The organism is Streptomyces qaidamensis (genome assembly GCF_001611795.1).
Lineage (GTDB): Bacteria > Actinomycetota > Actinomycetes > Streptomycetales > Streptomycetaceae > Streptomyces > Streptomyces qaidamensis.
This window is the reverse complement of record NZ_CP015098.1, coordinates 2,680,166-2,906,331: the sequence shown is the minus strand read 5'-3', so window position 1 is coordinate 2,906,331 and position 226,166 is coordinate 2,680,166. Positions and strand designations below refer to the sequence as shown.

The window sequence follows — 226,166 nt, the reverse complement described above, 5'->3', positions numbered from 1 at the left end:
CGGTGTCCTTCCCGGGCCCGTCCGGGCCCGTCGTCAGGTGATCGACCAGGAACGCGGCGAGGTCCCGCCGGACCGCCGTCTCCGTCTCGACCCGCGCCCAGTAGGCACGGATCTCGCGGGCGGCGGCCTTGGAGTCGCGGTCGTGCAGGAGACACACCCGGCGGATCTCGGCCAGCGGCATGCCCAGCCGCCGCAGCCACGCCACCAGCCGGGCCTGCTCCAGCTGCCCGGCCGCGTAGTACCGGTATCCGGTGTCCGGGTCCACGCGGGCGGGCCGCAGCAGGTCCAGCTCGTCGTACAGGCGCAGTGCCTTCGGCGAGAGCCGGCACGCCTTCGCGAACGCGCCGATCGTCAGCATGGCCATGCGACCCCCTGCGGTCCTCGCGCTCCTCGCGCTCCTTCTCGTTCCGCCACCGATGCTGGGGCTTCACCGAAGGTGAAGGTCAAACGGGGTGTCGCGGTTCCGGACGGGATTGTTAGCCTGCGACGGACATCGCATCGATCGTCCGTACGAGGATGGAGTCGCCGTGGCCGGCACCCCGCGCATCGCCGTCGTCACCTACGACCCCCGCGGCGAGGAGCACAAGGACCGCGACCTGCCGGTGCTGGTGCGGGCGCTGCGGGAGGCCGGTGCCGACGCCGTCGCCGTTCCCTGGGACGAGCCGGACGTGGACTGGGCCGCCTTCGATCTGGCCCTCATCCGCTCCACCTGGGACTACAGCTGGCGCGCCGAGGAGTTCACGGCGTGGGCCGAGCGGTGCGGGGAGGCGACACGGCTCGCCAACCCGCTCGGGGTCGTGAAATGGAACGCCGACAAGCGCTACCTCGGACAGCTCGCGGAGGCCGGAGTGCCCGTCGTGCCCACCCGGTACTTCGCGCCCGGCGACCCCCTCGACCTGCCCGCCGACCGCGAGTTCGTCGTGAAGCCCGCCTCCGGGGCCGGTGCCCGCTACGCCGCCCGCTACCCGGCCGGGGAGCGGGACGCAGCCGTCCGGCAGGCCGAGCGCATGCACCGCGAGGGGTTCACCGTCATGGTGCAGCCCTACCTGAGCAGCATCGACACCCACGGCGAGCGGGCCCTGCAGTTCTTCGGCGGACGCCTGCTGCACGCCGGCGTCAAGGGCGCCGTCCTCGCGCCGGGCACACCGTACGACGCCGACAAGGTCGCCCACCCCGACCTCCGTCCCTGGGAGCCGACCGCCGCCGAACTGGCGGTCGCCGAGAAGGCGCTGGCCGCCGTGCCCGGAGACGCGGAGCTGCTGTACGCGCGCGTGGACCTGGTCACCGGGCCCGACGGAGAGCCGTGCGTGATGGAGCTGGAGCTGATCGAGCCGAACCTGTTCCTCCATCTGCATCCGGACTCCGTGCCGAGGGTGGTGGACGCGGTGCTGGCCGTCGTCGGCTGAGCGCGGCGCGCGAGGCATACATCCCTGGGTGAGGCTTTTGGTGTAGGGGTACCACCATGCCCCCCGAGCCGCGGGCCTGGGCACCGCTGCTCGCGGTGTGCGCCGGGTACTTCATGGTGATCCTGGACGTGACGGTCATCAACGTCGCCGTGCCCGTGATCGGGCGGGAGCTGTCGGCCTCGCTCACCGGGATCCAGTGGATCACCGACGGGTACACGCTGGTCCTCGCCGGGTTCCTGCTGACGGGCGGGGCGCTGGGGGACCGGCTGGGCAACCGGCGGGTCTTCTGCTGGGGCGTGGCGGTGTTCACCGTGTCCTCGGCGGCCTGCGCACTCGCCCCCGACGTCGGCTTCCTGGTGGTGGCCCGGCTGGTGGAGGGGCTCGGCGCGGCGCTGATCGTGCCCGGTTCGCTGGCCCTGCTCCAGCAGGCCTACCCGGAGCCGGACGTACGCTCACGGGCCTTCGGGCTGTGGGGTTCGATGGCCGGCATCGCGGCCTCCGCAGGGCCGCTGCTGGGCGGGCTGCTCGTGTCCACGGTGGGCTGGCGCTGGGTGTTCCTCATCAACCTGCCCGTCGGCGCAGCCTGCCTGGCGCTCACCCTGCGGCACGTGGCCCGCTCGCCCCGGCGGGCCGACCGGGCCCTGGACTGGCCGGCGCAGGTCGCCGTCGTCGCGGCCGTCGCCCTGCTGACCGCGGCGCTCAACGAGGCCGGGCGGCGCGGCTGGTCCGACCCGGCCGTGCTCGCCGGTCTGGGCCTGGCCGTCCTGTCCGCCGCTGCCTTCGTCCTGCGCGAGCGGCTGGCCCGGTCTCCCGCCCTCCCGCTGGGCCTGCTGCACTCACGCGCCATGAGCGGCGGTGCCGTCATCGGCCTGCTGTTCAACTTCGGCTTCTACGGCATGGTGTTCACCGCCAGTCTGGAGTTCCAGCACCAGCGCGACTACAGCGCCCTCGGCACCGGCCTGGCGCTGTTCCCGGCGGTGGCGATGACGATGTTCGCCTCGGTCCTGTCCGGGTGGCTGTCCCGCCGTACCGGCGACCGTCCGCTGGTGGTCTCCGGCATGCTCCTGGCCGCGCTGGGCCTGGCCGGCTGGGCCGCCGCGGGCCCCGACCCCGCCTATGGGCTGCTGGTGCTCCCGATGATGGCCGCCGGCTTCGGCACGTCCTTCGCCCTCACCGGCTCCACCGCCACCGTGATGGGCGCCGCGCCCCCGGCCTACTCGGGGGCCGCCTCCGCCCTGTTCAACACCACCCGCCAGGTCGGCAGCGCCACCGGCGTCGCGCTCGGCGGCAGCCTGCTCGCCTCGGCCGCGAACTACGGCACCGGAATCCGGACCAGCATGGGCATCGGGGCGCTCGCCTGTCTGACGGCGGCGGTCCTCGCATGGGGCTGCGTACCGGCCAGGACCCGGCACCCGGACACCTCCTGAAGACGCACGCGTCTCAGCCCTGAGCGCCGGTGACGGCCACCCGCTGCACCAGCCCCCAGGTGAACTCCGCGACCGCCTCCCGCCGGACGCCCTCGGCGTCGGGAGCGGTGAACGCCAGTCCCCACCGGGTCGGTGCCGTGCCCTGAAGGGGGCGGGCCGGGGCGAAGGCGCGGGCCGCCTCGTCGACCGTGCAGGACCAGGGGGTGAGGTCGTCCAGCGTGCGCAGCCCGGGGCCCTTCGCGCCCGGGGCGCGGACCAGCCACTCGTTCCACACCGCGCGGTTCGGGGCGGTCAGCACCTCGAAACGCAAGGAGGGCCAGAGCGGCACCGGCCACAGCCAGGCCTCGCAGTCGAGATCGCCGATCCGGCGGGACGTACGGGACTCCGGCTCGCCCAGCACCTGGCGGTAGCGGGACAGGGGCGCGCGGGAGCGCGGGGAGCGGACCATCGCCTGCCAGCGCTTGTTCGCCTCGCGCATGTCCGCGATCGACACCCCCAGCTCGTGCCGGGCGTCCTCCACGAGGCCGGGATTGTGGTCGGCCATGCGGCGCAGCAGCACCAGCTGGAAGTCGAGCGGGGTGAAGGGGCTAGCGGGGTGCTTTCCGGAGGGCATGGGTCCCATCGTCGCCCACCGGGGACCTGCCCGGGCGGCGGCCGTCGGGGAGGAACAGGACGGAGTTGACGTAGCGCGGGCCCCGCAGGAGCGGGGAGGGCAGGACACGGCGGAGCAGGCCGTGGGAGACGACGTAGGAGGCGTCCGCCTGGTGGTCCTCCAGGGGGAAGCGGGCGAGCGGCACCCAGGTGTCGCCGGGCAGGACCCAGCCGTCGTAGCCCAGCAGGGACAGATAGGTCACCACCGGCGCGATCGGCTGGATGCGGGACTCCAGCTCCACGAAGAGGGCCGGCCGGTCGCGGGCCAGCAGGCCCGTCGCGCCTCGCAGCACCGCCGGCTCGTTGCCGTCCACGTCGATCTTGATGAAGCCGACGTCGCGCAGCCCCAGCTCGTCCAGCGTGACGCAGGGGACGTCCAGCGCGCGGCCGTGGATGTCGCGGCGGACCAGCGAGGACACGCCCCGGTCGCCCGAGTCGTCCGAGGGCAGCCACAGGCGGGCGATGCCCGGCCGGTCCGAAGCCGCCGCCCGGATCACGCGCACGTTCGGCGGGGCGGCGGCGGCCAGCAGCCGGGCCAGATGGGGCACCGGCTCGACCGTCACGACCTGCTCGGCCAGGCCCGACAGGCGGTGGGTCCAGGGCCCGTACCAGCCGCCGACGTCCACCGCCGTACGGCAGCCCGGCGGGCACAGCTCGGCGAGCCGGGCCAGCTCCGGTTCGAACCGGGGGTAGAGCGCCCGGGCCGCCGCGGCCACCAGACGGGTGGGCAGCAGGGGGGCGACACGGGCCGCCAGGCTGGTCACGGTGCCATCCTCTTCAGGAGTTCCTCGTGCTCGTCGTCCGGGACCTGCGCGCCCGATGACGGCAGCAGTTGCGGGATGCCGTCGGTGATCGGGTAACGGCGGTGCAGGCGCGGGTTGTACAGCGCCTCCTCCTGACCGGCCTCCTCGGCCAGCAGATGCAGCGGCCCCTTGTCGAGCGGGCACGCCAGGATCTTCAGCAGCGGGTCGTCGGGCTTCATGGTGATGCCAGCTCCTTGGCGGGTGGGGAGGGTTGGGGAGCGGTGTCGTGCTTCGGCATGGTCAGCAGGACGGCGACCGCCAGGGCCGTGCCCGCCACCCGCAGCGCGAGCCGCAGCGGTTCGTCCGGCAGGGCCTCGCCGAACGACAGGGTGCCGAGCACTGCCGTGAACAGGGACGTCACGGTCGTGCACACCGGCACGATCAGCGAGGCCCGGCAGCGTTGCAGCGCCGCCTGGGACATCACCAGGCCGAACACACCCGTGAACAGCAGCAGATACGGATAGGGGGAGCTCAGCAGGTCCAGGAGGGCGCCGCCGATGCCGTGGGTGGTCAGGTGGCCGGCGACGCCCTTGATGGCCAGCGAGCTGACGCCGTACAGCAGGCCCACGGCCACGCCGTACTCGACGCCGGTCGTGGGCCGCCGGTGCCGGTTGCGGGTGCGCCGCTCGGCCGAGCCGTACAGCCACACCCCGGCCGCCAGCGCCGGTACGCACACCAGCAGGATCAGCTGGTAGGGCGCGTCCTGGCTGATGGTGTCCGACCCTTCCCGCAGCGACAGCACCACCATCAGCAGCGCAAGCAGGATCGCGCCCAGCGCGTACCGCTCCCGGCCGGACGTCTCCTCCCCGAGCAGCCGCGCCGACAGCAGCACCAGCAGCACCAGGCCGGAGACGAAGATGCCCTGGGCGGCGGCGATCGGCAGGGTGCGGTAGACGACGAGCTGCGCGGCGAAACCCGCGGCCAGGGCGAGGGACCCGCCGATCCACAGGGGGCTGCCGAGGACGAGGCGCAGCAGCCGGGCCGGTTGCCGGATGCTCACCTCGGGGAGAGAGGTGAGCGCCCGCTTCTCCAGCACGAAGCCCAGGCTGTACAGGGTGTTCGCCAGCAGGGCCGCGGCCACTCCCCACCACATCGGCTAGGTCCTCCTGGCGTGCAGCAGCAGGATCGACGCGAGCTGCGGCCGGGCACAGGCCAGCCGGTCCAGCGGGCGCAGCGGGCGCGGCACGCCGTGGAAGGGAGCCCCTTCCAGCCGTTCGACCGTGAACCCGGACGCGGCGACGAACTCCTTGAGCGCGCGGGCGGTGTAGAGGCGCAGATGCCCCACGACCTCCTTGCCCGGGCGGCCGTGGATGCCGCGCAGACTGACCTCCGAGAACACGGGCTGCACGCCGGCCAGCAGCAGGCCGCGGTTGTACCAGGCGGCCAGGTTCGGCGTGGACAGCATCAGGTGCCCGCCGGGGCGCAGGATCCGGCGGATCTCGTCGAGGGCCGCGTCGGGGTCGACGAGGTGCTCGACGACCTCGCTGAACAGCACGGCGTCCGCCGCGCCGGACGCGAACGGCAGGCCGCCGCCGGTGAGTTCGCCGCGCACCGCGTACGGGATGCGGGTGCGGGCGCGGCGCAGGGCGTCCTGGGACCAGTCGACGCCGATGACGCGGTGGCCGGGCAGGAGCGGGGCGGCGGTGGCGGCGGCGGTGCCGTCCCCGCAGCCGATGTCGAGGATCGTCTGCGGGCCCGCGGTCGCCGGGCCGCTCAGGGCACGGGCCAGCATGCGGGCCTGACGGAGGCTGCGCGGGGTGCCGGACGCGACGGGCACGGCCGGGTTCTCGTAGAAGTCGCGCAGGTCGCCGGGCGGGGGCCCGGTGGTGGTCGGCGTGGTCACGGGGTCACCTCCGTGGTGTGCAGGTAGTGCTCGAACAGGTCGCGGAGGTGGGCGCCGTCGCCGTGGCTGAGCAGGGCCTTCGACCAGCGCAGGGCCAGATGGAGGCGGCCGGCCGTGGAGGCGGTGGTCACGGTGAGGCCGCGGGGCATCCGGGCCGGTGCCGAGAACCAGACCGCGTGTGCGCGCCCCGCCTCCTCACCGAAGTCCAGGGGGTAGGGGATGCGGCCGATGTTGCTGAGCAGGGTCGTCGACGTCCAGGGCGCGGCGGCCCGGCGCAGGGTGCGGGTGAGGGCGGCGCGGGCGGTGACGGGCGCCCAGGGGGCGGTCAGAAGGGCGGCGCCGTGGCCCAGCTGGGGGCGGGGGAGGGACTTCAGGGCGCGGGTCCGCTCAGCGGTGCGGCGCAGCAGGGCCGGCATGTCGGTGACGTCCAGTTCCCCCGGCGCGTACGGGACTTCCACCAGCCGGGTGCCGTTGCCGATGGGCATCGTCGTGTCGCGGGGGCGGTCGTCCACCGGCATCGTGATGCGCAGGGGGCGGGGGCGGGCGCCGTGCTCCCGGTTCCAGTGGGCGATGGTCAGGGCCGTGGTGACCATGAGCTGGTCGTTGACGGTGTACGGGGAGCCCTTGGGGCGGTGCGGGAGGGGCAGCTCGGCGACGAGCATGCCGTTGCCGGGGGAGGGGTCGGGCGTGCCGTGCGCCACCCGCGCCGGGGGCGACCAGCCGGCCGGGGTGTCCGGGGGTTCCTGCCGGGGTTCGGCGGGGCGGGTCGGGGGCGCCGCCGGGGCGTTGTCCCGGCCGCCGTACAGTTCGGCGGCCGTGGCCAGGACACGCAGGCACGCCGGGCCGTCCAGGGCGGTGTGGTTGATGGTGAGGAGGAGGACCGAGTCCACCACCTCCAGCCGGATCGGCGGGGACGTCGACAGCGGCGGGGCGGCCGCGAGGGCCCGGGTCCGGGCGTCCAGCAGGGCTCGTGGGCCCGGCGGGGCGAAGGTCACCACCTCCACGTCCGGCTCCGTTGTCAGCTCCCACTCGTACTGCCGCCGGTACCACGGCCCCCGTGCCTCCCGCATCAGGATCCGCGGATGCCGGTGCAGGGCCTCCAGGAACGCCTTGCGCAGCCGCGCCCGGTCGAGGGGGCCAGGGAGGTGGACCTCGATGTGGACCGTCTCCGGCTCCTCCTCCTGGAGGCAGTGCCGGGAGACCTCGTCCACCACCGGGAACGGAATGCGTACCGGTGCCGTCATGCGGGTTTGCCCTCCCCCGTTTCCGTCCTCGGCAGCTGTTGTGCCGGAACCTGTGGGGCCGGTCCCTCGCGCAGGCTGACCAGGCCCGCGAACAGGCCGATCAGCGCCAGCAGTTGGGCCAGGTGTCCGAACGCGCCCTCACCGGCGCCCACCGGCTCCCCGGCCCCGGAGGCCGCGACGATCCCGGCTGCGGCCAGGGCGGCGAACGCGATCGGCACCAGCAGGGTGTGCCGCCGGGCGGCGAGCAGCGCCAGCGCCGGGACCAGCAGTGCGAACCAGCCCGCGATCACGACACCGACCAGCGTCAGCGCCACCGTGCCGAGCCACAGGCCGGGCAGCGGCGGGACCGGCTGGGGCGCGTCGGGGTTGGGGGCGCGGCGCCGCCACAGCGCCAGGCCCAGCAGAACCGCGATGCCGGCGCCGCTGCCGATCAGGGCCGCGTCGTACGTCGTGGCCGGCTCATAGGACAGCTCGACGTCGCCGCCCGCCCCGGCCGGGACCCGCCAGCCCTGCTGCCAGCCGTCCAGCCGCACCGGGGTCAGCTCCTTGCCGTCCAGGGTGGCCTTCCAGCCGTCGTTGAAGTTCTCGTACGTCGTCAGGTACGAGGCCGCGCCCGAACCGACCGTGACCGCGCGCCGGTCGCCCAGCCAGTCCCGGATCCGCAGGTCACGCCCGGCCGCCGCGGCCTCCGGGAGAGTGCCGCGGGTCAGGGTCACGTCCGTGAGCACGAGTGGGCCGGCGTCGCCGCCCTCCAGCCGGTGGTCGCCCGAGGCGAGCCGCACCTCGGCGTCACCCCGGCCCTCCTGACAGAGGGTCACCTCCACGCCCCGGCGCTCCACCAGATCCCGCACGGTGCCCTTCGCGCTCGTCTGGTACAGCTCGCCGTCCAGCGCCACGTCCGGGCCCTTGCCGCACGGCAGGGAGAACGTCCGGGTGGCGTCCGGCTGCGGGGTGCGGTACTGGTCGAGGGACGGGAGGTACGCCTCCGTGAGGCCCACCGGCAGGCGCAGGTCCTCGTCGGCGACCGGGTTGTGCAGGGTCAGCGGGGCCGTCTCGGTGATCGTGATGTCGAGCCGGTCCGTGGTGATCGGCGGGAAGCGGACCCAGCCGTTCTCGTCGGCCCCGGCGATGGCCGCACCGTCCGGGGAGCTGATGTGCACCTCGGAAGCCCGGGCGGACAGCCCGCCCGCGGGGGCCAGGACCAGTTCGCCGACCGGCTGCTTGCCCTCCCAGCGCAGGTGGATCGTCGGCCGGTCGCCCGCGACCCACGCCGTCGTCAGATCACCGTCGGTGAGGTTGCGCGCCGTGAGGCCCGCGCCGAGGCGCGCCGTGGAGTCGGCGGTGGCGACGATCCGGGCCTGCTGCTCGGGCGCGACCTCGTAGAGCAGCTCGTCGAGTTCCTCGCCCGGCACCGGCACCGCGCTCGCCTTCACCTCGTACGTCCCGGCGGCCGGCGTCGTGAAGCGGCGGTGCAGGCCCGCCTCGGTGCCGGTCGCGGACAGACCCGTCGGGTCGGAGGCGCGGTGCAGGGAGATGACGGTCGCCGCCGACGTGGCGTCCTCGGCGTCCGCCGGGAGCCGCAGCAGACGGGTCACCTGCACGTCCGGCAGGTCGATCTCGGAGAAACCGGCGCCGGTGAGACCGCTCCGGCGCTCCACGGAGTCCACGATCGTCAGCTTCATCCACCCCGTCGAACCCTCGGGCGCCTTGATCCGCTGCGTCTTGCCGTTCGGCTGGAGGAAACTGGTCTTCTCGCCCTTCTCGGTCTCCACCCGCACCTTCGTCGCCGCCGCCCGCACGCCCTCCTGCGGCAGCGGCGTCACCTTGAAGGAGGACGGCATGTCGTAGGAGCCGGTGAAGCCGATGCGCAGCCACTGCCCGTCCGGCGTGTCCGGCGCGCCCTCCGCCCACGCCGTGTCCGGGTTGCCGTCGAAGGCGTTCACCGGGTCGTACTGCGGGAGGTGGAACAGCCAGTTGCCGTACGAGGACGCCGACACCGAGCGGGCGCCGCGCAGTTCGGCCACCGTCTGGTGACCGGTGCCCTCGGCGGGCAGGATCTGGCGCGGCTTCTCGCCCGGGTCCTGCTGGGCGTCCGGCGCGTTGCGCTCGTCGCGCGTGTACGTGTACGACGTACCGGCGTTGACCAGCCCGAACCGGGTGTCCGCCCGCCGCAGCCCGTCGCCCACCACCTGCACGGCCGGCGTGCCGAGCCCGGGGTGGTTGTCGCCGGTCAGGACGGTCGCCCGCCCGCGCAGCCGCTCCGCCAGCGGCAACAGCGCCTCCGGCCCGCCGGACACCACGGCCGTGTCGGAGACCGGGGCGAGCCCGGCCTGCCCGGGCCGGATCACGTCCTCACCCGTCGGCCGGTAGATCTCCACGGCCCGCTGCCGCGCGTACAGCCCCTCGACCTGGAGCGGCGCGTCCTGCGCGATCCGGCCGCCGGTCATCACCGGCCCGAGCCCCGTCACCCGCTCGTACCCCGACTGCTCCAGGGTGCGCTTGACGGTCGCGGTGGGCACATGACCGATCTGGTCGGGGTCGAGGTCGTTGCGCACGACGACGTAGTACAGCCCGGCCCTGCTCAAGTAGTCGGCCAGGCCGGGTACGTGGGAGCCGGATATCAGCGCCTGCTCGACGGCGTCCATCGCGCGCCGGTTGCCGGGCGTGCCGAACGGCACGTAGTCGCGCTGCGCCCACCGCGACTCGGCGAGCACGTCGAGCGGCTGGTCGATGGGGGAGCCCCAGGTGTAGACGCCGTGCGCGGTCGCCGGGACGACCAGGGCACGCGAGTCGGGCGAGTACTTCTCCAGCCAGTCGGCGGTGGCCTGCCAGTAGGTGGGGAGCTTCTGGAAGGAACCCGGGTTGAGGATCGAGCCGTTGAGATAGGGCCACAGCAGCCCCGGCAGGATCAGCACGGCCGCGATCAGTGGGGCGAAGCGCCGGCCGCGCACCTGCCGGGCCCCGTGCGGCTCGGAGGCCACGCCCACCAGATGCGCCAGACCCAGCACGAGCGCCAGCGCCACACCGGTCTGGAACTTGTAGATGTTCCGGAACGGCGACAGCCACCCGTCCAGCCAGCCCTGCACGACCCCGTGGAACGGCGCCCCGAACGCCCCGCCGTACCCGGCGAGCAGCACCAGCGCGGCCACCAGCACCGTCAGCACCAGCCACCGCCGCTCGGGCATGTCCCGCCGCGCGAGTCCGGCCAGCCCGAGTCCGGCGGCGAGCGCCGAGCACACGATGACCACGACGGAGGAGGCCACGGCCCAGCCGGCCGGCAGCCACGCCTCACCGAGATGCAGATAGGCGACCCAGTTGCCGGCCCCGCGCAGCGCCTCGGTCGCCGCCATGGTGTCGGTGGTCGTCTGCGAGGTCTCTATATAGGGGAGGAAGTTCTCGCCGTAGACGCCGAGCAGCAGCAACGGCACCCACCACCAGGCCGTCACCACGATCACGGCGGGTGCCCACCAGGCGATCAGCTTGCGCTGCCGCGGCCCGGGCGGCCGGGACAGCAGGTACAACCCGACCGGCAGCAGCGAGGCCAGGGTCGCCGACGCGTTCACCCCGCCCATGAACGGCACGAGCAGCGCCGACCGCAGGGCCGCGACCCGGGCGGCGTACCGCTCGTTCGTCAGCGGCAGCAGCACCCACGGCAGGAACGCCCCGGGCAGCGCCGCGGCCGACGTCGACCCGATGACGGTGGTGAACACCGGCCACAGCGCGTACGCCACCGCGCCCAGCAGCCGGGACGCCCCGCTGCCCACCCGCAGCCGCTCCGCCAGCCGCAGCGCCCCCCAGAAGGCGACGGACACGATCAGCGACAGCCACAGCCGCTCCGCCAGCCACACCGGCAGCCGCAGAAGGTCGCACAGCCAGTAGAACGGCAGCATCGGCCACAGATAGCCGACGTACTGGTCCTGGATCCCGCCGAACCCGGCCCGGTCGTGCCACAACTGGCCCAGGTCGGCGAGGAACTGCCCCGGATCGACCGTGACACCGAGCTTGGTGTCGAAGGTCTGCCGCCCGGGTTGCACCACCAGGAACAACACGAACACCACGGCCCAGAAACCCAGCAGCCAGCGCCGCGACCGCGGGCCGTCGGGCGGGCCCGCGGCGGTCGCGGTGGTGGGAACGGCTGCCGGGGGAGGAGCCTGGACCGTGGTTGTCATGTAGGGCACCGCCGCAGAATGAGGAGGAGGTTCCAGGTGGCGAACTCGCGGATGCCGGGCGCCTTGACGACGGCCTCCGCGAGGAACGGCCAGTAGCGGGAGCGCGCCGAGACGACCGTGACGTCGTCCCGGGCCCGCACCTGCCGCAGGGTGGAGCCGATGTGCACGGCGAACAGGTTCTCGCCGAGGGTGTGCTTGGCCGGCCTGCCGGTCCGCCGCAGGTAGCGGGCCCGGGCCCGTTCGGCGCCGAAGTAGTGCCACGGGGCCCACTCGTGCCCGCCCCACGGCGACAGCCAGTTGGTGAACGACACGTAGATCAGCCCGCCCGGGCGGGTCACCCGGGCCAGCTCGCTGAGGAACGTCTCCGGATCGGCCACGTGCTCCAGCACGTTGGAGGAGAAGGTGACGTCGGCGACGCCGTCCCTCAGGGGCAGGAGGTACCCGTCGGCGACGACGGCCGACTCGGGGGGCTTCTCACCGAGCTCGGCCAGGTCGGGCTCGAAGAGGAACGCGTTCGCCCCGCGCCGCCGGAACTCCCCGGTGAAGTACCCGCCGCCGCCACCGACGTCGAGCACGGTGCGGCCGGCGACCGGCCCGTCGTAGGACTCGACCTGGTCGACGGCGTCGCGGGCGAGCAGCGAGTAGCAGGCCTCGGGATCGTCCTGCTCGTGGAGGAAGGCACGGAACAGGGCGAGGGATCTCCGGAACGAGGGGTCGCGCACAGGGGGGCGCGGGGCTGAGACATCTGCGGCCGCGCCGCGCGGGCGCGTGGGCGGCTTCACGGGGCCCAGCCCCTCACCGCCTCCGTGGCGACCGCCCTGAACTGCCGCACCGTCCGGTCCCACCGGAACTGCGCGGCCCGCTCCCGCGCGGCCTTTCCCATCAGCTCCCGCCGTCGCCCGGAGAGGGCCAACGCACACCACGCCGCGGCGAAGGAGGACTCGCCCCGCGCGAGGACGCCGGTCTCGCCGTCGACCACGGAGTCCTTGAGCCCCGGGACGTCGAAGGCGACGGCGGGCGTCTCGCGGGCCGCGGCCTCCGTCACCACCAGCCCCCACCCCTCAACGGCGGACGGGTGCAGCAGCAGCCAGGCCGCACACAGCAGCCGGTGCTTCTCGGCTTCGGAGACGTACCCGGTGAACTCGACACCGTCTCCGGCCAGTTGCTCCAGACGGCCTCGTTCGGGCCCGTCCCCGACGACCACCAGGCGTCCGCCGGTCACCGGCCGTACCCGCTCCCACAGCCGCAGCAGCAGATCGATCCGCTTGTACTCGACGAGCCGCCCGACGGCGACGAACAACGGCTCCGGTGAACGCTCGGCTCTCGGCCCCGGCTCCTCGACTCCGTTGTGCACGACCCGGATCCGGTCCCGCTCGACCCCGATCGCCCGCAGCGCGTGCGCGGTCGAGGAGGACACGGCGACGAGCAGACTCCGCTGCTGCGCCCCGGTCAGCGCCCAGTGTTCGAGTCTTCGGCCGATCCGCGCCGCCGGGGCCAGCGGCCCGCCGAAGCGCATCGACCACAGGTCCGTGTGGACATGGTTGACCAGGGTCAGTGTGGGCCCGCGATGCCACAGCGGCGCCAGGTAGGGCATGCCGTTGCACACCTCGACCAGCAGGTCGCAGTCGCCGACCTGCCGGGTGAAGGCGGAGCGGGCGCGCAGATAGTGCCCGTAGGGGCCGCCCGCGGACACGACCCGGTAGTCACGGATGGGGGTACCACCCTGTTCGAGCGAAGCCGAGAGCTTGGGGGAGGCGGGCCCCCCGCACAGCAGGGTCACCTGGTGATCCAGGCGGGTCAGCCCGTCGGCGAGCTTGTCGACCAGCAGCTCGGAGCCGCCGGCGGAGGGGTTGTCCAGATCACGATGGGCGAGAAAAACGATCCGGCGCGGATGTGGGGGAAGCGCCGACAGGCGCTGCGACGCACTGGGGAGCGCGGCACGCAGCCGGGACGGTACGTGCTGGGGCATGGGTGCTCCAACTCGTGTTGGGGTGCGGAACTCAGCGTGGGGAAAACGTGGGGGGTGTGGTCGTCACAGGGGGTCGGTCTGTGCGGAGCCTGAGCTCTTCCTGGGAGGGGAGTGTGGACGGGATGTGCTCGGGTGGGGTTGGACAGTTTTCGCCCGGACGTTCCCCACGGCTACTCACCGGCGTGACAATTTCCGGCTTTGTTGGAGCTGACGTCACATCACATCGTGAGGGTGGGCTGGGGCGTACCGGACGTATCGGCCGGAACGGGGCTCTCCGGCTCCTTCCGCCCACGCGCCACCAGAGCGCCACCCACCACCGCCAGTACGAAGCCCCCCACGGCCGCTCCGATCGGCAGCGTCGTGCCCACCATCCGCAGTTGCCCGCTGTCCCGCTTCGCCTGCCGCACCGCTTCCTTCTGCGTCCCGGTCGTGAACGAGACCTTCCGGGTGTCCAGCAGCACCGCCGCGTCCTTCTTCCCGCCGGGCGCCCGCAGGGTCCGCTTCGGGCCGGTCTGCGCGTAGATCACGCGGCCCGTCGCCTGGTCCACGACCAGCTCGAAGCCGTGGTTGGAGTACCACTCCTCGGCCAGCACCTGCGGCCGGTCCGGCTGGTCGACGAGGCTGCCGGGCACCATGCGCGTGCCGGTCTTCGTCGGAGGCACGGAGCCGGTGAACTTGTAGCCCGTGTAGCCCTGGACCTTCGCGGTGCCCCGGTAGCGCAGCACGACCGTGTCGCCGAGGGTGTTGTCCCACCACTGGTAGGAGCGTTTCTGCACGTCGAAGGGGAACTTCAGATACGCCTCGCCCTCGATGTAGGGCTTCTCCCCGCAGCAGTGCACGGGCCGTGTGGTCTTACGGTCCATCACCCAGCGGTGCGGCACGAAATCCGGCGCGTCGTGCGGATCGGCGGCCGGCAGCGACTTGTCGGTGTCGACCGTCGTCGTCACGTCCCAGACGGCGTTGCCGCTGCGTTCGCTGTCCTCGACGTTGCCCCGCACTCGCTGGGTCACGGTGATCTTCCGGTCCGGCACCGTCTCGATCCGGTCAGTGTCGAAGACGCTGCCCCGGCCGGTGTAGACGGCGGTCGTGTCGATGTCGATCGGGTTCACCGCTGCACGGGGCTCCACGTACCAGGCGAGCAGGGGCGCCAGCACCAGCAGGAACGTACCGAGACCCAGCAGGACCAGGGAAAAGGGAGAGGTTGTACGGCGCATCCGGGCACTCCAGTGGCTTGGGACGGCTCGACGTACGAGAGGGCCGGCACGGCGGCGGAATGCGCACGTGCGGTTGGGCCGGGAACCGTAGGCGGCTCTTGACGGGGTGTCAATGCTTGTCGAGACTGGGCGCGACAAGCAGGGACGGGACGCCGAGGTGGGGAAACCTCCGGACGATCTCCGGACGAATCCGGACAGAGAGGCTGACCCTGCGATGTCGAGACTGCTCGCTGCCGCGCTGACCGTCGCGCTCGCCGCCGCCCTCGCCGTGGGCGCCGCGCTGGGCGTCGTCGCGCTGCTCGAAGCCACACCCGACCAACCGAACACCCCCCTGATCACGTACGAGCAAACAGACCAGGGGAGCTGACCGTGACGGCCGCCCGCACCGCAGCCGCCCTCTCGACGCGCTCGGCCTGGCACGAGGTACCGCGCTTCCAGGTACGCCGGTTCGCCGCGATCGCCATGGCCGAGGCGCCCGCCCTCGCCGAGGAGATCCTCTGCGAGATCCAGCGGGAGTACCCGCATCTGCCCGTCGTCCTCGACGACTCCGGCGAGCCGATGGCCCTGGTCGGCATCCGCCGGGCCATCGAGGTGTTCGTGCAGCACCTGGAGCACTCGGAGGGACGCCCGACCGTCCCGCCCGGCGTCTTCCAGGACTTCGGCCGCGGCGAAGGCCTCAACGGCCGCTCCCTCGACTCCCTCCAGGCCATCTACCGCATGGGCGTACGCCTGGCCTGGCGCCGCTTCGCCGACATCGGCCAGCGCGTGGAGATCCCGCCCCCGGCGATGTACGAACTCGTCGACGCGGGCTACGAGTACCTCGACGGCCTGGTCGACCAGTCCGTACGCGGCTACGCCGAGGCAGCCGCCCGCCAGGCCGGGGAACGCCTGCGCCTGCAACGCCGCCTCATGGAGCTCCTCCTCGCCGAGCATCACCGCGGCGACCCCTCCGAGGCCCTGACCGAACGCGCCGCCCGGATCGGCTGGCCGTTACCGGCGAAGGTCGCGGTCGGCGTCCTGCTTCGCCCGGCCCGCGAGGCGATGGCCCCGGCGGTCGGCCAGGGCGTCCTGCTGGACATGGAGTACGAGCAGCCCCGCATGGTCGTGCCGGAGCCGGACGCGGCGGGCCGCTCCGAGCTCATGCACCGGGCCCTGGCCGGCTGGTCCGGCGCGATCGGCCCACCGGTCCCGCTCACCGAAGCGGCCAAGTCCCTGCGCTGGGCGGAGGCGGCGGTCCGCCTGATGGAACGGGACCTCCTCCCCTCCGGCGAGGTCCTCTACTGCACCGAGCACACCGAGGCCCTGGTCCTCCTCCAGCCCGAGGAACTCATCGACGACCTGGCCCTGAGGTGCCTGGCCCCCCTGACCCACTGCGGCCCCACCCACGGCCGCCGCCTCGCCGAGACCCTCCTGGCCTGGCTGGAGACCCGCGGCGGCGCCCCGGAGGTGGCCACCCGACTGGGCGTCCACCCCCAGACGGTCCGCTACCGCCTGCGCCAGATCCGCGAACTGTGGGGCGACGAGATCGACGACCCCGACCGCCGCTTCGAACTGGAACTGGTGCTGCGGGCACAGCGGTTGAGGGGGGAGCTGGGCGGGGTGCGGGGGCGGCGGGGACGGTGAGCGGCGCCGCCCCGGCGTCATACCGTGGCCCGCTCCTTCGCCGCGGTCCGTCCGGATGCGGGAGCGTCCAAGTGCGCCACCACCGAGGTGTGGAAGCGGTGCACGGCGTCGTCGACGCTCCGGATGAACCCGGACTCCGCGCTGCCGCGGCCGCTTCCCATGCCCTTGAAGAGTGACAGCCGGAATCCGGTGATGCGCGTCGAGCTGTCCTTCGGCAGCAGGTCCCCCGGTTCGGGACGCAACCGCTCCAGCGTGCCCCGCGGGCCGCCCGCCTCGCCCTCCACAAGAGTCTCGACGTGCAGGTCCGCCGGCGCCTCCGCGAGACGACGGATCAGGCGCTTGGCCCAAGTCAGTGGATAGCCCTGCTCGGGCGCCGGGATCTCCACGGACGTGCGCAGCTTGGCGGTCCGCAGATCGGCGCTGATGGTGAGCAGGCCGGGTGCCCCCTCGACCCGCAACTCCGCGTAGAGCCTGCCCTCCAGGCACAGCTGGTCCGCCAAGCGGGCGCGGCGGGCCCCGGGGTCGGTACCGCGCCGGGAACGCTGGGCGGGCAGCACCTTCTGCCCCAGCTCACCCCCGAGCCGCAGGCACACCTGCCGGATGAGCCGCTCCCAGCTTTCCACGACCTCCAGGGCGCGGGGGTCGCCCTGGCAGAGGGTCTCGTCGTTGATCCCGTTGCGCACGGGCACCCATGCGGCACCCATGTTCTGGAAGCCGTGGCAACCGGAGTTGTCGTGCTGGAGGTAGTGGAGCAGGTCCTGGAGCAACCAGGTGCGCGCCGCGTTGCCGACACCCTCGTGCCGGATCAGCATCTGGGCCTGGTGGGCCACTTCGGCCCAGGACAGGTGCCAGAGCGCCACCTGGTGCTTGCGGCGCCGGTCGATCTTCACGTCGACCAGTGGGCTGCCCTCCAGCGCCACGTCGTTCGACAGGGTGATCACGGCCTCGTAGCCACGCCGGGCCGCGATGTCCATGTAGGCCTGCACCTGGTCGGACTTCAGGGGATTGCCGTTGGTCTTGGTCTCGACGAGGGCCGTCCACAGCTTGCCCGCGCGCTCGACGCGGACGACTCCGTCGGGGCGCCGGGGTGTGTCCCCGTGCGGCAGGGAGACCTCGGTGAACGTCTCCATGCGGCCGGACGGCGCACCGAAGGGAGCGGTGATGCGCCGGCCGAACCGCGGTACCTGGGCCATCACCGACAACAGCACCGACGTGGCCCGTGTCTCCCGGTCCCGGTCGTTCTTGAGCGCAGACACCGGGAAGAGCCGGGCCTGTCTCCAGGACTCGTTCTCCGCCAGGCTCTTCACGGGCGCCCTGGGTGGTGTGACCTTCTTCGCGGTGCGGGGCCGGCCGGCCCGCTTCTTGGGAGCGGCCTCTTCCTCGGCCGGCGGGCGTGGTGCGGGGACCGCCTCCAGCGTCGCGTGCGGCAGAGTGCCGGGGGTGCTCACGGCGAGCTCCGGTGTCGCCTCCGTCCCGGGCTCCGCCTCGTCGTCCTCGATGTCGACGCCGAAGTCCGTCGCCAGCCCCGCCAGCCCGCTCTCGTACCCCTGGCCGACGGCCCGGAACTTCCACTCCTCGCCCCGCCGGTACAGCTCACCGAAGATGATCGCGCTCACCTGGCCGGCGTCCTCGATGACGAACCGGAGGAGGCTCTCGCCCACGGCGTCGGCCAGCGTCACCTTCAGGTCGTCCAGTTCACCGAAGCGCGCCCCCTCGTAGCGGCTCGCGGCCACGACGATCCGCTCCACCTCCGCCGGGACCGCGGTCAGGTCGAAGCTGATCCGGTCCTCGCTGCCGTCACCCGTCGGCTCCTTGCCCAGCAGTTGCACGCTGCCGTCGGCGGCCACCGGGTTGTTGTAGAAGTAGAAGTCGGTATCGCTGCGTACCTTGCCGTTCCCGTCCAGCAGCAGGACGGACACGTCGGCGTCGCCCTCCCCGGTCGGGCTGGACCAGCCGAGGCTGACGATCGCGGAGCCGACGTTCTCGCTCAGGGCCGTCAAGGACACGTTCGAGCCCATGGTCATGTCACGCACAGAAATCCCCCCACCTCTGCGACACCTGTGACGTGTCGCACACCGGGCACTTTAATGGGCACACCACGCGAATGTGGGGCCTCGTGGGTTTCCGCTCGTAGGTCCGCTGCCCATTGCCCGGACATACCTCTATGGCTAGCCTGTGTTCGTCATGCCGATCGCCTGTTGAAATCTCGAACACAGGCGCCTGAGACATATTAGGGAGGGGGCCGGTCGTGGGACGCCTCGTACCAGCCGTGACCCGGGCTCTCGACATTCTGGAGCTCTTCCTCGACGGGGACGGAACGCTCTCCGCCCCCGACATCGTGCGCAAGCTCCAGCTGCCGCGCACCACCGTGCACGAGTTGGTGACCACGCTCGCCGCCCGGAAGTACATCGTCCCGATGCCCGGTCAGCCCGGACGCTACCGGCTCGGCGTACGCCCGTACCAGCTCGGTGCACGGTACTCCGAGCAGCTCGACCTCGCGGCCGAGGGCCAGCAGGTCGCCCGGTCCGTCGCCGAGACCTGCGACGAGACCGTGCACGTGGCGATCCTGGAGGACACGGACGTCATCTACATCGCCAAGGTCGACTCCACGCACGCCGTGCGGATGGTGTCGGCGGCCGGCCGCAGGCTGCCCGCACACTGCACCTCCGTCGGCAAGATGCTGCTGGCCTCCCTTCCCGAGCCGGAGCTCACCGCGCGCATCCCGGACAACGCCCAGCTGGTCGCGATGACCCCCAACAGCATCACCGACCCGGGCGCGCTGCGCGAGGCCCTGGCCGAGATCCGTGAGCGGGGCCTCGCCGTGGAGAACCGCGAGTCCAACCCGGACGTGTCCTGCGTGGCCGCGCCCGTCCGCGACCGCACCGGGCAGGTCGTCGCCGCCCTGTCGATCTCCGTGCCCATGATCCGCTGGAGCGAGGAGCGCCGCGCCGAGCTGGAGCAGCTCGCCGTCAAGGGCGCCGCCGAGCTGTCCGAGCACCTCGGTCACCGGAGCATGGCATGACGACGCCGTACGAAGTCGCCGTGCGGGCCGAGGCCGAGCTCGGCGAGGGCCCCACCTGGGACGCGGCGGCCGGCCGGCTGCTGTGGATCGACATCCTCGGCTCTCGCCTGCACACCTACGACCCCGCCACCGGGCGCCGCACCGTCCGCCGCACGGAACAGCACATCGGCGCCGTCAGGCCGCGCGCCGGCGGCGGCCTGGTGCTGAACCTGCGCGACGGGATCGGCCTCCTCGACCCGGACGACCGCTTCCGCTGGCTCCACCACGAGCCGGTCCCGGGCCGCCGCGCCAACGACGCCGCGATCGCGCCCGACGGCGCGCTGTGGGCGGGCACCATGCGCTACGACGAGGCGCCGGGGGGCGGCACGCTGTCCCGCGTCACCGGCGGGGGCACCGTGGAGGTCGTGCTCGACGACGTCGCCGTCAGCAACGGCACGGGGTGGAGCCCCGACGGGCGGCTCATGTACTACATCGACTCCCCGACCCGGCGGGTCGACGTCTTCGACTACGCGGACGGGCGGATCTCCGGGCGGCGCACCCTCGCCCGGATCGAGGAGAGCGCGGGGTTCCCGGACGGGCTGACCGTGGACGCCGAAGGGTGCGTGTGGGTCGCCCTGTGGCAGGGCTCGGCGGTGCGGCGGTACACCCCCGGCGGTGAGCTGGACCGGGTGATCGAGCTGCCGGTGCCGCTGGTGACGGCCTGCGCGTTCGGCGGGGCCGGGCTCACCGACCTGTATGTGACGACCGCTCGTGTGGGCCTGACCGATCCGCCCGCGCTGGCGGGGTCGTTGTTCGTGGTGCCGGGGGCGGGCAAGGGACTGGCCCAGCCCGTCTTCGCCGGCTGACGGCTGACGGCTGACGGGGGACGAGGGCGGGCGGCCGGACGGCTCTCGGCGCGCCCGCGCGTGAGGTTGCCGACGGGCGCGGACCGGGCCGGGCCGCCCCTGCCTCAGCGTTCCGTCACGTCCAGCCGCCGCAGGACCGCCCGCTCCTCCTCCGTCAGCGGCGCCCCCACCGCCGCAGGCAACGGCGGCCCGCTCAGCGTCGCCAGGACCGTCGAGGGCCGGAGCAGCCGCGTCGGCCCCGTCGTCATGCTCATCACGTCCCAGAGCGCCGACGCCGCCGTGTACGAGCCGGTCGCCGTGCGGATCATGCGGCGGGTGTAGGCGGTGACCAGACGGTCGGCGACCCCGGGCGAGCCCCCGCGCGTCCCGGGGTACCAGACGTCCTGGCTCACCGCCATCGTCCACGCGGACTCCACCGGCCTGGCCACCCGTCGCTGCACACGCCGGGCCAGCCCGGGCTCGCCGAGGCCGGACCCCCGCAGCTCGCGGTCCAGCTCCCGGGCGCCCAGCGCCGCCACCGACATGCCCTGCCCGTAGGCGGGGTTGAACGTGGCCAGGGCGTCACCGAGGACGACGAGACCGTCGGGCCAGGAGCGGACCTTCTCCAGGTACCGGCGGTGATTGCTGGTGCTGCGGCTGACATGGACGTCGGTGAGCGGTTCCGCGCCGGAGATCAGCCGGCCCACGATGGGGTCGGGCAGGTCGAGGGTGTACCGGAGGAACGCGTCCGGATCGGACGGCGGTTCGCCGCCGCCCCGCGTGCCGGCGAGGCTGACCATCCAGCGGTCGCCCTCGATCGGCAGCACCATGCCGCTGCGGCCGGGCCGCCCCTGATACGGATCGGCCTGCACCATGGTCAGAGGGAAACGCCCGGCCCCCTCGGGAGTGCGGTAGAGACGGGTGGCGTTCACCAGGCCGGCGTCCACCGTCTTCTCGCGCACGTCGTCGACGCCCAGCGCCGCCAGCCAGGTCACGATCCGCGAGCCGCGTCCGCTCGCGTCCACCACGAAGTCGGCGGCGAGGTCCTCCTCCCCGGCGGCGGTCGAGAGGCGGACCCCGGTCACCCGCTCCCGCGACCCCGTCAGCTCCAGCACCCGCGCCTTGCGGATCACCACCCCGGTGCTGTCCAGCACGGCGCCCCGCACCGCCCAGTCGAGCAGGGCCCGGGTGCAGGTCAGCATCCGCGGTCCGGGGTGCCGCCAGCGCCGGAACCAGCCCTCGGGCGTCAGCGCGACCATGCCCGAGCCGAGCGGGATCTCGTGCGCACCGGCGGCGAGCAGGTGCTTGCGCATGCTCACGCCCGGCACCAGCTCCTCCATGGGGGCCAGACCGCCGGCCATGAGGAGATGCGCGTGACGTCCCTGCGGCAGGCCCTTGCGGTGCTCCGGCCCCTCGGGCAGATCGTCGCGGTCGAGCACGACCACCTCGTCCGCGACGGCGGACAGGGCCGCCGCGGCCAGCATGCCGGCCAGACCCGCACCGATGACGACAGCTCTACGCGACATGCGACTCCCCGCACTCAGCCATGAAGGCTCCTTTGCCCTGAGGGCATTCCCCGTCGTCCGGCCACAGCCGCGCGGCGCACAACACCCGCCCGCCGACACCGGTTTCGAGCCATACAGGCCTCGTTCCGGACGGCTCTCACCGTACCTTCACGTACCGTGCGCGGCCCCCGTCCGGGTCTCGTCCGTGCAATCCGCCGGGTACGACGGGCACCGGCCGTGGCCGGGGGCGTGGTCAGCCCGTGAGTGACTTGCCGTCCGTGAGGTCACGTGCCAGGGCGCGGATCGCCCGGAGGTCCTCCGTGCGGCGCAGCACCCGGGACACGGCGCCGATCTCGCGCAGCAGGTCCGTGGTGTCCCGGGCACCGGTGCCGTCGTCCTCCCGTGTCCGGTTCCCGGCGTCGGCCGCGTCCAGGATCGCCGCGGTGGCGGCGAGTGTCTTCGCCAGGTCGGGCGGGTGGCCGAGGGCGAGGGCGGCGTCGTGGAACCGTATCCGCCGGTCCTCGTCGATGTGCCGGGCCAGCGGCAGCAGCACGTCGCGGATGAACGTCTCCCGGCGCACCAGTCGCAGCTCCGGCGTCGCGCGCAGCAGGAACGGGACCCCCGTGCCGTTGACCGTCCTCATCAGCAGGTACAGCGGCCGCAGTTCGTGGAGGGCGAGCCGGACGTGCCAGCGGCCGTGCAGGTACTGCCCGGCGTGCGGGAGGATGAAGCCGACCGCGATGAGCACGGCGGACAGGCAGGCGAGCGGCGGGGCGACGGCCGTGCTCAGCCAGTCCACGTTCCGCCCGGACCAACGGGCCACCACGGCACTGATCTTGGCGGCGTCGAAGAACAACTGCGCCGCGTAGCCCACGCCGAGGAACTTCAGCCCCCAGCGCAGCAGCGAGTCGAGCCCGTCCGTGCGGACCCAGTTCCAGATCAGCCCGTTGGTGACCAGTGCGGCCACGGTGTGCGCGAGCAGGTACAGCACGATCACCTCGCGCATGTACGGGGTGTTCGCGTAGTACGTGTCGAGATCGCGCAGCCGCTCCTCCGGCACGTCCGCGAGAGCGAACAGCACCCACATCGCGACGATCACACCCGAATAGACCGCCACGACCCCGCGCATCGCGCGCCGGGTGCGCTCCGACCGGTCGGACAGGCCGTTGCGCCAGGAGATGATCAGCAGCAGGCAGAAGGCGCAGAACGCGGTGAGCAGCGAGTAGACCCAGGGGCCGGAGAAGTTCGCCACCCCGGTGATCCGGTTGACCCGGGCGATCGTCGACGGCGCCACGAACACGAACACCGCGCAGGCGAGCAGCAGGAGCCCGCCGACCGCGCGCAGCATCGGGTCCTTCCAGAGCCGGATGATGCTCGGCAGCTTGATGGCCAGAGCGGCGGCCAGGACCCCCGCGGGGATCCACCAGAAGTTCGGATAGAACTGGTTGACGAACTCGGCCGGGGTCAGTGCCACCGTCGTCACGGTGCCGCACCTCCTCGCGGCCCCCGGTAGTACAGCGACCGCTGCACGGGGTCGAGGGGTACCTCCGGCCCGCGCCCGCCCGGCAGCAGCGCCCGGCACCCCGCCGCCAGCCGGTGCCCGAAGGCGTCGGCCTCGGCCTCGTCCCGTTCCCGGGAGCCGTTGCGGGCGGCCACCGTCAGCGCGACGTCGTCCCACCCCGGCCGGTCGGCGAACGCGTGAGCCGCCGCCGCACCCGCCCCGTGGTGATGCCCGTGCCCCGCGTGCAGATGCCACAGCTCATGCCCGAGGATGACCAACTGCTGCACCGCCTCGGCCCGTTCCTCGACGATGACGAGGTCGAAGTCCTGGAACTCCATCCACAGGCCGGTCACTTCGATCTCGTCGGGGAAGCGCTCGAAGCGCAGCTCGACGGGCCGCCCGCCGCGCCGGCTGCTCATCTCCTCGCACAGTGCCCGGCACAGGGACCGTACGTCGGTGGGGTACTCGGGTCTCTTCCGCACCGCGGTGGCGAGTTCGGCGGCCAGGCCGCGCATGGCCGAGCCGCTGCGTGAGCGCCTGAGCGCGGCGGAGAGTCGGGCGGCCCGGGCCCGCGCGCCCGCGATGTCCATCGCTCCCCCTTCTCACCGCCGGCCGACGGCCTGTCGCGGGTCCGAGACTACGCGCCCGAAAGTGTGCGCGTCATGCGATCCGACGTCCGATGTTCAAAGGGGAACGACCGTTCCTGTCCGGAAAAGTCCCACCCCAACTCTGGCCGGACCATTGACGTGCAAGCGCTTCGAATTTACGGTCCCGTTCGAAGTAACGAGCGCCATCCGAAATACCGGACAGCTATTCGTCATCGATCGTAAGGGCAGGGCATGGGACGACCTGACCTGAATCGCAGGCAGCTTCTCGGCGGGCTCGGCGGACTCTTCGTCGCCGGCAGCTTCGGCTTCGCCGCGCTCGGCACCGGCGCCGACGCACTCGCCTCCGACGCCGACACACGGGTGCGCTACTGGAACCTCTTCAGCGGCGGCGACGGCTCCAACATGATCGCCATGCTGGACGCCTTCCGTGCGGCCAACCCCAACATCGCCGTCAAGGACTCCACCCTCCAGTGGGGCAGCCCCTTCTACACCAAACTCGCCATGGCGGCGGCGGGCAACCGCGCCCCCGACCTCGGCGTCATGCACCTCGGCCGGGTCACCGGCTTCGCGCCAGGCCGCCTCCTCGACCCCTGGGACACCGGCCTGCTCGCCAAGTACGGCGTCCGGGAGGAGGACTACAACCCCACCCTGTGGAAGCGCGGCGTCATCGACGGCAAGCTCTACGCCCTCCCCCTCGACATCCACGTCCAGCTCTGCTTCTACCGCAAGGACGTGCTGAAGAAGGCGGGGCTGCTCGGCGACGACGGCCGGATCGTGCCGGTCACCTCCCCCGACGAGTGGTTCGACGTGCTGAAGGAGGCCAAGCGGGCCACGAAGAAGGGGCTCCAGACCATCGGCATGTGGAACGCCGACCAGAACTTCCAGTGGTGGTTCTTCGTCGCCTTCTACACCCAGCTCGGCGGCACCTGGTTCAACGCCACCGACACCGAGGTCACCTTCGACACCGACAAGGCCGTCCAGGTCCTTCGGTTCCTGCGCCGGCACGTCACCGACGGGTACTCCGACCCGGGCTTCGGAGGCCTCGCGAGCGCCGAACAGTTCCTCAACGGCTCCCCCTTCGTCTGGGAGGGCAACTGGTCGGTCCCGGTCTACTCCGGGGCGAAGCTCGACTACGGAGCGACCCCGCTGCCGCCCGTCTTCGGCCGGCCGGCCACCCACGCCGAGTCGCACTCCTTCGTCCTGCCGCACCAGTCCGACCGCGGCGGCGCCACCAACGAGGCCGCCCACCAACTCGCCGCCTACGTCGTCCAGCACGCCCAGCAGTGGGCGGCCGGCGGCCACATCCCCGCCTACACCCCCACCCTGTCCACGGCGGCGTACAAGAAGCTGGACCCGCAGAGCGAGTACGTCGCCGCCATGGACCACCAGGCCACCGAGCCGAAGGTGTGGTTCGCGGGCTCCACCGGCATCCTCGCCCAGCGCGTCGGCCCCATCGTCGTCTCCTCGACGATGGGCTCCGCCAAGCCGGAGACCGCGGCCGGCCGCATGAAGAAGGCGCTCACCCAGCTCCTCGCCACGAAGAACCCCATGGACGGGAAGACCGCCGCAGAAGGAGGTGCCGCCTGATGGCGACCAGCGCCCACACCATCGCCGCACCCGCACGCGCGACGACCGCCGCCGGCAGCACCACCCTGCGCCGCAAACAGGGATTCCAGCACGGCGGCTGGTTCGTCGCCCCGTTCCTGCTGCTGTTCGCCGTGTTCGTGATCTGGCCGCTGCTGCGCGGCGTCTACCTCAGCTTCACCGACGCCAACATCACGGGCGAGGGCGCGAGCTTCGTCGGCCTCGACAACTACCGCGAGGCCCTCAACGACCCCCTGGTGTGGGACTCCCTCGGCCACAGCGCGTACTTCACGCTCCTGGTCGTCCCCTGCATCACCGTCCTCGCCTTCCTCCTCGCGATGCTCGCCCACCACATCGAACGCGGCAAATGGCTGTGGCGGCTCTGCTTCTTCGCCCCGTTCCTGCTGCCGTCCACCGTCGCAGCCAACCTGTGGCAGTGGCTGTTCAACCCCGGCACCGGCATGATCGACCACGTCTTCGGCCTCCAGACGCCCTGGCTGACCGACAAGTCCTACGCGATGCTCGCCATCGTCATCACCACCCTGTGGTGGACCGTCGGCTTCAGCTTCCTGCTCTACCTCGCCGCCCTCCAGGGCATCCCGGACCACCTCTACGAGGCCGCCAGACTGGACGGGGCGAACGCCTGGCACCGCATGGTCCACATCACCCTGCCGATGCTGCGCAACATCACCGGCCTGGTCATCGCCCTCCAGGTCCTCGCCTCGCTCCAGATCTTCGACCAGGCCGTCGTGATGATGGACTTCCTCCCCGGACCCGAGGGATCGACCCGCACCTTCGTGCAGTACACCCTCGAAGAGGGCTTCACCAGCTACCGCGTGGGCTACGCCTCCGCGATCTCCGTCATCTTCTTCGTGATCATCGCGGCCGTCGCCCTCGCCCGGATGTGGCTGCTGCGCAACCGTGAGGAGAGCGCCCGATGACCACCAAGGCGTGGACGCCCAGCCAGATCCTGCTCACCCTGCTCGGCACGGCCGTGTCGGTCGTCTTCCTCGCGCCCTTCGCCTGGGGCCTGTTCACCTCGCTCAAGTCCGAGACCGAGGCGGTGGAGGTCCCGGCGCACTGGCTCCCCGAGGACTGGACGGGCCAGGCCTGGAAGGCCCTGTTCGACTCCGGCAACATCACCAACTGGTTCGTGAACTCCCTGGTCGTCTCGGTCTGCGTGACGTCCGTCGTCCTGCTGGTGAGCGCCCTGGCCGGCTACGGCTTCGCCCGCACCGAGTTCCGCGGCAAGAACGTCCTCATGGGCGTGGTCATGGCGGGCCTGATGATCTCCCCGGCGGTCCTCGGCGTGCCGCTTTTCACCACCGTCCAGCAGATGGGCATGGTCGACACCTACTGGGGCATGATCCTGCCGCAGTGCGCACCCGCCGCGATGGTCTACATCCTCTACAAGTTCTTCCAGGGCATCCCGCGCGAACTCGAAGAGGCCGCCTTCATCGACGGCGCCGGCCGCTGGCGCGTCTTCTTCACCATCGTCCTCCCGCTCTCCCGCCCCTCCCTGGCGGCGGTCGGCATCTTCACCTTCATCGCCTCGTGGAACAACTTCCTCTGGCCCTACATGGTGACCAACAACCCCGACCTGATGACCATGCCGAACGGCATCGCGACCGTCATGAACTCCTACGGCATCCAATGGGCCCAGCTCATGGCCGGCGGCCTGATGGCGGGCCTGCCCCTGATCATCGTCTTCGTGTTCTTCCAACGCCAGATCGTGGCCGGCGTGGCCCACACGGGCTTGGCAGGGCAGTAGAGCAGCACCCGCAGGGGCGCGGGGCTGTTGCGATGTGCGGCTCCGCCGCGTGGGCGCGACAAGCCCCCACAGACCCGCAGACGAAACGGAACCTCGAAAGGCAAGCATGCACACCGCCCGCTTCACCCTCGACCCCGCCTTCACGGTCGGCGAGGTCAACCCCCGCCTCTTCGGCAGCTTCGTGGAACACCTCGGCCGCTGCGTCTACACCGGCGTCTTCGAACCGGACCACCCCACCGCCGACGACAAGGGCCTCCGCCAGGACGTCCTGGAACTCGTCCGCGAACTCGGCGTCACGGCCGTCCGCTACCCCGGCGGCAACTTCGTCTCCGGCTACAAGTGGGAGGACTCCGTCGGCCCTGCCGAGGACCGCCCCCGCCGCCTCGACCTCGCCTGGCACTCGACGGAGTCCAACCGCTTCGGCCTCTCCGAGTACATCGACTTCCTGCGCAAGATCGGCCCCCAGGCCGAGCCGATGATGGCCGTCAACCTCGGCACCCGCGGAGTCGCCGAGGCCCTCGAACTCCAGGAGTACGCCAACCACACCGCGGGCACCGCCCTGTCGGACCTGCGCGTCTCCCACGGCGACAAGGACCCCTTCGGCATCAAACTCTGGTGCCTCGGCAACGAGATGGACGGCCCCTGGCAGACCGGCCACAAGACGGCCGAGGAGTACGGCCGCCTCGCCGCCGAGACGGCCCGGGCCATGCGCCAGATGGACCCCGGCGTCGAACTCGTCGCCTGCGGCTCCTCCAGCCAGTCCATGCCGACCTTCGCCGAGTGGGAGGCGACGGTCCTGAAGGAGACGTACGACCTCGTCGACTACATCTCGCTGCACGCCTACTACTGGCCCGAGGACGGCGACCTCGACTCCTTCCTGGCCTCCGCCGTCGACATGGAGTCCTTCATCGACAACGTCGTCGCGACCGCCGACCACGTGGGCGCCCGGCTGAAGTCGAAGAAGAAGATCAACCTCTCCTTCGACGAGTGGAACGTCTGGTACCTGCCCGAGTGGGAGGCCCGCGCCAAGACCTTCGAGCAGGACGACTGGCCCGAGGCGCCGCGCCTGCTGGAGGACAACTACAGCGTGACGGACGCGGTCGTCTTCGGCTCGCTCCTCATCGCCCTGCTCCGGCACGCCGACCGTGTCACGGTCGCCTGCCTCGCCCAGCTCGTCAACGTCATCGCGCCGATCATGACCGAGCCCGGCGGCCCGGCCTGGCGGCAGACCACGTTCTTCCCGTTCGCGCAGGCCGCGCAGTACGGCCGCGGCCAGGTCCTGGACGTCCGCGTGGACTCGCCGACGTACGAGACGAGGAAGTACGGCGAGACCGACCTGCTGCACGCCACCGCCGTGCGCGCCGAGGACGGCACCGTCACCGTGTTCGCCGTCAACCGCAGCCGCACCGACGCCCTGCCGCTCGAAGTCGCCCTCGACGCCCTCGGCCTGACGCGGGTCGTCGAGCACAGCGCCCTCGCGGACGCCGACCCCGACGCCCGCAACACCCTCGACGACCCCGAGCGGGTCGCCCCGCACACCGTCGACGGCACGACCCTCCAGGACGGCACGCTGAGCGCCGCCCTGGAGCCGCTGTCCTGGAACGTGATCCGGCTGGCCTGACGGCCCCGGCCGGTCCGGTCAGACCGGTTTGACGGGCACCCCTCCGGCCGCGGCGCCCAGCAGTGTCAGCCGCACCTCGCCCGGCCCGGAGGGGGTGCTCCCGTCGGACAGCACCGCCAGCGCCAGGGTGTTGGCGCCCCGGGTGCGCACGATGCCGTTCGGCAGCACGAAGGTGTGCTGCGGGCCCACGTCGTTGATGTACTGGCCCAGGTTCCAGCCGTTGAGGAAGATCTGGACGCGGTACGCCCGTTCGGGGTCGTCGTCGAGGACGAGCCCGACCGAGGCGTCGACGCCCGGGGCGACGTCCAGCCGGAAGTCCGTCCGGTACCAGGTGACGCCCTGCCGCCGGTCGCCCGCGGGGAGCCCGGCGTCCTTCCAGTCCCCGTCGTCGTACTCGGGCAGGTGCCAGCCCTCGCGCTCCCCGTGCAGCCCGCCGTTGTTCATCGGACCGCGCACGGGGTCCGGCGTGGTCGCGCCCTGGATACGCCACTTCACCCTCGGGGAGCCGCCCTCGAAGGTGACGGCGGTCAGCCCGCGCGCGGCCTTGTGCGTGTCGAGCGCCTCGCCGTCCATGTCGTGCTGCATCCGCCGGACGAGCACGGACAGCACGTGCCGCTGCTCAGGCTCTCCCTCACGGAGCTTCTTCCGCAGCCGCTCCGGCAGGTCGAAGCCGGCCTCCGCGGTCCACGTGCCCTGCCGCGCCCGCTCCTTGTCCGGCACGGGCATCCGGTGCGTGCCCAGCGGCTCGCCGTCCAGCCAGGCCATCAGCAGGCCCTGCGTGCCCGTGCTGTAGGCCAGGGACACGGACTCGATGCCGCTGTCGCCGGTCCACTCGCCGCGGTACCAGACGTCGCCGTAGTGGAAGCCGTAGTCGTCGGCGAACAGCACGGGCTGCCCGCCGGGCACGGGCGTGGTGCTGAACGTGGTCTCCTTGTCGGCCGTCGTCCAGTCCGAGTCGTCGAAGTCCGGTTCGGACTCCGGGTTCCCGGCCCGCCGTCGCCAGCCGTCCAGGGCGGGCAGGGCCGGCCGGGTCACACCGGGCAGCGGCCGCAGCGCCAGCAGGCTGCCGGAGCCGCTGATCCGGGTGGGCACCGGGCGTCCGTTCCACGTGACGTGGGTGATCCCGCGCGGTCCCCACACCTCCAGGCCGGTCAGCGCGGTGGTGTCCCCGGTGAGGTGGACGGTGGAGCCGCGCAGCACGGCCGACCGCAGCAGTGCCGGCCCGTAGACGAGGAGCCGGCCGGACGGCGTCTCGTACGGCCACAGCCGCACGGCCGTCGCGTCGTCGGCGAACAACAGCAGCATCGGCGTGTCCACGCCGTCGCTCTCGATCCGCACCCGGCTCAGCTCGCCGACGCCGAGCGGAGCGGTGACGTACAGCTTGCCGAGGTTGTAGGCCCACGCGGGTTCCGGGTCCAGCCGCATGGGCGTCGGTTCGTCCGGGCAGTCCAGCACGACCTGCGCCAGATCGCCCCGCCGGCCCGCGAACACGGCGATGTCCTGCCGCCCGGCGGTCAGGCTCAGCATGGGCTGCACGGTGGCGTGCACCAGCGTCCGCCTGCCGAGTCTCAGCCCGGCGGCGATCAGCTTGGCGTCCCGCGCCGGGACCGTGACCGGCACGTCGATTCCGGCATCCGGCAGCGTCGAGGTGACCGTCTCCTCGGAGTCGTTGCGCAGGAGGTAGAAGTGGGCCCCGGTGTCGGGGTTGGCCAGGTGGTAGACCTTGATCCGCTCGTCGGCGGCCTGTACCGCCTTGCCCCGGTTCAGCTTGGCGAGGTCCGGCACATGGCGCAGCAACTGGCCGATCTGGTGCATGGTGGCGAGCTTCGGGGTGGCGTTGCGGGCCTCGTCGAAGGCCGCGCCGTAGTCGTACGACGTGTAGACGACGGGCGCGGGCAGCCAGCCCCAGGAGGTGCCGCCGTACGTCATGTAGACGTTGTGCAGCGTGATGCCGTTGGCGAGGTTGGTGAGGTAGAAGCGCCGCTCGTACGCCGCGTCCCGGGTCCGGCGCGCCTCGGCGTACCCCTTGCCGTCGAACCAGGACCCGCCCCACGGGTCGAACCAGCCCCCGCCGAACTCGGGCACGAACCCTGGCGTGCGCGGACTGGCCGTGGCCCCGCCCTTCGCCCCGCCGGTCCCGAAGTGCCCCCAGTCGGGCGGCACCTCGTCCGGCTCCGGGTATCCGTCGAACCCGTACAGCCAGCGTCCCTTCTCGCCGCCGGTGCCGAACGAGCCGGGCGTCCAGTGGCCGTTCCTGCCCTTGTCGTTGTGGAACAGCGGCACGTCGATGCCGTCGGCGCGGACCTTCTCGTACAGGTACGACATGTAGGCGCGCCCGGAGGGCTCGTCGACGTGCGCGTCGTACTCGTTCTCGATCTGGTAGAGCAGCACCGTGCCCGTGCCCCGCGTGAACAGGCGTTTCGCGACGATGGCGTTCACGGCGGTCAGCCACTCGTCGACGTAGCGCAGATACGTCGGGTCGGAGGTCCGGGCCCGGCCCTCGGTCGCGGTCAGCCAGCCGGGGAAGCCGCCGGCGTCGACCTCCGCGTTGATGTACGGGCCGGGCCGCAGGATCACGTACAGACCGGTCTCGGCGGCCGTCCGCAGGAACAGGTCCAGGTCGCGCACGCCGGTGAAGTCGTAGCGGCCGGGGGCGGGGGAGTGGTGGTTCCAGGCGACGTACACGCTGACCGCGTTGTAGCCGTGGGCACGCATCTTCTCCAGCACGTCCCGCCACAGGGACGGGCTCGGCAGCCGGAAGGGGTGCATCTCGCCCGACCAGATCACCAGTCGGCGGCCGTCGACCAGCAGCGAGTACCGGTCGAAGCCGACCTCGTGCCGCCGGCCGTCCGCGCGCGGAACCGGTGGCGGCGGGCCCGTGGGTACGCTCCGTGCCGTGCCGGCGGAGGTCGGCGACCCGCTGCCGGTCAGCGCGAAGCCGAGCGTGGCCGTGCCGGCGAGAGCGTGGAAGGTACGCCTGCTGAGCTCCAAGGGAGCGCCTCCTGTTGTGCCATGCGATGCGTGGTGCGTGTGCTTGTCGTACGGAGTGCGTGTGGTCGATGTGGTGCGGGGTGCGTGCTCGATGTGGTGCTGGGGTGCGTGTGCTCCATGTCTACAGGGTGACGGCCACCATGGTCCTATGAGGATCTCGGCACGTGCGGACCGCGCGGGACGAGCGGTCGTGGAGCCGGGCTCCCGGCAGGGCGAGGGGCCGGTCAAGGCGGAGGCCGTCGCCACCGCGCAGGACATCCCCCACAAGTTCCTGGAGGGGATCCGCGGCGATCTGCGGCGCGGCGGCGTCGTCGACAGCCGGCGCGGCGGGGGCGGCGGCCACCGGCTGGCCCGGGAGGCCTCGGAGGTCACGGTCGCGGACGTGTTCCGGGCCGTGGACGGGCCGATCGTGTCCGTGCGCGGCGCTGTGCGTGATCCTCATTCCGTCCTCGGGATGTCCTCGGTCTGACGCACTGGTGCAACGCACCCTATGCGTCCGCCGGTACCGGGTGAATTCCCGCCAGTGTGAATGGCCGGAGAGGGACCTGGCCGACCCCTGCCGTCCTGCGTACGATGCGACCGCTCCCGCTCTTCACATCTCCTTCATGGAATGGTCACAGGCCGGGGGTGCGTGTACCTGTCGCTTTGACATGTGCATGCTTATTCAACTTCACGATCCACCCCCCACGAACGGATGGGAGAACCATGGCCGGTGGCCTGCTCCTGAGCGGCGCGATCGCCGCGCTGCTCACCAGCGCACTTCCCGCACAATCCCCGTCCTCCGGGTTCGACGACCCGCCCCCGGACAAGATCATCATCCAGGTCGCCACGGTGAACGGCTCCGGCTGCCCGCAGGGCACGGCAGCGGTCGCCGTCTCCGAGGACAACACCGCCTTCACGGTGACCTACAGCGACTACCTCGCACAGGCCGGCGGAAGCTCCGACCCGACCGCGTTCCGCAGGAACTGCCAGCTCAACCTGAAGGTCCACGTCCCCGGCGGCTTCACCTACGCCATCGCGAGCGCGGACTACCGGGGATTCGCCTCCCTCCAGCGGGGCGCGAGCGCCACCCAGCGGGCCTCGTACTACTTCCAGGGCTCGCCCAGCACGGTGTACAAGAGCCATCCCTTCAGCGGCCCCCTCAACGACAACTGGCAGGCCACCGACGAGACCGACTGGGCCCAACTGGTCTACGCACCCTGCGGAGTCCAACGCAACTTCAACATCAACACCGAGATCCGCGTCAACGCCGGCACCCAGTCGGCCGACAAGGTCAGCTTCATGACGATGGACTCCACGGACGGGGACATCAGCACGGTGTACCACCTGGCGTGGAAGGAGTGCCCGAAGAAGTCGTGACGGGGTGAACGGGGGCGGTTCACCGGGCCTGTGGTCCGGCGGGCCGCCCCTTGTGTCAGCGGATTCGGTCGCCCTCGGGGGTCACGGCGGCGCTGCGCACGGTCTGCTCTCCTGCGGTCGTGACGACGGAGGACACGAGAGTGGTCACCGAGGTTGGATGAGCCATGGAGTTTTTCTGCTACCACCGCGACCGGCCCGGCTCCCTGCCCCTGCGTGAGGAACTGGGGGAGGCACACTGGGCCTATATGGACCGGTACGAGGCGGAGTTGATCGCCCGTGGGCCGACTTTCGCGGATGACGGGGAGACGGTCACGGGCAGCGTGCACATCGTCGACCTGCCGGATGCCGTCGCTGCCCGCGCGTTCGCCTTCGAGGAGCCCAACCACCAGGCCGGGGTCTACCGGGACGTGCTGCTGCGGCGGTGGCGGAATCTGCTGGGGCGGACCATGTGGGAGTTTCCCGGTGGACCGAGCGGTGGGGACCGATTCCTCGTGCTCGGCTTCGGGGCGGGGACGGCCGTCGACCTCGACGTGCCGTACGACCGGGACGATCTCATCGCCTACGGGCCGCTGCTGTCCGACGACGGTGCCGTGTGGGTGGGAACGGCAGCGCTGGTGCGGGCCCCGGACGCGGAGGCGGCGCGTGCGCTGCTGGCCCACCAGGGGCGGTACGCAGGCATCGAGGTGCACGCGTGGGAGTTCGGCGGGCGGCGGTGACGTGTGTCGGGCCCGGCCGTGGACCGGCTGCACACCTGGGGCGTCCCCCACGGCACGGACGCCTCCGACGCCGTCGCCCTGATCGTCGCCGAGCTGGCCGCCAATGCCGTGACGCACGGGCGCGTGCCGGGCAGGGACTTCGAGCTGCGGCTGTCGCTCGTCGGCGACAGCGTCCGCGTCGAGGTGACCGACACGCACAGCGGGCCGCCGAGCCCGGCAGGGCCGTGTGGCGTGGCGCGGCCGGGCACCCTCGACGAACACGGCCGGGGGCTGGCCCTCGTCGCGGCGCTCGCCGAACGGTGGGAGGTGCTGGAACGGAAGCCGGCGCCCGGCAAGACCGTACGTGCCGAGGTCAGATTCCGGCCGGCACCCTGAAATGATCTGCGCCGCAACGGTGTTGGCGATGGCATGACGCAGAGACCGGAACCCCGCCCCCTGTCCGACGCAGCCCTCTCCGACCTGCTCGGCAAGCAGCAGTTCGGCACGCTCGCCACCGTCAAACGCAGTGGCCACCCCCACCTGACCACCATGGTGTACAGCTGGGACGCCGAGTCCCGCACGGTGCGCTTCTCGACCACCGCCGACCGCGTCAAGGTCAAGCACCTGCGCCGCGCACCCCGTGCCGCGCTGCACGTACAGGGCGGGGACATCTGGTCGTTCGCCGTCGCCGAGGGAGACGCCGAGGTCTCCGAGCCCACCACGGTTCCCGGCGACGCGGTCGGCCGGGAGTTGCTCGCGATGATCCCGGCGGGCGCCGAACCGGAGGACGAGGGCGCATTCCTCCGGCAACTGGTCGACGAGCGGCGCGTCGTCATCCGGCTGAGGGTGGACCGGCTGTACGGGACCGTGCTCGACATCGAGGGATAGGGCTGCGGCACGATGAGCGCATGAACGCACAACGGGGCAGCACTGAAGAACCATCGCTCGCGGACCTCGCCCGACGACTCCGCGCGGCGGACACCGGCGGCTGGACGCCGGACGGGGTGAACGCCCTGGCGGACGGGCTCGGCTGGGCCCGGGGCGGCACGGCGGACCGTCCGGTCCTGATCACCGGCCTCTCCTCGGGCGACGCCCGCCTGCGTCCCGTCGGCACCTACGAAGAGCGGTACACCGACGGCGAGTCGTATGTGGAGCTCGCGGTACCGGTGGCGGCCGCCGCATCCGACGCCCCCGCACAGGCCGCCGCCTTCCGCGCGGCCGGCGAGGAACTGACCGCGGCCCTGGGCCGGCCGTCCGTCATGGGGTCGCACGGCGACATGGGCCCCTTCTACGACAGCGGGCCGCTGTGGGGTGCCCCCTTCATGCGCTGGCGCGGCAGCCCGGACACCCTGGAGCTGCGCGCCGGGAAGGCGGGGCCGGAGCTGGTCCTGCAGCCCACCGGCCCGGCGGAGAACTGGTTCTGGCGTCAGGGCCACGGCGAAGAGCACGCCCTCAGCGGCTTCTTCGGCAGCAATCGCGATCCGGCCAACGCCGGCCTCGGCTTCCCCGGCGGCTGGACCGCCCGCAGCTGGGAGACCGTCACCCGGTCGCTGGGCGACTTCCTGGGTGCCCTGCCCGCCGAGGCCGTCGCCCTCGGTGTCGGTTTCGGGATGCCGTTCTACGGGCGGACCGGCGGTGGTGCGCCCCTCCTCTTCGATGTCACGTGCGGCGACCGGCTGTCGATCGGCTGCTTCGCCCCGGACGGCGTCGATGCGGCTGCGCTCGGCTGGGGCACCGTCGCCGAACACCCGGCTACCGCCTCGGTCTGGCGCGACGACGATCCGGTGTGGCGCGTGGACGCGGGAGGGCCCGGCCAGCCCAAGGGCCGCGCCCTCGCTGAGATGCTCGTGGCGACGGCCAGGGCGGCGGGGGTGGCCGAGCCGGCCGGTCTGATCGTCGGCGGTGAGGCCGCGTACGTGGACGGCTATCACGTGACGTACTACGGGTTGGGTCTCCCCACCGGCTGATTTTCCGGGGAACGGCGACAGCCCCGGGGAGGGATTTCCTCCTCGGGGCGCGGTCGTTGCTGCGCGAACCATTGACGCGCAAGGGGTTCGATTCTACGGTCCCGTTCGAACTTGCGATCGCTGTTCGACATATCGGCAGCACTTTCACCCCCACCGCAAGGAGGACCCGCATGAGCCGCACCCCCGTGCGCAGGCGCACCGCCCTGCTCGCACTCCCCGCCGCAGCCCTGCTCGCCCTGATTCCGAGCACGGCGTCCGCGTACCCCAACCCCGGCCGGGTGACCGGTGACGTCGTCACCCACGACCCGTCGATGCTCCGCACCTCGTCGGGCCAGTACCTGCTCTACGCCACCGGTGGCGGCATCGCCAACAAGACCAGCAGCGACCGCACCGCCTTCCGCAACGGCAGCGACGCCTTCTCCAGCCGGCCGGGCTGGTGGCGGAACTACTCCTCCGTGCCGGAGGCCTGGGCGCCGGACATCTCGTACCACGGCGGCAAGTACCTGATGTACTACTCCGTCTCGAAGTTCGGCTCGAACACCTCGGCCATCGGCCTCGCCACCTCCACCACCGGCCAGCCGGGCAGCTGGACCGACCAGGGCACGGTCTACACCTCGAGCTCGTCCAGCGACTTCAACGCCATCGACCCGAACCTCTTCGTGGACGACGACGGCAAGTGGTGGCTGTCGTTCGGAAGTTGGTGGACCGGGATCAAGATGATCCAGATCAACCCGTCCACCGGGAAGCAGCTCTCCTCCAACACCACCCGGCACTCGCTCGCCTCCCGCCCCACCGGGACCAAGGCCGTCGAGGCGCCCTTCATCGTCAAGCGGGGCGGCTACTACTACCTCTTCGCCTCGTACGACACCTGCTGCGCCGGCACCAGCTCGACGTACAAGGTGAAGGTGGGGCGCGCCTCCAGCGTCACCGGGCCGTACCGCGACAAGAATGGCGTCGACCTGATGAAGAACGGCGGCACGCCCGTCCTGGAGTCCCACGGCAGCGTCATCGGCCCCGGCGGCCAGTCGATCCTGAAGGACGCCGACGGCGACCTGATCGTCTACCACTACTACGACGGCAACGCGAACGGCACACCCAAACTCGGCATCAACCTCCTGAACTGGAGCAGCGGATGGCCCGTCGCCTACTGACCCTGCTGGCGGCCCTGCTGCTCGCGCTGAGCTTCGGCCAGCCCTCCGCGAGCGCCGCCTCCTTCTCCAACCCGGTCAAGTCCGTCAAAGGCGCCGATCCCTGGATCTCGTACCACGACGGCAACTACTACCTGGTGACGACCAGTTGGACCGACGTCATCACCATCCGCAAGTCCACCACCCTCGCCGGGCTCTCCACCGCCCCCAGCGTCCAGGTGTGGAAGGGCGACGCCGCCTCCCGCTGCTGCAACATCTGGGCGCCGGAGCTGCACTTCCTCAACGGCCGCTGGTACCTGTACTACGTGGCCGGGCAGAACGTGTCCGACTACAACCCGACACAGCGCAGCCATGTGCTGGAGAGCGCGGGCTCGGACCCCATGGGGCCGTACACCTACAAGGGGCAGCTCAACAGCGCCTGGATGCTCGACCCGAGCGTGCTGAACGTGGGCGGCCGGCTGTACATGCTGGGCAGCGCCAACACCGGCGGGACGCAGAACGTCGTCATCGCGGCGATGTCGAACCCGTACACCGTCAGCGGCGCGTACTCGACGATCTCCACACCGACCCACGCCTGGGAGCGGCAGGGCGGCACGGTCAACGAGGGCGCGGAGGTCCTCCAGCGCAACGGCCGGACCTTCCTGATCTACTCCGCGAGCGGCTGCTGGACGCCCGACTACAAGCTCGGGCAACTGGAGCTGACGGGCTCCAACCCGCTGTCCGCCTCCTCCTGGACCAAGAAGTCGACGCCCGTCTTCCAGCGCAGTGACGCGAACGGGGTGTACGGCCCCGGCCACAACGGCTTCTTCACCTCGCCCGACGGCCGCGAGAACTGGATCGTCTACCACGCCAACGACTCCGCCTCGGACGGCTGCGACAACGGTCGTACGACCCGGGCGCAGAAGTTCACCTGGAACTCCGACGGAACGCCGAACTTCGGCACGCCGGTCAGGCTCGGGGCGTCCCTCCCCGGCCCCTCCGGGGAACCGTCGGCGGCCTCGACGACCTACACCGTCACCAACCGCAACAGCGGCAGGTGTCTGGAGGTGGCGGGGAGTTCCTCGGCCGACGGAGCCAACGTCCAGCAGTACGGCTGCAACGGAGGCGGCAACCAGCGCTGGCGCCTGGAGGACCTCGGCGACGACACCCACCGCCTGGTGAACGTCGCCACCGGCAAGGTCCTCGACACCGCCGACTGCTCGACGGCCGACGGCGCCGACCTGCGCCAGTGGTCCTGGCTGAACAACACCTGTCAGCGGTACCAGTTCGTGGCTACGGACGGTGGTTATGTCCGTATCACCAACAAGGCCACGGGGAAGGTGGCGGACGTCGCCGGTTGCTCGACGGCGGACGGCGCCGACGTACGCCAGTGGTCCTGGCTCAACAACACCTGCCAGCAGTGGAAACTGACGGCGGCCTGACGCCCGAGGGGTGCGGGGACCTGCGCGATCAACCACGAAGGACCCGCACCCGCACCGTCGCAGGAACCACCTACGGCGAGAGGGCGCTACCCCGCCTGCCCCATCCCCGCCGCGTTCGGCCAGCTCTGCGCCGCAGGCCACCCCGTGGCCGGCGCCGGCGTCAGCCCGTTCGTCCCCCGCACCTGCGCCGCCGTCAGGCCCCCACGGGCCGGAACACCGGGCGGCGTCGGCCCGGTGAACGGGGCGGCCATGGGCGCCGGCGCGGGCATGGGCGCGGGCATGGGGGCAGGGACCGGCGCCGGGGCCTGGGCCGCGGGCGCCAGGGGCGGGGCCGGGGCGGCCACCGGCTGGGGGGCCGGCTGTGGCACGGCCTGCGGCATCTGGGGCTGCGGCTGCGGCATCTGCGCCGCAGCCGGCATCGGCATCCCACCGCCCGCACCCGCCGGAACGGCGGACGCGGCGGCGGGGAGCGGCATGCCGATGCCGGTGGCCGGAGTGGGCGCCGGCGCGGGAGCCGGGGCGGCGGCCGCCGCGGCAGGAGCGAACCCCACCCCGCCCGTACTCGCGGCCGGGGCGAGCCCCGGCCCCCCGGCCGCCGTGGCCGCGGCGGGGGCCGGCGCCGCGGCCACGGCGGCCGGTGCCGCGGCCATCCCCACCGCCTGCGCCGCGAGGCCCCGCATGCCCGACCCGTTCGTCTCGCTCACCAGGCGGTCCACGGCCGCCGTGCCCGAGCTGTAGCTGGTCCCATTGCCCAGCTCGGGCACGGCGGCTCCCCTCCTGGACGTCCCGTAGAGCACCTGTTCCAGGCCGGACACCAGGCGACGCACGTCCACCTGGGGGCGCACCACGAGACGCAGGAAGCGACTGGACGAGCCGATCTTGTTGCCGCACTCGCGGACCAGGATCCGGTGCTCGGTGAGCATCCGGTCCCGGACGACGGTGCCCTCGGCACCGACGGGGAGGCGTACGAAGAGGAAGTTGCCCTGCGACGGGTAGACCGTCAGCCCGGGCAGGGAGGACAGCTGGCCGGCCATGTCGAGGCGGTCGCGGCGCACCTGCTGGAGGCTCTGCGCGTATTCGGCGCCGTGCTCCTTGAGCATGAAGACGACGTGCTCGGCGAAGGAGTTGAGGTTCCACTTGGGGAGCATCGAGCGGATGCGGCCCGCGAGCGCCGGGTTGGCGACGAGGTAGCCGAAGCGGATGCCGTGCAGGCCGAAGTTCTTGCCGAGGCTGCGCAGCACGACGACGTTGGGCCGCAGCATCGCCTCCTGCACGACGGACGGTTCGGCCTCGGCGTCCGCGAACTCCAGGAACGACTCGTCGATGACGACCAGGTCGAGGTCGGCCATGGCGTCCATGAACTGCACGATGGCGTGCTTGTGCAGGAAGCCGCCGTCGGGGTTGTTGGGGTTGCAGATGACGGCGACGCGCGTGCCGCGGGCCCGGATGAACTCGGCGTACTGGGCGAGGTCGAGGGCGAAGCCGCTGGACTCCTGGAGCGGGAACATGTCGACCCGCTTGCCGGTCTCCATGGGCTGGTCGGTCCAGCGGCCGAAGGTGGGGACGGGCACGGCGAGGGACTCGCGGACCAGCAGGTGGTCGATCCAGGTGATGAGCTCGGTGGAGCCGTTGCCCATGGCCACGCACTGCGGGGGCAGCTGGAGCAGGCTGCACAGCTCGGCCGTGATCGTGTCGGCGCTGCTCGGGTAGTACGTGATGATGTCGCGCAGCCGGCTCGCCATGTCCTCGAACATGGCCGGGGTCGGGAAGTACGGGTTGCAGGGGATACAGAAGTCCACGGGGCCGGCACCCTCGCCGCCCTCACGTGTCAGAGCCGCCATCGACGGGCTGTGGGCCGCGGTACTGCGGAACAGCGACGTGACGTTGTCGGCCATGGAACCTCCGTATGAGGCGGGCCCGTTGGGGACGGACGGGCCCGACGTTTAAGGGCGGCCCGCGCGGGGGAGCGCGGGCCGCCCTTTCATACGGAGACCACGGTGACACTGTTCAACCGTCGTGAAGACGGTCAGAACTTGTGCTCTATCTGTGAAGACCTGTCAGTGGCCTCAGCAGCCGAACGTGTGGATCGTGGTCGTGCGGTACGTCTGCCCCGGTCGCAGCACCGTCGACGGGAACTTCGGCTTGTTCGGCGAGTCCGGGAAGTGCTGCGTCTCCAGGCACAGGGCGTCGCCCTGCCGGTAGGTGCGGCCGGACGGGCCGGTGAGCGTGCCGTCGAGGAAGTTGCCGGAGTAGAACTGCAGGCCCGGCTCGTTCGTGGCGATCTTCATCGTGCGGCCGGAGGCCGGGTCGCGCAGGGTGGCCACGTGCTCGGGGCGGGCGGTGATGCCCTTGTCGAGGACCCAGTTGTGGTCGAAGCCCTTGGCGGTGACCAGCTGCGGGTGGGAGACGCGGATGTCCCGGCCGATCGGCTTGGCCTTGCGGAAGTCGAACGGCGTGCCCGCGACCTTGGCCAGCTCGCCCGTGGGGATCAGGCCCGCGTCGGTGGGCGTGTAACGGGAGGCGGCGATCTGGAGCTCGTGGTCCTCGATCGTGCCGCTGCCCTCACCGGCGAGGTTGAAGTAGACGTGGCTGGTGAGGTTGACGACAGTGGCCTTGTCCGTGGTGGCCTCGTAGTCGATGCGCCAGTCACCGTGCCGGGTGAGGGTGTACGTCACCTTCGTCTTGAGCGTGCCCGGGTAGCCCATCTCCCCGTCGACGCTCGTGTAGTACAGGTGCAGACCGACGTCGGAGCCCTTGGTGAACGGCTCGACGTCCCACACGCGCTTGTCGAAGCCCTGGGTGCCGCCGTGCAGGCTCTGCTCGCCGTCGTTCACGGACAGCTGGTAGTCCTTGCCGTCCAGGGTGAACTTGCCCTTGCCGATGCGGTTGCCGTAACGCCCGATCAGCGCGCCGAAGTACGGGGTCTTCGCGACGTAGTCCTCGAGGTTGTCGAAGCCCGCGGAGACGTTGGCGTACCGGCCGCGACGGTCGGGGATCTCCAGTGACTGGACGACACCGCCCCAGGAGAGGACCTTCAGGCGGGTGCCGCCGTTCTCCAGCGACCAGCTGTAGACCTTGGTGCCGTCGGCCAGCTTGCCGAAGAGCGTCTTCACCGGCTTCCTGCCTCCCGTGGCGTGCGCCGTGCCGCCGAGCGTGGTGGCGGCTATGCCCGCCGCTGCTGCTCCCGCGATGACCGTGCGTCTGTTCAGTTCCATGTGTGCGGCTCCCGATAAGGAAAGGGCCCCGCCTTCCAGCGGGGCCCGAGCTGACTTACGAACCGACCTTGCGCTTGTTCCACACGTCGAACCCGACCGCCGCCAGCAGCACCATGCCCTTGATGACCTGCTGCCAGTCGGTGCCGATGCCGACGAGGTTCATACCGTTGTTCAGCACGCCCAGGACCAGGCCACCGATGATCGCGCCGAGGACGGTGCCGACACCGCCGCTCATCGACGCACCGCCGATGAACGAGGCCGCGATCGCCTCCAGCTCGAAGTTGAGGCCGGCCTTGGGAGAGGCCGCGTTGAAGCGGGCGGCGAAGACGAGACCCGCCAGGGCCGCGAGCATGCCCATGTTCAGGAAGACCAGGAAGGTGACCTTCTTGTCCTTCACACCCGACAGCTTGGCTGCCGGGAGGTTGCCGCCGATGGCGTAGATGTGGCGGCCGATGATCGCGTTGCGCATGACGTAGCCGAAGCCGACGAGCAGCACGCCCAGGATGAGCAGCACGATCGGGGCGCCCTTGTAGCTGGCCAGCAGCATGGTGAGCGTCAGCACCGCGGCGCCGATCGCGACCAGCTTCAGCAGGAACAGCTTGGTGGGCGGGACCTCCAGGTTGAACTCCTGCTGCCGCTTGCGGTCACGGACCTCCTGGAAGATCACGAAGGCGATCATCGCGAAGCCCAGCAGCAGGGTCAGGTTGTGGTAGTTGGTGTTCGGTCCGACCTCGGGCAGGAACCCGTTGGCGACCTTCTGCAGTCCTTCCGGGAACGGGCCGAGGGTCTGGCCCTCCAGGAAGATCTCCGTCAGACCGCGGAAGATCAGCATGCCCGCGAGGGTCACGATGAACGATGGTATGCCGCCGTACGCGATGAAGAATCCTTGGATGGCGCCCGCGAGCGCGCCCACCGCCAGACACAGGATCACCGCGACCGGCCAGGGCAGGTCGTTCCTGACCATGAACACGGCCGCCATCGATCCGATGAACGCCGTCAGCGATCCGACCGACAGGTCGATGTGGCCTGCGATGATGACCAGCATCATGCCGATCGCGAGGATCAGGATGTAGCTGTTCTGCAGCACCAGGTTGGAGACGTTGCGCGGCAGCAGCAGGTCGCCGTCGGTCCAGACGGCGAACAGAGCCACGATCAGGCCCAGCGCGATCAGCATGCCGTACTGCCGCATGTTGCGGCGCATGCCCTCCATCACCAGCTGCAACAGGCCGTCGGCCGCGGCCCCTCCGCTCTTGCCCGGCGGCGCGGGGGCCGGGCTCTTGGCGGTCACGTCCGTGCTCATCGGGTTACCTCTTTGTCCTTCGTCATCTGACGCATCAGCGATTCCTGGGAGGCCTCGGCCCGCGAGAACTCACCCGTCAGCCGCCCCGCGGCCATCGTGTAGATGCGGTCGCACATACCGAGCAGCTCGGGCAGCTCGGAGGAGATGAAGACGACCGCCTTGCCCTGGGCCGCCAGTTGGTCGATGACCGTGTAGATCTCGTACTTGGCGCCGACGTCGATCCCGCGTGTCGGCTCGTCCAGGATCAGCACGTCCGGACCCGAGAAGATCCACTTGCTGAGGACGACCTTCTGCTGGTTGCCGCCGGACAGCTTGCCCACCGGCTCGAACACCGTCGGCGCCTTGATGTTCATGGACTTGCGGAAGCCCTCCGCGACCTGCCGCTCCTCGTGCTCGTCGACCACACCGCGCTTGGCGACCTTGCCCAGGGCGCTCAGCGAGATGTTCCGGTTGATGGTGTCGATGAGGTTGAGGCCGTAGTGCTTGCGGTCCTCGGTCACGTACGCGATGCCGTGCTTGACCGCCTCGGGGACGGACTTCGTACGGATCTCCTTGCCGTCCTTCAGGACCGTGCCGCCGGCGTACCGGCCGTAGGTCCGTCCGAAGACGCTCATCGCGAGCTCGGTGCGGCCGGCGCCCATGAGGCCGGCGATCCCGACGATCTCTCCACGCCGCACGTGGAGCGACACGTCGTCGCACACCTTGCGCTGCTGGTCGATCGGGTGGTGCACGGTCCAGCCCCGGATCTCCAGGGCCGGTGCCGCGCCCTCCTCGGGCTCGTGCGGAGACCGCTCCGGGAAGCGGTGCTCCAGGTCGCGGCCGACCATGCCGCTGATGATCCGGTCCTCGGTGGTCTCCTCGGCCTTCACATCGAGGGTCTCGATGGTCTGGCCGTCGCGGAGGATCGTCACCGAGTCGGCGACCTTGCGGATCTCGTTGAGCTTGTGCGAGATGATGATCGCGGTGATGCCCTGCTTCTTCAACTCCAGGATGAGATCCAGGAGTTTGCCGCTGTCCTCGTCGTTCAGCGCGGCGGTCGGCTCATCCAGGATGAGCAGCTTCACCTTCTTCGAAAGGGCCTTCGCGATCTCCACGAGCTGCTGCTTGCCCACGCCGATGTCGGCGACGCGGGTGTCCGGGTGGTCGGACAGGCCGACCCGGCGCAGCAGTTCGGTGGCGTGCCGCAGGGTCTCGGTCCAGCTGATGATCCCCCGGGTGGCGTGCTCGTTGCCGAGGAAGATGTTCTCCGCGAGGGAGAGGTAGGGCACCAGGGCCAGCTCCTGGTGGATGATCACGATGCCGCGCTCTTCGCTGGCCCGGATGTCCTTGAACTGGCAGACCTCTTCCTCGAAGAGGATGTCGCCCTCGTACGTGCCGTGCGGGTGGACGCCGGAAAGGACCTTCATCAAGGTCGACTTGCCGGCGCCGTTCTCCCCGCAGATGGCGTGGACCTCGCCCTGCCGGACGGTCAGTGTGACGTCCGACAGCGCCTTGACGCCGGGAAAGGTCTTGACGATCGAGCGCATTTCCAGGACGGGTCCCGCCATGGTCGTGCCTTCCAATCAGTGGTGAATCGTCGGTCGGTGGCGGGGACTACTTGAGGTCGCTCTCCTTGATGTAGCCGGAGTCGACGACCTCCTTCTGGTAGTTCGCCTTGTCGACCGCGACCGGCTCCAGCAGGTAGGCCGGGACGACCTTCGCGCCGTTGTCGTAGGTCTCGGTGTCGTTGACCTCGGGCTTCTTCTTGTTGAGCAGCGCGTCGACCATGTTCGAGGACACCTTGGCGAGCTGGCGGGTGTCCTTGTAGACGGTCATCGACTGCTGGCCGGCGATGATCGACTTCACCGAGGCGACCTCGGCGTCCTGGCCCGTGACGACCGGCAGCGGCTTGCTCTTGGAGCCGTAGTCGTCGGACTTCAGCGCCGAGAGGATGCCGATGGAGATGCCGTCGTAGGGGGAGAGGACGGCGTCGACCCGCTGGCTCTTGTAGGCCGAGGTCAGGATGTCGTCCATGCGCTTCTGGGCGGTGCCGCCGTCCCAGCGCAGGGTGGTGACCTGGTTGAGCTTGGTCTGGCCGGAGCGGACGACGAGCTGCTTCTTGTCGATGTAGGGCTGCAGGACGTTCATCGCGCCCTGGAAGAAGTAGCGGGTGTTGTTGTCGTCGTTGGAGCCGGCGAACAGCTCGATGTTGAAGGGGCCCTTCTTGGAGCCGTCCTTCAGGCCGAGCTTCTCGACGATGTAGGTGCCCTGAAGCTCGCCGACCTTCTCGTTGTCGAAGGAGGCGTAGTAGTCGACGTTCTGCGTGCCGAGGATCAGACGGTCGTAGGAGATGACCGGGATGTTCGCGTCCTTGGCCTGCTGGAGCACGTTGTTCATCGACTTGTTGTCGATCGCGGCGATGATCAGCGCCTTGACGCCCTGCGTGATCAGGTTCTCGACCTGCGAGACCTGCTGGTCGGGGTCGTCCTCGCCGTAGACCAGCTTGGTCTTGTAGCCCTTGGACTCCAGGTCCGCGACGACGTTCTTGCCGTCGGCGATCCAGCGCTCGGAGGACTTGGTCGGCATCGCGATGCCGATGGTGGCGCCCTTGGTGTCGCCTTCGCTGTCCTTGCTGCCCCCCTCACCGCTCTGGCCGCAGGCGGACAGGGTGAGGGCGAGGGAAGCGGCTCCGGCTATGGCGGTGAGAGCGGCTCTGCGGTTACGCATGATCGTCATCCTTGATCTGTGGCAGGGCTCGGTCTGAGGCGCGAAGTCGCTCCGGGTGGTCGTGCCGGAAAGACCGAGAAGAGATGTGTGGGATTGTGCGCGGCTGTGTCGTCTTTTGTAAGGCGAGTTTCCGGAACGTTATGACGAGATTTCGAACCGTTGTAGATCGCCCGGCAGCCGAGAGCCGAGAGGCGCCATGTCGCCGTCCGCGCCGTGGCGGGCCAGGAGGTCCAGGGCGAGCCGGCCACGCCGCACCCGCTCCTTTGCGGTGGCCAGGGTCAGCTCCCGCATGTGGTGCCCGTAGGGGTAGATCCCGGGCGCCTTGGACAGGCCGAACTTCAGGTAGAGCGGCGCGCCGCGCCGGATGAGTTCGGCGACCTCGTACATCCGCACGTAGCCGCCGAGGTCGTCGGGGGCCTCGATGTACATGTCCATCGGAGCGCCCGACACCCGCCGGATCTCGGTGAGGTGATCGAGTGTCAGGTCGCTCGGCACATTGACCGAGTCGGCGCCGAGGCGCTCGTAGACCGCGTACGCGGCCGGGTTGACGGGGCCGATGAGCGCGGAGACCTTGAGCGTGGTGTCGGCCGGGATGATCCCGGCGGCCCGTGCCCGGTGCAGCGTCCACAGCACGCCCTCGTCGGCGACGAGCAGGCACTTGACGCCCAACTCCGTGGCTCTGACGGCGTCTTCGACGCAGCCGGCGACGGCGTCGTGGCCCCGGGCGCGCAGCCCGGCCCCCCGCGAGTCGGTGCGCGTGGATCCGCCGATGTCCCAGGTGCCGCGCGGGCCGGTGAACAGGCAGAGCTCGATGTCGCGTTCACCGGTCGACTCGACCATCTCGGTGATCTCGGCGTCGGAGAGCATCCACACGCCGCTGCCCTGGCTGATCCGGTGGATCGGCACGTCCAGCCGCGAGGCCTCCTTCAGCACCACGGCCAGCGCCTCGGGGCCCTCGCAGGAGGGGATCTCGGTGCGCCAGCGGCCGCCGCCGGGGAAGGAGTGCGGCGAGGCGTCGGCGGGGTCGGGGGCGGGCGCGCTCAGGCCCAGGGCGGTGAGCGCCTGCTCACCGGGCCTACGGGCGGCCGTGATGGGAGCGTCGGTCACAGGAATGTCCTTCGGTTCGATATTTCGGACGAGGTTCGCCGCTCTGGGTACTGCGAGCCCCCGGGTACGGCGAGGCTCGGATGCGGTGGGTGTACGCCGGTACGGGAGCCGTCAGGTTGCCCCCGTACCGGCGTACGTCTAGGGGCGGAGCAGGACCTTGCCCACCTTGGGATCACCGGCTCCGACCAGCTCGATGGCCTGCGAGAACTCGGTGAGGGGCAGCTCGTGCGTCACCAGCGGCAGCGGGTCGAGCAGCCCGGCGGCGAACACCCGCACCGTGTGCGCCCAGGCGTCCGGCGGAGCACCGAAGACGGTGTGCACCTCCAGCTGCTTCACGACGAGGTCCGTCGGGTCGAGACCGTCGGCGCCGGGCGCCGGGATGCCCGTCAGGACCAGCCGGCCGCCGCGCCGCAGCAGACCGGCCGAGATCCGGGCGGCGTCCGCGGACCCGGCCGTCTCGATCACCACGTCGAAGTCGTCGGGGAGTTCCTGGTCCTTCGTCCGGAAGTCCGTCGCGCCGTACTGCCGCGACAGCGCCTCCCGGTCCCGGCGTGTGCCGACGACCAGCAGCTCGGCCGGCGAGTTCGCCTTCAGGAACTGCACGGCGAACATGCCGAGGGTGCCGGTGCCGACCACGGCGACGCGCTCGCCGGGCTGGGCGTTGCCCTTCAGCGCGGCGGCCGCGATACAGGCGGCGGGCTCCAGGAGGGCCGCGGCCGTGAGGTCGCAGTCGTCCGGGAGGGCGTGCAGGAGACGGGCCGGGAGGGTCAGCGTGGCCGCCATCGCGCCCGGCTGGGTGAACCCGGTCTCCTCGTACCCGGCGCTGCACAGGGTCGTGTCGCCCGCGTGGCAGCGGTCGCAGACCTGACAGTTTCGAAAGCCCTCACCGACGACCTTGCGGCCCACGAGGGACGCCGGGACGCCGGCGCCCACGGCCTCCACCGTCCCGGACCACTCGTGGCCCGGGGTCAGCGGATAGCGCACATAGCCCTCGGGGCGGTTGCCCTGGTAGACCTCGCGGTCGCTGCCGCAGATCCCGGAGGCGTGCACCCGCACCAGGGCCTCGCCCGCCTCGGGCCGCCGGGGCTCGTGCGGGACGAGCCGGTGCTCGCCCGGGGCGTCGACGACGACAGCCGTGCTCACTGCGAGCCCTTCGGCTTGCGCTGTTCCCAGCCCTCCGCCCAGAGGTCGAAGCGGGCCTGCTGCTGGGGGAACTCGGCGGCGGCGTCCACGTCCAGCTCCACACCGAGGCCGGGGGCGTCGGAGAGGTGGAAGCAGCCGTCCTCCGGGTTCACCTGCGGCGCGCCCTTGACCACCTTCTTGATCTCCGCGTCGGCGAAGTCGTTGAAGTGCTCCAGGATCTTGAAGTTCGGGGAGGTGAAGCCGACCTGGAGGGACGCGGCGGTCAGCACCGAGCCGCCCACGTTGTGGGGAGCCACCAGCATGTAGTGGGTCTCGGCGGTCGCGGCGAGCTTCCTGGTCTCCCAGATTCCACCGATATGGCCGACGTCCGGCTGGATGATGTCGACGGCCTGGCTCTCGAACAGCTCCCGGAACTCGATCCGGTCGTGGATGCGCTCACCGGTGGCGACCGGCATGTCGACCTTGGCGGCGACCTTCTCCAGCGCCTTCAGGTTCTCCGGCGGGACCGGCTCCTCCAGCCACGCAGGCTTGAACGGCGCCAGCTCCTTGGCCAGGCGCACGGCCGTGGCGGGGGAGAAGCGGCCGTGCATCTCCAGCATCAGCTCGGCCTCGGGGCCGATGGCGTCGCGGACCGCCTCGATCAGGGAGACGGCGTACAGGGTCTGCTGGTGGTCCAGCTCGAAGTGGCCGGTGCCGAAGGGGTCGATCTTGAGCGCCCGGTAACCGCGCTCCATCACGCCCTGGGCGGCCTTGTGGTAGGCCTCCGGCGTCCGCTCGGTGGTGTACCAGCCGTTGGCGTACGCCTTGACCTTGTCGGTGACCTTGCCGCCCAGCAGCTGCCAGACGGGGACGCCCAGGGCCTTGCCCTTGATGTCCCAGCACGCCATCTCGATCACGGCGATACCGGACATCACGATCTCGCCCGCACGGCCGTAGTCGCCGTACTTCATCCGCTTGACGAGGTCCTCGACAGCGAACGGGTCCGAGCCGAGAATGTGATTGGCCTCGGCCTCCCTCAGGTAGCCGAGAAGGGCGTCGGTGTGTCCCAGCATCCGGGTCTCGCCGACTCCGGTGATGCCCTCGTCGGTGTGCACCTGGACGTACGTCAGGTTGCGCCACGGCGTCCCGACCACGTGTGTGCTGATTCCGGTGATGCGCACGGCGGTTGTCCCTCGCAGGTTCGTCGGCTCAGTTTCCGTCAGTGTTCCGTCCGTGGGCCATGTTCGAAATTTCGGCACACGTTCGAAATGCTGGCGTGACAGTAAGGATTCGGCGGCAAGGGTGTCAATGGGTCGCGCGCATAACGGTTTCGACAGTTTCGAAACCAGGGGTGAGGTGTGTCCCTACAGAACCTTCACAGCTGGATCTAGGAACGTGACCTGCGCGGAACTTAATCTTCCCGCGAGATGGACTACTGCGACCCGTGCCGACGGCACCTCAACGGCGCCCTGGCCTGCCCGGGGTGCGGCACCTCGGCCGAAACGCTGCGCCGTTCGCGCGAGCCGGAGTACGGCGCGGGACCGGCAGGGCCGGGACCGGACGGGCCGGATGCCTCCGCTGACGGATACGGCGACGACCCGTACGACGGCACACGCGGCGACGACGGTGACGTCGGTGAAGACGCCGGTGAGGGCGACGACGAGCACCTGGGGCGCGCCGCCCGGCGGCGTGGGCGTGGCCGCGGCCCGGCCGCCGAAGGGCCGGGCGGGGCGAGCCGACGGGACCGCAAGGCCGCGGCACACCGTCGGCGACGGCGCCGGACCCTGTTCGTGGCAGCCGGGTTCGTGCTGGCGGCGGGCGGCCTGAGCCTCGCGGAACTCGGCATGGACGCCCCCAGCTCGACGCCGACGCCGGCCGCGGCCGGAGGTGAGTCGGCGGACGGGGACGCCTCGGTCGAGGCGGGGAAGCCGGGCAGCGGTCCGGGCGGGAAGGCCGCCGGGGCTGAAGGCCCGGCAGGCTCGCCCTCGCCGGAGGCGTCTGACTCTCCGTCCGCTTCCGCATCCCCCGACGACGAGGAGTCGAAGTCCCCGGAGGGCGACGAACCGTCGAAGGACCCCGAGTCGGCCACGGCGGGCGCCGCCCCCAGCCGCCCGGCATCCGCTCCCACCGCGGCCCCGCCGCCCCCGGACCCGGCCCCGACGTCGGACCCGACCACCCAGCCCCCGCAACCGGAACCGTCCCCGTCCGAGCCTTGCAAGCGGTTCCTCTGGTGGTGCACCTAGGCCCCCTGACCGGGCGTCCGCAACCGGCGCCTGGCCGCTGATCGCTCGTCACCTCGGCCCGCCCACCCGGGAGTTCACTCGTTGCCGAGCGGTCTGTACTCGCTCCCGACTGACCCGACACGCGCGCCGACCTGGACCAGATGGTCGCCGCGATGACGGGTGAACGTGACAAGTCGCCTTGCGCGCCAGGAAGTCGCCCCCGGGCGGGTGACCGGCAGCCGCCGGCCTTCACCTTCCTGTTCTTCACGGGCATGTGGCTGTCCAGGACCGTGCAGCCCCCGTACTTCGAGCGCCACGGACACCTGGTGGCCTTCGGATGTCGTACACGGCGATGGCCGTCGCAGGCGCGGCGTCGGTCTTCACCGGGCGGCTTGCGGACCGCTGGGGCGGCCGGCCCGTCTTCGGCGGGCGCGCTGCTCTACGCGGCGGGCATGGCGCTGCGGGTCGCAGGGCGCTGGGGGTCGTGCACGCGCTGCCCGTCGTCGCCGTGCTGTCCGGCTTCGTGGCCGGCCTCGGCGCATCCCCGGGACGGCCCGCCCTCAGCCCATCATCCGCCGCAGCGTGTCCCGCAACGCCACGCGTTCGGCCTCGGAGAGCCCCGCCAGGGGTTCCCCTGCGAACCGCAGCGACTCCCGCAGGCTCCGGGCCACCCTTCGGCCCTCGGCCGTGGCCGCCGCCACCTTCACGCGGCGGTCGGCGGGGTCCGGCCGCCGCTCGACGAGCCCTCGCGCCTCCAGCCGGTCCACGATCCCCGTCACATTGGACGGCTCGCACTTCAGCTGCCGGGCCAGCCTGCGCATCGGCAGCGGTTCGAGGCACAGCAGGCTCAGCAGCCGCGCCTGCGCGCCGGTCAGGGCATGGTCCGCCGCCGCCGACTCGTAGTCCTCGTGGAACCGCGCCACGACCTCCCCGATCAGCTCGACGACCTCAATGGTCAGCGGATCCGGGCGCTTGGTCATGTCTTGGGGCGTCGGTGTGGTGGAGGCCATGCCATCGAGGGTACCCGCTTATTTGACAACCTGAAATTTTCAGGAGCATGGTTGTTTCAGGTACTGAAACATTCGCATCGAGTCAGTGAGGTAAGGCGCATCATGACCGACACCCCCACCCTCCCCGCCGTCAGCCGCGAGTGGCACCTGGTGAGCCGCCCCGTCGGCTGGCCGAAGCCCGAGGACTTCGCCTTCGTCGAGGCGGAGGTCCCGCAGCCGGGTGAGGGGCAGGTCCTCGTCCGGAACAAGTACCTCTCCGTGGACCCGTACATGCGCGGCCGGATGAGCGACGCGAAGTCCTACGCCGCCCCGTTCGAGCTCGGCAAGGTCATGCAGGGCGGTGCCGTCGGCGAGGTCGTGGCCTCGAACGCCGAGGGTCTGTCCGTCGGGGATCACGTCCTGCACTTCTTCGGGTGGCGCGAGTACGCGGTCGTCGGCGCGAAGAACGCCGTGAAGGTGGACGCGCAGGCCGCGCCGCTGTCGACGTACCTCGGTGTGCTGGGCATGACCGGCCTCACCGCCTACGCGGGCCTGCTGCGGACCGCCGCCTTCAAGGAGGGCGACACCGTCTTCGTGTCCGGTGCCGCCGGCGCCGTGGGCGGCCAGGTCGGGCAGATCGCCAAGCTGAAGGGTGCCTCGCGGGTCATCGGCTCCGCCGGGTCGGACGAGAAGGTGAAGCTCCTCACGGAGGAGTACGGCTTCGACGCCGCCTTCAACTACAAGGACGGACCCGTCGCCCAGCAGCTGCGCGCCGCCGCCCCGGACGGGATCGACGTCTACTTCGACAACGTCGGCGGTGACCACCTGGAGGCGGCCATCGGCTCCCTCAACGAGGGCGGCCGGATCACCGTCTGCGGCATGATCTCCGTCTACAACGACACCGAGCCCGCCCCGGGCCCGAAGAACCTCGCCCGCCTGATCGCGACCCGCGGCCGCATCGAGGGCTTCCTGGTCGGGGACCACTACGACCTGCAGCCGCAATTCGTGCAGGAAGTCGCCCCCTGGGTCGCCTCCGGCGAGCTGAAGTACCGGGAGACCGTCGTCGAGGGCATCGAGAACAACCTGGAGGCGTTCCTGGGTGTTCTGCGCGGCGACAACACCGGGAAGATGATCGTCAAGCTCTGACGTCTTCTGCCAGTTTTCGGTATGCGGTAAGTTTTTTCCGAATCCGCTCGGCCCGGGCGCGAGCCGCGGCGGACGACCGAAGGAACACAACCGCATGCCGATCCAGCAGTCCGACGTCCTGTACACCGCCGTCGCCACCGCCGAGAACGGGCGCGACGGGCGGGTCGCCACCGACGACGGCAGGCTCGACGTCGTCGTCAACCCGCCGAAGGAGATGGGCGGCAGCGGCGCCGGGACCAACCCGGAGCAGCTGTTCGCCGCCGGCTACAGCGCCTGCTTCCAGGGAGCCCTCGGCGTCGTCGCCCGTGAGGAGGGCGCCGACCTCACCGGTTCGACCGTCACCGCCAAGGTCGGCCTCGGCAAGAACGGGGACGGTTTCGGGATCATCGTCGAGATCTCGGCCGACATCCCCAGGGTGGACCGTGGGGTCGCCCGCTCACTGATCGAGAAGGCCCACGGTGTCTGCCCGTACTCGAAGGCGACCCGCGGCGACATCACCGTGACGCTGGTCTGACCCCAGTCGTTGCGTACGCGGAGGCCGCACCCTTGGACGTGGGGTGCGGCCTCCGCCCGCGTCCGGGCTCAGAGCGCGAGCGCCGCCGTGTGGACCGCCCTCACCAGCCGGCCGTTCTCCGGAGCCGCCCCGCCCGGGAAGGCGAACCGGCGGCGCGTGTAGCCGTAGGCGAGGCCGCTCCACGGGTCCGCGAAGGCCTGGGAGCCGCCCGCACCGCTGTGCCCGATCGTCCCGGCGCCGAGGAACGGGTGCCACGTGTCAGCCGTCATCTGGAAGCCGAGCCCGAAGGACTTGTGGGCCCGGGCCACCAGGTCGTAGCCGGTCGAGTGGAACTGGCCGAACTCCGCCACGGTGTCGGGCTTCAGCAGCGCCGGCTGCTCGCCCACCTCGCTGATCGCCGCCGCGTACATCCCCGCCAGGCCCCGCGCGGACGCCACCCCGCCCACCGACGCCGGGCCCTTGGCGCGGATCAGCGGCATGTTCGGGAGGGAGACGAGGTCGGTCGGCTCCGCCGCGTTGCCGTTGAACGCGATCGAGGCCAGGGAGTGCGGGCCCGTGGGCGTGGCGTCCAGGACGGCCTGCTGGTCCGGGGTCGGGACCATCGGCTGGGTGGTGCGGAAACGCGGTTCCTCGGGCGCGGGCAGACCCAGGTGGAAGTCCAGGCCGTACGGGGTCCGGATGCGCTCCTGGTAGACCTCCTGGAGCGTGCGGCCCGTCGCACGGCGCACGACCTCGCCGGCCAGGGCGCCGGCGCCCAGCGCGTGATAGCCGAACGCCGTGCCGGGGCGCCAGAACGGCCGCTGGTCGGCGAGGCGTTCGGCGAGCTGGCGGTCGTCGGCCAGCTCCGCGAGCGTGAAGCCGGTGTCCGTACCGACCACGCCCGCCCGGTGCGCCAGCAGGTCCCGCACCGTCAGGGCGCCCTTGCCCTCGGCCGCGAACTCGGGCCAGTAGTACGTCACTTTGCGGTCCAGTTCGAGTGTGCCGTCCTGGACGAGCAGAGCCACGACCAGGTAGGCGGCGCCCTTCGTGGACGAGAACACACCGTAGAGGGCGTCCGCGCCGGTCCCCGCCCACAGGTCGACGACCCTCCGGCCATGGACATGGGCGCACAGCTGCCCCTCGTAGTCGGCTCGCTCCCCGGCGACGAACGCGGCGAACTCCTCGCGCACCGCCTCGAAGCCGTCCGCCACGGTGCCGTGGATCTCCTGCGTCATCCGCTCTCCTTGACTGAAGCGCTGTGTGCCACTGTGAACAATGCCCTCGCCACCTGCGGGAATTCCCCCTTGGGATGGTCCCGGAAGAGTGGTTCGGTACCGAACAGGACCGTCCGGTCCCCGCTGACGACCGAGGCCTGCCCGGAGGCGGCGCCTGGACCGCCGGTGCCGTCCCCGAGCGGCCGCCAGTGCCCGGAGACCAGCGGGTTCCCGGTCGCGTACGACTGCTCCACACGGACGCCGGGGCCCGGGTCGGTGAACCAGAGCGGGGCGTAGACGAAGCCGTGGGCCGGCGCGTCGCGCGTGACGGCGCCCGAGTTCGTCACCCGCACCACACCGTTCGCATCCGCGTTGCCCTCCACCGGCTTGACGGCCAGCCGGCCCGCCGCCGCGTTCAGAGCCGCTCCGGTCGCGCCCCGGCCGACCAGGCCGTGCCCGTCCAGGAAGATGTCCAGGGCCTGCCGGGCGGGGGCGGTCAAGGCCGCGCGGTCCAGGCCGGCGGACACGAACAGCACGTCCGCGCCGGACGAAGGCCAGTCGAAGCCCGCGTTCAGGACGGCCGTCGAGACCGGCGTGACGTCGAAGCCCATCTCCCGCAGGGCGAACAGCTCACCCGGCGTGACGGCGGCGGCGACGTGGAGGCGGCGCAGCGGTGCCGTGCCGGTCTGGCGGGTGGCCGTGAAGGGCACGTCGTGGGCGCGGGCGGCCGTGCGCGCCTCGCGGCGGGCCGACGCCGGGACGATCGCGCTGCCGTCCGCCGCCAGCCGGACCGGGACGCCTTGCCGCAGCAGGGAGTTGAGGGCCGCGATCTCGCGCGGATCGGTCAGCCGCAGCCGCAGGTTGCCGTGCGCGGGCACGTGGGCGACTGGTGCGGCCTCGCCGACCGGGCGCAGGGGAGCGCCCCGCAGGCTGCCCGACGGCACCCGCTCGACCGTGGCGCCCCACAGACTGCCCAGGCTCCAGCCGGAGATGTCGTACATCACCGAGACCTTGCCGCTGATGTCCCGGCCGTCGGCCAGCAGCACGTTCGCCATGCCGCGTTTGGGCTGGTGCATGTCGACGACGTACGAGCCGCCGGGGTGGGTGCGTCCGGCGAGCCGGAAGGGGCGGGTGGCGCGGGTGACCCGGACGCCGTTGGCCAGCAGGTGGTCGACCAGGCGGGCCGTGGCGGGTCCCGAGCGCTGGGTGCGGGCGCCGGCGGGCGGGATGACATAGGCGCGCGGGAACGTGGTCGTGTAGACGTCCTCCGGGCCGATGCCGGGGACGCCGGGGACCGTCCGCGGGGACACCGGCACCTGCGCGGCGCCCGTCGCGCCACGGCGGAAGACCTCGATCTGGTCGGTGATCAGGGTGCCGCGGTGCTCGCGGACGTGGTCCAGGGTCGCGCGGATCGCCGCGCCCGCCACGGCCGTGTTGACCGCCGAACGGCGGCGCAGCTCCGGCACCGGCAGCTCGTCGTACTCCTCGTTGTTCACCGCCAGGGGGATCTCCACCGTGTGGGCGGCCACCGTGCCGTGGAAGGCCGCGTACTGCGGGGTGAAGATCGGCGGCCAGTCGTCCCAGCCCTCCTCCTGGTCGCGGAAGGGGATCTGGGCCGCCTCCACGCCGTCCTTCGCGGGCGTGTAGCCGAGGGCGTTGACCGCGGACTCCATGCCGAGGGCGTTGGCGTAGCTGTTCTTCAGGAAGAGGTCGTACTCGTAGTTCTCGCCGTGCGGGGGAGTCGTCGGCTCGATGAGGGTGCCGTTGACGTAGCCGTGCAGGTCGAGCAGGACGGCCGGCTGCTTGCCGATCTCGATCTGCCGCATCGCCCGCGTCTCGGGCTGGGAGGCCGTGACGAAGTCCCGGTTCAGGTCGAAGCCGTTGGCATTGGCGCGGGTCCCGGCGATCCGGCCGTCCGGGTTGGCCGTGATGTTGAAGTACAGGCGGCTGCGCGCGAGGAGGTCCCTGGTCTTCGCGTCCTTCGCGGTGGCGAGCTGCTCGACGACCTTCAGGGAGGCGTCCGTGCCCTCCCACTCGTTGCCGTGGATGTTGCTGTTGACGAAGACCGGTGTCTTGTACTCCCGCTTGATCTCACGGGACGTGGCCGCAGCGGCGGGCGCGTTCTCGATCAGGTCGCGCATCCGCTCCTGGGCGCGGGCCTGCCGGGTGGACTCCGGGGCGGTGACCGTGACGAGGTAGAGGCGGTGGCCGCCGGCCGAGCGGCCCGTCACCTCCACGCTGACCCGGTCGCCGAGGCGCTGCAGGGAGTTCAGCTTCGGCGCGATCGCGTGGTACGGCGTGAGACCCAGCTTCAGGGACGTGTCGCCGGGGTTCTGAGCGTCGGGGGAGAGGGTCTGGCGCCGGGGGTAGCCGCGGGTGGTGGTGCCGGTGGAGGAGTCCGCGGTCAACGCGCGTCGCGCCGCGCTCGCCGGAGCCCGCGCCGCGCGGTCGTCCACGGCGGAGCCCTCGCGGGTGACGGGTAACGGGTCGGCGCCGGCCGCGCCGGGAGCGAGCAGGAGTGAGCCCGCCGTGGCCAGGGCCAGGGCGGCGATCAGTGCAGGTCTCGCGGGAACGCTTCTCGTGGTGCGCACGCGTGCCTCCTCCGGGGCTTCCTGAGATCGGTACGGCGAGGTGTACCGGTTCGACTCAATGGCAACAAGGGCGCCTTGGTGTCACCGAAGCCCCGTACGGCCCTGTAGAGGAGCGCCCCGGCCCGCCCCGATAGGGTTTCTCCATGCGCGATCTAGGGGCAGGTTTCCGGTACCTCCTGAAGGGCCAGCGATGGGTGGCCCGGCACGGCAGGAGCTACGGCTTCGGCCTGGTCCCGGGCCTGATCACCCTCGTTCTGTACGCGGCGGTGCTGGTCGCGCTGGCGCTGTGGGGCGAGGACGCCGTGACCTGGGCGACGCCCTTCGCCGACGACTGGTCGAGCCCGTGGGCCGGCCTCTTCCGCGGCTTCCTGACCGCCGTGCTGTTCGCCCTCTCCCTGCTCCTCGCCGTCGTCACCTTCACCGCGGTGACCCTGCTGATCGGGCAGCCCTTCTACGAGAACCTCTCCGAGAAGGTCGACCGGGACGTCTCCCCGGACGGGCACGCCCCCGAGTCGGGGCTGCCGCTCTGGCGCGAACTGTGGATCTCCGCCCGCGACAGCCTCCGCATCGTGGCGCGGGCCGCCCTGTGGGGTGTGCTGCTGTTCGGGTGCGGCTTCATCCCGGTGGTCGGGCAGACGGTCGTCCCGGTGGTCGGGGTCTTCGTCACCGGGTTCTTCCTCACCGAGGAACTGACCGCCGTCGCCCTCCAGCGCCGCAGCGTCGAACTGCGCACCCGCCTCGCCCTGCTGCGCTCCCGCAAGACCCTCGTCTGGGGCTTCGGCGCGCCCCTCGCCGCGGCCTTCCTGGTGCCGTTCGTCGCGGTGTTCCTGATGCCCGGCGCGGTCGCGGGCGCCACCCTCATGGCGCGTGACCTGCTGGACGAGGAGACCCGTGAGGACGGCGAGAAGGGCGACCAGGCCGCTACGACCCTTCCGCGGCCACCCTCAGGATCGCCCTCACCTGGGCGATGATGTCCAGCCGGTTCCGCACGAACTCCGGATCGGTGACCTCGGTGGTGTTCCCGGGACCGAACTGCAGCACCGGCGTGTGCACATGCCCGCCCGGCAGCGTGTCACGCAGCCCGAGCCGGTCCCGGAGCAGCGTCGCCCGGTAGGCGATCTCGTTGGAGAGGTAGTCCCCGCCGCCGCCCGCGCGGGCGGCCGAGCCGGGGGTGGGCCCGTCGGGGCGCACGACGGGCTGGGTACCGCCCGCCGGGATCTCGGTGACGCTCGTGTTGTCGTACACGGGGAAGCGGCCGGTGGGGGCGGCGACGATCGCCGCGTACGGCAGCGTGGTCGTCGTCCACTGGGGCTGCGAGGCGGGGTCGGCGACCGGGACGGTCTCGGTGCGGCCGACGTTCTCGTTGTCCCCGAAGCCGCCCCGCCAGGCCCCGTTGGTCCGCTCGATGTCGAAGCGCCCGACCCGGCCCTGGCTCACCGTCGTGAAGAGGTCGACCTCCGGCAGGTGCGGCCGCAGGGTCCGCTCCACCGTGCCCTCGGTGAAGTCCTGCCAGCGCACCGGGAAGACGGCCGTCTCGATCCGGGCCGGGCCGTCCGCCGTCGCGATCACCGTGCCGTCGAGGGCCAGCGCGGTGGCGCCGGACGGGTTGGAGATACGGACGTCCCGGTCCAGCGTGAACGGGTCGAAGCCGGTGAGCAGGATCCGCTTCAGGCCCTTGCCGTGCGGATAGCGGATGGCGTTCTGCCCGCGTGAGGAGCGCTCCAACTCGTCCAGAAGTGCGGCCCGCTGTCCGTCCGTCAGACCGAAGCCCGGCTCCCAGGTGCGCACTTCACGCGTCATGCCGAGCCGCGCCCAGTACAGCGGCCGGTCGTCGTCCCGGCTCAGGTCCCCGCCGGCTGGCCCGCGCCCCTGCGCCCGGTCGACGGCACGCTGCCACAGCCGCGCACCCTCGCGCGCGACCGCCCGGCGGGCCTCCCCGTAGGTGCGGGCCGCCTCCAGCGCCCGGGCCAGCCCCGGGGCCACGGTGTCGAATCCGGAGCGGCGCAGGATCTCCTGCGGGGCGGCTCTGCCGAGCCGCTGCTCCTCGACGGTGGGGGAGGGGGCCGCCGGGGCGGCGCTCGCGGCCGTCGGGGTGGTGAGACCGGTCAGCAGGGCGAGGCCGAGGACGCCAAGGCGAACACGTATGGAGTTCAAGGGGGTTGGGGCCTTCCGTCGCGGTGGGGGGGCGGTGCCGGACGGACCGCAGTATCGCGTGACGGGTGTGGTCGACGCCATGGGCGGGGCTCAGGGGAACCCCTCACCCCTCACCCCCACCGCGGTAGCCGGCCGGTTCAGCCGTCGCCCTCGCCCTCGCCGAGCAAGGTCAGGAAGTCCCGGAACGCCGACGCCATGTCGACCGACTCCGGGTCCAGCAGCCACTGGTACTGCAGCCCGTCCAGGACCGCCACGAGGAGGGGGGCGGCCCGCTCGGGGGTGAGGCCGCTCGGCAGCCGGTCGCCGTACTCGGCACGCAGCACCCCGGCCATGCCTGCCCGCACCCCGGCGTAGCGCTCCGTGAAGTACGCCCGGGCCGGGTGCTCCTCCGTCACGCTCTCGCCGAGCAGCGCCGAGAAGGTCTGGATGATGGCGGGCCGCATGGCGTTGTACTCGACCAGGGAGGCCAGCAGGTCCAGGCGCAGCCGGCCGGCGGGCAGCGCGTCCCAGCGGTCCCGCTCCTGGAGCACCGCCACCAGCAGTGCCTCCTTGGTCGGGAAGTGGTGCAGCAGCCCCTGCTGGGTGAGCCCGACCCGTTCGGCGACCGCGGCCAGGCTCGCCCCCCGGTAACCGCGCTCGGCGATCACCTCCAGAGCGGCCCGCACGATCTCCGCGCGCCGTTCCTCGCTCCTCGTCCTGGCCGTCATGGCGTCACCGTACGACATGTCGAACCGTCGATTATTACGAAAAGATAACGAAACCTACCGTCTCACAGGTGACCCGTGCACGATGGTGACATCCAGCGGCTTTCGACGTGGAGGTGCCGACGTGGCGGAGACAGCAGAGGTACGGCGTGAGGCGGCGGTCGAGGCCGCTCTCGGCAAGCTCGACCTGGACGCCAAGACGCGGCTGCTGGCCGGCCAGGACATGTGGAGCCTGCCCGCGCTGCCGGAGGCCGGACTGGCCTCACTGGTCATGTCCGACGGCCCGATCGGCGTCCGCGGAGTGCACTGGAGCGCCGACGACCCGTCCGTCGCCCTGCCTTCGCCGACCGCCCTCGCCGCCACCTGGGATCCCGGCCTCGCGCACCGGGCCGGCGTGCTGCTGGCCCAGGAGGCCCGCCGTAAAGGCGTCCACGTCCTGCTCGCCCCCACGGTCAACCTGCACCGCTCCCCGCTCGGCGGCCGCCACTTCGAGGCCTACAGCGAGGACCCGTACCTCACCGGGCGGATCGGCACCGAGTACGTCCGCGGCGTCCAGTCCGGCGGTGTCGGCACCACCGTCAAGCACTTCGTCGCCAACGACGCCGAGACCGACCGCTTCACCGTCAACAACCTCGTCGGAGAACGCGCCCTGCGCGAGCTGTACCTGGCCCCCTTCGAGGCGATCGTCGAGAACGCCCACCCCTGGGGCATCATGACCGCCTACAACTCCGTCAACGGCCCGACCATGACCGAGCACCACTACCTGGTCAACGAGGTCCTGCGCGGCGCATGGGGCTTCGACGGGGTCAACGTCTCCGACTGGACCGCCGCCCGCTCCACCACCGGCGCCCTCGCCGGCGGCCTCGACATCGCCATGCCCGGCCCCGGCACCGTCTTCGGCGAGGCCCTCGCCCGGGCCGTGCGCGACGGCGAGGCCGACGAGGCCCTGGTCGACGAGGCCGTCCGCCGCGTGCTGCGCCTCGCCGCCCGGGTCGGTGTCCTCGAAGGGGCCGAACCGGTCGTCACCGACCCGCCCGGCGGCGTCGACGGTGAGGCGCTCGCCCGCGAGATCGCCCGCCGCTCCTTCGTCCTCGTCCGCAACGAGAACGGCGCCCTGCCGCTGAGGCCCGGCCGGGTCGCGCTGATCGGCGCCGCCGCCCGCGACGCCCGTGTCCTCGGCGGCGGCTCCGCCACCGTCTTCCCCGCCCGGGTCGTCTCCCCGCTCGACGGCCTCACCGCCGCCCTCCCCGACGGCACCCTCACCTACACCCTCGGCGCCGACCCGTACACCGAACTCCCCATCGCGGACCGGGGCTTCGAGCTGCGCGCCGTCTGCCGCGACGCGGCCGGCCAGGTCCTCGGCGCGCGCTCGGCCCCCAGCGGCCACATCCAGTGGATGGGCGCGGACCTCCCCGAGGGCGTCACCCACGAGAACCTGCACACCGTCGAACTGACCGGCACCTTCACCCCGCGCGAGAGCGGCACACACACCTTCGGCATCAAGGGCCTCGGCCCCTTCCGGCTGACCGTCGCGGGCACCACGTACTACGACGACGTCCAGCGCCCCGCCGGGGACGACCCCTTCCTGACCTTCTTCGGCCCGCCGGTCCCTCACGCCGGGGTCGAACTCACCGCGGGCGAACCGGTCGAGGTCTCCCTCACCTACACGGTCCCGCCGCTCGACGACCACCCCCTGCGGGTCATCGGTTTCACCCTCGCCCACCAGGACCCGCAGCACGACGCCGACGAGCGGATCGCCGAGGCCGCCGAGGCCGCCCGGGCCGCCGACACGGCCGTCGTCGTGGTGGCCACCACCGACCGCGTGGAGTCCGAGGGCTTCGACCGCACCGACCTGCGCCTGCCCGGCCGTCAGGACGACCTGGTCCGCGCCGTCGCCGCCGCCAACCCGAACACCGTCGTGGTCGTCAACTCCGGCTCCCCGGTGGAGCTGCCGTGGCGCGACGACGTCGCCGCCGTGCTCCTGTCCTGGTTCCCCGGCCAGGAGGGCGGCGCGGCCCTCGCCGAGGTCCTCACCGGCGCCCACGAGCCCGGCGGCCGCCTGCCCACCACCTGGGGCGGCCTCACCGACGCCCCGGTCACCCAGGTCGTCCCGGAGAACGGCGAACTCCCCTACGACGAGGGCGTCTTCATCGGCTACCGCGCCTGGGAGAAACACGGCCGCAGCCCCGCCTACCCCTTCGGTCACGGCCTCGGCTACACCGACTGGACCTACGACTTCGTCGAGGTGGCGGAGGCCGCCGGGACGACCACGGCGAAGGTCCGCCTCCGCAACACCGGCGACCGCCCCGGCCGCGAGGTCGTCCAGGTCTATCTCTCCCCGGCCGACCCCGACCCCACCCGCCCGGCACGCTGGCTGGCCGGCTTCGCGAGCGTCGAGGCCGCACCGGGTGCCGGCGCCGAGGCGACGGTCGAACTGCCGCGCCGCGCCTTCGAGATCTGGGACGAAGCGACCGGCTCGTGGTCGTTTGTGAAGGGTTCGTACGAGATCCAGGTCGGACGCTCGATCACGGACCGCAGGATCACCGCGACGATTAACGTCTGATCCGGGACAGGTTTCCCCACCAGCGGCCCCGGTCCGGGACCTGACCTCCGGACCGGGGCACCAGGTCTGTCACGGGCCCCCTCAGCGGGTGCCGAACCCGTACACCGTCTCCGAGCGGAACACTCCGCCCGGCCGCAGCACCGTCGTCGGGAAGTCCGGCCGGTTCGGCGAGTCGGGGAAGTGCTGGGTCTCCAGCGCGATGCCGTCACCGGGCGCGAAGGGATCGCCCAGGTGGTCGGCGGTGTACAGCTGGAGGCCCGGCTCGGTGGTCGCCACCGTCAGCACCCGCCCGGACGCCGGGTCGTGCAGCTCGGCGACCTCCACCGCAGTGTCCGTCACACCCTTGTCGAGCACGAAGTTGTGGTCGTAGCCGGAGCCGGTCTTGCGGGCCTCGCGGAAGTCGAAGCGTGTGCCGGTCACCTCGTCCGGAGCGCCGACGGGAATCAGGTCCTCGTCGGCCGGCGTGTACCGGGAGGCGGCCAGCCACAGTTCGTGGCCGCCCGCGTCACCGGAACCGGCCAGGTTGAAGTAGCTGTGGTTGGTCAGGTTCACCACGGTCGGCGCGTCCGTCACCGCCTCGTACGCGATCCGCAGCGCACCGCTCTCGTCGAGCGTGTACGTCGCCGATACCTCCAGCCGCCCCGGGAAGCCCTCCTCGCCGTGCGGGCTGATCCGCGTCAGCCGCACGCCGTGCTCCACGGGCTCCGCCTCCCACACGCGCTGGTCGAAGCCGCGTACTCCGCCGTGCAGCGAATTCGGCCCGTTGTTCGGTTCCAGCGCGTACGTCCGCCCGTCCAGGGTGAACCGGCCCCCGGCGATGCGGTTGGCGTACCGCCCGACCAGGGCACCCAGGTACGGCTCCGGGTGGGCCAGGTAGCCGTCGAAGTCCGGGAACCCCAGCACCACGTTTCCGGCCCGGCCCTTGCGGTCCGGCACCTCCACGGACTGCACGATCCCGCCGTACGACAGGACCCGCACCCGTACACCGGCCCGCTCCAGGGTCCAGCGGTGAACCGGGGTCCCGTCGGAAAGTGTTCCGAAGAGTTCGTTCATGTGCGGAACTCTAGGCCAGGGTCCGCCTCAGGGCCTCTTCGCGGTGACGGTGCGGTAGGCGATCTCCGCCAGCCGGGCCTGTCCGTTCACGCTGGGGTGGAAGTAGTCCCAGCGGCTCAACTGGGCGGTGCCGAAGCGGTAGTCGTACACCGCGCCCCCGTCGTAGCGGCAGCGCTTGTCCTCGGCGCAGACGTCCCTCAGGACCTTGTTGTAGTCCTCCACCCGCTTCTGCACCGTGCTGCGCCGCAGGGTGGCCGCCGAGTCCAGGGCGTCCGGGTCGCCCAGCATCGACGGGCAGATGCCCAGCTTCCACACCTGCTTGCTCATCGGGCTGGTGCGGCCCTCGGACCACAGGCGCTTCAGGTTCGGCACGCTCGCCACGAACACCTGCGCCTTGGGCAGGGCCTTGCGCAGGGAGCGCAGAGAGTCCTCGAAGTCGGCACGGAAGGCCGAGACCGGAGTCATCGCCGCGGGCGTCGACCGGCAGGCGTCGTTCGCCCCGATCATCACCGTCACCAACTGCGGCCTGCGCCCCACCGCCCGGGCCATCTGTCCGGGCAGATCGGCCATCCGGGCCCCGCTCACGGCGTAGTTCCAGCTCCGCCGCGCGGCCCCGGCCCTCCCCAGCAGCCGCACCGCGAGCGAGTCGACCTCAGGACTGCCACCGGTCGCCCAGGACGCCTCCGGACAGTCCGACAGCACGTCACAGGCGTCGAACCCGCGTGTGATGGAGTCACCGACGGCCGCGACGGAACCCGGGCTGCGATCCCACAGGGGCGTGGGCGTCGGGGACGGCTTCGCGGGCTCGGACGGGGCGGCGGAATCGCCCCCCACCGCATCACACCCGGCGACCCCCAGCACGCCCGCCGCGACCACGGCCAGAACGCCCCGTGTACGACGGCCTCGCTTCCGCATCCCTGGTCCATCCCCTCGCCGCGCCGTGCCTGTCTCCCCCAACCCATAACAACGCACGAGGGTTCCCGACCGGTCAGGTGCAACGGCTCACACCCGTACAAGCGTCCCCCTGGGTGAATGGCAGGCGTTTCCCGGCACCTGGACCGACCGTACGTCACACTCCTTGCGCCCCCGCACGGTAGCCTCGCCATCAACGTGACCCGCCCGGTCACAGCCGTTCCGCCCGTTTGCACCATGTCCCGCTCTGCCCGGAGGTTCCGGTGACGACACGTGGAGTTCTGTACGTGCACTCCGCGCCGCGCGCGCTGTGTCCGCACGTCGAGTGGGCCGTCGCCGGGGTGCTCGGCACACGCGTCAGCCTGGACTGGATCCGTCAGCCGGCCGCCCCGGGCACCTGGCGCTCGGAGTTCTCCTGGCAGGGCCAGGCGGGCACGGCGTCCAAGCTGGCCTCGGCGCTCCGCGGCTGGCACCTCCTCCGCTTCGAGGTCACCGCGGAACCCTGCGCCACCGCCGAGGGCGAGCGCTACAGCTGCACCCCCGACCTGGGCATCTACCACGCCGTCACCGGCATCCACGGCGACATCCTCATCCCCGAGGACCGGCTCAGAGCGGCCCTGCAGCGCAGCAGACAGGGGGAGACCGACCTGGAGGCCGAACTCAACAAGCTGCTCGGCAAGCCCTGGGACGACGAACTGGAACCGTTCCGCTACGCGGGCGAAGGCGCCCCGGTCCGCTGGTTGCACCAGGTGGTATAGGGCTTTTGTCTTCAGGGGCGCGGGGCTGTTTCGACGTGCGGCTCCGCCGCGTCGGCGCGAACAACCCCCACCGGCCCGCACCCGGCACACAACACGACACAAAACGGCGAGTGGCCCGGACTCAAGAAGAGTCCGGGCCACTCGCCGTAAGGGCGAATCAAACCGTCCGGAACGCCAGCACCACGTTGTGCCCACCGAACCCGAACGAGTCGTTCAACGCGGCGATACGGCCTTCGACGGGCAGCTTCCGAGCCTCCCCACGGACGACGTCGGCATTCGCCTCCGCCTCCGGGTCCAGGTTCTCCACATTGATCGTCGGCGGAGCCACCCGGTGGTACAGCGCGAGCACGGTCGCCACCGTCTCGACACCACCGGCGCCTCCCAGCAGATGCCCCGTCATCGACTTCGTCGCGGACACCGCGAAGTGGTCCGCGTCGTCGCCGAACACCTTCCGCAGCGCCTTCAGCTCGGCGATGTCCCCGGCCGGCGTCGACGTCGCGTGCGCGTTGACGTGCACGATCTCCGCCGGGTCCAGGTCGTTGCGGTCCAGCAGGTTCTGCAGGGCGTGCGAGATGCCCCGTCCCTCCGGTTCCGGCTGCACGATGTCGTGCGCGTCGGCGGAGATGCCCTGCCCGACCGCCTCGGCGTACACCCGGGCACCGCGCTTGGCGGCGTGCTCGGCGGACTCCAGGACCACGACACCGGCGCCCTCACCGAGGACGAAACCGTCGCGGGCGGTGTCGTAGGGGCGCGACGCGCCCTGCGGGTCGTCGTTGTTCTTGGACATCGCCATCATGTTGCCGAACGCGGCGATGGGCAGCGGGTGGATCGCCGCCTCCGTGCCACCGGCGACGACGACGTCGGCACGGCCGGTGCGGATCATCTCGATGGCGTAGCCGATGGCCTCGGCGCCCGAGGCACAGGCGGAGACCGGCGTGTGCACGCCCGCCCGGGCACCCACGGCCAGACCCACGTTGGCCGACGGGCTGTTGGGCATCAGCATGGGCACGGTGTGCGGGGAGACGCGGCGGACGCCCTTCTCCTTCAGCACGTCGTACTGGTCGAGCAGTGTCGTCACGCCGCCGATACCGGAGGCGATGACCGCGCCGAGCCGGTCGGGGTCGATGGCCGGGTCCTCGCCGGCCTTCGCCTCGAAACCGGCGTCGGCCCAGGCCTCCTTGGCCGCGACCAGCGCGAACTGCGCCGAGCGGTCCAGGCGGCGGGCCTGCGGCCGCGGGATGACCTCGGTCGGCTCCACGGCGACCGGGGCCGCGATCCTGACGGCCTGGTCGGCCGCCCAGTCCTGCTCAAGGGGCTTCACGCCGGAACGTCCGGCGATGAGGCCCTCCCAGGTAGAGGCTGCGTCGCCACCCAGCGGTGTGGTTGCGCCGATACCGGTGACGACCACGGTGCGATTGGTCGAGCTCACGGGAATTCTTTCTCCAACGGATCCGAGGATTAAGCGGCGCCACCGCCGGGTGGCGGGGCAGTCAGCCCAAGGGCCTGATCGGCTGATCAGCCCTGGTGCTTGAGGATGTAGTCGGTCGCGTCACCGACGGTCTTGAGGTTCTTGACGTCCTCGTCGGGGATCTTGACGTCGAAACGCTCTTCAGCGGCGACGACGACCTCGACCATGGACAGCGAGTCGACGTCCAGGTCGTCGGTGAAGGACTTGTCCAGCTGGACGTCCTCAACCGGGATGCCGGCGATCTCGTTCACGATCTCGGCGAGACCGGCGACGATCTCTTCCTGAGTGGCGGCCATGTCGGCGCTCCTTCGTAGATATTCAGAGGGTGTGGCAGGTGTTTCCGCCCGCACCGGATCGCATGATCCGGCACGGAGTGCCTAGGGGAGGGTAACGACAGTCGCGGCGTAGACGAGACCCGCCCCGAAGCCGATGACGAGCGCGGTGTCGCCGCTCTTCGCCTCTCCGGTCGCCAGGAGCCGCTCCATCGCGAGCGGGATCGAGGCGGCCGAGGTGTTGCCGGTGGTGCGGATGTCACGGGCGACGGTGACGTGCTCCGGCAGTTTCAGGGTCTTCACCATCGAGTCGATGATCCGCACGTTGGCCTGGTGCGGGATGAAGACGTCCAGGTCGTCCACGCTGATCCCGGCCGCGTCCAGCGCCTGCTGGGCGACCTTCGCCATCTCGAACACGGCCCAGCGGAACACCGCCTGGCCTTCCTGGGTGATCGCGGGGAACTTCTCGACCGTCCCGTCGCGGTAGTCCGTCCACGGCACCGTCTGCTTGATGGTCTCGGACTTGTCGCCCTCCGAGCCCCACACGGTCGGGCCGATCGCGGGTTCCTTCGCCGGGCCGACCACGACCGCGCCGGCACCGTCGCCGAACAGGAAGGCCGTCGCGCGGTCCTCCAGATCGGTCAGGTCGCTCAGCCGCTCGACCCCGATCACCAGGACGTACTCCGCCGAGCCCTCGACGACCATGCCCTTGGCGAGCGTGAGGCCGTAGCCGAAGCCCGCGCAGCCCGCCGAGATGTCGAACGCGGCGGCCTTGGCGGTGCCCAGCTTGTCGGCGATCTCGGTGGCGACGGCCGGGGTCTGCTTGAAGTGCGAGACGGTCGAGACGATCACGCCGCCGATCTGCTCGGCGGTGATGCCCGCGTCGGCGATGGCCTTGCCTGATGCCTCGATCGACATCGCGGCGACGGTCTCCTCGTCGCAGGCCCAGTGCCGCGTCTCGATGCCGGAGCGCGAGCGGATCCACTCGTCGGACGACTCGATCGTCTCCAGGATCACCTCGTTCGGCACGACCCGGGTCGGGCGGTAGCCGCCGACGCCGAGGATGCGCGCGTACGGGGCGCCCTTGCTGGGCTTGATCTTCGCCATGCTCTCGGGCTCCTTCTCAGGCACTCTGCTCGGCGATGAGCTCGCGGGCCGCGTCGAGGTCGGCGGGGGACTTCAGGGCCAGCGTCTTCACGCCGGGCAGGGCCCGCTTGGCGAGGCCGGTGAGGGTGCCGCCGGGGCACAGCTCGATCAGGGCCGTGACGCCGAGGCCCTTGAAGGTCTCCATGCACAGGTCCCAGCGGACGGGGTTGGCGACCTGGCCGACCAGACGCTCCAGCACCTCGGTGCCGCCGGCGACGGCCTGCCCGTCCTTGTTGGAGACGTAAGGGAGCTTCGGGTCACCGGGCGCCAAGGCCTCGGCGGCCTTCGCCAGCGTGTCGACCGCGGGAGCCATGTGGTGCGTGTGGAACGCGCCGGCGACCTTCAGCGCGACGACCCTGCGCACGCCCTCCGGCTTGTCCGCCTCCAGCGCGGCGATCTGCTCCTTGGTGCCGGCGGCGACGATCTGGCCCGCGCCGTTGATGTTCGCCGGCGTCAGGCCCAGCTTCTCCAGGTGCGGAACCGTCACGGCGGGGTCGCCGCCCAGCAGCGCGGCCATGCCGGTCTCGGTGACGGCGGCGGCCTCGGCCATGGCGAGCCCGCGGGTGCGGACCAGGCGGAGGGCCTCCTCGTGCGGGAGCACCCCGGCGAGCGAGGCGGCGGTGATCTCGCCGACGCTGTGCCCGGCGACGGCACCGACCTTCCCGGACAGGTCGGCCGGGTCGTCGAAGAGCAGCTGCGCGGACGCCAGTCCGGCCGCGACCAGCAGCGGCTGCGCCACCGCGGTGTCGCGGATCTCCTCCGCGTCGGCCTCGGTGCCGTAACGGATCAGGTCGATCCCCGCGGCGTCGGACCATGCCTCCAGGGCACCGCGGACACCGGGGAGGTCGAGCCATTCAGTCAGGAAGCCGGGCGTCTGAGCGCCCTGGCCGGGAGCGACGAGTACGAGCACTCTCACACTCTCTCTTGGGGACGGGCACGGCCGCCCGTGGGGACAAGGACGAAGAACACGGGGGGGGTTTGTCGAGCCCCGACAAAACCTTAGGGCTGGAGATCTCCATCGACCAGACGCCCCAGGATCAACGCGATCCGCAGTGTGAACGCAGAGCGTACATCGGAGGGTGACCAACCGGTGACGTCAGTCACACGTCGAAGCCGGTAGCGGACGGTGTTGGGATGAACGAACAGCATCCGGGCGGCGCCCTCCAGACTGCTCGCCTGTTCGAGGTAGACACTGAGGGTTTCCAGGAGCGCGGCCCCGGCCTCCTCCAGCGGTCTGTAGATCTCCTCCACCAGCTGCTCACGGGCCGAGGGATCACCGGCCATCGCCCGCTCCGGGAGCAGGTCGTCCGCCAGGACCGGGCGCGGGGCGTCCTGCCAGGCGGAACACGCCTTCAGCCCGGCCGCGGCGGCCTGCGCGGACCGGGTCGCGGCCTGCAGGTCGGGCACCACCGGGCCCGCCACGACCGGCCCGGCGGCGAACGGTCCGATGAGCGACTTGGCGACGGCCAGCGGGTTGTCACTGCCGCCCGCGATGACGACCAGCCGGTCGCCGAGCACGCCGGTGAGCACCTGGAGCTTCGCGTGCCGGGCCGCGCGCCGTATCGCCTCGACGGTCAGTTCGCTGTCCCCGTCGGGCGCCGTCCCGAGCACCACACACACGTGCTCCGGCGAGTTCCACCCGAGGGCGGCGGCCCGCGACACCGCCCCCTCGTCGGCCTCGCCGCTGAGCACGGCGTTCACGACCAGGGACTCCAGCCGGGCGTCCCAGGCACCCCGTGCCTCGGCGGCCTGCGCGTACACCTGGGCCGTCGCGAAGGCGATCTCCCGGGCGTAGACGAGCAGCGCCTCGCGCAGCACCCGCTCGTCGCCGGGGGCCGCGACCTCGTCGATCGCGCTCTCCATGACCTCGATGGTGGTGCGCACCATCTCCACGGTCTGGCGCAGGGTGATCGCCCGGGTCAGCTCGCGGGGCGCGGTGCCGAACACGTCGGTGGAGATGGCCTGCGGGGCGTCCGGATACCGGAACCACTCGGTGAACGCGGCGATGCCCGCCTGTGCGACCAGACCGATCCAGGAACGGTTCTCCGGGGGCATGGCCCGGTACCAGGGCAGCGTCTCGTCCATCCGCGCGATGGCCTGCGCGGCGAGCGATCCGGACGACTTCTCCAGCCGCTTCAGCGTCGCGGCATGCGGATGGACGTCGTGGGCTGCGGCTTCGTTCTTACCGGTTTCGGGTTCGGGCACGGGACAAGACTGCCTTATCAGGACGGGAAGGTGGGCCGCCGGGTCTACGGTGGACTCCGTGATGGACGTGAGGCGCGCGGGCGAGCGCTACCCCGGAGGGGATCCGGCCGCAGGGATCGAGACCTGGCACGCCTTCTCCTTCGGGTCCCACTACGACCCGGACAACCTCCGTTTCGGCGCGGTGCTCGCGTGCAACGAGGAGCGGCTGGCGCCCGGGGCGGGGTTCGACGAGCACCCGCACAGCCACACCGAGATCGTGACCTGGGTGGTGGAGGGTGAGCTGACCCACCGGGACTCCACCGGGCACGAGTCGGTCGTACGGCACGGCGATGTGCAGCGGCTCAGTTCGGCGGGCGGCGTGCGGCACGTGGAGCGCAACGACGGCCCGGAGCCCCTGACCTTCGTCCAGATGTGGCTGGCCCCGCTGCGGCCCGGCGGCGACCCGTCCTACGAGGTCGTCCGCGGCATCGCCGACTCGACGCCCTACGCCGTCCCCGAGGCCGGCGCGATGCTGCACGTGCGGCGCCTCGGCCCCGGGGAGCGGACGGCGGTGCCGGACGGGGCGTACGCGTACGTGCACGTCGTACGCGGAGAGATCCACCTGGACGGCGAGGAGCTGGGCGCCGGCGACGCGGCCCGGATCACGGACGCCAAAGGCCTGGAGGCCGAGGGCGCGACCGGGGCGGAGCTGCTGATCTGGGAGATGGGGCAGCGCTAGAGCTCGGCCCGCACAGCGTCCGTGAACGCAGGCCACACCTCGGTCGCCCACGGTCCGAACGCCCGGTCCGTCAGCGCCACGCAGGCCGCGCCCGCGTCCGGGTCGATCCACAGGAACGTACCCGACTGCCCGAAATGCCCGAACGTGCGCGGCGAGGACGACGAGCCCGTCCAGTGCGGCGACTTGGAGTCGCGGATCTCGAAGCCGAGTCCCCAGTCGTTGGGGTTCTGGTGGCCGTACCCCGGCAGGACGCCCTTGGTGCCCGGGTAGTGCACGGTCATCGCCTCGGCGACCGTGCGCGGATCCAGCAGCCGCGGCGCCTGCACCTCGGCGGCGAACCGCAGCAGGTCCTCGACCGTCGACACCCCGTCCTTGGCGGGGGAGCCCTCCAGGGTCGTCGAGGTCATGCCCAGCGGCTCCAGCACGGCCTGCCGCAGGTACTCCCCGAACGGGATGTCGGTGGCCTTCGTGACATGGTCGCCCAACTGCTCGAAGCCGGCGTTGGAGTACAGCCGCCGCTCCCCGGGCGGGGCCGTGACCTTGTGCTCGTCGAAGGCGAGGCCCGAGGTGTGCGCGAGCAGGTGCCGGACCGTCGACCCGGGGGGACCCGCCGGCTCGTCGAACTCGACGGCCCCCTCCTCGTACGCGACGAGCACGGCGTAGGCGGCCAGCGGCTTGGTCACCGACGCGAGCGGGAACCGCTGCCCGGCCGGCCCGTGGGTGCCGAGGACGGTGCCGTCCGCTCGTACGGCACCCGCCGCAGCGGTGGGAACCGGCCAGTTCTCGATCAGGGCGAGGCTCTTCAGCGACATGCGTTCGAGCCTATGCGTTCAGAGCGTGAGTTCCAGCAAGGGGTTGGGCTTGGGCCGGAAGCCGAGGGAGACGTACAGCGGCTCGGCCTCCGGCGAGGCGGTGAGCTGCACGCGCCGGGCACCGCGCTCGCGGAACCACTCCAGCAACGTGGTCGTGCAGGCCCGCGCGTAACCCCGGCGCCGCGCGTCCGGGTCGGTGGCGACGCTGAACACGAAGCCCACCATGCCGTGCGGATCTCCCTGCTTGCCGATGCGGTAGTCGATCGTCCCGGCCACCAGGGAGGCCAGCGCCCCCGGCCGCTCGGGGTGGTCGACGACGAACGCCACGAAGTCCCCGTCCGGTTCACCGAGTCTGGCCCTGAGAGTGGGGAGGGACTCCCCGTGCCAGGCGACGGAGGGATCAGAGGCGAACACCGCGTCGATCATGACCTGACGCAGGCGCAGGACTTCCTCGGCGTCGGCGGGCAGGGCGCGACGTACAACACTCATGAGTCCGTACGCTAACCATCCGGATCAAGAAACGTCCTGCCGATTTCTTACCGTCGGCGCTTGCTTGGAGCGCACTCCAAGGTTCTAGCGTTGGGGCCATGACGGTGATGGAGACCACGGGGACCAGGACCGCCGACACCTGCGCCGGCCCGCCGCAGCAGAACCGGCGCCCGGACGGCGACGACCACTACACGATCAGCGAGGTCGTCGCCTTCACCGGCCTGACGGCACACACCCTGCGCTGGTACGAGCGCATCGGCCTGATGCCGCACATCGACCGGTCCCACACCGGCCAGCGCCGCTACACCAACCGCGACCTCGACTGGCTCGACCTCGTCGGCAAGCTCCGCCTGACGGGCATGCCGGTCGCGGACATGGTCCGGTACGCGGAACTGGTGCGCGAGGGCGACCACACCTACGGCGAGCGCTTCCAGCTGCTGAAGACGACCCGCGAGGACGTCCTGGCCAGGATCGACGAACTCCGGGGCACGCTCGCCGTGCTCGACCGGAAGATCAGTTTCTACGCGGACGCCGGGCAGGCCCTGGCGTCGGAGAGGTCCCGATGACGGACGGCAGGATCACGACGGCGAAGCTCGGCGACCACGGTCCCGAGGTGAGCGTCCAGGGCCTCGGCTGCATGGGCATGAGCTTCGGCTACGGCCCCGCGGACGCGGACACGTCCCGGGCCACGCTGGGACGGGCGCTCGAACTGGGCGTCACCTTCTACGACACGGCCGACGCGTACGGGGCCGGCGAGAACGAGCGGTTCCTGTCGCCGTTCTTCAAGGCCCACCGCGACGAGGTCGTCATCGCGACCAAGTTCGCCCTGTCGATCCCCCCGGACGACCCCACCCGCCGGGTCATCCGCAACGACCCGCCCTACATCCGCCAGGCCGTCGAGGCGAGCCTGAAGCGCCTGGACGTCGACGTCATCGACCTCTACTACATGCACCGGCGCGATGTGAACGTGCCGATCGAGGAGAGCGTCGGCACGATGGCCGACCTGGTCCGCGAGGGCAAGGTCAAGCACCTCGGCCTGAGCGAGGTCACGGCGGACGAACTGCGGGCCGCGCACGCCGTCCACCCCATCGCGGCCGTGCAGTCGGAGTGGTCGCTGTTCAGCCGGGACATCGAGAGGCACGTCGTCCCCGCGGCGCGTGACCTGGGTGTGGCCCTCGTCGCGTACTCACCCCTCGGCCGGGGCTTCCTCACCGGCTCGTTCACCGACGCCGAGCAGGATCTGAGCGCCGATGACTTCCGCCGCCGGCAGCCCCGCTTCACGGGCGACAACGCCACGGCGAACGCGACCCTGCTGGAGCTGATCCGCTCGGTGGCCGAGGCCCATGACGCGACCCTCGGTCAGATCGCCCTGGCCTGGGCCCAGCAGCAGGCGACGATCCACGACCTCCCGGTCATCCCGATCCCGGGCACCCGCAAGCCCTCCAGGGTGGAGGAGAACACGGCGGCGACCAGGATCGTCCTGACCGACGAGCAACTGGACCTGCTGGACGGCATAGCGGCCCAGGTGGCGGGCAACCGCTACGCGGACATGGCGTTCACTTCGGCAGGCAGGGAGTAGACGTCCAGGGGCGCGGGGCTGGGTCGATGTGCGGCTCCGCCGCGTGGGCGCGACCAACCACGCACGGCCCTGCGCCCGCCCACGGCGAGACCCCGGCAGACGCTAAAGCTCCGCCAGCAACTCCGCCTTTTTGACCGAAAACTCCTCATCCGTCACCAACCCGGCCTGATGCAGCTCACCCAGGTGACGAATGCGCTCGGCGATGTCCGCGGGATCCCGCCGCGGCGCGGGCACCGCGGCCACCGGACTCGACGTCCGTACCGCCGCCAACACCGCGGCAGCGAACGGCAGCGACTCGTGCACGGGGCCGTACCCCAGCCCGAAGACCACCGCCGCGGGATCCTGATCGGCCTGGGCCGCAGATGCCTCCGCATCCCGGCGCAAAAGCCGCAAATGCCCTTCGAAGACCTCCGGTGACCGCCACTCCACCCCGTTCAGCTCCCCGACGGAGAAGGTCTGGTCGCCGGCCTTCCACTTCGCCGACGACGCCCCCGTCCAGAACCACCGGAAGTTCACGGTCCGTCCGTCGAAGGTGGCCTTCCCGTCGTACGCCTTGAAGGACAACGGCCCCTCGGGCGGCTTCACGAGGAACCGGTCCGCCGGCCCGGACTCGGTCAGCAGCGTGCGCAGCTCGTCGGCGTAGTACTCGGCGAGCACCTCCCGCTCGGCGGGCAGCACCAGCCGGTAGGGATCGCCGCTCTCCTTCAGCTGCCCGGCGGCCGCCTCCATCAACGGGTCCGCCCCGGGGCGCGGCTCGACGCGCAGCACGACCGTGCCGCGTTTCCCGCGGGTCAGCGTCACCCCGGCGATCGCCTCCAGGGGCACGCGGCGTTCCCCGAGGGCCTGGAACAGCTTGGGTGTTCGAATCCCCCGTTCGTAGCGGATGAGCACGGAGTCGGACTCGAACTCCCAGGCGGCATGAAATCCGGCCAGTACGTCACCCATGCGGCTCATCGTATGCGGCACGCGCTCCTCCGTCCCCCTCCCGAGCAGACCGCAACTTCTTCGCCTCTACGCGCGTCAGGCCGCCGCCGTGCCGGACAAACCGGTACGGCAGACGCCGTCTTCGTGCGCGCAGTGCACCGAGCGGTATGCGCCAACGCCGATCTCTGCGAAATTGAACAGACTTGCCGTCCCGGGCTCGAAGTAGCCCGCGTGACCCTTCGCGCCTGCCGCCGACAGCACCCGCGCGCCGAACCCGGCGGACACCGGATCGGCTCCGTGGCCCAGCCCGCCGACCTCCAGGTACGGCACGTCCTGGATCCAGTCGTCGGAGTCCCGCATCGCCCACACCCGGGCGCTGGTGTGCAGCTGGGCGGCCTTCTCGACACGCATACCGGGGCTGCCCGCCACCGCGATGTCGGACACCCGGCCCGGCAGCGAGTGCGCGGCGACCCCGCACACCACGGAGCCGTAGCTGTGGCAGAACAACGCGACCGGCGACGTGCCCGGCAGGGCCCGCACGAGCGCGTTCAGCCGTACGGCACCCTCCTCGGCGCGCATCGCCGTGGCCGAGTCGATGCCGAGTCCGCTGGGTGCCGTGTAGTCGGCCCAGGCGATGACGGCCGTACGGGTCGAGGGGCTGACCTGCCGCTCGGCCGCGTACAGGGACTTGGCCATGCCGACGGGCGCCGCGTACTTGCGGTGCGTGCGCTGGAACGTGAGCAGGTCGGTGTCGACACCGGGGACGACGACCGAGACCCGCGCCGCCTCGCGCAGGTCGCCGAAGACCTCCGCCACCCGGCCCGAGCCCTCCGGGTCGAAGGCCAGGATGTGCCGGTCCTTCTCCAAGAGGTCCCCGAAGCGGTGCATCCTGCGCCCGGCCTCGTGCCGTCCGGCCCGGGTGAGGCGGCTGTCGTGCATGCGTTCCCGCTCGACCTTGCGCGCCTTCGCGAGCGCGAGACGGTTGGCGCGGTAGCGCAGCTCGACCGGCGCGCCGTTCATGTTGCCCACCGCGAGCGAGTACTTGCGGACCAGGGTCGAACGGTCCTGCTCGGTGAGCGACGAGAAGAAGCGGGCCAGCCTCGTCGGCTCGGACTGCGGGTCCGGCAGCCGGTGCCCGCCGATCCGGCCGTGCTCCCAGGCGGAGAGCGAGGCTTGGAGCGGTGTGTCGCCCCGCTGGCTGCGCAGGGCCGTCCAGCCGGTGGTCGCCAGCATCACAAAGACGACGGCCAGAGCGAGCAGTGCGCGCCAGACGTTCAGTTGCGGGGAGGTGTCGAAGGAAGTCACTGAAAGGACACACTAGGAGAACGAGAGGGTCTCGCGTTAACCAAGTGACCGGGATCACGTTTCGGTGTATGCCCTAAGGGGACTGCTCCGCACGCCAGTTCCCGGCCAGTGCGGGACCCACCTGATCCAGGTACGTCGTGGTGAGTTCCCGCATGCCGTCGAGGGTGAGGTCGCCCCCGGTGGACCACAGCCGCTCGGTGACGCGAATCACCCCGCCGAAGAGGGCGACGACGATCCGCGGCCGGGGGTCCGCGTCCACGTCGAGGCCCTCGCGCTCGGCGATGATGCCCGCGAGCTGCTCCTCCAGCTCCGCCGACCGCCGCAGATGGGCGGCGAGCAGCGCGGGCGTCGACTCGATCACCCGGTAGACGCGCATGTGGAGCTCGATCGGCACGAGCTCCACCACGGCCTCGTTGATCGCGTCCCAGCTCTCCAGTACGGCCCGGCGCAGCGCCTCCAGCGGCGCCTCGTCCGGCGGGCGGGTGCGCAGGGCCTCGACGACGAGCGTCTCCGCGAGGCGCGGCACGAAGAACGCCGTCTCCTCCTTGCCGGCGAAGTAGCGGAAGAAGGTGCGCTGTGAGACGTCCACGGCGGCGGCGATGTCGTCGACGGTCGTCTCCTCGTACCCGCGCGTGGCGAAGAGTTCCAGCGCGGCCCGCAGCAGTGCGTCCCGGGTGCGCCGCTTCTTGCGTTCGCGCAGGTTCAAGACTGGCCTCTCGTCTGAGGTGTTCTGCCCAGTTCAGGCTATAGGGGGATGTCGTGTCAGTTACCGACTAGTGAATTGGTTTGTCAATTGTCAGTGGCTGTCATTAGCCTCGAAGGATGACTAGTCACACCACCATCGACACGACGGGGCCGGGGGGCAAGGTTCCGGCGACGCCGTCGGACGCGACGCCGGGCAAGGGGCTGCGAGGGCATCCCTGGCTCACCCTCATCACCGTCGCTGTGGGGGTCATGATGGTGGCCCTCGACGGCACCATCGTGGCCATAGCCAACCCGGCGATAGGCAAGGACCTGGGGGCCTCGTGGTCGGATCTCCAGTGGATCACCAACGCCTACTTCCTCGCTCTCGCGGTGTCCCTGATCACCGCCGGCAAGCTCGGTGACCGATTCGGCCACCGGCAGACCTTCCTCATCGGCGTGGCGGGCTTCGCCGCCTCCTCGGCCGCCATCGGGCTGTCCAAGGGCATCACGGCGGTCATCGTCTTCCGCGTCTTCCAGGGGCTTTTCGGTGCCCTGCTGATGCCGGCCGCGCTCGGCCTGCTGCGGGCCACCTTCCCGGCCGAGAAGCTGAACATGGCCATCGGCATCTGGGGCATGGTCATCGGCGCGTCCACCGCCGGCGGCCCGATCCTCGGCGGCGTGCTCGTCGAGCACGTCAACTGGCAGTCGGTGTTCTTCATCAACGTGCCGGTCGGCATCCTCGCCGTCGTCCTCGGCGTGCTGATCCTGCTCGACCACCGCGCCGAGAACGCCCCGCGCTCCTTCGACCTCCTCGGCATCTTCCTGCTGTCCGCCGCGATGTTCTGCCTCGTCTGGGCTCTCATCAAGGCACCGGAGTGGGGCTGGGGCGATCTGCAGACCTGGGCGTTCATCGTCGCCTCGGTGGTCGGCTTCGGGCTCTTCGCCGTCTGGGAGACGAAGGTGAAGGAGCCGCTGATCCCGCTGGGGCTGTTCCGCTCCGTCCCGCTGTCGGCGGGTGTCGTCCTCATGGTGCTGATGGCCATCGCCTTCATGGGCGGCCTGTTCTTCGTGACGTTCTACCTCCAGAACGTGCACGGGATGAGCCCGATCGACGCCGGTCTGCACCTGCTGCCGCTCACCGGCATGATGATCGTCGGTTCCCCGCTCGCCGGCGTGATGATCACCAAGTTCGGCCCCCGCATCCCGCTGGCCGGCGGCATGGCGTTCACCGCGATCGCCATGTACGGCATGTCCACGCTGGACGCGCACACGGGCAGCGGCGTCATGTCCGTCTGGTTCGCCCTGCTGGGCCTCGGCCTCGCGCCGGTCATGGTCGGCGCCACCGAAGTCATCGTCGGCAACGCCCCGATGGAGCTCTCTGGCGTCGCGGGCGGTCTCCAGCAGGCCGCCATGCAGATCGGCGGCAGCCTCGGCACGGCCGTGCTGGGCGCCGTGATGGCGTCCAAGGTCGACAACGAGTTCGCCGGCAACTGGGCGGACGCCGGGCTGCCGCCGCTCACCCCGGCCCAGTCCGAGCAGGCCGCGCTGGCCGTTCAGCAGGGCGTCGCCCCGGTGCCCGAGGGCACTCCCGAGCAGATCGCCGCGAAGATCACCGAGGTCGCGCACACCACGTTCATCGACGGCATGAGCCTGGCCTCGCTGACCGCCGCGGGCGTGGCGGCCGTCGCCGTGTTCGTCGCGTTCCTCACCAAGCGCGGCGAGAACGCGGAGGCCGGTGCGGGCACGGCGCACATCTGACGCTCCACGGCGGCTCGTTCCCTCATCAGGGTGAACACGGCCACCGAACCCTCCCCTCCGGCACGCACCGCAGGTCACAGTGGGTCAAGTCCTCCGCAGGGCATGGAGGACGGACGCTGCGGCGCGCTGCCGGAGGGGGGCAGCGCGCAGGCAGCGGGATGAACGCGTGTTGACGGGGTACTCGCCATCTCGTACCCGAAGAGAACCCCAACCGATCGAGGGTTTACGGGAGTTGATGATGGCGAGCTTCGGACACGGTACGCGCAGGCACCCCCGCTCACGTGGCCGGACGTGGTCACGGACCGGGACGGATCGCGCGACGCTCGGACTCATCGGAGTCATCTGCGCCGTTGCAGGCTTCTTCGTGCTGGGGATCGTCCTCGGTCCCGCCGCGATGGTCTGCGGCTGGCTCGCCATGGGCCGCGCATGGTCGGGCGCACGCCCCACCGCGGCCGTGGTCGCCCTGGTCCTGGGCGCCATCGACACGCTCCTGGCCATCATCTGGCTGTCCGGAGCGGCCACACCGGGCATGGGCATGATCTGACCCGAGTGCGGCGAGGGAAGGGCCTCCGGCGATCCAACCGGGGGCCCACCTTCGTGCCCGGCCCCCTAGTCGGCCGGCGTCCCCTTGAGCGCCGCCAACTCCCCGCGCAGCGCCCGCACCTCCTCGGTCAGCTCCAAGATCGCCTCGGTCTGCCGCTGCTCCTCGACGTCGTCCTTCTCGAACCGTGCGATGAACCAGGCGGCGATGTTCGCCGTGACCACACCGAGCAGCGCGATCCCGGACAGCATCAACCCGACCGCCAGCATCCGCCCCAGGCCGGTGGTCGGTGCCATGTCCCCGTACCCCACGGTGGTCATCGTGGTGAACGCCCACCAGACCGCGTCCCCCAGGGTGTGGATGGAGGCACCGGGCTCGTCCCGTTCCACCTCCAGCACGGCCAGCGCACCGAAGACGAGCAGTCCGAGGCACGAACCCGCGACGTACGTGGTGACCCGTACCTGCGACGCCATCCGCGCCCGCTGCCCGGCGAGGAACAGCATCGACACCAGCTTCAGCAGCCGCAGCGGCTGGGCCAGCGGCAGCACCACGGCCAGCAGCGCCAGCGGATTGCCGCGCACGAACCGCAGCCGCTCCTCGGCCAGCCACAGGCGGACCAGATAGTCGGCGGCGAAAGCGGCCCACACCGCCCAGTTGGTGACATGGCATGCGGTGAGCAGGCCCTGCGGAGCCCTCGGGGCCACGATCGGTATGGCGTAGGCGATCGCGAACAGCACGGCCAGTGCCAGCAGCGGGCCCTGGGTGCGCCGCTCCCAACGGGCCAGAGCGGTCGAGGTGGTCATCGGGAGCGTCATGGGAAGCATGGTAGGAAACGCGTGGGGCGGCACCGCTCGGGTGCCGCCCCACGGGAACCGCCCTCGACGTCCTACGCGTCGCCGCCCGCGGCTCCCGGGTCGGCGGCCGACACGTCGAGCAGCTGGTAGCGGTCGATGGCCTGCTTGAGCACGGAGCGGTCGACCTTGCCCTCACGGGCCAGCTCGGTCAGCACGCCCACCACGATCGACTGCGCGTCGATGTGGAAGAACCGCCGGGCGGCGCCCCGCGTGTCGGCGAAGCCGAAGCCGTCCGCTCCCAGCGACTGGTACGTCTGCGGCACCCAGCGCGCGATCTGGTCCGGAACCGCCCGCATCCAGTCGGACACGGCCACGACCGGCCCCTGCGCGTCGGCGAGCTTGCGCGTCACGTACGGCACCCGCTGCTCCTCCTCGGGGTGCAGCAGGTTGTGCTCCTCGCAGCTCACGGCCTCGCGCCGCAGCTCGTTCCAGGAGGTCGCCGACCAGACGTCCGCCTTGACGTTCCAGTCCTCGGCCAGGATCTTCTGCGCCTCGACGGCCCAGGGCAGCGCGACACCGGACGCCAGGACCTGCGCCGGGATCTCACCGGCCGTGCCCTCGCTGAACCGGTAGAGGCCCTTGAGGATGCCGTCGACGTCCACGTTCTCGGGCTCGGCCGGGTGCTGGATGGGCTCGTTGTAGACGGTCAGGTAGTAGAAGACGTCCTCGCCGTGCGGATGCTCCTCGGAGGAGCCGTACATCCGGCGCAGGCCGTCCTTGACGATGTGGGCGATCTCGAAGCCGAACGCCGGGTCGTAGGCGACGCAGCCCGGGTTCGTCGAGGCCAGCAGCTGGGAGTGGCCGTCCGCGTGCTGCAGGCCCTCACCGGTCAGGGTCGTACGGCCGGCGGTCGCGCCCAGGACGAAGCCGCGCGCCAGCTGGTCGGCCATCTGCCAGAACTGGTCGCCGGTGCGCTGGAAACCGAACATCGAGTAGAAGACGTAGACCGGGATGAGCGGCTCGCCGTGGGTCGCGTAGGCCGATCCGGCGGCGATCAGGGACGCCGTGCAGCCCGCCTCGGAGATGCCGTCGTGCAGCATCTGGCCGTTCGGCGCCTCCTTGTAGGCGAGGAGCAGGTCGCGGTCGACCGACTCGTACTGCTGGCCTAGCGGGTTGTAGATCTTCGCACTCGGGAAGAACGAGTCCATGCCGAAGGTGCGGTACTCGTCAGGCGCGATCAGCACGAAACGCTTGCCGATCTCCTTGTCCCGCATGAGGTCCTTCAGGAGTCGGACGAAAGCCATCGTCGTCGCGATGGACTGCTGGCCCGAGCCCTTCTTCACGGTCGCGTACGTCTTGTCCTCGGGCAGCGCCAGCGGCTTGGAGCGCACCACGCGCGTGGGGACGTAACCGCCGAGCGACTTGCGGCGGTCGTGCATGTACTGGATCTCCTCCGAGTCCCGGCCCGGGTGGTAGTACGGCGGCACGCCGGACTCCAGCTCCTTGTCCGGGATCGGCAGGTGCAGACGGTCGCGGAAGCGCTTGAGGTCGTCGACCGTCAGCTTCTTCATCTGGTGCGTGGCGTTGCGGCCCTCGAAGTTCGGGCCCAGCGTCCAGCCCTTGATCGTCTTGGCGAGGATCACCGTCGGCTGGCCCTTGTGCTCCGCGGCCGCCTTGTACGCCGCGAAGATCTTCTTGTGGTCGTGACCGCCGCGGCCCAGGTGCAGGATCTGGTCGTCGGTCATGCCCTCGACCATGGCCCGCAGCCGGTGGTCGTCACCGAAGAAGTGGTCGCGGATGTACGCGCCGGTCTCCGTGGCGTACGTCTGGAACTGCCCGTCCGGCGTGGTGTTCATCTTGTTGACCAGCACGCCGTCGCGGTCCTGGGCGAGCAGCGGGTCCCAGCTGCGGTCCCAGACCAGCTTGATCACGTTCCAGCCGGCGCCGCGGAAGATCGACTCCAGCTCCTGGATGATCTTCCCGTTGCCGCGCACCGGGCCGTCGAGGCGCTGGAGGTTGCAGTTCACGACGAACGTGAGGTTGTCCAGGCCCTCGCGGGCGGCGATGGACAGCTGGCCCAGCGACTCCGGCTCGTCCATCTCGCCGTCGCCGAGGAAAGCCCACACCTGCGACTTCGAGGTGTCGGCGATCCCGCGCGCCGCCATGTAACGGTTCATCCGCGCCTGGTAGATCGCACCGATCGGGCCGAGGCCCATCGACACCGTCGGGAACTCCCAGAAGTCCGGCATCGACCGCGGGTGCGGGTACGACGACAGCGCGTGCGGCGCCTTCGACTTCTCCTGGCGGAAGCCGTCCAGGTGCTGCTCGTTCAGCCGGTCGAGCAGGAACGCGCGGGCGTAGATGCCCGGTGAGGCGTGCCCCTGGAAGAAGACCTGGTCGCCGCCGTCGCCCTCGTCCTTGCCGCGGAAGAAGTGGTTGAAGCCGACGTCGTAGAGGGAGGCGGAGGACGCGAACGTGGCGATGTGCCCGCCGACGCCGATGCCGGGGCGCTGGGCCCGGGAGACCATCACCGCCGCGTTCCAGCGGGTGGCGTTGAGGACCTTGCGCTCGATGTCCTCGTTGCCCGGGAAGAACGGCTCGCTCTTGGTGGGGATGGTGTTGACGTAGTCCGTGCTGCGCATCTCCGGCACGGCCACGCGCTTCTCGCGGGCCCGCTCGATCAGCCGCAGCATCAGGTAGCGGGCCCGCTCCCGGCCCCGCTCGTCGACGGCGGCGTCGAGCGAGTCGAGCCACTCCTGCGTCTCTTCGGGATCGAAGTCAGGAACCTGACTCGGAAGGCCGCCAATGATGATCGGGTTGCGATCGGATGCGGAAGCCACGCTGTTCCTTACCTGTCAGAGGGCCTGCGAGGGCCGCTGTTTCGCTGTCGTAGCCGGGGCGTCGCCGCTGGGGGCGCGCCGCTCCCATGGTCCACCCGGGGGGCGGGAAACGTCATCTCTACCGAGCGGTAACCCAGACGTGAGATCGACTCCGTGACGTATGGGGCGAATACCTTCGAGTCTCGTACCCACAGACGATTCCCAAACGCCCAAACAGGGCAGAAAGGTGTGGTGTGCGTCACCTCGGGCCATGATGGTGTGCCAGGAGTTGCGGTGACACCGCCAGGATCGTCACCGTTTCGGCGGTCTCAACGGCCGGGTACTTGCGCGATCGGTCCCGCCCGTGTGGACTACGGCCAATGCTTCGCGCACGCGCGTGGCTGAGTTATTCCCAAAACATGATCAGGAGGCAACCCGTGAGCGCGACCGCGGACCACGCGGAGGAGCGGACGAACCCTGCCGCCAGGCTGGGGTTCCAGCCCGGGCAGGTGGTCCAGGAGATCGGCTACGACGACGACGTGGACCAGGAGCTCCGCAAGGCCATCGAGGGCATCATCGAGGCCGACCTGGTGGACGAGGACTACGACGACGTGGCCGATGCCGTTGTGCTGTGGTTCCGTGACGACGACGGCGACCTGACGGATGCGCTGGTGGATGCCACCACGTACATCGAAGAGGGCGGCGCGATCCTGCTCCTGACGCCGAAGACCGGCCGTTCGGGGTACGTGGAGCCGAGCGACATCTCGGAAGCCGCCACCACGGCGGGTCTGACGGCGTCCAAGAGCGTCAGCGTCGGCAAGGACTGGAGCGGCAGCCGGCTGGCCACGCCCAAGGCCGCCAAGTCCAAGCGGTAGTCGTACGGCGGGCGGGCCGGCGTCGTCGGCCCGCCCTTCGGCCTGTCCCGGTGCCTGCGTAGGGTGGTCCCACCCGAGAAGCCCCACGAAGGGACACCCGCAGCGATGGCGATCCAGGCCGGTGAGAAGGCCCCTGACTTCGAGCTCAAGGACAACCACGGCAGGACCGTGAAGCTGTCCGACTTCCGGGGCCGCAAGAACGTGGTGCTGCTCTTCTACCCCTTCGCCTTCACCGGCGTGTGCACCGGCGAGCTGTGCGAGCTGCGCGACAACCTGCCGCAGTTCTCCGACCGCGACACCGAGCTGCTCGCCGTCTCCAACGACTCCATCCACACCCTGCGCGTCTTCGCCGAGCAGGAGAGCCTGGAGTACCCGCTGCTGTCCGACTTCTGGCCGCACGGCAACGTCTCGCGGGCCTACGGCGTCTTCGACGAGGACAAGGGCTGCGCCGTGCGCGGCACCTTCGTCATCGACAAGGAGGGCGTCGTGCGGTGGACCGTCGTCAACGGCCTGCCGGACGCGCGCGACCTGAACGACTACGTGAAGGCGCTCGACTCCCTGTGACCCGGTCGGGCGGCATGCGCCCGACACCCGCTGAATTCCAGGCTTCAGGGCCTGGGTGGGGCGGGAACCCGTCACTAGGATCGACTCGTTGATCCGACATCCGAGCACAATGGGGCATCCCGCCCCTGGACACCAATGGAGGACTCGTGGGAGTCAGCCTCAGCAAGGGCGGCAACGTATCGCTGACCAAGGAGGCGCCGGGCCTGACCGCGGTCATCATCGGTCTGGGGTGGGACGTCCGCACCACGACCGGCACGGACTTCGACCTGGACGCCAGCGCGCTGCTGCTGAACAACTCCGGCAAGGTCGGCAACGACCAGCACTTCATCTTCTTCAACAACCTCAAGACCCCGGACGGCTCCGTGGAGCACACCGGTGACAACCTCACCGGTGAGGGCGAGGGCGACGACGAGCAGATCAAGGTCAACCTCGCCACCGTCCCGGCCGACGTGGAAAAGATCGTCTTCCCGGTCTCGATCTACGACGCCGAGACCCGCCAGCAGTCCTTCGGCCAGGTGCGCAACGCGTTCATCCGCGTCGTGAACCAGGCTGGCGGCGCCGAGATCGCCCGGTACGACCTGAGCGAGGACGCCTCCACCGAGACCGCCATGGTCTTCGGTGAGCTCTACCGGCACGGCGCGGAGTGGAAGTTCCGCGCCATCGGCCAGGGCTACGCCTCGGGCCTGCGCGGCATCGCGCAGGACTTCGGCGTGAACGTCTGAACCACCTCCAGGGCCCTGGCGACAGGGCCCGAAGGTCTTCTTGTCCGGCGCCGCACGGTTTACGTGCGGCGCCGGACGTGCAGGACCACCTCAGTGACACCACCGGGCCTGTGGCCCCAAGGGGAGGGACAGCATCATGGGCGTCACGCTCGCCAAAGGGGGCAATGTCTCCCTGTCCAAGGCCGCGCCGAACCTCACTCAGGTGCTGGTCGGGCTCGGCTGGGACGCGCGCTCCACCACCGGAGCACCCTTCGACCTCGACGCCAGCGCTCTGATGTGCAGCAGCGGGCGCGTGCTCGGGGACGAGTGGTTCGTCTTCTACAACCAGCTCAAGAGCCCGGACGGCTCGGTCGAGCACACCGGCGACAACCTCACCGGCGAGGGCGACGGCGACGACGAGTCGCTGCTGATCGACCTGCCCAAGGTGCCGCCGCAGTGCGACAAGATCGTGTTCCCCGTCTCGATCCACATGGCCGACGAGCGCGGCCAGACCTTCGGCCAGGTCAGCAACGCTTTCATCCGGGTCGTCAACCAGGCCGACGGCCAGGAGCTCGCCCGCTACGACCTCAGCGAGGACGCCTCCACGGAGACCGCGATGATCTTCGGTGAGCTCTATCGCTATCAGGGCGAATGGAAGTTCAGGGCCGTGGGGCAGGGGTACGCGTCGGGGCTGCGGGGCATCGCACTGGACTTCGGGGTCAACGTCTCATAACGCGTTATGAGCAAAAACCGGGGCCCACTGGGGTGCTGAGGGGGGACGACTAGACTTCGGCTTCAAAGTTTCGTAAAGCCGGGTACGGCGCGGGGGAGCCCCGTACACACACGATTGGGTAGCCAGTGGTTCTGAAAACCTTCGGGTGGTCGTTCGCGGTCACCGCGCTCGGCCTGGTCGCAGCGATCTTCTACGGAGGGTGGACCGCGTTCGGTGTCGTTGCGATCCTGTCCGTCCTCGAGATCTCGCTGTCCTTCGACAACGCGGTGGTCAACGCCGGGATCCTGAAGAAGATGAGTGCCTTCTGGCAGAAAATCTTCCTCACGATCGGCATTCTGATCGCCGTCTTCGGCATGCGACTGGTCTTCCCTGTCGTGATCGTCGCCCTCAGCGCACAGCTCGGGCCGATCGAGGCCGTCGACCTCGCGCTCACCGACAAGGACCAGTACCAGCAATACGTCACCGACGCCCACCCGTCGATCGCCGCCTTCGGTGGCATGTTCCTGCTGATGATCTTCCTGGACTTCATCTTCGAGGACCGGGACATCAAGTGGCTCAAGTGGCTCGAGCGGCCGCTGGCCAAGCTCGGCAAGGTCGACATGCTGTCGGTCTGCATCGCGCTGATCGTCCTGCTGATCTCGGCGATGACCTTCGCGACCCAGGCCCACCAGCACGGCGGCACGCACGTCGACAAGGCGGAGACGGTCCTGCTCGCCGGTATCGGCGGCCTGATCACCTACATGATCGTCGGCGGTCTGTCCGGCTACTTCGAGGACAAGCTCGAAGAGGAGGAGGAGCGCGAGCACGAGGCGGAGGAAGAGGCCGTCCGGTCCGGCAAGCCCCGCTCCGCGGTCGTCGTCGCCGGCAAGGCCGCGTTCTTCATGTTCCTCTACCTGGAGGTCCTGGACGCGTCCTTCTCCTTCGACGGCGTGATCGGCGCCTTCGCCATCACCAACGACATCGTCCTGATGGCCCTCGGCCTCGGCATCGGCGCCATGTACGTCCGGTCGCTGACGGTCTACCTGGTCCGCCAGGGCACCCTCGACGACTACGTCTACCTGGAGCACGGCGCGCACTACGCGATCGGCGCGCTCGCCATGATCCTGCTCGTCACCATCCGGTACGAGATCAACGAGTTCATCACCGGCTCCGTCGGCGTGATCCTGATCGCCTGGTCCTTCTGGTCCTCCGTACGCCGCAACCGCGCCATCGCCGCGGCCGAGGGGGACGCCGGTTCGGACGCGAAGACTGAGGTCTCGTCCGGGGTGTGACACCCCTCCGGGCGAGGAACGCTCTGTGCGGGGCGGCCACCGAGGACTCCTCGGTGGCCGCCCCGTCGGTCGTCATGGGCCGTGGGTACGGTGATGACCTGCGGTCTCCGAGTGAACGTGGGGGCGGAATGGGCCTGTTCGACGGACTTCGGCGTGGGCGCGAGGCGCAGTTCGACTCGGGCGACGCGTCGACCAACGCGATCGAGCTGACCAAGCGGCGCGCGCAGATATCACTGACCAAACAGGGCGCGGCCACCGGCCATCTGCGCGTCAACCTGAGCTGGCGGATGCGCACCTCCGACTTCGGCGGCTCCCAGCGCGAGAGCCTGCTGCGTCATCCCTTCCGGGCCCTCAAGCCCCCCGAGGTCGTCGGCCACAGCCAGAGCATGGTCAACGTCGACCTCGACCTGGGCTGCCTCTACGAACTCCAGGACGGCAGCAAGGGCGTCGTCCAGCCCCTCGGCGGCTACTTCGGGGAGACAAACGCCGCGCCGTACGTCAAGCTCAGCGGCGACGACCGCTTCGGCTCCGCGTCCGGCGAGACGATGTACATCAACCTCGACCACCGCGAGCACATCAAGCGACTGCTGGTGTTCGTCTACATCTATGACCAGACACCCGCCTTCGACCGCGCCCACGCCATCGTCACCCTCTACCCGAGCAACGGCCCCCGCATCGAGATCCACCTCGACGAACGCCAGCCGCAGGCCCGCTCCTGCGCCGTCGTCATGATCGAGAAGGTGAAGAACGAGATCATCGTCCGCCGCGAGGCGAAGTTCGTCTACGGCTTCCAGGCCGAACTCGACCGGCTGTACGGCTGGGGACTCCAATGGGGGCGGGGCTACAAGACCAAGGTCGACCGCTGACCGCGGAGCCTTGAGGGGACCCGCCCCGGACCTCCGCCTAGCGCCCGACGAACTGCGGGCCCTGCGGGGGCAGCCGGAAGTCCGGGTCGGGGACCGCGGTGACCGGCGGCGGATAGCCGTAGCCGGTCTGCGCCCCCGCGGCACCCCGCGCCGCTGCCGGTGCCTGGGGGTAGCCGTACGCGGGCCGGCCGGTGGTCTGCGGGTAGCCGTAGGCCGGCTGCGTCGGCGGCGGCTGCTGCGGCGGATATCCGTAGCCGGGCTGTCCGGGCACCGCGGCCGGCTGCTCCGGGGGCAGCGGCACGGAGACCTCGGGGGACTGCGAGGAGGTGCCCGCCGTCGTCGGCTGCGCGGCCGTGTTCGTGGTGGGGGGCGCGGGGACCGTCGTGGTCGCCTCCTCCGCCGCCGCCTCCGACTCGTCCACCGAGATGCCGAAGTCGGTCGCGAGGCCCTTCAGCCCGTTCGAGTAGCCCTCGCCCAGCGCCCGGAACTTCCAGCCCTCCCCACGCCGGTACAGCTCGCCGCAGATCAGCGCGGTCTCCTCGCCCGTCTCCGGCGTGACGTCGAAATACGCCAGCGCCTCGGTGCCGGTGTCCGCCGCGTCGTACAGCAGGATGCGCAGCTCCCGCACGCGGTCGAACGTCGTGCCGTCCGCCGATGCGACCAGCAGAATCCGGCCGACCCCGGACTCGACACCGGCGAGATCTGTCTGGATCGTGTCGGTCAGGCCCTCGGCGACCCGCTTCTTGCCGAGCCGCCACACCTTCCCGGCCGGGTGCCGGGGCTGGTTGTAGAAGACGAAGTCCTCGTCGGAGCGCACACGACCGTCGGGGCCGAGGAGCAGCGCGGAGGCGTCGACGTCCGGAACCCCCTGCCCCGGTGTCCAGCGCAGCACGGCGCGCACCGTGGTGGCTTCCAGCGGGACGTTCGACCCCTTCAGCATGGCGTGCGTCATGCGGTCATCCTGCCCTCTCGGTCCTGCTCACGACAACGCGGGGGCCGCGGTCACGAGCGGCGCCGACGGCCGTCCCGGACTACCGTCGTCATGGCCGGGCCTGGCAGTGCTTGCCCGCGTTACCTGAAATTCATGCCTCATGGGAACCTGTGACATGGACATCTACGTACTATTACCGGCCACCTTTCATCGATTCGCAGGTCGCATCACCACCACGGGGGAGTTCCATGCGTCATTTCGGGCACGTCGCCCCTGAGGTACGGAAGCGTCTCTTCTTCCGCGAACCGTGCGCCTTCACCCCGGACTCCCCGGCCCGGCTGCTCGCCGCCGCCCTGGGCGCCACGCTGTACAGCCCGGCCACCAGGCCGCGCCTGGCGGACGACGTCCTCAAGCAGGCCGCGCGCGGTGTGGTCTCGATGGTGCTGTGCCTGGAGGACTCCATCGACGACGCGGAAGTCGGCCCCGGCGAGGAGAACCTCGTCCGGCAGATCACCGCCCTCGCCGGCCTGCCGGACGCCGACCCGCCGCTGCTGTTCATCCGGGTCCGCGTCCCCGAGCAGATCCCCGACCTCGTACGACGCCTCGGCCCCGCCGTCCGGCTGCTGTCCGGGTTCGTCCTGCCCAAGTTCACCGAGGAACGCGGCATCCCCTTCCTGGAAGCCCTGGCCACCGCCGAGGCCGAAAGCGGCCGTCGCCTTTTCGCCATGCCCGTGCTGGAGTCCCCGGAGCTGCTCTACCGGGAGTCGCGCGTGGAGACCCTGGAGGGCATCTTCCGGGCCATCGACAAGTACCGCGACCGCGTCCTCGCCCTGCGCCTCGGCGTCACGGACTTCTGCTCCTCCTACGGGCTGCGCCGAGGCCCCGACATGACGGCCTACGACGTGCAGATCGTCGCCTCCGTGATCGCCGACGTGGTGAACATGCTGGGCCGCGCCGACGGGACCGGCTTCACCGTCACCGGGCCGGTGTGGGAGTACTTCCGGGTCCAGGAGCGCATGTTCAAGCCGCTGCTGCGGCAGAGCCCCTTCCTGGAGGTGCAGGCCGCGGAGCTGCGCGAGAAGCTGATTGAGCACGCCATGGACGGTCTGCTGAGGGAGATCTCCCTGGACCACGCCAACGGCCTGCTGGGCAAGACCTGCATCCACCCCTCGCACGTGCTGCCGGTGCACGCCCTGTCGGTCGTCAGCCACGAGGAGTTCACGGACGCCCAGGACATCCTGCGCCCCGAGCGCGGCGGCGGGGGTGTGCTGAGATCGGCGTACACGAACAAGATGAACGAGGTGAAGCCGCACCGGGCCTGGGCCGAGCGGACCCTGCTGCGTGCCGAGGTTTTCGGCGTGGCGAACCAGGACATCGGCTTCGTGGAACTGCTGGCGGCGGGACTGCCGGCCTGACCGCACGGCTTTTCGAGGATGCGAAGGGTTCATGGAGAAGGCAGTGAACGAGGGGGAGTACCGCGAGGTGCGCGACGACGCGGACGGCGTCTGGTCCGGCAGCTGGGTCGCCGAGCGGCTCGGCGTCGAGCTCGCCGGTGACGGCCGGCTGACCGGCCTGCTGGGGCTGGCGCTGCGCCGCAACCCCAAGCGGGCCCACCTGCTGGTGTCGAACGTCCTGGGCAAGCACGTGCCGCAGTCGCCGTCCGTGGTGTACGGCTACGGCGTCGAGCTCGGCCGCCGGGTGCGGGACCTGCTGGGCGACGACGAGGCCCGCAGGGCCGTCGTCCTCGGCTACGCCGAAACCGCGACCGGCCTCGGCCACTCCGTCGCCGACGGGCTGGGCCTCGCGCCCTACCTGCACTCCACCCGTCGCCCGGTCGCCGGTGTCACCCCGGCCGGCGGCTTCGAGGAGTCCCACTCCCACGCGACGTCGCACCTGCTGCTGCCGGAGGATCCCGCGCTGTTCACCGGCGACGGGCCGCTGGTCCTGGTCGACGACGAGTTCTCCACGGGGAACACGGTGCTGAACACCGTGCGCGATCTTCATCAGCGGTATCCGCGGCGGCGGTATGTCGTGGTGGCGCTGGTGGACATGCGGTCCGCTGCCGATGCGAACCGCCTAGCGGATTTCGCCGAGGAGATCGGCGCCCGGGTCGACCTGGTCACGGCGGCCTCGGGGACCGTACGGCTGCCCGAGGGGGTGCTGGAGAAGGGGCAGGAGCTGGTGGCGCGGTACGAGGCCGGGGGTGCCGCGGAGGGTCGGATGCCGGCTGCGGCGCCGTCGGGGCCGTTCGCGCAGTTCCCCGCGCCCCTTGAGGGCGTCGCCTCAGGGGCGCGGGGAACTGCGCGACGAGCCCCCACCGGCCCGCGGCCGGACGACAACCGCATCGACCTGCACTGGCCCGCAGACCTGCCGGACGGCGCCCGGCACGGGTTCACCCCGGCCCACCGCGCCCGGCTGGAAGCCGCCCTGCCGGCGATGGCGGCCCGGATCGCCGAGGCTCTGCCTCACAACGCCCGCCGCGTCCACGTCCTCGGCTTCGAAGAGCTGATGTACGCCCCGCTCAGGCTCGCCCGCGAGCTGGAGCGGACCACCGACATCGAGGTCCGCTACTCCACCACCACCCGCTCACCCGTCCTCGCCGTCGACGACCCGGGCTACGCGATACGCACCCGCCTCGCCTTCCCCGCCCACGACGACCCCGCCGACGGCCCCGGCGAGCGCTACGCCTACAACGTCGCCGGCGCCGGCTTCGACGCCGTCGTCGCGGTGGTCGACTCGGCCGCGGACACCCCCGCGCTGCACGCGCCCGACGGTCTGCTGGCCCGCCTCGCCGCCCACACGCCGCGGGTCCTCCTCGCCGTCATACCGTCGTACGCCCCCGAAAGGCCCTCCATGCTGCCCGAGCCCCTCCGCGGCCCCGCCTTCTCCTCGTACGCGCCCGAGGAGGTCGGCTGGCTGCTCCAGGACCTCTCGGACGTGACGCTGGAGGCGCCGACCGAGGAGCGCGAGGAGGCGATCCAGAGCGGCGGCGCGCACTACGCGGAGTCGCTGCCCGTGGAGTACCAGCCCAGCGAGCAGTACCAGGAGCTGTTCCACGCCGCGCTGAAGGAGTCGGCGGCCCGGATCGCCCAGGCGGTCGGTGTCGTCACCGAGACGGTCCTCGCGGAGCGGTCCCCGCGTCCCGTGCTCGTCTCCCTGGCCCGCGCCGGGACGCCCGTCGGCATCCTCATGCGCCGCTGGGCCCAGCACCGGCACGGCCTGGACCTGCCGCACTACGCCGTGTCGATCGTCCGCGGCCGGGGCATCGACGCCAACGCGCTGCGCTGGCTCGCCGAGCACCACGACCCCCGGGACGTCGTCTTCGTCGACGGCTGGACCGGCAAGGGCGCCATCACCCGCGAACTCGCCCAGGCCCTGGAGGAGTTCGAGAAGTCCGACGGCATCACCGGCTTCGACCCCGAGATCGCCGTCCTGGCCGACCCCGGCTCATGCGTCCGCACCTACGGCACCCGCGAGGACTTCCTCATCCCCTCCGCCTGCCTCAACTCCACCGTCTCCGGCCTGATCTCGCGGACCGTGCTGCGCGCGGACCTGGTCGGCCCGCACGACTTCCACGGTGCGAAGTTCTACCGCGAACTCGCCCGCACCGACGTCTCGGTGGCCTTCCTGGACGCCGTGTCCGCCCGCTTCCCCGAGGTCACCGACGCCGCCTGCGCCCAGGCCAAGGAACTGCTCGCGACCGACCGCTCGCCCACCTGGGAGGGCTGGGCCGCCGTCGAGCGCATCAGCGAGGAGTACGCCATCCACGACGTGAACCTCGTCAAGCCCGGCGTCGGCGAGACCACCCGGGTCATGCTCCGCCGCGTGCCCTGGAAGGTCCTGGCACGCGCCGGGGCGGGCAGCGACCTGGACCACGTGCGCCTGCTGGCCGAGCAGCGCGGGGTGCCCGTCGAGGAGGTCGACGGACTGCCCTACACCTGCGTCGGCCTGATCCACCCCAAGTACACCCGGGGCGCGACCGGCGCCGACGGCAAGGCGGTGTCGGTCTGATGCCCGTACTCGTCGCGAGCGACCTCGATCGCACCCTGATCTACTCCGCCGCCGCCCTGGCGCTCACCATGCCGGACGCGCGGGCTCCGCGGCTGCTGTGTGTGGAAGTGCACGAGAGCAAGCCGCTGTCGTACATGACGGAGACGGCGGCCCGGCTCCTCACCGACCTGGGCGACGCGGCCGTGTTCGTGCCGACGACGACCCGGACGCGCAAGCAGTACCAGCGCATCAACCTGCCGGGCCCGGAGCCCACGTACGCGATCTGCGCGAACGGCGGCCACCTCATGGTCGACGGCGTCTCCGACCCCGACTGGCACGCGCAGGTCACCGCACGGCTGGCCGACCAGTGCGCGCCGCTCGCCGAGGTGCAGGAGCACCTGCTGAGGGCCGCCGACCCGGTCTGGGTGCGCAAGCACCGCGTCGCCGACGACCTGTTCGCCTATCTCGTCGTCGAGCGCGAGCTGCTCGACGAGGACTGGGTGAAGGAACTCGCGGTGTGGGCGGAGAACCGCGGCTGGACCGTGTCCCTCCAGGGCCGCAAGATCTACGCCGTTCCCAAGCCGCTCACCAAGAGCGCGGCGATGCGGGAGGTCGCCCGGCGGACCGGGGCCGATCTCACGCTCGCCGCGGGTGACTCCCTGCTCGATACCGACCTGCTGCTCGCGGCGGACCAGGGCTGGCGGCCCGGCCACGGGGAGCTGGCCGACACCGGCTTCGCGGCTCCCTCGATCAGGGTGCTTCCCGACCGGGGTGTCCTCGCCGGGGAGCGGATCCTGCGGGAGTTCCTGGAGGTGGTACGGGGCGCCGGAGCTGCGCCTGGACCGGGCGCCTGAGGACTCGGGTGTCCTGGTCGTCGTGCGGGTGCGGCGGCGCGGTGGCTCGTCGCGCAGTTCCCCGCGCCCCTGCGGGGCGTCGCAGCAGCCGTACCGCGATGAACGCCACCACCGCCACCGCCGCCACGGCGAGGACCACCTTCGAGTAGGTGGAGACGATGTCCGACACCTGGTGCCAGTTCGCGCCGAGGAAGTAGCCCGCGAGCACGAACACCGTGTTCCAGATCGCGCTGCCCAGGGTGGTCAGCCCCAGGAACACCGGCAGGCGCATGCGCTCCACGCCCGCCGGCACGGAGATCAGGCTGCGGAAGATCGGGATCATCCGGCCGAAGAACACGGCCTTGGTGCCGTGCTTCAGGAACCAGGCCTCGGTCTTCTCGATGTCCGAGACCTTCACCAGCGGCAGCCGGGCCGCGATCGCCACCGTCCGGTCACGGCCGAGCAGCGCGCCGACCCCGTACAGGGCGAGCGCGCCGATCACCGAGCCGGCCGTCGTCCACAGCAGGACCGCGAGCAGGCTCATCCGGCCGCTGCTCGCGGCGAACCCGGCCAGCGGCAGGATCACCTCGCTGGGCAGCGGCGGGAACAGGTTCTCCAGGGCGATGGCGAGACCGGCACCCGGCGCGCCCAGCGCGTCCATCAGGTCGTTGACCCACTGCGGTCCGGCGTCCGCTGCGATGGCTGTCATGCCGCCACGTTAGGGAACCGAAGCTGAAGGACTCCTGAGGAAATCCGGGGAGGGGCGTCAGCCGCAGCAGCCGCCCCCGCAGCAGCCGCCCCCGCCGCCGCCCGCGCGGGGCGCCGGAGCCGGGGCGGAGGCCGAGCCTCCGACCGCGACCGTGGAGAGGAGCTTCACCGTGTCCTCATGACCGGAAGGGCAGGCCGCGGGATCGGCGGACGCCGCCATGGGACGGCTGAGTTCGAAGGTGTCGCCGCAGGTCCGGCAGCGGTACTCGTAGCGAGGCATGAGGACAGGTTAATCCGCGACGGCGGAAGTGCCGCCCTCCCGGATTCCGTTTGATCACTCTTGCCGCACCGGTGTGGAGGAACTGCAACGGCCGCTGGCAACTTTCGAACGCCGACCATGTGTCTACTTCTGGTCCGACGGGACGCCCATGGCTCGCACCGGCTGGGGGCGGCGGCAGGCGATGCCGCTCAAGGACATCCCGGAGGACGTCCGCGACGCGGTGCCGGCGGCGGAGAACGCGAGCTTCCACAGCGACCCCGGCATATCCCTCCGCAGGTCGGTGGCGAGCATCGTCGCGTCGTACCCGAACGCGTACTACTACGCCTGCCGCACCTGAGACCGGACGGGGGCCGGGCTCAGTGTCCGGCCCCTCGCTCCTCGCGGATCCCGTCCACCACCCGGGCCACCGACCGCCGGATCCCCTCCGTCTCCGTGAGGAAGTGCCAGTAGTCGGGGTGGCGGCCGTCGAGGCCGGCGATGGCGCGGTCCAGGCGGGCCACGGCGTCGTCCAGGGGGTGGGCGTGGCGCGGGTCGGGGGTGTTGCGGCCGGCCATGGCGAGGCGCTGGGCGTCGCGGATGGCGAAACGGGTGCGGTCGATCTCCTGCTGGGGGTCCTTCTGCACGGCGTTCAGACGGTGCAGGCGGTCCCCGGCGGCCGACACGGCCTCGTCGGTGTTGTTCAGCAGCGCCCGTACGGTCGACAGCAGGGCCGTCGCGTCGGCCCAGCGCTGTTCGCCGCGGGCGGCGCGGGCCTCGGCCAGTCTCGTCTCGGCCTGGCGGACGTTCTCGGCGGCCGCCTCCGGGACGTGCTGGAGGTCCTGCCAGCAGGCCGCGGTGAAGCGGCGCCGGAGTTCGCTCAGGGTCGGTTCCACCTGCTCGGAGCGAGTGGTGAGGGCCTGGGCGCGGGTGCGCAGGGAGACCAGCCGGTGGTCGATCTCGGCGGCGCGGTCCGGCAGCCGCTCGGCCTCCACACGGACCGCCTCGGCCTCGCGGGTGACCCGCTCGGCCCGCTCCAGGGTCTGCGGCACGCCGTGCTGCCCGGCGCCCTGGTTCAGCTTGGTCAGCTCCGGGGAGAGGGCTGCGAGCCGGGCCGCGAGGTCGTCCGCCCTGAGACCCGACGCCCGTACGGCGTCCAGCGCGTTCGAGGCGGCGAGCAGGGCCTGGCGGGCGCGTTCGACCGCGGGGGCGAGACGGGCCAGCTGGGTCTCCGCCTTGCCGAGGAGGGGGCCGAGACCGTCGGTGAACCGGTCGAGCTCCTGCTTGACCCGGCCGAGTTCCTCCTTGGCGGCGGTCAGTTCGCCGCGGGCGCGGGACGCGGCGGACGCCTCCAGGTCGTCGCGGTCGAGATCGTGCGCGTCGACGGCGTTGATGTACCGGTGGCTGGCCTCGTCGATCCGTCGGCCCAGCGCGTCGAAGTCGGCGACGGCCCGCCGGGCGGCGGGGGAGTCGTCGACGGCGGTGATCGTCTCGATCGAGATGCGCAGGTCGCGCTGGGCGGTGTCGAGTTCGTAGAACGCCGCCGCGGCGGCGTCCTTCGCGGCCTGGGCCTCGGCCCGCTGGTTCTCGGCCCGGCCGCCGAACCAGCGCCGGGTGCCGCCGCCCGCGAAGGCGGCCGGCAAAGCCAGCGCGGCCAGCAGCGGAAGCCCGACCAGGGCGAGCGTGTCGCGGAGCGGCCCGTGGGCGCGGGGGATGCGGCGACGCGGGCGATGTGCGCGCGGCACCGACGGCGAGTCCGGCTGTCCTGGTGTCGCCGTCACATCCCTCTCCCGTGCTGTGGTCCACCCTGCCCGGTGTCATTCTCCCACCGGTAGAGGACGAACACACGGGCCGTTCAGTTCACTGTTCGTACCGTGACGCTGCCGTCGCCGGTGCGGGCGGACACTCGATGGGAGCTGCTCTCGTCGCGGGGCACGGACACGTCGACGCCGCCGTCACCGGTCTCGGTGGTCACGCGGTCGGTGGCGCGGGGCAGTGCGATGGTCACGGAGCCGTCGCTGCTGTGGGACTCGACACGATCCGGCACGGCACCGAGTTCGAGGCGGACCGAACCGTCGCCGGTGTGGGTGCGGACGTCGCGGGAGGAGACGTTCGCGCGGATGGACCCGTCGCCGGTGCGCATCCGCAGCGGACCGCTGGTGCCGGTGACGCGGATGGACCCGTCGCCGGTGCGCACCTCCACGGGGCCGGTGGTGTCGGTGACGCGGACGGATCCGTCGCCGGTGCGGATGTTCAGGGGGTCCCGGAAACCCCGGGCGTGGACCGTGCCGTCGCCGTCCTGGACCTTGACGGTGATGCCGCGGGGGACCTCGATGCGGTGCTTGGCCGAGCAGTCGACGACGATGCCGGAGCACTTCAGGCGCAGCACCAGGTGGTCGTCGCGCATGGCCCAGGTGACCTTGGGCTCCTTGCCGACGACGACCGAGCCCTGGAACCACCGGGTGACCTCGATCTTGCCCGCCGGGTTGTCGTCGGAGGCGACGATCTCCAGGGCCGAGTCGTCGGAGTCGACGGTGAGGGTGCGGCCCTGGAGGCCGAAGGACCGGTGGTCGGGGTCCGTGTCGTCCCCGGCGGACGCCCCGCAGGCGCTGAGGCCGGCGACGAGCACGACGACGGCACCGGCAAGGGCGGTGGCGCGGACGGTGGTGGTGCGTGCGGTCATGACGGTCTCCCCCTGGACGGACGACGGGCGCTCCGGTGCGCTCTACGACCGTATGGATCCGGGGCCCGCGGGGGGATCCGGGCCACTCCCGGATCAGGGGTGGGGTTAACCCCAGCTACGGACCCGGTGCGCGTCGGTGATACGGGTTTGCGGGACCGTGCCCCGGGCCATGTAGGCTGTCGACTCGTCCTGGGCGCGTGGCCCGGGAGCCGGGTGCGTAGCTCAGGGGTAGAGCGCCTGCCTTACAAGCAGGATGTCGGCGGTTCGAAACCGTCCGCGCCCACCGACCGAGTAGCAGTTCAGAGGCCTCCTGGGATCTTCCCGGGGGGCCTTTTCCGATGCTCGGTCGCCGGTTTCCGGAAAGTCATGTGCGACGCGGTACGGCTCCGTCCTGCCAGCGGTAGAGGTCGCGCAGCAGGGAAATCTCGGCGCCGTGATGGATCAGCTCCCGGTTGACGTGCAGGACGATGCCCTCCATGGGAAACCGCTCGGGACCCACCGTGGGCGGATTCTCCAGGTCGGCGTCCGAGAGCGCGCGGACTCCCTTGTTCCATCTCGCGTACATCTCATCGAGCTGTTTCAGCGCCTCGTCGGCGGTCCCCGCGTAGGCGAATGTCCGGGAGTCGACGTCCTGGCCCCCGAAGTGCCATCCGACCCGATAGCCCAGGCAGGAGACGATGATGTGCGCCAGCCGCCAGGCGATCGTGGTCACCGGCGCCGGCGTCGGCACCGTGTCAGGGGACGCGTGGTCCATCGTCCATTCCCCCGAACCACCCGACATCGGTGCGGCCGACGTGCCACGGGGGCGGATGCTCCAGCAGTCGCGCACCGGCTCCCAGAAGTACTCCTCGTCGACAAGACCGTGCAGCCGTGGCCTCAGGTTCTTGTGCCAGTGCCGGTCCAACTGGTCCGCGAGTCGCTCGCTTCTTGTCATTTCGGCACACTACTCAGAACGGTGAGACCTGGCTGCGACTCAGGCCTGCTGCCCGCCCTCGACGACGGCAAGGAGCACGAGACCGTCACCGGCGCGGACGTGACGAGCGTCGGGTACGTGCGGAGGTGGCCCAGGGCGGACCGGGCCCGCGAGGCGACCCACGGGTCACAGCACGAGGGAGGGCAGGGTGCTGGAGCTGGTGAGGGACGTGGTCTGAGCGACGGCCAACCCGGCCCGCAGTTGCGGGCGTTGGCCGAACGCTGTGGACTCCGGGCATGACGAAGCCGGTTCTGTACCTGATCGCCTGCGCCGCGAGCCCCACCCGGTTCATCGACAACGGCGTACGCGCCGCGCAGGCTGACAACCGGGACGTGTGCCTGATCCTCACCCCGTCCGCAGCGACCTGGTGGGAGCCGCGCATGCAGGAGCTCGTCGAGCTGACCGGGAAAGGAATGCCGTGCTTCTCGTCATCGGTGCACGCCGGGAAGCTGCCGGCATGCTCGCGAGTAATGGGCTGGCGGAATTCTCGGACGACTTTCTCGGGAGCCGGTGCCGCAAAACCGCGTGTAGTTGCGGGAAGTACGTGGGCGAGGGCGACTTCTGCGAGAGAAGCACCTGCCGGCACTCGGCGGGTCAGCATGCGACGTGATGGCGGGCGCACTGTCGGCCGTCACGAGGTCCCGTCGGCGGGCACCTCTTCTCCTGCTCGAAGGTGAACTCCTGCTGTTCGCCGATCTGCTGCCGTCGGCTGGTCATCGTCTGGTGAGCGAACCAGGCCGCGCCGATCGCCCCGCCCGCGCCGATCCACGTCGGCACGTCCCCCCAGCCACTGCGGCACACTCACGCCTGCCCCTCCCATCGCCCTGTTCACCCGACACGGACGCACTGCCGTGTCGCGGGTTCCCCGAGGGCCTCTCACGTCGGGCCAGGGGCCTGTCACTATGATGAGCGCGTGAACAGTCCCGCCCAGCGACCCGCCGTACGGCGGTGGTATGTGCTGTGCGTACTGGGGCTGTTGGCGGGGTTGCTGGGGATGCACGGGCTGGCGCCCGGGGGTGGCCTGTCTCGGCAGGCGCATGTGATGCAGGGGCACCAGGCCCGGACGTCTCAGGCCTCCGTGTCGCCGACCCACGTCATGCCCTATCTGCACTGCGGTGACGGGCATGTCCGGCACGCCGACGCGACCTGTGCGTCCGGTGCCGTGGGCGGGGGGCCGGTGCTGCCCCCGCTGGTTCCCGACCCGGTCCCCGTCGCCGCGGGGGAGAGCGCCGTTCGGGGGTACGCGGTCGCGGATCCGGATGGCGCCCGGGCCCCGCCTTCCCTGGCCGAGCTCCAGCTTCTGCGGATCTAGACACGACACATCACGCCGTCCGGCACCGACCGGTGACGGTGTGGTGCTCCGACGTGTCCGGATCCTCAGTTCCTCGTTCCTTGCAGACAGCAGGAGTTCACGCATGAGCAACAGCATTCGTACCCTGGCGCGCCGCGCCGCCCTGGTGGCGGCCACGGGTGCCGCGGCGGTCGTCCTCGCGGCCTGTGGCGGTGACGGCGCCGACCGTGCCGCGGGCGGTGCCGGGCACGGCGACGCCGGCAGCCACGGCCCCACCGGAACCCCGTCGGCCACCGGCGCCCACAACCCCCAGGACGTCACCTTCGCGCAGGGCATGATCCCGCATCACCGGCAGGCGCTGGAGATGGCGCGGCTGGCCGGCGGCCGGGCCTCCTCCGGGGCGGTCAAGGACCTCGCCGGGCGGATCGAGAAGGCGCAGGATCCGGAGATCCGGACCATGACCGGCTGGCTGAAGACCTGGGGCGAGGACGTGCCCCAGGCGGGCGGCGGCATGGACCACTCCGGGTCGGGCCACTCCGGCATGCCCGGGATGATGGGCGACGAGGACATGGCCGCGCTGGAGAAGCTGACGGGCAAGGCCTTCGACCACCAGTTCCTGACCCTGATGGTCGAGCACCACGAGGGGGCCGTGGAGATGGCCCGGACCGAGCAGAGCAAGGGCCGCTACGGCCCCGCCAAGGCCATGGCCGGCGACATCGTCACCGCCCAGCAGGCCGAGATCCGCGAGATGAACGGGATGCTGGGCGACCAGAGCTGACCCCGTCGGGCGTCACGAGGTTCCGCCGGTCTCCTCCGGCGGAACCTCGTGCGCGTGCTTCAGCTCCGAGCGGGCCGCCACCCGCTCGGGGCCGGCGAGCTCGGACCAGTAGCGGTGGGTGGTGACGAACACCGCCAGTTCGTGCTCCCGCTGCCGGAGCTTCTCCACTTCGGCCTGTTCGTCGGCGCTCCAGCCGGGCGAGGCGGGGCGTTCCACCTTGCGCCAGCCGTTGTCGTCGCTGAAGCCGTCCAGCGGCTCCACCGACCAGGGCAGCCGCTTCAGCAGGGCCGACAGCTCGGCCCGGACCTGATGGAGTTCCTCCTGACCGGCCAGGAGGTCACTCGGAAAGTCATAGGTCGTAGCCACGACCCAATGATACGCCTGTTCGAATTTGCCGGGCGAGTTCCTTCCTGTGGTTCGTGCGAACAGGTGTGCGGGCAGCGCCGGCGCCGCATCAGCGCCGGGCCGCGCCCCCGGTCCGGTCCGACAGCTCGCCCACCACCCGGGCCGCCACCGGGGCCGGAACCGCGTGGCGCTCGGCCGCGCGGAGCAACGCGCCGCCGATCGCGTCCAGTTCGAGGGGTCGGCCGGCCTCGGCGTCGCGCTGCATCGACGACTTCGTCGCCGCCGGGAACGCGTCGTAGCGGGCGAGGGCCTGGGCGGGGTCCGCCGGGCCGCCGCACGCCTGGCTGATCGCGGCGGCCTCCTCCACCAGGGCGGTCAGCTCGTCGCGGTGACGGGTGCGGACGTCGCCGAGGGGAAGGCCGTAGCGCGTGGTCAGCAGGGCGAACGGCGCCAGGAACGACATCTTCGCCCACAGGGCCGCCGTCTCGTCCTCCAGGACCCGGGTGGCCGGACCGGCCGTGGCGAAGGCCTCGGCGAGGGTGTCCAGACGCGGCCGGGGCACGTCCGTGCCGGTCAGGTCGATCTCCGCGAAGGGGCTGCCGTGTTCGACGACGCCCGGTGCGACCCGGGTGGACTCGACCCGGATCACGGCGGGGGCCACGCGGTCGGGCCGGTAGCGGGCGCGCAGGGCCGCCGGGTGTTCGACACCGTTCAGGAACGGCACGAGAAGGCCGTCGCCCAGCACTGGGGCGGGGACCCGCGCCGACGCGGCGTCCAGGGCGGTGTCCTTGACGGTGACCAGACACGCGTCGACCGGCTCGCGCAGCTCGGTGTCCGCCTCGACACGGGCCGTGAAGTCGCCGAAGCGTGCGCTGCGGACCTGGATGCCGCGGGCGCGCAGTGTCTCGGCGGTCTGCTCGCCGGACAGGCAGATCACGCGGTGGCCGGAGCGGGAGAGCAGGGCGGCGAGCAGGCCGCCCACGCCGCCGGGGCCCAGGACGGCCACGGTGAGTTCGTTCGCCATGAGGAGATCCTCTCGTCGGTCGGCCCCGGGATGGTGGCCGCCTCGCAGTGATCATGGCAGGGGCCGCTGTCGCAGGAGGGCCGGACGGGTGAAACTGGGGGCATGTGCCGGAGTATCAAGACGCTGCGTCCGCCCGCGATGCCCGAAGAGGCCACCGAGGCCGACGTGCGCGCTGCCGCCCTGCAGTACGTGCGGAAGGTCTCGGGATTCCGCGCCCCCGCCGCTCACAACCAGGAGGTGTTCGACCGCGCCGTGGAGGCCGTCGCGCAGGCCACGGCCGAGTTGCTGGACGGTCTTGAGGTCCGCGGGGCCGGGGCGCGGAAGGCGAGCCGGGCCTGACCGGACGCGGCGACGGCCGGCGCCGGGCGGCCCGCACGCGCGGCCATGGCCAATCGGCACGGCCACCGGCGACGCCGCTTCCACCGCGTCCAACGCCACCGAGCCGACGACGGCGCCCGCCACCGGGTCGGACTCGGTTCCGGACGCCCCGGGCCTCAGACCGCCAGTTCCGGCTGCGGTTCGGGGCGCGGGGCCGGTGTCGCCTCCGCTTCCCACAGCTTGGTGGTCCGCAGATAGCCGTAGACCACCGAGGCCATCGCCAGCAGGAGGAGGGGGCCGGACACCCACGGGTGGGCGGCCATCTCCAGCGGCACCAAGCGGTAGGACGCCAGCAGCACCGTGAAGACGGCCGTCCCGTACGCGATCAGCCGCACCCCGGCCCGGTCCCAGCCGCGGTCGTACGTGCGCAGCGCCGCCTCGACCGTGTACGCGAACACCACGCCGGCAATGAGGTCCACGCCGTAGTGCCAGCCGAAGCCGAGCGTGGCGGCGAGAGTGGCGACCAGCCAGAACGTGCCGGCGTACCGCAGGGCGCGCGGGCCCTTGCGGGAGTGGATGAAGATCGTGGTGGCCCAGGCCGTGTGCAGGCTGGGCATGCAGTTGCGCGGGGTGATCTCGTCGAACGGCAGCTCGTAGGGGGTGGTGATCGGCGGCAGGGTGTCCGGCCACAGGTCGGCCGCCGCCCAGTGCCCGCCCTCGGGACCGTAGGCGAACATCGGCCCGACCACGGGGTAGATCATGTAGAAGGCCGGTCCGAGCAGGCCGATCAGCAGGAAGGTGCGCACCAGGTGGTGGCGCGGGAAGCGCTGCTCGGCCGCCACGTTGCGCAGCTGGTACAGCGCCACGCAGACCGCCGCCACGGCGAGCTGGGCGTAGACGTAATCGAGGGCGTGCTCGCCGACCGGGCCGCTCGCCCTGAGGAGCCGGCCCGCCAGCCACGACGGATTGCCCAGCGCGTGATCGGCCATGGCGACGTACGGGTCGAGTGTGACCGGGCGGGTCTGTGACGTGATCAGCAGCCAGGTGTCACCGGTCTTGCGGCCGGTCACCAGCAGCAGGCCGAGCCCGACCCCCTTCAGCATCAGGACGCGTTCCGGGCCGGTGCGGCGGACGAGGGCGAAGACCGCGACGCCCAGGATCACCCACAGCGCGCCGTTGCCGAACGGGTGGCCTTCGGCGGGATAGGTGCCGGTCGCCCACCGCACCAGCAGGAAGACGAGGTCGATGCCGAGCGCGGAGCCGAGGGCGATGAGCCGTTGCCGCCAGGTGAGCACCACCAGCGTCAGCGCCAGGCTGGCGTACAGCAGGAAGCCGGACTTGGGGGCGTGGATCACCTCGCGGGCCTGGGTGGTGATCGGCCCCGGTATGCCGAGGTGATGCGCGGTGATCTGGAGCGCGACGAGGAACCCGAGAGTGACCGCGCCGGCGGCGGCCCACAGCATCGCCCGGGGCCGCCGCCTCGCGGCGAGCGCGATCCGTCCTATTCGGGAGGCTTCCCGCGACGCTGTGGTTGTCAATGTCTCAGCCGCTTCCAGGTCTCGGAGTGGTCGTGGTGGTGGGTCGGAGCCGGTCTACGACGTCCGCGGCTCGCGCCGCATCAGATACGCCGCCCCCGCTCCGGCACCGAACAGCGCTCCCACCGACACCGCCGTGGCCACCCAGCTGGCGCCCAGCAGGTGGGCGCCGAAGTAGCCGAGGGCGACGCTGTAGGTGGCCCAGGTGAGGCCGGCCAGGGCCGACCAGGGCAGGAAGTCGCGGGCGCGGCGGCGGGCGGCGCCAGCGCCGAGGGAGACCACCGAGCGGCCGGCGGGAGCGAACCGGGCGAGGACGACGAGGGCGCCGCCGCCCCGCGCGAGGGCCGCGCCGAGGCGTTTCTGGGCGGTGGTCAGCCGCCGGGAACGCGAGATCGCCCGGTCCAGCCGGGCGCCGCCGCGCCAGGCGAGGCGGTAGGCCAGCAGGTCGCCCAGGACGGAGGCGGTGGCAGCGCAAAGGGTCAGGGCGAGGATGTCGGGCACGTCGGCCGCCGTGCCCGCTGCCGCCGCCGTGGCCGCCGTGATCACCAGGACGCCGCTGGGCAGCACCGGCAGGAACACGTCGAGCAGGACGGACAAGGCCACCACCGCGTAGATCCATGGGCTGCCGATCAGCAACCCCAAGTGCTCCGGCACCGCGACTCCCCGTGACTCCCCCGTGGGCCAGACCGTGCCGCGATGGCGCGGGCGGAGACGGCAGGAGTGGCCATGACAGCCATAGAGCGTACGCCTGAGGTGTGACGGGCGGTTCACGGGGGGCTCATACGTTCGGTGTGGAGTGTTCACCTCGTCGCGCCTCGCCCCGGATTGTCGGCATATGCGCGAGTGCCGTCCTCCTCGCCCTGATGCCGGGGCGGTACTGACGCAGCGGCGCCTCCCCCGGTGGGGAAGGCGCCGCTGGGTTCCGAGGGGCCGGGCAGCTCAGGCGGCCACCGGGGTCTGGCCCGGGGAGCGCTGCTCCTGCGTCGAGGTGCGCTTGGCCAGCAACCGGTCCAGGCCGAACGCGCCGGAGCCCGTGAAGATCAGCAGGAACATGGCCCAGCAGTACATGGCCGCGCCCTCGCCGCTGTTCTCGATCGGCCACAGGCCCTGGGGCTGGTGGACCTTGAAGTACGCGTACGCCATCGCGCCGGAGGAGATGAACGCCGCGATGCGGGTGCCGAGGCCCAGCAGCACCAGGGTGCCGCCGACGAGTTCGATGACGGCCGCGTACCAGTTCGGCCAGGCGCCGGTCGCGGCGGTGCCGCCCTTGCCGTCCACGCCTCCGAGGACGCCGAAGAGTGCGACGGCTCCGTGGCAGGCGAAGAGCAGGCCGACGACGATCCGGAACAGTCCGAGCGCGTACGGCTGTGCGCCGTTGAGGCGAGCGGTCATGTGGGGGGTCTCTCCTTCGATTGGCCGGCCCTGGGGAGGTCGGTCGGGGACGGATACTGCGGAGTAACCCACGTTAGGTGTGCCTAATTGATGCTTGCAAGTTCAACATTTGGCCACGACTTTGCCTCCCGTTGGGGCTCGATTTCGGGCCCAGTCGCACGTAGAACGGCTCTCGCCACCGCATCCGCGTCCGAAAGGGTGACCGAATCCACCCCTGGGCGGGCTCCGGCGGCGGTCACCCAGTGCACGCCTTCTGTCGGCACGCCGAACGCGAACAGTCTCGTGTGTGCAACTCCTTGACGATCCATCAGGCGATAGGGGCGGGATGTGACGTCCAACCCCCCTGTCTCATAACCGTCGACGGTGTGCGGTCGGCACCGCCCGCTGCGCAGCAGGCCGGCCAGGAGGGCGTCGGCGGTGTGCCGCAGGTCCGGTTCCGGCAGGCGCGCCTCTATGAGGGTTCTCACACGGACGGCCGACCCCGGCACGTCGGGGGAGTGCGCGGCCCAGGCCCCGTCCTCCTCCGTCACCCGCAGCCGCGGCCCCAGTACCTCCATCACGCCCGCCTCCATGAGGGCCACGAGTTCCTCGATGCGGCGCCGCGGCGGGCCGATGGACAGGAACGCGTTGAGCGGGGTGTACCAGCGGTCCAGGTGGTCCCGGCGGGAGGCGCCGGCGAGGCCGCCGTGGTCCACGATCAGCCGGAGCTCGTTGCGCAGGTCGCGCAGCACGTCCAGGGCCGCCTTCAGGGGGCCGTGCACATTGTCCAGAGCGGCCTGGGCGGCGTCCTCGCGCAGATGTGCCAGCAGCCAGTCGCGCCACCGGCCGGGGTGCGCGACGTCCCGTCCGGCGTACGGGCGGGAGATCCGCTCCCAGCACCAGCGGTCGCCGTCCGGCACCCTGAACTCCCCCAGCAGTGGCGCCTCTCGGGGGTCGCCGTGCGGAACGGCGAGGAAGCGGTCGACGAACTCCCGCTCCAGCCCGGCGAACTCCCGCTCCAGCCCGGCGAGCTCCCGTTCCCGCCTGGCGAGCTCCCTTTCCTGCCCGGCCAGGTCCCGGTCCCGTCCGGCGAGCTCCCTTTCCTGCCCGGCGAGGTCCCGGTCCCGTCCGGCGAGCTTCCTTTCCTGCCCGGCGAGGTCCCGGTCCCGTCCGGCGAGCTCCCGCTCCCGCCTGGCGAGGTCCCGTTCGTGCCTGGCGAGGTCCCGGTCCTGCTCGGCGAGGTCCCTTTCCCGCCCGGCGAGGTCCCGCTCCCGCCCGGCGCCGTCCGCGGCCCGCCGGATCAGCGTGGCGTAGTAGACCGTCTCCACCTCCTTCGCCACCAACGGCCAGATCTCCGCGAGGAAGTCGGGCGCCTCCCCGGAGTCCGCTCGCTTGCGGAACCCGGCGATCACCTCCGGGGTGAGGACGAGCGGAACGTGCCGGCCGTACGGCCCCTTCGCGTTGTCGCCGCGAGCCTGGTACGGGACGCCGCGCCGGGAACCGGCGAAGAGCCGTGGCTCACGGCCGGAGGGGAGGTAGCGCAGACCCCCGGCGTCCCGTACGAAACGGCCGCCCCGGCCGGTCGTCAGCAGGGCCGTGTGATCGAAGAAGTTGAGGCCGAGGCCGCGCAGCAGAACGGGCTCACCCGGGGGTATCGAGGACAGGTCGACATCGGCCGGGTTGGCGGGCGGGACGTGGCGCAGGCCGTGCCGCGCGGCGTGGGACGCGTGCCGCAGCAGGTCCGGGCCGGCGGTCCTCGGCAGGTGCCCCTGGGCCAGCACCACCGCGGACAGGCCGGTCAGGATGCGGCCGTCGTCGAGGGTGAGGGCCTGGCGGTCCCCGGGTGTGTCGTCGAGCCGCACCGCGCGCGCCCGGTGCGTCTCGACCCGTACGGCCGGCGGCGCCTGCCGTACGACCTCGGCGAACACCCACTCCAGGTAGCGGCCGTAGTCGGCCCGGGTCGGGTACTCGTCCGGGCCCAGTGCGCCGTCCGCCCACTCGTGCAGGCTCGGGCCCGGGCGGATCGGGCCCGAGCAGTCCACGCTGTCGTCGGTGAACAGGGTGACTTGGCAGGCCACGGTGTTCATCAGCAGCTCGGGCGACTGGGCCGTGCGCCAGACGCGGCCGGCGCCGGGCGGGTCCGGGTCGATCACATGGACCGTCAGCAGGGCACCCGGCGGAAGCAGTTCCGGGGCGGAGGCGCACAGGCGTTCCAGGACGCTGGTGCCGCGCGGTCCGGCGCCGACCAGGGCGACGGAGACACGCGCGGGTCTCGGGGCCGGTCCGGGACCCCCGGCCGGTACGGATTCCTCGGCTTCCTCGAAGGTGTCCTCGATGGTTTCCTCGGGCGACGCAGACAAGGGGGGAACTCCCGGGCGTGGGGGGCGCGTGTCGGCGGTCCGCCGGGCAGGAAGCGGACGGTCCGCCTCATCATGCCGTCGCCGGGAGCGGTAACCGAGACTCGTGGGGAAGGATTGACGGTCGCTGTGGGATGCCTCACTGCCATCACGGGGTATCGCGGAGCACAGCGGCAACAAGCGGGCGTAACGGTGTGTTACGGGGCGAGCTCGGAGTCCAGGAGCGTCGTCAGGCGGGGGCCCGTGCCCTCGCGGGCCTTGGCCTGCTCCAGTCGCAGCCGGGCCGAACGGCCGCGCAGGGTCAGGGTCATGAGCTGGTTGCCGAACCAGGGGCCGCCCGTCTTGCGCCAGCTGACCGGCGGCTTCGGGAGGCGGCCGTGCCGGGCGAGCCCGCGGCCCAGGCGCCGCGCCATCGCGCTCCAGCCGATGCGGAACGCCAGCCGCATCGACAGCGGGACGGAGTTGTGCACGGGGGAGCAGACGAGCTGCACCACCCGGGCGTCCGGGTTCCGGCCGGGCCACGAGGGCTCGGCGATGTAGGCGTGGTGCACGTCCCCGGAGAGCACGCACACCGTCGCCGGCGCCTGGTCGCCCGAGCCCGCCTCGGCGATCAGCTCCGCCAGCCCCGCGAAGGACTCGGGGAACGCCGGCCAGTGCTCCAGGTCGGCGGCGCGCCGCACCTTCTCCCCGAACCGCGCCCAGCGCGCGCCCCGTTCACCGCCGCACAGCGCCGCGTTCCAGCCCTCGGCGTCGTGCACGAGATGCGGCAGCAGCCAGGGCAGCGAGGTGCCGATCAGCAGGTGGTCGTACGCCTCGGGTGTCTCCCGCACCTGCTCGCGCAGCCAGGCCTCCTCGCCCGGGTCGAGCATCGCGCGCTCCTTCTCGGAGAGGACCCGGGCGGCCCGGCTGTCCACCATCACCAGGCGTACGCGCCCGAAGTCGCGCCGGTAGCTCCAGCGGACCGTGGCGGCGTCGGCGTCGGCCCGGGCGGCGAAGTCGCGCAGCACATCGGTCCCGTCGGGAAGCTTGCGGACCGCCTCGTACACCGGGTCGGCCGCCAGCTCCTCCAGGGAGAGGTTTCCGAGGTGCTGGTGGACCCAGTACGACATCAGGCCGCTCAGCAGCCGCTCCTGCCACCAGCCGGTGGAGCGCATGTCGGCGAGCCAGGCGGCGGAGGTGTTCCAGTCGTCGATGACGTCGTGGTCGTCGAAGATCATGAAGCTGGGCACGGTGGACAGCAGCCAGCGGATGCGCGGGTCGAGCCAGGACTCGTAGTAGAGGTGGGTGTACTCCTCGTAGTCCGCGACCCCGTTGCCCGGCTCCTCCTTCAGGTCGCGGCGGCCCGCCAGCCAGCGTTGCGTGGCGTCGGAGGTCTCGTCGGCGTACACCTGGTCGCCGAGCAGCAGCAGTACGTGCGGCCGCTCGCCCTCGGGGTCGGCCGCGAGGCGGGTGGCGAGGGCGTCCAGGGCGTCCGGGCCCACGGGGTCGTCCCCGCCCGCCGGGGGAGAGGCCCAGCGGCAGGAGCCGAAGGCGACGTTGAGGTCGCCTTGCGGGCCCGGCGCGTGGATCGCCGAGGGCGGGAAGGGGGAGCCGGGCAGCGGCCACTCCCGGGTGCCGTCGAGCAGCACCTCGTACGTCGTGGTCGTGCCCGCCGTCAGGCCGGTCACCGGGATCAGCGCGTAGTGGTGGCCCGCGATCTGGAAGCTGTGGGCCGTGCCGCCGGCGCCGTCGGCGCAGCGCACCTCGGCGGTGCACGGACGGCTCGTCTCGACCCACACGGTCGCGGACGAGCCGTCGGTGTACCTCAGCAGCGGTCCGAGGCGCAGTGCGCTCATGTCGTTCCCCTTCCGTCGCCCCGTACGGTACGCAGCGACGGAGGTCAGCGGGGAGGTCCCGGAGCGAATCAGCGTGTCAGCAGCTCGCGAGGTAGTTCTGCAGCGCGGACTTCTCGGCCGAGTCGACCGAGAGGTCGTAGTAGTACTTCACCTGTACCCAGGCGCGGACGTAGGTGCAGCGGTACGCCGTCCGGGAGGGCATCCAGGTGGCCGGGTCCTGGTCGCCCTTGGCCTGGTTGACGTTGTCGGTGACCGCGATGAGCTGGGGGCGGGTCAGGTCGTTGGCGAACGACTGGCGGCGGGAGGTGGTCCAGGAGTCGGCGCCGGAGTCCCAGGCCTCGGCCAGCGGGATCAGGTGGTCGATGTCGACGTCGGAGGCGGCGGACCAGGTGGCACCGTCGTAGGGGGAGTACCAGCTGCCGCTGGTGGCGGCGCAGGAGGAGTTCTGCTGGACGTTCGAGCCGTCGCGCTTGAGGACGACCTCGCGGGTGTTGCAGGCGCCGGACTGGGTGATCCAGTGCGGGAAGAGGTCGCGGTTGTAGCCGGTGCGGTCCTCGGTCGCCACGGTGAGCGAGGCGAGGTAGGAGCGGGCGGTGGCGCCGCTCACGGGGGTGGGGAGGGCGGCGGAGGCCGTGGGGGCGTTGAAGAGGGCCACGGACGATATGAGCGCAGTGGCGGCCGCGGCCACACTGAGCCGTCGACGCGCGTAGAACCTGGGCATGCGAACTCCCTGGGGAGAGGGGGGTGTTGGCGTGCGAGCAGGGGAATGCTCGCGGTGCCGTGTTGCGCACAGGTGTGCGCCCGGTGAGAAGTTAGTGACACGTGCATGACATGACAAGGTTCGCGGGGAAAGTTTTCACGTCAGGGGTGTCGCGTATGGTGGACGGCGCAGAAGGGGAGTAGCTCTTCGCCGGACCGTCGACATACTGCTCAGCCCGCCTGAGCCGGCGCCCGGAGGCGGTCCTTTCCCGGACCCGCCAGCGAGACCTTCGGCAAAGCAGTGCACGCCCGCGCCCCCCGGCGCGGGTGCCGTGTGTGCTGCCGTGCCGAGGTGTCGTGTGCGAAGATCCAGCACTCTCGGTGGGGCAGCCCCGACCGATTGAGGAACCCTTGATCAGCCTGACCGTGACGGCCGTCGTCTTCGGCGTCGTCTTCCTCGCGGAACTGCCGGACAAGACCGCCCTCGCGGGCCTCGTCCTGGGCACCCGCTACCGCGCCTCCTACGTCTTCGCCGGTGTCGCCGCCGCCTTCGCGCTGCACGTCGCGCTCGCCGTCGCCGCCGGCAGTGTGCTGACGCTGCTGCCGCAGCAGATCGTGCAGGCCCTCACGGGCGTGCTGTTCCTGGGCGGGGCCGCGGTGCTGCTGCTGCGCAAGGGCGAGGACGAGGAGGAGGTCCGCAAGCCGGAGAACCAGTCCTTCTGGAAGGTCTCGGGCGCCGGGTTCATGCTCATCCTGGTCGCCGAGTTCGGTGACCTGACCCAGATCATGACCGCCAACCTGGCCGCCCGCTACGACGACCCGCTCTCCGTCGGCCTGGGAGCGGTGCTCGCGCTGTGGGCCGTGGCCGGGCTCGGCATCGTCGGCGGCAAGGCGCTGATGAAGAAGGTGCCGCTGCGGCTGATCACGCAGGTCGCGGCGCTGGTCATGCTCGCGCTCGGGGTGTGGAGCCTGTGGGAGGCCGTGACCGGCTGAGCCGGGCGAGCCGAACAGTGGATGAACGTCCGGTGGGCCCCCTGGCGCGAAGGCCGCCTTGTTTTGTACCGTAGAGAAACAAAGTGGCTCCCGCCCGTTTTCCCTGACCGGCGGGCGGGGCCGCCTTGTCTCCCGGGGCGTGCCGGTCGCGATCCGTCGTCCGCCCCCTCCCGCGCTGAACGCGCCCCGAGCCTTGGAGCTGCCGATGACGGCCACCGCCGTGCTCACCGCCCGCGCCCTCCTGCTGGACATGGACGGCACCCTCGTCAACTCGGACGCCTCGGTCGAACGCGTCTGGCGGCGCTGGGCCGAGCGTCACGGGCTCGACGGGGACGAGGTCATGAAGGTCGTCCACGGCCGGCAGGGCTACGCCTCCATGGCGCTGCTGCTGCCCGAGCGGCCGATGGAGCAGAACCACGCCGACAACGCCCGGATGCTCGCCGAGGAGACGGCCGACACCGATGGTGTCGTGGCGATCCCCGGGGCGCCGGAGTTCCTGGCCTCGCTGCGCGGGCTGCCGCACGCGCTGGTGACCTCGGCCGATGTGCCGCTCTCGACGGCGCGGATGGCCGCGGCCGGTCTGGAGCAGCCCGGGGTGCGGGTGACCGCGGAGTCCGTCGGGGCGAGCAAGCCCGACCCCGAGGGCTTCCTGAAGGGCGCCGCCGAGCTGGGCGTCGCCCCTGCCGACTGTGTGGTCTTCGAGGACTCCGGGGCCGGGATAGCGGCCGGGCGCGCCGCCGGGATGACGGTGGTCGGGGTCGGGCCCCGGGCCGCGGCCCACGAGCCGGACGTCGTGGTGGAGGACCTCACCGAGGTGCGGGTCGAGGCTGGTGCGGACGGGACGATCCGGCTGTACATCGGCTGAACCCCGGCCGTCCGGCTCACCGGGGCTGTACATCGGCTGAACCCCGGCCGTCCGGCTCACCGGGGCTGTACATCGGCTGAACCCCGGCCGTCCGGCTCACCGTGGCTGCACATCGGCTGAACCCCGGCCGTCCGGCTCACTCGGGCCGCGAAGGTGCGCCCGTCACGTGGGCGGCGATGACGTGCGCGCACTCCAGTGACTCGGTGTGCGTCGTGTCCACCTCCACGTCGTAGCTCAGACCCTCGTGCACGACCAGCGCCTGTGACGCGGCCATGCCCTTGACCCGGTTCCCCCGGGCGATCTCGCGGCCCGCGGCGACCTCGGCGTCGCACCGGACGCCGACCCACAGCACGGTGAGTCCGGCGAGAGTCTTCTCCCACCGCTGCCGGGACGCCGCGCCGCCGAGGAAGACGTCGTCGACGATGATCCCGGCGCCGGCCCGGGCCATGGCGGCGATGCCCTCGGTCCAGGCCGCCTCCAGAGCCCGGAACTGCGCGCCGACGCTCACGCCGTCGTCCGCCGCGAACGTGATCCCGCCCTCCGAGCCCTGCAGCTTCGCGGGCAGCGCCTCGACGAACGAGTCGACGCCGAAGGCCATCCACGCACCCGGCAGGACCTCTTGCAGGCACCGGACGATCCCCGACTTGCCCGAGCTCGAACCGCCGTTGACAACGATCACCTGGGTAGTCACGGCGTCACGATAGGGCGGCCGGGCCGGTCAGGGCTCCCGGGTTTCCGACTCCAGCCTCGCCCGGGTCTCCCGGTCGTAGACGCCGAGGTCGTCGGCCTGGATGCCGCGGGACCACTGGTAGGTGCGGACCGCGTCCTCCAGCCGGTCGTCGAAGCTGCCGTCGGTGTCGTCGTCGTACAGGTACAACTGCCGCAGACGGAGCTGGAGTTCGGTGACCTCCGGGCCGTTGTCGCCGAGGCGCAGGACGGCCGGGCCCTTGTTCTGGCGCGAGGCGTCCGAAGGCGCCTGCCCGGGGCCGGTCGCCGATGCCGACGGCTGCGATGCCGACGGGGAGGGCGACTGCGACGGGCTCGCCGGGGCGCTCGGCGCGGACGGCGACGGCGAGGCGGACGGGCTCGCGGTGCGGGACGGCGCCGGGCGCGGCGCGGCCGGCGCCGGTGGAGCCACCGAGGCGCCGCCCTTCGGGGGCGTGGAGGCGGCGCTGCTCGGCGGGGCGTCCGGCACGCTCGCACGGATGTCGTCCGGCAGTGCGGTGTCCCGGGACGGGCTCTCGTAGGAGAACAGCCCGCTCGCGTACCCGGCCGCCGCGACGACAGCGACGCAGGCGCCGGCGGCGGCGAGGAGCAGAGTGCTGCGCCGACGCGGCCGACGCCTACCGGACCGGCCGCCTTCCGGCGCCCCGACGGGTGTCCCCACGGTGCCGTCGAACATCCGCAGGCCGGTGATGCTCGGCTCGGCCGGGGCGGGGGCCAAGGGGGTCGGAAGCGCCGAGGTGGCTGGGGTGGCCCGAAGCACGACGGTCGCGTCCGGTCCGTCCGGCCCGACCGGCCGCAGGGGCAGGGTGAGGTCGGCGGTGGCGGGCGGCTGAGCGGCACGCCCGGGGGCTGAGCCCCCGGTGTGCGGGAGCGCGGCGCGGTCGACGGCCGCCGCGTCCCGCCCCGGCGCGCCGTCGCCCACCGGCCGTGTGCCATCAGGCCGTGCCGCGTGCACGGTCCCGGTTGCGTGCGGGGCGTCTCCGGGCCCTGGGGTCCCGTCACTGTCCCCGTGGGCGGAGGGCGGGGCGGCCTCGGCCGGGTCGGTCGGCTTCGACGCGGGCGCGGTGTCGCCCGGGGGCCGTGTGGACCTGTCGGTGTGTGAGAGGCCTGGGGGCGGGTCGGTCGGCGTCGCCGGGGGGGGGGTGTCGCCCGGGGGCCGTGTGGACCTGTCGGTGTGTGAGAGGCCCGGGGCCGGGTCGGTCGGCGTCGCCGGGGGCCGGACGCCCTCGGCTGACCGCGTTGGTCCGTCGGTGTGCGAGAGGCCCGACTGCGGGGGCGTGGCCCGCCCGTCGCGGTCGGAGCGCGGGGCGTCCGGCCCCGGCGGACGCCCCTGGTCGTGCTGCGCCTCCGGCGCGGAGGGCGTCCCCGGGTCGATCTCCACGTACGGGCGGATCCGCAGCGGGTCGAAGTCCTCCGCGGCCGCCGCCCGGGTCGTGCGGGCGTCGCGGAGGGCCTCGGCGGCCCGGTCGGTGCAGGCGCAGGCGGGGGTGTTGTCCCGCTGTCCGGGTGCGCCGCACTCCGGGCACGGGTGGCCGTTGGGCGGTTCCACGCGTTCCTCCCTCCCCTCGCGAACTCCAGAGATTATCCAGATCTTCTCCACAGTGCGGTCGAGGAGCCCCCGGAAGCGCAGCTTCCACAAGGGCCCGGCGGGCCATAACAGGTCACAGCGGTCACGATGGAAAAGTCACCGGAGACGCGGGAGGTCGGATGGCCGAGGACGGGAACGCCACCAGGCTGACGCCCCAGGGCGCGGCCCCCCGCGAGCAGGTGTCCGGGAACGTCCTGGTCTCCATCGCAGCCCTGCTCCTCGGCATGCTGCTCGCCGCACTCGACCAGACCATCGTCTCGACCGCGCTGCCCACGATCGTCAGTGATCTCGGCGGTCTGGATCACCTGTCCTGGGTGGTCACCGCGTACCTGCTGGCCGCGACCGCCGCGACCCCCCTGTGGGGCAAGCTCGGCGACCAGTACGGGCGCAAGCGGCTGTTCCAGACGGCGATCGTGATCTTCCTGGTCGGGTCCGCGCTGTGCGGCGCCGCACAGGACATGGCCCAGCTGATCGCGTTCCGGGCCCTGCAGGGCCTCGGCGGCGGCGGGCTGATCGTGTTGTCGATGGCGATCGTCGGCGATCTGGTGTCGCCTCGTGAACGCGGCCGCTACCAGGGCCTGTTCGGTGCCGTCTTCGGTGCGACCAGCGTGCTCGGGCCGCTGCTCGGCGGGCTGTTCACCCAGCACCTGAGCTGGCGCTGGGTGTTCTACGTCAACCTGCCGGTCGGCGTCGTCGCACTCGCCGTGATCGCGACCGTCCTGCACATCCCGCGCACGGCGCAACGCCACGTCATCGACTACCTGGGCACCTTCCTCATCGCCGCCGTCGCCACCTGCCTGGTACTGGTCGCCTCGCTCGGCGGGACCACCTGGGCCTGGGGGTCCTGGCAGATCGTCGGGCTGGCGGTCCTGGGCGTCGTCCTCGCCGTCGCCTTCGTGGCCGTCGAGCGGCGGGCCGCCGAACCCGTCCTGCCGCTCAAGCTGTTCCGCGTCCGGACCTTCACGCTCGCCGCCGTGATCAGTTTCGTCGTCGGGTTCGCCATGTTCGGCGCCATGACCTACCTGCCGACCTTCCTCCAGGTCGTGCAGGGCGTCAGCCCGACCATGTCCGGTGTGCACATGCTGCCGATGGTGCTGGGCCTGCTGCTGGCCTCGACGGCGTCCGGGCAGATCGTCAGCCGCACCGGCCGCTGGAAGGTGTTCCCGATCGCCGGCACCGGTCTCACCGCGCTCGGGCTGCTCCTGCTCCACCAGCTGGACGAGCACAGCTCCACGGCCGAGCTGAGCGGCTTCTTCTTCGTCTTCGGGCTCGGCCTCGGCCTGGTGATGCAGGTCCTCGTGCTCATCGTGCAGAACGCCGTCCCCTACCAGGACCTGGGCGTCGCCACCTCCGGAGCGACCTTCTTCCGCTCCATCGGCGCCTCGTTCGGTGTCGCCGTCTTCGGCACGGTCTTCGCCGGCCGCCTCGGCGAGCAGCTCACCGACGCCTTCCGCGGTGTCCGGCTGCCGCCCGGCGTCTCGGTGGACGCGCTGGAGGCCGACCCGCGCGGCATCGCCGCCCTGCCGCCCGGCCTGCGCCCGCCGGCCCTGCACGCCTACGCCGTCTCCATCACGGACGTCTTCCTGTACGCCGCCCCCGTCGCGCTCGTCGGCTTCGTGCTGGCCTGGTTCCTGAAGGAGGACCGGCTGCGCGGCTCGGTCACCGCGCCGGACGTCACCGAGACCCTGGCCAGCAACCCCGTCGAGCGGTCCTCGTACGACGAGGTCTGCCGGGCCCTGTCGGTGCTCGGCACCCGCGCGGGCGGCGCGAGATCTACCGGAAGATCACCGCCCGGGCGGGCTACGACCTGCTGCCCGCGACGAGCTGGCTGCTGCTGCGGATGCGGCGCCACGGCTCGGTGGAGCCGGGCGTACTGGCCGACACCATGCCCGTGCCCCTGACGGTGATCATGGAGGCCGCCCGGCAGGCCGAGGAGCGCCGTCTCGCCGTGCGCCGGGGCGTCGACATGGTCCTGACCGATCAGGGACGCGAGGTGGCCGGCCGGCTGGCCGAGGTCCGCGAGGAGTCCCTCGCCGAGCTGCTCGGCGACTGGTGGGGGCCGGACCGGCCGACCGACCTGGAGCGGCTCGTGCGCGAGCTGAACGGCGAACTGTGCGGGTCCCGGCGCGAGCGGCCGTACCGCACGGACTCCCCGGAGGAGAGGGGCTGAGTTCAGGCCAGTTCCTTGCTGAACCAGTGCTCCGCGTACGGGTCGTCGTTGTGGCGTGCGGTCTCCCGGTAGCCGAGGCGGGCGTAGAGGCCGCGGGCCTCGACGAGATCGCTGCGGGTGTCGAGGATCATCCGGGTGGCGCCGAGCGCACGGGCGGCCTCCTCGGCCGCCCCGACCAGGAGCGGGGCGCCGCCCCTGCCGCGCATCGGCTCGCGCAGGAACACCCGCTTGAGCTCGGCGGTCCTGCCGTCCAGCAGCCGTACGCCCGCGCTGCCGGCCGGCTCGCCGCCGTACCGGGCGACGAGCAGCCGGCCGTCCGGCGGGGCCAGGTCGGCCCCCGGCTGGGCGGCGATCTCCCGCTCCAGCTCGGCCGGGTCGGTCCGGCGCCCTTCGTGCAGCAGGTACCAGCGGTCGCTGACCTCGGTGTAGTACGCCCGCCACAGAGCGGCGGCGACGGGGGAGTCGTACGGTTCCGGAGTCACGGTCCAGGTCATGAACCGCATGGTGCGCAGGCGCCCCACCGGCCACGCAACCGAATAGTCCCGGCCATGCGTTCGCGCCCGGGTTGCGCCAGGGCGCCGTTTGGACACGGGGTTTGGGGCAACCCGACGGGCGAACCGGCTCGCGAGGAGAGCCGGGTGGGCCGAGAACCCGGAAGGCATTCATGTCCACTGGCCTGATCATTGCTCTGATCGTGATCGCGGCGGTCGTCATCATCGCGGCCGTCATGACCCTGCGCGCCCGCGGGCCTCGGCAGGGCCCGAGCCTGAAGCGGCGCTTCGGACCCGAGTACGACCGGGCCGTCGCCCGGCACGACGGTGACGCCAAAGCGGCCGAGCGCGAACTGACCGAGCGCGTGCAGCGCCACGGCGAGCTGCGCGAGCGGCCGCTGGAGCCGGCGCAGCGCGAGCAGTACGAGGCGCGCTGGACGGCCGCCCAGGAGCGGTTCGTCGACTCGCCGCGCGATGCCGTCGCCGAGGCGGACCGGCTGCTCGCCGAGCTCGCCGGCGCCCGGGGCTTCCCGGACGGCGGGCAGTACGAGGAACAGCTGTCCGCGCTGTCCGTGCACCACGCCCACCACGTGGACGGCTACCGGCGCGTGCACCGCGCCGCGCATCTGCGCGCGGAGGACGCCCGCGACGGCGGCCAGGGCACGGAGGACATGCGTGAGGCCATGGTGGCGGCCCGCGCCCTGTTCGAGGAGCTGGTGAAGCCGGCCCGCCACGACGGCGGCGGCCACACCGGCGGACGGCACGAAAACGGCCGCGAGCGCGCCGCCCTGAACGGCGGCCGCAAGGGCCAGACCCGCGGCGGGCACATGCCGTGGGCGATGCACCGACGTCAGGCGAAGGAGAGTTGAGGCAATGACCGACATGACCCGACCGCCCGGCGACCAGGCTCCGGACGCCCGCGGCGAGAGCGCCCTGGGCACCGGCCACAGCCCGGCCGCACCGGGCACCGACCGCCACGAGACGGCCCGAGGTCCGGAAACGGGCCCGGGCGCCACGCGCGGCATCGAGACCGACCGCGGCGCCCCGCACGGCACCGACGCGGACCGCGCCGCGGCGCACGGCACCGGTCTGCCCGGCACGGACCGTCACGGTACGGACGCCACCGACCGGCTCGGCACCGACCGGCACGGCACCGACCGGCACGCCACCGACCGGTCCGACCCGGACCGGCTCGGCACCGAAGCACCCCGCGGCGACCACGGCACCGGCCCCGACAAGGTCGGCTCCGCCAAGAACCGGGCCCATCTGCTCGCGCACGACGACTCTGACAAGCTCGGCTCGCAGTTGCAGCACGCCGTCGCCGGGTTCGTCGACGGGCCCCGGGCCGCCGTCGAGGAGGCCGACCACGTGCTGGAGGAGATCGCGGCCCGCTTCACCGAGGCCGTGACACAGCGCCGCCGCACCCTGCGCCACTCGTGGCAGTCCGTCGAGGGCGGCGAGGGCAGGTCCGTGTCCTCGGCCGACACCGAGCAGCTCCGGCTGGCCCTGAAGGACTACCGCGAGCTGGCCGAACGGCTGCTGCACGTGTGAGCCGGGGGAGATCCCCCGGTCACCGGTCCGCCCGGCGCTCCCGCCACTGCCGTACGACGTCCTCGACGTCGTACGGCTTCTTTCCCAGCGGGGGGCCGGGCGGCGGCTTGAACATCATGTCGCGGATCTTGGCGTTGACCTCGTCGATGATCTTCCGGACGATCCGCTCCGAGGGGGCTGCGAGCGCGGCCTCCAGCGCGTCCTCCGCCTCCTTGCGCAGGGCCAGCGCCGGCGGCAGGACGGAGAAGCCCTCGCGGGCCATCTTCCGCTTGACCCACCACAGTTCGTCGTAGGTGCTCTCGATCTCGCGGGGGAGCGGTTCGCCCGCGCCCGGCAGCCGGTCGAACTCCCCGCGTGTCTCCGCGTCACGGATCTGCTTGTCGACCCAGGACTCGAAGTCGACGCCCGGTGGCTTTCGCTCGGTCATGAGGCCCATTGTGCCGGACACCGCGTGGCCGGGCGTTTTATCATGCGGCGGGCCAAGAACCTGTCTGGCCCACCGGGACGTATCAGAAGGAGCGCACGTGCTCGAACTCACCATGGCCACCGTCGCGGAGGCGGAGGCGGGCGCCACGGCCGGCATGCTCATGGCCGAAGCGCCGAGCGAGCCGGGCGCGGTGCTGCGGGTGGGCCGCGACAAGTCCGTGTGCCGGCTGAGCACGCCGGACGACTGGCTGTTCGTCTCCCGCGTCCACCTGGAGTTCCTGTGCGGACCGGAGGGGACCTGGCAGGTCACCTGGCTGCGCGGCTCCCAGCCCGACCCGTCCTCCGAAGTGCGGCTGACGATGGGGGAGTACGTCCAGCCCCTCGCCTACGGCGGAACCGTCCCGCTGCCCAGGGGCGGCAGCGGTGAGATCATCATCCAGGACCGCACCGCCCCGCGCAGCGTCAACGTGGGCTTCTACCACGAGGTCTGAGGCCCCTGGCCCTCACGCCAGCACGCGCGCCAGCGCGAACCCGTCGTAGCCCTTCATGCCCACCGTCTGGATCGCGGTGCCGCTCAGCCTCGGGTGGGCGGCGATCAGTTCGATCGCGGTACGGGTGCCCGTCACGTCCGGGGCGGTGCTGTCCGCGTCGACGACCCGGCCGCCCCGTACGACGTTGTCGAGGACGATCAGGCTGCCCGTGCGGGTGAGCCTGATCGCCCACTCCACGTAGTGCGGGTTGTTGGCCTTGTCGGCGTCGATGAAGACCAGGTCGAACGGGGGCGGGTTCTCGTCGGCCAGCTTGGGCAGCGACTCCAGGGCCGGGCCGACCCGCACCTCGACCAGCTTGTCCAGGCCGGCGCGGGCGATGTTGCGGACGGCGACCTCGGCGTGCCGCGGGTCGTACTCCAGGGAGACCAGGCGCCCGTCGGCGGGCAGGGCGCGGCCCAGCCAGATGGTGCTGTAGCCGCCGAGCGTGCCGATCTCCAGGATGTGGCGGGCGCCCTGGATCTGGGCGAGGAGCTGGAGGAGCTTGCCCTGGTTGCCCGCGACGTTGATGTGCGGAAGCCCGGCGGCGTCGCTGTCGCGCAGGGCGGCCGCCAGGGCTTCGTCATCCGGGGCGAGGTGGGTGGTGAAGTAGGTGTCGACCTCGTCCCAGACGTGCGACTCGCTCATGCACCTCTACCTTTCGTCAGCATAGTTAGTATCCCTAACTACTGGCGCTGACGAAGATAGTTGGTGCGCTGGTCGCTGTCAGCGGGATCTCACTCGGCGTGTCGACCCGCCACGGAGGGCGCCGAGCCGGGCAGCGGACGCCCCGCCGACTCCGCCATGCGCCACACGGCGAAACCGCCGATCACGGCCGCGGCCATCATGTAGTACGCGGGCATCATCATGTTCCCGGTGGCGCCGATCAGAGCCGTGACCACCAGCGGGGTCGTGCCGCCGAACAGGGACACCGAGACGTTGAAGCCGATCGACAGGGAGCCGTAGCGGACCTTCGTCGGGAACAGCGCCGGGAGTGCCGAGGGCATCGACGCCGTGAAGCAGACCAGCAGCATGCCCAGGGCGCCCATGCCGAGCGCGACCGCGAGCAGGCTGCCCTCGCGGATCAGCAGCAGAGCCGGGACGGACAGCAGCAGGAAACCCGCGCAGCCGGTGGCGATCACCGGGCGGCGGCCGACACGGTCGGTCAGCGCGCCCATGAACGGCTGGGCGATCATCATCACGGCCATCACGCCGAGGACGACCAGCAGACCGTGCGTCTCGTCGTAGTGGAGCTGACCGGTCAGGTAGCTCGGCATGTACGACAGCAGCATGTAGTCGGTGACGTTGAAGACCAGGACCAGGCCGACGCAGAGCAGCAGCGCGCGCCATTGGCCCGCGACCATCTCGCGCAGCGGAGTCTTCGGGCGGTTGTCCTCGGCCTTCTCCGCCTCGGCCGCGAACGCCGGGGTCTCCTCCAGGCGCAGCCGCAGGTAGAGGCCGATGAGGCCCATGGGGCCCGCGATCAGGAACGGGATGCGCCAGCCCCAGGAGGTCAGGTCGTCGGCGGAGAGCAGAGCGGTCATGATCGTGACCAGGCCCGCGCCGGCGATGTAGCCGGCGAGCGTGCCGAACTCCAGCCAGCTGCCGAGGAAGCCGCGCCGCTTGTCGGGGGCGTACTCGGCGATGAACGTGGAGGCGCCCGCGTACTCGCCGCCGGTGGAGAAGCCCTGCACCAGGCGGGCCACCAGCAGCAGGATCGGCGCGCCGACGCCGATCGTCGCGTACGACGGGATCAGGCCGATCGCGAAGGTGCCCGCGGCCATCATGATCATGGTGAGGGCGAGCACCTTCTGGCGGCCGACGCGGTCGCCGAGCGGGCCGAAGACCATGCCGCCGAGCGGGCGGACCAGGAAGGCCGCGGCGAAGGCGCCGAACGTGGACAGCAGCTGGGCGGTGGGGTTGCCGGAGGGGAAGAAGACCTTGCCCAGCGTGACCGCGATGTAGCTGTAGACGCCGAAGTCGAACCACTCCATCGCGTTGCCCAGCGCGGCCGCCTTCACGGCGCGCTTGACGAGCGCGGGGTCGGTGACGGTCGGGTCGGGGGCCTTCGCCTTGCGGGTCTTCACGAGGGACGCGGGGGCGACGACTGAGGCAGTCGACAAGACTCGCTCGCCTACCTTTCGACGGGGACAGGGACGCGGTCCCGCGCGGCGGCGCTGTCGTACGGGCCGGAAAAGCGACGATAGGCGGATTTGCTCCGCTTACGGGCGGTACGCCTTTCGTTGCACACTGCATGTAAAACGTGGCTGTGCTGCTGCTTCTGCCCTGCGGAAAGCGGTTCACAACCGATCCTCGTGTGATCCATATCGCGTCCGCGAGGCCCGCTCGCACTTCCCGTGCACGTCGCGACCGACCGCGTCTTCTTCACCGGAACCACGCATTCCCCATAGGGTTCGCAGGAGGAATTCCCGCATTCAGGACATGTGGGATGAACTGGCGCGAGAGGCCGACGAGGCGTGGCGAATGCGGATCACGGCGGACGACCGGCGAAAGGCTTCGGAGCGACGGCCACCGGTGGGGCCCACCCACGCCTGCGCGCCGCCCGCCTCGGGCTGTGGCTGATCGCCGCCGTCCTCGCCGCCCGGCAGCTGGCCGTGGTCCTCGCCACCCCGCGCGGCGAGCGGCTGACGGACCTGGAGACCTGGGTCGGACCGAACGGCGTCCTGCATCTGAACGGCTCGCTCTACGCCTCGACCCGCTTCACCGGCACCCCGTTCGGCGGACTCGCCCTCAAGCCGCTCACCCGTTCGGCCGAACAGGCCCTCGGCTGGGGCTGGACCTTCGGCACGCTGCTGCTCGTCGTCGCCCTGGGCCTGATCGCCGCCCGCGCCCTGCCCCCGCCGGTCGGCCGCCGCACGGCACTGCTGGCCGCGCCGGTCGCCGTCAGCCTGCTGATGCTGTCCCTGCCCGTCCGCAACACCCTCTGGCTCGGCCAGACCAGCATCATCCCGGTCCTGCTCGTCCTGCTCGGCTGCTTCACCGCCCGCGGCCAGCGCACCAGCGGCCTGCTCATCGGCGTCGCCGCGGCGCTCCAGCCCACCCTGCTGCTGTTCACGCCCCTGCTGTGGTGCACCGGCCGCAGACGCGCCGCGCTCGCCACCGGCGTCACCTTCGCCGCCTGCACCGGCCTCGCCTGGGCGGCGATGCCGGCCGACTCCCACCGCTACTGGGTCCACCACATGGCCGGCGTCGGCCTCGGCGGCCCGGCCGACGGCCTCGCCAACCAGTCCCTGCACGGCGCCCTCCTCCGGCTCGGCCTGACCGGCCCCCTGGAGGTCGCGCTCTTCCTGACGCTCGGCGCGGCCGTCGCCGTCCTGGCCCTGCGCCGCGCCGTGCGCTGCTTCCGCGACGGCCAGCTCCTCCTCGCCGTCGCCATCACCGGCTGCGCCGCGATCGCCGTCTCGCCCACGGCCTGGCAGCACCAGCTGCTGTGGGTGCTGCTCACGGTCGTCGGCCGGGTCGGCAGACGCGCCTCCGACCGGTACGTGTGGCCGGTCGCCGTCGTCGTGGTCATGACCCTGCCGGCCACGATGATCCTGCCGAACCTGGCGTCCCTGAACCCCGTGCGGGACAACGTCGTCCTGCTGGCCGCGCTCGCCGCCGCCACCGCCGTGCCGTTCCTGCCCCGCACCTCGCCGTACTACCGGGCGCCGCTGCCGGTCGCGTACGCGCCCCCCGCCCCCGCCCGCCTCCGGCACCTGCCGCTGCTGCCGGCCCTGCGCCGCGTCCTCACCCGGCCCAACCTCCTCCTGGAGCTGCTCCTCCTCCGGGTCACCTACGCCGCCTACTCCCAGGTCCGGCTCGCCGCCACGGGCGGCAGCAACTCGGCCGGGCGCGCCGAGGCCGAGGAACACGGCATGCAGATCTACGACCTGGAGCGCACCCTGCGGCTGGACATCGAACAACGGCTCAACCACACCGTCGTCGGGATCGGCTGGCTGCGGGAGTTCCTCGACCAGTACTACACGTCGTTCCACTTCGTGGTGCCGCTGGCCGTTCTCGCGGTCCTCTACTGGCGCCGTCCCGGCGACTACCGCTGGGCCCGCTCCGCCCTGGGCTTCACCACCCTGCTCGCCCTGGTCGGCTTCTGGCTCTACCCGCTGGCCCCGCCCCGGCTGATGCCGACGCTCGGCTTCATCGACACCGTGCACGGCACGCAGGACTTCTCCCAGCCCGACTACGGCACGCTCACCGCCCTCACCAACCAGTACGCGGCCATGCCGTCCCTGCACTTCGGCTGGTCGCTGTGGTGCGGGGTCGTGATCGCCGTCCTGGCGTCACGGTGGTGGATGAAGGCGCTGGGCCTGCTGCATCCGCTGCTCACCGGAGTCTCGATCGTCGCGACGGCGAACCACTGGGTGCTGGACGCGGCCGGGGGAGCGGTGGTGGTGGCGGCGGGGTTCGGACTCACCTGCCTCCTCCAGGGCCCGCGGACGCACACTGCGGCTGCGGCCGCCCGCTTCGGCAGCGGGAGTACGGACCGGCGGAGAGACCGCACCCCGAGTTGATCCGGTACTTCGCGGTTCTCAGTTGCCTGTCGTGGCCAGTTTCGCCGCGAAGCCGAGGAACAGAGCTCCCGCCCCCGACGTCAGGCCCGCAGAGAGCTTGCGGCGGCGGCGGAACTGCGTGGCGAGACAGGTACCGCCGAGGATCAGCGCGGTCACGTACGCAATGCTGATGAGCTGGTAGACGAGTGCGAGCAGGGCGAAGGACAATCCCGGGTAGGCGTAGCCGGGGTCGACGAACTGCACGAAGAACGAGATGAAGAACAGGATCGCCTTCGGGTTGAGAAGGGTGATCACCAGCGAGCGCCGGAACAGCCGCCCGCCCGACGGCTCCGGGGCTGCCGCGTCCCCTGCGCGCTTCTCGTCGCGGCGTCGCCACATCGCCCATGCTGCCCGGATCATGCCCACGGCGATCCAGGTCAGATAGCCGGCCCCGGCGTATTTCACGATGGCGAACAGCAGCTCATTGGTCCGAAGCAGCGAGGCGAGTCCGGCCGCCGTCGCCATCATGAGCAGGGTCTCGCCCAGGAACACACCTGCCGCGGCGCGATATCCGGCTTTGACCCCCAGGCGTGCGGCGACCGACAGCGTGAACAGGGAGCTCGGTCCCGGCAGCACAATGATCAGCAGCGCGCCCAGAGCATAGGTCAGCGGGTTCTCCACTCCCAGCATTCCGGCACCTTCCTCTCGGCCCCGGGGGCCCGTCGTCGGACGGGCCCGCCGGGATTCACGGCTATCCGACGCTGTTTCCCGTGCGAACGCTGAAAGCGCTCACCATGTCGTCCACCTCGCCGATGCGCTCCAGCGCGTACTTCTCGCTGATGTGTGTGAAGTTGTCCGCCCAGAACGCTCCCAGTTCATCGATGTCGAGCAGGTCCTGATCACCGAACCTTGCGAACATCTCCTCCCGTTCCTCGCGCGTCACCGTGATTCCCAGGGCAGCCAGGTGAAATCGGCCAGCTTCGGGGCTCACATCGGATGCTCCGATTCCGTTCGGCCGGAAGGGAGGACGATCAAGGCATCGAAGCGGCGTGCCGCTTCCGGGTGCAGTCGGCTGCGCATTCGAACCACACGGTCTTCCCGCCCCCGGACCACAGCGACACGCCCCACTTGTCGGCCATCGCGTCGAGCAGGAGCAGCCCCCGGCCGGTCTCGGCCTCGGCGTCCAACTCATCCGGTGTGCAGGGCAGTTCATCGCTGCCGTCCGTGACCTCCACCCGTACGCCGGTGCGCTGCCGCAGCAACAGCAGCGCGCAGCGGCGGTCCGGGACGTGCCGTACGACGTTGGCGAGCAGCTCCGTCACGCCCAGCTCCACGGCATCCGGCAGCTCGGGCATGCGCCACTCTTCGAGGAAGGAGCGGACGATACGGCGGATGTGGCGGGGGGCGTGTTCACCGACGGTGAGACGCATCGAGTACCGGGCGGGAAAGTATTCGTTCACGAGACGAGGCTGACGTGCGGTGACTACCCTCGGCTACGGAACGGATACAACTGGTTCCGCTGTGGACCGAGTTGCGTGAGAGGGGCTTCTGCCGTGACCCACATCAACGCCCTGGACCCGGGTGCGTCGCCGCTCGACTACTACGGTTTCGAGCTGAGGAGACACCGGGAGGCCGCCGGGCTGACACAGAAGCAGCTCGGGGAGATCCTCAACTACACGGGCTCGCTCGTCGGCCAGATCGAGACGGCCAGGAAGCTTCCGACGCCGGAGTTCAGCGAACGGGCGGATGCGGCGCTGGGAACGGACGGTATGTTCTCCCGGCTCGTCGAGTTGGTGTTGCGGAGTCGGCTTCCGGCGTGGTTCCAACAGGTGGCGGAACTCCAATCGCGTGCGGTGGAGATCTGCTCCTTCGAGGCGCTCATGGTGCAGGGCCTCCTTCAGACCGACGCGTACGCACGTGCCGTCCTCGGGGTGCTGGACACGAGCAACCTCGACGACCGCACCGCCGTGCGGCTGGCTCGACAGCGCATCTTCGAGAAGGAGAAGCCACCCGTTTTCTGGGTGATCCTCAGCGAGACCGCTCTGTACCAGCAGATCGGTGGACGGCGAACCATGCGGGGCCAACTGGCGCACTTGTTGTCCTTCGTCGGTAACCCCCGGGTCAACGTCCAAATCTTGCCGTTCTCGGCTGGGGCGCACGCGGGAATGCAGGGCTCGTTCGACATCTACCGCTTCGCAAGCGATGCAAGCATCGTCTATACGGAGGGGTATGGCAGCGGGCATCCCACCGCGAATCCGGACACCGTCAAGGACTGCTCGCTCCGTTACGATCATCTGCAGGCCGCCGCGCTCTCCCTCAGGGATTCGGCGGAGTTGATCCGGCGAGTGATGGAGGAACGCTATGGCGAGCAAGGTGATTCCGACGGGGACCTTGTGGCGTAAGTCCAGCTACAGCGGCGACCAGGGCGGCAATTGCCTTGAGATCGCCGAGGCACCCTGCACCGTCGCCATACGCGACTCCAAGACCCCGGCGGGACCGATCCTCACCCTCGATCCCGCCGCCTTCACCACGTTCGTCAACTGGGCGTCTACAGCCGCTGAATGATCGTGCCGGTGGCCAAGCCGCCCCCCGCGCACATGGTGATCAGCGCGAACTCCTTGTCCGCGCGCTCCAGTTCGTGAAGGGCCGTCGTGATGAGCCGGGCCCCGGTCGCTCCGACCGGGTGCCCGAGCGCGATCGCGCCGCCGTTGACGTTCACCTTCGACTGGTCCTGGTCGAAGACCCGCGCCCAGCTCAGCACCACGGACGCGAACGCCTCGTTGATCTCCACCACGTCGATGTCCTTCAGGGACATCCCGGCCTTGCCCAGGACCGCCTTGGTCGCGTCGATCGGGCCGTCGAGGTGGAAGTGGGGGTCGGACCCCACCAGCGCCTGGGCCACGATCCGGGCCCGCGGCCTCAGCTTCAGCGCCCGCGTCATCCGCTTCGACGCCCACATGACCGCCGACGCCCCGTCGGAGATCTGCGACGCGTTTCCGGCCGTGTGCACCGCCGTGGGCATGATCGGCTTCAGGGCTGCCAGGGCCTCCGCCGTCGTGTCGCGCAGGCCCTCGTCCCTGTCGACGAGGCGCCACATGCCCTGCCCGGCGTGCTGCTCCTCCTCGGTCGTGGGGACCTGGACCGCGAACGTCTCCCGTTTGAAGCGCTCCTCCGCCCAGGCGTGGGCGGCCCGTTCCTGCGAGGCGAGACCCAGCGCGTCGACGTCCTCGCGGGTCAGGCCCCGGTGGCGGGCGATGCGCTCGGCCGCCTCGAACTGGTTGGGCAGGTCCACGTTCCACTCGTCGGGGAACGGCTTGCCCGGCCCGTGCTTCGAGCCCGACCCCAGCGGCACCCGCGACATCGACTCCACCCCGCAGGAGATGCCGACGTCGATCACGCCCGCCGCGACCATGTTGGCCACCATGTGCGAGGCCTGCTGGGACGACCCGCACTGCGCGTCGACGGTCGTCGCGGCCGTCTCGTACGGGAGCCCCATGGTCAGCCAGGCCGTGCGCGCGGGGTTCATGGACTGCTCGCCGGCGTGCGTGACCGTACCGCCGACGATCTGCTCGACGCAGTCGGCGGGGATGCCGGTGCGGCCGAGGAGTTCGCGATAGGTCTCGCCGAGGAGGTAGGCGGGGTGCAGGTTGGCGAGCGCGCCGCCGCGCTTGCCGATGGGGGTGCGTACGGCTTCGACGATCACGGGTTCGGCAGCCATGGGTGCGGGTCCTCTCCGGGAGGCTCAGCGGAACTAGTACGCGTTCTAGTTCTGTGAACAGTGTGCTGAGGGCCGCTCGATGACCGCAATAGTCGTGCGGGCAATTGGCGGGGCCGTGCCTCTTGCTACTTGTAGAACCCGTTACTACCGTCACCGCAACTCCGCACAGCTGATGGGCCGTCAGACCTCAGAGTCGGTACGAGTGGTGGGAGCCGCCCATGCCCTGTCCCGCGCTGCCCGACGGGTTCGACTTCACCGACCCCGACCTGCTGCACCGCCGCGTGCCCCTGCCGGAGTTCGCCGAGCTGCGCCGGGCCGATCCGGTCTGCTGGGTGGCGCAGCCGACGGGTCTCGCCGGCTTCCAGGACGACGGCTACTGGGCCGTCACCCGGTACGCCGACGTCAAGTACGTCTCCACGCACCCCGAGTTGTTCTCGTCGTCCCTCAACACGGCGATCATCCGCTTCAACGAGCACATCGAGCGCGACTCCATCGAAGCGCAGCGGCTGATCCTGCTGAACATGGACCCGCCGGAGCACACCCGGGTCCGGCAGATCGTGCAGCGCGGGTTCACGCCCCGGGCGATCCGGGCGCTGGAGGAGCGGCTGCGCAACCGGGCCCACTCCATCGTCGAGAACGCCAGCGCGCACACCGGGCCGTTCGACTTCGTCACCCAGGTCGCCTGCGAACTGCCCCTCCAGGCGATCGCCGAGCTGATGGGCGTCCCGCAGGAGGACCGGGACAAGATCTTCGACTGGTCCAACAAGATGATCGCGTACGACGATCCCGAGTACGCCATCACCGAGGAGGTCGGCGCCGAGTCGGCCACGGAGATCATCGCCTACGCGATGAACATGGCCGCCGACCGCAAGCAGTGCCCGGCCCACGACATCGTCACGCAGCTCGTCGCGGCGGAGGACGAGGGCAACCTCAGCTCCGACGAGTTCGGCTTCTTCGTGCTGATGCTGGCCGTCGCGGGCAACGAGACCACCCGCAACGCCATCACCCACGGCATGCACGCCTTCCTCACCCACCCGGAACAGTGGGAGCTGTACAAGAGCGACCGCCCTCAGACGGCGGCCGAGGAGATCGTGCGCTGGGCGACCCCGGTCGCCGCCTTCCAGCGCACGGCCACCCAGGACACCGAACTCGGCGGCAAGCGCATCCGCCGGGGCGACCGGCTGGGCCTGTTCTACGCCTCGGCCAACCACGACCCCGAGGTCTTCGACGACCCGGACACCTTCGACGTCACCCGCGACCCCAACCCGCACCTCGGGTTCGGCGGCGGCGGACCGCACTACTGCCTGGGCAAGTCCCTCGCGGTGCTGGAGATCAACCTCATCTTCAACGCGATCGCCGACGCCATGCCCGGGCTGCGGCTGGTCGACGATCCGCGCCGGCTGCGCTCGGCCTGGATCAACGGGGTGAAGGAACTCCGGGTGAGTACCGGCTGAGGCAGAACCCGGCGGGCGAGGCGGCCGTCAGAACGGCGTTCTCACCGAGCACGTCCACGGCAGCCGGGAGATGAGCCAGCCGTCGCCCAGGGGGGTTCCTCCGGCGGTGAGCAGGATTCCCGAGCGCTCGCGTACGGCGTCCGTCAGTGCCGTCCCACGCGGTGCGGCACCCTCGGACAAGGCCTGCGCGAGTGCCGTGAGAGCGGCTCTGGCACGGCGTACCGCGCACGTCTGGGGGTGGACGGCCCACACCTCGTGGTCCGATGCCGCTTGGCGCAGGTGAGCGAACGAGACCAGTCCGCAGTCCGTCGGCGTGAGCACGGGACCCGTACCCCGTACGAAGCGCGCGAACCGGTCCTGCGGCGCCAGCACCGCCAACGCGCCACCGGGGCCCGGCGCGAGCCCCACCCTGCCGGCCTCCTCGACGACCGCGCGCCCGAGCGCGCTCCAGCGGGGTCCCTCGTCCTGGGCGACGGCGAGCGCGCTCACGCCGAGGGCCGTCGCCGCCTCGACGATCCTGCGGGCCAGCACGTTCCCGTCCGGTGCCCAGCTCAGTGCGGGCGCCCCGGCCCTCACGAAGGGGAGCAGACAAGGGAGTCGGGCGGCTCGGTACACCGGCAGGGCCCGGCGGGCGTCCTCCGAGTCGCTGTGGCCGATGACTGCCGCGTGTCCGGCGCCGGCCACGGCCCGGGCGACCCCCGGCGTCTCGTCGTAGACGTGCCACTCGGCGGCGTCCGGGCGGGCCCTTCGGATCCGTTCCAGCTGGCCGAGAAGGGCCGCTCCCCAGTCTGTGCGCGGCCCGGTCAGCGGGGTGACGACGGCGACGCTCGGCCTGGCCACCCGGTCAGCCCCAGATCAGTGAGTCGCCGCTGGTCACGACGGCCCGGGTCTCGGTTCCCGTCGCCGCGGCGCTCTGCACGCCACCGAGGACGAGGGCGGCGGCAAGAACCGCGAACACGCCACGGAGCAGATGAGAAGCGGACATGAGGATCCCCCTGAGTGATCGTCGCTCGACGGGCGTCGAGTTCCTGGTCGGTCGGTGCGTGGTCAGCGGCGACCGCTGGGCGATCATCATGTTCCGGCGGGACCGTCCGCGGCCATCCGGAGGGAGTTCCGGCACCGGCCATGGCCAGGGGCGGACGGCTTGACGGGGCGTGCGGGCAGCGGTCCGTCGCTGTCCGTACGGCTGTCCGTATAGCGGACCACGGGTTTCCCGCTGCGGGGGCCCTTTCTAAGATCCCCGAGGGAGCGCTTCAGGGGGACAGCGCCCGTGCATCAGTAGGGGGACCAATCCAGTGGACGTACGTGCCCGAGCCCAGGAGCTCTACCGCTTCGCTCTCGACAACGCGGCCTGGAACCCGCAGACCCTCACCGAAAACCGCGGCTGGAGCGGGACGGAGCTCGCCGACGCGCTCCGGCTGCTCGGTGAACTCGGCCTGCTGGTGCCGTCGTCGGACCACCGCAACGGCTGGACGGCCCTAGCCCCGGACACCGCTCTGCGCAAGCTGCTCCTCGACGAGGAGCAGCACACCGACGCCCTGCTGAGCGCCGTCCGGCAGACCCGCTCCGCGCTCGCCCAGGTGTTGGCGGACTTCCAGCCCGTGCACGCCCGGGAGTTGGCCTCCGTTCAGATGGAGGTGGTGAGTGGTATGGCCAATGTCTCCGCGATTCTGGAGGACGCCTCACGGCGGGCGGAGGAAGAGGTGCTCTCCCTGCACCCCGGCCGTCCGCTGCCCGCAGGGATGGTGGAAGCGGGGCTCGAACGGGACCGGCTCGTGCTGGGCCGCGGCGTGCGGATGCGGACCATCCATCTGCGCTCGGCGGCCTCCGTCCCCCATATGACGGCGTATCTGCGGCGGCTGAACGGCGCGGGCGCCCAGGTCCGCACCGCGCACACCCTGCCCATGCGGCTCATCGTGGTGGACCGCTCCCTGGCGATCGTGCCGGCGTCCCATACCGCGGACGGGGAGATCGCCGCCATCGTGCTGCGCGGCGAGACGCTGGCCGGGGTATTCCGGGAGATCTTCCAGCACAGCTGGGAAAGCGCCGCCGTGCTGACCGAGTCGGCGACCGAGAGCCCCGAGGGCGATTGGCGCCCGACCGGCCGCCACCGTGAGCTGGTGCGGATGCTCGGGGGCGGACTCACCGACGAGGCGATGGCCCGCAAGCTCGGGGTCTCCGAGCGCACGGTCCGCCGCCTCGTCTCCGAACTGACCGAACGGCTAGGAACGGCCAGCCGGTTCCAGGCCGGTGTCTGCGCCGTCCGGCTCGGCTGGCTCGACGACTGACGTCCGCCGCGGGGCGGCCGCGCTGCGGCCCCACGCCGTGCCCGCGAGCACGAGAAGCGCACCCAGCAGCCCCAGCCAGCCCGGCCGGTCTCCCGCGAGGGTCACTCCGACGACGGCGGCCCACACCGGCTCGGTGCCCAGCAGCAGGCTGACCCGGGAGGGCGACGTACGGCGTACGGCCCACATCTGCACGAAGAACGCGAACAGGGTGCAGAACACCGACAGGTAGAGCAGCCAGAGCCAGTCCCCGGTGTCCAGTTCCGCCGCGGCGGCCCACGTGGTGCTGCCGGTGCCGGGCAGCGTGGACAGCACCGCGAACACCGCGACCGCGCCACCCAGTTGCACCGTGGTCATCGACAGCGAGTCCGCGCCCTGCACCGACCGCATGCGCGACATCGCCAGCACGTGCACGGTACGGGCCACGGCCGCGCCCAGCATCAGCAGATCACCCAGGGACGGCGCGGTGAACCCGGCGCCCTGGGTGAGGAGCAGAACACCCAGCACCGACAACCCCGCTGCCGCCAGGAACGACCGGGAGGGCCGCCTGCCCGTGATCCGGCTCTCCGCGAGCGGCGTGAAGATCATGGTGAGGCTGATGATGAGCCCTGCGTTGGTCGCCGAGGTGTGCACGACGCCGTACGTCTCCAGCAGGAAGATCCCGGAAAGGATCAGCCCGAGGACGCCGGCGCCCCGCAGCTGCGCCCCGTCCAGCGCCCTGAGCTTGCGCCACCCGGTGCCGACCAGGACCGGCAGCACCACGCCGAACCGCAGGACGAGCACGGCCAGCACGGTCTGCGCCGTGGTGACCTCCTTGGCGGCGAGATAACTGGAGCCCCACACCACCGCGACCAGCAGGACGGGCAGATCGGTCAGCCAGGCGCGGCGGGCCGCTTTGACGGTCATGGGGGGGGGCTCCTAGGGCAGCGGACGGTGGAGGTTGGAGAGCGGGGGGCGGCTCAGCGCGCCGTGTAGGCGATCACCAGGACGTCGCGGTGGGCGGCGAGCTCGGGGTCCACCGGGCGCACCGGGGTCACCGAGTGCAGCGTGCGGCGGTCGTCGCCCAGCAGGAGGTCACCGGGCTCGGACAGGGTAACGGTGAGCAGGTGTTCGCCCGCGTCGGTGTAGACACCGCTCTCACCGCCGGTGACGTTGCGGCGGCCGATGAGCAGCGAGGTGATGAAGGTGACGCCGTCTCGGTGCCGGCCCTCGGGCGCGGGCTGTCCCTGCTGGTCGGCGGAGGCGCTGATGCGGTACGGGTGCAGTTTCACGTTCCATGACGCCGTGCCGTCGACGGCGGTGAAGATCCGCCCGAGTTCGACGAGGACGGAACGCAGCAGCGGGTCACCGGTGAACGACTCCGTCAGCGGGTCGAAGACGCGCTCGATGCCGCCGTTGAGCGGATTGACGTCCGACTCCTGACGGTACGGCGTGTGCGGGAGCAGGGTGAGGTCGCCCGCGGCCGGGTCGAGCTCGAACTGGCCGTAGCGGCGGTACCGGTACGTGCCCCCGTCGGCCATGTACGTGTCGAGGGTGAGCTCGTCCCAGTGGGCGGCGAACCGCGCCCAGTCGGTGGCGCCGACACCGGCGAGCGCGGAGAGCCGTGCGGAGGGCATCAGATGACCGCCGGGCCCGGCGAGGGCGTTGACGGCTTCGCCGGCGGCGGGGTGACGGGTTGCGGCAGTGGTCATGGCGTACTCCGTGGGTGAAACCCGCGGTTGAGGTCCGCGAGTGGGCAAGCGGGGGGGCGAGAGGAAGGGAGCAGAGGGTCAGACGGCGGCGAGCACCGGGGCGGTCGCAGGGGTGAACGGCGCCGACTCCGCACTGATCGCCCGCTCCTCCCACGCCTCCCTGTCGCGCAGGTACAGCGGCGCTCCGACGGTGATGGAGCGCGTGTCGGCACCGCCGCTGCGCAGCCGCCAGGTCACGGACCCGGTGGTGCGGGCGGCGCAGGCGTCGATGAACACCTGTGCCGCGAGCCGCAGTTCGCCGAACCAGCGGCCTTCGAGGGCCTCACGCGTCCAGACCTGCTCCAGATGCCGTTTCTCGCGGATGAGTTCGGCGTCCAGGCAGGCGCTCTCGATGTGCCGGTAGCCGCTGAGCAGGAGCCAGGCGGCGGGCATCTCCCGGATCTCGAGGACCTTCTCGCCGTGGTCGAGGTGCTCCAGGCCGGAGTAGCGGCCGAGTCCGTACGCGCCGACCCTCCGGTTGAGGCGGTCGATCAGCCCGGTCAGTGGCAGCGGCTCTCCGTCGAGAGCGACGGGCAGTCCCTGCTCGAAGGTGACGGTGAGAGTGTCGGTGTCGCCGGGGAGCGCGGTCGGCCGGCTCCAGGTGTACATCTCCTCGGGGACCTCGTGGAGTTCCGGGTCGTCGAGGATGCCCGACTCGAACTCGCGGCACCACAGGTTGGAGTCGCCGCTGACGATCCGCCCGGCGAGCAGATCGATGCCGGCGTCGCGCAGTTCGGCGAGCTTGTCGTCGCGCGTGACGGGAGCGAGGTCGTAGGGGCTTCCGAACATGCCCTCGTAACCGAGCAGCGTCAGCGCCCCGTTGAGGCGGCGGAGGGTGTTCTGGGAGCGGTTGGCGGTGTGCAGCAGGGCCTGCGCGCCGAGCGCACGGGCCAGTTCGACCGCGCTGTGGGCTATCAGCGGACGGCTCAGCGTGGAGCTGACGGGGTGGATCCCGAGGTACACGGCCTGGGCGGCGATCGCGGGAGCGACGTACGCCTCGGCGAACTCGGCCCGCCGGTGGAGGATGTGGATCGTCGCGCCGAGCGCCTCGGCGACCTGGCGTTTGTAGGTACTGGACTCGTCCTCGCCGATGTCGACGCTCACGGCGTGCACCTCGCGGATGCCCATCCGCCGTAGCCGCAGCAGCAGATACGAACTGTCGAGCCCGCCGCTGAACAGTGTCACCACGGGCCGGTCCGGGTCCAGGGAGTCGAGCTGCGAGAAGGAACGTATGAGCGGGGAACGCATGGCCTCTCCAACCTCTGCACTGGTCACAGCCAAGGAGACTTCCGTGCGGACCCCCGCCCGAACAATGCATCCCCGTAGTCCGCGCCCGGCCATGACCGGACCCGGACGCGGAGCTTCAGACCGATCCCAGGTGGGAAAGGCGACGGCCCCGGGGATCAGGGGCCGCCGCCTTCGGTCCAGAGGAACAGCTCCCGCGGCTGCCCGCAATGCCCCCTCTTGCTACAGGTGGCCGTATCCGGGACGGAGGTTCCGGCTGTGACCTGGTGCGGTCTCCACGGCCTCGCTTCGTAGGTGACCCGGGTCATGTGGGGGGCCTCACTGCCGGGGCGCCTCGAACGTGACCGGCGTCTCGAAGGCCGCCCGGCGCGTCGCCCGGCGCAGCGCCCTGAGGACCGCCGGGCCGAGGACGAGCGTCAGGACGACCGTGACGACGGCCCGCCCCAGGTCCCAGCCGAGCGACGTGGCGACGCAGTACGCGACGAAACGGGCCAGGTTCGCGGCGAGCGGCGCGTGCGGATCGAAGGCCACGTTCGAGGCGAGGGCGCTCATGAAGGGCCAGCCCGCCATGTTCATCACCGTGCCGTAGGCGAACGCGGCGAGGAAGCCGTAGCCGGCGAGCATCGCGAGTTCGGCCCGGCCGCGCAGCCGGTCCGGGCCCGGCAGCAGGCCCGCGCCCATCGCGAACCAGCCCATCGCCAGCATCTGGAACGGCAGCCACGGCCCGACCCCGCCGGTGAGCAGCGCGGACGCGAACATGGTCACCGAGCCGAGGACGAACCCGAAGCCCGGGCCGAGCACCCGGCCGCTCAGCACCATCAGGAAGAACATCGGCTCGATCCCGGCGGTGCCCGCGCCGATCGGACGCAGGGCCGCGCCCGTGGCGGCCAGCACGCCGAGCATCGCGACCGCCTTCGGGCCGAGACCGGACTCCGAGACCGCCGCGGCCACGACCGCCACCAGCAGCACCAGCAGGCCCGCGAAGAGCCAGGGCGCGTCCTGCGCGTGCGCGCCGATCTGCGAGCCGGGCGGGGCGAGGAAGGGCCAGCCGAAGCCGGCGACGCCCACCGCGCTGACCAGGGCCAGGGCGGTGAGGGAGCGGGGGCCGAGGCGGACGGCCCGGGCCTGTCGCCGGATCGTGGTCGAGGTGGCCATCAGACGGCCTCGGGGTGCAGGGCCTCGTGGACCTGCGCGACCGTGAGCCAGTGCTGGGGTGCCAGGATCTTGGTGACCTGCGGGGCGAAGGACGGCGAGGAGACCACGACCTCGGCCGTCGGGCCGTCCGCGATCACCTCGCCCTCGGCCAGCAGCACCACCCGGTGGGCGATCTCCGCCGCGAGTTCCACGTCGTGCGTGGCCAGGACGATGGCGTGCCCCTCGGCGGCGAGCGCGCGCAGCACCGTGACCAGCCGGGCCTTCGCCGCGTAGTCCAGGCCCCGGGTCGGCTCGTCCAGCAGGAGCAGCGGGGGCCGGGCGGTCAGCACGACGGCCAGGGCGAGCGCGAGCCGCTGTCCCTCGGAGAGGTCCCGGGGGTGGGTGTCGTCGGTGACGCCGGGCAGCAGCTCGGTGACCAGGGCCCGGCAGGTGCCGGGGTCCGCGCCCGCGTCCTGGTCGGCCGCCGCGCACTCGGCGGCGACGGTGTCGGCGTAGAGCAGGTCGCGCGGCTCCTGGGGGACCAGGCCGACCTTGCGGACGAGGTCCTGCGGTGCGGTGCGGTGGGGGGTGGCTTCGCCGACCCGGACGGTTCCGGAGGTGGGTTTGACGAGGCCGACCAGGGCGTTGAGGAGGGTGGATTTTCCGGCGCCGTTGCGGCCCATGAGGGCGATGGTCTCTCCGGGGGTGATGGTGAGGTCGATGTGGCTCAGGGCTTGGACGCGGCCGCGGAGGACGGAGAGGGCTCGTGCTTCGCCCATGGGGGTGGGCTGTGCGGATCGGCTGCGGGTGCGGGTTGTCTGTGGCTCGTCGCGCAGTTCCCCGCGCCCCTGAGCGTCGATGCCTTCGCGCACCTCAAGCCGTGCGCGCAGATCCGCCGCCCTGCGGCGGGCGTCGCGGACCGTCAGGGGCAGCGGGGTCCAGCCGGCCAGGCGGCCCAGGGCCACCACCGGGGGGTACACCGGGGACACCGCCATCACGTCGGCCGGGGTGCCCAGGACCGGGGAGGCGCCCGGGGCGGGCAGGAGGACGACCTGGTCGGCGTACTGGATGACGCGTTCCAGGCGGTGTTCGGCCATGAGGACCGTCGTGCCGAGGTCGTGGACGAGCCGCTGGAGGACGGCCAGCACTTCCTCCGCGGCCGCCGGGTCCAGCGCGGACGTCGGCTCGTCCAGGACGAGGACGCTCGGGTGCGGGGTGAGGACCGAGCCGATCGCGACGCGCTGCTGCTGGCCGCCGGAGAGTGTGGCGATCGGCCGGTCGCGCAGGCCGGCCAGGCCCAGCAGGTCGAGGGTCTCCTCGACCCGGCGGCGCATCACGTCCGGGGCGAGGCCCAGCGACTCCATGCCGTAGGCGAGTTCGTCCTCGACGGTGTCCGTGACGAAGTGGGAGAGCGGATCCTGGCCGACCGTCCCCACGACATCGGCCAGTTCGCGCGGCTTGTGGGTGCGGGTGTCGCGGCCGGCGACCGTGACCCGGCCGCGCAGGGTGCCGCCGGTGAAGTGCGGGACGAGTCCGCTGACCGCGCCCAGGACGGTGGACTTGCCGACGCCGGACGGGCCCGCCAGCAGGACGAGTTCGCCTTCCGGAACCTCGAAGTCGATGCCCTGGACGGTGGGTTCGCAGGCCCCGTCGTAGGTCACGGAGACATCCTCGAAGCGGATCACGGCAGCTCCTTGGGATCAGGGGCGACGAACGCGGGCAGCAGGCCGAGCAGTGCGGCCGCGGCCGGCCAGGGGGGGAGGGTGGGAGCGACCAGGGGGACCACGCCGGGGTGGAGGGCTGCGGGATCACGGGCCGCGGCGAGGGCGAGCAGGGCCGCTACCGCGACGCCGGAGGCGACGACCAGCCAGGCGCGCACGTCCCAGCGGTCCGGGCGGTAGCGGGTGCGCAGTGACCGGCGGCCGCCGAGCTTGAGACCCGCGAGGGCGGCGGCGAGACCCGTGAGGAGGACGGGGAGACCGTATGCGGCGCCTTCGGCCGTGAGCAGGCCGTACGTTCCCGCGCAGACGCCGAGCAGGCCGCCGAGGGTGAGGGCGGCGGTGGTACGGCGTACGCCGGGCGGGACCTGCGCGGTACGGCCGTAGCCGCGGGCGTCCATCGCGGCGGCCAGGGCGACGGATCGCTCCAGCGCGCCCTCCAGCACCGGGAGCCCTACGTGCAGCAGGCCCCTGATGCCGCTGTCCGGGCGCCCGCGCAGACGGCGTGCGGCGCGCAGCCGCTGGACGTCGGCGATGAGGCTCGGGGCGAAGGTGAGGGCGACGACGACCGCCACCCCCATCTCGTACAGGGCGCCCGGAAGGGACTTGAGGAGCCGGGAGGGGTTGGCGAGGGCGTTCGCGGCGCCCACGCAGATGAGGAGCGTGGCCAGCCGCATACCGTCGTACAGCGCGAAGGTGAGGGCTTCCGCGGTGACCTCGCCGCCGAGGCGGATGCCCTGCGCCCAGGCGGGAAGGGGGAGTTCGGGCAGCGTGAGGAGGGTGTGCGTGCCCGGGACGGGGGAGCCGAGGACGATCGCGAAGACGAGACGGATGAGGATCACCGCGAGGGCGAGTTTGACGAAGGCGCCGTAGGAGCGGGACCAGGGGGTGTCGGGGCGGCGGGTCGCCACGACGTAGGCGGAGACGGAGACGAGGAGCGCGAGGAGCAGGGGGTTGGTGGTGCGGGTGGCGGCGGTGCCGAGGGAGAGGGACCAGAGCCACCAGGCGCCGGGGTGCAGCTGAGCCCGGCCTCGACGCCGAGGGCTGCTATCCACGCCGCCGTACCTGCCAGATCGCCGCGCCGCCCAGGACCACCACCACGGCGATACCGCCGATCAGGCCCAGGGACGGCCCGTCGTCCGAGGGGGAGTTCTTCTCCGCCGTCGGCTTGTGCTGCTTCCCGGAGACCTGTTCGCCGCAGCCCTTCTCCGGATAGCCCGAGATCGCGCACAGCAGAGCGTTGGTGTCGTAGCGCAGCGGCTTGGCCACCGCGGCCAGGGCCTCGGCCGTCGTCGCGTCGGGGGCGACCCGGGCGCAGGCCGTGCGGGCGGCGGGCGGGGATTCGCCCCGGGGGGCGTCCGACGGTGTGCCGAAGTCGATGACCAGGGCCACCCGCTTCCTGCCCTCCCGCGCGGGCGTCTTCGCGCAGATCGTCGCGAAGCCGGCCGTGCCGCGCGGCCGGACCGCGCTCGCGGAGTCCTCGCTCACCGCGAAGCGGAAGCCCTGGACGTCGCCGTCCGAGGGGCGGGCCAGGGACGGGCCCTGGGTGGCGTAGACCCAGCGGCCGGCGTCGCGCTCCCAGAACGACCAGTACCGGTAACCGGCGGCCTGGGCCTGGCCCGCGCCCGCGCACAGCAGGAGCGAGGCCAGGAGGACGAGAACGGCCCGGCGGATCACAGCTGCTGCTGCTTCTTGCGGCCGGTGAACAGGAACCCGATGCCGATGCCGGCGACCAGGCAGACGCCGACGTACCACCAGACCCCGAAGAAGTCCGAGCCGGAGTCCTCCTTCTCGTCCGAGGCCTCGGACTTGGTCTTCCCGGCGGTCTGCGGGGCCGGGCCCGTGGCGCCCAGCTGCTTGACGAGGTCCGCGCCGCCGAAGTCGCGCGGGTCCGTGCCCGTCGCGTGGGCGGCGAAGATCAGCTGCGCGTAGGCGGCCGGACCGCTCTGCGCGGCCCAGGACGCGGAGTTCTTCTCCAGCCACCGCACGGACTTCTCCGCCTGCGCGGTGTCCCCCTGCGCGGCGAGCGCTACGACCGCGTCGGCGGTGTTGCCGAAGTCGGGCTGGGGCTCGGCGCCGGCGAGGGCGGACATGAGGTGGTTGCCGTCCTCGGCGAGGGCGGCGGTGAGGTAGCCCGCCCCGTTCGCCGCCGCCTGCTGCGGCGTCGTGGCCTTCTCGCAGGTCGCGTCGGACTTCTTGCCGGGCTCGACGACCATGCCCTTGCCCAGCGCGCCGAGCACACCGGCCGCCGTGGCGTCCGCGTTGGCGGCGAGCTCGCCCTTCTTGTCCGGCTGGAACGCGAAGGCGCCGTCGTCGTCCCCGCCGCAGGGCAGGGCGAGCTTCAGCAGCGCGTCGTGGGGCGACTTGCCGTCCTTCTCGACCCGGTCCGGCTTCTCGCCCGCGGCGGCGAGCGCGCCTATGACGATCGACGTCGAGTTGGTGTCGCTGGCCCCGCCGGGCGCGTAGCCCCAGCCGCCGTCCTCGTTCTGGACGGACTTCAGCCAGCCGACTGCCTTGCGGGTGACGTCGTCGTGCCCGCCGAGCGCGGTGAGGGCCTGCACGGCGGCGGACGTGGCGTTGGTGTCGCGCATGGTCTTGGCGTCGCACGCGGTGGTGGGGTCGGGGCGGTACGAGGCGAAGGAGCCGTCCGCGCACTGCTGCCGCGTCAGCCACTGCACGGACTTCGCCGCCGGCTTCACACCCACGGTGTCCTGCGCGAGCAGCGCGAGCGACTGGCGCCAGACGCCGTCGAACTTCGGGTCCTTGTCGCCGTACAGGGCGGAGGGGAACGCCTGGGACGGTGACGGGGACGGGTCGGCGGCGGCCGGGGTGGCGGCGCCGATCACGGCGACGGCGGCCAGGACCGCGGCGCTGCGGCGGACGTTCATGATCGGCGGGTGCCTCTCCCTGTGGGGGAGCCGGGCAGCACGGGACACCCCGGCGGCTCGGCTCCGTATACCTCGACGGTGCCGTGACCGGCGGTCTGCCGGGCACGTGAGCCGGTCACGAACCGTACGGGGCGATCCGGCTCACCGCCTGGGCGGCGGTTCACGGTTGCGGGTCAGCGCCGGAATTGCACCGGCTTCCCCCCGTACGGTGTGATGACGACCCGCTCACTGTACCCGGACGCAGGAATGCGGCCGAGGGGGCCGGGTGGGGGCTTGGTCACGTGCGGGCAGGTCGGTGAGGGCACCGCGGATGCGGGGTAGCTTCGCTTCATGCCGATCTCGCCACCGCCGGGAAAGCTGCTCGGATCCGGGCGCCGGGCCGATGTGTTCGAGATCGACGCGGCGTGGGTGCTGCGTCGGGACCGCGAGGGCGGGGGTGACGCGGCGGCCGAGGGGGCCGTGATGGAGCACGTGCGCGCCCACGGTTATCCCGTGCCCCGGGTCCGGCCCTCCGGTTCGCGTACCGACCTGGTCATGGAGCGGCTCTGTGGCCCGACCATGCTCCAGGCCTGCCTGGCGGGCACCCTGGACGTGGCCGAGGCAGGGGCCGTCCTCGCCCGGCTGCTGCGCGACCTGCACGCCGTTCCCGCCCTGCGCGCCACCGACCCGGCCGTCCGCGTGCTCCACCTGGACCTGCACCCCGAGAACGTGATCCTCACGCCCGGCGGCCCCCGCGTCATCGACTGGTCGGACGCGGAGGAGGGCGACCCGGGCCTGGACTGGGCGGCGACCGCGGTGGTCCTCGCGCAGGCCGCCGTCGCCGGTGACTCCCTCGCCGCACCCGCGGACACCATGCTGACCGCCCTCCTCGACGGCCCGTCCCCGCTCACCCGCACAGCCCTGACCGAGGCCCTGCGCCGCCGGGGTGCCAATCCGACGATGGGTCGGGCCGAAGTCGAACTCCTCGCTGCCGCAGCGGAGTTGATCCTCTCCAAGGCGGAGACCGGCTAACGTGGGGCCCCCGATCTCACACGCAGGAGCGTCCATGACCGACCAGGCGGAGAACCCCGAGCAGGAGCCGTTCCCCAAGATCGACACCTCGGTGCCGCACTCGGCCCGGATCTGGAACTACTGGCTGGGCGGGAAGGACAACTACGAAGTCGACCGGGTGGCCGGTGACGCGTTCCGCGAGATCTTCCCCGGCATCGAGACCGGCGCCCGCGCCGCCCGCTACTTCCTCGCCCGGGCCGTCCGCCACCTGGCCGCCGAGGAGGGCATCCGCCAGTTCCTGGACATCGGCACCGGCCTGCCCAACGTGGACAACACCCACCAGATCGCCCAGCGGGTGGCCCCGGAGAGCCGGATCGTCTACGTCGACAACGACCCCCTGGTGCTGGCCCACGCCCGCGCCCTGCTCACCAGCACGCCGGAAGGCGTCACCAACTACGTCGACGCCGACCTGCGCGAGCCGGGGACGATCGTCCGGGAGGCAGGGAAGACCCTGGACTTCGACCGGCCCGTCGCCCTCATGCTGATGGGCATCCTGGGCCACGTCGAGGACCACGACGAGGCCCGCTCGATCGTCCGGCAGCTGGTGGACGCCCTGCCCCCCGGCAGCTACCTCGTGCAGTACGACTCCACCGACACCAGCGAGGACTACGTCCGCGCCATCCAGCAGTACAACGACGGTGGTTCGATCCCGTACATCCTGCGCAGCCCCGAGCAGATCGCGCGCTACTTCGACGGCCTGGAACTGCTCGAACCGGGCGTGGCCTCCTGCTCGCGCTGGCGTCCCGACGCGGCGGCACTGGGGCTTCCGGCAGAGGTGCACCAGTACGGCGGCGTCGCCCTCAAGCGCTGAACCGCCCGGCGGCTCAGGTCTCCTGAAGGATGCGGTGCAGGATGGTCGGAGTCTCGTCCGGCGACTCGGCTTCGACCACCAGCCGGTTCATGGCGTCCCAGTAGCACTCGATGTCGGCCGGCCGGTCGGGGTAGAGCGCGGTGGTGAGCTGCTCCAGGTAGACCACGTCGGGCAACTGCCCGCCGGGCAGCCGCAGAATGGTGACCGGACCGCCCTCCGCGGCGTGCGCGCCCGCCGCGAACGGCAGGATCTGCACCGTGACGTGCGGGAGCCGGCACATGTCGATGAGATGCCTGAGCTGGTCTCGCATCACACGGATACCGCCCACCGGGCGGCGCAGCGCCGCCTCGTCGATCACGGCCCACAGCTGGGTCGCCGGCTGCCGGTCCAGGATCCGCCGGCGGGTCATCCGCAGCGCGACCCGGCGGTCGGTCTCCGCCGCACCCGCGTCCGGGTGTGCGAGCCGCACGTCGGCCCGGGCATAGTCAGGGGTCTGCAGCAGACCGGGGACGCGCTGGACCCGGAAGCAGCGGATGAGGCTCGCCGCCTGCTCGGCCCCGAGGTAGGTCTGCGTCCAGGTGGGCACGACGTCGCTGTAGTACCGCCACCAGGCGGGGGTGTTGGCCTGCTCGGCCAGCGCCAGCAGGGTGGCCCGCTCTGCCTCGTCGGTGACGCCGTAGAGGGTGAGCAGATCGGCGACGTCACGCAGTTTGAAGCCGTGGCGGCCGGCCTCCATCCGGCTGATCTTGGAGGAGGAGGCACGGATGACGTGCCCGGCGTCCGCCCGGCCGATGCCCCGTTCCTCCCGCAGCCCGCGCAGCCGGGCGCCGAGGGCGAGGCGCGGCACCATGGGCCCGGTGCACCCGCCGTCCAGGGCCCCGCTGCCGGTCGTCGTGCGTGCGGCCTCTTCGGTGCCCATGGGCATCTCCCCGGTGCGAGCGTTGCGTCCGACCATCCTAGGGGGCGCCCGGCAACGTCAAGAGCCTTGTGACGCGGGCATGTTCGGACGCGGCGTGGGTCCGCCGAAGGGAAGGTGGAGGGTCCGTGAGGCGAGCAGCCAGGTCCCGTCGCCGGCCCGGCGGAACGTGTCCTCGTAGTGCCCGGTCTGGACCGGCGGCCCGGCCGGGACGACACCGCCCGCGTAGCCGTCGACGCGGTACGTCGTGAAGTAGGAGACCGCCCGCGCCGTGTCCGGCGAGGTCACCGTGACCAGGACGTTGGACATCATCCGGCGGGACAGCCGGTCGGCCGGACGGGAGCCGAAGTACGCGCCCAGGGCGTCGCGCCCCTCGACCCGCCGCCCGTCCTGCGGCCACTGCCAGACACCGTCCTCCGTGAACAGCCCGGCGACGGACGAGGGCTCCCCCAGGTCGAGCCGGTGGACGAAGTCCAGGATCAGGCGCTCGCAGGCACGTTCGGCGAGGAGGCGCTCGATGGGGTCCATGGGGTCCATGATGTTCATGGGGGTTTCTAGCACCCTTCCGGGCCGCCGGGCGACGCGATCGCACCCCGCGTTGCCCTTCGCTCGCGCAGACTTCACGCCGCCGCGTACCTCACCGGGTCGCTTCCCGGCACCGCCTCCGCCCGGCCCGACTTCACCAGCCGCCGCAGATGCGCCTCGGCCTCCGAGACGGCGATGGTGCGGGAACCGTACGGGATCTGGTCCCAGGGGCGGTTCCACTCCATGCGCTCGGCGAGCTGCCAGGGCGTGAGGGGCTCGGCGAGCAGCGCCAGCAGGGCGGTCAGTCGGGACTCGTGGTGCGTGAGCAACTCGCGTACGCGCCCGGCGGCGTCGGAGAACGGGTGCTGGTGGGCCGGGAGGACCTCGGCGGGGGCCAGCCGGCCGACGCGCTCCAGCGAGTCGAGGTAGTCGCCGAGAGGGTCGGTGATCGTGGCGTCGTCCGGGTCCTCGTAGAGGCCGATGTGCGGGGTGATCCCGGGCAGCAGGTGATCGCCGGAGAACAGGCGGCCCTGGCCCGGGAGCCGGGCCGGGTGGCTCTCCTCCAGGTGGAGGCAGACGTGGCCCGGTGTGTGCCCCGGGGTCCAGATCGCGCGCAGGCGGCGGCCGGGCAGCTCCAGGAGTTCGCCGGGGACGATGTCGCGGTCGGGCAGGGCGGGGGAGAGGCCGGGCAGGGCGCCGGGCCGGGGCGCGCGCAGCGGGGCGATGTGCTCCTCGGGAGCGCCGGCCGCGGCGAGCTTGGCCGCCATGTAGGTGAACCAGCGCTCGGGGCGGGCCTCCCGGGTCCGCCGCACGACCGCGGTGTCCGCCGCGTGCATCGCGATCCACGCGCCCGACGCCTCCCGGACCCGGCCGGACAGGCCGTGGTGGTCCGGGTGGTGGTGGGTGATGACCACGCCGTGGATCTCGGCCGCTGAAGTGCCGCAGGCCGTGAGGCCCCGCGCGAGGGTGTCCCAGGACTCCGGGTCGTCCCAGCCGGTGTCGATCAGCACCGGGCCGCGGTCGGTGTCGACGACGTACACCAGCGTGTGGCCGAGCGGGTTGTCCGGGATCGGTACCCGGAGGGACCGGACGCCTCCGCCGTGATCGGTCACCTGTGTCATGGGCTCCCCTGTCGCCGGCTCCCGTCACTATAACTAGAACGGGTTCCAATGGGGGGTCCCCGGGGATGCGCGGTCCGTGGACTCCTCGGGGCGGGGCTGGTATCAGTGGGCATATCTGATGAACCGTCAGAGAACGCTCCCGGGAAGGCAGTCGGCCATGACCGAGCTCGTGGAACACGGACAGCTGTTCATCGGCGGGGAGTTGACCGACCCCCTGGGCCAGGACGTCATCGAGGTGATCTCGCCGCACACCGAGGAGGTCATCGGCCGCGTCCCGCACGCCTCGACGGCGGATGTGGACCGGGCCGTGGCGGCGGCCCGGCGGGCGTTCGACGAGGGACCCTGGCCGCGCATGAGCCTCGACGAGCGGATCGAGGTCGTGGGCCGGATCAAGGACGCCATCACCCTCCGGCACGACGAGATCGCCCGCGTGATCTCCGCCCAGAACGGCTCGCCGTACTCCTGGAGCGTCCTCGCCCAGGCGCTCGGCGCGGTGATGGTCTGGGACTCGGCGATCACCGTCGCCCGGAACTTCACCCACGAGGAGCGGCGCGACGGCGTGCTGGGCCGGATCCTCGTGCGGCGGGAGCCCGTCGGGGTCGTGGCCGCCGTGGTCCCCTGGAACGTCCCGCAGTTCGTCGCCGCCGCCAAGCTCGCCCCGGCCCTGCTCACCGGCTGCACGGTCGTCCTCAAGCCGTCGCCCGAGTCGCCGCTCGACGCCTATCTGCTCGGCGAGATCGCCCGCGAGGCCGGGCTGCCGGAGGGTGTGCTGTCGATCCTGCCCGCCGACCGGGACGTCAGCGAGTACCTGGTCGGGCACCCCGGCGTCGACAAGGTGTCCTTCACCGGGTCGGTCGCGGCCGGCAAGCGCGTGATGGAGGTCGCCGCCCGCAACCTCACCCGCGTGACGCTCGAACTGGGCGGCAAGTCGGCGGCCGTCGTGCTGCCCGACGCGGACGTCGAGACGGCCGTGGCGGGCATCGCCCCGGCGGCCTGGATGAACAACGGACAGGCCTGTGTGGCCCAGACCCGCATCCTCCTGCCGCGCTCCCGCTACGACGAGTTCGCCGACGCCCTCGCCGCCGCGGCGGGCGCCCTGACGGTCGGCGACCCGCTGGACCCGGCGACCCAGGTGGGCCCGCTGGTGGCCCGGCGGCAGCAGCAGCGCAACCTCGACTACATCCGCATCGGGCAGGAGGAGGGCGCCAAGATCCTCACCGGCGGCGGACGCCCGGCCGGTCTGGACCGCGGCTGGTACGTCGAGCCGACCCTCTTCGGCGACGTCGACAACTCCATGCGCATCGCCCGCGAGGAGATCTTCGGCCCGGTGATCTGCCTGCTGCCCTACGACGACGAGTCCGACGCCGTGAAGATCGCCAACGACTCCGACTACGGGCTGAGCGGCAGCGTGTGGACGGCGGACGTGGAGCACGGCATCGACATCGCGCGTCAGGTCCGTACGGGCACCTACTCCGTCAACACCTTCAGCCTGGACATGCTGGGCCCCTTCGGCGGCTACAAGAATTCCGGCCTGGGGCGGGAGTTCGGGCCCGAGGGGTACGGCGAGTACCTGGAGCACAAGATGATCCACCTCCCGGCGCAGGCCTAGCGATGGGCGACCGCTGGCACGTCGAGGTCGACCGCTCCCTGTGCATCGGCTCGGCGCAGTGCCTCCACCACGCGCCGGACGGCTTCCGCCTGGACGCCGCCCGCCAGTCCCGTCCCACCGCCCCCGGCATGGACGCGAACGAGCGGGTGCTGGAGGCGGCCGAATGCTGCCCGGCGGAGGCGATCACGATCACGGTGATGGACAGCGGGGAGGCGGTGTTCCCGCCGGAGGAGTAGTGCCCGTATCGCCCGAAAAATCATGGATCGAGGGGTTTTATTCCCACGCGGGAGTCCTATCCTGGAAACAGGCCTACGAGGCGAGTGAGGGAGTCCGACCGGAGTAGCCGACTTCGGCGGGAAGCTTCAGTTCCGGCTTCCGCTGGTGCCGACTGCGACGGTAGGGCTGAGAGGCCGGAAGGGCGCAGGGCCGCAAGGCCGGGCGACCGGAAGGCGACCCCCATCACCTGATCCGGACCATGCCGGCGAAGGGAACCCGTCTCGTAGGTCCTCGTCGTGCCCGGGGGCTTCACGCGGTGGCCGGTGCCGTCAGGTCGATCAGACGGCACACCGTCTCGATGTCGATCCTCACCTGGGCGATCGAGGCCCGGCCCGACAGCCACGTGATCAGCGCGGAGTGCCAGGTGTGCTCGATGACCCGGACCGCCGAGAGCTGCTCAGGCGTCGGATTCTCCTGGCCCATCGCGTCCAGGATGATCGCCGTCGTCTGACGGGAGACCTGGTCGACCTCGGGGCTGACGCTGCGGTCGGCGAACGTCAGCGCGCGGACCATCGCGTCGGCCAGATGCGGCTCGCGCTGGAGGGCGCGGAAGGCCCGCATCAGCGTCTCCGCGACCCGCTCGGCCGCCGTCTCGCCCTGCGGGGGCTTCTTCCGCAGCGTGCCGTGCATGTGCTCCAGCTGGTCCTGCATCGTGGCGACCAGAAGGTGGATCTTGGAAGGGAAGTAGCGGTACAGCGTGCCGAGCGCCACCTGCGAGGACTCCGCGACCTCGCGCATCTGCACCGCGTCGAAGCCGCCCCGGCTGGCCAGCTGCGCACTCGCGTGCAGGATGCGGCGGCGGCGGGCCTCCTGCCGCTCCGTGAGGGGCGGGGAGGCGGGGGCTGCCGCTCTGGCTTCCACCTTGGCCGGCTTGTTCACCTTGGCGCTCACCTTGGCTTCCGCGGGCATGTGTCGGTCCCGTTCCGTGACCGTCCGTGAGGACGGGTGATCACACAGCATGGCACGGCGCCGGTCGTGGCGTGAATCACCTGATCCACTGCTCACAGCACCCCTACCTGCCGGTAGATTCAGAGCCTCCGAACGATCAAGTCTGAAACTTGTTCTAGATTAGCGTCCCGGCGTAATCTCGCGGGACAGTGCAGGGAGAAGGGGGCCCAGAGTGACCGCTGAGGCCAGTCAGGCCGGGGCTACGGAGGGCCCCGCCGCCGACGGCTTGCGACCGCTCCACATCGCGCTCCTCACCTATAAAGGGAACCCGTTCTGCGGCGGACAGGGCGTCTATGTCCGGCATCTCTCCCGCGAACTGGCCCGTCTCGGCCACCGTGTCGAAGTCATCGGTGCCCAGCCCTACCCCGTCCTCGACGAAGGCTACGACGGGCTGCGTCTCACCGAGCTGCCCAGCCTCGACCTGTACCGCCAGCCGGATCCTTTCCGCACGCCGGGGCGCGGCGAGTACCGCGACTGGATCGACGCGCTGGAAGTCGCGACGATGTGGACGGGCGGCTTCCCCGAACCGCTGACCTTCTCGCTGCGCGCCCGCCGCCATCTGCGCGCCCGCCGCGGCGAGTTCGACGTCGTGCACGACAACCAGACCCTCGGCTACGGCCTGCTGGGCGATGTCGGCGCGCCCCTGGTGACGACCATCCACCACCCCATCACCGTCGACCGGCAGCTGGAGCTGGACGCGGCGGACGGGCGGAAGCGGCGCCTGTCGGTGCGGCGCTGGTACGCCTTCACGCGCATGCAGAAGCGCGTCGCGCGCCGGCTGCCGTCCGTGCTCACCGTGTCCGGCACCTCGCAGCAGGAGATCATCGACCATCTCGGCGTCCGGCGGGACCGCATCCACGTCGTCCACATCGGCGCCGACACCGACCTGTTCTCGCCCGACCCCTCGGTGCCGGTCGTGCCGGGCCGCATCGTGACGACATCCAGCGCGGACGTGCCGCTGAAGGGCCTGGTGCATCTCGTCGAGGCGCTGGCCAAGGTGCGTACCGAGCACCTCGGCGCGCATCTCGTCGTCGTCGGCAAGCGGCCCACCGAAGGGCCGGTCGCCCAGGCGATGGAGCGCTACGGCCTCGCCGGGGCCGTGGAGTTCGTCAAGGGCATCTCCGACGCGGAACTGGTCGACCTCGTGCGCTCGGCGCAGGTCGCCTGCGTGCCGTCGCTCTACGAGGGCTTCTCGCTCCCGGCCGCCGAGGCCATGGCGACGGGCACCCCCCTGCTCGCCACGACCGGCGGCGCCCTGCCCGAGGTCGCCGGCCGCGACGGTGAGACGTGCCTGGCGGTACCGCCCGGCGACGCGGGCGCACTCGCCGCGGGCCTGGGCCGGCTGCTGGGCGACGCGGAGCTCCGCGCCCGCCTCGGCACGGCCGGGCGTGAACGGGTCCTGCGGCACTTCACCTGGGCCAGGGCCGCGGAGGGCACCGTGGCCCGCTACCGCGAGGCGATCGACCGCGCCGGGGTGCGCACCGTCCCGCGGACTTCCGGCCTTTCGGCCCCCTCGACCGGTGCCGCAGCCGTAGCCCCGGCGGGCACAGCAGGTGCTGTCTCCGCAGCCCCGGCAGATGTAGAAGGCGTCAACTCCGAAAGCAGGGCCACGTGCTGACCGTCGACTTCTCCCGGTTCCCGCTCGCCCCGGGCGATCGCGTCCTGGACCTCGGCTGCGGTGCCGGCCGGCACGCCTTCGAGTGCTACCGGCGTGGCGCGCAGGTGGTGGCGCTGGACCAGAACGCCGACGAAATCCGCGAGGTCGCCACGTGGTTCGCGGCGATGAAGGAGGCCGGTGAGGCCCCCGAGGGTGCCACCGCCACGGCCATGGAGGGCGACGCCCTCGCGCTGCCCTTTCCCGACGAGTCCTTCGACGTCGTGATCATCTCCGAGGTGATGGAGCACATCCCGGACGACAAGGGCGTCCTCGCGGAGATGGTGCGGGTGCTGAAGCCCGGCGGACGCATCGCCGTCACCGTCCCGCGCTACGGGCCCGAGAAGGTCTGCTGGGCCCTCTCCGACGCCTACCACGAGGTCGAGGGCGGCCACATCCGCATCTACAAGGCCGACGAGCTGGTGGAGAAGATCCGCGAGGCCGGCCTGGAGCCCTACGGCACGCACCACGCCCACGCCCTGCACTCGCCCTACTGGTGGCTCAAGTGCGCGTTCGGCGTCGACAACGACAAGGCGCTGCCGGTGCGGGCGTACCACAAGCTGCTCGTCTGGGACATCATGAAGAAGCCGCTGGCCACCCGGGTCGCCGAGCAGGCGCTGAACCCGCTGATCGGCAAGAGCTTCGTGGCGTACGCGACCAAGCCGCACCTGCCGCGTCTGGCCGGCACCGGGGCGGACGCCACGTGACCACTCCCCGGACGGAACATCTGGTCCTGCCCGGGGTGCTCACCGCCGGGCAGGCCGCCGCGACCGTCGCCGGCATCCTCGCCGTGCAGCGCGAGGACGGCGCGATCCCCTGGTTCCGGGGCCACCACCTCGACCCGTGGGACCACGTCGAGGCGGCCATGGCCCTCGACACGGCCGGTGAGCACCAGGCCGCCGAACGCGCCTACCTGTGGCTGGCCCGGCACCAGAACGAGGACGGCTCCTGGTACGCCGCCTACACCGACGGCGACCCCGACGCGGTCACCGACCGGGGCCGGGAGACCAACTTCGTCGCCTACATAGCCGTCGGCGTCTGGCACCACTACCTCTCCACCGGCGACGACGCGTTCCTGGACCGGATGTGGCCGGCGGTGTACGCGGCCGTGGAGTTCGTGCTCGGCCTCCAGCAGCCCGGCGGGCAGATCGGCTGGCGGCGCGACGACGACGGTACGCAGACGGCGGACGCCCTGCTGACGGGCAGCTCCTCCATCCACCACGCGCTGCGCTGCGCTCTCGCCATCGCCGAGCAGCGCGAAGAGGCCCAGCCGGACTGGGAGTTGGCGGCGGGTGCGCTGCGGCACGCCATACGCCACCACCCCGAGCGGTTCCTCGACAAGAACCGGTACTCGATGGACTGGTACTACCCGGTGCTGGGCGGTGCCCTGACGGGTGCCGAGGCCAAGGCCAGGATCGAGGAGGACTGGGACCGGTTCGTCGTCCCCGGGCTGGGCGTGCGGTGCGTCGTGCCCAACCCGTGGGTGACGGGCGGCGAGTCCGCCGAACTCGCGCTCGCGCTCTGGGCGATGGGGGAGTCGGACCGGGCGCTGGAGATCCTGCAGTCGATCCAGCATCTGCGGGACGAGGACAGCGGGCTGTACTGGACCGGGTACGTGTTCGACGACGACGCGATCTGGCCGCGGGAGCTGACCACGTGGACCGCGGGGTCGTTGTTGCTGGCGGTGGCCGCGCTGGGGGGACACGAGGCCACGTGCCAGGTGTTCGGTGGTGCGGAGTTGCCTGTGGGGCTCGAGTCGGAGTGCTGCGCCTGAGAACTCGGGTGGTTGTGACGGGTGTGCGGGCGCGGGTCGTGCGTGGCTTGTCGCGCAGTTCCCCGCGCCCCTAGGGGGCCGAGCCCCCTGACCGCGTTCTCAATGCCGGTGTGCGCGATTGGCTATCGCGTGGCCTATGAACAGGTACACCACCGCCGCCAGGCCGTAGCCGCAGACCACTCGGGCCCACGCCTCGTCGAACGTGAACAGGTCGTGCGACCAGCCGGCGAGCCAGCGGGCCGCGTCGTGGATGAACTGGACGAACGAGTTGCCCGGGTTGGCGTCCAGCAGGTACATCAGGATCCAGAGACCCAGGATCAGGGCCATGATGTCGGCCACGACCGCCACGATCGTGCCGGCTTGATTCGCACCGTTGCGATATCGAGGGGACATACTCTCCGGATTGCCCTTGAACCCGGGATGAAACCCGGCCGGGTGAGCCATGTCCGCCGGCCTCCTCCGCGCGCTTCCCCGTGCGGCCAACCAACGTTCTCGCAAGGGTCGTTCGGGGTACACCCGCATCACCGACGATCCTGGCCCGGCCACTCGGGGAGAACGCCGGTGTCACGGGGGGAGAGCGCAGGTGCCCGCGAACAGACCCGCAACCGAAGAGCCGCGGTTGACCGTCACCAGACCCCCGCGCCGGCGTCGGCGCGCAGCGCTGGCGTCGGCGCTGCCCGTCCCGGTCATCGGGCTGGCGCTGCTCGTGACCTCCGGGAACCTCCTGCTGCCGCTGCGGCAGGTGGTCACCATCGAGGCCAAGATGGCCTCGAAGAGGGACTTCTTCCAGGACCCCGAGGTCGAGCGGCTGCTCATGAAGCACGGCTTCCGCATGCACATCACCAACATGGGTTCACGGGAGATCGCCCAGCAGGACCACGAGGGGTACGACGTCGTCTTCCCCTCCGGCCAGCCCGCCGCCGACCTGATCAGCCGGGAGCGCGCCCGGGCGAACCGTCCGGTGCTGCTCTACCGCCCCTTCGTCAGCCCCATCGTGCTGGCCACCTACCGCGACTACGCCGAGGTCCTCACGGCGGAAGGCGTCGCGCAGCGCCTGCCGGGCCCGGGCGGGCGGCCGCTGTACTACACCCTCGACATGCGGAAGTTCATCGATCTGGCCCGCGGCAAGCGGAACGACGTCCGGCGCGATGCCGACAACGGCTACCGCTGGGACGAGATCGACCGCGACGACCGCGTCCGCAACGGCAACAAGATCCTCGCCCAGACCTCGGACATCTGCGAAGCCAACTCCGCCGGCACCTACCTCGGTCTCGTGGCCTTCGTCGAGCACGGGAACGACGCGCCGGACCACGAGGCCGAGGCGGAGCAACTCGCCCGCAAGATCAAGCCGCTCCTCGTCGAGCAGGGACTGCCGTCCTCCGAGCGGGCCGAAACGTATCTGTCCCCCGACGGGCAGAGCATCGCCCCCGTCTCGGTGATCTACGAGCACCAGTTCCTCGCCCATCAGATCAGGCACCAGGCCGACAAGGGCGCCACCGACGACGAACGCGTCCTGCTCTACCCGTCCACCCGGTTCGTCACCGAACCCCAGCTCGTCGCGCTGACCGACGACGGCGCCCGGCTCGGCGAACTGGTCAGCAAGGACCCCGAACTCCAGCACCGGGCCATGGAGTTGGGTTTCAGGGCCCGCAACGCCACCGGCGACGCGGCCGGTGACGCACTCACCCGGTTCCTCACCGAGCGGCGGATCCCGGTGCCGACCACCTCCTTCGACGACACCCGGGCCGTGCTGCCCAGCCTGCCCCTGCTGGAGAAGATGATCGAGATCGTCGGCGACTGCCCGGACCGGACGGGCAGCCGGTGAGGCGCGGCGCGGGCCTGCTGGCGCTCTGCCTCGTACTCGTCACCTCCCTCGTCACCGCCTGCTCGGGCGGCGACGGCGACGACCCGGTCCGGCTGCGCGTGCTGGCCGGCCCCGACCTCGCCGTACTGGCCCCGCTGCTCGACGAGTTGCGGGACGAGACCGGTGTCGACCTGCGCATGGAGCACCGCGCCGACGCCGAGACGAGGGCCCCGGACCGCGGCCGGTACGACCTCGCGTGGCTGTCCTCCGACAGCTATCTGCGCCTCACCGACAGGAACGCGACCAGAGGGCTGCAGCGCACGGCCACCATGACGTCCCCCGTCGTCATCGGCCTGAAGCCCGAGGTGGCGCGGCAGTTGCGCGCCCGGGTGCCCGGCGCCCGGCTCACCTGGGCCGACATCGCCGACGCCGCCGCCACCGGCAGGGTCCGCTTCGGCATGGCCGACCCCCGGCACGCCGGCAGCGGGCTCGCCGCCCTCGTCGGCGTCGCCACCGCCGCGGCCGGCACCGGGGCCGCCCTGCGCCCCGAGGACGTCTCCTGCGACCGGCTGCGCGGCTTCCGCTCCGGCCAGACCCTCACGGCCGACACCGGACCCGCCCTCGTCGACTCCTACGCCGACCACCAGGGCGAGGCCGACGCCCTCATCACCTACGAGTCCGACCTGCTCGCCCTGAACGCCTCCGGCCGCCTCGACGACCGTCTGGAGGTCGTCCGCCCCGAGGACGGCATGGTCCTGGCGGACTTCCCGCTGCTCCTGCTGAACCCGGCCCACCGCACCGCGTACGACAAGGTCACGCAGTGGCTGCGCCGCGACTCGGTGCAGCGGCAGATCATGCGGCACACTCTGCGCCGCCCCGTGAACACGACCGTCACGCGGGACGCGCGGCTGCGCGAGGCGGTCGGCAACGCGCTCTTCTACCCCGACCGGCCCGCCGTCGTCGAAACCCTGCTGGCGGACTACGGCGATCCCGACCGCCGCACCGCCGGCCAGGTGGTCTTCCTGCTCGACTTCTCCGGCTCGATGCGCGGCGCCCGGATGGCCGCCCTGCGCGAGGCCTTCGCCGGGCTCAGCGGGGCGGACTCCTCCGCCTCCGGCAAGTTCACCCGATTCCACCGGGGCGAGCGGCTGACCGTCGTCCGCTTCGGCGGCCGGGTGCGGGGGGAGAAGACCGTCACCGTCACCGGCCCGAAGGACCTGACGGCCCTCGCCGACGCCGTCGCCCGGGGCGGCTATGGTGACGCCACCGCCGTGTGGTCCGCCCTCGACCACGGCTACCGCACCGCCGCCCGCGAGCTGGCCGCCGACCCCGACCGCTCCGTCTCACTCGTCCTGATGACCGACGGCGAGAACAACGCGGGCCTGCCCTACGCGGAGTTCGTACGCCGTCACCAGGCGCTGCCCGCCGCCGTGCGCACCGCCGTCCCCACCTACCCCGTCCACTTCGGCGAGGCCGACGCCGGCGAGCTGCGGCGTGCGGCGGCGCGAACGGGCGGACGGATGGTAGAGGCCGCCGGCTCGTCCCTTTCCGAGGCTTTCAAGGAGATCCGTGGCTGTCACTGACGCACTGTGGTGGAGCCTTTGGTGGCCGTGGATGACGGTCTGGCTGGCCACGGCCGCCGGCGCGGTGGTGCTCGCGGTGGTCCTGGTGCGACGTGCCCAGGAGCGCCGCAGACACCTGCGGCGCTGGCAGTCGGCGTACAGCATCTGCCTGTATCTGGACGAGCAGGCGGTGATGGACCTGTACGAGCTCGGCAACTACCGGTCCGCGCTGGAGGAGGCCGTCGAGCTGCGGACGAAGGTCGACACGAGTGTCGGCTTCTGGAGCCGGGTGCTGACATTCCTGTTCCGGTTCCGGCTGAAGCGGGACGTCAGCCAGGAGACGTTCCGCAAGTTCGTGCGCAAGGACAAGCCGATCAACGTGATCGGCGTGGTCATGGAGGCCTTCGACCGGGCCGACGCCATCGTCCACGCCGACCTGACCACCCTGACCGTCGTCCCCAACCGGAACCTCTCCGCCAACCTGGCCGACGGCCGCGCGGTGACGCTGAGCCGCATCGGTGAGTTCGTCTCGGTCAAGGGCGTGTTCACCCGGGTGCCGGACGTGGCGGAGGGCTTCGAGCTGCGGGCCGAGTACGGCGAGGAGCAGCCCCCGGTGTCCATGCGGGTCGTGGCACCCGGGAACGCGCGCCGCTCGATCCCGGCCGGCACCTTCACGGCCCGCTGCCTCGGCAAGATGACCGGCTGGCGCGAGGAGACCCGCGAGGTGACGCTGGAGGCGATCGCGATCTTCTGGTGACCGGCCCCGGCCGCATCCCGCGAAGGGACTCGCGCCTCACCGGGAGTTGAGCTCGGCGAGCACCCGCAGGGTGTGCGGGTCGGGCGCGAGGGCCAGGAGGTCCGTCACCGGCCCCTTGCGCCACGACTCCAGCCGCTCGGCGATGCGTTCACGCGGACCGACCAGGGAGATCTCGTCGGCGAAGGCGTCGGGGACCGCCAGCACGGCCTCCTGCCTGCGGCCTTCGAGGAACAGCCGCTGGATCCGGCGGGCTTGCTCCTCGTAGCCCATGCGGGCCATCAGGTCGGCGTGGAAGTTGCGTGCCGCGTGCCCCATGCCGCCGATGTAGAAGCCGAGCATGGTCTTGACGGGCAGCAGGCCCTCGGCGACGTCGTCGCAGACCCGGACCTGGGCCATGGGGGCGACGAGGAACCCCTCCGGCAGGTCGGCCAGGGCCGGGCCGTAGACCTCCGGCCGGGTCGGCGACCAGTACAGCGGCAGCCAGCCGTCGGCGATCCGGGTCGTCTGGGCGACGTTCTTCGGGCCCTCCGCGCCCAGCAGGACCGGCAGGTCCGGGCGGAGCGGGTGCGTGATCGGCTTGAGGGGTTTGCCGAGGCCCGTGGCGTCCGGACCCCGGTAGGGGTGGGGGTGGAAGCGGCCCGCCAGTTCGACGGGGGCCTCGCGGCGCAGCACCTGCCGCAGGACGTCGACGTACTCGCGGGTGGCGGTGAGCGGCGAGGCGGGGAACGGGCGGCCGTACCAGCCCTCGACGACCTGCGGGCCGGAGAGGCCGAGGCCCAGCATCATGCGGCCGCCGGAGAGGTGGTCCAGGGTGAGGGCGTGCATCGCGGTCGTGGTGGGTGACCGGGCCGCCATCTGCGCGACCGCCGTACCGAGCCGGATCCGGGAGGTGTGGGCCGCGATCCAGGTGAGCGGTGTGAACGCGTCCGAGCCCCAGGACTCCGCCGTCCACACGGAGTCGTATCCGAGCCGCTCGGCCGCCTGCGCCAGGGGCACATGGCCGGGGGAGGGGCCGCGGCCCCAGTAGCCGAGCGCGAGACCGAGCCGCATGCCTGCCTCCTGACGATGTGTCAGCTGACGGGACGCCGACTGTACGACAACGGCCCCCCGCCCGGAAGGGCGAGGGGCCGAGAGGCGCTGAAGGGCTCAGCCGCGCTGGATGCCCGACGTGTCCTGAAGGACACCACGGCGGCCGTCCTGCGTCTGGGCCACCAGGGCCGCACCGCGCTGCTCGACGGCCAGGTACCAGGTACCCGGGGCGAGTTCGGCGATCGGCGTGGGCGAGCCGTCCTCCGCGAACAGCGGCCGCGGCACCGGCACCGCGAACCAGAACGGGGAGAAGTCCCCGGCCGGCGGCTGCGGCTGCGGCTGCGGCTGGGCCTGCGCCTGCTGGGGCTGCCCGCCGAAGGGCTGCCCGGGCTGCCCCGGCTGCGGCTGGCCGTAGCCGCCGGGCTGCTGCGCGCCCGGGTAGCCGTAACCACCGGGGGGCTGGGCGCCGTAGGGCTGCGGGGCGGCCGGGCGGGGGGCCGGGAGCAGGGCGCCCTTGAGGGCCGGGACGAGGGGGGTGGCGAGGGCGGCGGCGGCCATCAGCAGCGTGGCGACGAGTGCGAGGATCATGCCGATGCCGGGGCTCGGGGCGCCGGAGCTGCCGCTCTCACCGATGTTGTCGAAACCGCCCGGCACGTCGAAGATGTTGCCGAGCGCGCTCCACGCGGCGAACACCGTGAAGGCGACGCCGAACGGGACGAGTTCCAGCCCCGCGATCTTCGGGGCCTGCGGCAGACCCCGGCCGACGACGACGAGCGCGGCGCCGATGATCCCGGCCAGCACGACGCTGAACACGACCGGGCCGCTGCCCCACAGGCTGGGGAGGTCGACGCTGTCGGGGACATTGTCGAACGAGTAGAGGTCGAGGAACGACGCGATCAACAGCAATACCGCTGCTCCGATCACCACGCCGTCGCCCCGAGTGAGGGAGCGGATATTCACTTCAGGTCCTTCGTAGGTCGTCTCATCGTCGGTAGAGGCGTCGCTGTCACCATGCCGCCGTCCGGACTCGGTGTGAAGCGCGGGGGTGGCCCCTCATCGTAAGGAGGACCCTATCGTCCGCCCCGTCAGGGTGTCCGCCGGGATCTGCCGGCCTCGGACTACCCGCGCAGAAAACTCACGATTCCCTCGGAGATCCCTTGCGCCGCCTTCTGTCGCCACGCGCCGCTGGTGAGCAACGCCGCGTCCTTGCTATCGCGCATGTTGCCGCACTCGATGAACACCTTGGGAACCGTTGACAGATTGAGACCGCCCAGGTCCTTACGCGTGACGAGACCGCTGCCGTCGCCGACGTAGTTGGAGGGCGCGCTGCCGGTGACCGCGACGAAGCGGCCGACGACGTGTTCGCCGAGGTCGCGGGAGGGGCCGACGATCGCCCTGGTGTCCGCGGCGCCCGCCTTGACCGAACCGGGCAGGATCACGTGGAAGCCGCGGTTGCCGGCACCCGAGCCGTCCGCGTGGACCGACACCACGGCATCGGCCTTCGCCTGGTTGCCGATCCGGGCCCGCTCGTCCACGCAGGGCCCGTAAGGCCGGTCGGCGTCCTGGGTCAGCTTCACCGTGGCGCCCTGCTCCTCCAGCAGCGCGCGCATCCGGTGCGCCACGTCCAGCGTGAACTTCGCCTCGGTGTAACCGTCGTTGGTGGACGTGCCCGTGGTGTCGCACTCCTTCGAGTTCGTCCCGATGTCCACCGTGCGGTTGATCTCGGAAGCGTGCTGGAAGTTGCCCGGGTTGTGCCCCGGGTCGATGACGACGACCTTGCCCTTGAGCGGGCCGGAGGCGGCGGGCGCGGAGGCCGAGGGCGTGTCCGGGGGCTTCGGCTTCGGGGAGGCGTCCGGCTCCTTGGCGTCGTCGGCGGGCGCGCTCGACGCGGCGGGCGGGGAGGACCGTACGGTCGCCTGCCCCGAGCCCCCGTCGTCCCCCGAACCGCCCACCGTCTCGTACACCAGCCAGCCGAGCAGCGCACCCGGCACCAGCGCGGCGAGCGCGACGGTGAGGGGGCCGCGGCGGGGGCGGCGGTTCTGGGGAGGTTCGAAGTCCGGGCCTGCGTACGACACGCAGCCACCCTAGCGGGCGCGCGCGGGGGCGGCGGGCCGCGGACGGTCCGACCGGGCGTCGGCTACGTTCCGTTCCCGCCGCCGCCCCCGCGCCGTACCGCCTCCTTCACCCGCGCCTCCACCTCCGGGCGCGGTGTGCCCTCCTGCTTCGCGTACCCGGTCACCGCCGCCTGGACGTCCCGGGCGAGATCGCGCCAGGCGCGCCAGGCCGTCTCCCAGGTGGTGGTCTGCTGGTCGCTCCACTTGGTCTGGGTGGGCGGCCCGTACGCGTCCTGGAGTTGACGCACGCGGGCGTACGCCTCGTCCGCCGCGCGCTGCTTCTCCACGAGCTCTGCGAAGGTGTGTGCCACGCGCCCGGATCCTTGGGCAGCGGCGGTCGCCCGCCGACGCGCCACGCCGCCCGTGGGCCGACCGGGCGGGGGTGCGGGGGGTGCGGTTCACCCGCCCAGCCGTTCGCTCAGATGCCCGGGCCGGTGCGGCGCAGGACCCGCAGCGAGTCCGTCGCCGAGACCTCCGTGAAGGCGCCGGAGGCGAGCGCCCGGAGGTAGATCCGGTACGGGGCCTGGCCGGTGAACTCGTCCTGCGGGTCGGGGAAGACGTCGTGGATGAGCAGCAGGCCGCCCTCGGCGACGTGCGGGGCCCAGCCCTCGTAGTCGGCGCCTGCGTGCTCGTCGGTGTGGCCGCCGTCGATGAAGACGAAGCCCAGCGGCGTCCGCCAGAATGCGGCGATCCGCGGGGAACGCCCGACCAGCGCCACCACGTGCTCCTCCAGACCCGCCCGGTGCAGCGTGCGGCGGAACGTGGGCAGCGTGTCCATCAGCCCGACCTCCGGGTCGACGGTCTCCGGGTCGTGGTACTCCCAGCCGGGCTGCTGCTCCTCGCTGCCGCGGTGGTGGTCGACGGTGAGCGCGCTGACCCCGGCTTCGCGGGCCGCGTCGGCGAGCAGGATCGTGGACCGGCCGCAGTAGGTGCCGACCTCCAGCAGCGGCAGCCCGAGCCGCCCGGCCTCCACGGCCGCCGCGTACAGTGCCAGCCCCTCGCCGACGGGCATGAACCCCTTCGCCGCCTCGAACGCGGCCAGGATCTCGGGCTTCGGCGCCGCGGGCATGGGGTTCCTCTCGGTCGTACGACGGTCAGGGCGCCATCGTGCCGCACCCCCTGCCGAGAGGACGACAGGGGGTACCGGTGAGTAGCCGGGTCGGGCGGGGTGGGTCAGGCGGAGACCGTCTCGCCCGGCAGCGACAGGTCCAGGTCGACCGGGCGCTCGTCGCCCGCATGGGTCGCGGACGAGGCGAGCGGGCCGTGCCCCGTGGCCCGGGCGGCAACGACGTAGGAGCCCTGCGCGGGGACGGCGAGCGCGTAGCTGCCGTCCTCGGCGGAGAGCGTCGCCCCGGCCTGGCGGCCGCGGCGGTCGATCAGCGTGACCCTGGCGCGGGCGACCGGAGCACCGTCGGCGGCCAGCACCCGGCCGCGGAAACCGCGCAGGACCCGCTCGGCGCGCTCCAGCGCCGCGTCCTCCTCGCTGCTCGCACGCAACTGCGGCTTCTCCGACGGCCGTCGGCCCGGCAGGAACAGCGCCAGGAGCAGGCCCACGGCCACCGCACCCGTCGCGATCAGGAAGGACACCCGGAAGCCGTGCATGGTCGGGATCTCGACGCCGCCGACGTTGTTCGCGGTGTTCGCCAGCACCATGCCGATCACGGCGCTCGACACCGACGTACCGATGGAGCGCATCAGCGTGTTGAGGCCGTTGGCCGCACCCGTCTCCGACGCCGGGACCGCGCCCACGATCAGCGCGGGCAGCGAGGAGTAGGCGAGACCGATGCCCGCGCCCAGCAGAACGGAGATGACCAGGCTCTGCCAGGCGGCGCTCATCAGCCCGAGACCGGCGCCGTAGCCGATCGCGATGATCAGCAGGCCGAGGATCAGGGTGACCTTGGGACCGTACTTCGCGGACAGCCGCGCGTAGACGGGCGCCGTGAACATCATCGTCAGGCCGAGCGGCGCGACGAGCAGACCCGCGACGACCATCGACTGGCCGAGGCCGTAGCCGGTGGACTTCGGGAGCTGGAGCAGCTGGGGCAGGACCAGGGAGACGACGTAGAAGGAGACGCCGACCATGATCGAGGCGAGGTTGGTGAAGAGGACGGCGGGACGGGCCGTGGTGCGCAGGTCGACCAGCGGGGCCTTCAGGCGCAGCTCCATCACGCCCCACAGCAGGAGCACCACCGCCGAGGCGGCGAACAGGCCGAGCGTGGTGCCGGAGGCCCAGCCCCAGTCGCTGCCCTTGGTGATCGGCAGCAGGAACAGCACGAGCCCGGCGGACAGGCCGAGCGCTCCCGGCAGGTCGAAGGTGCCCTCGGCGCGCACCGGGGACTCCGGTACGACGAGGAGGGTGAGGGCGATCGCGAGCAGGCCGAGGCCGGCGGCACCGTAGTAGAGGGCGTGCCAGTCGCTGTGCTGGGCGACCAGGGCGGCGGCGGGCAGGGCGAGGCCGCCGCCGACGCCTATGGAGGAGCTCATCAGCGCCATCGCCGAGCCGAGCTTCTCGCGGGGCAGCATGTCGCGCATCAGGCCGATGCCGAGCGGGATGGCGCCCATCGCGAAGCCCTGGAGCGTACGGCCGGTGATCATGAGCAGCAGATCGCTGGTGAGCGCGCTGACCAGGGCGCCGACGACCATCACGGCCAGGCTGAGGATCAGCATGCGGCGCTTGCCGTAGAGGTCGCCGAGGCGGCCCATGATGGGGGTGGCGACCGCGCCCGAGAGGAGGGTCGAGGTGAGGACCCAGGTGGCGTTGCTGGGGGAGGTGTCCAGCAGTTGCGGCAGATCCTTGATCACCGGAACGAGCAGGGTCTGCATCACCGCGACAACGATGCCCGCGAAGGCGAGCACCGGGACCACGGCCCCGCTCGCTCTGCCGGCCGGGCGGTCTGTCGTCGTCTGCGTCATGTGAGGAGGGCCTCCAGGCCGGGAGCGTCGGGTTACGTGGAGTGGGAACCTTGTATGTCGAGGCAACTATTCCGTTGCTTCGGCACCCTAACGAAAACTTGACCTTTCCTTGGGATTGCGAAAGCCCTAGGACTCGGGACCGAGGCCGGGCCGGGCGAAATCCCGATGCACGGAGCTTGGAGTGGTTGAGAGCATGACACTCATGCTCGAAGCCGCCGAAATGACCCGTACGCCCCGCCGCAGCGCGCCTCCCACCTGGCTGGTGGTGACGCTGACCTGCGCCGGGCAGTTCCTCGTCGTACTGGACGTGTCGGTCGTCAACGTGGCCCTGCCGTCCATGCGGACCGGGCTCGGGCTCAGCGAGCAGGGCCTGCAGTGGGTCGTGAACGCCTACGCCATCGCCTTCGCCGGGTTCATGCTGCTCGGCGGCCGGGCCGGAGACCTCTACGGCCGCAAGCGGATGTTCCTCGTCGGGCTCGGCCTGTTCACCCTGGCCTCGGCGGCCGGCGGCCTGGCGCAGGACGACTGGCAGCTGCTGGTGGCGCGGGCCGTCCAGGGGCTGGGCGCGGCAGTGCTGGCGCCTTCGACGCTGACGATCCTCACCGCTTCCGTGCCCGAAGGGGCGGCCCGGGCCCGGGCCATCGGGACCTGGACCGCGGTCGGGGCCGGCGGCGGCGCGGCGGGCGGCCTGGTCGGCGGGCTGCTGGTGGAGACGCTCTCCTGGCGCTGGGTGCTGCTGATCAACGTGCCCGTCGGGGCCGTGGTGCTGTGCGCCGCCGCCTGGTTCCTCACCGAGGGCCGGGCCGGGGACGGCCGGCGCCTCGACCTGCCCGGCGCGCTGCTCGTCACGGCCGGCCTGGCCACGCTGGCCTACGGCATCTCCCAGACGGAGGCGGCGGGCTGGACGGCGCCGGCCACCCTGGTGCCGCTGCTCGCCGGGCCGGCCCTGCTCGGGGCGTTCCTCGCGGTCGAGGCCCGCACGGCGAGTCCGCTGATGCCGCTCGGCCTCCTGCGCATCCGCTCGGTCTCCTCGGCGAACGTCTCGATGTTCCTGTGCGGTTCGGCGATGTTCTGCATGTGGTTCTTCATGACCCTCTACGCGCAGAACGTCCTCGGCTACACCCCGCTGGAGGCCGGCCTCGCCCTGGTCCCGAGCTCCGTCGCCGTCATCCTCGGCTCCAAGATCGCGCCCCGCCTGATGCGGCCGGTCGGCCCGCGCAACGTCGCCGTGCTCGGAACCCTGGTCGCCGTGGCCGGGTTCGCCTGGCAGTCCACGATGACGCCCGACGGTTCCTACGCCACGGTGATCCTCGTCCCCGGCGTCCTCATGATGCTCGGCGCGGGCCTGGCCGCGACCCCGCTCGCCTCCCTGGCCACGTCCGGTGCCGCCCCCGGGGAGGCGGGCCTGGTCTCCGGTCTCGTCAACACGTCCCGCACGATGGGCGGTTCCCTGGGCCTGGCGGTCCTGTCCACGCTGGCGGCGGCCGAGTCGGCGGGCAGCGCGACTCCGCGGGCCCTGACGGAGGGCTACGCACTGGCGTTCCGGGTGGGGACCGTGGTGCTGACGGCCGGGGTCGCGCTGATGTGGGTGTGGCTGCCGCGGACGGCGCGGGAGCGGGAGGCCGCCGCCTGAAAACAGTGCGGCAGGCGTGGCCCGGAACAGGGGCGTGACGACCCGCCACGCGTGTGCCGCCGCTTTTTCGCCCCGGGGGCGGGGCGACCCGACCCCGGGGTGCCTCCCCGCCCCGCGGCGGCCCGCGCACGGCCTCCCGCTGATGCCCACCGACCCGCCCTGACCTGGCCTTTCAGCGTATCTGGGCCTACCTTCGAGGGACGCGGAAGGGGGACCGGATGGACCGGAACATACGCACCGTCGACGACGCACTCGCCCTGCTCGACGGCCTGTTCGCACCCGAGGCCGATCGGTGGAGCGGGCGCGGTGCCGACTGGTGGGACGACTTCTACGCCGACCGCTCCCGGCCGGTGCCGTTCTTCGTGGCGCGGCCGGACGAGAGCCTGGTGGCCGCCGTGGAGCGGGGGTCGCTGCGCGGGGGCCGGGCGCTGGATCTGGGATGCGGGCCGGGGCGCAACGCCTTGTACCTGGCGGCGCGGGGCTTCGACGTCGACGCGGTCGACCTGTCCTCGACGGCCGTCGACTGGGCCGGGGAGCGGGCCCGTGAGACGGGGGCCGAGAACGTGCGCTTCCACTGCGGGGACGCGTTCGCGCTCGCCGGCCGGGATCTCACCGGCCCGTACGACCTCGTCTACGACTCCGGCTGCTTCCACCATCTGCCGCCGCACCGCCGGGTCAGCTATCTCGCCCTCCTGGAGCAACTCCTGGCACCCGGGGGCCTCTTCGGCCTCACGTGCTTCGCCGCCGGGGCCGGCGGGATGGGGTCGGAGCTGTCCGACGCCGACTTCTACCGCGAGGGGGCCGGGCTGCGGGGCGGCCTCGCGTACACGCCCGAGGCGTTGCGGGAGATCTTCTCCGGCCTGACCGAGCTCGAACTGCGGCGGATGCGCGACGAGCCGGAGGGGTCCGAGTACTTCGGGAAGTCCTTCCTCTGGACGGCGTTGTTCCAGCGGGTATGACGCTCGGAGCCGACCCTGGCGGCGGGCCTCGCGGAGGGCTTCCCTGCCGTTGCGGGTGAACAGGCCCCTCGCCATCAGCGGCCACGGCAGCACGACCGGGTCGCCTCGAACCGGCACCACACGCACGCACTCCGGCGCGACGAAGGCCACTGCCACGCCGGCCTGACACAGTGTCAGGAGCCTTCACAAGTGCCGGGGCCTCGGCTATACAGAGGGCGCGGGACTGGAACGCGTTTCAGTTCGCGTCCCGGTCCGGCCCCAGACGGCCTCGGTGCGGACGACGGTGCGGACGGCCGTACCGAGGTCCTTCCTCCGGCGATCAGGAGCCCCATGCCCATCGACGCAGCCAAGGCGCTCGCCGCCGGACCCCGGACCGGCGAGATCTCCTGGGACCACAAGGACGTGCAGCTCTACCACCTCGGCATCGGCGCGGGCAGCCCCGCCACCGACCCCGACGAGCTGCGCTACACCCTGGAGTCCCGGCTGCACGTCCTGCCGAGCTTCGCCACCGTCGCGGGCGCCGGCAAACCCGGCGTGACCGGCGGCCTGTCCATGCCCGGCATCGAGGTCGAACTGGCCCGCGTCCTGCACGGCGGCCAGAGCCTCCTCGTCCACCGGCCCATCCCGGCGACGGGCACCGCCACCGCCACCCACCGGATCGCCGCCGTGTACGACAAGGGCACGGCGGCCGTCCTCGTGCTGCGCACCGAAGTCGCCGACACCGAGGGTCCGTTGTGGACCAACGACGCCCAGATCTTCATCCGCGGCGAGGGCGGCTGGGGCGGCGACCGCGGCCCCTCCGCCCGCCTGGAACCCCCCACCGGCGAACCCGACCGGACCGTGGAGCGGCCGATTCGCGACGACCAGGCCCTGCTCTACCGCCTCTCCGGCGACTGGAACCCCCTGCACGCCGACCCGGAGTTCGCCAAGGTCGCCGGATTCGAACGGCCCATCCTGCACGGCCTGTGCACCTACGGCATCGCGCTCAAGGCGGTCGTCGACACGCTGCTCGGCGGGGACGTGACGCGGGTGCGGTCCTACGCCACCCGCTTCGCCGGGGTCGTGTACCCGGGGGAGACCCTGCGGATCCGCATGTGGCACACACCCGGATCCACCCGGGTCGCCGTCGGCGCCGTGGAGCGAGCCGACGCGCCCGTCCTCGCCGACACCGTCGTCGAACACACCTGACGCCAGAACGCCGTACGAGGGGAGCCCGCACCATGCGCGCAGCCGTACTGCACGAGATCGGCCAGGACAAACTGGAGGTCCTCGACGACGTCGAGGCGGTGGGGTTCGGGCCGGGCAAGGTGAGGATCCGGGTGCGCGCCACGGGGCTGTGCCACTCGGACCTGTCCGCTATGAGCGGGGTGCTCCCGCAGCCCGCGCCCTTCGTCCCCGGGCACGAGGGGGCGGGGGAGATCCTCGAAGTCGGCGAGGGCGTGCGTCATCTGAGGGTTGGTGACCGGGTCGTCGTGTGCTGGCTGCCCGCCTGCGGCTCCTGCCCCGCCTGCAAGCGCGGCCAGACCGAGCTGTGCCTGGCCGGGTTCATGAACGCGGGCACACCCAACTTCAAGCGCCCCGGCGGGGACGTCTTCGGCTTCGCCGGCACCGGCACCTTCACCGAGGAGGTCGTCGTCGACGCCGGCTGCGCGGTGCCGATACCCGACGACGTGCCCTTCGACATCGCCGCCCTCATCGGCTGCGGGGTGACCACCGGTCTCGGCGCCGCGCTCAACACGGCGGACCTGGAGGCCGGTTCGTCGGTGGCGGTCATCGGCTGCGGGGGCGTCGGCATCTCCGTGATCCAGGGCGCCCGGCTCCGGGGCGCCGCGGAGATCGTCGCCGTGGACCCCGTGCCTTCGCGCCGGGAGGCGGCCCTCCGCTTCGGCGCCACCCGGGCCGTCTCCCCCGAGGAACTGCCCGACGCCCAACAGCAGATCACCGCCGGCGAGGGCTTCGACCACGTCTTCGAGGTCGTCGGCAAGTCCGCCACGGCGCGCACCGCGTACGACAACACCCGGCGCGGCGGCACTCTCGTGGTGGTCGGCGCCGGAGCCATGGACGACTTCCTCCAGCTCAACATGTTCGAGCTGTTCTTCGACGAGAAGCGGATCCTGCCCTCCCTGTACGGCGGCGGTGACGTGCTGCGCTCCTACGAACGCACCATCGCCCTGTGGCGCGCGGGCCGCATCGACCTGACCGGCCTGATCACCCACCGGGTCCCGTTCGCCGACGTCAACGAGGCCCTCGACCAGATGCGGACCGGGACCGCCCTGCGCACGTGCATCGAGATGTGAGGACGCGACCCATGCCGCTGCTGCCGCTCCAGGGACTGTCCGCGATCGTCACGGGCGCGGGCCGCGGGCTCGGCCGGGCCGAGGCGCTGGAACTCGCCCGGCTCGGTGCCGCCGTTGTCGTCAACGACTACGGACAACCCGGCCGCGACGGCACGGGCGAGGCGTCCGCGGGGCCCGCCGAGGAGGTCGCCGCCGAGATCCGCGCGGCGGGCGGCACCGCCCTCGCGCACACCGGGGACGTCTCCGACTTCGAACAGGCGCGCACGCTCGTCGAGTCGGCCGTCGCCGCGTTCGGCAGGCTCGACGTCCTCGTCAACAACGCGGGCATCCTGCGCGACCGCATGGTCTTCTCGATGGCCGAGGAGGAGTGGGACTCCGTCCTCCGCGTGCACCTCAAAGGTCACTTCAACACCACCCGGTTCGCCGCCGCGCACTGGCGGGAGCGCTCCAAGCGGGCCGGGGAGCCGGTGTACGGACGGATCGTGAACACCTCCTCGGAGGCGTTCCTCGCCGGTTCCGCCGGGCAGCCCAACTACGCGGCGGCCAAGGGCGGCATCGTCGGCCTCACCACCTCCACCGCCCTGGCCCTCGGCAAGTACGGCGTCACCGCCAACGCCATCTGCCCCCGCGCCCGCACCAGGATGACCGAGGACGTCTTCGCGGGCGTCGAGCAGCCCTCCGGCACCGGCCTCGACCCGCTCGCCCCCGAGCACGTCGCCCCGCTGGTCGGCTATCTGGCCTCGCCCGCCGCCGCCCATGTCAACGGGCAGCTCCTCGTGGTGCACGGCGGGATGGTCGCCGTCGTCGAACGGCCGCGCGTCGCCGCCAGGTTCGACAGCAAGCAGGACACCTTCACGTACGACGAACTGGAGGCCGTCCTCGGGCCGTACTACGCGGACCGGCCGGCGGGCGAGACCTTCGCGGCGGCTGAGGTGCTGGGGCTGAGACGCGGGTGAAGGACAGGGAGTAAGACAGGGAGAAGGACAGGGAACGGCCCTCCCCGCTTGTGGCGGGAAGGGCCGTTCGCCGTCCGGTGAACCGGCGTGCCGTCAGGCCGCGGTCACGGCCTGCTCGGTCTCCGCCACCGGCTTGCGGTGGCGTCCGCGCGGAGTCGCCTCACTGTCCTGCGTGGAGACCTCACCACGGTGCCGGCCGGGGCCGGAGGAGGTCTGCTGGACGTCGGCATCACGCGACTGTTTCGTGCTGGCGTCACTCATCGGTGGAATTCACCCCGTCAACATGATCTTTTTTACAGCCGGGTGAGTCTAACCGGCACCCCTGACCTCGGATCCAGGCGGCCACGCCAACCGGCACTAGTTCGTTACAAGGCGTCCCAACGGCGCTTCCTGAAGGGGCACCGGCCGGGGAGCCGAGGGCGTCGCGGGCTCGGCGGGCCGGGTCGGCGGGGCAGGCGGTCCGGGCTCCGCGGGCTGCCCGGAGCGCTCCGGAACCGGGGTCGGTGGCTCCGGTTCCTGATGCGGCGCCGAAGCGGCCCCGGGCTCCTGCTCGGCGGCCGGTGGCGGACTCACCCGCGCCACACCGCACGGCACGGCCTCCGTCGCGTACGGCAGCCGCAGCACCCCCTCCGGCGTCCACAGGCCCGTGCCCGCCAACCACCCCTCGGGCGCCCGGAGATGGTGCACCCGCCGCTCGGCGGGCCGCCAGACCCCGACCCAGCTGCCCCGCGGCCCGTCCACCCGCAGCGCCACCGCGCAGCTCTCCGGCGTCAGCACCTGCCCAGGCTGGATCGCGAACGGCGTGACGGAGCAGTCCCGCACCCGCAGGCACTCCGGGAAGCGCACCGGCAGTGTGCTGCCGAGGACGCCCCAGCCCAGCCGGCCCTGCCCCGGCGAGGGCGCGTCCGAGCGGACGATCAGCAGCCCGCTGTCGTGGTCGGCGAGCAGCAGCCGGTCATCGCTCTCGGCCGCGATCTGCAGCAGCGGCGACACCTCCCCGCACTCCAGGTCCACCACGACGGTCTTGACACGGCCGCCGGTCTCCCGGTCCAGCGCCAGCAGCCGTGCCGTCCGGTCCAGCCAGACCCCTCCCGAACAGCGGCCGGGCAGTTCGGCCAGCCGCTCGGGCCCGAAGGCGCCGCCCGCCACCAGCCACACCGACGTCGTACGCGGCCCGACGGCGAGGGCGTAGGCCCGCTCGCCGCCCGGGGCGGGCGGCAGCAGCCGCAGCCGGGCGGTCCCGTCCCGGCACTCGACCGCGCCCAGGGGCAGCTCACCGGTGCCGGGCCCGGTCGGGTACAGCAGCGCGAAGGCGTGCCGCCCGGCCACCACCCGGTGGATGAGGACCCGGCCGTCGCCCATCGGCTGCACCTCCGTTCCGGGCTCCTCCGGCTGGTTGCGCGGCAGGGGCACCGCGTACGGCTCATGGCCGTCCAGGGTCCAGCGCTCCGGGAACCAGGAGTCGCCGGCCGACGCGAGACGCGCGCCGTAGGCACCGTCCGCGGTGAGCGCGCAGCCTGCCGGCCGGGACCCGTCCTCGTCCTCGTCGTCCTCGTGTCCCGCCGAAGGCTCGATCGCACAGGCCGTCATCGTTCGGTCACCTCCAGTGACGAACGTAGGTTTCGCACGCACGGGCGGGGAATTCCTCGGCAGCAGACTTCACACATAAGGGTGTTCCAGGAACGATTCGCCTGAGGAAAAGGGGGCGATTGTGCTGAGCGGGGCGAGAGGTGCCGGGAGCGGGCGGTGGCGGTGCAACGCCACAGATCAGGCGGGTAGCCTTGCTCCCGTGCCCCGTCTGTCTGAAGTCATCGCCGCGCTGGAGAGCCTGTGGCCCGCCGAGCGGGCCGAGTCCTGGGACGCGGTCGGCACCGTCGCGGGCGACCCGGACCAGGAGGTCACCCGGGTCCTGTTCGCCGTCGACCCGGTCCAGGAGATCGTCGACGAGGCGGTGAAACTGGGCGCCGACCTGCTCGTCACCCACCACCCGCTCTACCTGCGCGGCACGACGACGGTCGCGGCGACGCACTTCAAGGGCCGTGTCGTCCACACCCTCATCAAGAACGACATCGCGCTGCACGTCGCCCACACCAACGCCGACACCGCCGACCCGGGTGTCTCCGACGCCCTCGCCGGCGCGCTCGACCTGCGCGTCACCGGGCCGCTCGTGCCCGACCCCACCGACCCCGAGGGCCGCCGCGGCCTCGGCCGGCTCTGCGCGCTGGACCACCCGCTGACCGTCCGCGAGTTCGCCGCCCGCGCCGCCGAGCGGCTGCCCGCCACCGCGCAGGGCATCCGCGTCGCCGGCGACCCCGAGGCCCTCGTGCGCACCGTCGCCGTCAGCGGCGGCTCCGGCGACAGCCTCTTCGACCACGTACGCGCGGCCGGCGTCGACGCCTTCCTCACCGCGGACCTGCGCCACCACCCGGTGTCGGAGGCCCGCGCCCACAGCGCCCTCGCGCTGCTCGACGCGGCGCACTGGGCCACCGAGTGGCCTTGGTGCGAGCTGGCCGCGAGCCAGCTCGACGAGATCTCCGACCGACACGGATGGGACCTGCGCGTCCACGTCTCGAAAACGGTCACCGACCCCTGGACCGCGCACGCGGCCTCTGCCACTTCCGACCCCCTTGGAGCCCCGAACTGAACGCCGCGCCCGCCGACCAGATCCGACTCCTCGACGTCCAGGACCTCGACGTCCGCCTCCAGCAGCTCGCGCACAGGCGCAAGTCGCTGCCCGAGCACGCCGAGATCGAATCGCTGACCAAGGACCACACCCAGCTGCGCGACCTGCTCGTGGCCGCGCAGACCGAGGAGAGCGACACCGCCCGCGAGCAGACCAAGGCCGAGCAGGACGTGGACCAGGTGCGCCAGCGCGCCGCCCGCGACCAGCAGCGCCTCGACTCGGGCGCCGTCACCTCCCCCAAGGACCTGGAGAACCTCCAGCGCGAGATCACCTCCCTCGCCAAGCGGCAGGGTGATCTGGAGGACGTGGTGCTGGAGGTCATGGAGCGGCGCGAGTCCGCCCAGGAGCGGGTCGCGGAGCTGACCGAGCGTGTCACCTCCGTCCAGTCGAAGATCGACGACGCGACCGCGCGCCGCGACGCGGCCTTCGAGCAGATCGACGGCGAGGTCGCCACGGTCACCAAGGAGCGCGAGGTCATCGCCGGCTCGATCCCGGCCGATCTGCTGAAGCTCTACGACAAGCTGCGCGGCCAGCAGGGCGGCGTCGGCGCGGCGAAGCTGTACGCGCGCAGCTGCCAGGGCTGCCGGCAGGAGCTCGCCATCACCGAGCTGGCCGAGATCCGCAGGGCGGCGCCCGACACGGTGATCCGCTGCGAGAACTGCCGCCGCATCCTGGTGCGCACGTCCGAGTCCGGTATCTAGGTCGCTGGGAGCCCTTCCGGTGCGGGAGTTCATCGTCGAGGCCGACGGCGGGTCGCGGGGCAACCCGGGGCCCGCGGGCTACGGGGCCGTGGTCAGCGACGCGGCGACGGGGGAGACGCTGCGGGAGGCCGCCGAGTACATCGGCGTCGCCACGAACAACGTCGCCGAGTACCGCGGCCTCCTCGCCGGCCTGCGCGCCGCCCGGGAACTGGACCCGGCCGCGACGGTTCACGTCCGGATGGACTCCAAGCTCGTCGTCGAGCAGATGTCGGGCCGCTGGAAGATCAAGCACCCCGACATGAAGCCACTGGCGACGCAGGCGGCCCGGGTCTTCCCACCCGGGCAGGTCACGTACGAGTGGATGCCGAGGGCACAGAACAAGCACGCGGACCGGCTGGCCAACGAGGCGATGGACGCGGGGGCCCGGGGCGAGCGGTGGTCGGAGGCGGCGTCGACGGCGGAGCCGGACGCGGCTGCCGGGAGTGCCAGGCGCGCCGTGAGTGCCGAGGCGGCCGCGCCCTCCGGCCCGCCCGGTGACGCGGTGGCGGGTGCGGCGCGGGTACGCGGGGCCCTGGCGGCGGGCCGCGCCGCCGCCGCGCCGGCCGGCCCGGGTGCGGACGCCGTGCCGCCTTACGCCCACGGGGCGACCAGCCCGTCGGGCGGCGGCGACGCGGTGCGGACTGCCGCGACGCAGGCTGAGGCGGACGCGGAGCCCGGCGGGACCGGGGCTGCCGTTCGCCCGGCGGAGGCTGCCGTCGATGCACGTGCCGCGCAGGCCGTCGCGAAGGGGGGCATTGCGGGGGCCGAGGCCGATGCCCGTGCTGTGAAGGCCGGGTCTGCCGCCAGTGGTCACGCCGTGACGGCGGACGCCTTTGCCGCGGGGGCCGTCGCGGGTGGCGGCGCCGCCAGAGCCGTCGCCGACGGTCCTGCTGCTGAGGCCGGAGCCGTCGCCGACGGTCCTGCTGCTGAGGCCGGAGCCGTCGCCGACGGTCCTGCTGCTGAGGCCGGGGGTTCCGCTGGCGGTGGTGTTGCTGAGGCCGGGGGTTCTGCTGGCGGTGGTGTTGCTGAGGCCGGGGGTTCTGCCGGCGGCCGTGTTGCCAGAGCCGAGGCTCTCGCTGGCGGTGGTGTTGCTGAGGCCGGGGGTTCCGCCGGCGGCCGTGTTGCCAAAGCCGAGGCTCTCGCTGGCGGCCGTGTTGCTGAGGCCGAGGGTCCCGCCGACGGCCGCGCCGTGAAGACGGACACCCCTGCCGCCGAAGCCGCCTCCGACGCCCGCGTCGCGAAGGCCGGGGCACCCGCCGAGAACGCCGACGCCGACGTCCGGGCCGCCCAGGCCGTCGCCGCGCCCGGATGGGCCCCCGCCGACATGGGTGCCCCCGCCACCTTCGTCCTGCTCCGGCACGGCGAGACGCCGTTGACGCCCCAGAAGCGGTTCTCCGGCAGTGGGGGAACCGACCCCTCCCTCTCCGACACCGGCCGGGAGCAGGCCGAACGGGCCGCCGCGATGCTGGCCCGGCGGGGCACCATCCAGGCCGTCGTGTCGTCGCCGCTCGCCCGGACGCGGGAGACCGCCGGGATCGTCGCCGCCCGGCTCGGGCTCGACGTCGGCATCGACGACGGCCTGCGCGAGACCGACTTCGGCGCCTGGGAGGGACTCACCTTCGCCGAGGTGCGCGAGCGCCACCCCGACGACCTGAACGCCTGGCTGGCCTCCCCGGACGCCGAACCCACCGGCGGCGGCGAGAGCTTCGTGGCGACGGCCACCCGGCTCGCCGCCACCCGCGACAAGCTGGTCGCGGCCCACGCGGGCCGAACGGTCCTGCTCGTCACGCACGTGACCCCGATCAAGACCCTCGTCCGGCTCGCCCTGGGCGCCCCGCCGGAGTCCCTGTTCCGCATGGAGCTGTCGGCCGCGTCCTTCTCGGTGGTCGCGTACTACGCGGACGGCAACGCCAGCGTCCGCCTCCTCAACGACACGTCCCACCTGCGCTGAGCGCCGCCGCGGCACGGGCCAGCGCCTCGACTCGGCCCCAGTCGCGAGCCGCAACGGCATCCTGCGGCAGCATCCAGCTCCCGCCCACACAGCCCACGTTGGGCAGGGCCAGATAGTCCGGGGCCGAGTCCGGGCCGATCCCGCCCGTGGGGCAGAACCGGGCCTGGGGGAGCGGCCCCGACAGCGACTTCAGATACGCCGTGCCGCCCGCGGCCTGCGCCGGGAAGAACTTCATCTCCCGTACCCCGCGCTCCAGCAGCGCCACGACCTCGGACGCGGTCGACACCCCCGGCAGGAACGGCACCCCGGAGGCCCGCATCGCCTCCAGCAGGAGGCCCGTCCAGCCGGGACCGACCAGGAAGCGGGAGCCCGCGGCCACCGCCTCCGCGACCTGCCCGGGACGGATCACCGTCCCGGCCCCGACCACGGCCCCGGGCACCTCCCGCGCGATCTCCCGGATCGCCGCCAGGGCCACGGGCGTCCGCAGCGTCACCTCGATCGCGGGCAGCCCGCCCGCGACCAGCGCCCGCGCCAGCGGTACGGCGTCGCCGGCATCCTCGATGACGACGACAGGGACGACGGGCGCGAGGTCCAGCACGGAGGCGGGCAGGGCAGGGGAGGCCATGGCGTCATCCTGCCGTCGGCGTGCAAGTCGCGCAAAGCGCGTTGCACTCTCTGCAATGCCCGCTAGTGGACCTCGTCCACCAGCACATCCAGCGACCACGCCTGCCCCGACTTCGCCGGAGCCTGCGCCTCCACGAGGTACCCGAGATCCCGGAGCGCCGCCACCAGCTCGGCCGGTCCCTTCGGGTCGGCCCCGGAGGTCAGCAGGCCGCGCACGATCCGCCCCTTCGTCGCCTTGTTGAAGTGGCTGACCACCTTCCGCGTGGGCGCGTGCAGCACCCGCACCGACGCAGTGCGCCCGGCGACCTCGCCCTTCGGCTTCCAGGCGGCGGCGTACGCGGCGGACCGCAGATCCAGCACCAGCCCGCCCCCGGCCACCTCCGGCAGCACCGACGCCATCGGCGTACGCCAGTGCGCGCCCAGCGCCCCGAGGCCCGGCAGCTTCACGCCCATCGAGCACCGGTAGGACGGAATCCGGTCCGTCACCCGCACGGCACCCCACAGCCCGGAGAACACGAGCAGCGAGCGCGCGGCACGCCGCTTGGCGGCGGTGTCCAGGCTCGCCAGATCCAGGGCGTCGTAGAGCACGCCGGTGTAGATCTCCCCGGCCGGCCGGGCGCCAGCGGTCCGCAGCTCCGCGTTCTTCGCGACCTCGCCCCGCAGCCCCTCGCTCAGCCCCAGCACCTCACGCGCCTTGTCCTCGTCGCCGGCGCACAGCTCGACCAGCTCGCCGAGCACGGCCTCCCGGGCGGCGGTCAGCCCCGGCAGCGACAGCGACTCCGGCTTCAGCGGCGCACCACGACCGGACGATGCCTTTCCTTCGGACGGCGGCAGCAGGACAAGCACGCGTACTCCTTCGATCGAACTCCGCCGACAGCGTACGGGGGCGTACGGGGAGCTCAGACGCACGCCCGGCCAAGGGCGCGCACGAGCCCGTCGGCGTCGTCGGCGTGGAAGCGGACGACCCGCACCTCGCGGCGCCGCCCGAAGAAGGTGACGTGCGTGACCGGCTCCGTCAGTTCCAGCGTGACGGTGGTCTGCGAGCCGACCTCGACGTTCAGCTCGCCGTCGGCCCGCTCGTGGGTCATCCGCAGCTCACGCCGCACGGAGGCGATCCGCTCCAGCGGCACGCACAGGTCGACATGGACGTACCGCCGGATCCGCAGCGAGCCGCGGTCCGCATCCAGCACGTGCGGACGCACGACGGACGAGGCGTGCAGCGCGACGACGAACACGACCGTGTACACGTCCAGGAAGAGAACCGCCGCGTGCACGGCGGGCCAGTCCCGCAGCAGCACGGACATCGCCACCGTCTCGACCAGGCACACGAAGCCGAACCCGGCCATCATCGCCCCCTGCCCGCCCGCGTACCCGAAGGCCCGGCCCCCGCCCGCCCCGTGGGTACGCCGAGCCACCCACAGGGCGAGACTCGCCAGCAACCGCACCTCGTGCCGCACCAGCAGCCACCCGATCCTCATCACCGCTCCTCGGCGAGGATCCGCAGCGCACGGCGGACGGCCTCTGCCTGGGCCGCGGGAAGGTCGTCGTAGAACGCGCGCAGGAAACTGTCGCCCTGGTCGATCTCCCCGGCCTCCGGGAACAGCCCCGGCGGGATGCAGTCGGCGAGCGCCCGGGCCGCCTCGTCGACGCGCGGGTCACCGGCGTCGGCACCGGCGAGCGCGTCGAGCAGCGCGTAGGCCTCACCGGCCCGCGCCACGGCCCCCGGGCTCCCCAGCGCCTCCCCGATCGAGGACACCAGCTGCTCCCGGGCCTCCGCCGGCATGGCGGTCTCCAGGAACGCGATGATCTCGCGGTCCTTGGCTGCCATCGGCGAGTCCGACAGATGCGCGGTCCCGGCGAACAGCGCGGCCAGCTCCGGCGACACGGGCCCCTCGGCGGGCACCCCCCCCCCCGCGTCCAGCAGCGTCCGCACCCGCGCCCGCCGCTCCCGGAGCGCCTCCGCCTGCCGCGCCAGATCCTCGTCCAGCTCGGTCAGCACCTCGACGAGGTCCTTCCCGGCGTCGTCCGCGAGCACGTCCCGCACCTCCGCGAGCCCCAGCCCCAGCTCGGTCAGCCGCCGGATCCGCGCCAGCACGACGGCATGCCGCAACCCGTACTCCCGATACCCGTTGGCCCGCCGCTCGGGCTCGGGCAACAGCCCCAGATGGTGGTAGTGCCGCACGGCCCGCGTGGTGACGCCGACGACGGCGGCGAGTTCTCCGATCCGCATGCCACCAGTGAAGACGTTGACGCTGCGGCAGGGTCAAGCGAGCCGTCCGGCCTTCTGACGGGGGCCGTGATCGTGTGCCACGATCGAGGGAACGGTTCCCGATCTCACGGACGGGTGGTTCGGCGATGTCCCAGTCTGGCGAGCGACAGAAGGAGGGGCGTGACATGACTGCCATGGCCCACGAGCCGCTCTCGCAGGAAGAGGTCCTGCTGGAGGGGTTTCTCGCCCTGGACACCCCGGAGGGTTTCCGGGCCGAGCTGATCGAGGGGGAGATCGTTGTGACGCCGCCGCCGGACGGGGATCACGAGAAGTACATCAGCAGGATCGTGAGGCAGGTGATCAAGCAGTCCCGGACCGACATGGACTTCTCCGGGAACAAAGGGCTGAAGCTGACACGCGGCGGCGCCTGCCCCAAGAACCACTTGGTTCCCGACGTCACCTTCGGCCCCCTCCGGCTCGACTTGTTCGGCGGAGTCGGCTCCTGGATGCCCTGCGACGGCGTCGCCATGGTGATGGAGGTGACCTCCACCAAGCCGCAGGCCGACCGCGAGGCCAAGCGCCGCTGCTACGCCCGCGCGGGCATCCCGCTCTACCTGCTCGTCGACCGGGACACGGCTCAGGTCACGGTGTTCAGCGAGCCGAAGGAAGACGACTACCGCGAGCACTGCGCCCGCCCCTTCGGCAAGCCCGTCACGCTTCCCGAACCGTTCGCCTTCGACCTGGACACGGCCGACCTCCTCTGATCCCCTGTGGGCGGGGGTGGGCCACATGGGGATACGAGAGCAGGCGCGATGGACGAGGGCACGACTCGGCCGTGCCGGCCCGTCCCTCGACCTCCTCACCGCCCACTTCGACCAGCACGTCTACGCACCCCACGCCCACGACGAGTTCACCGTCGGCGTCACGGTCGGCGGCTCGGAGGTCATCGCCTACCGGGGCGGGCACATCCACTCCTACCCCGGCTCGATCGTCGTCCTGGAGCCCGGCGAGATGCACACCGGCGGCCCGGCCGCCTGCGACGGCTACGCCTACCAGGCCCTCTACGCCGGACCGGCCCTCCTGGCCGACGGCACCCTCGGCGGCCTCCCGCACTTCCGCGACCCCGTCCTGCACGACCCGGAACTGGCGGCGGCCCTGCGCGCCGCCCACACCGACATCAGCGCCTGCCCCGACCCCCTGGAAGCCGAGTCCCGGCTGCCCTGGCTGCTCACGGCCCTGGCCCGCCGCCACTCCACGGCCCGGGCGACGAGCGACACCGTGACCGGCGCCGACGGCATCGCCAGGACCGTACGCGACCGCCTCGCCGACGAACTGCTGGAACCCCCCTCCCTGGCCTCCCTCGCCACCGATCTCGGCCTGTCCCGCTACCAACTTCTCCGCGCCTTCCGCACGACCATGGGCGTACCGCCGTACGCCTGGCTCGCCCAGCACCGGGTGGCCAGGGCCCGCGGCCTGCTGGAAGCCGGACTGCGTCCCGCCGAGGTCGCGGGCCTCGTCGGCTTCGCCGACCAGGCGCACCTCACCCGCTGGTTCCGCCGGGTGCTGGGGGTGACCCCGGCCGCGTACCGCAACAGCGTTCAAGACACCGGGCGGTGACAGGGCCGAGACTCACTCCATGACTGCACGCGGTTGGTTCCTGTTCTCCCTCATGGGAGTGATCTGGGGCGTCCCCTACCTGATGATCAAGGTGGCGGTGGACGAACTGTCCCCGTCCATGGTGGTGTTCGCGCGCTGCGCCCTCGGCGCCGCACTCCTGCTCCCCTTCGCCCTGCGCCAGGGCGGCTTCGGCCGTACCGTCCGGACCCACTGGAAGCCGATGCTGGCCTTCGCCGTCATCGAGATCATCGGCCCCTGGTGGACCCTGACCGACGCCGAACGCCACCTGTCCAGCTCCACCGCCGGACTCCTCATCGCGGGCGTGCCGATCGTCGCCCTCCTCCTGGCCCGCTTCTTCGGCGCGGGGGAGCGGGTGGGCGCCCGCCGCATCGCGGGCCTGGCCCTCGGCCTCGCGGGCGTCACCGTCCTGACTCTGCCGCACCTCACCGGCGGCGACGCCCTGTCGATGGCCGAGGTGCTGGTGACGGTCGTCGGCTATGCCACGGCCCCGCTGATAGCGGCCCGGTACCTCAAGGACGTCCCGACCCTCCAGCTGATCACCCCCTGCCTGACGTTCGCCGCCGTGGTCTACGCCCCCGCGGCCTTCCTGACCAGGCCCGCCACCATGCCGTCGGGCGAGGTCCTGGCAGCACTCGCCGGCCTGGGAGTGGTCTGCACCGCGATCGCGTTCGTGGCCTTCCTGGAGCTGATCAAGGAGGTCGGCCCGACCCGAGCCGGTGTGATCACGTACGTCAACCCGGCGGTGGCGGTCGCCGCGGGCGCGCTGTTCCTGGACGAGAAGCTGACCCTCGGCATCGGCGTCGCCTTCACTCTGATCCTGGCGGGCTCGGTGCTGGCCACGGCCGCGGCGTCGAAGCGGGACGTCCGCCGGGTACCATGGTCGACACGGCAGACGAGCCGGGCGGACGGCCGCGTGGAGTCCCCCTGACGGGGAGCTTCCCGAGGAACGTCCGGGCTCCACAGGGCAGGGTGGTGGCTAACGGCCACCCGGGGTGACCCGCGGGACAGTGCCACAGAAAGCAGACCGCCGGGGACCTCGGTCCTCGGTAAGGGTGAAACGGTGGTGTAAGAGACCACCAGTGCCTGAGGTGACTCAGGCAGCTAGGTAAACCCCACCCGGAGCAAGGTCAAGAGGGGCCGCCTTTTCGAAGGTGACCCTGCGCGGACGATCGAGGGCTGCCCGCCCGAGTCCGCGGGTAGACCGCACGAGGCCGGCGGCAACGCCGGTCCTAGATGGATGGCCGTCGCCCCGGCTCCCGCGAGGGAACCGGGGAACAGAACCCGGCGTACAGCCCGACTCGTCTGCCGCCCGCTTCGCCGGGGACTCGGCCGACGGCGGCGAGGTCTTCCCGGCCACGAGAGTGCGCCCCTTCCGTCACTTGGTCGTGAAGCTGACAGCTTCACGAAGCGATGCGATGGCACCCTTCAGATCGGCCAACCGGGCTGCGAGCGTCGCCTCGGCCAACCGCGGCGGAAGCGCCACATTGAACTTCAGTCCGGCCAACGCGCGAGGATCCACCGTCGGGAGGCACAAGTGGTCGGCGGCGTGTGCGGTGGTCTTTCTCCATTCCTGCGGGGTGATGTCCTCACGCAGCCGGATGTATGTGCTCGTAGGACGCTGTAGGGGATCGGCAATGCTGGAGAGGGTGGCGGCCAGGGTGGCGTTGGTGCGGTGCCCCGCCCACGTCCACCACCGCACATTGGTGTCGTGCCCTCCCCGCATGATGATGCTGCCGTCGCGGTGCACCAGTTCGGCGCTCTCATCGCGCACGCGAGCGAGGGCGCTCTCGGCACGGCGGGTGACCCTGACCGGCGGGGTGGCGCCGAGTAGTACTTCGCGGACCGACCGTGTCAGCTCGTACGACGCGGTGCGGGTCAGTCCGATGCCACCCCATCGAGCCCGCCCGCCACCTTCCACCGGTTCGACGAAGCAGCGGCGGCGCGACCAGTCGATGTACGTCACCTGCCAGCTGCGCCCGGCGAGCAGCAGTCGGCGAGGGCCGATGACCTCGTCGGTGAGCAGCGCGGGATCTGTAGTACCGATTTCGGTGCGGCCCGACAGGACCGTGAACTCCGGGGCGGCGGTGAAGACTGCGGTGAGGTCCATGAAGTGCCGGTAGCCGAAACGCTTTTCGGCTTCGGGTCCGATGAACAGCAGCTCGCCGTCCCGGTCCAGGAAGCCCTCCTCGACCAGGTGGCGCATGATCGGCTCGGCGGAAGGACCGAAAGGACCGAGACCTCCCCACCAGTCCTGCCACAGCCGGTCCCCGACCCGGTGTTCCTGGAGGCAGAGTGCCAGCATCTGCTGCGCGGCGATGTGCCGGGGCTCCGGCGGGGCGATGACCGGCTCCACCCAGCCGCCTGACCAGAGCAGCAGCAGTGCTGCCGCGGTGAGGAGTCCGGCGTCGTCAGTGGCCAGGAACAGGCAGTTGCGGCTGGCACCGGGCCGTCGGCCGGTGCGGCCGAGACGCTGCAGGAACGAGGCCACGGTGCTTGGGGCATCGATCTGGACGACCCGGTCGAGGTCGCCGACGTCGATGCCCAGTTCCAAGGTGCTGGTGGAGACGATCACGCAGTCGCGGGCCTCTGCGAAGGCTTCCTCCGCCCGCCGCCGCTCGTCCGCGGACAGTGACGCGTGGGACAGAAAGGTGGTCACGCCCTTCGCGCGCAGCGCCGAGCCAAGTTCCTCGACCTCCTTGCGTGATTCACAGAAGACGAGCCGCTTCTCGCCCCTGTGCAATGCCGCGATCACCGTCGCGGCATTGGTCAGGGACCCTACGTAGTCGAGCTGGACGTCCCCGGGAGGGGGCAGCTTCGGTTCCTTCTCCCTAAGGTGCGGGGCGACGACCCGCGCCGCGCGCTGCTCGGCCTTCGCTCCCTGCAACCACGTGAGCAGCTCCCGCGGGTTACCCACGGTCGCGGACAGACCGACGCGTTGCACCGGACGCCCGGCCACCCGCTCCAACCGTTCCAGCACGGCCAGCAGATGCCACCCCCGGTCGTCGCCCGCGAACGCGTGCACCTCGTCGACGACGATCGCCCGCAGCCCGGAGAAGAACGCCCGATGGTCGACATTCGTGCTGACCAGCATGGCCTCCAGGGACTCTGGAGTCGTCAGCAGCACATCCGGTCGTTCGCGCAGGATCCGCTTGCGGCGGGAGTGGGTGACATCGCCGTGCCACAGCGCCGCCGTGCGCCCGAGCCAGGAGGTATACGTCTCCAGACGGGGCAGCAGGTTGTTGAGCAGCGCCTTCAGCGGACACACATAGAGGACCGAGGTGCCGTCCCATTTCTCCTGTGCCATGCGCGACAGCAGGGGGAAGCAGGCAGCCTCGGTCTTTCCGCCGGCGGTGGGTGCGATCAGCACGGCGTCCGTGCCGTCCGTCAGGGGCGTGATCGCCTCTTCCTGGAGAGGCCGCAGGCGGGGCCAGCCCAGGGTGTTCACGACGTGGTGGACCAGCCCCGGGTGAAGCAGATCCATCGGGTCGGGCGCCCCGTCGCTCATGGAAGATCCAGTTCGACATCCTCGGCGCTGGTGGCCGCCGCGGCGTTGCGCTCGACTTCGGTCAGCTCCGAGGCATTCACCGTGAGTGCGTAGTGCTTGCGCGGATCGAAGTCATCGAACTGGTCGACGCGATCGAGGACGTCACCCACGAGCTTCTTGAGGAACAGACGGGGCGCGACACCCACCTTGCCCCCCAGCGCCCCGCCGACGGCCGTGGCCAGGTCGGCGACGTATGCATCGTCCGCTACTTCCCTGACGCGCTCGGCGGCGGCCGATCCGGCCGCGTACAGGTCCCGGATGGTCAGCCCGAGACCGATGAGTGATTCCTGGGTGAAGCCGGGCAGCCTGATCTGCACGGCACGCGGGTTGTCGAAGCGCGGGTCGGTGGTGAAGTCGGTGGCCAGCCGCTGGGCCAGCGGAGCCAACCGCTGTACGCCCTGTCGGCCGTCGTAGAACGCCGGCGTGCCGGTGATCAGCAGATAGAGACCGGGGAAACGCCCGGAGTGCACCTCGTCGATGAGCTGACGCAGCGCGTTCAGCGCCTTGTCGCGAGCGTCGGAGCGGACCCGCTGCAGGGTCTCGACCTCGTCCAGGACGACGAGCAGCCCCGAGTGACCCGAGTCGCGCAGCACGGTGAGCAATCCCTGCAGGAAGCCAAGAGCACCGAAGTGATCGAGGTCACCGCGCACCCCAGCGGCCCTGCGGGCAGCGGCGGCCACATGGGGCTGCCCACCCAGCCAGGCCATGACGGCCGAGGCGGTGGCCTCGTCGCCCGCCTCGACCGCGGCTCGGTAGCCTCGCAGGGCCGTGGCGAACGACGGGGCGTGCCGGGACACCTCCGTGAGCCGGGCCGTCATCAGCTGTTCGACCCTGCCGGGCAGGTCCTCCTCGGGGGCTCCGGCAGCAAGCGCGTCCTCCTCAAGGGCGTAGAACCACGAATCGACGACCGGCCGAAGGGCGCTCGGTGGGAATCCGGGCGTGGCCAGCCGCTCGGTGAGGCGGCGGTAGACGGTCTCGAGTTTGTGCAGCGGGGTCTCCGTTTCCGAGATCTGGATTTCGGCGACAGCGAAGTTGCGCCGCTTGGCACGCTCACCGAGCCACCGTGCGAAGAATGTCTTGCCCGACCCGTACTCGCCTCGCACCGCCTTGAACACCGAGGCTCCCGACCTGACGGCATCGAGTTCCGCATCGAGTGCGGTTCCGAAGCGGTCCAGGCCGGTCGCCAGCAGATCCAGTCCGCTCTCCGGCACGGCCCCCCGGCGCAGGGCGTCGATCACGCCGCGACGCCGGGCGGCACTCACGGGTCCGCTTCCACCAGAGCTGTCTGTCCTCACCCGGACAGTCTCCCATTTGACCCGGATGCCTGGATGCCGCTCAGTGAAGGGCACGGACGGATCCGACTCCCTGGGCGGGCCCTGGCCTTCCGGCCTCTGGAACTGTCCGTCGACCGCCCTTGACTGCCCGCAACTCCGTTGATGGAATTGCATGTTCACCGCCGGTCACCGGTGGCGACTCACCGCTCAGGTTCAACAGGGAAGACACAGCGTGGCACTCGACAGTCTGAGACTCAGCGACGCCCTCGCGGACGTCGCTTCCGGCGCCTTACAACTCCCGGACTTCCAGCGTGAGTGGAAGTGGGACGACGAGCGCATCAGGGCCCTTATCGCGACGGTGACACTGGACTATCCGCTGGGCGTGGTGATGGCGCTGCAGACCAACGGCACGTCACCGTTCCGCACCCGGACACTCAAGGGCGCCGAGGACGCGCAGGGCAGAGTGCCCGATCTCCTGCTGCTCGACGGGCAGCAGCGGCTGACCTCCCTCTTCCAGGCACTGCATCGGGATCGGCCTGTCGAGACAGTGGACGCCCGGGGCAAGGAACTGAGGCGCTGGTACTACATCGACATCGCCAAATCCATCGGGTCGCCGGCCGACCGTGACGACGCCATCGTGTCCGTGCCCGAGGATCGGATTCTGAAGACCGGCTTCAACCGCAGGGACACCATCGACCTGACCACCGTCGAGGGGGAGTGCGCCGCCGGGTACTTCCCGCTCCATTTCGTGTTCGACACGCAGCGTGTGAACGCCTGGCACCAGGAGTTCGTGAAGGTCGACGTCACGAACTGGGGGCTGTGGGGACAGTTCCAGCAGTACGTGCTCAGCCAGATGCAGTCGTTCCAGGTGCCGATGATCAAGCTCGCGGCCTCAACGACCATGGACGCGGTCTGCGCCGTGTTCGAGCGGGTGAACACCGGCGGTGTGCCGCTCAACGTCTTCGAACTGCTGACGGCCACCTACGCGGGCAACCAGGAGTACGTGGCCCAGCACGGCGACTACTTCAAGCTCCCCGACGTATGGCTGGACATCAAGAAGGGCCTGACGGCGTCGTACCCCGTGTTCGGGCGCATGGAGGCCGGCGTCGAGGACGGGCTCAGCAGCAGTGACTTCCTCCAGGCCGTGGCACTCGTCAGAACCTGGGAGCGCAAACGGCAGGAGCCGCGCGCCGCGATCTCCTGCAAGCGCCGTGACCTGCTGGAACTGCCGCTCGCCGACTTCAGCCTGCTCGCTCCGCGCGTGGCGGAGGCCTTCGAGTGGGTGGGGGCTTTCCTTGAGCGGCAGTGCATCGTGCGGGCCCCCGACCTGCCGTATCGCACCCAGCTCGTACCGCTGGCCGCCGTACGGACCATCCTGGGCGACGAGACCGACACCGAGGCGGCCGACGAACTGCTCACCCAGTGGTACTGGTGCGGTGTGCTCGGCGAGATGTACGGCGGATCGACGGAGAGCCGCTTCACCCGCGATGTGGAACAACTCGTCGAACGTCTGCGGGGCAACGCTGAAGTGGTCCCCGACACCATCGCCGAGGCAGCCTTCCTGGACGACCGGCTGGACACCCTGAGCACCCGCAACAGCGCCGCTTACAAGGGGGTTTACGCCCTTCTCGTCAAGCAGGGCGCGGTGGACTGGTACTTCACCGAGGCGCCCCTGAACGCGGCGCGCCTGGCCGAGTACAGCGTGGAGGTTCGTCAGATCTTCCCCAAGGCGTGGATCGACAAGAACCACCGGGCCTACAGCAACCGGGCCAACTCGATCATCAACAAGACGCCTCTGTCGCTCCGGGCCAGCAAGAGCATGACCGGATCTCCTGCCGGATACCTCAAGACGCTCGCCCTCGAGTCGGGTATGCGCCCCGAGTGGTTCGACGACGTCATCGGCACTCACCTCATCGACCCGGCCACGCTGCACTCGGGCGATTTCGAGCAGTTCTATGTGAGCAGGTCCAAGCAGTTGCTGGAGCTGGTCATGTCAGCCATGGGCAAGCGCACCGTCTTCCGCGACACGAAGGCCGGGTGACGCGGTCGTGCTCCGGAACCCCTCTGATGACGAACTGCTTGCGCTCAAAGGCCGCCGCATACCCCTCGTCGAACTCCTGACCTGCTTCAACACCCGGTTCCGCAACGACCAGGCGATCCTGGTCATCGAGCAGAGGCTGAAGGATCTCGGTCTCGCGACCCTTCCGTACTTCGCCACCTGCGGCAGCCAGTCCGAGATCCACATCGTCGCCCAGGAATCCGCAGCAGCGGAGCAGGGGGACACGACGGACGAGGAGCAGGAGGACGAGGCGGGGCTGCTCCCGGGTGCGCTGCCCACGCAGCCGTTCCGGATCGGCGACCTGCCGTGTGCCCACGCCGGGGTCGACTCGGTCACACCCGCCTCGGACCTCACCGAGGCGACGTACATCATGCACACGAAGAACTACTCCCAGATCCCGGTCCTGGAGGACCGGTACACGGTGTCCGGCGTCGTCACCTGGCGCTCGGTGGCCAAGATGTACGCCACAGGTGCGGAAGCGGCGCTGGCCAACGCCATCGTGGAGGACCCGCCGGTCGCGCACGCGCACGACGACTTCTTCGCCATGCTCTCCAGCGTCTGCGAGCACGGATACGTGCTGGTGAGAGCCCATAACGGCCGCATCAGCGGCATCGTCACCGCTGCGGACATCACCCAGCGCTTCGACGCGACCGCATGGCCGTTCTTCGTCATAGGCGAGATCGAGTTCCGGCTGCGTAAGTGTCTCGGTGCGAAGATCGGCGAGGACGCCGTCCGTGGGGTGCAGAACAACGACAGGAAGACGGGGAAGATCGCTGATCTCATGTTCGGCCAGTACGTGATGCTGCTCGACGGCGATCAGCGCACCAGACAGGGAAACCGCAGAGAGGCGCTGTGCGCCGCGGCCGACCAGAACTGGCAGACCCTGGGCTGGACCGGGGTGAACCGCGTCCAGTTCGTGCACCAGCTCGACCGGGTGCGCGAGATCCGTAACCAGATCGCGCACTTCCGCCCGGAGCCGCTGTCGGCTCAGCGGAGCGAGGAACTGCGGCAGTTCGTGGGTCTGCTGCGCCAGCTCACCTGACGGGTGGTGAAGCCTGTCCCCGGGTTCCCGGGGCAGGCTTTCACCCCTCCTCAACTCAACTCGAACTGGTCCCGCAGCAGTCCGATGTGCAAGCGAAGGGTCCGCCCGTCCGGCAGTGTCTCCAGTACCTGGACACCGTCGTGATTGAGCAACTGCCGTAGCACGGCGGCGAAGCCGTCGGCCGGCCGGCTCGCGGGGAGTCCGACGCGCTGGGCGAGAGCCGTCATCGGCAGGGTGCCGCCCGAGTCCAGCAGAGCGTGTACGGCCTTCTCCACCCGAGCGAGGTCCGGTTTGCGGGCCAGCAGCTGCACCTGAGCCGTGAAGACCTCGGACTCCAGGAGCGTGTCGACCAAGGCGTCAACCGGAGACACCGGGGTTGCGGAAAGCAGGGTACCGTCCTCGGACGTCGAGGGAACCAACGCCACATCGAACAGCGCCTCGTGGCTCTTGGCGAGTTCCGCCTCGTTCTTGTTCCTCTTGGGCGGCTTCTTCCCTACCGGTGCCGAGACCGCGGCGGCGTGGGCCCGTGGCGGCTGCTCCTCCCCCTGCTGGGTCAGTGACCACCAGGTCGGCTGCTGGCTGCCCAGTTCCCGCCAGCCGCTCGGCGGCTTCGCCCCGAAGGGCAGGAAGGCCAGTACGGGGATGGCGAACTCGGCCAGGGATGCGCCGCCGTGGTAGCCGGCCTTGCGAGACGTGTATCGGGTTTCGGCGTCCCAGAGGGCGACGATCTCGCTCCCCGGTTCCGGGTCCAGGACACGAGGTCCCCTCAGCACGATCTCGTGTTCCGCAAGTGGGCCGCCGGGGGCGCGGTGCCGAGCGGACCTTACGTCCTGGGCGTCGATTCGCGCCGCCCGCCGGTCGATGACGTGACCATGGTCGCTGGTGACGATCACCGCACGGCCCTGGTCCGCGGCAGACCGGAGCAGTGCTCGCAGCCCTCCTATGTCGGACAGCCGCCAGGCACCGTCACCGAGTTTCTGCTCGGAGGCCAGCCGGTCGTCCACGGTGTTGAGGACCACCGCCACATGTGTACGGTCGCCGATGAGCGCGTCGTGCAGTTTGGGCCCGAACGGCTCGCCGCTGCTCTCGGTGCGCAGATCGTTCTTGTGGAAGACCGCCACATCCTCCCCGCCCCAGAAGCGGTGAGCGGGGAACAACTTCTTCTCGTCGGTCTGCGTGCCCTTCATCAGTCGCGCGGCGAAGAGAGAGGTCCGTGACACGGCCGTGACGGTGGGGAGCGCGGCTGCCATCGCACGGCGCCGTGGGGCGTCCTTCGCCCCGGGCAGCGGGTCGTACTCGGCCCAGTGGTCGCGCAGTTGGTCGCCGAGTTCGGCGGCGATGGCAGCGCTCATCCCGTCGAGCACGAGGAGCAGGACTCTCCGCTCTTTGGCCTTCACCACCGGGGCGACGACCTCGGGGAGGAAAGTCTCCACGGTCAGCATCGAGCCGGGACCACGGTCGGTCGCCGTCCGGACGGCGAGTACCTGGGCGAACTGCCGGTCGATCTCGCGCCGACGGTCGCGCGCCGAGGAGCACAGAGCGTCGTACGCGGACCGGAGCGCCGGATCGGGATCGCCTCCCGACTCGATGTGTTGCAGCGCCAGGTCCACCCAGCCCGTCTCGGTGACGTGACGGGCGATGGCATCCGCCACCGTGTCGGCCTCCACCGGCGGGTCGGTCCCGAGCCAATGTGCCAGCCGCCGCGCCATGCGCACCCGCTCGATACGGACGCTGTTGTCGGGGTCCCGGGCGAGCCGGTGCTCGCTGAGGGCCTTCACCGCGGGCGTGATGCGCTCGGGGACGCCGCTCGACAGCGCCTCGCCGGCAGCGGTGAAGCGCGCTTCAAGGCCTGGCGCCAGTACGGGACTCGTCCCCGCGGCTCGCTCCGCTCCGAACTGGCGCGCAAGGGCGGCCGCCCGGTCGAGCACGGAGCCGGTCAGCCGCCGGGCCTTTGCCGCCGATTCGTCGCTGTCCGATCGTCCCGTCAGCAGCAGGGCGGAGACGAACTCCTCGCAGGAGCGTCCGAAGGCCGCCGTGAGCGCGTCCAGATGCTCACCCTCGGCGGGCGGTTCCTCTCCGAACCAGCGCTCGGCCCGCCCCCGCGCCCGGTAGTCCTCCGCGTCCGCCGCGGCGTCGGCGTGCCCCCACAGCGCCGCGCAGACCAGCCCGAACGCGACGGCGTCTGGTCCGTGTTCCGCCGTCACCAGGGCGAGCAGGGCCTGCCCCGCGCGCCCGGCCTGCTCCTCTTCGCCGAGGAACTGCACGAGCCCGGCCCGCTCGGGCGCGCGCAGCGCCAGGAGCCGTTCGGGACCGCCGGGCACGAGGGACCATCGCAGCAAGGTTTGGATGTCCAGCTCGTCACCACCGCCCGCTGTGGCGCGGGAGATTTCGGCGTCGGGGTCGTAGCGGCCGATTCCCAGCCTGCGCAGCGCGAGCGAGGTCAGCGCCTCGCGCCGCGACAGGACACCGCCCGCCAGCTTCGGCCATCCGCCGTGCGGCGGAGCGGCGTCCAGCAGCGCCTCGGCAGCCCAGTTCTCCTCGAACAGCCGGTGGTCCGAGCGGCTCGCACCGAACGCCTCCCGTACGACGTCCCAGGTGTCCACGGCGTTGACCCGCTGCCGGTGCACCTTGGCCAGCAGATCGGGCCCGAGCTCCGCCTCCTCGCGATCGGTGAGTACCACCAGCACATCGGGCCCGGTGGCCGACAGTTTCTGGTGCGCGAGGAGCAGCTCGTACACACCCAGAGGAGAGGGCGCCGCCGCGACCTTGGCCCGCCGCTGCTCACCCCAGGGCAACTCGTCAGGGCCGTCCCAGGAGGGCGCGGCGCGCAGCAGTACGACCCGGCGCTTGCCCGGCCCGAGACCGGGCTGCGATGCCAGGTACTGGGTGATGGTCGCGGCGTTGAGCCGCACCGCGCTGGTGGTGGTCACGGCCGCCGTACTCACTGTTCCCGCACCTTCTTCGCTCGCCGCCTACCGCTCATTCCACGACCCGCCAGCTGATCTCGATCTCCGCGTCCGGCTCGGCAGCGGCCAGTTCGGCCAGTTCGGCCCTCAACTCGGCCAACGCACGGGAAGCCGTGGTCCGGCCTCCGCCCGAGCGGCGTCCCGCACGTCGTCCGCTGTCGGCGCCAGGGTGGGTGGAGGGCACGGGCGGCTGGCCGGTGTCGGTGTTCAGGCTGATCGCGTCGGGCTTGGTGAGAGGTTCGGTCGGCGTGGGCGCGGCGTACGCCCTGCGCGGATCGGTGGTGTGCGCCTGGCTGCGCTCGATGACGGCGACGATGGACCGCCGTGCCTCCCGCAGCGCCTCCTTGAGGTCCTTGGTGCGCTGATCTACACGCGCCGCGCCGCGCAACTCCTCCAGCACCGCCTCGCCCTGCGGCCCGTAGTTGGGCGCGAGCTTGAGCATGTCCCAGGCCGCGGTGGCCAAGGCAGCCGCGACGGCCTCGGCCTGCTTGATCGACGCACCGTAGCGGCTCGTCGGCACGTCGCCGAGATCGAAGCCGGCGAACGCGGAGATGACCTGCTTGGCCGCCGCGGAACCGCCGGCCGCGCCCTGATCCAGCCCGCGCAGTTCGTCCAGCAGGTCCCGGGCCCGGCGGGCGATCGCCAGTCGGCCCGACTCGTCGGTGCCGTCCAGGCCGAGCAGCGTCGCGTGCTTCTCCAACTGCGCCACCAGATCGGCCGCGTGCGGCTGATGCGTACGGGCCCGCTCCGTGATCCGCCGGGCGAACTGCCCGACCATCCTGCCCCTGCGGAGCCTGGGCGGCTCCTCACCGAAGATCTCCCAGTAGCGGCGTCCCGCCTCCTCCCAGACGTGTTCCTCCGGCAGCGGCTGAGAACGCAGCGCGTCCTGCGGCTTGATCGCCGACAGTTCGGGCGAGGGGTCGAGCAGCGCACCTGCCCGTACCCAGACCCGGTCGTCCATCTCCGCGTACGACGCGATGACGAGGTGGGCGAGGAACGGCTCCAGGCCCATCGGCGCGGGACGGTCGATCCACTCGGTGAGCCGGCTGACACTCAGGTCACCGGGACCGGCCTCGCCGCGCGCCTGGAGGGCGAAGTGCTCCGGCCAGCGAGTGGAGAGCCGGAAGTACGCCTCCTTCTGCCGGCCGAGCCCGAGCGGAGTGGCGACGCGCCGCATGAGGTCGCGTTCCTTGCCCGGGATCTCGGCCTGCCGGTCACCGGCTTCCGAGGCGTCGCGGATGTGCCCGAACACGGTCCGTGCGTCGGCGAGTTTGACGACGGTACCCGTGCCGTCGGGGTCGAAGTCCGGGTGCGCGGGGAACTGGTGGGCCAGCAGCTTGCCCGCCACGTGCCGGACCGCGTCATACAGGGACTGCCCGATGGAGACACGCAGATCCGGCACGTCGGGCAGCGGTTCCAGGTGCTCGTTGAAGTCCGGGTTGACGTCGCCGGGCTTTTTGGCCGCAAGCCCGTAGGCCTGCTTGAAGGCCGCCTTCACCGTCTTGGTGAGCGTCTCGCGCTGGTCTTCCAGCAGTGCCTTGGCACGGGCCCGGTTGTCGGCGTTCAGGTGTTGCGCGTAGCTGGTGTCGAAGCGCCGCTGGTCGGCGAGGGCGTAGTGGATGACGACCAGCCGCTGGAAGTCCTGGAAACGGCCAGTGGACAGGTGCGTGGGAATCCACCCCACCGTCCGTGGCCGGTTGCCGGGGAGCCGACGGAGCTCGGCCATGCGGTTGGCGTCCTCGCGCGGCCCGTACTCGCCCTCGTCGTACGGCAGATCGATGATCATCCGCCACAGCCCGTCCTGGCTGGGGGCGAACTCGTGGTCCTGCAGGTCGTCGTGGTCGGCGATGTTGCCGAAGATGACCTCCACCGTGCGGTTCGAGCCGCGCCAGACGAACTTCAGCTCGTCCGCGGTGAGCCGCTCCTGGAGGTCGATGCCCAGCTCCTCGGCGAGCAGCCGCTTGGCGAGTGCGCGGCGGTTGGAGCGGTTGTTGTTGACGTTGGCGTTCGCGATGACCGAATCCACGTCCACACCGGCCAACTCGAGCCGTACGCCGGGGTTGGCCTTGGTGCCGGTGGGTTTGATCTCCGCGAAGCGCGACGCCCACTCGTCGACCTTCGACTGAATGGCGCCGACCTCAGCCCCCGGGATGGGGGAGATGACCGAGCCGTGATTGAGGGACGCGAGCCGCCGGATGGTCAGGTCCCGCAGCGCGGGAACACTGGGCGCCAGCGCGGAGAGCAGGAGCGTGCACATCAGCCGGTCGTCGCCCACGAACGCCTTGCACCGCTGCAAGTGCCCCTGGTCGGTAATGGTCTCGCGGCGGTGGCGGTAGCGCTCGATGTCCTCCTCGGTGACGTCGTACATCGCCAGGAGGTAGGGCCGCAGCTTGGTGCGGTACAGCTTGTCCGCGGCCTGGAACTCCACCTTCAGACTGTCGACGAACGGCCGGTCACCCCCGTCCGCGATGACCGGGTAGAGGTCGCCCAGCGGGATGAGCTGCTCCAGCGTCGCGTCGTCGCGATGGTCGGCCAGCAGCTGGCCCATCAGTTTCAGACCGGTGCGCGAGCGCTGCAGCGCCGAGGAGATGTGGACCAGGGTGTCCATGAACGAGGGCGAGAAGGGGTACGTCAGCCGGAACGACGCCTCGTCGGCCCCGGTCGTCCCCTCGTCGGAGCCCAGCAGCACGTCCCACACCTGCGGCCCGACCCGCTTGATCTTCGCGAACGCCGCGTCGAGCTTGGCGGCGGCCTCGGCGTCCTTGGGCTTCAGGAGACGGGCGTGGGCGATCTGCGGGAGGTTCCGGTCCTCCAGCGTGATCTTGTCGAAGCGCCCGGAGGCCAGGTTGAGGCTGTCCTGGATGGCGGTCTCGGCCGCCCCGGACACCTCCTGGCCGACCAGCTCCCGCAGATCGCGCTGCCGTGCGATGAACGACACGATCGGGATGGCGCGGCGCGAGTCGGCGCCCTCCACGAAGTTGGTGATCTTGTCCGCTTCGCGGGAGACGAACTTCTGGTCGTGGATGCGGTTGGCGAGCCAGAGGATCAGCTCGTCCATGAACAGGATCAGCCCGTCGTACCTCAGGGACTTCGCATGCTCGGCGATGACGGCGAGACCGGCGTCGAGCGAGATGAAGCCGTGCTCGTCCTCGGCGGCGTTCTTCGCGAAGCCGGGGAACCAGCTGGTGCTCGCGTCGTGCACCAGCTTGGCGCGCAGCTCGGCCGGGGTGGTCGGGTTGACCAGGTTGAGGTTGACCTCGGCGCCGTCCAGTTCCTCGGCGGCGAGGGCGGTGTCGAGGAGCGCCGGTGTCCAGGCGAAGGAGTCGCCCCACTCGTCGTCGGCGTCGGCGGTGTCTCCGTCGGCCGCGGCGGCTCCGGCGAGCCCTTCGATGAACTGGTCGTCGCCCATACGGTCCCGCAGCGCGCGGATGTCCGCGAAGAGGGAGTCGGTGCGGTAGACCTGCGGAGTGGGCGCGTCGGAATGCAATGCTTTGACGTGACTGACGTACCCGCCGAGCACCCGCTGCTCCAGGGACTTGGCCCCGAGCATGTGGTACGGCACGAGCAGGAACTTCTTCCCGTCAGTGCTCAGCCATTCGTGCTTGGCCAGGACCGGATCGAAGTCAGTCCGGGCGCGTGCGGCCTCGTCACCCCGGAGCAGGGCGTGCAGCACGGCCATGAAGTGCGACTTACCGGAACCGAACGAGCCGTGGAGATACGCGGCCTTCGACGTCTGCCCGTCCAGCGCGGTCTTGATCAGACTCAGCGCCTCGTCGAAGTTCTCGAGGAGACGCTCGGTGACGACGTAGTCCCGCAGCGCCCGCTCGGCGCCCTCCTTGGTGACGGCCTCGGCCAGCTTCAGGACGAAGTCGGACGTGGAGATGGACGTCTTGATGTCGATGACATCGCGGAGGAGGGGGGCTGTGGCGGCGGTCGGGGCCATCTGTGTCTCGCGTCTCCTGTTTTGCCGTGTACTACGTCTACGTCCACCGGGCAGCGCGGCGCGTCCCCCGTCGACCGGAACGGCGAGCGACGCCCAGCACCGCACGCTGCCCCGGAGGCACCGTCCGCCACTGTTCACACGAGTGGGGACGGCCTTCGATCGTATCGGGCGTGTCTGACATGAGGGAGGGAGCTCACGCAGTGGCCCTCCAGGCCTCCATCAACTGCTCGGGCCCGTACGTCGCCGCCAGCCCGTCCACCGAGAATCCGGAGCGGGACACCGCGACCAGGGGAGTGTCCTCGTCGGCACCGGGCACGGCCAGGGCGTCACGGGCCAGCGCTGCCAGGGCACGACGGTCGAAGGAGCCGCGCTCGTGCCACTTGATCGAGCCGACGAACCCGATCTCGCGTGCCGGTGCCCGGTCCGCCCCCACGAGGTCGACCTCGGGGTTGTTGGTACGGGGCCACCAGCCGCCCACTTCTCTCACCTGCGGCCACGTGTCGTCGGGCAGCAGTCGGGCGAGGGACTCCCGTACGACGGGTTCGATCGCCCGCCCGCGCCACGAGGTCCAACCGCGCTCGACCGCCTCGACCACGATCCGGCTGCGCCCGCGCTCGATCTCCGGGATGCCCTGTTCCAGAAAGGCGAGCCAGAAGCGGAGGTAGGGGTCGGCGACGCGGTAGCGGCGGTCGCGGTCTCCGGGGTGGGTGGAGAGAGGGGTGTCGACGGCGATGAGCCGCTTGTCCGCGAGGGTGCGCAGGGCGGGGGTGAGCGAGCCGGGTGGGAGCGGTCGATCGGCCGCCCCGGCTTTCGCGGCGATGGTCCCGAAGGTCCGCTCGCCGCTGCCGATCACGGAGAGGACGTGCCTGGCCTGGAGAGCAGTGGGGAACTCGGCGGCGAGCGCCCGCTCGGCAGACACGAGGAGAGGGGAGGTGGGGTCGTCGAGGGCGCGGGAGAGAAAGTCGGTGCGGCTCTCGCCCTCCTGCCACTCCTGGCAGATGAGGGGCAGGCCGCCGGTGATCAGGTGGGCGTCGAAGGCGTCGGCGGCCGGGAGCCCGGTCATGGCCATGACCTCGGAGGGGGAGAGGGGAGCGAGGACCATCTCGACCCCTCGCTGATGGAAGGGGCGGCCGTAGGCGGAGAGCTGCTCCATCATCGCCAGGTCGCTTCCGATGAGGATGAGCAGCACGGGCTTCCGGCTCAGCACCCGGTCCCACACGGTCTGCAGAGTGCCTTCCAGGACCGGGTCGCCTTCGAGCATCCAGGGCAGCTCGTCGAGTACGACGATGCTGGGGGAGTCGTCCGGGAGTACGGCGGCGAGCTGGCGCAGGGCGGTGTCCCATTCGGCGACGGTGGTGACGCCGGCGAGGAGAGCGGTGTCGGGCAGTGAGGAGTGCCGGACCTCGGCGAGGAAGCGGGCCCGTTCGCGTTGGGCGTCCTCGCCTCGGGTGGCCTGGTGAACGACGTAGGGCACCTGGGCGCGCTCGCAGAAGAGATCCACGAGCCGTGACTTCCCGACACGACGCCGACCGCGGAGGAGCAGGGCCCGACCACGCTGATCGCCTCGGCCATCGCGTACCCAGGCGAGGTGGCGGTCCAGGGTGGCCAGCTCGGATGTGCGGCCTACGAAGCCTGGCATGGGTCACCCTTCGAGCTTGCTCGTTTTGCACATACTCAAGTGAACCATAGTATGGAGAATCCGAGTATCGAATTGATGACTGTCAGTGATGAGCGAAGGCGACGGAAGGCAGTGAAGGGCGGGTCGGCCTTGAGGTGACTGGGTTCAGCTCAGGTGGGAGATGAAGGTGTGCCAGGCGTGGGGGGCGAAGGCGATCACTGGGCCGGTGGGGCGCTTGCTGTCGCGGACGGGGATGAGGGCGGGGATGTTGTCGGCGATCTCGACGCAGTTGCCTTGCCCGCCGCTGTAGCTGCTGGCGCGCCATACCGCTCCCGCGAGTGCGGGCTCTATGTGATGGTCCTGGCTCATGCTCGGAACTCCTTGGCGATGCGGCGGATCAGCGTGAGCGATTCCGTCGGTGGCAGAGCTGTGGTGCGGGCGTCGTCGAAGAGGGTGCGGTAGTACGCGACCTCTGGTTCGCGCTCCATCCAGATGTTGCCGGTCGGGGTCTCCGTCAATACGAGGTCGAGCGATGTCACCTGAGGAAAGCTCAGCAGCAGGTACGGGCCGAACATACCTGAGTGCGCACCGCGCGAGAACGGCAGTACCTGGACAGTGATGTTGGGGCGCTCTGCCATCGTTGCGAGGTGTTCCAGTTGGGCCTGCATCACTGTGGGGCCACCTACGTGCTGGCGGAGGACTCCTTCCGCCAGTACCGCCCAGAGCGACATCGGGTCCTCGTCGGTGAGCCGTTGCTGCCGGGCGAGCCGTACCTGGACGAACTGATCGATCTCCTCAGGTGTCTTCCAGGCGCGTGAAGCAACCGTCACTGCACGGCCATACTCCGCCGTCTGAAGTAGCCCTGGGATCAACTGCACCTCGTAGGTCCGGACGCTGTCGCAGATGGCCTCCAGCTCGATCTGATCGCGGTACGAGTCGCCCAGAACGGAGCCGTACTGATGCCACCAGCCGTCGCGGCGGCGTCGGTTGGCTCGCTGCGCCATAGCTCCAAGGCGGCTACGCGTCTCCGAGTCCTCGACCCGATAGGCATGCATCAGCGCGTTCAGATCCGGGGCGCGAACAGGTACATGCCCGTTCTCCATGCGGCTGATCTTTCCTTTGGTGCAGTCGAGCACCTCGGCCGCTTCGGCCATGGACACACCTGCCGCCTCACGGAACTTACGGAGCTCCTCGCCGAGTTGGCGTCCGAGCACGGTGGACGGTTTGACAGTAGGCATGTGTGACTCCTACCAGAGGCCAGACCTGCAGGGTGCGGGGCTTACTCGAAAGAGTGAAACAGGGCTTGCAGGCTTCGTGCAATATTGCGCCGATTCATATGCTGCGGAACGCTGTGAGTGAATCGCAGTAACTGGCGCTGCAGCGCGAAAACTTGATCAACAGCGACCGACCCTCAGGGGGCGTCATGGCAGAGAGCCCAGGCTCGAGCGAAGTCACGTTCCGGCTGTCCCGTTGCCGTCAGAGTGTGCCGAGATCTCGGGCGGCGTTACACGCCGTGCTCGGAGGCTGGGGCGTTAACCAAGACGTCCTGGAGTCAGCGGAGTTGGTGCTCTCGGAACTGGTTACCAATGCGCTGCGCGTACGCGTGCCGAGCGATCGGCAGGTGGGCGTACGGATCGCGCGATCCCTTGAGGACGGGCTTCTGAGGCTTGAGGTCAGCGACGCGGGCTCAGGCAGGCCTGAAGTGCAGGCGCCTGGTGACGACGAGACCGGCGGGCGCGGGCTGTTGCTCGTGCAGGCGTTGGCTCACCGCTGGGGAGTGGACGAGCGCGCGTGTGGGATCGGCAAGACCGTGTGGGCCGAGCTGAAGGCACCGGACATTGTGCCCGAGCCCGTCGGGCGGAAGGTCGCGGCTGTCATGGTGCGGCCTGGGCAGCGAGTACGAGTGTGGGGCGAGTGGCATGCCGTCCGTACGGTCCGCACTGAGCCGTACGCGGCTGGTGGACTCGCCGTTGAGCTCGGACTGGACAAGGGCCCGGCGCTACGGGTGCACGCGGCCGAGCCCTTGACCGTCCTGGATGGTGGCGTGCCCTCCGTGCGGGAAGGCGGGGAGAGCACGCCGGGGTGATCAGCCCTTGGTCGGCTTCCCGGGACGCCAAGCACGCAAGTCGTCGTCGGTCAGACCGTGTTCGCCCTGTTTGGTCGCCCGGTAGCCCGCGAAGAAGGCTGCGGGGGAGCCGCCGTACAGAGCGTCGAACTCGTCGTGCCACTGGTTGAGCCAGGGCTGGAGTTCGAGAAGGCCGGCGAGTAGCGGGGTCATCTGCTCGTCGGACAGCTCGTCGTGGTTCGTGAAGTACGTGCTGAGGGCCTGGGCCTGCTCACGGTGGTCCCAGCCCGCCCAGCCGAACAGGTCCGGAGTACCGGAGATCGGGCCAGTGGCGTAGGAGATGAACCGCTCCTTCGGAACGTCGAGCTTTCCACGGGCGCGCCAGTAGGACGGCTTGAGGAAGTCGGCTGACGTGTACTTCGGCGGCACGGGGATGGAGTCCCGAATCTTCCGCTTGGAGGGCTCGTCCGGAGCGGCGTCTTCTTGACGCTGAAGATTCCAGACATGCTCCCAGTCGGCGCGCTTCCTCAAGCCGGTGGGCTTGTAGCGCAGGGCGGCGAGGAAGGGGACGTGCTCATTGGCGAGGAGATCCGCGACGACGGTCGCCAGCTCCTTGCGGGGTGCGTACAGGTCGGCTACGGAGACGAAGTCCTCGTCGAGGGACAGGGCGGAGGTGAGTTGAGCACGGGTGAGGATGGTCGGCTGGCCGTCCTGGAGCCAGAGTTCGCGGGCTTCGATGCGGTCGAGTAGCCAGGATCGCAGGGCCTTCTCCTGAAGTGCGTCCCAACCCTCAGTGGCCCAGCGGCGCTTGTACTCGGGGCGCTCGACCATGCCGATGGCCCTGGACGACTCGATGACGTCGATGCGCTTCTGGACGGTGGCCTTGTATGCGTCCGGCCAGTGGTCGGGCAACGCGGTAATGGGAGTGGACCCATGACGCTTGAACCACTCGTCGGATGCCTCACCCCTCTCAACGCGCCGAGCGAGCGAGATCTCAAAGGCCCGTTCACCGAGGGCGAGTTCGGGAACCTCGGACTCCGGGGCGCGGAGGTCTTCGGAATGCAGGTTGTAGAGGGAGTAGACCTGCCAGTCCATTTCCTCTTGGAGGGAAATCATGTGACCTCGGGCGGATTCCCACTTGGTGCGAGCTTCCCGGAGGGCGGGGGCCGTGGGGGTGGATCCGGTTATGGCTGGAGGGCTGATGCTAGTGAGTTGCTGGGCGAGCGTATCGAGAATAGTGGCAAGTTCAGTGGGGTAGCCCATTGGGAGGGGCAGGTCTCGCATCACGCCTGAATTGAACTGATAGCGCTCAGACCAGGGCTGGGAGCTCACCCGTGCGCCTTCGCCGCCTACAGGATCACCCCCACCTCCGTAATTCATTTGCTTCATCCAGAAGCAGATGGTCGAGCTATTGAGCAGTCCGAGCAGGTTAAGATGTTCTTCCTCGCTAGAACCTTCCCGCAGCTTGATAACAGGTGCAGACTGTTTGAAAACCTTGCCGCCGCGATCCAGCACGAAGTGGTTATGTGTTGCAACGAAGGCGAAGGTAATAGATAGGTTAGCCCTGTATCTGTGAGGGAAAAACATGCTGTGATCGAACCAGCGTAGGCCACGCGCTGCTGGTGTCTGGCCGAAGTCGACTCGCTGTTGAAGGATAGCTCGATTGGGCCAGAGGAACGTCCAATCTGCAGATGTCAAATCGCGGGGATCGCCGTTTTGATCGTACGGGAAGAAAGTAGCTGTTGGGGCGTCAATCGTGAAATCCCGCACTCCGTCTCCGAGTACTACTGGAACGCAGGAAGGTTGGATCTTTAGCCTTTTAGTAGCCGTTTCGGCCAAGTAGAAGGCGTCATCCAATCCTGTGTGAGTGGTGCGACCGATTGCGTCCGTGAGCGTGCCGAGATTGCTGAATGCAGCGTGGTTGAGGCTCTCGACTACTTCGAGACCGCCATCACCCAGCATCCACGGCTGCCTGTTGAAGAAGAGCTCGCGGTCAAGGTCGTCTACCGAGATCCACTGGCTGGAAGAGCCTGGATCGTCGATTTGCTTCATGATTGCTGTCCATACCAAGCCGTGCGACCCGGGTTCGGGGGGTGCGGGCTCGCCTTGAACGCTTCGTACCGTTCGCACGAGTGTCGCGCGGTTGCTGCCGGAACGCCGCCGCCCAATTAGAATGACAGTCGGTGTTCCGTGGCCCGGAATGTACGCTCCTGAAGTGTCGATTACCTCGGTTAGTTCGACTTTGTGTGCGAAGTACTCCTTAATTAGCCTCGCCCCGAACTCTCGCTTCATGAATGAGTTTGAAGTGATCTGGCCAACCATGCCGTACCCGTGACCGCCGGGCTCCCCAACTTTCGCTAGTTGGAAGAATCGCTCAGCGAAGGGAACTGAAAGAGCATATGTTCCGGAGCAAGATGCATAAAGATCCCGATATAGTGTGTTCAGCTTTTTATCTTTAACTGTGATGTAGGGGGGATTGCCCACCACTACGTCATACCGTCCGTGCTCCAGAATTTTCGGGTAATCGTGTACATCCTCCGTGGCGTACGAGAATTCCGCGAGCGGATCCCCCGATTCCTCGCCAATCAGAGTCAGTTCAAGCTGCCGAGCCTTGATCAGCGAGTCGCCCACCGCAAGCTGGATCGGCCAGTCGTACCGTCCAGCATCTGCCAGCGTCCGGACATTCGCCGCCGCCATCGCTGCCACCAACAACCGGAACCGCGCGATAGCCACCGCGAACGGGTTGATGTCCACCCCGTGCACGGAGTTCAACGCAGCCCGCACCCGCTCATGCACATCCCGCCCAGGCTCCCGCTCAGCCCACAGCCGGACCATCCGCCGGAACGCGCCCAGCACGAAGTGTCCCGACCCACACGTAGGGTCGATCATCTTCAGCTCGCCGAACCGCCCGCCCAGCTCCCGCACCACTGGACTCATCGTCCGGTCGAGAATGAACTCCTCCACGAACTCCGGGGTCTGGAGCAGGGCATACGTCTTCCGGGCCGCCTCCGACAGATCCTGGTACAGGTCACCCAGGAACCGCGTGTCCCACCCCTTCGTCCCGTCCTCGTTCAGCGGGTCGGTGAAGTCGTGAACAAGCTCCCCGTCTTCCCGACGCTCCCGCCAGAACTCCACCAGCGCCCGCGCCCCGTCGTGCGAGATCGGGATCTGATACAGCGGGTTGCGCCGCTTGTCGAACAACAACTTGCCGGCCTGCCCGGAGCCCAGCTCCGCGAACGCCCGCTCCAGCCACCCTCGGTACGTCGGGTCCTGCTCATCCTCGACGTACTGCCGGTACCGGGCCTCGGCCAGATCCCGACGCTCGGCGTCAGGTCCCGTGAGGTACGGCTCCGGGATCAGCCGGTTGTCCTCGCAGAACCGTACGAACACCGTGCCCAGCACCCACGCCACCGCGACCTGCGTGACCCGCTCGTCCAGCCATGCGCTCCAAGTCGCCCCCGTACGACCGAGCTTGAACGCCAAGTCGTACTCGGCCCGCAGCTTCCCCGCGACCGCCTCCGCCGCCCGCACCCGCTCGGCACGCTCCTCCGGCAGCTCGGCCAGCCGCTCCTCCAGCCAGACCTCCCACTTCGGGCTCCCCTTGGGATCGGCCTTCTGCAGCTTGCCGTACTCCGTGCGCAGTGGCTTCAGGACGGTCTCGCCGTCCCGTACCTGCTGGCCGAGGTCGATCTCGACCGCCTTCACCTGCTTGATCAGGTCCGTCAGCAGTGCCTTGGACTTGCGGTCGATCACCTGGTCACGTCTCCTGTCGTCATCCCCACCCACACGCGAGCGGCTCCGCATGCGGCACACGCGCTCAGCGCGTCATCCCCGTAGGCCCCCGGCCCCGGCCCCGATACTCTCCGGCTTCGCGCGGTGCGCGTTCTGCACCCAGAACTCATTCAGCACGATCCACTCACCGAGCCCCGACTGGTACGGCACCGCCACCGTGCCCAACCGCGGAGGCCGGGCCGGGTCGCTCTGCGGACACAGCAGCCACAGCGCACGCCCACCACCCCGCGCCCGCTCCGCCAGCCGCTCCAGTACGCCCATCGCGTCGTACCGGGCGAAGACCCCGGCGTCCGTCAGCAGCAACGGAGCAGTCGACCCGCCCCCGCCGCCACGGTTCCCAGAACCGGTGCCCCCCGGCGGCGCCAGCAGCTCCCCGATCCGAGGCTCCACCAGTCCCCACGCCGTCCCCGCGTACTCGGCGAACTTCATCGCACCCGGCGTCCCGGCCTTCGCCACATCCGCACGCAGGATCGTCTCCCACGTGGGCTTGGGCCGCGGGTCGACCAACTCGTGCAGCGCCCGCACGAACAGCTCGGCCACCGACACCACGACGGTCCCGCCGGCGAAGTCCTCCCGCCCAAGCTCGTCGATCGCATCCCGTGCCCACTCGGTCGGCACCGTCAGTACGCGGAAGCCGTCCCGACGGGCCGAGGCCTTCAACCGGTCCTCGGCCGTGCCCGCCGACGCGAGTTCCGGGTCGTCGGAGTAGCGGTGCGCGGAGACGGTGCCCGTCGGCTGCCGTCGGGCATCCGACGACAGATAGATCGACGCACCATCCGGACTGCTCGGCAGATACCGCAGCGTCCCCGTGCTCTTGCGCGTCGACAGCACCAGTTCGAAACCGGCGTCCTTCAGGGCCTTCGTCAACGGACCGCCCGTGGGCAGGGCATGGCCGCCGCGCTCGTTCAGCAGCTCAGGGAAGCGCGCCCGTACTCGTTCGTGGACATCCTCCCCCGTCAGACCCGGCTGCTCGGCCTCCGGCATCCCAGGGATAAGCGGCACCAGGCCGGCCTGGGTGAGGCGCAGCGCCCGCACCAGCGGCAGCTTGCGCGGATAGATCTCCAGCCGGGGCGTCGCGGCGGCCTGGCGGGAGGCGGCCACCGCGATCTCCACCATGCGCCGGTCGTCCCACTGCACCGCCGCACTCGGCGGCGGGACGGCACCCAGCTCGGCCACCACGGTCGCCGCCGTCGGCAGGGTGTCGAGTTCCGCCATGTCGTCGGCGATACGGCCGAGCCGCTGGGCGTAGTGGAGCAAGCCCGGCGCGGACGGCGTGTCCGGCGCGTCGTCCGCGCCCACCTCCAGCGCCAGCAGCCCGGCGCCCATGCTCTCGTCGGCCGCGTCGCGGTTCGGGGCGTGCTGGAACTCGGCCTCGTCCGGGACGAGTTGCTCGACCTCCACCACGGCCCGTACGGCGGCCAGGGCCAGCGCCCGGCGCTGATCGCGCTCCTGGAGCTGGGTGCCGCGCCGCACGGTCAGCGCGTCCGCGATCTCCGCCGCCGAAGCGACCCTTCCCAGGTCGTGCAGGAGGTCCAGGGCCTCGGCGCGCAGCGCCCGTACCGCCGGGTGCTTCTTCCAGCGGGTCCGCTGGTTCTTCAGCATCTGAGGGATGCGGCCCCGCGACAGCCCGAGCGCGTGCGCGACCTCCGTCTGGGTCGGCCAGACCCCGACCTCCGACGGCAGTACGCCCTGCTCGTTGGGCAGGCGCAGCAGCAGCCGCACCATCTCGCACTCGTTGTGGTTCGAACCGTCCTTGCGCAGCGGCGGCACGAACACCGTGGCGAGGGTGTCGAGGCTGACGCTGCGCAGTGCGCGCTCCGGCAGCGAGTCCGCACCGGCACCGCCGTTCGCCGCCACCGCACTGGCCGCCGCGGCCTCGGCTGCCGACAGCTCCTCCTTCGCGGCCTTGCGGCCCTCGGGGGTGAGCGGGGCGGCGGGTTTCTCCGCGAGCTTGAGCCGCCACTGCTTGATGCGGCTCAGGACCTCCTTGCGGGTCTTGGCACCGAGACCGGGGGCGTTGACGAGCTGGCGCTGGCTGTAGTCGAGCAACTCGCCGACGGTGTTGACGCCGAGGCCGTACACGAACGACTCCGCGGCCGGGCTCAGGCCGGACGACGAGATCAGGGTGTCCCGGTCGGCGCGCTCCGCCAGCCGCTCGCGCTGCTGCTCGGCGCTCTCCTCCTCGGCCTCCGGGATGGCGGCATCCGGAGTGGGCTGCGCTGCCTCGCCCTGTGCGGGGGGCGCCGCGTGCCGTGACGGGCGGCGGGACGAGGGCTTCGCCTCGTCCATGGCGAGGAAGATCTTCTTCCAGGCGTCCCGCATCGGCTTGAGGTCGGGGAAGCGCTGGGAGGCGTCCCGGTGCAGAGCCTTGTGGAAGAACGCGACCAAGCCGTCCCGTACAGCCGGGTCGAAGGCGTCGGCGGCGATCTTCGGGTAGGGCTCCTTCTCCGCGTCGGTCTGGCGCGGAGAGACCTTGCCGTCGCCCCACACGGGGAGTTCTCGGGAGGCCATCTCGTGCAGGGTGACGGCCAGGGCATAGCGCTCGGCGTGGGCGTCGTAGACCGAGCGGTCGGTGAGCGTGCCGATGAACGGGTCCAGGTAGCCGTCCGTGCCCGCCGCGGTCTCGTTCACCGGGTAGCCCGCGAGTGAGAAGTCGATCAACACGAGTTCGCGGGTGCGGTTCGGGCGGATACGGATCGCGATGTTGTCCGGTTTGATGTCGCGGTGCCACACGCCCTCGCCCTCGAGGAAGTCCACCGCGCCGAACAGGTAGTCGCCGTATGCCTCGAGCTGGTCCACGGAAAGGCGGCCGAACTCGCGCAGCTGCCGGGCGACCGTCTCCTCCCGGCGCCGACGTTTCGCGCCCGGTGTGGACGGCTCGGCGCCCTCCTCGCGTTCGTCGCCCACGTACTCCATGACCAGGACCGTGCGGGGCCCGATGAGCAGCGGCTCCGGCTCGACCAGCCGGATCACACGGGAGTCCGGGCGCAGCCGCCCCAGGATCTCGGCCTCGCGGCGCAGCACCTCGCCGCGGCTGTCCGACGTCGCGACCTTCAGTACCGCCAGCGACTTCGAGAAGCGCACATCCGGGCCGGCGGTCAGGTCCCGCACCAGGAACGCGCGGCTGGTGGAGCCCGTACCGAGGCGGCGCCTGACCTCCCAGCGGCCCGCCAGCACATCGCCCGCGACCGCGTCCAGCGGGTCCTTCTCGGGTTCGGCCGGACGCGGGGCCTCGTCCGCCGGAGGCTCGGTCAGGTCCGCCTCGACGACCTCCAGCATCTCCAGGAAGTCGTCGACCGATGAGAGCCGGGCGGAGACGTCGTACGCGGTGGCCGCCTGCACCAGCTCGTCGATGTACGGGGAGAGGCCGTCCACGACGGAGCTGGGGCGCAGGCCCTCGCCCGCCTCGTAGCGGGCGACCAGTTCGGCCTGACTGGCTGCCGGGGGCCTGCCGGTGGCCAGGAGATACGTGAGTACGCCGAGTCCGTACACGTCCAGGGCGACCGGGTCGGGCCTGAGCGCGGTCAGCTCCGGGGCCAGGTACGGGTCGGCGCCCTCGGCGAGATGTGCACCGGCGCGCGAGAAGGTCGTGGGGGCGAACCGCTCGCCGTTGCCGGCCACGCCGTGTTCGGAGCTGCGCTGGACGGCGACCTGCCAGTCGGAGATCTGCAGGTGCGGGCTGGACCAGGCGCCGGTCTCGCTCTCGGCGTCGCCCCGGGGGGTACGGCCGCGGGGGATGACGTGGACCGCGCGGGCCGCCAGGGTGCGGTGGAAGATCCGTCGGCCGTGCGCCGAGCGCACCGTCTCGGCGAGCTGCCGCACCAGCGCCATCCGGCTGAGGATGTCCAGCTTCTCGCCGTACTGGATCAGGTACTCGTCCAGGCGCAGGGTCCGTGGATCGAAGTCGAAGATCAGAGCAGGGCCCGCGGAGTGGCCGGAGGGGTCGTACTGCTTGAGCTGGACGACACCGGGGTGCCGGAAGTGGCGCAGTACAGCGGCTTCGCGGCGGGCGGCCCGCTCGACGGATGCGCGCAGTTCGGCGTCGGAACCGCGCTCGCGCAGATAGACACGGACGCGGGCGGCCTCCGGCAGCTCACTGTGCTGGGCCAGGTAGTCGGCCCAGGTAGGGCCCGAGTCGAACGCCTTCCGGCTGAGCAGATACGGGCCGACCTTGTACTCGGCGTCGCTGCGCGCGATGCCGATGCGTTCCAGGGCCGCCTTGATCCGGCGCGAGCGCGCGGCGTCGATCCGACGGTACTCGTCCTTCGGCGGCTCCCTCAGCATCTCGGCCAGTTGGTGGACGGTGAAGACGCCGTTGCGATCGTGGGCGGGCAGCCGGTTGCGCAGGGAGGAGTCGGTGAAGCAGACGGCCTCGGAGACCCAGACCTTCTCGCCGTGCTGCTTGAGCAGCGCGGCCAGTTCCTTGGCCTTCTTGTTGGCCAGGTGCAGCGGGTTGCCGTGGGGGATCTGCCGGCCGCTGGGCTGGGTCTGCAGCCAGGTGCCGTTGCGGGACTCGACGGAGCCGTGCCAGTCCTTCAACTCGATCAGGTGGACCCCGCCCGGGGCGATCACGAGCAGGTCCACTTCCCGGACGTGGCCGGTGTGGGCGGTGAACGTGAAGTTCGACCAGGCCCGCCACGGGTCGTTGTCCGGGAGCTTCTCGCGGATGGCCTCCAGGCCCCGGTGTTCATGCTGGAACTCGGAGTCGGTGACCGCGGTCCACCGGCCGTCCCGCATGTGCCATCCCCGCTTCGTGTCGCTCTGTACCGATTGCTGCTGCTCAGGCAGCAAAATCCCCGGCTCAGATCGTAGCGGCTGGGGCACGGAAGGCGCTGCCTAGTGTCAGTGATCAACCTCGGGCACGGGAGCGCCCGGCCGCCGCTCAAGCAGAGCCACTTGCGACTGCTTGTCCAAGTCCCCGACAAGCCACCCTCGTTAGTATGAAAATCTGATCACTATGGGGAATGAGCATGGTGACCGCCCGAGCTTCGAGGCCGGCGCAGTAACGGACAATCAGGATGGTACGGATCCCGCCAGGGAAGCCGAGGCCTCGGTGCAGTGGGTACTGCAGCCCAGAGGTGGGCCCAGTCTCCGTGGGCCTCGGAACTTCGACCGCTCGATACGGAAGGGCATCCGGCTCGCGGAGTATGAGCACGTCCTGGGCGAGGACGCCGTACCACTCAAGCGACTCTTTCCCGACGGGGTGGCGCAGCTGTGGGGCGCGACGCCTGTCAAGAAGGAAAGCCATCCCAAAGGCGCCGCGCTGCGGGGGCAGAAGGTCGGCGACGAGGTGTTGTTCTACGCCGAGAAGGAGTTCATCGCCAGTGCCCGCATTCTGAGGCTGCTCCGCAATCCCGAATTGGCCAGAGCTATCTGGGGACAGCTCGAGGACGGGCGGACCTGGGAACACATCATGGCTCTGGGCGATGTCGTGGAGTTCAAGATACCGGCGGCCCCCATCTTGAGCGCCCTTGCCCTGGGTAAGGAGGTGCGCTACCTCACACTGGTGCGGGCTGCGGAGCGGCGACGACACCTTGGGCTGCTGAACAGACTGGTGAGCGGGGACGTAACCGCCGTAGGCCGACCTACGAGCGGAGAGGCTGCTGTGTCGGCGGCAGTCAAGCTGGGGCGCGAGGGGCTCCTTCGTGCCCTCGGGACCTTGGACGCCGGCTTGCCGGAGGAGTCAAGTACGTACCACGGATCACTGACGTTGTTGTGGTCCATCAGCCGTCTCGTTTCGGGGCAGAGCCGCCTTGTGCCATGGCACGACTTCAAAGCCGAGATCGGTCCACTCCTGCTGGAGTTCGGAGGCTCTGGCATCGACGCGGCACCTGAGGACCCGTTTTGGCACCTACGGAGCAGCGGACTGTGGGAGGTGGAAGGAGCGGAGGAGGAGGGGCTCGACTCGGCATTGGCGGTGGCCTTGGCTGAGTCCGGAATTTCGGCAGGGCTTCGGCCCGAGGTGGCGAAGCTTCTGAAGCAGCCGCTCACCCGTGCTGAAGCGATCGGCCTGCTCTGCACCACCTACTTTCAGGATGCCGACCAGGGAGCCCTCCTGACGCGCCTCGGCCTGGCCGGATACGCCCATGCCAGCGGAAACGCAGGCGAGGATGCCGAGGGGCGAGACGGCGCGGATGAGACCACTGGGCGCGGAACGCGTCGACAGGTGAATTCATCGCGCCCCGATCGCGATCCCCGCCTCGTCGGGGAGATCAAGCTGCTCTATCAGCACGGGTGCCAGGTATGTGGAGTGCAGCTGGAGACACGTTTCGGTCATTACAGCGAGGCTGCACACATCCAAGGGCTGGGAACCCCACACGACGGACCGGACAGACTGTCCAACATGTTGTGTCTCTGCCCCAACCATCATGTCCAGTTCGACAGGCTCTTCCTCTTCATCGACGAGGAGTGGAAGGTGCGGCGGAGCAGAGACGGGGAACTCATCAGCTCTCTGATACGCCATCCCGAGCATGTCATCGACGAAGCGTGCGTCGAATACCACAGAGGGCTGTGCGGCCGTAGTAGCTACAGCCTCGGCTCGGCCTGACACTTCAAGCCGGAACTATGGATGGGTGCTTGGCTACGAAATCCCGGTCCGGCCGCCTCGCTCCAGTCCGCACCGTGCGAACGGCTGCTCCCGTTGGTCCGGAATGGGTCAATCGCAGTCGAGGGAACGGCTATTGCTGCATGTCCGTCCGAAGCCAGGGCTCACCACCAAGTTCCTCGGCGACGGAAGCAAACTGGTTCAGAGCGGCCTCCAGGTTCTCGACGATCTCCCTGGCGATCACTCCAGGGTGAGGGGCGCTGCGGGCGTCATCAAGAGTTGAGCCCTCCGCCCAGGTGAGGTCCAGGTTGAGATGGTCACGGGCGACCAGTTCGTCGTAGGGGAAGCACCTGAAGCGCTCTGTCTCGACCCTGTCCGTGTGAGATTTTCCCGGTAGGCAGGCTTCGACGAACTCGGCCAAATCAGCTTGTTGCAGCGGTTTCTGCTTGAGTGAAAACTGCATGTCAGTTCGCAAGTCGTAGACCCAGAGCTTGGAGGTGTTGGGCTTTCCTTCGATGCGTGGCCTCTTGTCGAAGAAGAGGACGTTCGCTTTGATGCCACTGGCGTAGAAGATTCCGGTGGGAAGTCGCAGAATCGTGTGCAGGTCGAAATCATCAAGCAGGCGACGGCGCAGCGTCAAACAACTGCCATTCTCGTACAGCACGTTGTCGGGGACGATGACAGCTGCGCGCCCATTCATCGCCATCAAGGACATTATGTGCTGAAGAAAGTTGATCTGTTTGTTAGTGGTGGTGATCCGGAAGTCGTTGCGCGGGTAGTGATCGTTCTCTTTCTCCACCACGCCGTTTCTGCCGAAGGACGTTATCGCAGACTTCTTGCCGAACGGCGGATGAGCGAGGACGAGGGAAGCGTGCCGACTCGGTTGTGTGAGGAGAGCGTCCCCCGTCGCGATGAGCGATTGTCCGGCGGCGGAACCCAGGCCGTGCAGCAGCATGTTCATCACAGCCAGGCGTGCGGTGTTCGGGACCAGTTCCTGTCCCCAGATTCTGCCCGACCCTAGTGCTTGGAATTCCTGCGGGGATAGTTCCTGCTTATGATGCTCGAGAATGTAGTGGTACGCGGCTATGAGGAAGCCACCGGTACCACAGGCAGGGTCTGTGATGGTGTCGGTCGGCCGTGGCTGTACCACATCCATTATTGCTTTGATGAGTGGGCGTGGAGTGAAGTACTGGCCCGCCCCGGTCTTGGTGTCTTCTGCGCTTCGGGAAAGCAGTACCTCGAATGCGTCACCATTGAAATCGGTGGCCCTTCCCATCCAGTCCACTGCGTCGACCAGATCGACGATCAATTTTCGGAGGAGATCGTCATTGGGGACGCGATTCTGGCTGCCTGCAAAGAGAGTGCCAACCGTAGTAGCAGGGGTCTCGTTGGCGAGTTCGGCGAGGACGGCACGGTACTGGTCTCCGATATCCGAACCCGTATTTTCCCTCAGGAAGTTCCAGTAGTATCCGGTTTGCGTGATGGCGGTGTGTGCTTTCTCCTCTGGGGTGGGCCCGAAGGAGATCTCATCAGCCATCTTGAGGAAAATGAGATACGTGAGCTGTTCGACGAACTCGGCGGTCGATAAACCGCTGTCACGGAGAACATTGCAATATTCCCAGAGCTTGGTGGCCAGCGGGTTGACATTTTTGTTTGACTGGGTGGGGAATGCGCGTGTCAAAGTTCGAACTCCAGCTGAATGGCAGCGCGGGCGAGGGATGACGGTGATGAAAGATCCGACCTGCGGGGACGCCGACGCGTGGTCTGCCTCCTGCGTCCTTTCGCTTCTCCCTCGGCTCGGATGCGGGTGAGTTGTGCGCTGGCCGGCTCGTCGGCGGGATCCTGAAGAACGAGTTGGCCCTCGACGGCGCGAGTCAGGAGGGACTGTCTTAGATACTCCGACTGAAGCCGGAGTGGCTCCAGTGTCCCTGTCAGCTGATCAATCCGCTCAAGGTCAGATTTGATCGATTCGCCGATTCTAGCTTGTTCCTCATGGGATGGGATAGGGATTTGTATACTCATCAGACTCTGCTGAGTGATATTCCGCATCGACTCCAGGGTGCCGGTGGCCATACTTGAGATAACTCTACGGACATGGGGTGATGAAAGAATCTGGATGAGCCATGTCTTCTCTATTCCATCCTTCGGGACAAGCCGAAGGCTCTTGTCGCTGAGCAGCAGTCGTGGACGGCATGAACCTACAAGGACCGCAGCGCCTACGTGCGCCGCGGTGTTGGCGCGGCTGACTAATATGTCATTCTGCTTTATCTCGTCCTGCGGGTCGATGTTCGTGTCGGCCTGTACTGCCTTGTGTTCATCATTGTCGAAAATTCCTCGTGTCATAGCGCTGGCTTTGATTACGCCCCACTCGTTTTCTCCGGCGGGTCGGCGTTCGCAGGGGAGAAATCTCCCCGTCTCGATCCGTGCAATAACGTCGCTTAGGTTTCCCCATCTCCAGTGGCTGGAGGTCGCGGTGAATGGAGTGCCTCCCGAAATTGCAGTATCTCGGACCGCTGAGCGGAGCTTGTGTGCGAGTGAGATGCTTCTCTGAAGCCTGAATTGTCCAGCACTGAGGCGGGTAAGATGGGATTCCAGGACTTTGACGATGCGGCGCTGTTCTGCTATCGGCGGCAAGGGTATGCGGATATCTGCCAAGATGTCATGGCTGATCGTATAGGCGCGGTGTGCGGTGGTGCGCGCATATTCCTCGATTTGGGAGCGGACGAGCGGGGACTCCCATATGTTCGCCAGGTATTCGGGTGTCATAACCTCTGGATGTGGTCTGACGCGAATCATGTTACTGGGAAAGGCTACTGGAGAGTCCACATTCCGTGCGAGCGCTCCCCGTCCAACTAGCTTGAGAGAACCGTTCGTGCGACATACGAGAAAGTCTCCATCGGATACGAGGAACGACATAGCTTGCGCCTGCGTCCATGCCCCATTCTTCTGTTCGGATAAATCCACTCCCTCCCTTGTGATCGCCGTAAGGCGGAGAAAGGGGAATCCGTTAGCCGCAGTCTTTACGGATCGGCCGTTGAGGAGCGGTTCGCTGAGTACATCCGCCAAGCGAGCGTACGCCCATCCTGTCGGAAGTTCCCTCTCGCTCATGATGATTCTCCATTCAGCCCAGGAAGAAGTGGCGCACACGTTGCTTTCAGTGCTCTGAATACGCACGCCCCCGGAACCTGTCACTCAGAGTGCTGCATTTTTTCACCAGTCGACAGAGTGTTACATGCGTGGCTGGGTGGAACCGGAATGCAGTCGCCTGCAATACATGGCTGTGCTGCGGCCGCCGCTGCCGTACTCCTCGCGATGCGGCTGCGCAGGAGAATTCTGCGATGCGATTTGTCCACAATGTCACTAGCAGGTAGGGTGCGGATGACGATCATGCGCCACCAGGTCTACCAGAAGTCCCCGACGCTGCGATTATCGCCTCGGCCGTAATCATGGCCAGGGCCTGCTCGCGGCACCAGCAGTCCACGGCATCCTCCGCGTTCCCGGCGCGGAGGTCAGGGAACCCTGCGCGGGGTGCTCGGCGATGGCCACGGGCAGGGCGCCGTCGAGCGCACAGGCCCAGTAGGCGTGAAGAACTCGGTCAGGGGCAGCCCGCAGAGCACGATCGGGTCGCCTGCCGCTAACCGTCGACGCGCGGTGAGCGCGCGGCGTACCGTGCGTCGAGCAGTTCGGGATACGACCGGGAAGTCGTCGTCACGTCGGCGGCCACGGACGGCGGCTCCGCCGGCAGCCGACCGGGCGGCGCTCGCCAGCGCCGGCGTCGACAGGATTGTCCTCGGTGTGTTCGGGTTCAGGCCGCGCCAGATGCGGTCATGGTATTCGGATCATTGCGGTGCCGAGGCCAGCGACCTCTCCCGCACCCGCTCCAAATGCCCCCCGAACATCTCCCTCGCCTGAGGCGTAAGCGCCCGCAACGCCAACAGCGCCGTGATGACGACGTCGCACAACTCCGCCTCCACGTCCTCCCACGTGTGTGTGACGCCCTTGCGCGGGTTCTGCCCCGTCGCCCCGATCACCGCCTGCGAGACCTCGCCCACTTCCTCGGAGAGTTTCAGGATGCGCAGGAGGAGGCCCTCGCGACCCTCGACGGGGCAGTTCGTGTCGAGCCACTCGTACAAGTCGTCGATGGTGGACCAGAGTTCAGGGGCGGGGGACTGTTCGTTCATGAGGGCGCAGCCTGCCATGGGGGACTGACAACGCCCCGCGTCCCGGCCCCCGCCCCCTACTCCATGTACTCCTCCTCGAACAACGCCTCCTGCTCGCCCTCCTTCGCCTTCCGCAGGCGCCTCGCCCGGGACCCCACCACCACCGCCGTGCCCGCCGCCGTCGCCGCGAAGGCCACCGGGATCATCCAGCCGCGGTTCACCGCGTGGCCGAGCAGGTGGTCCAGGGAGAGGCGGCCCGGGCCGGTGACGGCCAGGCCCGCTGCCGTCAGGCCGAGCGTCGCCGCGTACTCGTAGCCGCCGCCCTGGTTGAAGAAGCCGTTCGGGGCGTGTACCGCTGCCGCCCCCGCCATCGCGCCGGCCGCCGCCGCGCCCGCGGCCGGGGTGGCCAGGCCCAGGGCCAGCAGTGTGCCGCCGCCGGTCTCCGCGAGGCCCGCCGCCGTCGCGCTCGCCTTGCCGGGGACGTAGCCGACGGACTCCATGAACTGGCCGGTCCCCTCGATACCGTGCCCGCCGAACCAGCCGAACAGCTTCTGCGCGCCATGGGCGGCCAGCGCACCGCCCGTCCCCAGCCGGAGCAGCAGCAGGCCCAGATCACGTCGGTCGTTACGCCTCACATCGACTCCCGGAGCAGACAGCAGGAACAGAGAGCAGGAACAGGCAGCAGGAACAGAGAGCAGGAACAGGCAGCAGGAACAGGCAGCAGGAACAGAGGAACGCCTGCCTCCCTTGCGTTTCCACCGTCGCACCCCTCACACCCCCCGACACCCCGCGGACCCGTCCGGGACGCCGTTCGGGTGGCACGGGTGGCGGGCGGGGGTGGCCGGTACGAGGCTGGCTCGCATGACGATTCAGACCACGCGCCTGAGCGATCCGGCCGTCCGGGCCTTCGTAGCCGCCGTGAACAACCACGACCGCGAGAGCTTCATGGCGCTCCTCGCGCCGGGCGCGACCATGACGGACGACGGTTCCGTCCGGGACCTCGACGACTGGGTGGACCGGGAGATCTTCTCCTCGCACGGCCACATGGAGGTCGACAACGAGTCCAACGGCGGCCGTTCCCTCCTCGTCCGGTACAGCAACGACACCTGGGGCGAGATGCGCACCCGGTGGAGCTTCACCGTGGACGACGACGGCAGGATCACGCGCTTCGAGACCGGGCAGGCCTGAAGCGCCGACCCCGCAGGCCTTGTGCTCGTGTGCGCTCCAACTCCTAGCCTCTCCGGCATGGAGACCACACGACCGCTCGGACGCAGCGGCATCGAGGTGAGCACACTCGGCTTCGGGTGCTGGGCGATCGGCGGGGAATGGCAGGCCGCAGACGGGCAGCCGCTCGGTTGGGGGAAGGTCGACGACGAGGAGTCCGTGCGGGCGGTGCGGCGCGCCCTCGACCTGGGTGTCACCTTCTTCGACACGGCCGACACCTATGGGGCAGGGCACAGCGAACGCGTGCTGGGCCGGGCCCTCGGCAAGCGCCGGGCCGATGCGGTCGTCGCCACCAAGTGGGGCAACGTGTTCGACGAGGAGAGCCGCACTCTCACCGGGAGCGACGACTCCCCGGCCTATCTGCGCCGCGCCCTGACCGCGTCCCTGGACCGGCTCGGCACCGACTACGTCGACCTCTACCAGCTCCATCTCTCCGACGCCGGTCCCGAGCAGGCCGCCCCGCTCCGGGAGGCGTGCGAGGAACTGGTCCGCGAGGGGCTGATACGGGCCTACGCGTGGAGCACCGACGACCCCGAACGCGCTGCCGTGTTCGCCGAGGGCCCGCACTGCGCCGCCGTCCAGCACGCCCTCAACGTCCTGAACGACGCGCCCGCGATGCTCCGGCTGTGTGAGGAGGCGGACCTCGCGAGCATCAACCGCAGCCCGCTGGCCATGGGGCTGCTCACCGGCAAGCGCCGGGACGGGCAGGCGTTGGAGGCGGGGGACATCCGCAGCAGGCCCCCGGCGTGGCTACAGGGCTTCGGTGACGGGTCCGGCGCCGACCCGGAGTGGCTCGCCCGCGTCGACGCCCTCAGGGATGTCCTCACCAGCGAGGGCCGCACACTCGCCCAGGGCGCCCTGGCCTGGCTGTGGGCACGCAGCGCACACACGGTGCCCATCCCCGGCTTCCGGTCGGTCGCCCAGGCGGAGGAGAACGCGGGGGCGATGGAGAAAGGGGCTCTGACCGGCGCGCAGCTCGCCGAGGTCGACCGGTTGCTCGGGCGGTGACCCTCGGGAACCTCGGTCGGCCGGCCGGTCCTTGATGTGTGCGGCAGCCGTTCCACGCGCACCGGTGCGTACTCCGCGGTCCCTCGCGGAATCCACCCCCACCCGGTGCGGTGGAACGACTGCCGCCTCCCCCCCCGGATGTGGCCGACGGAAGCGATCTGCTCCAACTGTGAAGCTTTGGTGTAGGAGAGTTGAGCATAGGTCCCCTACCGGCCGCAATGGTGCGGACGTCGCTATTCCGTTTGTGCAGGTTGACGAGTTGACGAACTCCGTCGCGCGCTCAGCCGCGTCCGACGTACGGCATCGCCGTCGCCAGTACGGTCGCGAACTGCACGTTCGCCTCCAGCGGCAGCTCTGCCATGTGCCGTACCGTGCGGGCCACGTCCGCGACGTCCATCACGGGTTCCGGGGCGACTTCCCCGTTTGCCTGGAGTGCTCCCGTCTGCATACGGGACGTCATGTCGGTGGCGGCGTTGCCGACGTCGATCTGTCCGACGGCGATTCCGTACGGCCGCCCGTCCAGGGAGAGGGACTTCGTCAGGCCGGTCAGCGCGTGCTTGGTCGCCGTGTAGGCCACCGACAGCGGGCGGGGCGTGTGCGCGGAGATGGAGCCGTTGTTGATGATCCGGCCGCCCTGCGGGTCCTGCGCCTTCATCTGCCGGTACGCCGCCTGTGCGCACAGGAACGCCCCGTTGAGGTTGGTGTCCACCACGTGCCGCCAGGCCTCGTAGGGCAGTTCCTCGACCGGGACGCCGCCGGGGCCGAACGTGCCGGCGTTGTTGAACAGCAGGTCGACCCGGCCGAAGCGCTCGACGGTCGCCGCGAACAGGGCGTTCACGTCCTCGGGGCGTGAGACGTCCGTCCGTACCGCCACAGACGCGGCCCCGGGCGCCAGGGCCGCCGTCTCCTCCAGTGTCTCCGCGCGCCGGCCCGCCAGCGCCACCGACCAGCCCGTGCGCAGCAGTTCCACGGCCACCGCCCGGCCGATGCCGGAACCCGCCCCGGTCACCACCGCGATCGCATTCTCCTTGGCATTCATGGCCCCGCAGCGTACGGGGAGCTCCCCGGTGGCCCAAGCAGGCCCGGTTGCCCAGGCGGCCCAGGCGTGCCCGGTGGCCCAGGCCGGTGGCCCAGGCGGCCCAGGTGTCCCAGGCGGCCTAAGCGGGCCCGGTGTCCCAGGCGGCCCAGGCGGGCCCGGTGTCCCCGGCGGGGCGAGGGTGTCAGGCGGGACGAGGGCGTCAGGCGGGCGTCAGTTCCGGCTCGCCCGTCTCGTCGGGGTAGCGGACACCGACGCGGTCGCGGATCGCGTCGAGCGTCCGCATCACGGCGAGCGTGCCGTCCAGCGGCACCAGCGGGGACTCCGTCTCGCCGGCGCGCACCGCCCGCATGACCTCCAGCGCCTCGTGGCGCATGCTGTTGCGCGGGCCGTCCGCCGGGTCGGCCGTGAACTCCTCGGCGTCACGGCCGTCCCGGTGCAGGACGAAACGGTCCGGGAAGAAGAATCCGTGCGGGATGTCGATCCGGCCCTGGGAGCCGGTGACCGACGCGGAGGTCGCCGTACCGCCCACGATGGAGCAGTGCACCGAGCCGAGCGCGCCGCTGTCGAAGGAGAGCACCGCCGCCGTCTGGAGGTCGACGCCCTCCTCGGAGAGCACCGCCCGCGCCACGACGTCCGACGGCTCCCCGAGCAGCAGCTGCGCGAACGACACCGGATACACGCCCAGATCGAGCAGCGCGCCGCCGCCCAGCTCCCGATTGCGCAGCCGGTGCGAGGGCGGGAACGGGCCGGCCAGCCCGAAGTCGGCCTGGACACTGCGCACCTCGCCGATCACCCCGTCGTCGACGAGCGCCTTGAGCCGCCGTACCAGCGGATTGCAGTACATCCACATCGCCTCCATCAGGAAGCGGTCGTGCTCCCGCGCCAGCGCGACGAGTTCCTCCGCCTCGCGCACGTTCAGCGTGAAGGGCTTCTCGCACAGCACGTGCCGCCCGGCCGCGAGACACAGCCCGGCGGCGGTCCGGTGCGCCGTGTGCGGGGTGGCGACGTAGACGACATCGATGTCGTCGTCCTGCGCGAGGGCGTTCCAGTCGCCGTAGGCCCGGGGGATCCCGAACCGCTCCGCGAACGTCTTCGCCGACGCCTGAGACCGCGACGCCACCGCCACGACCTCCGCGTCCGGCAGGTCGATCAGATCCGCGGTGAACGCGCCCGCTATCCCGCCGGTCGCCAGGATCCCCCACCGCACCGTGTCCGCCGTCATTGCCGCCCCGCCTCCACCTCGTGACCCCGAGCACTGCGTACGAGCTGAGAGCATAGGTGGCGATCGACGCGCAGAGGGAGGGACTCATGCCCGAGGGCGGGGCGTTTATATCGAAGACCGCGCAGGAGGCATCGAAGACCGCGCCAGAGGCATCGAAGACCGCGCCAGAGGCATCGGACACCGCGCAGGAGCCCGCGGCCGGGACGGAGCGGCCCGAGCTCACACCGCACCGCCGCACCGGGCTCCTGGTCACCTTCCTCCTCGGAAGCCTGACCGCCGTGCCGCCGCTGGCGATGGACATGTACCTCCCGTCCCTGCCTCAGGTCACCCGTTCCCTGCACGCGCCCGCCGCGACCGTGCAGCTCACCCTCACGGCCTGCCTGGCCGGCATGGCGCTCGGGCAGCTCGTGGTCGGGCCGATGAGCGACCGGTGGGGGCGCCGCCGTCCGCTGCTCGCCGGGCTCGCCGTCTTCGTCGTCGCCACCGTGCTGTGCGCGCTCGCCCCCACCGTCGAGCTGTTGGTGGCCTTCCGGCTGGCCCAGGGCCTCGCGGGCGCAGCCGCCATAGTGATCGCCCGGGCCGTCGTCCGCGACCTCTACGACGGCATGGCCATGGCCCGCTTCTTCTCCACCCTCATGCTGATCTCTGGGGTCGCCCCGGTCGTGGCGCCGCTGATCGGCGGGCAGGTCCTGCGCGTCACGGACTGGCGGGGTGTGTTCGCCGTCCTCACGGTCATCGGCGTGCTCATCGGGGTCCTGGTGTGGGCGCGGCTGCCCGAGACCCTGCCGCCCGCCGAGCGGCACAGCGGCGGCGTCGGCGAGGCCCTGCGCTCGATGCGGGGCCTGCTCGCGGACCGCTCCTTCGCCGGCTACACCCTCGCCGGCGGCTTCGCCTTCGCCTCCCTGTTCGCCTACATCTCGGCCTCCCCGTTCGTCATCCAGGAGATCTACGGCGCCTCCCCGCAGACGTTCAGCCTGCTGTTCGGCGTCAACTCCGTCGGACTGGTCCTCGTCGGCCAGATCAACGGCAAGATCCTGGTCGGCCGGGTCAGCCTCGACCGGGTGCTGGGCATCGGCCTCGCGATCGTCATCACCGCCGCGACCGCGCTGCTGCTGATGTCCTTGGGCGTCTTCGGCGAGGTCGGGCTCGTGCCCGTCGCCGCCGCGCTGTTCGTGCTGATGTCCGCGATGGGCATCACCCTGCCCAACACCCAGGCCCTCGCCCTGATGCGCACCAAGCACGCCGCCGGTTCGGCGTCGGCCCTGCTCGGCACCACCTCGTTCCTCATCGGCGCGATCGCCTCGCCGCTCGTCGGCGTCGCCGGGGAGGACACCGCCCTCCCGATGGCCGTCGTCCAACTGGCCGCCGCACTGGTGGCACTGGCCTGCTTCATGGGAATGTGCCGACCCTGGAAGAAGGAGAGCAGCCGCCCGAGCGTGGAGGGAGCAGTCAGCTGAGCGCACCCAGACTGCGCGACGGCACGCCGGAACGGGCCGGACTCGACCCCGCGGAGCTGCGTCACCTCGTCCGGGAGGTCCACGTCCTGACCACCGGGCAGCGCCCCTGGGCGCCCGGAGCGGTCCTGGTCGTCGGACGCGGCCCGGTGATCGCGGTGGAGGAGGCCGCGGGGTGGGCCGTGCGCTACGCCGCCTACGACCCCGAGGCCGACGCGGGGGTGGAACTGCCCCCCGAGGACCGGGTCCCGATGACCGTCGGTACGCCCTTCGACCTGGCGTCCCTGACCAAGCTGTTCACGTCCGTGGCCGCCGTGCAGCAGATCGAGCGCGGCACGCTCGGCATCGACGCGAGAGTCGGGGCGTACCTGCCCGACTTCACGGCGGCCGCCCGGCACGGCATCACCGTGCGGCAACTGCTCACCCACACGTCGGGGCTGCGGCCCGAACTGCCCCTTTACGACTACGCCGACGACGCGCAGCGGCTCGCCGCGCTCCAGGCGGAGTCGCCGGTCGGGGTACCGGGCACGTACCGCTACTCCGACCTCAACATGCTCCTCCTCCAGTACGTCCTGGAACGCGTCACCGGCCGCACCCTCGACGTCCTCGTCCACGACGGCATCACCCGGCCGCTGGGCATGACGGCGACGGACTTCGGGCCCTGCCCGGGCGCCGCGGCGACGGAGGACCAGCGGCGGCCGTGGGCCAAGGCGGACCGGGGAATGCTGCGGGGCGAGGTCCACGACGAGAACGCCTGGGCCCTCGGGGGCGTGGCCGGCCACGCGGGCCTGTTCTCCACCGGCCGGGACCTCGCGGTGTTCTGCCGCACCCTCCTCGCCGGCGGCTCCCACGGCCCGGCCCGCATCCTCGGCCCCGACTTCGTCGAGCTCCTCTTCACCCCGCCGGGCCTCGGCTTCTCCCTCGACCAGCCCTGGTTCATGGGCGACCTGGCGGGCCGTGGCGCGGCGGGCCACACGGGCTTCACCGGCACGTCCCTCGTCCTCGACCCGGCCACGGACACCTTCCTGATCCTCCTCACGAACGCGGTCCACCCACGCCGCCGCCACCCGGACAGCGCCCCGAGAGCGGCAGCGGCGTCACGGGTGGCGCGGGCGGTGCGGTGACCCTCCTCCGGTGAGGGGCGAGCCGGGGCGCCCGGTCGGGGAGTGGTGTCGTCGCCTCACGGCTTGGGCGGCGGACGCGTCTGCGTGGGGGCCGTCGCGTCGTCCCGCGGTGACCGGCCGGGCGGCCCGGGGGAGCCCGGCCTCTTCCCGGCCCGTCGTGCGCCGTGGTCCGGACGGTCGTGGAGGTTACGGCGGTCGCGGCGGCCGCGACGGTCAGGTTGCGGCGGACATGGCTTGGCCGCCGAGCCGAGCCGGGGCGGGCCGGTCTCGGACCCGGACCCGGTTCCGGTTCCGGTCTCGGTCCCGGTCCCGGTCCCGGTCCCGGTCCCGGACCTGGTCTCGGCCCCGGACCTGGTCCCGGTCCCGGTCTCGGCCCCGGTCCCGGTCCCGGACCTGGTCTCGGCCCCGGACCCGGTCCCGGCCCCGGTCCCGGCCCCGGCTCCGGTCCCAGACCGGTCTCGGCCCCGGCTCCGGGGCGGAGGCGGACGGTGGCGGCGCCGTCCGACGGTGGCCTGAAGCCCGGGCGCGGACCGCCGCCCTGGGTGAGCGCCGCGCCCGCCCCGGGCCGCCTCGTAGAATCGCCGGGTGAACGCCCCCGCACCCCCGGCCGAAAATCTCCGTGCCGCTCTTGCCGGTCTGCTCGACGGGCTGCCGCCCCGGCAGGCCTCGCAGGCGGTCGAGCGGCTGATCGCCAGCTACCGGGGGGCCCCCCCGACCGACGCACCCATCCTCCGGGACCGGGCCGACGTCGCCGCCTACGCCGCCTACCGGATGCCCGCGACCTTCGAGGCCGTACGCGCCGCGCTGGAGGCGTTCGCGGACGCCGTGCCCGCGTGGGTGCCGGGCGGGCACACCGACCTCGGTGGGGGCACGGGCGCCGCCGCCTGGGCCGTGAACGCGGTCTGGGGCGGGGAGCGGCCCGTCACCGTGCTCGACTGGGCCGAGCCCGCGCTCGCCCTGGGGCGGGAGATCGCCGCGGCCAACCCGGAACTGCGGGACGTACGCTGGCAGCGCTCCCGGATCGGAGCGGCGCTCACCCTCGACAGCACGGACCTCGTCACCGTCTCCTACGTCCTCAACGAGCTGACCGCCGCCGACCGCACGGCCCTCGTCGACGCCGCCGCGGCCGCCGCACAGGCCGTCGTGATCGTCGAGCCCGGCACCCCCGACGGCTACGCCCGCCTCATCGAGGCCCGCGACCGGCTGATCACGGCCGGCTTCCGCATCGCCGCCCCCTGCCCGCACAGTGCCGCCTGCCCCATCGCGCCCGGCACGGACTGGTGCCACTTCTCCGCCCGGGTCAGCCGCTCCTCCCTGCACCGCCAGGTCAAGGGCGGCTCCCTCGCCTACGAGGACGAGAAGTTCGCCTACGTCGCCGCCGCCCGTTTCCCCGTCGAACCGGCTGCCAACCGGGTCGTCCGGCGCCCCCAGATCCGCAAGGGCCAGGTCCTCCTCGACCTGTGCGAAAGCGAACCGTCCCTGCGCCGCGCCACCGTCACCAAGCGCCACGGCGACCTGTACAAGGCCGCACGCGACGCCGACTGGGGAGACGCCTGGCCGCCCTCCTGAGCTGCTGTCAGGTACGCATGACAATCAACTCGCGTCGTGGCAGGGCACCGAGGGCTGCGACATCAAGGGCGTCGACGGCGGCTCGTACAAGAACACCTGCGGGATCGACAGCTACCACCACTGGCGCGAGGTCAACTACCGCGGCACCGTCGGCTACGTGCCCAACGTGTGCGTGAAGTACTCCTGACCCGTCCAGCGGACCAGCGTGTCCTCGGCCGACGCCCGGTCGGCGGGGGAGAGGTCCGCGAGGTCGGCCCCGTGATTCCCGCCCGGCACCCACAGCACCCGTGAGTCCGGGCCCCCGGGGTGGAAGTGCTCGGCCACCGACGGGTCCTGGGTGCCGTTGACGAACAGCAGCCGGCTGCCGCGCCGCCGGACCCAGCGGTCGACGTCGGGCATGGCGGCCCGGTCGAAGCGCAGGGGGACGTCCCGGGGGACGAAACTGCGCGGCTCGGTGGCGCCCGGGTGGCGGAGCAGGTCGGCGAGGTGCGCGGTGGGGAAGCTGCCGTAACCGAGCTGGGTGCCGATCTGGTACCAGTACGGGATGTAGTTCCGGGCGGTCGTGTCGGCGTACAGCGCCAGGCCCGCCGTGTCGTCCAGCCAGGTGTACAGCTCGCCGTCCGTCGCCCCGGGGCCGGGGATCGCCGCGACGTCGGCCGGGGTGCCGCGCTGCCAGAACATGAACGGCGCACGCAGGACGGCGATTTCGAGTGCCCTGTCGGCGCTGCCGACCAGCCGGAAGGTGTCGCCGCCGGCGGCCGCCCAGGCCTCGTAGCGGGCGGCCATCACGGTCCGGCGCAGCAGGATCGCCCGCTGGGCCGCCTGCAGGGCCTCCCGGGCGGCGGGGGTGCCGACCGTCTCCAGGAAGCGGAGGTACGCGGAGTCGTCGCGGTCGTCGGCGTTGTTCGGGGCCGAGTAGACCACCGTGCCGTTCACGTCATGGGGATGGAAACGGCGGTGGTAGACGCTCGCCATGCCACCCTTGCTGCCGCCGGTGGAGATCCACGCGCCGGGGTAGAGCCGGCGGAAGAGCCGCACGACGCGGTGGTGGTCGTCGGCGGCCTGGCGGATCGTGAGGTGGGCGTAGCCGGGGCCCGCGGGGCGTGAGGTGCCGAAATAGCGGTGTTCGACCTGGAGTTGGTTGGCGCCGAGCAGCACGGCCGGTTCGGTCCGCCGGGGGATGAGGACCGCGTGGTAGCCCGTGCTGAACAGCACGGTGGGGCGGTCGGCGGCGGTGTGGAGCAGGGTGAGGCGCTGCTCGAAGGTGCCCGCGGCGGGGTTCGTGTGGTCGGCCGGCTGGCGCAGGCCCAGGACGAAGTGCCGGTACCCCGGTTCGGCGTCCTGCCGCTCCTCGATCAGACGCAGTCCGGGCAGGGCCCTCAAGGCTTCGGCCACGTCGGCGTCCCCGGTGCGGGCCGTCGCTGCCGCCGCCCGTGCGGGCCGGGCCGTCGCGGTGGCGAGGCCCGCCGCCGGGAGGGCCGTAGCCGCTGCCGAGGTGAGCAGCCGTCGTCTGGTCCATGCGGTCATGAGCCGAGTCCTCCCGGGTGTCTGTGCGGCGGTGTGCGCCGGTCGCGGGCCGCGACCGCCTCAGTACATCCGCCGGACGTCCCGGGGGGATCCCGCGCGCGGGGGCCCGCCTCTCCCTCGCGCGGGGGAGGCTCACGACACCTCGCCGGCCGTGCCCTCCTCCTTTCCCTCCCGCTGCTGTCGCTTCTCCTGGAGCTTGCGCAGCAGTTCACGTTTCTGCGCCTGCGGGTCGATACCGCCGCCGATCCGGCCGGCCCGGCCGCCGCCGCGCAGCGCGTTGCGACCGAGGTTCCTGCGCGATCCCCCGACACCCAGCATGTTTCCGGCTCCGCCTCGGGTCATCCCCGACTCCCTCCGTGGGGTTCTTCGCAACGAGACGGTTCGTCTCGTGCTTACCGCTTCACTGTCCGCGAGACGCTCCGTCTTGTCAACCTGATAAATTCGATCCATGGCCGCCCAGAAATCCGCCCAGCCCGCCCCCGGCAAGCCCGCCCCCGACTCCACCCGGCGCAGCGAGAAGTCCCGCCGCGCCATCTACGACGCCGCCCTCGCACTCGTCGTCGAGGTGGGCTATCCGAAGACCACCATCGAGGGCATCGCCGCCCGCGCCGGTGTCGGCAAGCAGACGATCTACCGGTGGTGGTCGTCCAAGGCGGACGTCCTGATGGAGGCGTTCCTCGACCTGGCCGAGCAGGCCGTACCGGAGGCCGGGCCGGAGCCGTACGTCTTCCCGGACACCGGCGACCTCGCCGCCGACGTCAAGGGCGTCCTGCGCGCCACCGTCGACCAGATGCGCGACCCGAAATTCGATGTGCCGTCCCGCGCGCTGGCCGCCGAGGGCGTCGTCAACGAGCAGCTCGGGCGCGAGCTCGTCGCCAAGCTGATGCAGCCCTCACTCGACCTCTACATCGGCCGGCTGCGTGCCGCGCAGGAGGCCGGCCAGGTGCGGCCCGAGATCGAACCGCGCATCGCCCTGGAGTTCTTCATCTCCCCGCTCGCCCAGCGCTGGCTCCAGCACACCGGCCCGATCTCCTACGAGTACACCGACACCCTCGTCGACTACGCCCTTCACGGCCTGGCCCCGCGCTGAGCGGCCCGGGCCAGGCGCCCCGGGGCGTCCGTGATCACGCCGCCGCAGCCCAGCGCCAGCACCCGGTCCCGCTGCGCGTCCGTCAGCACGGTGTGCGCCCACACCCGGGCGATCCCCGAGTTCACCGCCCGCACCAGGTCCGCGTCCCGCGCCCGGTGGTCCACGTCCAGCAGGTCCACGAACGACCGCCAGCGCTCCGGCCGGTCCGTGCGCAACTGCTGCGCCGAGCGCCACAGCTGCGCGAGCAGCCCCAGGCGGTGAACGCGCCGGGCCACCTCCGGGTCGTTGGAGTTCACGAACACCGAGCGGGTCAGGCCGCGGGCCCGGATCAGCGCGGCCAGCCGGTCCAGGCTCCGCGGGTCCTTCGCCTCCAGCATCAGCACGATCCGCCCGCCGAAACGATCCAGCACCTCGGCGACCGTCGGCGGCCGCTCCGACCGCCAGCTCCCGGGGAGCCTGTCCTTCGGGCGCAGCCGTACGCCCTGCCACTCCCGGGCGTCCAGACCGCCCACCGCGCCGCCGAGGTAGGTGGTGCGGTTCAGGGTCTCGTCGTGGAACACCACCGGCGTGCCGTCGCGCAGCAGCCGCGTGTCGAAGTCCAGCACCTGCGCCGTCCCGCGCTCGTAGGCGGTCGTCAGCCCCGCCATGCTGTTCTCGGGGACCTCACGGGCGCCGCCGCGGTGCGCGACGTACGTGATCCGGGGCAGGGCCGCCACGGTCAGCGGACCCGCGCCCCACTCCAGCGGGGCCGGGGCACGGCCGCCGGGGCCTGTGAGGGTCAGTGAGACCACGGAAGCCACGGAGGCCAGACCCGTCAGCGCGATCCATGTGACCATGGCGACCACGGTAGGACGCCATGTCATGGCAAAGCGGGCAATGACACCCGATCATGGTGGGAAGCGGCGTTCGCCGCTTCTTCTCCCTTCGGGCGCCCGCTGTACGTTGCGTCCTTCCTGTCCTGGATGGTGGGCACTGGCCCCCCGGTGCGCGGGAAGATGGGACCATGAGGCATGCTGTTCCGCACGACGGCGAGGCGAGGGGATAGATGAGCGCGGAGTTCGGCGGCCGGACCGGCCTGCAGGGCAAACTCACCCAGTGGCTGCGCGCCGGGCGCCGGCCGAAGGAGGACGCCGGGGACGGCGGCCGTGAGGCCCTGCTGCTCGCCGCCGCCGGTGCGGGACTGCCCCTCGCGCCCGCGGCCCACCCGGCGGCCGGGTACCGCTGCTCCTGCGACCGGGTCGGCTGTCCCACTCCCGCCCGGCACCCGGTGTCCTTCGCCTGGCAGACGCAGTCGACCACCGACGGCGCCCAGATCGAGCGCTGGGCCCGCCATCAGCCGCAGGCCAACTTCATCACCGCGACCGGCATGGTGCACGACGTCCTGGACGTGCCCCTCGATGCCGGTCGCGACGCCTTGGAGCGGCTGCTCGCCGCCGGGGTCGAGGTCGGGCCGGTCGCCGAGAGCGACGACGGACGCCTCCTCTTCTTCACGCTCACCCGCGGCACGCCCGAGGACGAGGACGAGTGGTGGCCGTGCGAACTGGACTGCCACCCCGAGACGGCGGACGAGCACCCCGGGCTGCGCTGGCACTGTCGGGGCTCCTACGTCCTCGTGCCGCCGGCTCGGCTGCCCGGTGAGGACCAGGGGGTGCGGTGGGTCCGCGGGCCGGTGCACGCGCTGCCGGATCCGCTGAGCCTGCTGGAGGTACTCACGGAGGTCTGTGCGCGCTACATCGGTGAGGACGCGGACCACTCCGCCGGGGCGGGCTGGCCCCTGCGGCACTGAGGCCTACGAGCCCTCCGCCGACGTCAGGCCCTGGATCCTGCCCAGGATCGTCACCTTGCCCTGGCCCTTGGGGTCCAGCGCCACCCCGTTGGAGACGAACTCCATCATGAAGGACTGCTTGATCTCGCCCTTCGTCAGGGCGAGGACGTCTTTGTTGGGGGTGGGGACGGACGTGCCCGCGTAGGCGGTCTGCTTCTCGAAGTGGCGTGTGGTGAAGAACACCAGTGCCCCGCCGTCCGCCGTGCGCAGCGCCAGGGGGGCGTAGTCGCCGTTCGTCAGCGGCTCGTCGATGTACTGGGTGACCATGCCCGGCTTCTTGGAGTTCTTCTGGCGCAGGGCACGCCACTGGCTGGTGTGGGGGCCGTCCGTGAAGGTCTCTCCGCCGTCCTTCAGATACGTCGAGTACGTCCGGCTCAGGTTGCCGGGGGCCGTGGCCAGGTCGGTGGAGTTCACGGGGACGGGCTCGGCCCAGCCGTCGGCGTCCTTCTTGAACTGCGGGACCTTGCCCGGGGCGACGAGCGTCAGGTACGCCACCTGGAAGGGGTCGTCCAGGCTGCTGCGGGTGAACACCAGCAGCCAGCGGGCGGTGCCGCCCTTGTTGCCGACCGCGTCGACGACGAACCAGCGGGGCCAGCCGGCCTTCTTGGGGATGGTGAACTTCGCGTCCGTCAGCGTCAGCGGGGTGTGGTTCGGGTTGCCGTCCGGGTTGTTCGCCTTCCCGGCCTTGAGGCGGGCCGAGTCGATGTCGGCGAGGGCGCCGGTGGTGTGGTCGGCGTCCAGGGTGCCGTCGTAGGCCTTGTCGGCCTCGTTGTACGCGGTCGTGAACTCCTGGAGGGCCTTCGTGGCTTCGGCGCGGGTCGTGGACGGGAGGACCTCACGTTCGCCGTGCACGACGACGCATCCACTGGCCGTGAGCGACAAAGCGGTCGCCGAGGTTGCTATGAGGGCGCTCCGGGCGGGCCTGCGGAGCGTTCGAGGGTCGCGATCCCTGCTCATCGGGTACCTTCACCTTCCCCTTTCCGGAGGCGAACCCTACCGGGTGCCTCCGGCGGTTGGGCCGGGGGTGGGGTGGGCATGCGCGTCCGCTTCGCCTGACGCCGGTGGTGGGTCGGGGCCGCGCCGGGGGGTGTCCGTCCTCGGAACGGCGCGATGGACCCCCACACCGACTGACTGGCGTTGACGCGCCAACCGCTGCGGGCGGACACCCCCCCGACACGGCCCCTTGCGTACGACGGCGGGTGCGGGCCACGCCAGCTGCGGCATGCGTGCCGCCAGGGGCGGCACGGTTGGGCGTGGGGGAGGCACCTCATTGCGTCGAGTCGCGCACCCCATCCGGCCTCGGGGTCAAGGGCGGTGCGACGTCATGCCTTGTCGCGCACCGGAGTCGGGGCCGTCGTTCGGGTCGGTGCCAGGAACAGGGCCAGGACCGGGATCAGGTACAGGAGCCAGACCGCTGCTTGGAGTGCGGTGGGGTCGGGCTGGAAGTTGAAAACGCCCTTCAGGAGCGTGCCGTACCAGCTGTCCGGGGGGAGCGTGCCGGAGATGTCGAAGGCCTTGTCGGTGAGGCCGGGCAGGAAGTCGGCCTCCTGGAGGTCGTGGAAGCCGTAGGCCAGGACGCCGGCCGCGACGACCACCAGCATGCCGCCGGTCCACGTGAAGAACCTGGCCAGGTTGATGCGCAGCGCGCCCCGGTAGAACAGCCAGCCCAGGAGGACCGCAGTCAGGAGGCCCAGGGCGACGCCGAGCAGGGGGCGCGGCGTGCCGTCGCTCGCCGCGTGGACCGAGGCCCAGACGAACAGGGCCGTCTCCAGGCCCTCCCGGCCCACCGCGAGGAAGGCCGTCGCGACCAGCGCGGCCGTGCCCATCGCCAGCGCGGCGTCCAGCCTGCCGTGCAGCTCCGACTTGAGGTGCCGGGCGGTGCGGCGCATCCAGAACACCATCCACGTCACCAGGCCGACCGCGAGGATCGACAGGGAGCCGCCGAGTGCCTCCTGCGCCCGGAACGTCAGCTCCTGGGAGCCGAATTCGAGGGCGCAGCCGAAGCCGAACGCGAGGGTGATCGCGACGGCTATGCCGGCCCAGATCGGCTTCAGGGCGTCCCTGCGGCCGGTCTTGACCAGGTAGGCGATGAGGATGCAGACGACGAGGCTCGCCTCCAGGCCCTCGCGCAGACCGATCAGGTAGTTGGAGAACACCGGGTCAGGCCTCCTTCGAGAACAGCGTCCGGCCCCACCAGTCGTCCTTGTCGCGGACGCCCGGCGGGATCGCGAAGAGCGCCGAACCCACGTGCTGGATGTACTCGTTGAGCGCGTCCGCGGCCAGGCTGCGCTGGATCGGGATGAAGCCCTCGCGGACGTCGCGCTGGTAGGCCAGGAAGAACAGGCCCGCGTCCAGGCGGCCGAGGCCGTCCGTGCCGTCGGTGAAGGAGTAGCCGCGGCGCAGGATCGTCGCCCCGTGGTTGGTGTCGGGGTGCGCGAGCCGGACGTGCGCGTCGGGCTTCATCGCCTTCAGGAACGGCTCGTCGCGCTCCTTGGCCTTGCCGACCGGGGCGCCCTCGCCCTTGTCGCGGCCGAAGATGTCCTCCTGCTCCCGCAGCGAGGTGCGGTCCCAGGTCTCGATGTGCATGCGGATGCGGCGGGCGACCAGGTAGGAGCCGCCCTCCATCCAGGGCGGGCCGTCCTTGCCGTCCACCCAGACGAACTTCTTCAGGCGGTCCGTCTGCGTGCCCGCGATGTTGCGGGTGCCGTCCTTGAAGCCCATGAGATTGCGGGGGGTCTGCGCCTCGGGCGTGGTGGAGGAGGTCTTGCCGAAGCCGAGCTGCGACCACTTGATGACGACCTTGCCGAAGCCGATGCGGGCCAGGTTGCGCACGGCGTGGACCGCGACCTGGGGGTCGTCGGCGCAGGCCTGGATGCACAGGTCGCCGCCGCTGCGGTTCTTGTCCAGGTTGTCGCCCGCGAACTTCGGCAGGTCGACCAGGGCCTGCGGGCGGCGGTCCGTGAGGCCGAACTTCTCGAACAGGGACGGGCCGAAGCCGATCGTGAGGGTCAGGCGGGAGGGCTTCAGGCCCAGGGCCTCGCCGGTGTCGTCCGGGGGCGCCTCGGGCAGTCCGCCGTAGGCGCCCTCGCCGACGGCGTGGCCGGCCGTCATGCGCCGGGCGGCCGCCGTCCAGTCCTTCAGCAGCCGGACGAAGGCGTCCCGGTCGTCGGTCGTCACGTCGAACGCGGCGAAGTGCAGGCGGTCCTGCACCGGGGTGGTGATGCCCGCCTGGTGCGGGCCGTGGAAGGCGATCGCCGCACCGGCCGGCTCGGTGTCGTCCTCGGTGCGGGCCATCGCCACCGCGCCGCCCGCCGCGGCCGCGCCGAGCGCCAGGCCCGCGCCGCCCCAGCCGAGCAGCGAACGGCGGCTGGGGGAAGGGGAGTTGGTGTCGGTCATCGTGTCCCCCGCTACTTCACCACGGCCGCGGCGAGCTTCGACAGGGGCTCCGCCAGGGCGTTGACCGCGTCCGAGAGCTCCTTGCGGTCGGCCTTGCCGACCTTGTCGTAGGAGGTGAAGTCGTACGACGTCGTGTCCGGACGGTACCGGTCGAGCAACTTGTCCAGGGCCGCGAACTGCTCGTCGAGTTCGGTGACGAGGGCCGCGTCGTTCTCCTTGGCGACCGGCTTCAGCAGGTCGTACGACTTCTGCGCGCCCTCGACGTTCGCTTTGAAGTCGACCAGGTCGGTGTGCGAGTAGCGCTCCTCCTCGCCGGTGACCTTGCCGGTGGCGACCTCGTCGAGGAGTTCCTTGGCACCGTTGGCCATGGAGGTGGGGGTGATCTCGGCCTTGCCGACCCGGCTCTGCCAGTCCTTCAGGTCCTTGATCAGCAGGTCGGCGAGGTCCTTCTCGCGGTCGCCGATCTTCTTGTCCTGCCAGAGGGCCTTCTCCAGGCGGTGCCAGCCCGTCCAGTCGGTGGCCGGGTCCTGGCCGTCCGCCAGGCCGTCCTCGCGGACGTCGACCTTGGGGTCGATGTCGCCGAAGGACTCGGCGACCGGCTCGGTACGCTCCCAGCCGATGCGGGAGGGCGCGTATGCCTTCTTCGCCGCCTCGATGTCGCCGTCCCTGACGGCCTCGGCGAAGGCCTCGGCCTTCGGCAGCGTCTCGTCGGCCTGCGCTTGCGCGTAGGCGCGGTAGGCCGCCACGGCCTTGTCCAGGCGCGGGTCGCGCTGGACGGCCTTGCCGCCGGTGGCCTTGACGGCCTGGCGCACGCCGTCGCCCTTCATGCCGGGCTTGCACGCGATCTGGTAGTCACCGGCCTTCACCTCGGCGGTGACCCGCTGCTTGGTGCCGGGGCCTATGTTCTCCCGCTCGGTGACCACGCGGTCGTCGGGGAAGAGGACGTAGACCTCGGTGACCTTGGAGCCCTTGTTCTCGACGGCCAGCTCGACGTGCCCGGCCGGGAACTCCTTCTTCGACACCTGGCACTTGTCGTCCGTCGCCG

The 226,166-nt window shown here is 71.1% G+C and carries 198 protein-coding genes, 1 tRNA gene, 1 other RNA gene, 6 pseudogenes and 1 riboswitch (2 of these 207 running past the window's edge); of the genes and pseudogenes, 90 read left to right on the top strand and 116 right to left on the bottom strand.

Features of this window, described 5'->3' with window-relative positions; all coding sequences use genetic code 11:
* Positions 1-364, bottom strand: partial view of a MerR family transcriptional regulator gene (locus tag A4E84_RS12730; RefSeq protein WP_062926682.1) — the 5' end (the start) only. It extends 713 nt beyond the left edge of the window; only the first 364 of its 1,077 coding nucleotides appear in the window; the start codon lies at positions 362-364; its stop codon lies beyond the left edge, outside the window.
* 163 nt (positions 365-527) lie between these two features.
* On the opposite strand from A4E84_RS12730, the gene A4E84_RS12725 reads away from it, so the two are divergent.
* Positions 528-1,406, top strand: a complete 879-nt coding sequence (locus A4E84_RS12725; RefSeq protein WP_062926681.1) for an ATP-grasp domain-containing protein — start codon at positions 528-530, stop codon at positions 1,404-1,406.
* A gap of 56 nt (positions 1,407-1,462) precedes the next feature.
* On the top strand, positions 1,463-2,833 hold the full coding sequence (locus A4E84_RS12720; protein WP_062926680.1) for an MFS transporter: 1,371 nt from the start codon (positions 1,463-1,465) through the stop codon (positions 2,831-2,833).
* A gap of 13 nt (positions 2,834-2,846) precedes the next feature.
* Here A4E84_RS12720 and A4E84_RS12715 read toward each other — a convergent pair whose 3' ends face one another.
* From A4E84_RS12715 to pgfA, 10 genes are all read right to left on the bottom strand, one after another.
* Complete coding sequence (locus A4E84_RS12715; protein ID WP_062926679.1) at positions 2,847-3,455, bottom strand: hypothetical protein; 609 nt, start codon at positions 3,453-3,455, stop codon at positions 2,847-2,849.
* On the bottom strand, positions 3,421-4,248 hold the full coding sequence (locus A4E84_RS12710; protein ID WP_062926678.1) for an FkbM family methyltransferase: 828 nt from the start codon (positions 4,246-4,248) through the stop codon (positions 3,421-3,423). The genes A4E84_RS12715 and A4E84_RS12710 overlap by 35 nt, the downstream gene beginning before the upstream one ends.
* Positions 4,245-4,466, bottom strand: coding sequence for a Trm112 family protein (locus tag A4E84_RS12705; protein ID WP_062926677.1), 222 nt, complete (start codon positions 4,464-4,466; stop codon positions 4,245-4,247). The genes A4E84_RS12710 and A4E84_RS12705 overlap by 4 nt, the downstream gene beginning before the upstream one ends.
* Positions 4,463-5,368, bottom strand: coding sequence for a hypothetical protein (locus A4E84_RS12700; RefSeq protein ID WP_062931422.1), 906 nt, complete (start codon positions 5,366-5,368; stop codon positions 4,463-4,465). The genes A4E84_RS12705 and A4E84_RS12700 overlap by 4 nt, the downstream gene beginning before the upstream one ends.
* Positions 5,369-5,383: 15 nt before the next feature.
* Positions 5,384-6,130, bottom strand: coding sequence for a class I SAM-dependent methyltransferase (locus tag A4E84_RS12695; RefSeq protein WP_062926676.1), 747 nt, complete (start codon positions 6,128-6,130; stop codon positions 5,384-5,386).
* A complete protein-coding gene (locus tag A4E84_RS12690) occupies positions 6,127-7,374 on the bottom strand; it encodes a condensation protein (protein WP_062926675.1) in 1,248 nt (415 codons plus the stop codon). Before A4E84_RS12690 ends, A4E84_RS12695 begins: the two co-directional genes overlap by 4 nt.
* The gene (locus A4E84_RS12685) at positions 7,371-11,543 is read right to left on the bottom strand and encodes an alpha-(1->3)-arabinofuranosyltransferase (protein WP_062926674.1); all 4,173 of its coding nucleotides are present in this window, start codon (positions 11,541-11,543) and stop codon (positions 7,371-7,373) included. Before A4E84_RS12685 ends, A4E84_RS12690 begins: the two co-directional genes overlap by 4 nt.
* Positions 11,540-12,265 carry a class I SAM-dependent methyltransferase gene (locus A4E84_RS12680; RefSeq protein ID WP_062926673.1) on the bottom strand — a complete coding sequence of 242 codons (726 nt, stop codon included), beginning with the start codon at positions 12,263-12,265 and terminating at the stop codon, positions 11,540-11,542. The genes A4E84_RS12685 and A4E84_RS12680 overlap by 4 nt, the downstream gene beginning before the upstream one ends.
* A 56-nt stretch (positions 12,266-12,321) precedes the next feature.
* Complete coding sequence (locus tag A4E84_RS12675; RefSeq protein WP_062926672.1) at positions 12,322-13,512, bottom strand: glycosyltransferase family 4 protein; 1,191 nt, start codon at positions 13,510-13,512, stop codon at positions 12,322-12,324.
* A 218-nt stretch (positions 13,513-13,730) separates the two neighbouring features.
* The gene (pgfA, locus tag A4E84_RS12670) at positions 13,731-14,726 is read right to left on the bottom strand and encodes a cell envelope lipid trafficking protein PgfA (protein ID WP_062926671.1); all 996 of its coding nucleotides are present in this window, start codon (positions 14,724-14,726) and stop codon (positions 13,731-13,733) included.
* 214 nt (positions 14,727-14,940) lie between these two features.
* On the opposite strand from pgfA, the gene A4E84_RS43400 reads away from it, so the two are divergent.
* Both A4E84_RS43400 and A4E84_RS12660 read left to right on the top strand, forming a co-directional pair.
* Entirely contained in the window at positions 14,941-15,093 is a 153-nt protein-coding gene (locus tag A4E84_RS43400) for a hypothetical protein (protein WP_167345865.1), read from the top strand.
* Between the two features lie 2 nt (positions 15,094-15,095).
* The gene (locus A4E84_RS12660; RefSeq protein ID WP_062926669.1) at positions 15,096-16,349 is read left to right on the top strand and encodes a PucR family transcriptional regulator; all 1,254 of its coding nucleotides are present in this window, start codon (positions 15,096-15,098) and stop codon (positions 16,347-16,349) included.
* A 17-nt stretch (positions 16,350-16,366) separates the two neighbouring features.
* On the opposite strand, the gene A4E84_RS12655 is transcribed toward A4E84_RS12660, so the two are convergent.
* Entirely contained in the window at positions 16,367-18,373 is a 2,007-nt protein-coding gene (locus A4E84_RS12655; protein WP_174569425.1) for a TerD family protein, read from the bottom strand.
* Between the two features lie 224 nt (positions 18,374-18,597).
* On the opposite strand from A4E84_RS12655, the gene A4E84_RS12650 reads away from it, so the two are divergent.
* Entirely contained in the window at positions 18,598-19,371 is a 774-nt protein-coding gene (locus A4E84_RS12650) for an IclR family transcriptional regulator (RefSeq protein ID WP_062926667.1), read from the top strand.
* A complete protein-coding gene (locus A4E84_RS12645) occupies positions 19,368-20,216 on the top strand; it encodes an SMP-30/gluconolactonase/LRE family protein (RefSeq protein ID WP_062926666.1) in 849 nt (282 codons plus the stop codon). The genes A4E84_RS12650 and A4E84_RS12645 overlap by 4 nt, the downstream gene beginning before the upstream one ends.
* A gap of 104 nt (positions 20,217-20,320) precedes the next feature.
* Here the strand turns inward: A4E84_RS12645 and A4E84_RS12640 are convergent, their stop codons facing one another.
* From A4E84_RS12640 to A4E84_RS12630, 3 genes are all read right to left on the bottom strand, one after another.
* Positions 20,321-21,721: an NAD(P)/FAD-dependent oxidoreductase gene (locus tag A4E84_RS12640; RefSeq protein WP_062926665.1), complete on the bottom strand. Its 1,401-nt coding sequence runs from the start codon at positions 21,719-21,721 to the stop codon at positions 20,321-20,323.
* A 232-nt stretch (positions 21,722-21,953) separates the two neighbouring features.
* On the bottom strand, positions 21,954-23,183 hold the full coding sequence (locus A4E84_RS12635) for a DUF6545 domain-containing protein (RefSeq protein ID WP_062926664.1): 1,230 nt from the start codon (positions 23,181-23,183) through the stop codon (positions 21,954-21,956).
* Complete coding sequence (locus tag A4E84_RS12630; RefSeq protein ID WP_174569424.1) at positions 23,180-23,791, bottom strand: toxin-antitoxin system, toxin component family protein; 612 nt, start codon at positions 23,789-23,791, stop codon at positions 23,180-23,182. Before A4E84_RS12630 ends, A4E84_RS12635 begins: the two co-directional genes overlap by 4 nt.
* Positions 23,792-24,040: 249 nt before the next feature.
* Here A4E84_RS12630 and A4E84_RS12625 point away from each other — a divergent pair, with 249 nt between their 5' ends.
* The 4 genes from A4E84_RS12625 to arfA all read left to right on the top strand — a co-directional run bounded on the left by A4E84_RS12625 (position 24,041) and on the right by arfA (position 28,785).
* A complete protein-coding gene (locus A4E84_RS12625) occupies positions 24,041-25,396 on the top strand; it encodes an extracellular solute-binding protein (RefSeq protein ID WP_062926663.1) in 1,356 nt (451 codons plus the stop codon).
* A complete protein-coding gene (locus A4E84_RS12620; protein ID WP_062926662.1) occupies positions 25,396-26,334 on the top strand; it encodes a carbohydrate ABC transporter permease in 939 nt (312 codons plus the stop codon). The genes A4E84_RS12625 and A4E84_RS12620 overlap by 1 nt, the downstream gene beginning before the upstream one ends.
* The gene (locus tag A4E84_RS12615) at positions 26,331-27,164 is read left to right on the top strand and encodes a carbohydrate ABC transporter permease (RefSeq protein ID WP_062926661.1); all 834 of its coding nucleotides are present in this window, start codon (positions 26,331-26,333) and stop codon (positions 27,162-27,164) included. The genes A4E84_RS12620 and A4E84_RS12615 overlap by 4 nt, the downstream gene beginning before the upstream one ends.
* A gap of 106 nt (positions 27,165-27,270) precedes the next feature.
* Positions 27,271-28,785 carry an arabinosylfuranosidase ArfA gene (gene arfA / locus A4E84_RS12610; RefSeq protein ID WP_062926660.1) on the top strand — a complete coding sequence of 505 codons (1,515 nt, stop codon included), beginning with the start codon at positions 27,271-27,273 and terminating at the stop codon, positions 28,783-28,785.
* Positions 28,786-28,803: 18 nt separating this feature from the next.
* Here arfA and A4E84_RS12605 read toward each other — a convergent pair whose 3' ends face one another.
* Positions 28,804-31,776 (bottom strand): glycoside hydrolase family 35 protein, encoded by a 2,973-nt coding sequence (locus A4E84_RS12605; protein ID WP_062926659.1) that lies wholly within the window; start codon positions 31,774-31,776, stop codon positions 28,804-28,806.
* A gap of 148 nt (positions 31,777-31,924) precedes the next feature.
* Between A4E84_RS12605 and A4E84_RS12600 the strand changes: the two are divergent.
* The 8 genes and pseudogenes from A4E84_RS12600 to A4E84_RS12565 all read left to right on the top strand — a co-directional run.
* Positions 31,925-32,200 (top strand): annotated as a pseudogene (locus A4E84_RS12600) (RrF2 family transcriptional regulator); the annotation flags it as partial.
* Positions 32,201-32,481: 281 nt separating this feature from the next.
* The gene (locus A4E84_RS12595; protein ID WP_062926658.1) at positions 32,482-33,135 is read left to right on the top strand and encodes a DUF4360 domain-containing protein; all 654 of its coding nucleotides are present in this window, start codon (positions 32,482-32,484) and stop codon (positions 33,133-33,135) included.
* A 164-nt stretch (positions 33,136-33,299) separates the two neighbouring features.
* On the top strand, positions 33,300-33,851 hold the full coding sequence (locus A4E84_RS12590; RefSeq protein ID WP_062926657.1) for a YciI family protein: 552 nt from the start codon (positions 33,300-33,302) through the stop codon (positions 33,849-33,851).
* 3 nt (positions 33,852-33,854) lie between these two features.
* Positions 33,855-34,226: an ATP-binding protein gene (locus A4E84_RS12585; protein WP_062926656.1), complete on the top strand. Its 372-nt coding sequence runs from the start codon at positions 33,855-33,857 to the stop codon at positions 34,224-34,226.
* A gap of 33 nt (positions 34,227-34,259) precedes the next feature.
* Positions 34,260-34,718, top strand: coding sequence for a pyridoxamine 5'-phosphate oxidase family protein (locus A4E84_RS12580; protein WP_062926655.1), 459 nt, complete (start codon positions 34,260-34,262; stop codon positions 34,716-34,718).
* A 20-nt stretch (positions 34,719-34,738) separates the two neighbouring features.
* The gene (locus tag A4E84_RS12575) at positions 34,739-35,797 is read left to right on the top strand and encodes a hypothetical protein (protein WP_062926654.1); all 1,059 of its coding nucleotides are present in this window, start codon (positions 34,739-34,741) and stop codon (positions 35,795-35,797) included.
* Positions 35,798-35,967: 170 nt separating this feature from the next.
* Positions 35,968-36,948: an arabinan endo-1,5-alpha-L-arabinosidase gene (locus tag A4E84_RS12570; RefSeq protein WP_062926653.1), complete on the top strand. Its 981-nt coding sequence runs from the start codon at positions 35,968-35,970 to the stop codon at positions 36,946-36,948.
* The gene (locus tag A4E84_RS12565; RefSeq protein ID WP_062926652.1) at positions 36,930-38,366 is read left to right on the top strand and encodes a family 43 glycosylhydrolase; all 1,437 of its coding nucleotides are present in this window, start codon (positions 36,930-36,932) and stop codon (positions 38,364-38,366) included. Before A4E84_RS12570 ends, A4E84_RS12565 begins: the two co-directional genes overlap by 19 nt.
* Positions 38,367-38,452: 86 nt before the next feature.
* Here the strand turns inward: A4E84_RS12565 and A4E84_RS12560 are convergent, their stop codons facing one another.
* The 8 genes from A4E84_RS12560 to A4E84_RS12525 all read right to left on the bottom strand — a co-directional run bounded on the left by A4E84_RS12560 (position 38,453) and on the right by A4E84_RS12525 (position 48,997).
* The gene (locus tag A4E84_RS12560; protein ID WP_062926651.1) at positions 38,453-40,261 is read right to left on the bottom strand and encodes a pyridoxal phosphate-dependent aminotransferase; all 1,809 of its coding nucleotides are present in this window, start codon (positions 40,259-40,261) and stop codon (positions 38,453-38,455) included.
* A gap of 171 nt (positions 40,262-40,432) precedes the next feature.
* Positions 40,433-41,581, bottom strand: coding sequence for an aldose epimerase family protein (locus A4E84_RS12555; protein WP_062926650.1), 1,149 nt, complete (start codon positions 41,579-41,581; stop codon positions 40,433-40,435).
* A gap of 55 nt (positions 41,582-41,636) precedes the next feature.
* Complete coding sequence (mmsB, locus tag A4E84_RS12550) at positions 41,637-42,881, bottom strand: multiple monosaccharide ABC transporter permease (protein ID WP_062926649.1); 1,245 nt, start codon at positions 42,879-42,881, stop codon at positions 41,637-41,639.
* Entirely contained in the window at positions 42,878-44,428 is a 1,551-nt protein-coding gene (mmsA, locus tag A4E84_RS12545) for a multiple monosaccharide ABC transporter ATP-binding protein (protein WP_062926648.1), read from the bottom strand. Before mmsA ends, mmsB begins: the two co-directional genes overlap by 4 nt.
* A 46-nt stretch (positions 44,429-44,474) precedes the next feature.
* Complete coding sequence (chvE, locus tag A4E84_RS12540) at positions 44,475-45,587, bottom strand: multiple monosaccharide ABC transporter substrate-binding protein (protein WP_418082196.1); 1,113 nt, start codon at positions 45,585-45,587, stop codon at positions 44,475-44,477.
* Positions 45,588-45,725: 138 nt separating this feature from the next.
* A complete protein-coding gene (locus A4E84_RS12535; protein ID WP_062926646.1) occupies positions 45,726-46,694 on the bottom strand; it encodes a hypothetical protein in 969 nt (322 codons plus the stop codon).
* A gap of 138 nt (positions 46,695-46,832) precedes the next feature.
* On the bottom strand, positions 46,833-47,837 hold the full coding sequence (locus A4E84_RS12530) for a zinc-dependent alcohol dehydrogenase (RefSeq protein WP_062926645.1): 1,005 nt from the start codon (positions 47,835-47,837) through the stop codon (positions 46,833-46,835).
* Positions 47,834-48,997 carry a mandelate racemase/muconate lactonizing enzyme family protein gene (locus tag A4E84_RS12525; protein WP_033306141.1) on the bottom strand — a complete coding sequence of 388 codons (1,164 nt, stop codon included), beginning with the start codon at positions 48,995-48,997 and terminating at the stop codon, positions 47,834-47,836. The genes A4E84_RS12530 and A4E84_RS12525 overlap by 4 nt, the downstream gene beginning before the upstream one ends.
* A gap of 246 nt (positions 48,998-49,243) precedes the next feature.
* On the opposite strand from A4E84_RS12525, the gene A4E84_RS43225 reads away from it, so the two are divergent.
* The gene (locus A4E84_RS43225) at positions 49,244-50,059 is read left to right on the top strand and encodes an SCO2400 family protein (RefSeq protein ID WP_062926644.1); all 816 of its coding nucleotides are present in this window, start codon (positions 49,244-49,246) and stop codon (positions 50,057-50,059) included.
* 539 nt (positions 50,060-50,598) lie between these two features.
* Here A4E84_RS43225 and A4E84_RS12515 read toward each other — a convergent pair.
* On the bottom strand, positions 50,599-51,048 hold the full coding sequence (locus A4E84_RS12515; protein WP_062926643.1) for a MarR family winged helix-turn-helix transcriptional regulator: 450 nt from the start codon (positions 51,046-51,048) through the stop codon (positions 50,599-50,601).
* Between the two features lie 102 nt (positions 51,049-51,150).
* Here A4E84_RS12515 and A4E84_RS12510 point away from each other — a divergent pair, with 102 nt between their 5' ends.
* Both A4E84_RS12510 and A4E84_RS12505 read left to right on the top strand, forming a co-directional pair.
* On the top strand, positions 51,151-52,173 hold the full coding sequence (locus tag A4E84_RS12510; RefSeq protein ID WP_062926642.1) for an NADP-dependent oxidoreductase: 1,023 nt from the start codon (positions 51,151-51,153) through the stop codon (positions 52,171-52,173).
* A 94-nt stretch (positions 52,174-52,267) separates the two neighbouring features.
* Positions 52,268-52,687, top strand: a complete 420-nt coding sequence (locus A4E84_RS12505; RefSeq protein WP_062926641.1) for an organic hydroperoxide resistance protein — start codon at positions 52,268-52,270, stop codon at positions 52,685-52,687.
* Between the two features lie 68 nt (positions 52,688-52,755).
* On the opposite strand, the gene A4E84_RS12500 is transcribed toward A4E84_RS12505, so the two are convergent.
* Together A4E84_RS12500 and A4E84_RS12495 are read right to left on the bottom strand one after the other, a co-directional pair.
* Positions 52,756-53,901, bottom strand: a complete 1,146-nt coding sequence (locus A4E84_RS12500) for a serine hydrolase domain-containing protein (protein WP_062926640.1) — start codon at positions 53,899-53,901, stop codon at positions 52,756-52,758.
* Positions 53,898-56,471 (bottom strand): M14 family zinc carboxypeptidase, encoded by a 2,574-nt coding sequence (locus tag A4E84_RS12495; protein WP_062926639.1) that lies wholly within the window; start codon positions 56,469-56,471, stop codon positions 53,898-53,900. Before A4E84_RS12495 ends, A4E84_RS12500 begins: the two co-directional genes overlap by 4 nt.
* Before the next feature lie 143 nt (positions 56,472-56,614).
* Here A4E84_RS12495 and A4E84_RS12490 point away from each other — a divergent pair, with 143 nt between their 5' ends.
* Entirely contained in the window at positions 56,615-57,442 is an 828-nt protein-coding gene (locus tag A4E84_RS12490) for an EI24 domain-containing protein (RefSeq protein ID WP_062926638.1), read from the top strand.
* On the opposite strand, the gene A4E84_RS12485 is transcribed toward A4E84_RS12490, so the two are convergent.
* The gene (locus A4E84_RS12485) at positions 57,393-58,625 is read right to left on the bottom strand and encodes a pyroglutamyl-peptidase I (protein ID WP_062926637.1); all 1,233 of its coding nucleotides are present in this window, start codon (positions 58,623-58,625) and stop codon (positions 57,393-57,395) included. The two genes, A4E84_RS12490 and A4E84_RS12485, sit on opposite strands and share 50 nt — an antisense overlap.
* Positions 58,626-58,762: 137 nt before the next feature.
* Positions 58,763-59,350, bottom strand: coding sequence for a TetR/AcrR family transcriptional regulator (locus A4E84_RS12480; protein ID WP_062926636.1), 588 nt, complete (start codon positions 59,348-59,350; stop codon positions 58,763-58,765).
* Between the two features lie 64 nt (positions 59,351-59,414).
* On the opposite strand from A4E84_RS12480, the gene A4E84_RS12475 reads away from it, so the two are divergent.
* A complete protein-coding gene (locus A4E84_RS12475) occupies positions 59,415-61,892 on the top strand; it encodes a beta-glucosidase H (protein ID WP_062926635.1) in 2,478 nt (825 codons plus the stop codon).
* A gap of 81 nt (positions 61,893-61,973) precedes the next feature.
* Here A4E84_RS12475 and A4E84_RS12470 read toward each other — a convergent pair whose 3' ends face one another.
* Complete coding sequence (locus A4E84_RS12470; protein ID WP_062926634.1) at positions 61,974-62,945, bottom strand: aldose epimerase family protein; 972 nt, start codon at positions 62,943-62,945, stop codon at positions 61,974-61,976.
* A gap of 27 nt (positions 62,946-62,972) precedes the next feature.
* Positions 62,973-63,860, bottom strand: coding sequence for an SGNH/GDSL hydrolase family protein (locus A4E84_RS12465; protein WP_062926633.1), 888 nt, complete (start codon positions 63,858-63,860; stop codon positions 62,973-62,975).
* 260 nt (positions 63,861-64,120) lie between these two features.
* Between A4E84_RS12465 and A4E84_RS12460 the strand changes: the two genes are divergently transcribed.
* The gene (locus tag A4E84_RS12460) at positions 64,121-64,615 is read left to right on the top strand and encodes a DUF3145 domain-containing protein (protein WP_031131293.1); all 495 of its coding nucleotides are present in this window, start codon (positions 64,121-64,123) and stop codon (positions 64,613-64,615) included.
* Between the two features lie 157 nt (positions 64,616-64,772).
* Here the strand turns inward: A4E84_RS12460 and fabF are convergent, their stop codons facing one another.
* From fabF to fasR, 5 genes are all read right to left on the bottom strand, one after another.
* Complete coding sequence (gene fabF, locus A4E84_RS12455) at positions 64,773-66,044, bottom strand: beta-ketoacyl-ACP synthase II (RefSeq protein ID WP_062926632.1); 1,272 nt, start codon at positions 66,042-66,044, stop codon at positions 64,773-64,775.
* An 86-nt stretch (positions 66,045-66,130) separates the two neighbouring features.
* Positions 66,131-66,379, bottom strand: a complete 249-nt coding sequence (locus A4E84_RS12450) for an acyl carrier protein (protein ID WP_003989952.1) — start codon at positions 66,377-66,379, stop codon at positions 66,131-66,133.
* A gap of 81 nt (positions 66,380-66,460) precedes the next feature.
* The gene (locus A4E84_RS12445; protein ID WP_062926631.1) at positions 66,461-67,462 is read right to left on the bottom strand and encodes a ketoacyl-ACP synthase III; all 1,002 of its coding nucleotides are present in this window, start codon (positions 67,460-67,462) and stop codon (positions 66,461-66,463) included.
* A gap of 16 nt (positions 67,463-67,478) precedes the next feature.
* Positions 67,479-68,411: an ACP S-malonyltransferase gene (locus A4E84_RS12440; protein WP_062926630.1), complete on the bottom strand. Its 933-nt coding sequence runs from the start codon at positions 68,409-68,411 to the stop codon at positions 67,479-67,481.
* A gap of 89 nt (positions 68,412-68,500) precedes the next feature.
* The gene (gene fasR / locus A4E84_RS12435) at positions 68,501-69,706 is read right to left on the bottom strand and encodes a fatty acid biosynthesis transcriptional regulator FasR (protein ID WP_033306127.1); all 1,206 of its coding nucleotides are present in this window, start codon (positions 69,704-69,706) and stop codon (positions 68,501-68,503) included.
* A gap of 61 nt (positions 69,707-69,767) precedes the next feature.
* Between fasR and A4E84_RS12430 the strand changes: the two genes are divergently transcribed.
* On the top strand, positions 69,768-70,424 hold the full coding sequence (locus A4E84_RS12430) for a pirin family protein (RefSeq protein WP_107308486.1): 657 nt from the start codon (positions 69,768-69,770) through the stop codon (positions 70,422-70,424).
* Here A4E84_RS12430 and A4E84_RS12425 read toward each other — a convergent pair.
* On the bottom strand, positions 70,421-71,236 hold the full coding sequence (locus A4E84_RS12425) for a serine hydrolase domain-containing protein (protein WP_062926629.1): 816 nt from the start codon (positions 71,234-71,236) through the stop codon (positions 70,421-70,423). The genes A4E84_RS12430 and A4E84_RS12425 overlap by 4 nt on opposite strands.
* Before the next feature lie 18 nt (positions 71,237-71,254).
* Positions 71,255-71,725, bottom strand: a complete 471-nt coding sequence (locus A4E84_RS12420) for a GNAT family N-acetyltransferase (RefSeq protein ID WP_062926628.1) — start codon at positions 71,723-71,725, stop codon at positions 71,255-71,257.
* 98 nt (positions 71,726-71,823) lie between these two features.
* On the opposite strand from A4E84_RS12420, the gene A4E84_RS12415 reads away from it, so the two are divergent.
* Together A4E84_RS12415 and A4E84_RS12410 are read left to right on the top strand one after the other, a co-directional pair.
* On the top strand, positions 71,824-72,291 hold the full coding sequence (locus tag A4E84_RS12415) for a MerR family transcriptional regulator (protein WP_062926627.1): 468 nt from the start codon (positions 71,824-71,826) through the stop codon (positions 72,289-72,291).
* Positions 72,288-73,304 (top strand): aldo/keto reductase, encoded by a 1,017-nt coding sequence (locus A4E84_RS12410; protein ID WP_062926626.1) that lies wholly within the window; start codon positions 72,288-72,290, stop codon positions 73,302-73,304. Before A4E84_RS12415 ends, A4E84_RS12410 begins: the two co-directional genes overlap by 4 nt.
* A gap of 102 nt (positions 73,305-73,406) precedes the next feature.
* Here A4E84_RS12410 and A4E84_RS12405 read toward each other — a convergent pair whose 3' ends face one another.
* The 3 genes from A4E84_RS12405 to A4E84_RS12395 form a co-directional block, all read right to left on the bottom strand.
* A complete protein-coding gene (locus A4E84_RS12405; protein ID WP_062931419.1) occupies positions 73,407-74,258 on the bottom strand; it encodes a DUF4429 domain-containing protein in 852 nt (283 codons plus the stop codon).
* A gap of 66 nt (positions 74,259-74,324) precedes the next feature.
* On the bottom strand, positions 74,325-75,533 hold the full coding sequence (locus tag A4E84_RS12400; RefSeq protein ID WP_062926625.1) for an alpha/beta hydrolase: 1,209 nt from the start codon (positions 75,531-75,533) through the stop codon (positions 74,325-74,327).
* Positions 75,534-75,606: 73 nt separating this feature from the next.
* A complete protein-coding gene (locus A4E84_RS12395) occupies positions 75,607-76,239 on the bottom strand; it encodes a TetR family transcriptional regulator (RefSeq protein WP_062926624.1) in 633 nt (210 codons plus the stop codon).
* Positions 76,240-76,355: 116 nt separating this feature from the next.
* Between A4E84_RS12395 and A4E84_RS12390 the strand changes: the two genes are divergently transcribed.
* Together A4E84_RS12390 and A4E84_RS12385 are read left to right on the top strand one after the other, a co-directional pair.
* Positions 76,356-77,975: an MFS transporter gene (locus A4E84_RS12390; RefSeq protein ID WP_062926623.1), complete on the top strand. Its 1,620-nt coding sequence runs from the start codon at positions 76,356-76,358 to the stop codon at positions 77,973-77,975.
* 235 nt (positions 77,976-78,210) lie between these two features.
* Complete coding sequence (locus tag A4E84_RS12385; RefSeq protein ID WP_062926622.1) at positions 78,211-78,519, top strand: hypothetical protein; 309 nt, start codon at positions 78,211-78,213, stop codon at positions 78,517-78,519.
* Between the two features lie 65 nt (positions 78,520-78,584).
* Here the strand turns inward: A4E84_RS12385 and A4E84_RS12380 are convergent, their stop codons facing one another.
* Positions 78,585-79,331, bottom strand: a complete 747-nt coding sequence (locus A4E84_RS12380; protein WP_237304900.1) for a potassium channel family protein — start codon at positions 79,329-79,331, stop codon at positions 78,585-78,587.
* Positions 79,332-79,402: 71 nt separating this feature from the next.
* Positions 79,403-82,150 carry a pyruvate dehydrogenase (acetyl-transferring), homodimeric type gene (gene aceE, locus A4E84_RS12375; RefSeq protein WP_062926620.1) on the bottom strand — a complete coding sequence of 916 codons (2,748 nt, stop codon included), beginning with the start codon at positions 82,148-82,150 and terminating at the stop codon, positions 79,403-79,405.
* 416 nt (positions 82,151-82,566) lie between these two features.
* On the opposite strand from aceE, the gene A4E84_RS12370 reads away from it, so the two are divergent.
* The 6 genes from A4E84_RS12370 to A4E84_RS12345 all read left to right on the top strand — a co-directional run bounded on the left by A4E84_RS12370 (position 82,567) and on the right by A4E84_RS12345 (position 87,139).
* Positions 82,567-83,004, top strand: a complete 438-nt coding sequence (locus A4E84_RS12370; RefSeq protein ID WP_062926619.1) for a DUF3052 domain-containing protein — start codon at positions 82,567-82,569, stop codon at positions 83,002-83,004.
* Positions 83,005-83,109: 105 nt separating this feature from the next.
* On the top strand, positions 83,110-83,568 hold the full coding sequence (locus A4E84_RS12365; protein ID WP_062926618.1) for a peroxiredoxin: 459 nt from the start codon (positions 83,110-83,112) through the stop codon (positions 83,566-83,568).
* Between the two features lie 146 nt (positions 83,569-83,714).
* Complete coding sequence (locus tag A4E84_RS12360; protein ID WP_031131329.1) at positions 83,715-84,290, top strand: TerD family protein; 576 nt, start codon at positions 83,715-83,717, stop codon at positions 84,288-84,290.
* A 136-nt stretch (positions 84,291-84,426) separates the two neighbouring features.
* Positions 84,427-85,002 (top strand): TerD family protein, encoded by a 576-nt coding sequence (locus A4E84_RS12355; RefSeq protein WP_062926617.1) that lies wholly within the window; start codon positions 84,427-84,429, stop codon positions 85,000-85,002.
* A 125-nt stretch (positions 85,003-85,127) separates the two neighbouring features.
* Complete coding sequence (locus A4E84_RS12350; protein WP_062926616.1) at positions 85,128-86,273, top strand: DUF475 domain-containing protein; 1,146 nt, start codon at positions 85,128-85,130, stop codon at positions 86,271-86,273.
* 128 nt (positions 86,274-86,401) lie between these two features.
* Complete coding sequence (locus A4E84_RS12345) at positions 86,402-87,139, top strand: TerD family protein (protein ID WP_062926615.1); 738 nt, start codon at positions 86,402-86,404, stop codon at positions 87,137-87,139.
* 37 nt (positions 87,140-87,176) lie between these two features.
* Here the strand turns inward: A4E84_RS12345 and A4E84_RS12340 are convergent, their stop codons facing one another.
* On the bottom strand, positions 87,177-88,091 hold the full coding sequence (locus A4E84_RS12340) for a TerD family protein (protein WP_062926614.1): 915 nt from the start codon (positions 88,089-88,091) through the stop codon (positions 87,177-87,179).
* Between the two features lie 227 nt (positions 88,092-88,318).
* On the opposite strand from A4E84_RS12340, the gene A4E84_RS12335 reads away from it, so the two are divergent.
* Genes A4E84_RS12335 through A4E84_RS12325 form a run of 3 tightly spaced genes read left to right on the top strand, consistent with a single transcriptional unit; the run spans position 88,319 to position 92,914 of the window.
* Positions 88,319-89,485 (top strand): HpcH/HpaI aldolase/citrate lyase family protein, encoded by a 1,167-nt coding sequence (locus A4E84_RS12335; protein WP_062926613.1) that lies wholly within the window; start codon positions 88,319-88,321, stop codon positions 89,483-89,485.
* A gap of 31 nt (positions 89,486-89,516) precedes the next feature.
* Positions 89,517-92,081 carry a phosphoribosyltransferase gene (locus tag A4E84_RS12330; RefSeq protein WP_062926612.1) on the top strand — a complete coding sequence of 855 codons (2,565 nt, stop codon included), beginning with the start codon at positions 89,517-89,519 and terminating at the stop codon, positions 92,079-92,081.
* Positions 92,081-92,914 carry an HAD family hydrolase gene (locus A4E84_RS12325; RefSeq protein WP_062926611.1) on the top strand — a complete coding sequence of 278 codons (834 nt, stop codon included), beginning with the start codon at positions 92,081-92,083 and terminating at the stop codon, positions 92,912-92,914. The genes A4E84_RS12330 and A4E84_RS12325 overlap by 1 nt, the downstream gene beginning before the upstream one ends.
* On the opposite strand, the gene A4E84_RS12320 is transcribed toward A4E84_RS12325, so the two are convergent.
* Both A4E84_RS12320 and A4E84_RS12315 read right to left on the bottom strand, forming a co-directional pair.
* Positions 92,811-93,602 (bottom strand): DedA family protein, encoded by a 792-nt coding sequence (locus tag A4E84_RS12320; RefSeq protein ID WP_062926610.1) that lies wholly within the window; start codon positions 93,600-93,602, stop codon positions 92,811-92,813. The genes A4E84_RS12325 and A4E84_RS12320 overlap by 104 nt on opposite strands.
* A gap of 57 nt (positions 93,603-93,659) precedes the next feature.
* Positions 93,660-93,881, bottom strand: coding sequence for an FmdB family zinc ribbon protein (locus A4E84_RS12315; protein WP_033306109.1), 222 nt, complete (start codon positions 93,879-93,881; stop codon positions 93,660-93,662).
* Between the two features lie 121 nt (positions 93,882-94,002).
* Between A4E84_RS12315 and A4E84_RS44410 the strand changes: the two are divergent.
* A pseudogene (locus A4E84_RS44410) lies at positions 94,003-94,176 on the top strand (transglycosylase domain-containing protein); the annotation flags it as partial.
* A gap of 61 nt (positions 94,177-94,237) precedes the next feature.
* Here A4E84_RS44410 and A4E84_RS12305 read toward each other — a convergent pair.
* Together A4E84_RS12305 and A4E84_RS12300 are read right to left on the bottom strand one after the other, a co-directional pair.
* Positions 94,238-95,638: a coiled-coil domain-containing protein gene (locus tag A4E84_RS12305; protein WP_062926608.1), complete on the bottom strand. Its 1,401-nt coding sequence runs from the start codon at positions 95,636-95,638 to the stop codon at positions 94,238-94,240.
* A gap of 74 nt (positions 95,639-95,712) precedes the next feature.
* Positions 95,713-96,540, bottom strand: a complete 828-nt coding sequence (locus A4E84_RS12300) for a DUF4097 family beta strand repeat-containing protein (RefSeq protein WP_062926607.1) — start codon at positions 96,538-96,540, stop codon at positions 95,713-95,715.
* A gap of 211 nt (positions 96,541-96,751) precedes the next feature.
* On the opposite strand from A4E84_RS12300, the gene A4E84_RS12295 reads away from it, so the two are divergent.
* Positions 96,752-96,823, top strand: a tRNA-Val gene (locus tag A4E84_RS12295).
* An 81-nt stretch (positions 96,824-96,904) separates the two neighbouring features.
* On the opposite strand, the gene A4E84_RS12290 is transcribed toward A4E84_RS12295, so the two are convergent.
* Positions 96,905-97,474: a DinB family protein gene (locus A4E84_RS12290; RefSeq protein WP_062926606.1), complete on the bottom strand. Its 570-nt coding sequence runs from the start codon at positions 97,472-97,474 to the stop codon at positions 96,905-96,907.
* Positions 97,475-97,749: 275 nt separating this feature from the next.
* Here A4E84_RS12290 and A4E84_RS44405 point away from each other — a divergent pair.
* The 4 genes and pseudogenes from A4E84_RS44405 to A4E84_RS12275 all read left to right on the top strand — a co-directional run.
* Positions 97,750-97,920: pseudogene (locus A4E84_RS44405) on the top strand (flavoprotein); the annotation flags it as partial.
* Positions 97,848-98,123: a DUF6422 family protein gene (locus A4E84_RS45735; RefSeq protein ID WP_418082257.1), complete on the top strand. Its 276-nt coding sequence runs from the start codon at positions 97,848-97,850 to the stop codon at positions 98,121-98,123. The pseudogene A4E84_RS44405 and the gene A4E84_RS45735, both read left to right, overlap by 73 nt.
* Before the next feature lie 345 nt (positions 98,124-98,468).
* Entirely contained in the window at positions 98,469-98,825 is a 357-nt protein-coding gene (locus A4E84_RS12280; protein WP_174569509.1) for a DUF6153 family protein, read from the top strand.
* A 103-nt stretch (positions 98,826-98,928) separates the two neighbouring features.
* Positions 98,929-99,582, top strand: a complete 654-nt coding sequence (locus tag A4E84_RS12275; protein WP_062926604.1) for a DUF305 domain-containing protein — start codon at positions 98,929-98,931, stop codon at positions 99,580-99,582.
* 12 nt (positions 99,583-99,594) lie between these two features.
* Here A4E84_RS12275 and A4E84_RS12270 read toward each other — a convergent pair whose 3' ends face one another.
* Together A4E84_RS12270 and A4E84_RS12265 are read right to left on the bottom strand one after the other, a co-directional pair.
* On the bottom strand, positions 99,595-99,948 hold the full coding sequence (locus A4E84_RS12270) for a hypothetical protein (RefSeq protein ID WP_062926603.1): 354 nt from the start codon (positions 99,946-99,948) through the stop codon (positions 99,595-99,597).
* 88 nt (positions 99,949-100,036) lie between these two features.
* Positions 100,037-100,951 (bottom strand): ketopantoate reductase family protein, encoded by a 915-nt coding sequence (locus A4E84_RS12265; protein WP_062926602.1) that lies wholly within the window; start codon positions 100,949-100,951, stop codon positions 100,037-100,039.
* Between the two features lie 102 nt (positions 100,952-101,053).
* Here A4E84_RS12265 and A4E84_RS12260 point away from each other — a divergent pair, with 102 nt between their 5' ends.
* Positions 101,054-101,290 carry a DUF2277 domain-containing protein gene (locus A4E84_RS12260; RefSeq protein ID WP_062926601.1) on the top strand — a complete coding sequence of 79 codons (237 nt, stop codon included), beginning with the start codon at positions 101,054-101,056 and terminating at the stop codon, positions 101,288-101,290.
* A 155-nt stretch (positions 101,291-101,445) separates the two neighbouring features.
* Here A4E84_RS12260 and A4E84_RS12255 read toward each other — a convergent pair whose 3' ends face one another.
* From A4E84_RS12255 to A4E84_RS12230, 6 genes are all read right to left on the bottom strand, one after another.
* Positions 101,446-102,732 (bottom strand): phosphatase PAP2 family protein, encoded by a 1,287-nt coding sequence (locus A4E84_RS12255; protein WP_062926600.1) that lies wholly within the window; start codon positions 102,730-102,732, stop codon positions 101,446-101,448.
* Positions 102,733-102,861: 129 nt separating this feature from the next.
* On the bottom strand, positions 102,862-103,458 hold the full coding sequence (locus A4E84_RS12250; RefSeq protein ID WP_062926599.1) for a DedA family protein: 597 nt from the start codon (positions 103,456-103,458) through the stop codon (positions 102,862-102,864).
* A gap of 285 nt (positions 103,459-103,743) precedes the next feature.
* Entirely contained in the window at positions 103,744-104,196 is a 453-nt protein-coding gene (locus A4E84_RS12245) for a DoxX family protein (protein WP_062926598.1), read from the bottom strand.
* A gap of 83 nt (positions 104,197-104,279) precedes the next feature.
* The gene (locus A4E84_RS40600; RefSeq protein WP_062931417.1) at positions 104,280-106,424 is read right to left on the bottom strand and encodes an FAD/NAD(P)-binding protein; all 2,145 of its coding nucleotides are present in this window, start codon (positions 106,422-106,424) and stop codon (positions 104,280-104,282) included.
* A gap of 305 nt (positions 106,425-106,729) precedes the next feature.
* Complete coding sequence (locus A4E84_RS12235) at positions 106,730-108,367, bottom strand: alkaline phosphatase D family protein (RefSeq protein WP_062926597.1); 1,638 nt, start codon at positions 108,365-108,367, stop codon at positions 106,730-106,732.
* Between the two features lie 76 nt (positions 108,368-108,443).
* Complete coding sequence (locus A4E84_RS12230) at positions 108,444-109,088, bottom strand: HNH endonuclease family protein (RefSeq protein ID WP_062926596.1); 645 nt, start codon at positions 109,086-109,088, stop codon at positions 108,444-108,446.
* A gap of 389 nt (positions 109,089-109,477) precedes the next feature.
* Between A4E84_RS12230 and A4E84_RS12225 the strand changes: the two genes are divergently transcribed.
* Both A4E84_RS12225 and A4E84_RS12220 read left to right on the top strand, forming a co-directional pair.
* Positions 109,478-110,059: a TMEM165/GDT1 family protein gene (locus A4E84_RS12225; RefSeq protein WP_062926595.1), complete on the top strand. Its 582-nt coding sequence runs from the start codon at positions 109,478-109,480 to the stop codon at positions 110,057-110,059.
* A 205-nt stretch (positions 110,060-110,264) separates the two neighbouring features.
* Positions 110,265-110,924, top strand: coding sequence for an HAD-IA family hydrolase (locus A4E84_RS12220; RefSeq protein ID WP_062926594.1), 660 nt, complete (start codon positions 110,265-110,267; stop codon positions 110,922-110,924).
* 136 nt (positions 110,925-111,060) lie between these two features.
* Here the strand turns inward: A4E84_RS12220 and cpt are convergent, their stop codons facing one another.
* Together cpt and A4E84_RS44400 are read right to left on the bottom strand one after the other, a co-directional pair.
* On the bottom strand, positions 111,061-111,615 hold the full coding sequence (cpt, locus tag A4E84_RS12215) for a chloramphenicol phosphotransferase CPT (protein WP_174569423.1): 555 nt from the start codon (positions 111,613-111,615) through the stop codon (positions 111,061-111,063).
* A 27-nt stretch (positions 111,616-111,642) separates the two neighbouring features.
* Positions 111,643-113,199, bottom strand: coding sequence for a peptidoglycan-binding protein (locus tag A4E84_RS44400; protein WP_107308305.1), 1,557 nt, complete (start codon positions 113,197-113,199; stop codon positions 111,643-111,645).
* A 158-nt stretch (positions 113,200-113,357) separates the two neighbouring features.
* On the opposite strand from A4E84_RS44400, the pseudogene A4E84_RS12205 reads away from it, so the two are divergent.
* A pseudogene (locus A4E84_RS12205) lies at positions 113,358-115,408 on the top strand (MDR family MFS transporter).
* Positions 115,409-115,410: 2 nt separating this feature from the next.
* On the opposite strand, the gene A4E84_RS12200 reads toward A4E84_RS12205, so the two are convergent.
* Entirely contained in the window at positions 115,411-115,902 is a 492-nt protein-coding gene (locus tag A4E84_RS12200; RefSeq protein ID WP_079129352.1) for a GNAT family N-acetyltransferase, read from the bottom strand.
* 170 nt (positions 115,903-116,072) lie between these two features.
* Between A4E84_RS12200 and A4E84_RS12195 the strand changes: the two genes are divergently transcribed.
* Both A4E84_RS12195 and A4E84_RS12190 read left to right on the top strand, forming a co-directional pair.
* Positions 116,073-116,768: a hypothetical protein gene (locus A4E84_RS12195; protein ID WP_062926592.1), complete on the top strand. Its 696-nt coding sequence runs from the start codon at positions 116,073-116,075 to the stop codon at positions 116,766-116,768.
* 4 nt (positions 116,769-116,772) lie between these two features.
* Positions 116,773-117,450 carry a hypothetical protein gene (locus A4E84_RS12190; RefSeq protein ID WP_062926591.1) on the top strand — a complete coding sequence of 226 codons (678 nt, stop codon included), beginning with the start codon at positions 116,773-116,775 and terminating at the stop codon, positions 117,448-117,450.
* Positions 117,451-117,469: 19 nt separating this feature from the next.
* On the opposite strand, the gene A4E84_RS12185 is transcribed toward A4E84_RS12190, so the two are convergent.
* Positions 117,470-117,877, bottom strand: coding sequence for a DnaJ family domain-containing protein (locus A4E84_RS12185; RefSeq protein WP_033306086.1), 408 nt, complete (start codon positions 117,875-117,877; stop codon positions 117,470-117,472).
* Positions 117,878-117,974: 97 nt separating this feature from the next.
* On the opposite strand from A4E84_RS12185, the gene A4E84_RS12180 reads away from it, so the two are divergent.
* Complete coding sequence (locus tag A4E84_RS12180) at positions 117,975-118,367, top strand: FHA domain-containing protein (protein WP_062926590.1); 393 nt, start codon at positions 117,975-117,977, stop codon at positions 118,365-118,367.
* A 12-nt stretch (positions 118,368-118,379) separates the two neighbouring features.
* On the opposite strand, the gene A4E84_RS12175 is transcribed toward A4E84_RS12180, so the two are convergent.
* Both A4E84_RS12175 and proP read right to left on the bottom strand, forming a co-directional pair.
* Complete coding sequence (locus A4E84_RS12175; protein WP_062926589.1) at positions 118,380-119,051, bottom strand: O-methyltransferase; 672 nt, start codon at positions 119,049-119,051, stop codon at positions 118,380-118,382.
* A gap of 89 nt (positions 119,052-119,140) precedes the next feature.
* Positions 119,141-120,526, bottom strand: a complete 1,386-nt coding sequence (gene proP / locus A4E84_RS12170) for a glycine betaine/L-proline transporter ProP (protein WP_062926588.1) — start codon at positions 120,524-120,526, stop codon at positions 119,141-119,143.
* Positions 120,527-120,880: 354 nt separating this feature from the next.
* Between proP and A4E84_RS12165 the strand changes: the two genes are divergently transcribed.
* Complete coding sequence (locus A4E84_RS12165) at positions 120,881-122,932, top strand: bifunctional glycosyltransferase 87/phosphatase PAP2 family protein (RefSeq protein ID WP_062926587.1); 2,052 nt, start codon at positions 120,881-120,883, stop codon at positions 122,930-122,932.
* Positions 122,933-122,950: 18 nt separating this feature from the next.
* Here A4E84_RS12165 and leuE read toward each other — a convergent pair whose 3' ends face one another.
* The 3 genes from leuE to A4E84_RS12150 form a co-directional block, all read right to left on the bottom strand.
* Complete coding sequence (gene leuE / locus A4E84_RS12160; RefSeq protein ID WP_062926586.1) at positions 122,951-123,601, bottom strand: leucine efflux protein LeuE; 651 nt, start codon at positions 123,599-123,601, stop codon at positions 122,951-122,953.
* Between the two features lie 61 nt (positions 123,602-123,662).
* On the bottom strand, positions 123,663-123,854 hold the full coding sequence (locus A4E84_RS12155) for a hypothetical protein (protein WP_062926585.1): 192 nt from the start codon (positions 123,852-123,854) through the stop codon (positions 123,663-123,665).
* An 88-nt stretch (positions 123,855-123,942) separates the two neighbouring features.
* Entirely contained in the window at positions 123,943-124,371 is a 429-nt protein-coding gene (locus A4E84_RS12150; RefSeq protein ID WP_237304899.1) for an ATP-binding protein, read from the bottom strand.
* A 93-nt stretch (positions 124,372-124,464) separates the two neighbouring features.
* Here A4E84_RS12150 and A4E84_RS12145 point away from each other — a divergent pair, with 93 nt between their 5' ends.
* Both A4E84_RS12145 and A4E84_RS40595 read left to right on the top strand, forming a co-directional pair.
* Positions 124,465-125,313, top strand: coding sequence for a helix-turn-helix domain-containing protein (locus A4E84_RS12145; protein ID WP_062926583.1), 849 nt, complete (start codon positions 124,465-124,467; stop codon positions 125,311-125,313).
* On the top strand, positions 125,273-125,476 hold the full coding sequence (locus A4E84_RS40595) for a DUF397 domain-containing protein (protein WP_079128948.1): 204 nt from the start codon (positions 125,273-125,275) through the stop codon (positions 125,474-125,476). Before A4E84_RS12145 ends, A4E84_RS40595 begins: the two co-directional genes overlap by 41 nt.
* Here the strand turns inward: A4E84_RS40595 and A4E84_RS12140 are convergent.
* Positions 125,460-126,629, bottom strand: coding sequence for a steroid 3-ketoacyl-CoA thiolase (locus A4E84_RS12140; protein WP_062926582.1), 1,170 nt, complete (start codon positions 126,627-126,629; stop codon positions 125,460-125,462). The genes A4E84_RS40595 and A4E84_RS12140 overlap by 17 nt on opposite strands.
* A 218-nt stretch (positions 126,630-126,847) precedes the next feature.
* Here A4E84_RS12140 and A4E84_RS12135 point away from each other — a divergent pair, with 218 nt between their 5' ends.
* Positions 126,848-128,083, top strand: coding sequence for a cytochrome P450 (locus A4E84_RS12135; RefSeq protein WP_062926581.1), 1,236 nt, complete (start codon positions 126,848-126,850; stop codon positions 128,081-128,083).
* Positions 128,084-128,110: 27 nt separating this feature from the next.
* Here A4E84_RS12135 and A4E84_RS12130 read toward each other — a convergent pair whose 3' ends face one another.
* Together A4E84_RS12130 and A4E84_RS42870 are read right to left on the bottom strand one after the other, a co-directional pair.
* Positions 128,111-128,923 (bottom strand): hypothetical protein, encoded by an 813-nt coding sequence (locus A4E84_RS12130; RefSeq protein ID WP_062926580.1) that lies wholly within the window; start codon positions 128,921-128,923, stop codon positions 128,111-128,113.
* A 4-nt stretch (positions 128,924-128,927) separates the two neighbouring features.
* On the bottom strand, positions 128,928-129,068 hold the full coding sequence (locus tag A4E84_RS42870; RefSeq protein WP_159029568.1) for a hypothetical protein: 141 nt from the start codon (positions 129,066-129,068) through the stop codon (positions 128,928-128,930).
* 310 nt (positions 129,069-129,378) lie between these two features.
* Here A4E84_RS42870 and A4E84_RS12120 point away from each other — a divergent pair, with 310 nt between their 5' ends.
* A complete protein-coding gene (locus tag A4E84_RS12120; RefSeq protein WP_062926578.1) occupies positions 129,379-130,371 on the top strand; it encodes a helix-turn-helix transcriptional regulator in 993 nt (330 codons plus the stop codon).
* On the opposite strand, the gene A4E84_RS12115 is transcribed toward A4E84_RS12120, so the two are convergent.
* The 8 genes from A4E84_RS12115 to A4E84_RS12080 form a co-directional block, all read right to left on the bottom strand.
* A complete protein-coding gene (locus tag A4E84_RS12115; RefSeq protein ID WP_062926577.1) occupies positions 130,306-131,274 on the bottom strand; it encodes a DMT family transporter in 969 nt (322 codons plus the stop codon). The genes A4E84_RS12120 and A4E84_RS12115 overlap by 66 nt on opposite strands.
* Before the next feature lie 53 nt (positions 131,275-131,327).
* Positions 131,328-132,059, bottom strand: coding sequence for a 2OG-Fe dioxygenase family protein (locus tag A4E84_RS12110; protein ID WP_062926576.1), 732 nt, complete (start codon positions 132,057-132,059; stop codon positions 131,328-131,330).
* Positions 132,060-132,137: 78 nt separating this feature from the next.
* Complete coding sequence (locus A4E84_RS12105) at positions 132,138-133,346, bottom strand: argininosuccinate synthase-related protein (RefSeq protein WP_062926575.1); 1,209 nt, start codon at positions 133,344-133,346, stop codon at positions 132,138-132,140.
* 315 nt (positions 133,347-133,661) lie between these two features.
* Entirely contained in the window at positions 133,662-134,498 is an 837-nt protein-coding gene (locus A4E84_RS12100) for an ECF transporter S component (protein ID WP_062926574.1), read from the bottom strand.
* Entirely contained in the window at positions 134,498-136,162 is a 1,665-nt protein-coding gene (locus A4E84_RS12095; protein WP_062926573.1) for an ABC transporter ATP-binding protein, read from the bottom strand. Before A4E84_RS12095 ends, A4E84_RS12100 begins: the two co-directional genes overlap by 1 nt.
* A complete protein-coding gene (locus tag A4E84_RS12090; RefSeq protein ID WP_062926572.1) occupies positions 136,159-137,250 on the bottom strand; it encodes a CbiQ family ECF transporter T component in 1,092 nt (363 codons plus the stop codon). Before A4E84_RS12090 ends, A4E84_RS12095 begins: the two co-directional genes overlap by 4 nt.
* On the bottom strand, positions 137,243-137,872 hold the full coding sequence (locus tag A4E84_RS12085; protein ID WP_062926571.1) for an SCO2322 family protein: 630 nt from the start codon (positions 137,870-137,872) through the stop codon (positions 137,243-137,245). Before A4E84_RS12085 ends, A4E84_RS12090 begins: the two co-directional genes overlap by 8 nt.
* A complete protein-coding gene (locus A4E84_RS12080) occupies positions 137,869-139,083 on the bottom strand; it encodes a prenyltransferase/squalene oxidase repeat-containing protein (RefSeq protein ID WP_062926570.1) in 1,215 nt (404 codons plus the stop codon). Before A4E84_RS12080 ends, A4E84_RS12085 begins: the two co-directional genes overlap by 4 nt.
* 121 nt (positions 139,084-139,204) lie before the next feature.
* A riboswitch (adenosylcobalamin-variant (AdoCbl-variant) riboswitch) is annotated at positions 139,205-139,293 on the bottom strand.
* Between the two features lie 120 nt (positions 139,294-139,413).
* Here A4E84_RS12080 and A4E84_RS12075 point away from each other — a divergent pair.
* Both A4E84_RS12075 and A4E84_RS12070 read left to right on the top strand, forming a co-directional pair.
* Positions 139,414-140,094 carry a phosphotransferase gene (locus A4E84_RS12075; RefSeq protein ID WP_062926569.1) on the top strand — a complete coding sequence of 227 codons (681 nt, stop codon included), beginning with the start codon at positions 139,414-139,416 and terminating at the stop codon, positions 140,092-140,094.
* Between the two features lie 34 nt (positions 140,095-140,128).
* On the top strand, positions 140,129-140,944 hold the full coding sequence (locus A4E84_RS12070) for an SAM-dependent methyltransferase (RefSeq protein ID WP_062926568.1): 816 nt from the start codon (positions 140,129-140,131) through the stop codon (positions 140,942-140,944).
* 13 nt (positions 140,945-140,957) lie between these two features.
* Here A4E84_RS12070 and A4E84_RS12065 read toward each other — a convergent pair whose 3' ends face one another.
* The 3 genes from A4E84_RS12065 to A4E84_RS12055 form a co-directional block, all read right to left on the bottom strand.
* A complete protein-coding gene (locus A4E84_RS12065; RefSeq protein WP_107308303.1) occupies positions 140,958-141,863 on the bottom strand; it encodes a helix-turn-helix domain-containing protein in 906 nt (301 codons plus the stop codon).
* A 57-nt stretch (positions 141,864-141,920) separates the two neighbouring features.
* Positions 141,921-142,388 carry a nuclear transport factor 2 family protein gene (locus A4E84_RS12060; RefSeq protein WP_107308484.1) on the bottom strand — a complete coding sequence of 156 codons (468 nt, stop codon included), beginning with the start codon at positions 142,386-142,388 and terminating at the stop codon, positions 141,921-141,923.
* 92 nt (positions 142,389-142,480) lie between these two features.
* On the bottom strand, positions 142,481-143,506 hold the full coding sequence (locus A4E84_RS12055; protein ID WP_062926567.1) for an MBL fold metallo-hydrolase: 1,026 nt from the start codon (positions 143,504-143,506) through the stop codon (positions 142,481-142,483).
* A gap of 157 nt (positions 143,507-143,663) precedes the next feature.
* On the opposite strand from A4E84_RS12055, the gene A4E84_RS12050 reads away from it, so the two are divergent.
* Positions 143,664-145,115 carry an aldehyde dehydrogenase gene (locus A4E84_RS12050; RefSeq protein ID WP_062926566.1) on the top strand — a complete coding sequence of 484 codons (1,452 nt, stop codon included), beginning with the start codon at positions 143,664-143,666 and terminating at the stop codon, positions 145,113-145,115.
* A 2-nt stretch (positions 145,116-145,117) separates the two neighbouring features.
* The gene (locus tag A4E84_RS12045) at positions 145,118-145,351 is read left to right on the top strand and encodes a ferredoxin (protein WP_062926565.1); all 234 of its coding nucleotides are present in this window, start codon (positions 145,118-145,120) and stop codon (positions 145,349-145,351) included.
* Positions 145,352-145,640: 289 nt separating this feature from the next.
* On the opposite strand, the gene A4E84_RS12040 is transcribed toward A4E84_RS12045, so the two are convergent.
* Positions 145,641-146,300, bottom strand: a complete 660-nt coding sequence (locus A4E84_RS12040; protein WP_062926564.1) for a TetR family transcriptional regulator — start codon at positions 146,298-146,300, stop codon at positions 145,641-145,643.
* A 211-nt stretch (positions 146,301-146,511) separates the two neighbouring features.
* Between A4E84_RS12040 and A4E84_RS12035 the strand changes: the two genes are divergently transcribed.
* Genes A4E84_RS12035 through A4E84_RS12025 form a run of 3 tightly spaced genes read left to right on the top strand, consistent with a single transcriptional unit; the run spans position 146,512 to position 149,767 of the window.
* On the top strand, positions 146,512-147,957 hold the full coding sequence (locus A4E84_RS12035) for a glycosyltransferase family 4 protein (RefSeq protein WP_062926563.1): 1,446 nt from the start codon (positions 146,512-146,514) through the stop codon (positions 147,955-147,957).
* The gene (locus A4E84_RS12030; RefSeq protein ID WP_062926562.1) at positions 147,951-148,700 is read left to right on the top strand and encodes a class I SAM-dependent methyltransferase; all 750 of its coding nucleotides are present in this window, start codon (positions 147,951-147,953) and stop codon (positions 148,698-148,700) included. The genes A4E84_RS12035 and A4E84_RS12030 overlap by 7 nt, the downstream gene beginning before the upstream one ends.
* Entirely contained in the window at positions 148,697-149,767 is a 1,071-nt protein-coding gene (locus tag A4E84_RS12025) for a prenyltransferase/squalene oxidase repeat-containing protein (RefSeq protein WP_062926561.1), read from the top strand. The genes A4E84_RS12030 and A4E84_RS12025 overlap by 4 nt, the downstream gene beginning before the upstream one ends.
* Before the next feature lie 99 nt (positions 149,768-149,866).
* Here A4E84_RS12025 and A4E84_RS12020 read toward each other — a convergent pair whose 3' ends face one another.
* Positions 149,867-150,160, bottom strand: coding sequence for a hypothetical protein (locus tag A4E84_RS12020; RefSeq protein WP_030837127.1), 294 nt, complete (start codon positions 150,158-150,160; stop codon positions 149,867-149,869).
* Between the two features lie 226 nt (positions 150,161-150,386).
* On the opposite strand from A4E84_RS12020, the gene A4E84_RS12015 reads away from it, so the two are divergent.
* Genes A4E84_RS12015 through A4E84_RS12005 form a run of 3 tightly spaced genes read left to right on the top strand, consistent with a single transcriptional unit; the run spans position 150,387 to position 153,890 of the window.
* Positions 150,387-151,592 (top strand): hypothetical protein, encoded by a 1,206-nt coding sequence (locus tag A4E84_RS12015; RefSeq protein WP_237304898.1) that lies wholly within the window; start codon positions 150,387-150,389, stop codon positions 151,590-151,592.
* Entirely contained in the window at positions 151,589-153,154 is a 1,566-nt protein-coding gene (locus tag A4E84_RS12010; protein ID WP_062926560.1) for a vWA domain-containing protein, read from the top strand. The genes A4E84_RS12015 and A4E84_RS12010 overlap by 4 nt, the downstream gene beginning before the upstream one ends.
* Entirely contained in the window at positions 153,141-153,890 is a 750-nt protein-coding gene (locus tag A4E84_RS12005; protein WP_159029567.1) for a hypothetical protein, read from the top strand. The genes A4E84_RS12010 and A4E84_RS12005 overlap by 14 nt, the downstream gene beginning before the upstream one ends.
* Positions 153,891-153,926: 36 nt before the next feature.
* Here the strand turns inward: A4E84_RS12005 and A4E84_RS12000 are convergent, their stop codons facing one another.
* The 6 genes from A4E84_RS12000 to A4E84_RS11975 all read right to left on the bottom strand — a co-directional run bounded on the left by A4E84_RS12000 (position 153,927) and on the right by A4E84_RS11975 (position 159,946).
* Complete coding sequence (locus A4E84_RS12000) at positions 153,927-154,940, bottom strand: LLM class F420-dependent oxidoreductase (protein ID WP_062926558.1); 1,014 nt, start codon at positions 154,938-154,940, stop codon at positions 153,927-153,929.
* A 96-nt stretch (positions 154,941-155,036) separates the two neighbouring features.
* Entirely contained in the window at positions 155,037-155,879 is an 843-nt protein-coding gene (locus tag A4E84_RS11995) for a hypothetical protein (RefSeq protein WP_062926557.1), read from the bottom strand.
* Between the two features lie 158 nt (positions 155,880-156,037).
* Positions 156,038-156,994, bottom strand: a complete 957-nt coding sequence (locus A4E84_RS11990; RefSeq protein WP_062926556.1) for an N-acetylmuramoyl-L-alanine amidase — start codon at positions 156,992-156,994, stop codon at positions 156,038-156,040.
* A gap of 62 nt (positions 156,995-157,056) precedes the next feature.
* On the bottom strand, positions 157,057-157,344 hold the full coding sequence (locus A4E84_RS11985; RefSeq protein WP_062926555.1) for a hypothetical protein: 288 nt from the start codon (positions 157,342-157,344) through the stop codon (positions 157,057-157,059).
* A gap of 107 nt (positions 157,345-157,451) precedes the next feature.
* On the bottom strand, positions 157,452-158,102 hold the full coding sequence (locus A4E84_RS11980; RefSeq protein ID WP_062926554.1) for a class I SAM-dependent methyltransferase: 651 nt from the start codon (positions 158,100-158,102) through the stop codon (positions 157,452-157,454).
* 104 nt (positions 158,103-158,206) lie between these two features.
* Positions 158,207-159,946, bottom strand: coding sequence for an MFS transporter (locus tag A4E84_RS11975; RefSeq protein ID WP_062926553.1), 1,740 nt, complete (start codon positions 159,944-159,946; stop codon positions 158,207-158,209).
* A gap of 193 nt (positions 159,947-160,139) precedes the next feature.
* Here A4E84_RS11975 and A4E84_RS11970 point away from each other — a divergent pair, with 193 nt between their 5' ends.
* From A4E84_RS11970 to A4E84_RS11950, 5 genes are all read left to right on the top strand, one after another.
* Entirely contained in the window at positions 160,140-161,579 is a 1,440-nt protein-coding gene (locus A4E84_RS11970; RefSeq protein ID WP_062926552.1) for an MFS transporter, read from the top strand.
* Positions 161,580-161,797: 218 nt separating this feature from the next.
* A complete protein-coding gene (locus A4E84_RS11965; protein WP_062926551.1) occupies positions 161,798-162,538 on the top strand; it encodes a class I SAM-dependent methyltransferase in 741 nt (246 codons plus the stop codon).
* 330 nt (positions 162,539-162,868) lie between these two features.
* Complete coding sequence (locus A4E84_RS11960) at positions 162,869-163,726, top strand: MaoC/PaaZ C-terminal domain-containing protein (protein ID WP_062926550.1); 858 nt, start codon at positions 162,869-162,871, stop codon at positions 163,724-163,726.
* Between the two features lie 32 nt (positions 163,727-163,758).
* The gene (locus A4E84_RS11955; RefSeq protein ID WP_062926549.1) at positions 163,759-164,835 is read left to right on the top strand and encodes a Zn-dependent alcohol dehydrogenase; all 1,077 of its coding nucleotides are present in this window, start codon (positions 163,759-163,761) and stop codon (positions 164,833-164,835) included.
* Positions 164,836-164,846: 11 nt separating this feature from the next.
* The gene (locus A4E84_RS11950) at positions 164,847-165,791 is read left to right on the top strand and encodes a 3-oxoacyl-ACP reductase (RefSeq protein WP_062926548.1); all 945 of its coding nucleotides are present in this window, start codon (positions 164,847-164,849) and stop codon (positions 165,789-165,791) included.
* A 93-nt stretch (positions 165,792-165,884) separates the two neighbouring features.
* Here A4E84_RS11950 and A4E84_RS43390 read toward each other — a convergent pair whose 3' ends face one another.
* Together A4E84_RS43390 and A4E84_RS11945 are read right to left on the bottom strand one after the other, a co-directional pair.
* Positions 165,885-166,052: a hypothetical protein gene (locus A4E84_RS43390; RefSeq protein WP_167455407.1), complete on the bottom strand. Its 168-nt coding sequence runs from the start codon at positions 166,050-166,052 to the stop codon at positions 165,885-165,887.
* 96 nt (positions 166,053-166,148) lie between these two features.
* On the bottom strand, positions 166,149-167,381 hold the full coding sequence (locus A4E84_RS11945; RefSeq protein ID WP_062926547.1) for a hypothetical protein: 1,233 nt from the start codon (positions 167,379-167,381) through the stop codon (positions 166,149-166,151).
* A 199-nt stretch (positions 167,382-167,580) separates the two neighbouring features.
* On the opposite strand from A4E84_RS11945, the gene A4E84_RS11940 reads away from it, so the two are divergent.
* The 4 genes and pseudogenes from A4E84_RS11940 (at position 167,581) to A4E84_RS40590 (ending at position 171,165) form a co-directional block, all read left to right on the top strand.
* Complete coding sequence (locus A4E84_RS11940; protein ID WP_062926546.1) at positions 167,581-168,435, top strand: Nif3-like dinuclear metal center hexameric protein; 855 nt, start codon at positions 167,581-167,583, stop codon at positions 168,433-168,435.
* Entirely contained in the window at positions 168,432-169,175 is a 744-nt protein-coding gene (locus A4E84_RS11935) for a zinc ribbon domain-containing protein (RefSeq protein WP_062931411.1), read from the top strand. Before A4E84_RS11940 ends, A4E84_RS11935 begins: the two co-directional genes overlap by 4 nt.
* Positions 169,176-169,194: 19 nt before the next feature.
* A pseudogene (locus tag A4E84_RS45730) lies at positions 169,195-169,524 on the top strand (reverse transcriptase-like protein); the annotation flags it as partial.
* 507 nt (positions 169,525-170,031) lie between these two features.
* Entirely contained in the window at positions 170,032-171,165 is a 1,134-nt protein-coding gene (locus A4E84_RS40590) for a bifunctional RNase H/acid phosphatase (RefSeq protein WP_418082256.1), read from the top strand.
* Here the strand turns inward: A4E84_RS40590 and eda are convergent.
* The 4 genes from eda to A4E84_RS11910 form a co-directional block, all read right to left on the bottom strand.
* Positions 171,140-171,790 (bottom strand): bifunctional 4-hydroxy-2-oxoglutarate aldolase/2-dehydro-3-deoxy-phosphogluconate aldolase, encoded by a 651-nt coding sequence (eda, locus tag A4E84_RS11925; protein ID WP_062926544.1) that lies wholly within the window; start codon positions 171,788-171,790, stop codon positions 171,140-171,142. The two genes, A4E84_RS40590 and eda, sit on opposite strands and share 26 nt — an antisense overlap.
* Positions 171,791-171,852: 62 nt before the next feature.
* Positions 171,853-172,635 carry a peroxide stress protein YaaA gene (gene yaaA / locus A4E84_RS11920; protein WP_062926543.1) on the bottom strand — a complete coding sequence of 261 codons (783 nt, stop codon included), beginning with the start codon at positions 172,633-172,635 and terminating at the stop codon, positions 171,853-171,855.
* Between the two features lie 53 nt (positions 172,636-172,688).
* Positions 172,689-173,267, bottom strand: a complete 579-nt coding sequence (locus tag A4E84_RS11915) for a hypothetical protein (RefSeq protein ID WP_062926542.1) — start codon at positions 173,265-173,267, stop codon at positions 172,689-172,691.
* Positions 173,267-174,019 carry a MerR family transcriptional regulator gene (locus A4E84_RS11910; protein WP_062926541.1) on the bottom strand — a complete coding sequence of 251 codons (753 nt, stop codon included), beginning with the start codon at positions 174,017-174,019 and terminating at the stop codon, positions 173,267-173,269. Before A4E84_RS11910 ends, A4E84_RS11915 begins: the two co-directional genes overlap by 1 nt.
* 164 nt (positions 174,020-174,183) lie before the next feature.
* On the opposite strand from A4E84_RS11910, the gene A4E84_RS11905 reads away from it, so the two are divergent.
* The 4 genes and pseudogenes from A4E84_RS11905 to rnpB all read left to right on the top strand — a co-directional run bounded on the left by A4E84_RS11905 (position 174,184) and on the right by rnpB (position 176,941).
* The gene (locus A4E84_RS11905; protein ID WP_174569421.1) at positions 174,184-174,762 is read left to right on the top strand and encodes a Uma2 family endonuclease; all 579 of its coding nucleotides are present in this window, start codon (positions 174,184-174,186) and stop codon (positions 174,760-174,762) included.
* Positions 174,763-174,787: 25 nt separating this feature from the next.
* Positions 174,788-175,615 (top strand): AraC family transcriptional regulator, encoded by an 828-nt coding sequence (locus tag A4E84_RS11900; protein ID WP_107308302.1) that lies wholly within the window; start codon positions 174,788-174,790, stop codon positions 175,613-175,615.
* A gap of 19 nt (positions 175,616-175,634) precedes the next feature.
* Positions 175,635-176,414, top strand: a pseudogene (locus tag A4E84_RS45725) (DMT family transporter); the annotation flags it as partial.
* 115 nt (positions 176,415-176,529) lie between these two features.
* Positions 176,530-176,941: RNase P RNA component class A (gene rnpB, locus A4E84_RS11890), an RNA gene on the top strand.
* A gap of 70 nt (positions 176,942-177,011) precedes the next feature.
* Here rnpB and A4E84_RS11885 read toward each other — a convergent pair.
* Together A4E84_RS11885 and brxD are read right to left on the bottom strand one after the other, a co-directional pair.
* Complete coding sequence (locus A4E84_RS11885) at positions 177,012-179,141, bottom strand: DEAD/DEAH box helicase (RefSeq protein WP_062926538.1); 2,130 nt, start codon at positions 179,139-179,141, stop codon at positions 177,012-177,014.
* Positions 179,138-180,442, bottom strand: coding sequence for a BREX system ATP-binding protein BrxD (gene brxD / locus A4E84_RS11880; protein WP_237304895.1), 1,305 nt, complete (start codon positions 180,440-180,442; stop codon positions 179,138-179,140). The genes A4E84_RS11885 and brxD overlap by 4 nt, the downstream gene beginning before the upstream one ends.
* Positions 180,443-180,686: 244 nt before the next feature.
* On the opposite strand from brxD, the gene A4E84_RS11875 reads away from it, so the two are divergent.
* On the top strand, positions 180,687-182,495 hold the full coding sequence (locus A4E84_RS11875) for a DUF262 domain-containing protein (protein ID WP_062926536.1): 1,809 nt from the start codon (positions 180,687-180,689) through the stop codon (positions 182,493-182,495).
* Between the two features lie 7 nt (positions 182,496-182,502).
* Complete coding sequence (locus A4E84_RS11870) at positions 182,503-183,555, top strand: CBS domain-containing protein (protein ID WP_062926535.1); 1,053 nt, start codon at positions 182,503-182,505, stop codon at positions 183,553-183,555.
* 50 nt (positions 183,556-183,605) lie between these two features.
* Here A4E84_RS11870 and pglZ read toward each other — a convergent pair whose 3' ends face one another.
* The 5 genes from pglZ to A4E84_RS11845 form a co-directional block, all read right to left on the bottom strand.
* The gene (gene pglZ, locus A4E84_RS11865) at positions 183,606-186,500 is read right to left on the bottom strand and encodes a BREX-2 system phosphatase PglZ (RefSeq protein WP_062926534.1); all 2,895 of its coding nucleotides are present in this window, start codon (positions 186,498-186,500) and stop codon (positions 183,606-183,608) included.
* Positions 186,501-186,534: 34 nt separating this feature from the next.
* Positions 186,535-190,464 (bottom strand): BREX-2 system ATPase PglY, encoded by a 3,930-nt coding sequence (gene pglY, locus A4E84_RS11860; protein ID WP_062926533.1) that lies wholly within the window; start codon positions 190,462-190,464, stop codon positions 186,535-186,537.
* A gap of 193 nt (positions 190,465-190,657) precedes the next feature.
* A complete protein-coding gene (locus A4E84_RS11855) occupies positions 190,658-192,103 on the bottom strand; it encodes an ATP-binding protein (RefSeq protein WP_062926532.1) in 1,446 nt (481 codons plus the stop codon).
* 144 nt (positions 192,104-192,247) lie between these two features.
* Positions 192,248-192,451 carry a DUF397 domain-containing protein gene (locus A4E84_RS11850; protein ID WP_062926531.1) on the bottom strand — a complete coding sequence of 68 codons (204 nt, stop codon included), beginning with the start codon at positions 192,449-192,451 and terminating at the stop codon, positions 192,248-192,250.
* A complete protein-coding gene (locus A4E84_RS11845) occupies positions 192,448-193,320 on the bottom strand; it encodes a helix-turn-helix domain-containing protein (RefSeq protein WP_062926530.1) in 873 nt (290 codons plus the stop codon). Before A4E84_RS11845 ends, A4E84_RS11850 begins: the two co-directional genes overlap by 4 nt.
* Positions 193,321-193,505: 185 nt before the next feature.
* On the opposite strand from A4E84_RS11845, the gene A4E84_RS11840 reads away from it, so the two are divergent.
* Positions 193,506-194,168: an ATP-binding protein gene (locus tag A4E84_RS11840; RefSeq protein ID WP_062926529.1), complete on the top strand. Its 663-nt coding sequence runs from the start codon at positions 193,506-193,508 to the stop codon at positions 194,166-194,168.
* Here the strand turns inward: A4E84_RS11840 and pglX are convergent, their stop codons facing one another.
* Both pglX and pglW read right to left on the bottom strand, forming a co-directional pair.
* On the bottom strand, positions 194,169-197,900 hold the full coding sequence (gene pglX / locus A4E84_RS11835) for a BREX-2 system adenine-specific DNA-methyltransferase PglX (RefSeq protein WP_062926528.1): 3,732 nt from the start codon (positions 197,898-197,900) through the stop codon (positions 194,169-194,171).
* Between the two features lie 72 nt (positions 197,901-197,972).
* Positions 197,973-202,676 (bottom strand): BREX system serine/threonine kinase PglW, encoded by a 4,704-nt coding sequence (gene pglW, locus A4E84_RS11830; protein ID WP_062926527.1) that lies wholly within the window; start codon positions 202,674-202,676, stop codon positions 197,973-197,975.
* A gap of 220 nt (positions 202,677-202,896) precedes the next feature.
* Between pglW and A4E84_RS40580 the strand changes: the two genes are divergently transcribed.
* Positions 202,897-204,486, top strand: coding sequence for an HNH endonuclease (locus A4E84_RS40580; protein WP_237304893.1), 1,590 nt, complete (start codon positions 202,897-202,899; stop codon positions 204,484-204,486).
* A 130-nt stretch (positions 204,487-204,616) separates the two neighbouring features.
* On the opposite strand, the gene A4E84_RS11820 is transcribed toward A4E84_RS40580, so the two are convergent.
* The 4 genes from A4E84_RS11820 to A4E84_RS11810 all read right to left on the bottom strand — a co-directional run bounded on the left by A4E84_RS11820 (position 204,617) and on the right by A4E84_RS11810 (position 209,278).
* Positions 204,617-206,164, bottom strand: a complete 1,548-nt coding sequence (locus A4E84_RS11820) for a class I SAM-dependent DNA methyltransferase (protein WP_062926526.1) — start codon at positions 206,162-206,164, stop codon at positions 204,617-204,619.
* The gene (locus tag A4E84_RS40575; protein ID WP_079128946.1) at positions 206,161-207,591 is read right to left on the bottom strand and encodes a restriction endonuclease subunit S; all 1,431 of its coding nucleotides are present in this window, start codon (positions 207,589-207,591) and stop codon (positions 206,161-206,163) included. Before A4E84_RS40575 ends, A4E84_RS11820 begins: the two co-directional genes overlap by 4 nt.
* Positions 207,592-208,322: 731 nt before the next feature.
* Positions 208,323-208,664, bottom strand: a complete 342-nt coding sequence (locus tag A4E84_RS11815) for a MazG-like family protein (protein ID WP_062931408.1) — start codon at positions 208,662-208,664, stop codon at positions 208,323-208,325.
* A 56-nt stretch (positions 208,665-208,720) separates the two neighbouring features.
* Complete coding sequence (locus tag A4E84_RS11810) at positions 208,721-209,278, bottom strand: DoxX family protein (RefSeq protein ID WP_062926525.1); 558 nt, start codon at positions 209,276-209,278, stop codon at positions 208,721-208,723.
* 226 nt (positions 209,279-209,504) lie between these two features.
* On the opposite strand from A4E84_RS11810, the gene A4E84_RS11805 reads away from it, so the two are divergent.
* Positions 209,505-209,831 (top strand): hypothetical protein, encoded by a 327-nt coding sequence (locus A4E84_RS11805; protein WP_062926524.1) that lies wholly within the window; start codon positions 209,505-209,507, stop codon positions 209,829-209,831.
* A gap of 57 nt (positions 209,832-209,888) precedes the next feature.
* On the top strand, positions 209,889-210,875 hold the full coding sequence (locus A4E84_RS11800; RefSeq protein ID WP_062926523.1) for an aldo/keto reductase: 987 nt from the start codon (positions 209,889-209,891) through the stop codon (positions 210,873-210,875).
* 280 nt (positions 210,876-211,155) lie between these two features.
* Here A4E84_RS11800 and A4E84_RS11795 read toward each other — a convergent pair whose 3' ends face one another.
* Both A4E84_RS11795 and A4E84_RS11790 read right to left on the bottom strand, forming a co-directional pair.
* On the bottom strand, positions 211,156-211,914 hold the full coding sequence (locus A4E84_RS11795; RefSeq protein ID WP_062926522.1) for an SDR family oxidoreductase: 759 nt from the start codon (positions 211,912-211,914) through the stop codon (positions 211,156-211,158).
* A 199-nt stretch (positions 211,915-212,113) separates the two neighbouring features.
* A complete protein-coding gene (locus A4E84_RS11790; protein WP_062926521.1) occupies positions 212,114-213,136 on the bottom strand; it encodes a Gfo/Idh/MocA family protein in 1,023 nt (340 codons plus the stop codon).
* Positions 213,137-213,222: 86 nt separating this feature from the next.
* On the opposite strand from A4E84_RS11790, the gene A4E84_RS11785 reads away from it, so the two are divergent.
* The 3 genes from A4E84_RS11785 to A4E84_RS11770 all read left to right on the top strand — a co-directional run bounded on the left by A4E84_RS11785 (position 213,223) and on the right by A4E84_RS11770 (position 217,283).
* Positions 213,223-214,593: a multidrug effflux MFS transporter gene (locus A4E84_RS11785; protein ID WP_062931407.1), complete on the top strand. Its 1,371-nt coding sequence runs from the start codon at positions 213,223-213,225 to the stop codon at positions 214,591-214,593.
* The gene (locus A4E84_RS11780; RefSeq protein WP_062926520.1) at positions 214,536-215,714 is read left to right on the top strand and encodes a serine hydrolase domain-containing protein; all 1,179 of its coding nucleotides are present in this window, start codon (positions 214,536-214,538) and stop codon (positions 215,712-215,714) included. Before A4E84_RS11785 ends, A4E84_RS11780 begins: the two co-directional genes overlap by 58 nt.
* Before the next feature lie 585 nt (positions 215,715-216,299).
* On the top strand, positions 216,300-217,283 hold the full coding sequence (locus tag A4E84_RS11770; protein ID WP_062926518.1) for a small ribosomal subunit Rsm22 family protein: 984 nt from the start codon (positions 216,300-216,302) through the stop codon (positions 217,281-217,283).
* A 153-nt stretch (positions 217,284-217,436) separates the two neighbouring features.
* Here A4E84_RS11770 and A4E84_RS11765 read toward each other — a convergent pair whose 3' ends face one another.
* On the bottom strand, positions 217,437-218,810 hold the full coding sequence (locus A4E84_RS11765; RefSeq protein WP_062926517.1) for a S28 family serine protease: 1,374 nt from the start codon (positions 218,808-218,810) through the stop codon (positions 217,437-217,439).
* Positions 218,811-218,942: 132 nt separating this feature from the next.
* Positions 218,943-219,152, bottom strand: coding sequence for a DUF6243 family protein (locus tag A4E84_RS11760; RefSeq protein WP_174569420.1), 210 nt, complete (start codon positions 219,150-219,152; stop codon positions 218,943-218,945).
* A gap of 106 nt (positions 219,153-219,258) precedes the next feature.
* On the opposite strand from A4E84_RS11760, the gene A4E84_RS11755 reads away from it, so the two are divergent.
* Entirely contained in the window at positions 219,259-219,900 is a 642-nt protein-coding gene (locus tag A4E84_RS11755) for a TetR/AcrR family transcriptional regulator (RefSeq protein WP_062926516.1), read from the top strand.
* On the opposite strand, the gene A4E84_RS11750 is transcribed toward A4E84_RS11755, so the two are convergent.
* Positions 219,879-220,736 (bottom strand): glycerophosphodiester phosphodiesterase, encoded by an 858-nt coding sequence (locus A4E84_RS11750; RefSeq protein ID WP_062931405.1) that lies wholly within the window; start codon positions 220,734-220,736, stop codon positions 219,879-219,881. The genes A4E84_RS11755 and A4E84_RS11750 overlap by 22 nt on opposite strands.
* A 209-nt stretch (positions 220,737-220,945) precedes the next feature.
* Here A4E84_RS11750 and A4E84_RS11745 point away from each other — a divergent pair, with 209 nt between their 5' ends.
* Entirely contained in the window at positions 220,946-221,686 is a 741-nt protein-coding gene (locus tag A4E84_RS11745) for a bifunctional DNA primase/polymerase (RefSeq protein ID WP_062926515.1), read from the top strand.
* Between the two features lie 3 nt (positions 221,687-221,689).
* On the opposite strand, the gene A4E84_RS11740 is transcribed toward A4E84_RS11745, so the two are convergent.
* The 4 genes from A4E84_RS11740 to efeO form a co-directional block, all read right to left on the bottom strand.
* Positions 221,690-222,682 (bottom strand): SCO2278 family lipoprotein, encoded by a 993-nt coding sequence (locus A4E84_RS11740; RefSeq protein ID WP_062926514.1) that lies wholly within the window; start codon positions 222,680-222,682, stop codon positions 221,690-221,692.
* A 365-nt stretch (positions 222,683-223,047) separates the two neighbouring features.
* On the bottom strand, positions 223,048-223,881 hold the full coding sequence (gene efeU / locus A4E84_RS11735; protein ID WP_062926513.1) for an iron uptake transporter permease EfeU: 834 nt from the start codon (positions 223,879-223,881) through the stop codon (positions 223,048-223,050).
* Positions 223,882-223,885: 4 nt separating this feature from the next.
* A complete protein-coding gene (gene efeB, locus A4E84_RS11730) occupies positions 223,886-225,121 on the bottom strand; it encodes an iron uptake transporter deferrochelatase/peroxidase subunit (protein WP_062926512.1) in 1,236 nt (411 codons plus the stop codon).
* Between the two features lie 11 nt (positions 225,122-225,132).
* Positions 225,133-226,166, bottom strand: the 3' portion of a protein-coding gene (efeO, locus tag A4E84_RS11725) for an iron uptake system protein EfeO (RefSeq protein ID WP_062926511.1). It continues 115 nt past the right edge of the window; only the last 1,034 of its 1,149 coding nucleotides appear in the window; its start codon lies off the right edge, out of view — the gene reads right to left on this strand; the stop codon is at positions 225,133-225,135.

What these genes read in the sequence shown, in the direction of transcription:
- A4E84_RS12720 (WP_062926680.1), top strand. Translation starts at nt 1,463, where the DNA reads ATGCCCCCCGAGCCGCGGGCCTGGGCACCGCTGCTCGCGGTGTGCGCC.
- A4E84_RS12715 (WP_062926679.1), bottom strand. Translation starts at nt 3,455, where the DNA reads ATGGGACCCATGCCCTCCGGAAAGCACCCCGCTAGCCCCTTCACCCCG.
- A4E84_RS12705 (WP_062926677.1), bottom strand. Translation starts at nt 4,466, where the DNA reads ATGAAGCCCGACGACCCGCTGCTGAAGATCCTGGCGTGCCCGCTCGAC.
- A4E84_RS12690 (WP_062926675.1), bottom strand. Translation starts at nt 7,374, where the DNA reads ATGACGGCACCGGTACGCATTCCGTTCCCGGTGGTGGACGAGGTCTCC.
- A4E84_RS12685 (WP_062926674.1), bottom strand. Translation starts at nt 11,543, where the DNA reads ATGACAACCACGGTCCAGGCTCCTCCCCCGGCAGCCGTTCCCACCACC.
- A4E84_RS12675 (WP_062926672.1), bottom strand. Translation starts at nt 13,512, where the DNA reads ATGCCCCAGCACGTACCGTCCCGGCTGCGTGCCGCGCTCCCCAGTGCG.
- pgfA (WP_062926671.1), bottom strand. Translation starts at nt 14,726, where the DNA reads ATGCGCCGTACAACCTCTCCCTTTTCCCTGGTCCTGCTGGGTCTCGGT.
- A4E84_RS43400 (WP_167345865.1), top strand. Translation starts at nt 14,941, where the DNA reads ATGTCGAGACTGCTCGCTGCCGCGCTGACCGTCGCGCTCGCCGCCGCC.
- A4E84_RS12655 (WP_174569425.1), bottom strand. Translation starts at nt 18,373, where the DNA reads ATGACCATGGGCTCGAACGTGTCCTTGACGGCCCTGAGCGAGAACGTC.
- A4E84_RS12645 (WP_062926666.1), top strand. Translation starts at nt 19,368, where the DNA reads ATGACGACGCCGTACGAAGTCGCCGTGCGGGCCGAGGCCGAGCTCGGC.
- A4E84_RS12640 (WP_062926665.1), bottom strand. Translation starts at nt 21,721, where the DNA reads ATGTCGCGTAGAGCTGTCGTCATCGGTGCGGGTCTGGCCGGCATGCTG.
- A4E84_RS12630 (WP_174569424.1), bottom strand. Translation starts at nt 23,791, where the DNA reads ATGGACATCGCGGGCGCGCGGGCCCGGGCCGCCCGACTCTCCGCCGCG.
- A4E84_RS12625 (WP_062926663.1), top strand. Translation starts at nt 24,041, where the DNA reads ATGGGACGACCTGACCTGAATCGCAGGCAGCTTCTCGGCGGGCTCGGC.
- A4E84_RS12620 (WP_062926662.1), top strand. Translation starts at nt 25,396, where the DNA reads ATGGCGACCAGCGCCCACACCATCGCCGCACCCGCACGCGCGACGACC.
- A4E84_RS12615 (WP_062926661.1), top strand. Translation starts at nt 26,331, where the DNA reads ATGACCACCAAGGCGTGGACGCCCAGCCAGATCCTGCTCACCCTGCTC.
- arfA (WP_062926660.1), top strand. Translation starts at nt 27,271, where the DNA reads ATGCACACCGCCCGCTTCACCCTCGACCCCGCCTTCACGGTCGGCGAG.
- A4E84_RS12595 (WP_062926658.1), top strand. Translation starts at nt 32,482, where the DNA reads ATGGCCGGTGGCCTGCTCCTGAGCGGCGCGATCGCCGCGCTGCTCACC.
- A4E84_RS12590 (WP_062926657.1), top strand. Translation starts at nt 33,300, where the DNA reads ATGGAGTTTTTCTGCTACCACCGCGACCGGCCCGGCTCCCTGCCCCTG.
- A4E84_RS12580 (WP_062926655.1), top strand. Translation starts at nt 34,260, where the DNA reads ATGACGCAGAGACCGGAACCCCGCCCCCTGTCCGACGCAGCCCTCTCC.
- A4E84_RS12575 (WP_062926654.1), top strand. Translation starts at nt 34,739, where the DNA reads ATGAACGCACAACGGGGCAGCACTGAAGAACCATCGCTCGCGGACCTC.
- A4E84_RS12570 (WP_062926653.1), top strand. Translation starts at nt 35,968, where the DNA reads ATGAGCCGCACCCCCGTGCGCAGGCGCACCGCCCTGCTCGCACTCCCC.
- A4E84_RS12565 (WP_062926652.1), top strand. Translation starts at nt 36,930, where the DNA reads ATGGCCCGTCGCCTACTGACCCTGCTGGCGGCCCTGCTGCTCGCGCTG.
- A4E84_RS12560 (WP_062926651.1), bottom strand. Translation starts at nt 40,261, where the DNA reads ATGGCCGACAACGTCACGTCGCTGTTCCGCAGTACCGCGGCCCACAGC.
- A4E84_RS12555 (WP_062926650.1), bottom strand. Translation starts at nt 41,581, where the DNA reads ATGGAACTGAACAGACGCACGGTCATCGCGGGAGCAGCAGCGGCGGGC.
- mmsB (WP_062926649.1), bottom strand. Translation starts at nt 42,881, where the DNA reads ATGAGCACGGACGTGACCGCCAAGAGCCCGGCCCCCGCGCCGCCGGGC.
- mmsA (WP_062926648.1), bottom strand. Translation starts at nt 44,428, where the DNA reads ATGGCGGGACCCGTCCTGGAAATGCGCTCGATCGTCAAGACCTTTCCC.
- chvE (WP_418082196.1), bottom strand. Translation starts at nt 45,587, where the DNA reads ATGCGTAACCGCAGAGCCGCTCTCACCGCCATAGCCGGAGCCGCTTCC.
- A4E84_RS43225 (WP_062926644.1), top strand. Translation starts at nt 49,244, where the DNA reads ATGGACTACTGCGACCCGTGCCGACGGCACCTCAACGGCGCCCTGGCC.
- A4E84_RS12515 (WP_062926643.1), bottom strand. Translation starts at nt 51,048, where the DNA reads ATGGCCTCCACCACACCGACGCCCCAAGACATGACCAAGCGCCCGGAT.
- A4E84_RS12510 (WP_062926642.1), top strand. Translation starts at nt 51,151, where the DNA reads ATGACCGACACCCCCACCCTCCCCGCCGTCAGCCGCGAGTGGCACCTG.
- A4E84_RS12505 (WP_062926641.1), top strand. Translation starts at nt 52,268, where the DNA reads ATGCCGATCCAGCAGTCCGACGTCCTGTACACCGCCGTCGCCACCGCC.
- A4E84_RS12500 (WP_062926640.1), bottom strand. Translation starts at nt 53,901, where the DNA reads ATGACGCAGGAGATCCACGGCACCGTGGCGGACGGCTTCGAGGCGGTG.
- A4E84_RS12490 (WP_062926638.1), top strand. Translation starts at nt 56,615, where the DNA reads ATGCGCGATCTAGGGGCAGGTTTCCGGTACCTCCTGAAGGGCCAGCGA.
- A4E84_RS12480 (WP_062926636.1), bottom strand. Translation starts at nt 59,350, where the DNA reads ATGTCGTACGGTGACGCCATGACGGCCAGGACGAGGAGCGAGGAACGG.
- A4E84_RS12475 (WP_062926635.1), top strand. Translation starts at nt 59,415, where the DNA reads ATGGTGACATCCAGCGGCTTTCGACGTGGAGGTGCCGACGTGGCGGAG.
- A4E84_RS12470 (WP_062926634.1), bottom strand. Translation starts at nt 62,945, where the DNA reads ATGAACGAACTCTTCGGAACACTTTCCGACGGGACCCCGGTTCACCGC.
- A4E84_RS12465 (WP_062926633.1), bottom strand. Translation starts at nt 63,860, where the DNA reads ATGCGGAAGCGAGGCCGTCGTACACGGGGCGTTCTGGCCGTGGTCGCG.
- A4E84_RS12450 (WP_003989952.1), bottom strand. Translation starts at nt 66,379, where the DNA reads ATGGCCGCCACTCAGGAAGAGATCGTCGCCGGTCTCGCCGAGATCGTG.
- A4E84_RS12445 (WP_062926631.1), bottom strand. Translation starts at nt 67,462, where the DNA reads ATGGCGAAGATCAAGCCCAGCAAGGGCGCCCCGTACGCGCGCATCCTC.
- A4E84_RS12430 (WP_107308486.1), top strand. Translation starts at nt 69,768, where the DNA reads ATGGACGTGAGGCGCGCGGGCGAGCGCTACCCCGGAGGGGATCCGGCC.
- A4E84_RS12425 (WP_062926629.1), bottom strand. Translation starts at nt 71,236, where the DNA reads ATGTCGCTGAAGAGCCTCGCCCTGATCGAGAACTGGCCGGTTCCCACC.
- A4E84_RS12420 (WP_062926628.1), bottom strand. Translation starts at nt 71,725, where the DNA reads ATGAGTGTTGTACGTCGCGCCCTGCCCGCCGACGCCGAGGAAGTCCTG.
- A4E84_RS12415 (WP_062926627.1), top strand. Translation starts at nt 71,824, where the DNA reads ATGACGGTGATGGAGACCACGGGGACCAGGACCGCCGACACCTGCGCC.
- A4E84_RS12410 (WP_062926626.1), top strand. Translation starts at nt 72,288, where the DNA reads ATGACGGACGGCAGGATCACGACGGCGAAGCTCGGCGACCACGGTCCC.
- A4E84_RS12405 (WP_062931419.1), bottom strand. Translation starts at nt 74,258, where the DNA reads ATGAGCCGCATGGGTGACGTACTGGCCGGATTTCATGCCGCCTGGGAG.
- A4E84_RS12390 (WP_062926623.1), top strand. Translation starts at nt 76,356, where the DNA reads ATGACTAGTCACACCACCATCGACACGACGGGGCCGGGGGGCAAGGTT.
- A4E84_RS12385 (WP_062926622.1), top strand. Translation starts at nt 78,211, where the DNA reads ATGATGGCGAGCTTCGGACACGGTACGCGCAGGCACCCCCGCTCACGT.
- A4E84_RS12380 (WP_237304900.1), bottom strand. Translation starts at nt 79,331, where the DNA reads ATGACGCTCCCGATGACCACCTCGACCGCTCTGGCCCGTTGGGAGCGG.
- A4E84_RS12365 (WP_062926618.1), top strand. Translation starts at nt 83,110, where the DNA reads ATGGCGATCCAGGCCGGTGAGAAGGCCCCTGACTTCGAGCTCAAGGAC.
- A4E84_RS12355 (WP_062926617.1), top strand. Translation starts at nt 84,427, where the DNA reads ATGGGCGTCACGCTCGCCAAAGGGGGCAATGTCTCCCTGTCCAAGGCC.
- A4E84_RS12345 (WP_062926615.1), top strand. Translation starts at nt 86,402, where the DNA reads ATGGGCCTGTTCGACGGACTTCGGCGTGGGCGCGAGGCGCAGTTCGAC.
- A4E84_RS12340 (WP_062926614.1), bottom strand. Translation starts at nt 88,091, where the DNA reads ATGACGCACGCCATGCTGAAGGGGTCGAACGTCCCGCTGGAAGCCACC.
- A4E84_RS12335 (WP_062926613.1), top strand. Translation starts at nt 88,319, where the DNA reads ATGCGTCATTTCGGGCACGTCGCCCCTGAGGTACGGAAGCGTCTCTTC.
- A4E84_RS12330 (WP_062926612.1), top strand. Translation starts at nt 89,517, where the DNA reads ATGGAGAAGGCAGTGAACGAGGGGGAGTACCGCGAGGTGCGCGACGAC.
- A4E84_RS12325 (WP_062926611.1), top strand. Translation starts at nt 92,081, where the DNA reads ATGCCCGTACTCGTCGCGAGCGACCTCGATCGCACCCTGATCTACTCC.
- A4E84_RS12320 (WP_062926610.1), bottom strand. Translation starts at nt 93,602, where the DNA reads ATGACAGCCATCGCAGCGGACGCCGGACCGCAGTGGGTCAACGACCTG.
- A4E84_RS12315 (WP_033306109.1), bottom strand. Translation starts at nt 93,881, where the DNA reads ATGCCTCGCTACGAGTACCGCTGCCGGACCTGCGGCGACACCTTCGAA.
- A4E84_RS12300 (WP_062926607.1), bottom strand. Translation starts at nt 96,540, where the DNA reads ATGACCGCACGCACCACCACCGTCCGCGCCACCGCCCTTGCCGGTGCC.
- A4E84_RS12290 (WP_062926606.1), bottom strand. Translation starts at nt 97,474, where the DNA reads ATGACAAGAAGCGAGCGACTCGCGGACCAGTTGGACCGGCACTGGCAC.
- A4E84_RS12275 (WP_062926604.1), top strand. Translation starts at nt 98,929, where the DNA reads ATGAGCAACAGCATTCGTACCCTGGCGCGCCGCGCCGCCCTGGTGGCG.
- A4E84_RS12265 (WP_062926602.1), bottom strand. Translation starts at nt 100,951, where the DNA reads ATGGCGAACGAACTCACCGTGGCCGTCCTGGGCCCCGGCGGCGTGGGC.
- A4E84_RS12260 (WP_062926601.1), top strand. Translation starts at nt 101,054, where the DNA reads ATGTGCCGGAGTATCAAGACGCTGCGTCCGCCCGCGATGCCCGAAGAG.
- A4E84_RS12255 (WP_062926600.1), bottom strand. Translation starts at nt 102,732, where the DNA reads ATGCTGTGGGCCGCCGCCGGCGCGGTCACTCTCGGGTTCCTCGTCGCG.
- A4E84_RS12245 (WP_062926598.1), bottom strand. Translation starts at nt 104,196, where the DNA reads ATGACCGCTCGCCTCAACGGCGCACAGCCGTACGCGCTCGGACTGTTC.
- A4E84_RS12235 (WP_062926597.1), bottom strand. Translation starts at nt 108,367, where the DNA reads ATGAGCGCACTGCGCCTCGGACCGCTGCTGAGGTACACCGACGGCTCG.
- A4E84_RS12230 (WP_062926596.1), bottom strand. Translation starts at nt 109,088, where the DNA reads ATGCCCAGGTTCTACGCGCGTCGACGGCTCAGTGTGGCCGCGGCCGCC.
- A4E84_RS12220 (WP_062926594.1), top strand. Translation starts at nt 110,265, where the DNA reads ATGACGGCCACCGCCGTGCTCACCGCCCGCGCCCTCCTGCTGGACATG.
- A4E84_RS12200 (WP_079129352.1), bottom strand. Translation starts at nt 115,902, where the DNA reads ATGACCTGGACCGTGACTCCGGAACCGTACGACTCCCCCGTCGCCGCC.
- A4E84_RS12195 (WP_062926592.1), top strand. Translation starts at nt 116,073, where the DNA reads ATGTCCACTGGCCTGATCATTGCTCTGATCGTGATCGCGGCGGTCGTC.
- A4E84_RS12190 (WP_062926591.1), top strand. Translation starts at nt 116,773, where the DNA reads ATGACCGACATGACCCGACCGCCCGGCGACCAGGCTCCGGACGCCCGC.
- A4E84_RS12185 (WP_033306086.1), bottom strand. Translation starts at nt 117,877, where the DNA reads ATGACCGAGCGAAAGCCACCGGGCGTCGACTTCGAGTCCTGGGTCGAC.
- A4E84_RS12175 (WP_062926589.1), bottom strand. Translation starts at nt 119,051, where the DNA reads ATGAGCGAGTCGCACGTCTGGGACGAGGTCGACACCTACTTCACCACC.
- leuE (WP_062926586.1), bottom strand. Translation starts at nt 123,601, where the DNA reads ATGCTGGGAGTGGAGAACCCGCTGACCTATGCTCTGGGCGCGCTGCTG.
- A4E84_RS40595 (WP_079128948.1), top strand. Translation starts at nt 125,273, where the DNA reads ATGGCGAGCAAGGTGATTCCGACGGGGACCTTGTGGCGTAAGTCCAGC.
- A4E84_RS12140 (WP_062926582.1), bottom strand. Translation starts at nt 126,629, where the DNA reads ATGGCTGCCGAACCCGTGATCGTCGAAGCCGTACGCACCCCCATCGGC.
- A4E84_RS12135 (WP_062926581.1), top strand. Translation starts at nt 126,848, where the DNA reads ATGCCCTGTCCCGCGCTGCCCGACGGGTTCGACTTCACCGACCCCGAC.
- A4E84_RS42870 (WP_159029568.1), bottom strand. Translation starts at nt 129,068, where the DNA reads ATGTCCGCTTCTCATCTGCTCCGTGGCGTGTTCGCGGTTCTTGCCGCC.
- A4E84_RS12115 (WP_062926577.1), bottom strand. Translation starts at nt 131,274, where the DNA reads ATGACCGTCAAAGCGGCCCGCCGCGCCTGGCTGACCGATCTGCCCGTC.
- A4E84_RS12110 (WP_062926576.1), bottom strand. Translation starts at nt 132,059, where the DNA reads ATGACCACTGCCGCAACCCGTCACCCCGCCGCCGGCGAAGCCGTCAAC.
- A4E84_RS12105 (WP_062926575.1), bottom strand. Translation starts at nt 133,346, where the DNA reads ATGCGTTCCCCGCTCATACGTTCCTTCTCGCAGCTCGACTCCCTGGAC.
- A4E84_RS12100 (WP_062926574.1), bottom strand. Translation starts at nt 134,498, where the DNA reads ATGGCCACCTCGACCACGATCCGGCGACAGGCCCGGGCCGTCCGCCTC.
- A4E84_RS12080 (WP_062926570.1), bottom strand. Translation starts at nt 139,083, where the DNA reads ATGAACGTCCGCCGCAGCGCCGCGGTCCTGGCCGCCGTCGCCGTGATC.
- A4E84_RS12075 (WP_062926569.1), top strand. Translation starts at nt 139,414, where the DNA reads ATGCCGATCTCGCCACCGCCGGGAAAGCTGCTCGGATCCGGGCGCCGG.
- A4E84_RS12070 (WP_062926568.1), top strand. Translation starts at nt 140,129, where the DNA reads ATGACCGACCAGGCGGAGAACCCCGAGCAGGAGCCGTTCCCCAAGATC.
- A4E84_RS12065 (WP_107308303.1), bottom strand. Translation starts at nt 141,863, where the DNA reads ATGGGCACCGAAGAGGCCGCACGCACGACGACCGGCAGCGGGGCCCTG.
- A4E84_RS12060 (WP_107308484.1), bottom strand. Translation starts at nt 142,388, where the DNA reads ATGGACCCCATCGAGCGCCTCCTCGCCGAACGTGCCTGCGAGCGCCTG.
- A4E84_RS12055 (WP_062926567.1), bottom strand. Translation starts at nt 143,506, where the DNA reads ATGACACAGGTGACCGATCACGGCGGAGGCGTCCGGTCCCTCCGGGTA.
- A4E84_RS12050 (WP_062926566.1), top strand. Translation starts at nt 143,664, where the DNA reads ATGACCGAGCTCGTGGAACACGGACAGCTGTTCATCGGCGGGGAGTTG.
- A4E84_RS12045 (WP_062926565.1), top strand. Translation starts at nt 145,118, where the DNA reads ATGGGCGACCGCTGGCACGTCGAGGTCGACCGCTCCCTGTGCATCGGC.
- A4E84_RS12040 (WP_062926564.1), bottom strand. Translation starts at nt 146,300, where the DNA reads ATGCCCGCGGAAGCCAAGGTGAGCGCCAAGGTGAACAAGCCGGCCAAG.
- A4E84_RS12020 (WP_030837127.1), bottom strand. Translation starts at nt 150,160, where the DNA reads ATGTCCCCTCGATATCGCAACGGTGCGAATCAAGCCGGCACGATCGTG.
- A4E84_RS12000 (WP_062926558.1), bottom strand. Translation starts at nt 154,940, where the DNA reads ATGCGGCTCGGTCTCGCGCTCGGCTACTGGGGCCGCGGCCCCTCCCCC.
- A4E84_RS11980 (WP_062926554.1), bottom strand. Translation starts at nt 158,102, where the DNA reads ATGCCCGCGGCGCCGAAGCCCGAGATCCTGGCCGCGTTCGAGGCGGCG.
- A4E84_RS11975 (WP_062926553.1), bottom strand. Translation starts at nt 159,946, where the DNA reads ATGACGCAGACGACGACAGACCGCCCGGCCGGCAGAGCGAGCGGGGCC.
- A4E84_RS11970 (WP_062926552.1), top strand. Translation starts at nt 160,140, where the DNA reads ATGACACTCATGCTCGAAGCCGCCGAAATGACCCGTACGCCCCGCCGC.
- A4E84_RS11965 (WP_062926551.1), top strand. Translation starts at nt 161,798, where the DNA reads ATGGACCGGAACATACGCACCGTCGACGACGCACTCGCCCTGCTCGAC.
- A4E84_RS11960 (WP_062926550.1), top strand. Translation starts at nt 162,869, where the DNA reads ATGCCCATCGACGCAGCCAAGGCGCTCGCCGCCGGACCCCGGACCGGC.
- A4E84_RS11955 (WP_062926549.1), top strand. Translation starts at nt 163,759, where the DNA reads ATGCGCGCAGCCGTACTGCACGAGATCGGCCAGGACAAACTGGAGGTC.
- A4E84_RS11950 (WP_062926548.1), top strand. Translation starts at nt 164,847, where the DNA reads ATGCCGCTGCTGCCGCTCCAGGGACTGTCCGCGATCGTCACGGGCGCG.
- A4E84_RS43390 (WP_167455407.1), bottom strand. Translation starts at nt 166,052, where the DNA reads ATGAGTGACGCCAGCACGAAACAGTCGCGTGATGCCGACGTCCAGCAG.
- A4E84_RS11945 (WP_062926547.1), bottom strand. Translation starts at nt 167,381, where the DNA reads ATGACGGCCTGTGCGATCGAGCCTTCGGCGGGACACGAGGACGACGAG.
- eda (WP_062926544.1), bottom strand. Translation starts at nt 171,790, where the DNA reads ATGGCCTCCCCTGCCCTGCCCGCCTCCGTGCTGGACCTCGCGCCCGTC.
- A4E84_RS11915 (WP_062926542.1), bottom strand. Translation starts at nt 173,267, where the DNA reads ATGAGGATCGGGTGGCTGCTGGTGCGGCACGAGGTGCGGTTGCTGGCG.
- A4E84_RS11910 (WP_062926541.1), bottom strand. Translation starts at nt 174,019, where the DNA reads ATGCGGATCGGAGAACTCGCCGCCGTCGTCGGCGTCACCACGCGGGCC.
- A4E84_RS11905 (WP_174569421.1), top strand. Translation starts at nt 174,184, where the DNA reads ATGACTGCCATGGCCCACGAGCCGCTCTCGCAGGAAGAGGTCCTGCTG.
- A4E84_RS11900 (WP_107308302.1), top strand. Translation starts at nt 174,788, where the DNA reads ATGGGGATACGAGAGCAGGCGCGATGGACGAGGGCACGACTCGGCCGT.
- A4E84_RS11885 (WP_062926538.1), bottom strand. Translation starts at nt 179,141, where the DNA reads ATGAGCGACGGGGCGCCCGACCCGATGGATCTGCTTCACCCGGGGCTG.
- pglY (WP_062926533.1), bottom strand. Translation starts at nt 190,464, where the DNA reads ATGGCCCCGACCGCCGCCACAGCCCCCCTCCTCCGCGATGTCATCGAC.
- A4E84_RS11855 (WP_062926532.1), bottom strand. Translation starts at nt 192,103, where the DNA reads ATGCCAGGCTTCGTAGGCCGCACATCCGAGCTGGCCACCCTGGACCGC.
- A4E84_RS11850 (WP_062926531.1), bottom strand. Translation starts at nt 192,451, where the DNA reads ATGAGCCAGGACCATCACATAGAGCCCGCACTCGCGGGAGCGGTATGG.
- A4E84_RS11845 (WP_062926530.1), bottom strand. Translation starts at nt 193,320, where the DNA reads ATGCCTACTGTCAAACCGTCCACCGTGCTCGGACGCCAACTCGGCGAG.
- A4E84_RS11840 (WP_062926529.1), top strand. Translation starts at nt 193,506, where the DNA reads ATGGCAGAGAGCCCAGGCTCGAGCGAAGTCACGTTCCGGCTGTCCCGT.
- pglW (WP_062926527.1), bottom strand. Translation starts at nt 202,676, where the DNA reads ATGCGGGACGGCCGGTGGACCGCGGTCACCGACTCCGAGTTCCAGCAT.
- A4E84_RS40580 (WP_237304893.1), top strand. Translation starts at nt 202,897, where the DNA reads ATGGGGAATGAGCATGGTGACCGCCCGAGCTTCGAGGCCGGCGCAGTA.
- A4E84_RS40575 (WP_079128946.1), bottom strand. Translation starts at nt 207,591, where the DNA reads ATGAGCGAGAGGGAACTTCCGACAGGATGGGCGTACGCTCGCTTGGCG.
- A4E84_RS11815 (WP_062931408.1), bottom strand. Translation starts at nt 208,664, where the DNA reads ATGAACGAACAGTCCCCCGCCCCTGAACTCTGGTCCACCATCGACGAC.
- A4E84_RS11805 (WP_062926524.1), top strand. Translation starts at nt 209,505, where the DNA reads ATGACGATTCAGACCACGCGCCTGAGCGATCCGGCCGTCCGGGCCTTC.
- A4E84_RS11800 (WP_062926523.1), top strand. Translation starts at nt 209,889, where the DNA reads ATGGAGACCACACGACCGCTCGGACGCAGCGGCATCGAGGTGAGCACA.
- A4E84_RS11795 (WP_062926522.1), bottom strand. Translation starts at nt 211,914, where the DNA reads ATGAATGCCAAGGAGAATGCGATCGCGGTGGTGACCGGGGCGGGTTCC.
- A4E84_RS11790 (WP_062926521.1), bottom strand. Translation starts at nt 213,136, where the DNA reads ATGACGGCGGACACGGTGCGGTGGGGGATCCTGGCGACCGGCGGGATA.
- A4E84_RS11785 (WP_062931407.1), top strand. Translation starts at nt 213,223, where the DNA reads ATGCCCGAGGGCGGGGCGTTTATATCGAAGACCGCGCAGGAGGCATCG.
- A4E84_RS11765 (WP_062926517.1), bottom strand. Translation starts at nt 218,810, where the DNA reads ATGACCGCATGGACCAGACGACGGCTGCTCACCTCGGCAGCGGCTACG.
- A4E84_RS11760 (WP_174569420.1), bottom strand. Translation starts at nt 219,152, where the DNA reads ATGACCCGAGGCGGAGCCGGAAACATGCTGGGTGTCGGGGGATCGCGC.
- A4E84_RS11755 (WP_062926516.1), top strand. Translation starts at nt 219,259, where the DNA reads ATGGCCGCCCAGAAATCCGCCCAGCCCGCCCCCGGCAAGCCCGCCCCC.
- A4E84_RS11750 (WP_062931405.1), bottom strand. Translation starts at nt 220,736, where the DNA reads ATGGTCACATGGATCGCGCTGACGGGTCTGGCCTCCGTGGCTTCCGTG.
- A4E84_RS11745 (WP_062926515.1), top strand. Translation starts at nt 220,946, where the DNA reads ATGAGCGCGGAGTTCGGCGGCCGGACCGGCCTGCAGGGCAAACTCACC.
- A4E84_RS11740 (WP_062926514.1), bottom strand. Translation starts at nt 222,682, where the DNA reads ATGAGCAGGGATCGCGACCCTCGAACGCTCCGCAGGCCCGCCCGGAGC.
- efeB (WP_062926512.1), bottom strand. Translation starts at nt 225,121, where the DNA reads ATGACCGACACCAACTCCCCTTCCCCCAGCCGCCGTTCGCTGCTCGGC.